The organism is Streptomyces sp. WMMB 322 (assembly GCF_900090145.1).
GTDB lineage: Bacteria > Actinomycetota > Actinomycetes > Streptomycetales > Streptomycetaceae > Streptomyces.
This window is the reverse complement of sequence record NZ_FMHI01000001.1, coordinates 169,112-399,797: the sequence shown is the minus strand read 5'-3', so window position 1 is coordinate 399,797 and position 230,686 is coordinate 169,112. Positions and strand designations below refer to the sequence as shown.

190 protein-coding genes, 2 pseudogenes and 1 riboswitch (2 of these 193 cut by a window edge) are annotated in these 230,686 nt (G+C 71.9%); of the genes and pseudogenes, 99 read left to right on the top strand and 93 right to left on the bottom strand.

What is annotated here, in order from left to right; translation table 11 throughout:
* Positions 1-726, bottom strand: the 5' portion of a protein-coding gene (locus H180DRAFT_RS01765; RefSeq protein WP_055484140.1) for an SAM-dependent methyltransferase. The gene continues 96 nt to the left of window position 1, outside the view; the window shows 726 of its 822 coding nt (coding positions 1-726); its start codon is at positions 724-726; its stop codon lies beyond the left edge, outside the window.
* Between the two features lie 284 nt (positions 727-1,010).
* On the opposite strand from H180DRAFT_RS01765, the gene H180DRAFT_RS01760 reads away from it, so the two are divergent.
* The 3 genes from H180DRAFT_RS01760 (at position 1,011) to H180DRAFT_RS01750 (ending at position 4,033) form a co-directional block, all read left to right on the top strand.
* Positions 1,011-2,816, top strand: a complete 1,806-nt coding sequence (locus tag H180DRAFT_RS01760; protein WP_055484139.1) for a bifunctional metallophosphatase/5'-nucleotidase — start codon at positions 1,011-1,013, stop codon at positions 2,814-2,816.
* 418 nt (positions 2,817-3,234) lie between these two features.
* Positions 3,235-3,651, top strand: a complete 417-nt coding sequence (locus H180DRAFT_RS01755; RefSeq protein WP_055484138.1) for a CBS domain-containing protein — start codon at positions 3,235-3,237, stop codon at positions 3,649-3,651.
* 148 nt (positions 3,652-3,799) lie between these two features.
* Positions 3,800-4,033 carry a hypothetical protein gene (locus H180DRAFT_RS01750; RefSeq protein ID WP_055484137.1) on the top strand — a complete coding sequence of 78 codons (234 nt, stop codon included), beginning with the start codon at positions 3,800-3,802 and terminating at the stop codon, positions 4,031-4,033.
* A gap of 284 nt (positions 4,034-4,317) precedes the next feature.
* On the opposite strand, the gene H180DRAFT_RS01745 is transcribed toward H180DRAFT_RS01750, so the two are convergent.
* Together H180DRAFT_RS01745 and H180DRAFT_RS01740 are read right to left on the bottom strand one after the other, a co-directional pair.
* On the bottom strand, positions 4,318-4,794 hold the full coding sequence (locus H180DRAFT_RS01745; protein ID WP_055484136.1) for a phospholipase: 477 nt from the start codon (positions 4,792-4,794) through the stop codon (positions 4,318-4,320).
* A gap of 107 nt (positions 4,795-4,901) precedes the next feature.
* A complete protein-coding gene (locus tag H180DRAFT_RS01740; protein ID WP_055484135.1) occupies positions 4,902-6,227 on the bottom strand; it encodes an MFS transporter in 1,326 nt (441 codons plus the stop codon).
* A gap of 1,340 nt (positions 6,228-7,567) precedes the next feature.
* Here H180DRAFT_RS01740 and H180DRAFT_RS01735 point away from each other — a divergent pair.
* The 4 genes from H180DRAFT_RS01735 to H180DRAFT_RS01720 all read left to right on the top strand — a co-directional run bounded on the left by H180DRAFT_RS01735 (position 7,568) and on the right by H180DRAFT_RS01720 (position 14,660).
* Positions 7,568-7,771, top strand: coding sequence for a hypothetical protein (locus H180DRAFT_RS01735; protein ID WP_028436646.1), 204 nt, complete (start codon positions 7,568-7,570; stop codon positions 7,769-7,771).
* Between the two features lie 286 nt (positions 7,772-8,057).
* The gene (locus H180DRAFT_RS01730; RefSeq protein ID WP_055484134.1) at positions 8,058-8,864 is read left to right on the top strand and encodes an HlyD family efflux transporter periplasmic adaptor subunit; all 807 of its coding nucleotides are present in this window, start codon (positions 8,058-8,060) and stop codon (positions 8,862-8,864) included.
* Positions 8,865-9,067: 203 nt separating this feature from the next.
* On the top strand, positions 9,068-11,347 hold the full coding sequence (locus H180DRAFT_RS01725; RefSeq protein ID WP_055484468.1) for an NHLP family bacteriocin export ABC transporter peptidase/permease/ATPase subunit: 2,280 nt from the start codon (positions 9,068-9,070) through the stop codon (positions 11,345-11,347).
* A gap of 481 nt (positions 11,348-11,828) precedes the next feature.
* Positions 11,829-14,660, top strand: a complete 2,832-nt coding sequence (locus H180DRAFT_RS01720) for an NHLP bacteriocin export ABC transporter permease/ATPase subunit (RefSeq protein WP_254665848.1) — start codon at positions 11,829-11,831, stop codon at positions 14,658-14,660.
* A gap of 117 nt (positions 14,661-14,777) precedes the next feature.
* On the opposite strand, the gene H180DRAFT_RS01715 is transcribed toward H180DRAFT_RS01720, so the two are convergent.
* Positions 14,778-15,362 carry a dihydrofolate reductase family protein gene (locus tag H180DRAFT_RS01715; protein ID WP_055484133.1) on the bottom strand — a complete coding sequence of 195 codons (585 nt, stop codon included), beginning with the start codon at positions 15,360-15,362 and terminating at the stop codon, positions 14,778-14,780.
* 219 nt (positions 15,363-15,581) lie between these two features.
* On the opposite strand from H180DRAFT_RS01715, the gene H180DRAFT_RS01710 reads away from it, so the two are divergent.
* The 3 genes from H180DRAFT_RS01710 to H180DRAFT_RS01700 all read left to right on the top strand — a co-directional run bounded on the left by H180DRAFT_RS01710 (position 15,582) and on the right by H180DRAFT_RS01700 (position 17,484).
* The gene (locus H180DRAFT_RS01710) at positions 15,582-15,983 is read left to right on the top strand and encodes a hypothetical protein (protein WP_055484132.1); all 402 of its coding nucleotides are present in this window, start codon (positions 15,582-15,584) and stop codon (positions 15,981-15,983) included.
* 398 nt (positions 15,984-16,381) lie between these two features.
* Complete coding sequence (locus H180DRAFT_RS01705; protein WP_055484131.1) at positions 16,382-16,816, top strand: SSI family serine proteinase inhibitor; 435 nt, start codon at positions 16,382-16,384, stop codon at positions 16,814-16,816.
* Positions 16,817-17,097: 281 nt separating this feature from the next.
* On the top strand, positions 17,098-17,484 hold the full coding sequence (locus H180DRAFT_RS01700) for a VOC family protein (protein ID WP_055484130.1): 387 nt from the start codon (positions 17,098-17,100) through the stop codon (positions 17,482-17,484).
* Positions 17,485-17,655: 171 nt separating this feature from the next.
* Here H180DRAFT_RS01700 and H180DRAFT_RS29660 read toward each other — a convergent pair whose 3' ends face one another.
* Complete coding sequence (locus H180DRAFT_RS29660; protein ID WP_175437703.1) at positions 17,656-19,785, bottom strand: DUF2029 domain-containing protein; 2,130 nt, start codon at positions 19,783-19,785, stop codon at positions 17,656-17,658.
* Between the two features lie 298 nt (positions 19,786-20,083).
* Positions 20,084-23,269, bottom strand: coding sequence for a serine hydrolase (locus H180DRAFT_RS01685; protein ID WP_055484129.1), 3,186 nt, complete (start codon positions 23,267-23,269; stop codon positions 20,084-20,086).
* A gap of 228 nt (positions 23,270-23,497) precedes the next feature.
* Between H180DRAFT_RS01685 and H180DRAFT_RS01680 the strand changes: the two genes are divergently transcribed.
* The 3 genes from H180DRAFT_RS01680 (at position 23,498) to H180DRAFT_RS01670 (ending at position 25,986) form a co-directional block, all read left to right on the top strand.
* On the top strand, positions 23,498-24,301 hold the full coding sequence (locus H180DRAFT_RS01680; protein WP_055484128.1) for a GOLPH3/VPS74 family protein: 804 nt from the start codon (positions 23,498-23,500) through the stop codon (positions 24,299-24,301).
* 477 nt (positions 24,302-24,778) lie between these two features.
* Complete coding sequence (locus tag H180DRAFT_RS01675; RefSeq protein ID WP_055484127.1) at positions 24,779-25,639, top strand: helix-turn-helix domain-containing protein; 861 nt, start codon at positions 24,779-24,781, stop codon at positions 25,637-25,639.
* A gap of 137 nt (positions 25,640-25,776) precedes the next feature.
* Complete coding sequence (locus tag H180DRAFT_RS01670; RefSeq protein ID WP_074466549.1) at positions 25,777-25,986, top strand: DUF397 domain-containing protein; 210 nt, start codon at positions 25,777-25,779, stop codon at positions 25,984-25,986.
* Between the two features lie 201 nt (positions 25,987-26,187).
* Here the strand turns inward: H180DRAFT_RS01670 and H180DRAFT_RS01665 are convergent, their stop codons facing one another.
* Entirely contained in the window at positions 26,188-27,282 is a 1,095-nt protein-coding gene (locus H180DRAFT_RS01665; RefSeq protein WP_055484126.1) for an ADP-ribosylglycohydrolase family protein, read from the bottom strand.
* Between the two features lie 108 nt (positions 27,283-27,390).
* Positions 27,391-29,991, bottom strand: a complete 2,601-nt coding sequence (locus tag H180DRAFT_RS01660) for a bifunctional FO biosynthesis protein CofGH (RefSeq protein WP_055484125.1) — start codon at positions 29,989-29,991, stop codon at positions 27,391-27,393.
* A 131-nt stretch (positions 29,992-30,122) separates the two neighbouring features.
* Between H180DRAFT_RS01660 and H180DRAFT_RS01655 the strand changes: the two genes are divergently transcribed.
* Entirely contained in the window at positions 30,123-30,734 is a 612-nt protein-coding gene (locus tag H180DRAFT_RS01655) for a hypothetical protein (RefSeq protein ID WP_055484124.1), read from the top strand.
* A 298-nt stretch (positions 30,735-31,032) separates the two neighbouring features.
* Here H180DRAFT_RS01655 and H180DRAFT_RS01650 read toward each other — a convergent pair whose 3' ends face one another.
* Positions 31,033-31,986 (bottom strand): aldo/keto reductase, encoded by a 954-nt coding sequence (locus tag H180DRAFT_RS01650; RefSeq protein ID WP_055484123.1) that lies wholly within the window; start codon positions 31,984-31,986, stop codon positions 31,033-31,035.
* Positions 31,983-32,417 (bottom strand): PPOX class F420-dependent oxidoreductase, encoded by a 435-nt coding sequence (locus H180DRAFT_RS29655; RefSeq protein ID WP_074466603.1) that lies wholly within the window; start codon positions 32,415-32,417, stop codon positions 31,983-31,985. The genes H180DRAFT_RS01650 and H180DRAFT_RS29655 overlap by 4 nt, the downstream gene beginning before the upstream one ends.
* A gap of 331 nt (positions 32,418-32,748) precedes the next feature.
* On the opposite strand from H180DRAFT_RS29655, the gene H180DRAFT_RS01640 reads away from it, so the two are divergent.
* The 10 genes from H180DRAFT_RS01640 to H180DRAFT_RS01595 all read left to right on the top strand — a co-directional run bounded on the left by H180DRAFT_RS01640 (position 32,749) and on the right by H180DRAFT_RS01595 (position 45,587).
* A complete protein-coding gene (locus H180DRAFT_RS01640; RefSeq protein ID WP_199822461.1) occupies positions 32,749-33,549 on the top strand; it encodes a helix-turn-helix transcriptional regulator in 801 nt (266 codons plus the stop codon).
* 376 nt (positions 33,550-33,925) lie between these two features.
* Positions 33,926-35,425 carry a CehA/McbA family metallohydrolase gene (locus H180DRAFT_RS01635; RefSeq protein ID WP_055484465.1) on the top strand — a complete coding sequence of 500 codons (1,500 nt, stop codon included), beginning with the start codon at positions 33,926-33,928 and terminating at the stop codon, positions 35,423-35,425.
* Positions 35,426-35,865: 440 nt separating this feature from the next.
* Positions 35,866-37,542, top strand: coding sequence for an ATP-binding protein (locus H180DRAFT_RS01630; RefSeq protein ID WP_074466548.1), 1,677 nt, complete (start codon positions 35,866-35,868; stop codon positions 37,540-37,542).
* Entirely contained in the window at positions 37,539-37,964 is a 426-nt protein-coding gene (locus H180DRAFT_RS01625) for a roadblock/LC7 domain-containing protein (RefSeq protein WP_055484121.1), read from the top strand. Before H180DRAFT_RS01630 ends, H180DRAFT_RS01625 begins: the two co-directional genes overlap by 4 nt.
* Positions 37,961-38,329 carry a DUF742 domain-containing protein gene (locus H180DRAFT_RS01620; RefSeq protein ID WP_055484120.1) on the top strand — a complete coding sequence of 123 codons (369 nt, stop codon included), beginning with the start codon at positions 37,961-37,963 and terminating at the stop codon, positions 38,327-38,329. Before H180DRAFT_RS01625 ends, H180DRAFT_RS01620 begins: the two co-directional genes overlap by 4 nt.
* A gap of 154 nt (positions 38,330-38,483) precedes the next feature.
* The gene (locus tag H180DRAFT_RS01615; protein ID WP_055484464.1) at positions 38,484-39,059 is read left to right on the top strand and encodes a GTP-binding protein; all 576 of its coding nucleotides are present in this window, start codon (positions 38,484-38,486) and stop codon (positions 39,057-39,059) included.
* Positions 39,056-40,735, top strand: a complete 1,680-nt coding sequence (locus H180DRAFT_RS01610; protein ID WP_074466547.1) for a cytochrome P450 — start codon at positions 39,056-39,058, stop codon at positions 40,733-40,735. Before H180DRAFT_RS01615 ends, H180DRAFT_RS01610 begins: the two co-directional genes overlap by 4 nt.
* Entirely contained in the window at positions 40,702-41,970 is a 1,269-nt protein-coding gene (locus H180DRAFT_RS01605) for a cytochrome P450 family protein (RefSeq protein WP_055484119.1), read from the top strand. The genes H180DRAFT_RS01610 and H180DRAFT_RS01605 overlap by 34 nt, the downstream gene beginning before the upstream one ends.
* A 217-nt stretch (positions 41,971-42,187) precedes the next feature.
* Positions 42,188-45,142 carry an SARP-family global regulator AfsR gene (locus tag H180DRAFT_RS01600; protein WP_055484118.1) on the top strand — a complete coding sequence of 985 codons (2,955 nt, stop codon included), beginning with the start codon at positions 42,188-42,190 and terminating at the stop codon, positions 45,140-45,142.
* A 217-nt stretch (positions 45,143-45,359) separates the two neighbouring features.
* Positions 45,360-45,587: a hypothetical protein gene (locus H180DRAFT_RS01595; RefSeq protein WP_055484117.1), complete on the top strand. Its 228-nt coding sequence runs from the start codon at positions 45,360-45,362 to the stop codon at positions 45,585-45,587.
* A 440-nt stretch (positions 45,588-46,027) separates the two neighbouring features.
* Here the strand turns inward: H180DRAFT_RS01595 and H180DRAFT_RS01590 are convergent, their stop codons facing one another.
* A complete protein-coding gene (locus tag H180DRAFT_RS01590; RefSeq protein ID WP_055484116.1) occupies positions 46,028-46,576 on the bottom strand; it encodes a hypothetical protein in 549 nt (182 codons plus the stop codon).
* A gap of 194 nt (positions 46,577-46,770) precedes the next feature.
* Between H180DRAFT_RS01590 and H180DRAFT_RS01585 the strand changes: the two genes are divergently transcribed.
* Entirely contained in the window at positions 46,771-47,691 is a 921-nt protein-coding gene (locus tag H180DRAFT_RS01585; protein WP_055484115.1) for a hypothetical protein, read from the top strand.
* A gap of 141 nt (positions 47,692-47,832) precedes the next feature.
* Here the strand turns inward: H180DRAFT_RS01585 and H180DRAFT_RS30720 are convergent, their stop codons facing one another.
* Together H180DRAFT_RS30720 and H180DRAFT_RS01580 are read right to left on the bottom strand one after the other, a co-directional pair.
* The gene (locus H180DRAFT_RS30720; RefSeq protein WP_302622420.1) at positions 47,833-47,955 is read right to left on the bottom strand and encodes a VOC family protein; all 123 of its coding nucleotides are present in this window, start codon (positions 47,953-47,955) and stop codon (positions 47,833-47,835) included.
* 88 nt (positions 47,956-48,043) lie between these two features.
* Positions 48,044-50,641 carry a protein serine/threonine kinase AfsK gene (locus tag H180DRAFT_RS01580; RefSeq protein ID WP_074466546.1) on the bottom strand — a complete coding sequence of 866 codons (2,598 nt, stop codon included), beginning with the start codon at positions 50,639-50,641 and terminating at the stop codon, positions 48,044-48,046.
* Positions 50,642-51,421: 780 nt separating this feature from the next.
* On the opposite strand from H180DRAFT_RS01580, the gene H180DRAFT_RS01575 reads away from it, so the two are divergent.
* Together H180DRAFT_RS01575 and H180DRAFT_RS01570 are read left to right on the top strand one after the other, a co-directional pair.
* Positions 51,422-52,069: a TetR family transcriptional regulator gene (locus tag H180DRAFT_RS01575; protein WP_055484114.1), complete on the top strand. Its 648-nt coding sequence runs from the start codon at positions 51,422-51,424 to the stop codon at positions 52,067-52,069.
* Between the two features lie 198 nt (positions 52,070-52,267).
* Positions 52,268-53,404 (top strand): flavin-containing monooxygenase, encoded by a 1,137-nt coding sequence (locus H180DRAFT_RS01570; protein ID WP_079099801.1) that lies wholly within the window; start codon positions 52,268-52,270, stop codon positions 53,402-53,404.
* Here the strand turns inward: H180DRAFT_RS01570 and H180DRAFT_RS01565 are convergent.
* On the bottom strand, positions 53,385-54,227 hold the full coding sequence (locus tag H180DRAFT_RS01565; RefSeq protein ID WP_055484112.1) for an NAD(P)H-dependent oxidoreductase: 843 nt from the start codon (positions 54,225-54,227) through the stop codon (positions 53,385-53,387). The two genes, H180DRAFT_RS01570 and H180DRAFT_RS01565, sit on opposite strands and share 20 nt — an antisense overlap.
* A gap of 70 nt (positions 54,228-54,297) precedes the next feature.
* Between H180DRAFT_RS01565 and H180DRAFT_RS01560 the strand changes: the two genes are divergently transcribed.
* Positions 54,298-55,449 (top strand): GlxA family transcriptional regulator, encoded by a 1,152-nt coding sequence (locus H180DRAFT_RS01560; protein WP_254665818.1) that lies wholly within the window; start codon positions 54,298-54,300, stop codon positions 55,447-55,449.
* A 278-nt stretch (positions 55,450-55,727) separates the two neighbouring features.
* On the opposite strand, the pseudogene H180DRAFT_RS01555 reads toward H180DRAFT_RS01560, so the two are convergent.
* Positions 55,728-57,200, bottom strand: a pseudogene (locus H180DRAFT_RS01555) (MFS transporter); the annotation flags it as partial.
* Between H180DRAFT_RS01555 and H180DRAFT_RS01550 the strand changes: the two are divergent.
* Complete coding sequence (locus tag H180DRAFT_RS01550) at positions 57,199-58,263, top strand: GlxA family transcriptional regulator (protein WP_055484111.1); 1,065 nt, start codon at positions 57,199-57,201, stop codon at positions 58,261-58,263. The pseudogene H180DRAFT_RS01555 and the gene H180DRAFT_RS01550 sit on opposite strands and share 2 nt — an antisense overlap.
* 93 nt (positions 58,264-58,356) lie before the next feature.
* On the opposite strand, the gene H180DRAFT_RS01545 is transcribed toward H180DRAFT_RS01550, so the two are convergent.
* Positions 58,357-58,851: an ATP-binding protein gene (locus tag H180DRAFT_RS01545; protein WP_079099757.1), complete on the bottom strand. Its 495-nt coding sequence runs from the start codon at positions 58,849-58,851 to the stop codon at positions 58,357-58,359.
* A gap of 482 nt (positions 58,852-59,333) precedes the next feature.
* Complete coding sequence (locus tag H180DRAFT_RS01540) at positions 59,334-59,711, bottom strand: STAS domain-containing protein (RefSeq protein ID WP_074466545.1); 378 nt, start codon at positions 59,709-59,711, stop codon at positions 59,334-59,336.
* Positions 59,712-60,206: 495 nt separating this feature from the next.
* Between H180DRAFT_RS01540 and H180DRAFT_RS01535 the strand changes: the two genes are divergently transcribed.
* Both H180DRAFT_RS01535 and H180DRAFT_RS01530 read left to right on the top strand, forming a co-directional pair.
* A complete protein-coding gene (locus H180DRAFT_RS01535; RefSeq protein WP_055484110.1) occupies positions 60,207-60,791 on the top strand; it encodes a sigma-70 family RNA polymerase sigma factor in 585 nt (194 codons plus the stop codon).
* The gene (locus tag H180DRAFT_RS01530) at positions 60,788-62,395 is read left to right on the top strand and encodes a hypothetical protein (RefSeq protein WP_254665817.1); all 1,608 of its coding nucleotides are present in this window, start codon (positions 60,788-60,790) and stop codon (positions 62,393-62,395) included. The genes H180DRAFT_RS01535 and H180DRAFT_RS01530 overlap by 4 nt, the downstream gene beginning before the upstream one ends.
* A gap of 85 nt (positions 62,396-62,480) precedes the next feature.
* Here the strand turns inward: H180DRAFT_RS01530 and purU are convergent, their stop codons facing one another.
* Both purU and H180DRAFT_RS01520 read right to left on the bottom strand, forming a co-directional pair.
* Positions 62,481-63,440, bottom strand: coding sequence for a formyltetrahydrofolate deformylase (purU, locus tag H180DRAFT_RS01525; RefSeq protein ID WP_079099756.1), 960 nt, complete (start codon positions 63,438-63,440; stop codon positions 62,481-62,483).
* A gap of 167 nt (positions 63,441-63,607) precedes the next feature.
* Entirely contained in the window at positions 63,608-64,054 is a 447-nt protein-coding gene (locus H180DRAFT_RS01520; protein WP_055484109.1) for an SCO4402 family protein, read from the bottom strand.
* 214 nt (positions 64,055-64,268) lie between these two features.
* Here H180DRAFT_RS01520 and H180DRAFT_RS01515 point away from each other — a divergent pair, with 214 nt between their 5' ends.
* Positions 64,269-65,567, top strand: a complete 1,299-nt coding sequence (locus H180DRAFT_RS01515) for an ABC transporter substrate-binding protein (protein WP_055484458.1) — start codon at positions 64,269-64,271, stop codon at positions 65,565-65,567.
* Between the two features lie 126 nt (positions 65,568-65,693).
* Here H180DRAFT_RS01515 and H180DRAFT_RS01510 read toward each other — a convergent pair whose 3' ends face one another.
* The 4 genes from H180DRAFT_RS01510 to H180DRAFT_RS01495 all read right to left on the bottom strand — a co-directional run bounded on the left by H180DRAFT_RS01510 (position 65,694) and on the right by H180DRAFT_RS01495 (position 71,600).
* Positions 65,694-67,547, bottom strand: coding sequence for a hypothetical protein (locus H180DRAFT_RS01510; RefSeq protein ID WP_055484108.1), 1,854 nt, complete (start codon positions 67,545-67,547; stop codon positions 65,694-65,696).
* Positions 67,548-67,686: 139 nt separating this feature from the next.
* Positions 67,687-69,075 carry an NsdA family TPR-like regulatory protein gene (locus H180DRAFT_RS01505; RefSeq protein WP_055484107.1) on the bottom strand — a complete coding sequence of 463 codons (1,389 nt, stop codon included), beginning with the start codon at positions 69,073-69,075 and terminating at the stop codon, positions 67,687-67,689.
* A 244-nt stretch (positions 69,076-69,319) separates the two neighbouring features.
* Positions 69,320-70,237 (bottom strand): alpha/beta fold hydrolase, encoded by a 918-nt coding sequence (locus H180DRAFT_RS01500; protein ID WP_055484457.1) that lies wholly within the window; start codon positions 70,235-70,237, stop codon positions 69,320-69,322.
* A gap of 667 nt (positions 70,238-70,904) precedes the next feature.
* Positions 70,905-71,600, bottom strand: coding sequence for an iron-dependent transcriptional repressor DtxR (locus H180DRAFT_RS01495; RefSeq protein WP_055484106.1), 696 nt, complete (start codon positions 71,598-71,600; stop codon positions 70,905-70,907).
* A gap of 234 nt (positions 71,601-71,834) precedes the next feature.
* Between H180DRAFT_RS01495 and H180DRAFT_RS01490 the strand changes: the two genes are divergently transcribed.
* The gene (locus H180DRAFT_RS01490; protein WP_055484105.1) at positions 71,835-72,587 is read left to right on the top strand and encodes an SIS domain-containing protein; all 753 of its coding nucleotides are present in this window, start codon (positions 71,835-71,837) and stop codon (positions 72,585-72,587) included.
* Between the two features lie 61 nt (positions 72,588-72,648).
* On the opposite strand, the gene H180DRAFT_RS01485 is transcribed toward H180DRAFT_RS01490, so the two are convergent.
* The gene (locus H180DRAFT_RS01485; RefSeq protein WP_055484104.1) at positions 72,649-74,193 is read right to left on the bottom strand and encodes a PAS domain-containing protein; all 1,545 of its coding nucleotides are present in this window, start codon (positions 74,191-74,193) and stop codon (positions 72,649-72,651) included.
* A 461-nt stretch (positions 74,194-74,654) separates the two neighbouring features.
* Entirely contained in the window at positions 74,655-75,305 is a 651-nt protein-coding gene (pdxH, locus tag H180DRAFT_RS01480; protein WP_055484456.1) for a pyridoxamine 5'-phosphate oxidase, read from the bottom strand.
* Between the two features lie 446 nt (positions 75,306-75,751).
* Here pdxH and H180DRAFT_RS01475 point away from each other — a divergent pair, with 446 nt between their 5' ends.
* A complete protein-coding gene (locus H180DRAFT_RS01475) occupies positions 75,752-76,852 on the top strand; it encodes a citrate synthase 2 (protein ID WP_175437702.1) in 1,101 nt (366 codons plus the stop codon).
* Positions 76,853-77,294: 442 nt separating this feature from the next.
* Positions 77,295-78,491: a S8 family peptidase gene (locus H180DRAFT_RS01470; protein ID WP_055484103.1), complete on the top strand. Its 1,197-nt coding sequence runs from the start codon at positions 77,295-77,297 to the stop codon at positions 78,489-78,491.
* Positions 78,492-78,639: 148 nt separating this feature from the next.
* Here H180DRAFT_RS01470 and H180DRAFT_RS01465 read toward each other — a convergent pair whose 3' ends face one another.
* The 3 genes from H180DRAFT_RS01465 to H180DRAFT_RS30715 form a co-directional block, all read right to left on the bottom strand.
* Positions 78,640-80,223 (bottom strand): sodium:solute symporter family protein, encoded by a 1,584-nt coding sequence (locus H180DRAFT_RS01465; protein WP_079099755.1) that lies wholly within the window; start codon positions 80,221-80,223, stop codon positions 78,640-78,642.
* Between the two features lie 373 nt (positions 80,224-80,596).
* Complete coding sequence (locus H180DRAFT_RS01460; protein ID WP_055484454.1) at positions 80,597-81,274, bottom strand: response regulator; 678 nt, start codon at positions 81,272-81,274, stop codon at positions 80,597-80,599.
* Complete coding sequence (locus tag H180DRAFT_RS30715) at positions 81,271-82,452, bottom strand: sensor histidine kinase (protein WP_074466543.1); 1,182 nt, start codon at positions 82,450-82,452, stop codon at positions 81,271-81,273. Before H180DRAFT_RS30715 ends, H180DRAFT_RS01460 begins: the two co-directional genes overlap by 4 nt.
* Before the next feature lie 137 nt (positions 82,453-82,589).
* Between H180DRAFT_RS30715 and H180DRAFT_RS01450 the strand changes: the two genes are divergently transcribed.
* On the top strand, positions 82,590-82,796 hold the full coding sequence (locus H180DRAFT_RS01450; RefSeq protein ID WP_055484102.1) for a hypothetical protein: 207 nt from the start codon (positions 82,590-82,592) through the stop codon (positions 82,794-82,796).
* Between the two features lie 198 nt (positions 82,797-82,994).
* On the opposite strand, the gene H180DRAFT_RS01445 is transcribed toward H180DRAFT_RS01450, so the two are convergent.
* The 10 genes from H180DRAFT_RS01445 to H180DRAFT_RS01375 all read right to left on the bottom strand — a co-directional run bounded on the left by H180DRAFT_RS01445 (position 82,995) and on the right by H180DRAFT_RS01375 (position 97,982).
* Entirely contained in the window at positions 82,995-83,606 is a 612-nt protein-coding gene (locus H180DRAFT_RS01445; protein WP_055484101.1) for a TetR/AcrR family transcriptional regulator, read from the bottom strand.
* The gene (locus H180DRAFT_RS01440; RefSeq protein WP_175437701.1) at positions 83,591-84,424 is read right to left on the bottom strand and encodes an enoyl-CoA hydratase family protein; all 834 of its coding nucleotides are present in this window, start codon (positions 84,422-84,424) and stop codon (positions 83,591-83,593) included. Before H180DRAFT_RS01440 ends, H180DRAFT_RS01445 begins: the two co-directional genes overlap by 16 nt.
* Before the next feature lie 119 nt (positions 84,425-84,543).
* Positions 84,544-86,130 (bottom strand): 4-coumarate--CoA ligase family protein, encoded by a 1,587-nt coding sequence (locus tag H180DRAFT_RS01435; protein ID WP_055484100.1) that lies wholly within the window; start codon positions 86,128-86,130, stop codon positions 84,544-84,546.
* A 189-nt stretch (positions 86,131-86,319) separates the two neighbouring features.
* Positions 86,320-87,495: an acyl-CoA dehydrogenase family protein gene (locus tag H180DRAFT_RS01430; protein WP_055484099.1), complete on the bottom strand. Its 1,176-nt coding sequence runs from the start codon at positions 87,493-87,495 to the stop codon at positions 86,320-86,322.
* Positions 87,492-89,708: an ATP-binding protein gene (locus H180DRAFT_RS28395; RefSeq protein ID WP_079099754.1), complete on the bottom strand. Its 2,217-nt coding sequence runs from the start codon at positions 89,706-89,708 to the stop codon at positions 87,492-87,494. The genes H180DRAFT_RS01430 and H180DRAFT_RS28395 overlap by 4 nt, the downstream gene beginning before the upstream one ends.
* 147 nt (positions 89,709-89,855) lie before the next feature.
* Positions 89,856-91,457, bottom strand: coding sequence for an acyl-CoA carboxylase subunit beta (locus H180DRAFT_RS01400; RefSeq protein ID WP_055484098.1), 1,602 nt, complete (start codon positions 91,455-91,457; stop codon positions 89,856-89,858).
* Positions 91,454-93,190 carry an acyclic terpene utilization AtuA family protein gene (locus H180DRAFT_RS01395; RefSeq protein ID WP_055484097.1) on the bottom strand — a complete coding sequence of 579 codons (1,737 nt, stop codon included), beginning with the start codon at positions 93,188-93,190 and terminating at the stop codon, positions 91,454-91,456. Before H180DRAFT_RS01395 ends, H180DRAFT_RS01400 begins: the two co-directional genes overlap by 4 nt.
* A complete protein-coding gene (locus tag H180DRAFT_RS01390; protein ID WP_055484096.1) occupies positions 93,187-93,993 on the bottom strand; it encodes a TIGR03084 family metal-binding protein in 807 nt (268 codons plus the stop codon). The genes H180DRAFT_RS01395 and H180DRAFT_RS01390 overlap by 4 nt, the downstream gene beginning before the upstream one ends.
* A 99-nt stretch (positions 93,994-94,092) precedes the next feature.
* A complete protein-coding gene (locus H180DRAFT_RS01385) occupies positions 94,093-97,002 on the bottom strand; it encodes an FAD-binding and (Fe-S)-binding domain-containing protein (protein WP_055484451.1) in 2,910 nt (969 codons plus the stop codon).
* Positions 97,003-97,235: 233 nt separating this feature from the next.
* Positions 97,236-97,982 carry a DUF1990 family protein gene (locus H180DRAFT_RS01375; protein WP_055484450.1) on the bottom strand — a complete coding sequence of 249 codons (747 nt, stop codon included), beginning with the start codon at positions 97,980-97,982 and terminating at the stop codon, positions 97,236-97,238.
* A gap of 75 nt (positions 97,983-98,057) precedes the next feature.
* Between H180DRAFT_RS01375 and H180DRAFT_RS01370 the strand changes: the two genes are divergently transcribed.
* The 3 genes from H180DRAFT_RS01370 to serC all read left to right on the top strand — a co-directional run bounded on the left by H180DRAFT_RS01370 (position 98,058) and on the right by serC (position 100,401).
* Positions 98,058-98,273 (top strand): hypothetical protein, encoded by a 216-nt coding sequence (locus tag H180DRAFT_RS01370; RefSeq protein ID WP_055484095.1) that lies wholly within the window; start codon positions 98,058-98,060, stop codon positions 98,271-98,273.
* Between the two features lie 19 nt (positions 98,274-98,292).
* The gene (locus H180DRAFT_RS01365) at positions 98,293-99,000 is read left to right on the top strand and encodes a DUF1990 family protein (protein ID WP_055484094.1); all 708 of its coding nucleotides are present in this window, start codon (positions 98,293-98,295) and stop codon (positions 98,998-99,000) included.
* Positions 99,001-99,282: 282 nt separating this feature from the next.
* The gene (gene serC, locus H180DRAFT_RS01360) at positions 99,283-100,401 is read left to right on the top strand and encodes a phosphoserine transaminase (RefSeq protein WP_055484093.1); all 1,119 of its coding nucleotides are present in this window, start codon (positions 99,283-99,285) and stop codon (positions 100,399-100,401) included.
* Between the two features lie 78 nt (positions 100,402-100,479).
* Here serC and H180DRAFT_RS01355 read toward each other — a convergent pair whose 3' ends face one another.
* Complete coding sequence (locus tag H180DRAFT_RS01355) at positions 100,480-101,340, bottom strand: ABC transporter permease (RefSeq protein WP_055484092.1); 861 nt, start codon at positions 101,338-101,340, stop codon at positions 100,480-100,482.
* Positions 101,337-102,356: an ATP-binding cassette domain-containing protein gene (locus tag H180DRAFT_RS01350; RefSeq protein ID WP_055484091.1), complete on the bottom strand. Its 1,020-nt coding sequence runs from the start codon at positions 102,354-102,356 to the stop codon at positions 101,337-101,339. Before H180DRAFT_RS01350 ends, H180DRAFT_RS01355 begins: the two co-directional genes overlap by 4 nt.
* 214 nt (positions 102,357-102,570) lie before the next feature.
* On the opposite strand from H180DRAFT_RS01350, the gene H180DRAFT_RS01345 reads away from it, so the two are divergent.
* Positions 102,571-103,323 (top strand): TetR/AcrR family transcriptional regulator, encoded by a 753-nt coding sequence (locus tag H180DRAFT_RS01345; RefSeq protein WP_055484090.1) that lies wholly within the window; start codon positions 102,571-102,573, stop codon positions 103,321-103,323.
* 81 nt (positions 103,324-103,404) lie between these two features.
* Here the strand turns inward: H180DRAFT_RS01345 and H180DRAFT_RS01340 are convergent, their stop codons facing one another.
* Positions 103,405-104,469 (bottom strand): hypothetical protein, encoded by a 1,065-nt coding sequence (locus tag H180DRAFT_RS01340; protein WP_254665816.1) that lies wholly within the window; start codon positions 104,467-104,469, stop codon positions 103,405-103,407.
* A gap of 118 nt (positions 104,470-104,587) precedes the next feature.
* On the opposite strand from H180DRAFT_RS01340, the gene H180DRAFT_RS01335 reads away from it, so the two are divergent.
* Positions 104,588-105,589 (top strand): aldo/keto reductase, encoded by a 1,002-nt coding sequence (locus H180DRAFT_RS01335; RefSeq protein WP_055484089.1) that lies wholly within the window; start codon positions 104,588-104,590, stop codon positions 105,587-105,589.
* 106 nt (positions 105,590-105,695) lie between these two features.
* On the opposite strand, the gene H180DRAFT_RS01330 is transcribed toward H180DRAFT_RS01335, so the two are convergent.
* From H180DRAFT_RS01330 to H180DRAFT_RS01315, 4 genes are all read right to left on the bottom strand, one after another.
* Positions 105,696-106,241 carry a GNAT family N-acetyltransferase gene (locus H180DRAFT_RS01330; RefSeq protein ID WP_055484088.1) on the bottom strand — a complete coding sequence of 182 codons (546 nt, stop codon included), beginning with the start codon at positions 106,239-106,241 and terminating at the stop codon, positions 105,696-105,698.
* Positions 106,242-106,421: 180 nt separating this feature from the next.
* Entirely contained in the window at positions 106,422-107,051 is a 630-nt protein-coding gene (locus H180DRAFT_RS01325) for a 2'-5' RNA ligase family protein (protein WP_055484087.1), read from the bottom strand.
* Between the two features lie 117 nt (positions 107,052-107,168).
* Positions 107,169-108,455 carry an MFS transporter gene (locus H180DRAFT_RS01320; RefSeq protein ID WP_079099799.1) on the bottom strand — a complete coding sequence of 429 codons (1,287 nt, stop codon included), beginning with the start codon at positions 108,453-108,455 and terminating at the stop codon, positions 107,169-107,171.
* Positions 108,456-108,790: 335 nt separating this feature from the next.
* A complete protein-coding gene (locus tag H180DRAFT_RS01315) occupies positions 108,791-109,201 on the bottom strand; it encodes a MarR family winged helix-turn-helix transcriptional regulator (protein ID WP_107097560.1) in 411 nt (136 codons plus the stop codon).
* A gap of 221 nt (positions 109,202-109,422) precedes the next feature.
* On the opposite strand from H180DRAFT_RS01315, the gene H180DRAFT_RS01310 reads away from it, so the two are divergent.
* The 4 genes from H180DRAFT_RS01310 to H180DRAFT_RS01295 all read left to right on the top strand — a co-directional run bounded on the left by H180DRAFT_RS01310 (position 109,423) and on the right by H180DRAFT_RS01295 (position 113,260).
* Positions 109,423-109,668, top strand: a complete 246-nt coding sequence (locus tag H180DRAFT_RS01310) for a hypothetical protein (RefSeq protein WP_055484084.1) — start codon at positions 109,423-109,425, stop codon at positions 109,666-109,668.
* Positions 109,669-109,832: 164 nt separating this feature from the next.
* Positions 109,833-110,090, top strand: a complete 258-nt coding sequence (locus H180DRAFT_RS01305; protein ID WP_074466598.1) for a DUF2530 domain-containing protein — start codon at positions 109,833-109,835, stop codon at positions 110,088-110,090.
* A gap of 296 nt (positions 110,091-110,386) precedes the next feature.
* Positions 110,387-110,680: an ANTAR domain-containing protein gene (locus tag H180DRAFT_RS01300; protein ID WP_055484082.1), complete on the top strand. Its 294-nt coding sequence runs from the start codon at positions 110,387-110,389 to the stop codon at positions 110,678-110,680.
* Positions 110,681-110,701: 21 nt separating this feature from the next.
* On the top strand, positions 110,702-113,260 hold the full coding sequence (locus H180DRAFT_RS01295) for an HAD-IC family P-type ATPase (RefSeq protein WP_055484081.1): 2,559 nt from the start codon (positions 110,702-110,704) through the stop codon (positions 113,258-113,260).
* Positions 113,261-113,656: 396 nt separating this feature from the next.
* Here the strand turns inward: H180DRAFT_RS01295 and H180DRAFT_RS01290 are convergent, their stop codons facing one another.
* Positions 113,657-114,667 (bottom strand): hypothetical protein, encoded by a 1,011-nt coding sequence (locus tag H180DRAFT_RS01290; protein ID WP_055484080.1) that lies wholly within the window; start codon positions 114,665-114,667, stop codon positions 113,657-113,659.
* A 116-nt stretch (positions 114,668-114,783) separates the two neighbouring features.
* Between H180DRAFT_RS01290 and H180DRAFT_RS01285 the strand changes: the two genes are divergently transcribed.
* A complete protein-coding gene (locus H180DRAFT_RS01285; RefSeq protein ID WP_055484079.1) occupies positions 114,784-115,440 on the top strand; it encodes a TetR/AcrR family transcriptional regulator in 657 nt (218 codons plus the stop codon).
* 135 nt (positions 115,441-115,575) lie between these two features.
* Here the strand turns inward: H180DRAFT_RS01285 and H180DRAFT_RS01280 are convergent, their stop codons facing one another.
* From H180DRAFT_RS01280 to H180DRAFT_RS01265, 4 genes are all read right to left on the bottom strand, one after another.
* Entirely contained in the window at positions 115,576-116,526 is a 951-nt protein-coding gene (locus H180DRAFT_RS01280) for a phosphotransferase enzyme family protein (RefSeq protein WP_079099752.1), read from the bottom strand.
* 49 nt (positions 116,527-116,575) lie between these two features.
* Positions 116,576-117,223: a dihydrofolate reductase family protein gene (locus H180DRAFT_RS01275; protein WP_055484447.1), complete on the bottom strand. Its 648-nt coding sequence runs from the start codon at positions 117,221-117,223 to the stop codon at positions 116,576-116,578.
* Between the two features lie 89 nt (positions 117,224-117,312).
* On the bottom strand, positions 117,313-120,612 hold the full coding sequence (locus H180DRAFT_RS01270; protein ID WP_055484078.1) for a sacsin N-terminal ATP-binding-like domain-containing protein: 3,300 nt from the start codon (positions 120,610-120,612) through the stop codon (positions 117,313-117,315).
* Between the two features lie 402 nt (positions 120,613-121,014).
* The gene (locus tag H180DRAFT_RS01265) at positions 121,015-121,989 is read right to left on the bottom strand and encodes a DUF3027 domain-containing protein (protein ID WP_055484077.1); all 975 of its coding nucleotides are present in this window, start codon (positions 121,987-121,989) and stop codon (positions 121,015-121,017) included.
* A gap of 361 nt (positions 121,990-122,350) precedes the next feature.
* On the opposite strand from H180DRAFT_RS01265, the gene H180DRAFT_RS01260 reads away from it, so the two are divergent.
* The 3 genes from H180DRAFT_RS01260 to H180DRAFT_RS01250 are packed head-to-tail and all read left to right on the top strand — an operon-like array spanning position 122,351 to position 125,386.
* Entirely contained in the window at positions 122,351-123,745 is a 1,395-nt protein-coding gene (locus H180DRAFT_RS01260) for an MFS transporter (RefSeq protein WP_254665845.1), read from the top strand.
* A gap of 25 nt (positions 123,746-123,770) precedes the next feature.
* Positions 123,771-124,457, top strand: a complete 687-nt coding sequence (locus tag H180DRAFT_RS01255) for a futalosine hydrolase (RefSeq protein WP_055484075.1) — start codon at positions 123,771-123,773, stop codon at positions 124,455-124,457.
* Entirely contained in the window at positions 124,454-125,386 is a 933-nt protein-coding gene (locus tag H180DRAFT_RS01250; protein WP_107097559.1) for a 1,4-dihydroxy-6-naphtoate synthase, read from the top strand. Before H180DRAFT_RS01255 ends, H180DRAFT_RS01250 begins: the two co-directional genes overlap by 4 nt.
* Positions 125,387-125,580: 194 nt before the next feature.
* Here the strand turns inward: H180DRAFT_RS01250 and H180DRAFT_RS30710 are convergent, their stop codons facing one another.
* The gene (locus H180DRAFT_RS30710) at positions 125,581-125,964 is read right to left on the bottom strand and encodes a cold-shock protein (RefSeq protein WP_055484074.1); all 384 of its coding nucleotides are present in this window, start codon (positions 125,962-125,964) and stop codon (positions 125,581-125,583) included.
* Between the two features lie 204 nt (positions 125,965-126,168).
* Here H180DRAFT_RS30710 and H180DRAFT_RS01240 point away from each other — a divergent pair, with 204 nt between their 5' ends.
* A complete protein-coding gene (locus H180DRAFT_RS01240) occupies positions 126,169-126,393 on the top strand; it encodes a hypothetical protein (protein WP_055484073.1) in 225 nt (74 codons plus the stop codon).
* On the opposite strand, the gene H180DRAFT_RS01235 is transcribed toward H180DRAFT_RS01240, so the two are convergent.
* Together H180DRAFT_RS01235 and H180DRAFT_RS01230 are read right to left on the bottom strand one after the other, a co-directional pair.
* The gene (locus tag H180DRAFT_RS01235; protein WP_107097540.1) at positions 126,375-127,031 is read right to left on the bottom strand and encodes an HAD family hydrolase; all 657 of its coding nucleotides are present in this window, start codon (positions 127,029-127,031) and stop codon (positions 126,375-126,377) included. The two genes, H180DRAFT_RS01240 and H180DRAFT_RS01235, sit on opposite strands and share 19 nt — an antisense overlap.
* A 257-nt stretch (positions 127,032-127,288) precedes the next feature.
* Positions 127,289-128,368, bottom strand: coding sequence for a hypothetical protein (locus H180DRAFT_RS01230; protein ID WP_055484071.1), 1,080 nt, complete (start codon positions 128,366-128,368; stop codon positions 127,289-127,291).
* Positions 128,369-128,465: 97 nt separating this feature from the next.
* Here H180DRAFT_RS01230 and H180DRAFT_RS01225 point away from each other — a divergent pair, with 97 nt between their 5' ends.
* Complete coding sequence (locus H180DRAFT_RS01225) at positions 128,466-131,015, top strand: helicase-associated domain-containing protein (RefSeq protein ID WP_055484070.1); 2,550 nt, start codon at positions 128,466-128,468, stop codon at positions 131,013-131,015.
* A 99-nt stretch (positions 131,016-131,114) separates the two neighbouring features.
* Here the strand turns inward: H180DRAFT_RS01225 and H180DRAFT_RS01220 are convergent, their stop codons facing one another.
* Positions 131,115-131,606, bottom strand: a complete 492-nt coding sequence (locus H180DRAFT_RS01220; RefSeq protein WP_055484069.1) for a hypothetical protein — start codon at positions 131,604-131,606, stop codon at positions 131,115-131,117.
* Between the two features lie 351 nt (positions 131,607-131,957).
* Between H180DRAFT_RS01220 and H180DRAFT_RS01215 the strand changes: the two genes are divergently transcribed.
* The 4 genes from H180DRAFT_RS01215 to H180DRAFT_RS01200 all read left to right on the top strand — a co-directional run bounded on the left by H180DRAFT_RS01215 (position 131,958) and on the right by H180DRAFT_RS01200 (position 137,877).
* Complete coding sequence (locus H180DRAFT_RS01215) at positions 131,958-132,908, top strand: LysR family transcriptional regulator (RefSeq protein ID WP_055484068.1); 951 nt, start codon at positions 131,958-131,960, stop codon at positions 132,906-132,908.
* A 119-nt stretch (positions 132,909-133,027) separates the two neighbouring features.
* Positions 133,028-134,113 (top strand): tartrate dehydrogenase, encoded by a 1,086-nt coding sequence (locus H180DRAFT_RS01210; RefSeq protein WP_055484067.1) that lies wholly within the window; start codon positions 133,028-133,030, stop codon positions 134,111-134,113.
* Positions 134,114-134,261: 148 nt separating this feature from the next.
* Complete coding sequence (locus H180DRAFT_RS01205; RefSeq protein WP_055484066.1) at positions 134,262-135,896, top strand: SLC13 family permease; 1,635 nt, start codon at positions 134,262-134,264, stop codon at positions 135,894-135,896.
* A 304-nt stretch (positions 135,897-136,200) separates the two neighbouring features.
* The gene (locus tag H180DRAFT_RS01200) at positions 136,201-137,877 is read left to right on the top strand and encodes a DNA repair helicase XPB (RefSeq protein ID WP_055484065.1); all 1,677 of its coding nucleotides are present in this window, start codon (positions 136,201-136,203) and stop codon (positions 137,875-137,877) included.
* Here the strand turns inward: H180DRAFT_RS01200 and H180DRAFT_RS01195 are convergent.
* Positions 137,805-139,007, bottom strand: coding sequence for a glycosyltransferase 87 family protein (locus tag H180DRAFT_RS01195; protein WP_079099797.1), 1,203 nt, complete (start codon positions 139,005-139,007; stop codon positions 137,805-137,807). The genes H180DRAFT_RS01200 and H180DRAFT_RS01195 overlap by 73 nt on opposite strands.
* 400 nt (positions 139,008-139,407) lie before the next feature.
* On the opposite strand from H180DRAFT_RS01195, the gene H180DRAFT_RS01190 reads away from it, so the two are divergent.
* Together H180DRAFT_RS01190 and H180DRAFT_RS29650 are read left to right on the top strand one after the other, a co-directional pair.
* Positions 139,408-141,444 carry a HelD family protein gene (locus H180DRAFT_RS01190; RefSeq protein WP_055484063.1) on the top strand — a complete coding sequence of 679 codons (2,037 nt, stop codon included), beginning with the start codon at positions 139,408-139,410 and terminating at the stop codon, positions 141,442-141,444.
* Positions 141,445-141,720: 276 nt separating this feature from the next.
* Positions 141,721-142,149: pseudogene (locus tag H180DRAFT_RS29650) on the top strand (DUF6226 family protein); the annotation flags it as partial.
* A 105-nt stretch (positions 142,150-142,254) separates the two neighbouring features.
* Here the strand turns inward: H180DRAFT_RS29650 and H180DRAFT_RS01180 are convergent.
* Positions 142,255-143,034, bottom strand: a complete 780-nt coding sequence (locus H180DRAFT_RS01180) for a DUF899 domain-containing protein (protein WP_055484445.1) — start codon at positions 143,032-143,034, stop codon at positions 142,255-142,257.
* A 306-nt stretch (positions 143,035-143,340) separates the two neighbouring features.
* On the opposite strand from H180DRAFT_RS01180, the gene H180DRAFT_RS01175 reads away from it, so the two are divergent.
* The 8 genes from H180DRAFT_RS01175 (at position 143,341) to H180DRAFT_RS01140 (ending at position 151,725) form a co-directional block, all read left to right on the top strand.
* Positions 143,341-144,300 carry an NAD-dependent epimerase/dehydratase family protein gene (locus tag H180DRAFT_RS01175; protein WP_055484061.1) on the top strand — a complete coding sequence of 320 codons (960 nt, stop codon included), beginning with the start codon at positions 143,341-143,343 and terminating at the stop codon, positions 144,298-144,300.
* Between the two features lie 313 nt (positions 144,301-144,613).
* Positions 144,614-145,405 carry a VOC family protein gene (locus H180DRAFT_RS01170; protein ID WP_055484060.1) on the top strand — a complete coding sequence of 264 codons (792 nt, stop codon included), beginning with the start codon at positions 144,614-144,616 and terminating at the stop codon, positions 145,403-145,405.
* A gap of 229 nt (positions 145,406-145,634) precedes the next feature.
* Positions 145,635-146,225 carry a GNAT family N-acetyltransferase gene (locus H180DRAFT_RS01165; RefSeq protein WP_055484059.1) on the top strand — a complete coding sequence of 197 codons (591 nt, stop codon included), beginning with the start codon at positions 145,635-145,637 and terminating at the stop codon, positions 146,223-146,225.
* Positions 146,226-146,385: 160 nt separating this feature from the next.
* Positions 146,386-147,201, top strand: coding sequence for an HD domain-containing protein (locus tag H180DRAFT_RS01160; protein WP_254665815.1), 816 nt, complete (start codon positions 146,386-146,388; stop codon positions 147,199-147,201).
* Positions 147,202-147,522: 321 nt separating this feature from the next.
* On the top strand, positions 147,523-148,254 hold the full coding sequence (locus H180DRAFT_RS01155) for an RNA polymerase sigma factor (protein WP_074466541.1): 732 nt from the start codon (positions 147,523-147,525) through the stop codon (positions 148,252-148,254).
* On the top strand, positions 148,244-148,912 hold the full coding sequence (locus H180DRAFT_RS01150) for a hypothetical protein (RefSeq protein ID WP_055484058.1): 669 nt from the start codon (positions 148,244-148,246) through the stop codon (positions 148,910-148,912). The genes H180DRAFT_RS01155 and H180DRAFT_RS01150 overlap by 11 nt, the downstream gene beginning before the upstream one ends.
* Before the next feature lie 515 nt (positions 148,913-149,427).
* On the top strand, positions 149,428-149,991 hold the full coding sequence (locus tag H180DRAFT_RS01145; RefSeq protein ID WP_055484057.1) for a TIGR03086 family metal-binding protein: 564 nt from the start codon (positions 149,428-149,430) through the stop codon (positions 149,989-149,991).
* Positions 149,992-150,513: 522 nt separating this feature from the next.
* Positions 150,514-151,725 carry a Cmx/CmrA family chloramphenicol efflux MFS transporter gene (locus H180DRAFT_RS01140; protein WP_055484056.1) on the top strand — a complete coding sequence of 404 codons (1,212 nt, stop codon included), beginning with the start codon at positions 150,514-150,516 and terminating at the stop codon, positions 151,723-151,725.
* Here H180DRAFT_RS01140 and H180DRAFT_RS01135 read toward each other — a convergent pair.
* Positions 151,685-151,963 (bottom strand): DUF4031 domain-containing protein, encoded by a 279-nt coding sequence (locus tag H180DRAFT_RS01135; RefSeq protein ID WP_055484443.1) that lies wholly within the window; start codon positions 151,961-151,963, stop codon positions 151,685-151,687. The two genes, H180DRAFT_RS01140 and H180DRAFT_RS01135, sit on opposite strands and share 41 nt — an antisense overlap.
* Before the next feature lie 106 nt (positions 151,964-152,069).
* Entirely contained in the window at positions 152,070-152,426 is a 357-nt protein-coding gene (locus H180DRAFT_RS01130) for a hypothetical protein (protein ID WP_055484055.1), read from the bottom strand.
* A 232-nt stretch (positions 152,427-152,658) separates the two neighbouring features.
* On the opposite strand from H180DRAFT_RS01130, the gene H180DRAFT_RS01125 reads away from it, so the two are divergent.
* From H180DRAFT_RS01125 to H180DRAFT_RS01110, 4 genes are all read left to right on the top strand, one after another.
* On the top strand, positions 152,659-153,705 hold the full coding sequence (locus tag H180DRAFT_RS01125) for a MurR/RpiR family transcriptional regulator (RefSeq protein WP_074466540.1): 1,047 nt from the start codon (positions 152,659-152,661) through the stop codon (positions 153,703-153,705).
* Between the two features lie 423 nt (positions 153,706-154,128).
* Positions 154,129-155,085, top strand: coding sequence for an N-acetylmuramic acid 6-phosphate etherase (gene murQ, locus H180DRAFT_RS01120; protein ID WP_055484054.1), 957 nt, complete (start codon positions 154,129-154,131; stop codon positions 155,083-155,085).
* A 96-nt stretch (positions 155,086-155,181) separates the two neighbouring features.
* Positions 155,182-156,849, top strand: coding sequence for a PTS transporter subunit EIIC (locus H180DRAFT_RS01115; protein ID WP_079099749.1), 1,668 nt, complete (start codon positions 155,182-155,184; stop codon positions 156,847-156,849).
* Positions 156,850-157,056: 207 nt separating this feature from the next.
* Entirely contained in the window at positions 157,057-158,589 is a 1,533-nt protein-coding gene (locus H180DRAFT_RS01110; RefSeq protein WP_254665814.1) for a hypothetical protein, read from the top strand.
* Positions 158,590-158,596: 7 nt separating this feature from the next.
* Here the strand turns inward: H180DRAFT_RS01110 and H180DRAFT_RS01105 are convergent, their stop codons facing one another.
* Positions 158,597-159,316: a TetR/AcrR family transcriptional regulator gene (locus H180DRAFT_RS01105; protein ID WP_079099748.1), complete on the bottom strand. Its 720-nt coding sequence runs from the start codon at positions 159,314-159,316 to the stop codon at positions 158,597-158,599.
* A gap of 276 nt (positions 159,317-159,592) precedes the next feature.
* Here H180DRAFT_RS01105 and H180DRAFT_RS01100 point away from each other — a divergent pair, with 276 nt between their 5' ends.
* Both H180DRAFT_RS01100 and H180DRAFT_RS01095 read left to right on the top strand, forming a co-directional pair.
* Positions 159,593-160,516, top strand: a complete 924-nt coding sequence (locus H180DRAFT_RS01100) for a Vgb family protein (RefSeq protein ID WP_055484053.1) — start codon at positions 159,593-159,595, stop codon at positions 160,514-160,516.
* Between the two features lie 86 nt (positions 160,517-160,602).
* Positions 160,603-161,178 (top strand): Uma2 family endonuclease, encoded by a 576-nt coding sequence (locus H180DRAFT_RS01095; RefSeq protein WP_107097538.1) that lies wholly within the window; start codon positions 160,603-160,605, stop codon positions 161,176-161,178.
* A 222-nt stretch (positions 161,179-161,400) separates the two neighbouring features.
* Here H180DRAFT_RS01095 and H180DRAFT_RS01090 read toward each other — a convergent pair whose 3' ends face one another.
* Positions 161,401-161,706 carry a hypothetical protein gene (locus H180DRAFT_RS01090; RefSeq protein ID WP_055484052.1) on the bottom strand — a complete coding sequence of 102 codons (306 nt, stop codon included), beginning with the start codon at positions 161,704-161,706 and terminating at the stop codon, positions 161,401-161,403.
* Positions 161,707-161,996: 290 nt separating this feature from the next.
* Positions 161,997-162,668, bottom strand: coding sequence for a hypothetical protein (locus H180DRAFT_RS01085; RefSeq protein WP_079099747.1), 672 nt, complete (start codon positions 162,666-162,668; stop codon positions 161,997-161,999).
* Between the two features lie 131 nt (positions 162,669-162,799).
* Here H180DRAFT_RS01085 and H180DRAFT_RS01080 point away from each other — a divergent pair, with 131 nt between their 5' ends.
* Complete coding sequence (locus H180DRAFT_RS01080) at positions 162,800-164,035, top strand: MFS transporter (RefSeq protein WP_079099746.1); 1,236 nt, start codon at positions 162,800-162,802, stop codon at positions 164,033-164,035.
* A 47-nt stretch (positions 164,036-164,082) separates the two neighbouring features.
* Here H180DRAFT_RS01080 and H180DRAFT_RS01075 read toward each other — a convergent pair whose 3' ends face one another.
* On the bottom strand, positions 164,083-165,510 hold the full coding sequence (locus H180DRAFT_RS01075) for an MFS transporter (RefSeq protein ID WP_055484051.1): 1,428 nt from the start codon (positions 165,508-165,510) through the stop codon (positions 164,083-164,085).
* A 278-nt stretch (positions 165,511-165,788) separates the two neighbouring features.
* On the opposite strand from H180DRAFT_RS01075, the gene H180DRAFT_RS01070 reads away from it, so the two are divergent.
* The 4 genes from H180DRAFT_RS01070 (at position 165,789) to secD (ending at position 170,599) form a co-directional block, all read left to right on the top strand.
* Entirely contained in the window at positions 165,789-166,574 is a 786-nt protein-coding gene (locus H180DRAFT_RS01070; RefSeq protein ID WP_055484050.1) for an IclR family transcriptional regulator, read from the top strand.
* A 58-nt stretch (positions 166,575-166,632) separates the two neighbouring features.
* Positions 166,633-167,499, top strand: a complete 867-nt coding sequence (locus tag H180DRAFT_RS01065; RefSeq protein ID WP_055484049.1) for a class I SAM-dependent methyltransferase — start codon at positions 166,633-166,635, stop codon at positions 167,497-167,499.
* A 292-nt stretch (positions 167,500-167,791) separates the two neighbouring features.
* The gene (locus H180DRAFT_RS29430; RefSeq protein WP_139151333.1) at positions 167,792-168,112 is read left to right on the top strand and encodes a hypothetical protein; all 321 of its coding nucleotides are present in this window, start codon (positions 167,792-167,794) and stop codon (positions 168,110-168,112) included.
* Positions 168,113-168,223: 111 nt separating this feature from the next.
* Entirely contained in the window at positions 168,224-170,599 is a 2,376-nt protein-coding gene (gene secD, locus H180DRAFT_RS01055) for a protein translocase subunit SecD (RefSeq protein WP_055484047.1), read from the top strand.
* A 143-nt stretch (positions 170,600-170,742) separates the two neighbouring features.
* Here secD and groL read toward each other — a convergent pair whose 3' ends face one another.
* From groL to thrC, 4 genes are all read right to left on the bottom strand, one after another.
* Positions 170,743-172,371: a chaperonin GroEL gene (gene groL, locus H180DRAFT_RS01050; protein WP_055484046.1), complete on the bottom strand. Its 1,629-nt coding sequence runs from the start codon at positions 172,369-172,371 to the stop codon at positions 170,743-170,745.
* Between the two features lie 416 nt (positions 172,372-172,787).
* Positions 172,788-172,991: a cold-shock protein gene (locus H180DRAFT_RS01045; protein ID WP_028429801.1), complete on the bottom strand. Its 204-nt coding sequence runs from the start codon at positions 172,989-172,991 to the stop codon at positions 172,788-172,790.
* 471 nt (positions 172,992-173,462) lie between these two features.
* Complete coding sequence (locus H180DRAFT_RS01040) at positions 173,463-173,741, bottom strand: MoaD/ThiS family protein (protein WP_055484045.1); 279 nt, start codon at positions 173,739-173,741, stop codon at positions 173,463-173,465.
* On the bottom strand, positions 173,738-175,048 hold the full coding sequence (thrC, locus tag H180DRAFT_RS01035) for a threonine synthase (RefSeq protein WP_055484044.1): 1,311 nt from the start codon (positions 175,046-175,048) through the stop codon (positions 173,738-173,740). The genes H180DRAFT_RS01040 and thrC overlap by 4 nt, the downstream gene beginning before the upstream one ends.
* 19 nt (positions 175,049-175,067) lie before the next feature.
* A riboswitch (SAM riboswitch) is annotated at positions 175,068-175,216 on the bottom strand.
* 144 nt (positions 175,217-175,360) lie between these two features.
* On the opposite strand from thrC, the gene H180DRAFT_RS01030 reads away from it, so the two are divergent.
* The gene (locus tag H180DRAFT_RS01030) at positions 175,361-176,317 is read left to right on the top strand and encodes a glucosyl-3-phosphoglycerate synthase (RefSeq protein ID WP_055484438.1); all 957 of its coding nucleotides are present in this window, start codon (positions 175,361-175,363) and stop codon (positions 176,315-176,317) included.
* A 68-nt stretch (positions 176,318-176,385) separates the two neighbouring features.
* Entirely contained in the window at positions 176,386-177,939 is a 1,554-nt protein-coding gene (locus tag H180DRAFT_RS01025) for an alpha,alpha-trehalose-phosphate synthase (UDP-forming) (RefSeq protein ID WP_055484043.1), read from the top strand.
* 37 nt (positions 177,940-177,976) lie between these two features.
* Here the strand turns inward: H180DRAFT_RS01025 and H180DRAFT_RS01020 are convergent, their stop codons facing one another.
* From H180DRAFT_RS01020 to H180DRAFT_RS01000, 5 genes are all read right to left on the bottom strand, one after another.
* The gene (locus H180DRAFT_RS01020) at positions 177,977-178,291 is read right to left on the bottom strand and encodes a GatB/YqeY domain-containing protein (RefSeq protein ID WP_055484437.1); all 315 of its coding nucleotides are present in this window, start codon (positions 178,289-178,291) and stop codon (positions 177,977-177,979) included.
* A 181-nt stretch (positions 178,292-178,472) separates the two neighbouring features.
* Positions 178,473-179,330, bottom strand: coding sequence for a trehalose-phosphatase (gene otsB, locus H180DRAFT_RS01015; protein ID WP_055484042.1), 858 nt, complete (start codon positions 179,328-179,330; stop codon positions 178,473-178,475).
* Between the two features lie 9 nt (positions 179,331-179,339).
* Positions 179,340-180,107 (bottom strand): Type 1 glutamine amidotransferase-like domain-containing protein, encoded by a 768-nt coding sequence (locus H180DRAFT_RS01010; protein ID WP_055484041.1) that lies wholly within the window; start codon positions 180,105-180,107, stop codon positions 179,340-179,342.
* Between the two features lie 59 nt (positions 180,108-180,166).
* Entirely contained in the window at positions 180,167-180,490 is a 324-nt protein-coding gene (locus tag H180DRAFT_RS01005) for a DUF3263 domain-containing protein (protein ID WP_079099745.1), read from the bottom strand.
* Between the two features lie 29 nt (positions 180,491-180,519).
* Positions 180,520-181,809 (bottom strand): ABC transporter substrate-binding protein, encoded by a 1,290-nt coding sequence (locus H180DRAFT_RS01000; protein WP_055484040.1) that lies wholly within the window; start codon positions 181,807-181,809, stop codon positions 180,520-180,522.
* 305 nt (positions 181,810-182,114) lie between these two features.
* On the opposite strand from H180DRAFT_RS01000, the gene H180DRAFT_RS00995 reads away from it, so the two are divergent.
* The 3 genes from H180DRAFT_RS00995 (at position 182,115) to H180DRAFT_RS00985 (ending at position 185,312) form a co-directional block, all read left to right on the top strand.
* Positions 182,115-183,080 carry an ROK family protein gene (locus H180DRAFT_RS00995; RefSeq protein ID WP_302622419.1) on the top strand — a complete coding sequence of 322 codons (966 nt, stop codon included), beginning with the start codon at positions 182,115-182,117 and terminating at the stop codon, positions 183,078-183,080.
* On the top strand, positions 183,077-184,240 hold the full coding sequence (gene nagA, locus H180DRAFT_RS00990; RefSeq protein WP_055484039.1) for an N-acetylglucosamine-6-phosphate deacetylase: 1,164 nt from the start codon (positions 183,077-183,079) through the stop codon (positions 184,238-184,240). The genes H180DRAFT_RS00995 and nagA overlap by 4 nt, the downstream gene beginning before the upstream one ends.
* 130 nt (positions 184,241-184,370) lie before the next feature.
* Positions 184,371-185,312, top strand: a complete 942-nt coding sequence (locus H180DRAFT_RS00985) for a 1-phosphofructokinase family hexose kinase (protein ID WP_055484038.1) — start codon at positions 184,371-184,373, stop codon at positions 185,310-185,312.
* Between the two features lie 65 nt (positions 185,313-185,377).
* On the opposite strand, the gene H180DRAFT_RS00980 is transcribed toward H180DRAFT_RS00985, so the two are convergent.
* Positions 185,378-186,355, bottom strand: coding sequence for a carbohydrate-binding protein (locus tag H180DRAFT_RS00980; protein ID WP_055484037.1), 978 nt, complete (start codon positions 186,353-186,355; stop codon positions 185,378-185,380).
* 361 nt (positions 186,356-186,716) lie between these two features.
* Entirely contained in the window at positions 186,717-188,360 is a 1,644-nt protein-coding gene (cdgB, locus tag H180DRAFT_RS00975; RefSeq protein WP_055484036.1) for a diguanylate cyclase CdgB, read from the bottom strand.
* A gap of 562 nt (positions 188,361-188,922) precedes the next feature.
* On the opposite strand from cdgB, the gene H180DRAFT_RS00970 reads away from it, so the two are divergent.
* Positions 188,923-189,456: a flavin reductase family protein gene (locus H180DRAFT_RS00970; protein ID WP_079099744.1), complete on the top strand. Its 534-nt coding sequence runs from the start codon at positions 188,923-188,925 to the stop codon at positions 189,454-189,456.
* Between the two features lie 167 nt (positions 189,457-189,623).
* On the opposite strand, the gene arfB is transcribed toward H180DRAFT_RS00970, so the two are convergent.
* Positions 189,624-190,073 (bottom strand): alternative ribosome rescue aminoacyl-tRNA hydrolase ArfB, encoded by a 450-nt coding sequence (arfB, locus tag H180DRAFT_RS00965; protein ID WP_055484034.1) that lies wholly within the window; start codon positions 190,071-190,073, stop codon positions 189,624-189,626.
* 164 nt (positions 190,074-190,237) lie between these two features.
* On the opposite strand from arfB, the gene H180DRAFT_RS00960 reads away from it, so the two are divergent.
* The gene (locus tag H180DRAFT_RS00960; protein WP_055484033.1) at positions 190,238-190,813 is read left to right on the top strand and encodes a TerD family protein; all 576 of its coding nucleotides are present in this window, start codon (positions 190,238-190,240) and stop codon (positions 190,811-190,813) included.
* A 145-nt stretch (positions 190,814-190,958) separates the two neighbouring features.
* Positions 190,959-191,564 carry a hypothetical protein gene (locus H180DRAFT_RS30160; protein WP_055484032.1) on the top strand — a complete coding sequence of 202 codons (606 nt, stop codon included), beginning with the start codon at positions 190,959-190,961 and terminating at the stop codon, positions 191,562-191,564.
* Positions 191,565-191,615: 51 nt separating this feature from the next.
* On the opposite strand, the gene H180DRAFT_RS00945 is transcribed toward H180DRAFT_RS30160, so the two are convergent.
* From H180DRAFT_RS00945 to H180DRAFT_RS00930, 4 genes are all read right to left on the bottom strand, one after another.
* A complete protein-coding gene (locus H180DRAFT_RS00945) occupies positions 191,616-192,299 on the bottom strand; it encodes a pentapeptide repeat-containing protein (protein ID WP_079099743.1) in 684 nt (227 codons plus the stop codon).
* A gap of 173 nt (positions 192,300-192,472) precedes the next feature.
* A complete protein-coding gene (locus H180DRAFT_RS00940; RefSeq protein WP_055484031.1) occupies positions 192,473-192,832 on the bottom strand; it encodes a cupin domain-containing protein in 360 nt (119 codons plus the stop codon).
* A 354-nt stretch (positions 192,833-193,186) separates the two neighbouring features.
* Positions 193,187-194,041: a lysozyme gene (locus H180DRAFT_RS00935; RefSeq protein ID WP_055484030.1), complete on the bottom strand. Its 855-nt coding sequence runs from the start codon at positions 194,039-194,041 to the stop codon at positions 193,187-193,189.
* 285 nt (positions 194,042-194,326) lie between these two features.
* Positions 194,327-195,106, bottom strand: coding sequence for a uracil-DNA glycosylase (locus tag H180DRAFT_RS00930; protein WP_055484029.1), 780 nt, complete (start codon positions 195,104-195,106; stop codon positions 194,327-194,329).
* Between the two features lie 492 nt (positions 195,107-195,598).
* Between H180DRAFT_RS00930 and H180DRAFT_RS00925 the strand changes: the two genes are divergently transcribed.
* Positions 195,599-196,117 carry a DUF488 family protein gene (locus H180DRAFT_RS00925; protein ID WP_368073104.1) on the top strand — a complete coding sequence of 173 codons (519 nt, stop codon included), beginning with the start codon at positions 195,599-195,601 and terminating at the stop codon, positions 196,115-196,117.
* Between the two features lie 81 nt (positions 196,118-196,198).
* Here the strand turns inward: H180DRAFT_RS00925 and clpB are convergent, their stop codons facing one another.
* The 5 genes from clpB to dnaK are packed head-to-tail and all read right to left on the bottom strand — an operon-like array spanning position 196,199 to position 202,770.
* Complete coding sequence (gene clpB / locus H180DRAFT_RS00920) at positions 196,199-198,859, bottom strand: ATP-dependent chaperone ClpB (protein ID WP_055484027.1); 2,661 nt, start codon at positions 198,857-198,859, stop codon at positions 196,199-196,201.
* 9 nt (positions 198,860-198,868) lie between these two features.
* The gene (locus H180DRAFT_RS00915) at positions 198,869-199,222 is read right to left on the bottom strand and encodes a chaperone modulator CbpM (RefSeq protein ID WP_074466536.1); all 354 of its coding nucleotides are present in this window, start codon (positions 199,220-199,222) and stop codon (positions 198,869-198,871) included.
* Positions 199,219-200,163 carry a DnaJ C-terminal domain-containing protein gene (locus H180DRAFT_RS00910; protein WP_055484026.1) on the bottom strand — a complete coding sequence of 315 codons (945 nt, stop codon included), beginning with the start codon at positions 200,161-200,163 and terminating at the stop codon, positions 199,219-199,221. Before H180DRAFT_RS00910 ends, H180DRAFT_RS00915 begins: the two co-directional genes overlap by 4 nt.
* Before the next feature lie 6 nt (positions 200,164-200,169).
* Positions 200,170-200,856: a nucleotide exchange factor GrpE gene (grpE, locus tag H180DRAFT_RS00905; protein ID WP_074466535.1), complete on the bottom strand. Its 687-nt coding sequence runs from the start codon at positions 200,854-200,856 to the stop codon at positions 200,170-200,172.
* Between the two features lie 9 nt (positions 200,857-200,865).
* A complete protein-coding gene (gene dnaK / locus H180DRAFT_RS00900; protein WP_055484025.1) occupies positions 200,866-202,770 on the bottom strand; it encodes a molecular chaperone DnaK in 1,905 nt (634 codons plus the stop codon).
* Between the two features lie 350 nt (positions 202,771-203,120).
* Here dnaK and H180DRAFT_RS00895 point away from each other — a divergent pair, with 350 nt between their 5' ends.
* The 3 genes from H180DRAFT_RS00895 to H180DRAFT_RS00885 all read left to right on the top strand — a co-directional run bounded on the left by H180DRAFT_RS00895 (position 203,121) and on the right by H180DRAFT_RS00885 (position 206,814).
* The gene (locus tag H180DRAFT_RS00895; RefSeq protein WP_055484024.1) at positions 203,121-204,992 is read left to right on the top strand and encodes a PucR family transcriptional regulator; all 1,872 of its coding nucleotides are present in this window, start codon (positions 203,121-203,123) and stop codon (positions 204,990-204,992) included.
* Positions 204,993-205,192: 200 nt separating this feature from the next.
* Positions 205,193-205,957, top strand: a complete 765-nt coding sequence (locus H180DRAFT_RS00890; protein ID WP_055484431.1) for an SOS response-associated peptidase — start codon at positions 205,193-205,195, stop codon at positions 205,955-205,957.
* Positions 205,958-206,103: 146 nt separating this feature from the next.
* A complete protein-coding gene (locus tag H180DRAFT_RS00885) occupies positions 206,104-206,814 on the top strand; it encodes a helix-turn-helix domain-containing protein (RefSeq protein WP_055484023.1) in 711 nt (236 codons plus the stop codon).
* Here the strand turns inward: H180DRAFT_RS00885 and H180DRAFT_RS00880 are convergent.
* Positions 206,796-207,374 carry a dihydrofolate reductase family protein gene (locus H180DRAFT_RS00880; protein WP_055484022.1) on the bottom strand — a complete coding sequence of 193 codons (579 nt, stop codon included), beginning with the start codon at positions 207,372-207,374 and terminating at the stop codon, positions 206,796-206,798. The two genes, H180DRAFT_RS00885 and H180DRAFT_RS00880, sit on opposite strands and share 19 nt — an antisense overlap.
* A gap of 336 nt (positions 207,375-207,710) precedes the next feature.
* On the opposite strand from H180DRAFT_RS00880, the gene H180DRAFT_RS00875 reads away from it, so the two are divergent.
* On the top strand, positions 207,711-208,130 hold the full coding sequence (locus tag H180DRAFT_RS00875; protein WP_055484021.1) for a helix-turn-helix transcriptional regulator: 420 nt from the start codon (positions 207,711-207,713) through the stop codon (positions 208,128-208,130).
* Positions 208,131-208,531: 401 nt separating this feature from the next.
* Positions 208,532-210,955 (top strand): ATP-binding cassette domain-containing protein, encoded by a 2,424-nt coding sequence (locus H180DRAFT_RS00870; RefSeq protein ID WP_055484020.1) that lies wholly within the window; start codon positions 208,532-208,534, stop codon positions 210,953-210,955.
* A 13-nt stretch (positions 210,956-210,968) separates the two neighbouring features.
* Here the strand turns inward: H180DRAFT_RS00870 and H180DRAFT_RS00865 are convergent, their stop codons facing one another.
* Genes H180DRAFT_RS00865 through H180DRAFT_RS00855 form a run of 3 tightly spaced genes read right to left on the bottom strand, consistent with a single transcriptional unit; the run spans position 210,969 to position 214,185 of the window.
* A complete protein-coding gene (locus H180DRAFT_RS00865) occupies positions 210,969-211,904 on the bottom strand; it encodes a carbohydrate ABC transporter permease (RefSeq protein ID WP_074466534.1) in 936 nt (311 codons plus the stop codon).
* On the bottom strand, positions 211,904-212,851 hold the full coding sequence (locus tag H180DRAFT_RS00860; RefSeq protein ID WP_079099742.1) for a carbohydrate ABC transporter permease: 948 nt from the start codon (positions 212,849-212,851) through the stop codon (positions 211,904-211,906). The genes H180DRAFT_RS00865 and H180DRAFT_RS00860 overlap by 1 nt, the downstream gene beginning before the upstream one ends.
* Positions 212,848-214,185: an extracellular solute-binding protein gene (locus tag H180DRAFT_RS00855; RefSeq protein WP_055484019.1), complete on the bottom strand. Its 1,338-nt coding sequence runs from the start codon at positions 214,183-214,185 to the stop codon at positions 212,848-212,850. Before H180DRAFT_RS00855 ends, H180DRAFT_RS00860 begins: the two co-directional genes overlap by 4 nt.
* A gap of 208 nt (positions 214,186-214,393) precedes the next feature.
* On the opposite strand from H180DRAFT_RS00855, the gene H180DRAFT_RS00850 reads away from it, so the two are divergent.
* On the top strand, positions 214,394-216,751 hold the full coding sequence (locus H180DRAFT_RS00850; RefSeq protein WP_055484018.1) for a beta-xylosidase/alpha-l-arabinosidase: 2,358 nt from the start codon (positions 214,394-214,396) through the stop codon (positions 216,749-216,751).
* Between the two features lie 126 nt (positions 216,752-216,877).
* On the opposite strand, the gene H180DRAFT_RS00845 is transcribed toward H180DRAFT_RS00850, so the two are convergent.
* Positions 216,878-217,936, bottom strand: coding sequence for a LacI family DNA-binding transcriptional regulator (locus H180DRAFT_RS00845; RefSeq protein ID WP_055484017.1), 1,059 nt, complete (start codon positions 217,934-217,936; stop codon positions 216,878-216,880).
* Between the two features lie 229 nt (positions 217,937-218,165).
* On the opposite strand from H180DRAFT_RS00845, the gene H180DRAFT_RS00840 reads away from it, so the two are divergent.
* Positions 218,166-219,686 carry an FG-GAP repeat protein gene (locus tag H180DRAFT_RS00840; RefSeq protein ID WP_055484016.1) on the top strand — a complete coding sequence of 507 codons (1,521 nt, stop codon included), beginning with the start codon at positions 218,166-218,168 and terminating at the stop codon, positions 219,684-219,686.
* Between the two features lie 121 nt (positions 219,687-219,807).
* Here the strand turns inward: H180DRAFT_RS00840 and H180DRAFT_RS00835 are convergent, their stop codons facing one another.
* Entirely contained in the window at positions 219,808-221,376 is a 1,569-nt protein-coding gene (locus tag H180DRAFT_RS00835) for a transporter (RefSeq protein WP_107097557.1), read from the bottom strand.
* A 110-nt stretch (positions 221,377-221,486) separates the two neighbouring features.
* Positions 221,487-222,335, bottom strand: a complete 849-nt coding sequence (locus tag H180DRAFT_RS00830) for an ABC transporter ATP-binding protein (RefSeq protein ID WP_055484014.1) — start codon at positions 222,333-222,335, stop codon at positions 221,487-221,489.
* Between the two features lie 288 nt (positions 222,336-222,623).
* Here H180DRAFT_RS00830 and H180DRAFT_RS00825 point away from each other — a divergent pair, with 288 nt between their 5' ends.
* Both H180DRAFT_RS00825 and H180DRAFT_RS00820 read left to right on the top strand, forming a co-directional pair.
* On the top strand, positions 222,624-222,935 hold the full coding sequence (locus tag H180DRAFT_RS00825; protein ID WP_055484013.1) for a hypothetical protein: 312 nt from the start codon (positions 222,624-222,626) through the stop codon (positions 222,933-222,935).
* Between the two features lie 397 nt (positions 222,936-223,332).
* Positions 223,333-223,668: a YnfA family protein gene (locus tag H180DRAFT_RS00820; protein WP_055484428.1), complete on the top strand. Its 336-nt coding sequence runs from the start codon at positions 223,333-223,335 to the stop codon at positions 223,666-223,668.
* Between the two features lie 254 nt (positions 223,669-223,922).
* Here H180DRAFT_RS00820 and H180DRAFT_RS00815 read toward each other — a convergent pair whose 3' ends face one another.
* Positions 223,923-226,178: an ATP-binding cassette domain-containing protein gene (locus tag H180DRAFT_RS00815; RefSeq protein ID WP_055484012.1), complete on the bottom strand. Its 2,256-nt coding sequence runs from the start codon at positions 226,176-226,178 to the stop codon at positions 223,923-223,925.
* Between the two features lie 56 nt (positions 226,179-226,234).
* Between H180DRAFT_RS00815 and H180DRAFT_RS00810 the strand changes: the two genes are divergently transcribed.
* Entirely contained in the window at positions 226,235-227,185 is a 951-nt protein-coding gene (locus H180DRAFT_RS00810) for a helix-turn-helix transcriptional regulator (RefSeq protein ID WP_175437699.1), read from the top strand.
* A gap of 55 nt (positions 227,186-227,240) precedes the next feature.
* On the opposite strand, the gene H180DRAFT_RS00805 is transcribed toward H180DRAFT_RS00810, so the two are convergent.
* The gene (locus tag H180DRAFT_RS00805) at positions 227,241-227,792 is read right to left on the bottom strand and encodes a VapC50 family PIN domain-containing toxin (protein ID WP_055484010.1); all 552 of its coding nucleotides are present in this window, start codon (positions 227,790-227,792) and stop codon (positions 227,241-227,243) included.
* A gap of 3 nt (positions 227,793-227,795) precedes the next feature.
* Positions 227,796-228,254, bottom strand: coding sequence for a helix-turn-helix domain-containing protein (locus H180DRAFT_RS00800; protein WP_055484009.1), 459 nt, complete (start codon positions 228,252-228,254; stop codon positions 227,796-227,798).
* A gap of 642 nt (positions 228,255-228,896) precedes the next feature.
* Between H180DRAFT_RS00800 and H180DRAFT_RS30155 the strand changes: the two genes are divergently transcribed.
* The 4 genes from H180DRAFT_RS30155 to H180DRAFT_RS28885 form a co-directional block, all read left to right on the top strand.
* Entirely contained in the window at positions 228,897-229,127 is a 231-nt protein-coding gene (locus H180DRAFT_RS30155; RefSeq protein WP_055484008.1) for a response regulator transcription factor, read from the top strand.
* A gap of 62 nt (positions 229,128-229,189) precedes the next feature.
* Entirely contained in the window at positions 229,190-229,519 is a 330-nt protein-coding gene (locus H180DRAFT_RS30025) for a hypothetical protein (protein ID WP_199822459.1), read from the top strand.
* A gap of 101 nt (positions 229,520-229,620) precedes the next feature.
* Positions 229,621-230,337 (top strand): ABC transporter ATP-binding protein, encoded by a 717-nt coding sequence (locus tag H180DRAFT_RS00785; protein ID WP_055484007.1) that lies wholly within the window; start codon positions 229,621-229,623, stop codon positions 230,335-230,337.
* A 5-nt stretch (positions 230,338-230,342) separates the two neighbouring features.
* Positions 230,343-230,686 carry the start of a DUF4175 domain-containing protein gene (locus H180DRAFT_RS28885; protein WP_139151332.1) on the top strand. Its footprint extends 1,180 nt past the window's final position, so only the first 344 of its 1,524 coding nucleotides appear in the window; the start codon lies at positions 230,343-230,345; the stop codon falls past the right edge of the window.

Below are 230,686 nucleotides of genomic sequence, written 5' to 3'. Positions count from 1 at the left end.
CAGCAGCTCCAGCCCGTCGAAGTAGCGCTCCACCTGCGAGGGAGTGCGCTGGGTCAGCTTCGGCGTCCCGTTGGCGTTCCAGAACGCGACGGCCGCGTCCACGTCCGGCATCGCCGGTGACGTGATGGTGTGCGAGAGGACGAGGTGACTGCCCGCCGGCAGCGCGTCCATCAACCGCCGCACGATGGCGTACGACTCCTCGTCGTCCTCGACGAAGATGACCACGCCGAGCAGGATCAGCGCCACGGGACGGCTCAAGTCCAGTGTTTCCGCGGCCTGTTCGAGGATGGCGTCGACATCCCGCAGGTCGCAGTCGAGGTAGGCGGTCCTCCCCTCGGGGGTGCTGGTGAGCAGCGCCTGTGCGTGCACGAGCACGATCGGGTCGTTGTCCACGTACACGACGCGGCTGTCCGGCGCGACCCGCTGCGCCACCTCGTGAGTGTTGTCGGCGGTCGGCAGGCCCGTGCCGATGTCGAGGAACTGCCTGATGCCGAGCTCCCCCGCCAGATGCGACACGGCGCGCCCCAGGAAGCGCCGGTCGGCACGGGCGTATTCGCCGATGCCCGGGTGGAGTCTGCGTATCTGGTCGCCCGTCTCGCGGTCGACCTCGTAGTGGTCCTTGCCGCCCAGCCAGTAGTTCCACACGCGGGCGGTGTGCGTGATGCTCGTGTCGATCCTGTCCCGGACGTCCTCGGACGTGCGGTGCCCCGGCCCTTCACTGCTCAACTGTGCCCCCCTCGTGGAAGGACGCCACAAGTTCCGCCCCGCTGGGGGCTGTTGCTCGTACCGTCCGCGCGGATGATGCAGAGGTTAACGCCTGAAACGGACACCGGCTCCCCTGCCGGCGGACATCGCCGGCGGGCTTGCCCGACGGGTCCGGACGAAGGCGTGACATGGGCCGCTCCACTGCCCGCAACCCTGTCGTTACCGCAACACTCCTGACGGACTACGCGCGTTGACCGTAGGCTGCCAGCGCTCGGGCAGACCAGAGAAGGGGAAGGGGAACCTCGATGACCGTGAAACCTCAACGGCGCAGACGCCTCAGCCGGCTGACCGCATGCGCCGCGGCGCTCGCGGCAGCCGCCGGCGTGCTCTCGGCAGCGATGCCTGCGGGTGCGGAGAGCGCCGACCGCGGCCACGGCCAAGGACGCACGGTCGACGTGCAGTTGCTTTCGTTCAACGACTTCCACGGCAACCTCGAACCGCCCCCCGGCTCCTCCGGTGAGGTCTCCCGCCAGAAGCCCGACGGCTCCACCGAGAAGGTCGCTGCGGGAGGCGCCGAGTATCTGGCGACGTCACTGCGCAAGGCCCGCAAGGGCAACCCGTACAGCGTCACTGCCGCGGCGGGCGACCTGGTGGGGGCGAGCCCGCTGATCTCCGGCCTCTTCCACGACGAGCCCAGCATCGAGGCGTTCAACAAGATGGACCTGGATGTCGCGGGCGTCGGCAACCACGAGTTCGACGAGGGCCGCGCGGAGCTCCGGCGCCTCCAGGAGGGCGGCTGCCATCCCGAGGACGGCTGCTCCGAGGAGGGCAAGGTCTTCCAGGGCTCCGACTTCCCCTATCTCGCGGCGAACGTGACGGACGAGAAGACCCAGCGCCCGATCCTCAAGCCCTACACGGTGTGGAAGAAGAAGGGCGTGAAGATCGGCTTCATCGGCGTCACTCTGGAAGGCACGCCGGACATCGTCAGTGAAGAGGGCGTCAGGGGCCTGAAGTTCCACGACGAGATCGAGACCGTCGACAAGTACGCCAAGAAGCTCGACAAGATGGGCGTGAAGTCGATCGTCGCGCTCATCCACGAGGGCGGCTCTCCGGCGAAGCCCGAGTACAACTACGACTGCGACAGCCCCGGCCCGGGCGACGGCATCTCCGGCCCGATCACCGACATCGCCAAGGGCATCAGCCCGAAGGTCGACGCGCTGGTCACCGGCCACACCCACCAGGCGTACGCGTGCACGGTCCCGGACCCCTCCGGCAACCCCCGCACCGTCACCTCCGCCTCCTCCTTCGGCAAGCTCTACACGGACACCACGCTGACGTACGACCGCCGCAGCGGCGACATCGTCCGTACGGGCGTGAAGTCCGCCAACCACGTGGTGAGCCGCGAGCAGGCCAAGGCCAAGGACATGACCTCGCTCATCGAGCGCTGGGGCAAGCTGGCCGACCCCATCGCCGACAAGCCCATCGGTTACATCTCCGATGACATCGAGGGCCGCGGCGCCGAGTCACCCGAGTCGCCTCTGGGCGACGTGATCAGCGACGCGCAGCTCGAGTTCATGGCTCCGGAGGACAATGGCGGGGCGCAGCTCGCCCTGATGAATCCCGGCGGCATCCGCTCCGACCTCGTCTACAAGGCGTCGGAGGACGAGGGCGACGGCGTCGTGACCTACGGCGAGGGCTTCACGGTGCAGCCCTTCACCAACATGATGACGGCGATCGACCTGACGGGTGAACAGCTGATCACCGCGCTCCAGCAGCAGGTCAGCGGGAGCAACGAGGCGTCTCCGAAGATCCTCCAGGTCTCCGAGGGCTTCAGCTACACGCTCGACATGACGAAGTCCGGCAAGGACCGGATCGTGACGGACTCGGTGAAGCTGGACGGCGAGGCCATCGACCCGGACAAGACCTACCGTGTCGCGATGAACGAGTTCCTGGCGGGAGGCGGCGACGGCTTCCCGGTCTTCAAGGAGGGCAAGGACAAGCTCGTCGGCAAGTCGGACCTGGAGGCGCTGGAGGCGTACTTGGGCGACAACTCCTCCGAGTCCGAGCCGCTCGACCCGCCGAAGGCGGACCGCATCAAGGTCGTCGAGTAGCAACCGGAGCAGGACGGACGCAGGACGCGAGCAGCACCCGGACGCCCTGCCCGGCGGGTCACACCGCCGGGCAGGGCGTCTCGTGTTTTCCGGGGCAGGGCCCGCGGCGGGCGTCCGGGGGACGGGGCGGGGGCGCCGGTGCGGGAGCCGGGGGGCCGGGAGCCGCCCGGCCCGTGCGGGAGCCGGGGCAGGGCCGGTTGGCCGGGCGTCCGGGGAGGGTTCCGCATCGGTCGCCGGCGGAGGCTTGCGGAGTACCGGGCTCGCCCCGGGGCTCCCCGACACACCACTTCCGCCGGGGTTTGAGTACGCGGGGACGTGCTACCCGATCCGGCGGCGGCGCGGCTCCCGCGGTCCGTCACCGGACCGGGCACGAGAGGCCCGCGCCGCGGCACGAATTCAGTCGTCCAGGAGTTTGCACATGACTACCGCACGAGAACTGATGACCCCCGGCGCCGATTGCGTCCAGTCGGACCAGTCGGCCGCCGACGCCGCCCGAATAATGACCCGGGACGGTGTCGGCGCCCTGCCGATCTGCGGTCCGGACGACAAGATCAAGGGTGTTGTCACGGACCGGGACATCGTCGTGAAGGTGCTCGGCCAGGGACGCGACCCCGGTTCCTTCCCGGCGGGCAGCCTCAATCAGGAAGAGGCCGTCACGATCGGCGCGGACGACGACGGTGAGGAGATCCTGGCCACGATGACGCGCCACAAGGTGCGCCGGCTGCCGGTGATCGACGGGAACCGCCTCGTCGGCATGGTCGCCGTCGCCGACGTCGCCCGGTCCCTTCCGAACGCCACGACCGGCGAACTGGTCGAGGCCCTGTCCGCCGACTGACAGGCCCGGCACCACTGACCGCTGTTCAAAGGACCCGCACAGGCGCGGAGGCCGCGCGGCCGCACGACGGCCGACGGCCTCCGCATCGGAGCGGTCCCTCCGCTTCTCCCTACCGTCAAACCGACCACATCACCCGAGGAGCCATGCCATGGCCGTATGTGAGGTCTGCGGGAACGACTACGAGGCCGCCTTCGAAGTCCGGGCGGCAGGCGCGGTGCACACCTTCGACAGCCTCGAATGTGCCGCGCAGAAGATTGCCCCGATCTGCGAGAACTGCGGGTGCCGCATCCTTGGCCACGGCCTGCAGGCCGAGGGGCGCTTCTTCTGCTGCGCCAACTGCGCACGCATGCAGGGGCGCATGGAACTGGCGGACAGCGTCTGACCCGTCCGGCAGTGGAACGCTCACGGCTGCCCCGCCGGATGTGCGGGCGGTGACGTTCACGACGAGATGACGAAGTGCGCGGGGCGCCGCCGCTGCCGAGCGGCGTCCCGCGCACCGTTGCGCCGTGCCTCGTCGCCTCGCCCGGCTGTTCTGCCCGGCACTTCTCCTCGTTGCTGTGCCCCGCCGTTGTGCCCCGCCGTGTGCTGTGCCCCGTCGTTGTGCCCCGCCGTTGTGCAGCGCCCGGCGGGTGCCTTGTCGGGTGCCGGGCCTCGTCGCGCGGCGGCTCAGCCGACCGGGCTGCCCTTCTTGACGCCCAGGATCACGACCGCCTGGTAGTAGGTCCATGCGAGGGCGTTGCAGGAATCCCTCGTCGCGCCGTCATATCCGGCGCAGGCGCGCTTGAGGTCTTCGTAGAAGGCGCTGTCGACGCGGGCCTTGTTGGCCTCGAAGGTGCCCTGGGCCTTGTAGTTGCGGTAGCCGAAGTCGTGCCGGATGCAGCCGTTCTCGAACGGGAAACCGAACGGGTTGTCAGGTGACGAGGAGCAGACGTCGGTCGACCAGTCGAAGTTGTAGGCCGCCCATGAGCCCTGGTCGGCCCTGGCGGCCAGGAAGGCGTTCTGGCTCCCGGCGTCGGTCTGGGTCCAGCTCGCGAGGACCTGTGGCTTGTCGGCCGGGTCCGCGGCAGCGGTTGTGGCGGTGCCGATGACGGCGAGGAGACTCGCGGACGAAACGATGGCGCCCGCGGCAAGTCTTCGACGCATTTCGTACCTCCGTGGGGGGAGAGGTGGAGCAACATCGGAACAGTTGAAGCCATGAGCATGACAGAACAAGCGCTTGTCAAATAGCCGCGTGCGCAGGATTCTTCGGTTCACCGCAACTCACTGGGAGCACCCGTGGGGGCTGTGGTACGGACGGGTCCGGGGCGCACCACCGATGCGAGCGCGGCGATGGCGAGGGACGCCGGCACCAGCACACCGAGAGCAGCGGGAAGCCCGACGATCGTCGCCAGCCCGCCGATCAGCGGCGAGACGAGCAGCCAGCCGAGGTTGCCGGCGAACCCGATCTGCCCCATCGCCGGCGCCGGATCGCGCAACGCACCCGCCGCGGTGAACGCACCGGGGAAGACCGCGCTGATCCCCGCGCCCGCGACGACGAGCGCCACGAGCGCCGCCGCCGGAATCCCCAGCAGCAGCGCCGCGGCCAGTACGGCGGCGCAGCACAGCGTGCCCGTCCGGATCAGCCGCGCCCACCCGAGGCGGTTCACGAGGCGGTCGTTGAGGAGCCGCGTGACGACGCTGCCCGCGCTGAAGGCGGCGTACCCGGCGGCGGCCGTGGCCGCGTCGGCACCGATGTGACGCAGATACACACCGCTCCAGGCCGCGGGCGCGTCCTCCACGAGCGCGGCCAGGAACGTCATCAGCGCGAGCAGCAGCACCGTGGTCGACCTGCGCCGCGGGCCCGCGGACTTCGGCGGCCCCGGCTCCCGCTCCCCGTCGGCCGTCGCCGGAGCCGGGGGCCCGCTGCTCCCTCGGGCACCTCCGCCGGGTCCCGCGCCTCCGGCCGCTCCCGGACCGCCGTCCGTCGCGCTCGCCGCCTCCGCCGCGCCGGCCCCTTCGCCCTCCGGCAGCAGGCCGCACGCGGCCACCGCGGAGAGCACGGCGAGGACGGCCGCCATGAGGGCGAACTGCGCGACGAGCGACAGGCCGAGGGCGAAGGTCGCGGCTCCGGCCAGCCCTCCCGCGACGGCACCGATGCTGCGGATGGCGTGCATCGAGTTGAGCACGGTGCGCCCGTACCGCCGCTGCACGACGACGGCCTGGGCGTTCATGGCCACGGACGTGCATCCGTCGGCGGCGCCGAGGAGCACCAGCACGGCCATGAGCGTCCACTGCGACGGTGCGGCCGGAACCAGAGCCAGCGGCACGCACAGCGACACCGGCGCCGACGCACTGACCGCGCGGCTGCCCAGCCGGTGCACCAGCAGCCCGCCCGCCTGGCTGCCTGCCAGCGCCCCCAGGCCCGGTCCGGCCATCACCAGCCCCAGCATTCCCGCCGACAGGTGGAGTTGGTCCTGAACCGCGGGCACGCGGGCGGCCCACGAGGCGAACACGGCGCCGTGCACGAAGAAGACGGCAGAGACGGCGGCACGTGCCCGGCGCAGCGACGGCGGCGGCGCAGGACTGGTCGGTCGCAAGGGGCTGCTCCGCTTCCAGGACGGCACTCACTGACGTTCCCCGGCTCCCGCAGGGACGCACCTGAACGATCCTGCCCGGCGGGCGGTGTCGTGAAAGACGGCTTCGTGGACGAGGGCTTCGTGAACGAGGGCTTCGTGGAAGACGGCGCTGTGAAAGCGGGCGCTGCGAAGGACGGCGCTGTGAAATGACCGAGGCCCCGGGGATGAACCCGGGGCCTCGGTCGCCAACGTGGGGGGAAGCCCACAACCAACCTGCACACATTCAACGAAGGAGGTCAGGATTCGTCACGGTTCTGCACGGCTTACCGATTTCCTGGACTTTGTCCCATCGGCGGGATATAGGGCCGGTGACTCCTTCACCACCGCGTACACGCGGGCCCACGCACCACAGACCACGCCCCCGTCACCGGGCCGGGCAGCACCCTCCGGACACCCACGCGGATGCCGGCGCCCGGACGGCCGGCACCGCGGAGGCCAGGCACCGCGGAGGCCAGGCACCGAGGAGGCCGGCTGCGCACGGCTCCGGCACCTCGCTCCGTTCACCGCTCCGACCCGCCCTGTACCCGCCACCCGCACGCGCGTTCACGGGACGGACGCCAGCGCCCCGCCCCCGCACGCCGAACAGCGCCATTTCCGTACGGACGGAGGCCTCGGCTGATGAGGCCTCATGTTGTGGATATCCCGGGACACTTGTGGATTCCGCGGCACGAGGGGTGTACGGACCCGGCGGTGATTCGCGTGCGCGCTCCGCGCACATGTCTCAGTATTTGAACGCGTCATTTCGCCCTTACCCCGCCTTAGAGGCCCGTATTAGGGGAGGACTCCGGTGCGGATTTCCTCCATTACCACGAGTCACACCTTCCCAGGATCCGCTGCACAGAGCCTGCATCCGCAGGTCAGACCCGTGCTGGCCACGGCAACTGCCGTTCCCTGAAACGGAATTCAGCGAACCTGCACAACTGGTCCGTAAGGACGGCACACGCCTCCCGGTATGTGCACCGGGGCACATGGAGCCCGGTGAGCTTGATGCGGGAATGTCCACTTGGGGCTCCACCGGCGACCCGAAGGTGCGGACACCGCAGGAGTGACAAGTGAAGGGATCGCCACGAATTCGTGGACGCGGCTGCACCGCAAGGAAGTTGAACGGCCATATCGGCGCCGGAGGAGCACACGGTTGAGTGGCCGGGCGGCATGTACGCATGCTTTGATCGGCCCCTGACGCGGAAGTTGAACGATTGGTTCCCGACGTCGGGCATCAGACGACCGCTCGTACGGCCGGACGGTTTTCCCCGAGCCGGCCGATGTTATTGAGAACACAAAGGAAGCGAAGGGAAGCTCCCATGGACTTCATCGAGACCCGCGAGATTTCCGACAACGACCTCGACAACGTCTCGGGCGGCGTCCTGGGCTCGGTCGTCGGCACCGCCGTGAGCACCGCCGACTCCGTCGCCCCGGTTTCCGAGACCACCGACGCCGTGAACGGCGTTGCCTCCGGCCTGACCGGTGTCGACACCTCCCAGGTGACGGGCCTCGCCGGTCTCTGAGGCGAAGGTCGCGACCGAGCGGCCGGGCCGTGTGTGCACGGCCTGAACCGCTCGGAGCATCCGAACCCGAGTGGGGTGATCGTGAGCCCCGGAACCGCCTGTTCCGGGGCTCACGGATGCGTCCGGGGGCAGTTGTGGAACACTCGTGACCCCTGTCCCCCAAAAGACGTCGGCGGCCGCCGTACCGAGCGCCCGACCGCTCCACCGGTGAAGCCGGCGTCCCGCCCGCCGCCCCGAAGGAAGCGTCATGCCTGAAAGCGACGAACGCAGTTGAGGGAATAGCCCCGTGCAGTTCCGCCAGAAGGCGTTTTCCAAGCTGCAGTCCCCCGAGGAACTCGACCTGCCCGTGCGCTACGCGCGCCCGCAGGGCTGGCTCGTGCTGCTCGTGACCGTTCTCGTCATGGCGGGAGCGGGCTACTGGGCTGTCACCGGAAAGGTCTCCGGGAAGCTGGACGCGCCCGGTGTCCTCACCCACGCCAAGGGCAGCTACGTGCTGCAGAGCCCCGTCTCGGGCCAGGTCGTGCAGGTGCTGGCCGAGGAGGGCCGCATGCTGCCGGCCCGCACGCCGGTGCTGAAAGTGCGAACGGACCAGGGGTACCGGGCAGTTCGTACCGTCTCCGCGGGCCGCATGACGTCGCTGACGGCGAAGATCGGCTCCGTGATCACACCCGGCAAGGACGTCGCGACCGTCGAGCGCGTGGAACGCCCCGACGAACCGCTCGTCGCCATGCTGTACGTGCCGGGCAGCAGCGGCGCCACCGTCTCGCCGGGCGCCGCCGTCGACCTGACCGTGCAGTCCGCCCCGCCGGACGAGTACGGCGTGCTGCGCGGCCGTGTCAAGGCGGTCGGCAGGGGCGCCCAGACCCGCCAGCAGGTCTCCAGCTTCCTCGGCAACGCCGAGCTCGGCGCCGAGTTCACCAAGGAGGGCCAGCCCGTCGCGGTCATGGTCGAGCTGGACAAGTCGTCCACGACGAAGTCCGGTTACAAGTGGTCCTCGGAGAAGGGCCCGCCCTACGAGCTCGAGTCCATGACGATCGCCGACGGCGCGATACACCAGCCCTCGCAGCGCCCCGTCGATTGGCTGCTCCCGTGAGCCCGCGGAAGCGGACTTCCAAGAAGGAGGCGCGCACAAGCGCTTCGCGCACGCGAGCGACCCGTACCGAAGCGCCCCGCCCCGGCAGGTCCCGTGCCGACACGGCCCGCAGCGGCAAGTCCCGTACCGAAGCGCCCCGTTCCCGGAAGGCCGGCACCGACGACGCACGCCCGTCGGAGGCCGAGGAGACCGGCCAGAACCGGCTGCCGCCCCCGGGCAGGAGGAAGCACCGCCCCGAGACCGGAAAGAGCGGCAGGTCCGCGGCCCGGAACAGCGGCAAGCACCGCACGGCGGGGACGGGCCGTAAACCGGTGCAGATACCGAAGGCCCAGTACAAGGCCGTCCGCACACCGACGGTGCTCCAGATGGAGGCCGTGGAGTGCGGCGCCGCCGCGCTTTCCATGGTCCTCGGCTACTTCGGCAGGCACGTCCCCCTCGAACAGCTGCGCATCGCCTGCGGTGTCTCGCGCGACGGCTCGCGCGCCAGCAACCTCCTCAAGGCAGCCCGCAGTTACGGCCTGACCGCCAAGGGCATGCAGATGGAGCCCGCGGCGCTCGCCGAGGTCCCCGGTCCCGCCGTCCTGTTCTGGGAGTTCAACCACTACGTCGTCTACGAGGGGATGGGACGCCGCCTCGGCAAGCGCGGCGTGCACATCAACGACCCCGACAAGGGCCGCCGTTTCGTCCCGCTGGAGGAGTTCGACACCAGCTTCACCGGCGTCGTCCTCACCTTCGAACCCGGAGAGGACTTCCGCCGCGGCGGCAAGCGCCCCAGCGCCATGAGCGCCATGCCGGCGAGGCTGCGCCGCACCACCGGCACGATGCTGGCCGCGCTGCTCGCAAGCCTTCTGCTCGTCGGCGTGGGCGCGGCAGTGCCCGCACTGAGCCGCACCTACATCGACATGTTCCTCATCGGGGACCAGACGTCGCTGCTGGGTGTGCTGTTCGCCTCGATGGGCGCGATGGTGCTGCTCACGGCCGTACTGACCGCCCTGCAGCAGGCGAACCTGCTGCGGGGGCGCATCATCTCCTCGACGCTCAGCAGCGCACGCTTCTTCCGGCACCTGCTGAGGCTGCCCGTCACGTTCTTCGCGCAGCGCAGCCCCGCCGACCTCGTGCAGCGCCTCCAGTCCAACGACACCGTCGCCGAGACCCTCTCCCGCGACCTGGCCGCCGCGGGCGTGGACGCCGTCGTCGTCATCCTCTACGCGGTGCTGCTGTGGACGTACGACCCGCAGCTCACCGTCATCGGCGTGGGCATCGCACTGCTGAACCTCATCGCGATGCGCGTGGTGATCCGCATGCGCGCCACCGGCACGCAGAAGCTTCGTGCGGACACCGCGCGCCTCACCAACACCTCGTACACCGGCCTGCAGCTGATCGAGACGATGAAGGCCACCGGCGGTGAGAACGGGTACTTCCGCCGCTGGTCCGGGCAGCACGCCACCACCCTGGACGAGCAGCAGAAGCTCGGGGTCCCCACGGCCTGGCTGGCCGTCGTCGCACCCACGCTCGCGACGCTCAACAGCGCGATGATCCTGCTCATCGGCGGCATGCGGGCCGTGGAGGGCCACATCTCGATCGGTCTGCTGGTCGCCTTCCAGGCGCTCGTGACGCGCTTCACCGCTCCCATCACACGGCTCAACGGCGTCGCCGGGCGCATCCAGGACTTCGCCGCGGACATGGCGAGGCTGAAGGACGTGGAGAACTTCCCCGTCGACTCGCTCTACTCGCGGCGCGAGCCCGTCGCGGACACCCGCCGCCTCAAGGGCCATGTGTCGCTGGAGAACATCACCTTCGGCTACAGCCCGCTCGACAAGCCGCTGCTCACGGAGTTCTCCCTGTCGGTCGGCCCGGGCCGTCAGGTCGCGCTCGTCGGCGGCTCCGGCAGCGGCAAGTCCACCGTCTCCCGGCTGATATCGGGCCTCTACAGCCCCTGGGAGGGAGTGATCCGCATCGACGGGCAGCGCCTGGAGGACATCTCCCGCAGCGCGCTGGCCGCCTCCGTCTCCTTCGTGGACCAGGACGTCTTCCTCTTCGAGGGAACGGTGCGGGACAACGTGGCGCTGTGGGACCCGTCCATATCCGACGAGGCCGTCACCGCCGCGCTGCGGGACGCCGCCGTGCTCGACGACTTCACGCGGCGGCCCGGCGGCATCCACAGCCGCGTCGAGCAGGACGGCCGCAACCTCTCGGGCGGGCAGCGCCAGCGCCTCGAGATCGCCCGCGCGCTGGTGCGCCGGCCGAGCATTCTCGTGCTGGACGAGGTGACGAGCGCCCTGGACGCCCAGACCGAGCAGCTCATCATCGACAACCTGCGGCGGCGCGGCTGCGCCTGCGTCGTCATCGCGCACCGGCTGAGCACCGTCCGCGACAGCGACGAGATCGTCATGCTGGACCACGGGAGTGTCGTGGAACGCGGACGCCACGAGGAACTGGTCGCCCGCGGCGGCCCGTACGCCGAACTGGTCAAGGAGCACTGACGTGGCATCCGGCGACCGCTCCGCAAGGGATCCCCGCACGGCCGGGCAGGACACCGGCTCGTGGCAGACGGGGCAGTGGGACACCGGCTCGTACGGCACGGCCGCCCAGGGCGGGCCCACCCCGCCGTACGGCACCGCGGACCCGCAGCACGGCGCTCACGAAACCGGTGCGCAGGAGGCGGTCGGCCAGGGGGCCGGCTCGTACGGCGGCCCCTACGACACGGGCGCGTACGAGACGGGCCCGTACGACACAGGGGGGCACAACACCCCGGCGTACGGGGCGAATTCGTACGACACGGGCGAGTACCGGATCCCGTCGTACGACACCGGCGAACACCCCGCCCCGATGCACGAGACGGGCGAACACCCCGTCCCCGCACACGACTTGGGAGGACAGCGCCCGCCCGCGCACGGCTCCGGCGAACACGGCGCCGCCGTTGCCGCGCCCCACCCCCAGGACCCCGTCATCGCCGCCTTCGGCATGCTCGGCGATGGCGTCGACTGCACCGGCGTGCGCAGTCTCCCCCTCGAAGGCCCCCATGTGCTGTGGCTGGTGACCGGCGGAGCCATGGACCTCTTCGCCGTCGACGCGGTGCAGCAGGGCCACTGGCACTTCCTCGGCAGGCTGGAGCCGGGCACCCTCGTCCTCGGGCCGATCGAGGGAACCCAGCACACGCTGGTCGGCAGGCCGCTGCGCGAGTGCGGGCTGCGCCGCATCGAACTCCGCGAACTGCAGAGGCCCGACTACAGCAGCGTCTCCGCCCACTTCCGCAACCACGCGTCCTGGGACGCGAACCAGACAACGGCCGAGGGCGTCGCGGCCCTGCCCCACACCCCGCTCGACACGGCCTTCGCCCTGGGCATCGGACGCAGCCTCCGCGTCCTGTTCGAGGCGCCGCTCGACGGCGAGGTGACTCCCGGCGCCGTCCACCCGGGCACCGGCCACGGCCAGGACGACGACGAGATCCTCTGGATGCACGTCGATCCCCGCAGCGTCCAGTACGGAGCCGAGTTCAGCCAGGGCGCGGCGTCCCAGCTGCTCGTCGACGGCGCGATGTGGCAGCGCATGGTCGACCAGCAGTTCCGGCTGCTCTCCGCCCTCGACCGCTGGATCGAACGGCTCGAGCGCGCGCACGAGGACCGCACGGCCGCGGGCATCGAGGCCGGCGAGGCCGTGCGCGCGCAGGCCGACCAGGCGCTGCTGGCCTCCATCAACACCACCGGCAAGGGCTCCTCCGCGTCCACCTCCGCGAACGACGACGCGACCCTCGTCGTCGCCCGCAAGGTCGCGGGCGCCGCGGGCATCGAGCTGTCGGCTCCCGCGCAGGGCCGCGCGGCGGGCGACCGTACGAATCCCGTCGAACGCATCGCTCTCAGCTCACGGGTGCGCACCCGGGTCGTGAAGCTCCGGGGCCGCTGGTGGCGGGAGAACACCGGACCGCTCGTGGGCCACAAGGCAGCGTCCGGGGCACCCGTTGCGCTGCTGTGGCGCCGCGGCCGGTACGAGGCGGTCGACGCGGACGGCGCACGCACCAGGATCCGCAAGTCACGCGCCGGCGAGTTCGAGCCGCGGGCCGTGATGTTCTACCGGCCGCTGCCCGAAGAACCCCTGAACGCCTGGCAGTTGCTGCGGTTCTGCCTCGGCGGAACCCGCATGGACCTGCGGAACCTGATCCTCGGCGGGCTCGTCGCCGTCGGCCTGGGCGCCCTGGTGCCGATCGCGACGGGCCAGGTGCTCGGTGTGTACGTGCCGAACGCCGAGACGAGCCTCATCACGCAGGTCTCGCTGGCGATCGTGCTCAGCAGCTTCGTCTCCGCCGCGTTCATGCTGCTGCAGAACACCTCCATCCTGCGCATGGAGGGACGCGTGGAGGCGGCGCTGCAACCCGCCGTGTGGGACCGGCTGCTGCGGCTCCCGACGAAGTTCTTCGCGGAACGCTCCACGGGCGAACTGGCCAGCGCCGCCATGGGGATCAGCACCATGCGGCGCGTGCTGTCCGGGGTGGGCCCGGTGGCCGTGCAGGCGTGCACCGTCGGCACCATGAACCTGGCGCTGCTGCTCTTCTACAGCGTCCCGCTGGCTCTGATGGCGGTGGGTCTGCTCGTCGTCATCGCGGGGGCGTTCGTCGCGATGGGGGTCTGGCAGCTGCGCTGGCAGAGCAAGCTGGTGGACCTCAACAACAAGCTCAACAACATGTCGTTCCAGACGCTTCGCGGGCTGCCGAAGCTCCGCGTGGCCGCCGCCGAGAGCTTCGCGTACGCGGCGTGGGCACGGGAGTTCGCCCGCAGCCGGGAGCTCCAGCAGCGCGTCGGCCGGATCAAGAACCTCACGACGGTCCTCAACTCGGTCTATCTCCCGCTCACTTCGCTCGTCCTTTTCATGCTGCTGGCGGGCCCGGCCCGGGGCAGCCTGTCCTCCAGCGGGTTCCTCACCTTCAACACCGCCGTCACGATGATGCTGACGTCGGTGACCCAGCTGACCAACTCGCTGATATCCGCCGCCGCCGCGCTGCCGATGTTCGAGAAGGTCAAGCCCGTGCTGCACGAACCCACCGAGGTGCGCGGCGGCAGCGCACAGCCCGGCGAACTCACCGGCGAGATCGAGGCCCGGCAGCTGTCCTTCCGCTACAGCGAGGACGGCCCGCTGACGCTCGACGACGTCTCACTGCGCGTGGAGCCCGGCGAGTTCGTGGCGATCGTCGGCCCCAGCGGCTGCGGCAAGTCGACACTGCTGAGGCTGCTCATCGGCTTCGAGAAGCCGGTCTCGGGCAGCGTCCTCTACGACGGGCAGGACCTCGCCGCCCTCGACCAGGCGGCGGTGCGCCGGCAGTGCGGCGTCGTGATGCAGAACGCACAGCCGTTCGTCGGCTCGATCCTCGACTCGATCTGCGGTGCGGAGATCTACTCCCACGACGAGGCGTGGGAGGCCGCGGAGATGGCGGGCCTCGCCGAGGACATCAAGCGCATGCCCATGGGGATGCACACGATCCTCTCCGACGGCGGCGCCGCCGTCTCCGGCGGACAGCGGCAGCGCCTGATGATCGCCCAGGCCCTCATCCGGCGTCCGCGCATCCTCTACTTCGACGAGGCGACGAGCGCGCTGGACAACGAGACGCAGCGCACCGTCATCGAGAGCACCCGCAAACTCCAGGCCACCCGCATCGTGATCGCGCACCGGCTCTCCACCGTCATGGACGCCGACCGTGTGCTCGTGATGTCACGGGGACGGATCGTCCAGCAGGGGTCGCCCGCGGAACTCCTCGCCGACACCGCCGGGGAGTTCCACGAGCTGGTCCGCCGGCAGATCAGCTGACCGCCCGCGCAGGGGCGGCCCGGGGCGGTCCGGACGGTGCGTTCGAGTGGTGCGTTCAAGCAGTGCGGTTCGGGTTCGGGCGGTGCGGTCCGGGTCCGGGCGGTTCGGGGGCGGCGCTCACCGCGTCCGGCTGTACCGGCTCACGACGGCGCCGTTGCCGAACGTACGGACCGACTCCAGCGCGAACCGCCTGAAGCCGAACCCCGATGCGAACAGCGGCATGCCGGAGCCGAGCACCAGCGGATAGGTCTTGAGAACCAACTCGTCGATCTCGTCCACCAGTTCACCGGCGAGCCGGGAGCCGCCGCACAGATACACACCGAGCGGCCCCTCTTCCTCCTTCAGGGCACGGATCCGCCCCGTCAGATCCTCCGAGATGATCTCCACGGCCGGGTCCGGCGACTTCTCGACGGTCCGTGAGGCGACGTACTGGCGCAAGTGGGCGTACGGGCTGGTGACATCGATCTCCAACGCGAGGTCGTAGCTCGCCCGGCCCTGGACGACGGTGTCGAACTGCCGGTTCTCCAGGTCGTCGATGCCCAGCATCCGGCGCCCGTGGGTCGGCATGGTCTCGGGGAACTCCGCCTTGAGGTATTCGAGGAACTCCTCGTCCACGTACTCGGTGAAGAACCGGCCGTCACCGTCGGGGCCGCCGATGAATCCGTCGATCGACACGGCGACGAAGTAGGTCAGCTTCCGCATGGAGGTCCCCCCTCTGAAGGACGGAGCCGCGGGCCCGCGCCCGCGGCTCCGTCCAGTTCTCCGGGCCGGGAGCTTCCCGGCCGCGCTTCCGTACAGACTCGGGCATTGACACCCGTTCTTGACGTTCCGTGACCAACGTGTGATCGAACGAGGGCTCTCGTGGCAGTGAAGCGACCACCTGGACGGTGTCTCCGCACGGCCACCCGGTGTTGCCCCGGCATGGGAAACACGTCATTCATCGTTCTGGGGACCGCGCGGGGCGACGCGCTCGGGCCGGGCGAACCGGGTGAACCCCGTACACAGTTCGCGGAACTGACCGGCGCCTACTGGCTGGAACCGATCTACGCCGGGCTCGCGAACGAATGGAACCGCCAGGGCAGAGCCGTCCCAGGAGCTCCGCGGGAACACCGGAGGGTGCTGCCCGACGGCTCCTGCGGACCGGACGGACCCGACGGACCGGACCGACCGGACACCGGCGAGGAGCCGCACACAGCGGACGACGGCGTCCAGGGACGGCAGGGGCCCGGCACGCAGCTCGACGTGCTCCGCCCGCACGGCCCGCTCCCCGGCGCCCTCGACGGCAGCCGCCCGGCACCCCTCGGCCCGGCCACCCACGAATGAGGGACGGCGACCCGCACGGGCGCGAAAGCGCGACCGGGGGCCGGAGCGCGGAGTGGGCCCGCCCCCTTCCCGCAGCCTTCACCGGGCCTGCCTCTCGCCTCGCCGGCGCGCGGGTTCGCCGTCTTGCCGGCGGTCCGCGCGCCGGTCAGCACGTCCCCGCGCCGGGCGCCGGTCGCTCGTCACGTCCGTCCGTATGCGGCCCGGCGTAACTCGTTCCGGTCAACGTGCGGCGCCGAGCGCGACGCGCGCCCTCTCCGGCGCGTTGCCGCACCAAGGGGACCGCAGGACCGGGCGGCCCACCCGCCGCGCTCTCGCGGCCCGTTCGCGCAGCCCGGCCCGCTCGCGTTCCCCGCGTTCCCCGCGTTCCCCGCCGGCGTCCAGGAGTCCAGGAGTCCACGATGCTGATCCGCCGCCTCGCCCTCACCGTCACCGCACTGACCTCCGCCCTCACCGTGAGCCCCGGCGCGCTCGCCGACGCACGCCACGGTCAGGTCGACCACCTCACCGTCACCGTCGCGGAATCCGGCGGTGCCACCGCTGACGGCACCTACGAGCTGTACTGCCATCCCACTGCCGGCGACCACCGGGACGCCGAGGAAGCGTGCGACAGGCTGGACGAGATGACCGTCTGGGGCAAGGACCCCTTCGCCCCCGTGACCCCCGGCATGCACTGCACCTTGCAGTACGGGGGTGCCGCCAGCGCACATGTGCGCGGCGTCTGGGCCGGAAAGCGCGTCGACGCCCACTTCAACCGCGAGAACGGGTGCGAGATGAAGCGCTGGGACGCCCTCGTGCCGCTGCTGCCGCACACTGGCATGCGCCCGCCTTCGTGACAGGCCTCGCGCGATGCCGTGGCCGGCCGGGCTGCCGCGCAAGTCTGCGTGACGGGCGCCGGCGCCTTCGTGACCGGACCCGCGGCCTCGCGGGATGAAACGCGTCCCCCGACCGCCGGGACTACGACGAAAGACCGAAACCGGACGCGAAATCAACCGCGGCCGGCCTCCGTTGGAACCGGGTGCAGGCAGGACAGGCACCGACGGCGCCGGGTCTCCCGGCTCCGGCACGTGCCACGGACCGAGTGAAGCTGCCACGGACCGAGTGAATGGGGAGAGACATGGCCGTCCGGCTCAACCACACGATCGTCCACGCCACCGACAAGAAGGCCTCCGCCGAGTTCCTCGCCGGTCTGCTGGGGCTGGAAGTGCAGCCCCAGTTCGGCCCGTTCCTGCCGGTGGTCGCCGCCAACGACGTCACCCTCGACTTCGCGGACGCCGGCGAAGGCGGCGTCACGCCGCAGCACTACGCGTTCCTGGTCTCCGAGGACGAGTTCGACTCCATTTTCGGCCGCATCGAGGACGCGGGGCTGACCTACTGGGCGGACCCGTACCGGCAGCGCCCAGGCGAGATCAACCACAACGACGGCGGCCGCGGCGTCTACTGGGCCGACCCGGACGGGCACTCCATGGAGATCCTCACCCGCCCCTACGGCAGCGGCGGCTGACAGCAGTCGCTGCCGCGACTGACAGGGGTGACTGACAGCGGTGACTGACAGCGGCGAGGCGCCCGGCGCCCCGCCGCTCCTCCCCCGGCGGTGCCTGCGCCGCGTGCACAACCGCCGGTCAGCGGCCTGCTGGGGTCGGCGGGCGGCCCGTCCGGGCGGCCCGCCTCCCCGTCAGCGGTCGTCCGCGTCGGCCGACGGCGCCTGCCCGCCGTCCCCGCCGGTCCCCTCCGCCGGACCGATCCTGGCGCCCCCGCTCGGACAGGTCGTACCGCGGGGCAGCTTGTAGGGCGCCGCCAGCCGGTACGTACCGGGGCGCGGCGCCTCCAGCAGGGTCCAGGTGTCCGTCACAGGCTCGTCCTTGCCGGGCGGCGGCGGCCCGCCCACCTGCGGCCTGGCCTTGCGCACACACCCGTGGCGGTTCGGCTCGCCCGGCTCGGGAGCCTCGATGCGGCGGCCCTTCGCATCGACGAGGCCCAGCCACGGCGACCACGGAATCCGCACGAGCACGGCTCCGCGATGCGGCACCCGCACGCTCACCTCGCCCGCGCCCGCGTGCGTCACGCTCGCCGGCGGCTCCGCCATCGGCTGCGGATCGGCGACGCGGAAGAGCCGCCAGTGCACGCCGCTCCAGATCTCCTTCAGATAGGGCTGCCCCCTGCGGACGATCTCGGCCTCCTCCTTGCCGGCCCCGTCCGGGGGCGAGGAGGGGAGCACCACGTAGTGCACCGCCCACCGCCGCAGCCACTTGTGGTAACTCTCCGCCGTCAGGTTGCCGTTCTCGTAGAAGAGCGGGTTGCGGTCGGTGTCGGCCTGCCTGTTCCAGCCGCGGGCGAGATTCACGTACGGGGCGAGCGCCGACGCCTCGCGGTGGCTGCGTACGGGCACCACCTCCACCCGTCCGCGTGTCGCGTCGACGCTCTTCAACTGCTCGACGAGCGGACGCAGTTCAGCGGTCCAGGCATCGTCCGGAGTCGTGGCGAAGACGTCGTAGGAGGGCTTGCCGATCTGCCAGCCGACCGCGACCACGAGAGCGACGGTCATCGCCACGCCGCGACGCGACCGCCAGTCGCGGACGACCAGCGGAGCGGCCGCAAGCAGGATCACCACGCCGAACAGCAGGCTCAGGCGTTCCACGTTCGACCCGACCTGCGAGGGGATCAGCCACGTGAGCACGGCGCCGGCCGCGTACACCAGCGCACCGAGCCGCACGGTGCGCCAGGAACGGGGCACGAACAGGTAGGCGGAGACGGCTCCGGCGAGCGGGAAGAGGACCGACCACCACGGGATCGGCTGCACTCCCTGGAACGGGAAGAGGACGGCTGAGAGCGCCACCACGACGGGGGGTGTGACCGCGAGCGAATAGGCGGCCTGGCGGCGCCGGTCGAGGAAGAGGGCGGCGGCCACCACTTCGAGGAACAGCCCGGCGACGGGACTGCCCGTCGTCGCGAGCGCCGCCAGCAGGGCCGCGGCGGCGCCCCGCGCCAGCCGTCCCTTGCCGGCGCTGCGCCACCAGCGTCGCGGCCACGCCCACACCATGGCGACGGCACCGAGCGCGAAGAGCACCCCGAGAGCGAAGGTCACGCGTCCCGATGCGGCGTTGCACGTGAAGGAGAAGGCGCCCCACAGGGCGGGCACGAGCGGCCTGCGCAGAACCCGCCGGAGGATCAGCGCCAGCAGCCCGGAGGAGAGAACCCCGGCCAGTATCAGGGTGCTTCGCACTCCGAGCCAGGCCATGAGGTAGGGCGAGAGAACGCTGTACGAGAAGGGATGCAGCCCGCCGTACCAGGCGAGGTTGTAGGCGGAGTCCGGGTGCTCCCCGACGAACTCCGCCCACGCGTCCTGAGCCGCCAGGTCGCCGCCGCCGCTGGCGAGCAGCCACAGCCACACCAGGTGCAGGGCGGTCGCGAGCAGTACGGGTGAGGCGACGGGATGACGCAGCAGTTCCCCCGCGTGCCGCAGCACGGACGAACGGGGGCGCCGCCGGGCGGGGTCACGTGTCCGGTCCCCGTCGCGGACGCGCCCGCGGTCAAGATCGGGGTCGGGGTCGCGGTCGTGGTCACGGTCGCGATCGGGGTCGGGGTCGGGGGCGCGTTCACGCTCGCGGTCGCGGCCGCGGTCACTGACACGCTCGGGGTCGGGATGACCCGTCTCGCGCCGGGGCGCGAGGGCGACGTCCGCGCCTGTGCCGGTGTCGGCCCGCGCGTGCTGGTCAGCGGCGGTACGGGGCTCCGCGTCGGCCTCGCCACCGGACTCCGGGGCGGGGGCCGTGGCGGGGGTGCCGGACTCCGGGGCGGAGGTCACGTCCCCTCCCCGGCCGTCAGGGCCGGGGCGCGGGCGCCGTGACGGCGCCCGCCTGCGGGGCCGGGCGGCAGTGCCCTCGCGGGCGCCGGCGTCCGGCTCCCGCCTGGGTCCGGGCACGGTGCCGGTGTCCGTCCCCGTGGCGGGAACGGGCAACCCGTCCCCGGGACTTATACCGGCGTCGTCGCCTTCCGGCATCTGCGGCTCCTGCACAGTCGGCACTGCGCTCTCTCCCCGTACGGCTCGGCCGGCCTCACCCCTTTGTGAGCCGGGCCCCTCTCACCGGGTCATGTCACCCGGGTCACAGGATTCTGGTCAACTTCGCCCCGAAGCCCGGCTCCGTCATGTCTTCCTTCAGCGTCACGGGCACCCTCACCTGGCCCGGCCCGTCGCCGATGGTCAGCGTGCCGGCCCTGTCGCCCGCCTTCCCCTCGTGGGGCAGGGTCCTGCCGCCGTCCGTGAGCCCGAGTTCGACCTTCAGGCCGGACCAGCCGACGGCCGAGACGTCCCGGGACGCGACCACGGGTGTCCTGCCGCCGAGCTGATCGTCCACGTAACCGACGACCTCGCCCTTCTGCACCACCTTCTGCGCGCGCAGCGAGTCCTGCGCGGCGTCGATGAGCTTCTTGCTCTCGGCGAGCACGGTGTCGAGTATCGACGGCTCGTACTGCCCGAGCACGGCACCCACGATCAGCTGCTGCGTCCCGCCGACGTTCTTCTCCGCGGCGAAGAGCAGGTTGCCGCCCGCCTTCGTGGTCGTACCGGTCTTGATTCCGACGACCCCGTCCAGCGGTACGAGCTTGTTCCAGTTGCCGTGCTCGTCGCCCTTGGTGTCGGTGTAGCCGGGCATCCGCACGGTCTCGCGGAACAGGTCGATCCCCATCGCCTTCTTCGCGAGCTTCACCTGATCCGTGGCGGTACTCACGGTGGAGGACGTCAGGCCGCTGGGGTCGGTGTACTTGGTGTTCTTCATCCCCAACTGCTTGGCGGCGGCGTTCATCTTCTTCACGAACGCCTTCTCCGAACCCGCGTCCCAACGCGCCAGCAGACGTGCCACGTTGTTGGCGGACGCGATCATCACCGCCTGGACCGCCTCCCGTTGAGAGAGCGTGTCCCCCTTCTTCACCTCGACGGTCGACTCGTTCTGGGCGCTCAGTCCCGCCTCGTCCTCGGCCTTCTTGTCGACGGTGATCTTCGCGCCGCCCGAGCCCTTCTTCACTGGGTGGTCCCGGAGGATGACATACGCGGTCATCACCTTCGCCACGCTCGCGATGGGCACCGGCTTCTGCTTCCCGGACGTGCCGAACGAACCGAGGCCCTGCACCTCCAGCGCGGCCTGCCCCTCGGACGGCCAGGGCACGGTCGGCTTCGCCCCCTTGAAGCTGTGGGTCGGCGAGGCCGACAGCGACAACTCCGGGTCGGGCAGCGGCCGTACGGCCTGTGCGATGGCGAAGACGATCGCCAGCAGCACCGCCAGCGGCGTCCAGATCTTGATCCGGCGCACGGCGGTGCGCAGCGGAGTCTCCGGCTTCGGAGGAGTGTTGGTCAGCTGGGCGAGCAGGTCGATCGGCGCCTGGTCCGGCCGCACCTGCTGCCGGGTCAGCTCGGCCTCGGTGAGCTCAGGCTGCTCGACCTCCGGCGGCAACGCGCCCGCGGTGGGCAGCCCCTCGGGCTTCGGCGGCACGGCGGTGCCGGGCTCACGCTTCGGCCGCGGGGGCGCGTCGGCCGAACGCAGCGGCACGAACTGACTCGTGCGCTCCGCGTCCGACTCGGCGCCGGACTTCGGCAGAGGGGCCACCCGCGGATCCACGGGCTCGGCAGGCTTGGCGGGCTCCGCAGGCTTGGCGGACTCGGCGGGCTTTGCCTGCTTTGCGTCCGCACCCTCCGGATCGTCCTCGCCGTCCTCCGCTTCCTTGCCTTCGTTGCCGTCCTTGCCGTCCTTGGCGTCTCCCGACGCCCCGGAACCGGCGGTCCCGTCCCGGTCGTCGGCCTCACCGCGCTCCCGGGGCTCGACGGTACGGAAGGCGGTCGTCGGCTGGTCGACGCGACCGGTACGGCCACCGTCGTCCTCGGCGGAGTCCTTCGCGGAGCTGTCGGCAGCCGCAGCGTCCGGCTCCAGAGCACGGAAGGCGGTCGTGGGCTGGTCGACGCTGCCCGGCCCCTCGCCCGCCCGCGCGGAATCGTCAGCCTCGTCCGGCTCCTTGGCTCCGCCGAGCCCGTCGGGCTCTTCGAACCCGCCGGCCTTCCCTGCCTGTTCAGCCTTCCCTGCCTGTTCAGCCTTCCCTGCCTGTTCAGCCTTCCCTGCCTGTTCAGCCTTCGCGGCCTGTTCAGCCTTCGCGGCCTTCTCGGCCTTGGCGGCCTTGGCGGTTTCCTCGGCATGCTTGCCGTGACCGGCGGCCGGCTCGCCGTCCGCGCCCGGCCCGTCACCGCTCGGTTCCGGTGCCGACTCCGACTCCGGCTCCGTTCCCGGCTCCGGCTCGGGCTCCGGTTCCCTCGCGTCCGGCGGCGTTGCGGACCCGTCCTCGCCGGCGCCGCCCTCACCCTCGTCGGCCGTCAGCGGCTCCCGGGCCGCACCGGAGTCCGCGACGGCATCCGCTTCTTCCGCTTCCGGCTTCTCCGCCGGCTTCTCCTCGGCCTCTGCCGGCTTCTCTTCGGCCTTCTCCTCTGCCTCTGCCGACTTCTCTTCGGCCTTCTCCTCGGCTTTTCCGTCCGCTTCCCCGGTTTGCGGGGCTTTGCCCGAGCCGAAGAAGGCCGCGGTCATGCGCTCGGCCCGCCTCGCGGCCTCCTCGCTGTCCGTCGCGGCCGCGGAATCGTCAGAGCCGGGCCGTACAGTCCTGAACATCGCCGTGGGGTGGTCGGTCTCGCCCGTGGGCTCCGCGGAGCCCTCAGCGCCGCCTGAGCGCCCTGAGGCCGTTGAGGCGGCTGATGCCTCCGGTGCGTCGGCGGACTCCGGACGCAGGGGCGCCTCGTCCGCCGGGATTTGGCTTGAATTCTTCTCCCCTGCGCCGGACTTCCCCGGTCCGTATCCGGCACCCCCGGCGCCCTCGCCGTCCCGGACCGCCTCGTCCGTGGCCTCGCCCGGCTCGTCGTCCGTGCCCGCGACCCATGCCGCGACCGCGGCCCTCAAGCGCGCGTCGTTGCGCCCGGCACCGCCGGACCCGCTCGCCGCGTCCGCGGCATCACCGGTGTCGGCGTCCGCGGCGTCGTCATCGGCGCCGACGCCGTCGGCGGCTTCCGCTTCCGGGCCGCCCGAGGCGTCGGCGACGTCCTCGGCAGGCGTGCCGGAGTCGTCGTCCACGGCTTCGTCACGGGCTTGGCCCGGCACGTGGGCGGAGTCGGCACGGGCGGCATCCGGCTCCCCGGCGCTCTTCCGTTCGCGCTTCTTCCCGGACTTCTTCCCGTCCGCGGGCGCAACCACCCGACCACCTGCCGCCGTCTCCCCCGACGACTCCTTGCGCTCCACCTTGTCGGGGGACTCGCCCGCCACCGATGCCTCCTGCTGATGAATGCTCGCCGCTCGCCGTAACAGTTAACAGTGTCCTGCGCGCCTCGCCCCCCATATCGCGCGGGGGCTCCGGCAAGGTCACGGACTGGTCTCTACGACCGTGCAGACGAGAACGACATACCTACTGGTTCCGTCCATAACGCCCAGGCACTCTCGACAGACCATTGTGAGAGGGGTCACCCTGTCAGACATCCACGCGGGGAGGCATGGATGGGCAGGAGCCGCAGAACTATTCCGGAGGAGCTTCTGCTGCTGGCTTTGGACCCGGCCACGGGCACCACGGCACAGCCGCAGTCGCTTGACCTCGGCCTGGCCGGGGCCCAGCTCGTCGAGCTGGCTCTCGCAGGACGTATAGCCCCTGACGGGGACCGTATCGCCGTGGTGCTGCCACGGCCGACCGGAGATCCAACTCTGGACTCCGCACTGGAGTTGCTGCGAAGGCGTGGCAGTCCGGTGCGCGCCGTCCACTGGATCGGCGGACCCCGGTTGGGGCTTCGCCAAACCTATCTCACACACCTGGAGCGGTGCGGCATGGTGCACGCCGTATCAAGCCAGATGTGCGGGGTGTTGCCGACAACGCGCTACCAGGCGACGGAGACGACGATCAGCCGGGAGATCCGAACCCGGCTGGATGCCGCGATCCGTACCGGCGTACCACCGGACCCGCGGACGGCGGCGCTTGCAGCGCTGGCCCACGCGGTCGGGCTCGGCAAGCACCTCTATCCCGGCAACGAGGGGCGCTCGTGCCGCTCCCGGCTCCGGGATCTGATAAGGCACGACCCGATGGGCGGTCTCGTCGCGCACGCCGTGATGGATGTGCAGAACGGCGCAGGGGCGCAGCCCCGGCGTGCGGCGGGCAACGGCGCGGCCGGGGCTCCGGCACCGCCCGCCGCCCAGAGCGGTCGTCAAGCGGCGGCGCGCGCGGGCGTACCCTCCGGGCACGTCCAGTCCAGGCAGGTGCCCGAGAAGGCACGGCCGGGCATCGGCGGGATGGTCCGCGCCGGCGCACGCTGATCACGGGGTGCGCGTGAGCGCACCCGGCACAACCGGCACCGCGTCAACGCGCGTGCCGGCGCCGCGATGACGCGCGGGGTGGTGGTCCGGCTGTCGACGAGGACGGCCGGACCACCACCCCGCGCGCATGCGCATGGGCGGACGAGCGCGTACGGACCGTGCCGGGGAGGCGGGAGGGCAAGCGCTCCGCCCTGCACCGGGCGGCGTGAGAACTACCCTGATCTGCAACGGCGTTGGCGGCAAGGGGCGCGCACGGGTGGATGTGGGCGATGCGGTGTGCGCCCGCTGCGCGACGCGCACCGTTTCCGCGCCCTACCGTCCCGCGAGCCGCAGGATTTGCGGGCTTCCTTCATGGCCGTAACCCGATGCGCCCGTGTGCCCGGCTCCGCACCCTCTGTTGCCAATCGCCAGCGAAATCGCTCACGGTAGTGGCAATCTACTTGAAAGTAGTCGTACTTACGCGGAGGTGCACCCCCAGTGGCGTCAAACGTCAACCCCACAGTCCGGCGCCGCCGCCTGGGCCAGGAGCTGCGCCGTCTCCGCGAGTTGAAGAACATGACGGCCGAGGAGGTCGCGGACCGTCTGCTGGTCTCGCAGTCGAAGATCAGCCGTCTGGAGAACGGGCGCCGCAGCATCAGCCAGCGCGACGTGAGGGACCTCTGCGGTGTCTACGAGGTCGAGGACAAGCGCATAGTCGAATCCCTGATGCAGATGGCCAAGGAGTCCCGCCAGCAGGGCTGGTGGCACGCGTTCGGTGACATCCCCTACAGCGTCTACATCGGCCTGGAGACGGACGCGGCCTCCCTGCGGGTCTACGAACCCCAGGTCGTGCCGGGCCTGTTGCAGACGCGGGCGTACGCGGAGGCCGTCTGCGAGGGCGCGCAGCCCGAGGCGTCCCCCGCGGACATCGAAAAGCGCGTGCAGGTGCGCATGCGGCGCCAGGAGCGGATCAGCGACTCTCGGCATCCGCTGCGGCTGTGGGCGGTGCTCGACGAGTCGGCGCTGCGCCGCCAGGTGGGCGGCCGGCAGACCATGATCGAGCAGTTGGAACGGCTGAACGAGGTCTCGCAACTGCCGCATGTGACGGTTCAGGTGATGCCGTTCTCGATGGGCGCGCACCCCGGCGTCAACGGGCAGTACGCGATTCTCGAGTTCCCCGACACCTCGGACTCCTCCGTCGTGTATCTGGAGGGCGTGACGAGCGACCTGTATCTGGAGAAATCGCACGACGTGCAGAGTTACAGCGTCATGTACGAGCATTTGCGCGCCGAAGCTCTCAACCCGGACCAGACACGTGAGTTCATCGAGAATGTGGCAAAGGACTATGCCCGTGGCTGAGCGGCGGGGAGCGTACACCCTGCCCTGGAGTGCGTGAAGTGTCGTGGTGAATATGCCATCCGGTCGAGTGAACGGCCTCTTCGCTTTGGGAAATCGAGGCGTACGGTCGCTCACGGAGTCGAACAACCGGAGCAGACATGGCAATTCAGCAGGGAAACACGAGAGACTGGTTCAAATCGAGCTACTCGGCGAACGGTGCGTGTGTCGAGGTGAAGTCCCCTACCCGGGATGCGGTGGCCGTACGTGACTCGAAGGTTGCGGACGGGCCGTCGCTGGCCTTCCCACCGCGGGCCTGGACGGGCTTCGTGACCGGTGTGTGCGACGGAGGTTCCGTCCGCACCGGCTGAAGCACCGCCCCGGCCTCCAGCCAAGAGCCCTCTCGACCGGTCCGCCGTCCCTGCCGAGGGGGCTCTTTCCCGTCCGGGAGGTACGCGCGCGACGAGCCGGCGACCTTCCCCGTGAGGAGTCAAGTCAGACTCAGGTCAGACTCAGGTCAACTTTGCACAGGTACAGTTCCGCGGTTCGCGCAAGTCGTTTCAGGGTCGCGGTCACGCCCGCGGGTAGCGGGTGAGCCACGCCTGCGAGGCCGCGCCCGGGGCGTGCAGCGCGGGCCCCTGGGTCATCTCCATCGAGAAGTCGTCGGCCAGTTCGAGCACCGTCGCGCGCCCCTCAAGCTCCGCGACCCACGCGGGCGGCAGCGCCGTCTCCCCGTGCACGGTGCCCAGAAGGTTGCCGCAGACCGATCCGGTGGAGTCGCTGTCGCCGCTGTGGTTCACGGCGAGCAGCAGCCCGTGCCGTACGTCCTCGGCGACCAGCGCGCAGTAGACGCCGATGGAGAGCGCCTCTTCGGCGGTCCTGCCCTCTCCGAGCGACTCCACCCGTTCCGGCGACGGCATGCCCTGGCGCACCGCGCCGAGCGCCCTCTTCAGGGCGTCCGTCGTCTCCTCGTGGCCCGGCCGCGTGGCGAGCTGGGCCAGCGTCTTCTGTACGGCGTGGTCGAGGGTGTCCTTGCGGGCCAGGGAGTGGATGATCGCGGCGAACGCGCCGGCCGCCAGATATCCCGTGGGGTGCCCGTGCGTCTGGGCGGCGCACTCCACGGCGAGCTGGAAGACCAACTGCGGCTCCCAGCCCACCAGAAGCCCGAAGGGCGCCGAGCGCATGACGGTGCCGCAGCCCTTGGACTCGGGGTTCTTGGGCCTCTCCAGAGTGCCCATGCGCTCGTCCGCGAGTCCGCTGAGGCAGGTCTTGCCCGGGGAGCGCTGGGCGTACAGCCACTCCTCGCGCGCGAGCCAGCCGTCCTCCTTCTTGCGCTCGTCCGGACCCCAGTCCCGCTGCGTCGCGGCCCACCTGAGGTAGGCGGCGTGTACGTCTGTGGGCGGGTGCCAGGCGCCGGTGTCCCGGCGTACGTGCGCGCGGATGAGGCCGTCCATGGTGAAGAGCGTCATCTGGGTGTCGTCCGTGATGGCGCCGCGCCGGCCGTAGGCGGGCACGAAATCCGTCACTCCGGCCTGCCCGTGGGCCTGCCGGATCGCGCTCAGCGAGTCGGACTCGATGCCCGCACCGAGAGCGTCCCCGATCGCACCGCCCAGGAGGCAGCCTCGCACCCTGCTGCGGAAATCCTGCTGCTCGGTGCGGCCCCACATGGCATCACCGCCGGAAGCGGCCACGTCTCTCTCCAACCGGTACGGCTGACGGGTAAAGGCTGCCGGGGAGGTCAGCCCCTCGGCAGCTCAGCACTCTAGAACGCCGGTTCAGTTTTCCAACACCGGGAGGAGTTCCGGAAGGTGCCCGTCGGACCGGTGGGCGACCGCCGTGCGCTCCTCCGGCACCTGACCGTACAGCGTCGTGCGGGCACGCGCCGGACGGCCGGCGGCCTCGGCGATCGCGACGAGGTCCTGGATCGAGCGGTACGAGCCGTAGGAGGAGCCGGCCATCCGGGAGATCGTCTCCTCCATCAGCGTGCCGCCCAGGTCGTTGGCGCCGGAGCGGAGCATCTCCGCCGCGCCCTCGGTGCCGAGCTTGACCCAGCTCGTCTGGATGTTCGGGATGTACGGGTGCAGCAGAAGCCTCGCCATCGCGGTCACGGCACGGTTGTCGCGTGCCGTGGGGCCCGGCCGGGCGATGCCCGCCAGATAGACCGGCGCGTTGGTGTGGATGAAGGGCAGCGTGACGAACTCGGTGAACCCCTCGGCCCCCTTGGCGAGCGCGGACTGCTGGATCGCCGCGAGCCTGCGCAGATGGCCTACCCAGTGACGGGGCCGGTCCACGTGCCCGTACATCATCGTCGAGGACGAGCGGATGCCCAACTCGTGTGCCGTTTCGATGACTTCGGCCCACGTGTCGGCCGGCAGCTTGCCCTTGGTGAGGATCCAGCGCACCTCGTCGTCGAGGATCTCGGCCGCGGTGCCGGGAACGGAACCGAGGCCCGCCTCGCGTGCCCGCAGCAGCCACTCGCGGATCGGAAGACCGGTGCGGCTGGCGCCGTTGACGACCTCCATGGGTGAGAAGGCGTGCACATGCATCTCCGGCACGCGCTCCTTCACCGCGCGGGCGATGTCGAAGTACGCGGTGCCCGGCAGGTCCGGGTGGATGCCGCCCTGCATGCACACTTCCACCGCGCCCACGTCCCAGGCCTGTTGGGCGCGGTCGGCGACCTGGTCGAGGGAGAGCGTGTAGGCGTCGGCGTCGGTGCGGCGCTGGGCGAAGGCGCAGAAACGGCAGCCCGTGTAGCAGACGTTGGTGAAGTTGATGTTGCGCGTGACGATGTACGTCACGTCATCGCCGACGACGTCGTGACGCACCTCGTCGGCGATGCCGCACAGCGCGTCCAGGGCCGGCCCGTCTGCGTGCATCAGCGCGAGGGCCTCGTCGTCGGTGAGCCGGGTCGGGTCGTCGGCCGCCGTGGACAGGGCCGCACGGACGTCGGTGTCGATCCGCTCGGGCGCCATGCCCGGCCGTGCGGCCTCGCGCAGCGACTCCCAGTCGCCGTAGACCTCGTCGAAGTCGTCGCGCCTGTCGGCGGTCCGCCCGTCGGTGTCGATGGTGCGGTGCAGGTCGGTGCGGCCCGACGGCGCGAGGTAGCCCTCGTCGGGTTCCTGCCAGGGCCGGCCCTCGACGGGCGCGTCCTCGCGGGCCAGGCCCGTCTCCGGTTCGACGAGTGCGTTCACGTGCGGCAGCAGCCGCGGGTCGAGCCACGGTTCGCCGCGCTTGATGAACTCCGGGTAGACCGGGAGCCGTTCACGCAGCACGAAGCCGGACGCGGCGGTGCGCTCCGCCAGGTCGTCGATCTGCGGCCAGGGACGCTCGGGGTTGACGTGGTCGCGGGTGAGCGGAGAGACCCCTCCCCAGTCGTCGATACCGGCGTCGATGAGCATCGCGTACTCCCCGTCGACGAGGTTCGGCGGCGCCTGGATCCGCGCCGAGGGCCCCATGATGTGCCGTGCGACGGCGATCGTCGCGGCCAGTTCCTCGAGTTCGGCGTCGGGCATTCCGCGCATGGCCGTGTCCGGCTTGGCGCGGAAGTTCTGCATGATGAGTTCCTGGATGCCGTGGTACGCGCGCTGGATGCGGCGCAGTGAGAACAGGGACTCGGCGCGCTCCTCGTAGGTCTCACCGATGCCGATCAACAGCCCTGTGGTGAAGGGGACGTTGGAGCGCCCGGCGTCCTCCAGGACGCGAAGCCGCACCGCCGGCTCCTTGTCCGGGGAGCCGTGGTGCGGGCCGCCGGGCTCGCTCCACAGCCGCTCGGCGGTGGTCTCCAGCATCATGCCCATGGACGGCGAGACGGGCTTGAGCCGCTGGAAGTCGGACCACGAGAGCACCCCGGGGTTGAGGTGCGGCAGCAGGCCGGTCTCCTCCAGGACGCGGATGGCCATGGCCCGTACGTACGAAAGCGTGTCGTCGTAGCCGTGCGCCTCCAGCCACTCACGTGCTTCCGGCCAGCGGTCCTCGGGCTTGTCGCCGAGCGTGAAGAGGGCTTCCTTGCAGCCCGTTTCGGCGCCTCGGCGGGCGATCTCGAGTACCTCGTCCGGCGAGAGGAACATGCCGTGACCGTCGCGGCGCAGCTTGCCCGGGACGGTGACGAACGTGCAGTAGTGGCACTTGTCCCGGCAGAGCCGGGTGAGCGGTATGAAGACTCCGCGCGAGTAGGTGATCACCCCGGGACGGCCGGCGGCTTCCAGTCCGGCGTCCCGTACGCGGGCCGCGGAGCGGGCGAGTTCGGTGAGGTCGTCTCCGCGTGCCTGGAGCAGGACGGCGGCTTCGGCGGCGTCGAGGGTCACGCCGTCGCGGGCGCGCCGGAGAGCTCGCCGCATGGCGTTGGCGGTGGGGGCTGCCTGCGCGTTCGAAGTCATGAACCGAGCATACGAGCGGCCCCGTCGGGTCTCCGGAAGCGGACGCTGCGGCCAATGTCACATCGTCTACGGTGCTGCGTGACACACGGCCGCTCGCCAGGGCGGCCGTTTCGCCAACTACGGGGGAATTTATGCGAGTTCGCTTTGTCACGACCACCGCCGCGCTGGTCCTCGCCGTACTGGGCGGGGGCCCGGTCACGGCGCACGCGGCACACAGCGGGCCGGCCGGCGGGACTCCGGACCGGATCTCGGCGGCGGCCTCCGGCGGGACGTCGGCGGGGGCTCCCGACGGGGCCGGCGGCGACGAGGCCGAAACGCGGGCGGCGCCCGGCCGGATATCCGGCGGAAGCAGCAGGGGCGGCACGACCAGCGGCTCCTCCGGTTCGAGGACGAGCAGCACCACGGGCGGCAGCAGGACCAGCAGCGGTACGAGCAGCACGGGCGGAAGCCTCGGCAGCACCGGTGGGAGCAGCAGTACGAGCAGCTCCGGCGGCACGGGCGGCACCGTCAGCACCAGCGGCGGCGTCAGCAAGACCAGTTCGGGCGGCTCCTCGAAGGGCACGTCGAGCCTCGGCGGGGCGACGACCACCACGACCAGCTCCGGCGGTCACGGCAACCCCGGGTCGGAACGCAAGAAGAAGAGCAGCAGCCGCTGGTGGCTGTGGCTGCTGGTGCCGCTGCTCATCGTCGTGGTCGGGGTGGTCGCACTCGTCCTCGTGATCGCGGCCCGGCGCCGCTCCTGACGGTCGCGACCGGGCCGTGTCCGCCCGTCGCCGCGGGTGCATCCGGAGTTTTCCACAGGGGTTCCCCCGCCCGTCTCCCGCGCGTACAACAGTGACTCGTGGGCGTCACAGGGGACCACGCCCGCGTGCAAGTGGGGGGCACACATGCCATGCGTGGAGAGACGCGACATGCTCTTCGGCAGCGACAGGACGGGCGGGAACGCCGGAGGCAGCGGCGGGAGGGGCACGAGCGCCGGATCGCCGGAGGCGCCGACCCTGATCCGGCAGCCGCAACGATCGGTGCCGCGGCACAGGGCCCTCACCGGCGTCCGGTCACTGTCGCGTTCCCGAAGACGAACGGATCGCTCGCCGACTCGGTCACGAAGTCGGCGAAGGGGCCCGGTTCGAAGGGAGCCACGGTCTCGAGCGTCTGAAGGGCTTCGTCGGGCAGGAGAAGGTCGAGCGCGGCGATGCTTTCCGCAACGCGGTCGGCACTGCGGAAGCCGATCAGCGGGTGCACGTGGGACGAACGGCTGCGGGCCCAGGCGATGGCGACCTGAGCCGGACTCGCGCCGACTTCGCCCGCGACCTCGCGCAGAGCGGCGGCCACCCGCTCCTGCCGGGGCGACAGGGTGCCGACGCGGTCGGACCCGGTCAGGGCACCGTGCTCGAGCACGCCCCAGGCGGCCACCGCCAGGCCGAGTTCCTCGGCCATGGGAAGGAGGTCACGTTCGATGTCGCGGTTGACCAGGCTGTAGGGCACCTGGATTCCACCGAACGCCGTCCAGCCACGCCACTCGGCGAGCACGTCGGCGCGGCCGACGACCCACGCGGGTGTGTCGGAGACGCCGAGGTAGCGGATCTTGCCCGCGCGGACGAGGTCGTCGAGCGCGCGCAGGGTTTCCTCGACGGGTGTGTGCCGATCCCAGGTGTGCACCCACATGATGTCGACGTAGTCCGTGCGCAGCCGTCGCAGGCTGCGTTCGAGCGACGTGACGAGGTTCTTGCGGTGGCTGCCCGAGGCGTTGGGATCGTCGGGGTCGCGGCTGAGCGTGAACTTGGTGGCCAGCACGAAGCGGTCGCGGTCCCTGAGCACCTCGCCGAGCAGGCTCTCGCTATCCCCGTATGCCGATGCGGTGTCGATCACGTTGCCGCCCGCGTCGGCGTAGGCGTCCACGATGCGGCGGGCCTCCCCTGCGTGGCGCAGAGTCATGGCGCCGAGAAACAGCTCCGCTACGCGCAGACCCGTCCGTCCGAAAAGCCGGTATCTCATGCCACGTCCCGCGCGCGCAGATCGAAGGACGAGCAGTCGATGCCCCACGAGATGACCCGGCGTGGTCGCAGCAGCATCCAGGCGGGATCGAACGGAAACGAGGCACGCAAACGCCGGCCCAACGCGGCACCGCCCTCTTCGTGCACCTCGACGCGGCCGCGGATCTCCACCCCGCGGGGCGCCCAGCCGTCGGTGGTGACGACGTCGTCGACCACCAGTGCGACATCCGGACGCGCGGCGGCGTTGCGGAACTTCGCACTGTGCCGCATGCCGGTGCCTTCGGCACCGCCGATCACGATCCCGTCGGTCTCGGGGTCGTAGAAGAACCCGAGGGGCCGGACCTGCGGGCGGGAACGCACATCGACGCTCGCGAACCGCCCCAGCTGCTGCGCAGCCAGATACTCCAACTCGTTGTCACTGAAAACGCTCATGTGCTCACGTTGCATGAGCGTCACGCCTCGAGGGAGACCCTGCTGGGGTCCCCCTGGGACGACGCCTGAGCGGCCACTGAAAGGCACCCTGAGACGATCAGCGAGAGGCTGTGAGAGGGCCGGTGAGACGGCCCGTGATCCCCCTCGGCCGTCACGGGCCTGAGCAGCCTGGTGCCACGCGCCAGGCGCAGGTCGCCCTCGTACCGGGGCCGGTCGCACTCGGGCGGCCCGGCGGTGCGGCGGTGCGGCGGAGCGCCAGGCGGCCACGCGCATCCGCGCAGCAGGCCGCCGGCGGGCCAGGGTTGCCGGACGTCCTCCTACACTCGGGACCGTGACCGATACAGCCCCGGCCGACCACGTGATCGGGCTTGCCCGGAACAACGCACTGGGCGCCTTCCTGCGGGCACGGCGCGAAGCGGTCCAGCCCTCAACCGTCGGCCTGCCCGCCGACCGCGGCCGCCGAACGCCCGGCCTGCGCAGGGGTGAGCTCGCCATGCTGGCGGGTGTCAGCGTCGAATACCTCACGCGGCTCGAACGCGGCGCCGACCGCCGACCCTCTCCACAGGTGCTCGGCGCCCTCGCCGGGGCGCTGCAACTCACCGACGACGAGCGCGTACACCTGCTGCGGCTCGCGAAAGCCCTCGACGGCGACGGCACCGCCTGCTCGACGAGCACGCCACCGCCGCCAAGACCGGCTCTCGTCACGCTCATGGATCAGCTCGCCCGCACACCGGCGGTGATCCTGGACCGTGCGGGCGGGATTCTCGCCCGCACTCCGCGCTTCCCCGACCTCTGCCCGTCCGACGTCCGCAATGTGCCTCGATTCGTGTTCACCGACCCACGTGCGCGCGACACGTTCCCCGACTGGGACTCCGTCGCCGACGAATGGGCGGTCCGGCTGCGCGCTGCCACCGAGCTCGGCGACCCGCAGGCCCGCCTGCTCGCCACCGAATTCGCCCTGCGGGCCAGAGGCGACTTCGTTCCCCGTTACGAGCGTGCGACGCGTGTGCCTGCCTGGACCGGGGCGGAGCGCTGGACCCAGCCCGACGGCGTCACGCGGACCTGGGCCTACGAAGCACTCGGCCTCCCGGAGACCGACGAGCACCGCCTGCTCGTCTACCTGCCTGCCTGAACGGCTCCTGCACGCCTGCTCGTCCGCCTGGCCGAACGGCTCCTGCACGCCTGCTCGTCTGCCTGGCTGAACGGCGACCGCTCGGCACCCACGTCGCGAAGCCTGCGAGAAGCCGTGGTCGGCGCGCCCGGCCAGGAGGTGAACAGCGACTGCTGAACGTTCGCGCCCGGTCTCCCGAGCGCCGCTCCCGACCACCGTCGCAGGCCGGGTCGGTCACGTCCGGCGCGTGCCCGCGGCGGAGTTTTCCACAGGGGTTTCCCCGCCCGTCTCCCGCGCGTACAACAGTGACTCGTGGCGTCACACAGGCGCCGCGGGACTACGGGTGCGGGGCGTGCGGCAGCGATCCGCGCGCCAGGGGGAGGCACATATGTCAGGCGTGGAAAGACGTGACGTGCTGCGGCTGTCGGCGGTGGCGGGAGCCACGGGCGTCCTCACTCTCGGCGGAGTGAGCTTCGCCGCCGCCGACGACGGCTCCGAGCGGTCCAGGACCTTGAAGGGCCACCTGCCCACGGGCGCACCCGATTTCGTGTACCTGCCGGTCGAGGTCCCCTCAGGCGTCCGCGAGATCGAGGTGGCCTACACCTACGACAAGCCGTCCGTGCCCGAGGGCACGAAGGGCAACGCCCTGGACATCGGCATCTTCGACGAGCGCGGCACGGCGCTCGGCGGCCGGGGGTTCCGCGGCTGGTCGGGCGGTGCACGCGACCGGTTCTCGATCAGCGCCGAGAAGGCGACACCGGGCTATCTGGCCGGCCCGGTGCGCGAAGGCACGTGGCATGTCGTCCTCGGCCCGTACACCGTCGCCCCGCAGGGGCTGGACTACGAGGTGACCGTCACCCTCCGGTACGGGAGCCCGGGCACCACGCCGCGGCCGGTCCACCCGCCGGAGCGCGCACGGGGCCGCGGCCGCGCCTGGTACCGGGGCGACTGCCATCTCCACACGGTGCACTCGGACGGCAAGCGCACCCCGCAGGAGGCCGCCGGGGCCGCACGTCAGGCGGGGCTCGACTTCATCGCCACCACCGAGCACAACACCACGTCGGGGCACGGCGCCTGGGCGGGGCTGTGGGGCGAGGACTTCCTGATTCTGTGCGGCGAGGAGGTCACCACGCGCAACGGCCATGTCCTGGCCCTCGGCACGGACCCGGGCACGTTCGTCGACTGGCGCTACCGGGCGAGGGACGGTCACTTCTCCCGGTTCGCCCGCCGCATCCGCCGCGCCGGCGGCCTGGTCGTCCCGGCCCATCCCGACTGCCCCTTCGTTGGCTGCCAGTGGAAGTTCGGCTACGAGGACGCGGACGCCGTGGAGGTGTGGAACGGACCGTGGACGGCCGACGACGAACTCGCGGTCGCCGCCTGGGACAACATGCTGATGGCTCCGCCGCCCGGCCGGGGGCCGCTCCCCGCCATCGGCAACAGTGACGCGCATGCCGAGCCGCAGAAGGTGGGGCTGCCGCAGACGGTCGTCCTCGCGGAGGATCTCTCCCGGCAGGCCCTGCTGGAGGGCATGCGCAAGGGCCGCAGCTACATCGCGGAGTCCTCGGACGTCTCCGTGAAGTTCTCCGCCTCCGGCCCGCACGGCGAACACGCAGGCATGGGCGAGCGGTTGAGGGTGGAGCGCGACGCGGAGGTGACCGTGCGGCTGGACGTCTCGGGCGCTCCCGAGGGCGCGACGGCGAGGTTCCTCACCGACCAGGGCGAGATGTTCGCGGGGCCGGTGGCCGCGGGACCTCTGGAGTGGCGCACGACGGCCTCGCTGGCCGCGTACGTTCGCGCCGAGATACGTCGCCGTCCGCCCGTCGGTTCGCCCGCCGGACTGCCCGGCGCCATGGCCGCGATGACCAACCCGGTACGGCTCGGACGCGACGACGCCTGAGGCACGGACGCGAGGCGACAGCCGAAGCAGGAGCCGGCCGGCGCGACGTCTCCACGTACCGCGCCGGCCCGGCGCGCTGCCGCCCGACGGCTGTTACAGGGCCGGCGCCCGGCGTCGCAGGACCCCGGTCCCGAAAGCCGGTCCCGGAGGCCGGTCTCGGGGCCGGTCTCGGGGCCGCCGCGAGGGTCGTCACAAGCAGAACCTGCTCACTCACGAACGGGGACCGCGGCACGCCGTGCCCGAACGCCCCCGTCAGGAGGCGGAATGCGCTCAGCCGATGTGTACGGATGTTCCCGTTACGGGTGTGCACGCGATTGGTCTGCGGCAGCATGTGGGGACCGCCGGGCGAGTACCGATGGGCCGGTTCCCATGGGCACGGTTCGCTCCCCCGCGCTCGTCCGAACCACCGATCACAGAAATCCAGTTGACCAAGGACGCCGATGACCGACACTCCGGTGGTGCTGATCGTATTCCTCGCACTGGGTACGGTCGCCGTCGTTCTGGCTCTCCTCCTCGTCCGCTCGCGGCAGGAGCTGAGCAGATCGCAGCTGCAGGTCGAGGCGGCGGGGGCGCAACTCGAGCGCGCGTCACGGCACGCGGCCGATCTCGGGGCGAGACTCAGGGCCGCCGAGGCGGAACTCAGACATCTCGTCGAATCCCGCATCCCCGACCTGGCCACCTCCCTCGCCCACTCCCACGTCCCGGTCCCCGGCCCGCTCGGGACCGCGACGCTCAGCCCGGAACTGGACCGTTCCATCGACGCCGTGCTGGTCCAGGTCCGCGAAGAGGTCGCCAAGGAACGCATCCGCGTCGACGCCGCCGCCCAGGCGGCCATGCGGGGCGCCACCACGACCATCCAGGCGCTGCTCTACCAGCTCCAGACCCTCCTCCAGCGGATGCAGGAGAAGTACGAGGACCCGCTCGTCGCCGAAGACCTGCTCGCCGCCGACTTCCTCAACGAACAGGCGCTGCGCCGCATCCAGTCGACCGCCGTGGTGTGCGGGGCCTGGCCGGGCCTGACGCGGGAGAACTCGCACCTCGCGGACATCGTCGTCGGTGCCTCGTCCCGGCTCAGCGGGTACGAGCGCGTGCAGGTCACCAACCTGCTGCGCGACCCCGTCGGCGTGATCGCCCGCGCGGTCGAGCCGGTCGCCGTGACCCTCACGGAGCTGATGGCGAACGCCCTCCACCACTCCCATCCCGAACTGCCCGTCACCGTCACGCTCCAGCAGGGCAACCGCGGAGCGTCCGTGATCATCGACGACGCGGGAGTCGGCATGCACACCGAGGAACTCGCCCGCGCCAAACGGCTGATGTCGGGCGATGAGGCGCTTCTCGTCACCGAGCTCGGCGACCCTCCGCGCAACGGCTTCGCCGCCGTCGGGCGGCTGGTCCGTCAGTACGGGTTCAGCGCCCACGTGGAGGCGTCGCCGTACGGAGGCGTGCGTGCCATCGTGCACATCCCCGGCGACCCCCTGCTCACCCTGCTCGACGAGGCAGAGCACCCGATGTCGGTGATGGCCCCCTCGCAGCCGCACAGCCTGCCCGTGCTGCCGGGGCGGCCCGCAACGGACGCCCGTACCCCCTCGACGACGGCACCGACGGCGGCACCGGCAACGGCCACGACGACGGGGGCAGAACTGCCGCGCCGACGCAGGCGGCGCCCCGCCTACGCCGAGGAGGAGAGGAACGCCGCGTACGGCGGCGGGACGGACGGCGGCGGCACGGAAGCAGCAGATGCAGGGGCAACAGGAGGTACAGGAGCAAGCGTCAAGAGCGCAGGCGGGACGGGAGCGGAAGAGTCCGGCGTGAGTGAGCTGTCGCCGGGTTCGCGGACGGGCACGGGCCCCGCTCCGCCCTCGACACCCGAAGAGAGCGCCGAGCGCTGGTCCGCTTTCCAGAAGGGCACCGCGTCGGGACGGGCAGCCGCAGGTACCTATGCGCCCGGCACAGCGGACACAGCGGACGCCTCGGACAGATCGGCCACGGCAGGCACCGCAGCCACCAAAGCCACCGCAGGCAACACAGACAGCTCGGCCGACACGAACGAGACCGACGGAGCCGGCGACGCCGGCGACCCGGGCTCCGGTGCATCCGAAGGGGACCAGCCGACATGACCACTCCCGCGCACCGTTCCGTCCGCGAGGACACCTCCTGGGTGCTCGCTCCGCTCCTCGAACTGCCCCATGTGATCCACGCGGCCGTGATCTCGGGCGACGGCCTCGTCGAGGGCCGCTCACCCGAACTGGGGCGTGACTCCGCCGAGGGCGCCGCGGCGATGATCTCCGCGCTGCAGGGCGCCGCCCGCACCACGACCGCGGCCTTCGCCGGCCGGTACGACGTCAAGCTGCGGCAGACCGTGATCGAGTCCGATCTCGGCTGGGTCTTCGCGATACCCGCCGGGGAGAACACCTGTCTTGCCGTCTTCGCCGGGCCGGAGGTCAACATGGGGGTCGTCACGCACCAGATGCAGGTCCAGGTGGCCACCCTCGGCTCCAAGGCCATGAGCCGTCCGACACGGAGCGACAGCCCGGCATGAATCCGCCGCCGCGTGACCACCGACGGCTCGTGCCCGCGTATCTGGCCACGACCGGACGCGCGCGGCCCAGCCGCAACACGCTCGACCGGCTCACGGTGCTGCACGCCCCGGGCGACCCGCTGGGCAGCGGGCTGCGCCCCGAGCAGCGGCGTCTGCTGGAGCTGCTTCAGCCCGGTCCGCTGTCCCTGGCCGAAACGGCGGCGCATCTGCGGCTGCCGGTCAGCGTCGTGAAGGTCATGGTGGCCGACCTCGTCGATGCGGGCCGGCTGGCGGCCCGCGCCCCCGTACCCGAAGCCGAACTGCCCGAGCGGCAGATTCTGGAGAAGGTTCTGGATGGACTCCGCACTCTCAAGTCCTCGCGATGACAACCCCGGTGACGGCAAGGGTGACGACCCCGGCGGCGGTCCCGGCCACGACCCCGCGGACGAAGGTGAGGTACGTCCGGCCGGCGGCCGCAACGACGACGGCCGCAACGGGGAGGCGGGGCGCAACGGAGCGGTTCCGCCGCCGGAGAGGGGCATCTACCTCGACGCCGAACGGCCCCAGACCCTGGTGAAACTGCTGGTGGCCGGCCCGTTCGGGGTCGGCAAGACCACGTTCATACGTTCCCTGTCCGAGACGGAGACGCTGCACACCGAGGAGGTGCTGACCAGCGGCAGTGCGCTGGTCGACGATCTCTCCGGTATCCGCGAGAAGTCCACGACGACCGTCGCGATCGACTTCGGCCGTCTGACGCTGCCCGGCGACCTCGTTCTCTACATGTTCGGCACTCCCGGGCAGCGTCGCTTCTCGCCGCTGTGGCAGGACATCTCGCGCGGAGCGCTGGGAGCACTCGTGCTGGCCGACACCCGCCGGCTGTCCGACTCCTTCGAGGTCATGGACATGATCGAGGATGCGGGACTGCGGTACGCGGTCGCGGTCAACGCCTTCCCCGACTCGCCCTCGCACCATCCCTCCACGCTCCGCGACCACCTCGACCTGCTGCCCGACACCCCGCTCGTGCTGTGCGACGCGCGCGACCGCGACCAGGCCACGGACGCGCTCATCGGACTCGTGGGCCACGTGCTCGCCTACACACCCCAGGAGACCGCGTGACCTCCGCCCGCGAACCGGATGCCCCGGAACCACCGGCACGAGAGACGACCGAACCCGGCACCTCCCGACAACCCGAGCCGGGCACCACCGGAACGGGCACCACCGGAACGGGCACCACCGGAACGGGCACCACCGAGCCGGGGCCCACCGACCGTGCCGCAGCCGAACAAACCGAACCCGGCCCCGGCTCCCGCCCCCGCCCCGGCCCCGGCTCCGGCTCCGGCCCCGGCACATCCGTCCGGGCCGAGCCGCCGGACAGCGAGCCGGACAACGAGCCGGACAACGACGTCGTACGGCTGTACGGGCCGGAGTTCGCCGCCGATCCGCAGGCGGTGTACGACCGGCTGCGTCGGTTCGGCCCGCTCGCGCCCGTCGAGATCTCGCCCGGGGTGCCTGCGCTGCTGGTCACCGGCTACCGGGCGGCGCTCGATCTGCTGCACGATCCCGTGACCTGGTCGAAGGACTCGCGGCTGTGGCAGCAGGCGCTGCCGGAGGATTCGCCGATCCTCCCCATGCTCGGCTGGCGCCCGAACGTCATGTTCAACGACGGGGACGAGCACGCCCGTTACCGGCAGGTGATCACCGACGGTTTCGACCGGATCCCGCCGCACGACCTGCGGACCATGGTGGTGAGCATCGCCGACTCGCTCATCGCCGGCTTCGGCGCGGAGGGCCGTGCCGACCTGATGGGCCAGTTCGCCCGGGTGCTGCCGCTGAAACTCTTCAACCGGCTCTTCGGGCTGCCGGATTCCTACAGCGGCCGGCTCATCTCCTCGCTCGCGGGAATGATGGAGGGCGATCCGGAGGAGGCCGCGGCGGCGAACGCCGAGTTCCAGGGCTACATCGGTGAGCTGATCGCCGCCAAGAAGAATGCCCGGGGCCGAGACCTGACGTCGTGGTTCCTGGATCATCCCGCGGAACTCGACGACGAGGAGGTCACCCACCAGATCGTCCTCACGATGGGCGCGGGCCACGAGCCCACGACCAATCTGATCGGCAACGCCCTGTCCAGGATGCTCACCGACGAGCGCTACTACAGCACGCTCTCCGGCGGCGCCCTGACCCCGCGCGACGCGATCCAGGACGTACTGCTGAACGAGCCCCCGATCTCCAACTACTCGTCACACTTCCCGAGACGGGACGTGTACTTCCACGGCACTTGGGTCCGTAGCGGCCAGCTCGTCATGGTTTCCTACGCGGCCGCAGGCGCCGCACACGGCCGCACCGCCGCCGCAACCGGCAGCAGCGGCAGCGGAGTGAGCGGTTCCGGCGGCGGGGCCCACCTGGCCTGGTCGGCAGGCCCGCACTCCTGCCCCGTTCCCCGCCACGCACTGCTCATCGCGACCACCGCCATCGAACGGCTCACGGCCTGGCTCTCCGACATCGAGCTGACCGTCCCGCACGACGAACTCGCCTACCGGCCGGGGCCGTTCCACCGCGCGCTCGTACGACTGCCCGCCCGATTCACTCCGATCAGCCCCGACCAGGCAGGAGCCACTCCATGGGACAGCAGGGACAGCAGGGACCGCAGGCACACGACGGGGAGCGTGGGCCCGGGCAGCAGCGGGGAGAGTCGACCACCCACGGCCCCGGAAGCTCCCCGGCCCGCGTCTCCGGCCCAGGTCCCGCAGACCAAGTTCCCGTGGACGCAGGACCGGCAGACGCAGGACCCGTAGATACCGGCCACGCCGGTCCGGTCCCCATCGACCCGGCCGGACGTGACATCCACGGGGAGGCCGACAGGCTCCGCGCATCCGGCCCCGCCGTCCTCGTGGAGCTCCCCGCGGGGATCCCCGCCTGGTCCGTCAGCAGCTTCGACCTGCTCAAGCGGCTGCTGACCGACGACCGTGTCTCCAAGGACCCCCGTCAGCACTGGCCCGCGTGGCAACGCGGCGAGTTCCACGACTCCTGGATACGTTCCTGGGTCGGTGTGACCAACATGTTCAGCTCTTACGGGGCCGAACACCGCCGCCTCCGCAAGCTCGTCGCCCCGGCCTTCACGGGCCGCCGCACGGAGGCGATGCTCCCCCGAGTCGAGCGGATCACCGGCGAACTGCTCGACGCGATGGCCGCGTTACCGGAGGGCGAGCCGGTCGACCTGCGTGCCGCATACGCACATCCGCTGCCGATGGGTGTGATCTGCGAACTCTTCGGGATACCCGAGGAACAGCGCCCAGGTGTGGCCCGCCTCGTCGAGCAGATCATGGACACCTCCGCATCGCCCGAGGAGGCGGCGCGCACGGCGCAGGAGGTGCAGAGCACCTTCGGTGCGCTCGTGGCGCTCAAGCGGGAGCAGCCCGGGGAGGACCTGACCAGCGTGCTGGTCTCCGCCCGCGACGACGAGACCGGCTCGAAGCTCTCCGAGGTGGAACTGCTCGACACTCTCCTGCTCGTCGTAGGCGCCGGACACGAGACCACGGTCAACCTCATCGGCAACGCGGTGCACGCCCTGCTCACCCACCCCGCGCAGCTCGAACTCGTCCTGAACGACGAGGTGTCGTGGAACGACGTCATCGAGGAGACGCTGCGCTGGGCGCCCAGCATCGCGTCGCTGCCGCTGCGTTACGCGGTCGAGGACATCGAGCTGCCAGGGGGCGCGACGATCCGTCAGGGCGATGCCATTCTCGCCACCTACGCTGCCGCCGGCCGTGACCCCGGCAGACATGGCGCCACGGCAGGGGAGTTCGACGTCCGGCGCCCCGATGTGGAGCACCTGTCGTTCGGGCACGGCGTGCACTTCTGTCTGGGCGCTCCCCTCGCGCGCATGGAAGCCCGCACCGCGCTTCCCGCGCTCTTCGAACGATTCCCGGCACTGCGCCTGGCGGTGCCGCCGCAGGAGCTGGAACAGGTGGAATCCTTCATCGCTCACGGCTACCGCACGCTGCCGGTCCTGCTTCACGGGCCGCGCTGACATCGGCTTCGGCGGCGCCGGTCCGGACGGTGCCGGCACCGTCCGGACCGGCGCCGCCGGACACGGTCGCGTCCCGCCCGGTACCACACCAATCGCCCCTGTTCCGTGGGAAGTTCGAAGGACCCGTGGAGGACCTGGGGCCCTGATGACGTATAGCTGACAAGCAAGGCAGACTGACCTCTGCGGAGTGGGACAAAGGAGCGCAGGGGGCCAAATCATGGGCGCCGAGGGGAAGATCGGCCGCGTGGACGAGCGGCAGGAGCACCGGTTGTGCTTCACCGTGCTCGGACCGGTCCGTGCCCACCGCGGTGACCACGAAATCCCCATGGGCTCACCGCAGCAGCGGGCCCTGCTGGCCGCCCTCCTGCTGCGGGGCGGTCACACCGCGACGGCGGAGGAGCTGATCGACGCCATCTGGGGCGAGGAGCCCCCCGACCAGGCGAAGGCCGCGCTGCGCACGTACGCGTCGCGCATCCGCAAGGCGCTCGGCGGCGACGCGGAGCTGATGGTCAGCGAGTCCGGGGGGTACGCGATCCGCCCGGGGCGTGCCCCCTCGGAGGTCGTCCTCGACGTCGACGCGGCCCACGCGCACGCCGCGGAAGCGGAGAAGGCGGCAGGGAGCGGCGACCGTCACGGCGCGCGGCAGAGTTACGCCGCAGCGCTCGCCCAGTGGAGCGGGGAGGCGCTGGCGCACGTGCCGGGGCCCTTCGCGGAGCGGCAGCGCAGCCGTCTCACGGAGTGGCACCTCTCCCTTCAGGAACACAGCATCGACCTGGGTCTCCAACTGGGCTGTCACACCGAGGCGGTCAGTGAACTGACGGCACTGACGGCAGCGCACCCCTTGCGCGAGCGGCTGCGGGAGCTGCTGATGCTGGCGCTCTACCGCAGCGGCAGGCAGGCCGAGGCGCTGGCTGTCTTCGCCGACACACGACGCATGCTCGCGGACGAACTGGGCGTGGACCCCTGCGCCGAGCTCATCGATCTCCACCAGCGGATCCTGGAGGGCGACGAGGGCCTCGTCCTCACTCCGGACGAGCCCGCGGGCCCGGCCACGCCGAAACCGGCCCAGCCCGCTCAACTGCCCGCCACGGTTCCGGACTTCACCGGCCGCGAGGCGTTCGTCGCGGAGCTCAAGGAGCAACTCGCCCAGGCGGAGGGCACGGTGATGGCGGTCTCGGCCGTCGCAGGGATCGGCGGCGTCGGCAAGACGACTCTCGCCGTTCACGTCGCGCACGCCGCTGCGGAGTACTTCCCGGACGGCCAGCTCTACGTCGACCTCCAGGGATCGGGCCCCTCGGCGAGCGAACCCGAGGCGGTTCTGGGGGCGTTCCTGCGGGCGCTCGGTGTGCAGGACAAGCAGATTCCGGAGGGCGTCGACGAGCGGGCCGGGCTGTTCCGGTCGCTTCTCTCGGGCCGCCGGGTGCTGACGTTCCTGGACAACGCGCGCGACGCGGCGCAGGTCCGTCCGCTGCTGGCCGGGGCGGCGGGCTGCGCGGCACTGGTCACCAGCCGTGTGCGCATGGTCGATCTGGCCGGCGCGCACCTCATCGACCTCGACGTGATGAGCCCCGACGAGGCGCTGATGCTCTTCACCCGCATCGTCGGCAAGGAGCGTGTCACCGCGGAGCGCCAGGCGTCGATGGCGGTGGTCGGTGCCTGCGGATTCCTGCCGCTGGCCATCCGTATCGCCGCGTCCAGGCTCGCCTCGCGCCGCACCTGGACGGTCGCCACGCTCGCCGAGAAGCTCGGCGACGAGCGCCGGCGCCTCGACGAACTCCGCATCGGCGACCAGGCGGTCAAGGCCACCTTCGAACTGGGCTACGGGCAGCTCGACGCCGAACAGGCCCGCGGCTTCCGCCTGCTGGGTCTCGCCGACGGTCCAGACATCTCCCTCCGGGCCGCCGCGGCGCTGTTGGACCGCACCGTCGCAACGACGGAGTCCCTGCTGGAGTCGCTGGTCGACGCGTCCCTGCTGGAATCGGCGGCGCCGGGCCGTTACCGGTTCCACGATCTGGTGCGGCTGTTCGCCCGTGCCTGCGCCGAGCGCGACGAACAGCCCCCGGCCCTGAGGGACGAGGCCTTCGCCCGGCTGCTGGACTTCTACCTCGCCACCGCCTCCAAGGTCTTCGCCCTGGAACGGCCGGGTGAGCGGGCGCTGGACCATCTCATACGGCCGGACTGCGAGGGCATGTACTTCGCGGACCGGGACGACGCACTCGGCTGGCTCTTCTCGGAGGCCGACTGCGTGCTCTCCTGCGTGCAGCAGGCGGCGGACCGCGGCATGCTGCGCCACGCCGCCGATCTGCTGATCGCCGTCAAGGACTGTGCCGATTCCGGCGTGCACTCCCTTCGGTACGAACGTGCCGCTTCAGCGGTGCGCGACGCCGCCCGGGCTGCGGACGACGTGCTGGCCGAGGCCCGTGTCCAGGCGATGCTGACGCATGCGCACATCGTGGCCGGCCGTTTCGACCAGGCCGACGAGGGAGCTCAGCGCGCGACACGTCTCGCCGAGACGGCCGGTGACACGCTGACGAGCTGCTGGTCCCTGAACCACCGCGGCATCATCGCCAACTGCCAGAGCCGGTACGCGGACGGAGAGGCGTTCCTGCTGCAGGCGATCGACGCCTTCCGTGCCGACGACAACCGCCCCAGTGAGGCGAGTGCCCTGAGCAATCTCTCGCACATCAACCTGGCGCTGGGGCGGACCGACCGCGCAGTGGAACTGGCGTGGCAGGGGCTGGAGATCTACGAGAGCCTCGACCACAGGATGCGCATGGCCAACGGCAGGTACGCCCTCGGGCGGGCGCTCACACGTGCCGACCGCATTCCGGAGGGCCTCGAGCAGCTGACCATGGCGGTTGCGCTCTTCCGTGAGACTCGGCAGCCGCTGTGGGAAGGGGTCTCCCACTTCCGCATGGCGGAGGCCCACTTGGCGGCCGGCCGGCCCGGACAGGCAGCCGCACACGCGGAACAGGCCCTCGCCCTGCGGGGGATCGGCGGCGAGTGGATGCGCGGCAGGATGCTGACGGTGCTGGGCCGTGCGCTGGTGGCGCTGGGTCAGCACGACCGGGGGCGGGTGTGCTGGAAGGACGCCCTGGCCGTCTTCGAGGACATGGGAGCCTCCGACGCGGAAGAGGTGCGCGGGCTGCTGACCCCCGCCCCGGCTGCATAAACCTCCTGCGCCGGCTCGCTTATCGGACGTTCATCGATCGTTTATCGCGGCCCGTCATGGTTGTTCCATCGATCCGTCGCGTCGGGGGGCAGGCGGATCTGGGGGGAGGCCGCGATCCGGCTATGGTGAGCGGCCCAAAGCCCGCCCGGCGGCCCACGGGGGAGCCGCTGGGCGGGCACGTCAGCACAATCGGCCACCAAGGCACAGGAGTTCGGCCATGAGCGAGACAACGCAGGCCACAGTTGAGGACTTCGAGGAAGAGATCCAGACCGCCGACACGGACGCCGGCACCTCCACCGAGCCTGAGAAGGACGGCGGAGTGAAGGTGATGGACGACCACACGCCCATCGGCCCGGAGGGCAGGCTCTCCGGCGGCATCGAGACGATGGACGACCACACTCCCATCGGCGCCGAGTCGGTGGTGGAGGAAGGCGCGGGCAAGTAGTCCCGCTCCACCGGGGGGGGGATGCCGGGCCGGCGTCAGCGGCGCGGAGGGGGCGCCGCTGCCGTCGGCCCGCTGCTTGAGCGACGGCCCAGGGGGAATCCTGAAGTTGCCCGCTTTTCGCTGTCAGATCGATTCGCCGAAATCCGAGGGAGAGAAATGCCCAAAGTTCTGAGAACGCTGATCATTTGCTCGTTACTCATGGCCGGAGCAGTCTCTCCAGCGGTGGCCGCGGGAACTTCGCCGTCCGACGTGACGAGCGCCCAGAGCGTCCACATCAACGACAACAGGGATGAACACACGCCCTGACTGCCTCAGCTTCACCGGAAGGGGCGGGCCGCCGACGCGGCCCGCCCCTTCCATGTTGTTCTCGTCCCGCATCAGGCACCGGCCCGCCCTGCCCGCCCGGCCTGTCGACCGGTCGGCCCACCGCGCTCGGACCGTCAACTCACCGATTCGACAAGGCATTCGGAGACGTCGCCGATGCGCTTCGGGTGCGCCATCCGTACGTCCACGGGCTGGGTGTCCCTGCTGCCGACCCTCACGCGCGCCTCCCCATAGTCGACGCCGAGACCGGAGGTGTCGACGAACTTGACCTTCACCCGGTAGGTCTTGGTGTAGCTCTTCGGGTTGCGGACCTGCACCACGGCCTTCGCTTCGCTGCCGCTCCGTGCCGCGCACTGCGTCACGGTCCCCGAGGCGGGTGACCTGTCGGCGGCGCTTCCGCTGCCCGAACTCGTCGTCCCCGTCGTCCCCGTCGTGCTGTTGTAGCGCCGCGAACCGCTGTAGGAGCCGCCGCCCGATCCGTACCTGTCCTTGCTCACGCTGTCGTGACCGCTCCCGCTGCCGTTGTGGCTGCTGGAGCTCGAACTGCTGCAACCGCCCGACTTGCCTCCGCTGCGGGAACCGCCTCCCTTGCGGCCGGGACTGAAACCGCTCAACGCGACGAGTACGACTGCCACGGCCGCGATGAGCCTGAGATGGCGCGACATGGTTGCTACCCCCGATTCTTGGCATGGCCATTGAGGACTGGTGCCCCGTGAGGGGACGCCGTGCGGTGGCCGAAGGGTTCCGCCGGGCGTACGGTTTTCTGCGGGACGGCGCACGCCTGCGACGTCCGCCTGCTTCCCGACGGGCGAGCACCCGCGGGGAGGAGTGACCCGGCGCCGGAAGCGAGGCGTAGCCGATGGTCCGGAATCTGCTCGGCATGCTGATCGCGCTCGTGGGGGCGGCTGCGGCGGCGTGGAGCCCCTTCCTCACCTGGTACGGCGGCCGGCTCGGCCGCGACTACCGGGTCGGTGAGCTGTTCACACCCACCGGCATCACAGGCACCCAGGCCGGACTGTGGACCGGCCTGTTCCTCCCCATGCTGGTCGCAGCGTTGATCGCCCTCCTCGCGGCACTGCTGCGTTCCCGCCTGCTGGTGACCCTTGCCGGAGTTGTCGTGCTCGGCTTCGCCGTCCTGTGGATGGTCCGCCAGGGGCAGGAGGCGGGCACGCTCACCGCCGGCGCCGGCGGACTGGGCGAAGGGGTCGGCTACGCGGTCGCCGGAGGCGTGCTGATGCTGCTCGCCGCGCTGGTGATGCGGGGACGCCGACCGACGGGACGCCGCCGCAAGAGCCGTGGCCGCCGTGCCCGCGTGGACGACAGCAGCGCAGCCGTCTCCCCGGCGGTCCCGTACGAGAACCACGACTACTCCGGACTGCCGCAGCCCGGCGGCCCGTTCGAACCTGAGCCGGGACCGCACGGCGCCTACCGGGCAGACGAATGGCGGGCCCGCGGGCGGGGCCACGATCCGTACCTCGACGACGACTCCACCCCCGCGGAGGAGTGGGACCCGTGGGCGGCGGGACGTCCGGACCGTCCGCCCACCGTCCGGCCCCCTTTCATCCGCCCGCCCGAGGAGGCTGAGCCCCCCGCCGAGCGGCCCGGCCGGGCGCCGGACGAACCGGCCGACCAGGCCCCGCAGGGTCCGCAGCAGCAGCCTCGGGGCCCCGGGGCCGACGGGCGGGACGAGCAGGACCAGCAGGACGAGCGCGGTTCCGAGGGCGCCCGGGGCCTCCCACGGCGAAGACCCGACCCGCGCCGCGACGGCACGCAGGAATGACTCCCGGCCGCGCCGGCCCGCCCGAACCGTCACTCCGTCCCGGGTGGGTGCGCACGGCTGACCCGTGCCCGTGCCCGGCCGGTCGGTCCACCCCCGGGCATCCCAGCGGCCGGCGGTCCGACGGCTGATCCCGTCCGGTGATCACTCCGGCTCGTCCCACTTCACCCGCCAGCCCATCAGGTGCCGGTAGAAGTCCGCCAGCGCACGCGGATCGGGAGTCCCGAGCACGATGCCGGAGAGCCTTGTCCGCGGTCCGCCGCTCACGGCGCCTCCTCGTCCCGCAGCCGGTGATCGTCCCGAAGCCGGTGGTCCGTTCCGAAGCCCGTGACCCGTCCCGGACCGGCCGATGTGTTCAGGCCTGACGGGCCTGTCCCGTGCCCTTCTCCGCGTCGAGCGCGTAGACGCAGCGGTCCTTGCTGCACGCGTAGACGACACCGCGGTCGGCCACCGGGGACCCGGTGATCTCGCCGCCCGTGGCCAGCTTCCAGCGCAGCTGCCCGCCCACAGCGTCGACCGTGTAGAGGCAGTGGTCCGCCGAACCGAAATGGACACGTCCGTCCGCCACGACCGGCGCGCCCACCAGGTCGCCGCCGGCCGCGAACCGCCACCGCGGCGTGCCGCTGACCGCGTCCAGGGTGTAGAGCGCGCCGCCGCTGCCCAGGTGCACGAGCCCGTCGGAGACCACGACCGGTTCCGTCGAGTGCCGGGCCTCCGTCGCGATCCGCCATCTGTCCTGGCCCGTGACGGCGTCGAGGGCGTAGACCGTGCCGAGGTAGTCGGCGAGGTACACGCCGCCGCCCGCGACGGCCGGGCCCGGCACGAATGCCGGAGGGCTGAGGAAGGCTGCCGGGGCCTCGAAGCGCCACCGCTCCGCGCCGCTGACGCCGTCCAGGGCGTGGACGCGCGCACCCGCGCACACGTAGACCACGCCGTCCTCGGCCGCGGTCAGCCGCAGCGGAACGCCGCCCGTCGCTGCGGCTTCGCCCACCGGGTACGACCAGCGCTCGGCGCCCGTGCGGGCCTCCAGCGCGAACAGACGGCCCTCGCCCCACGTGTAGACGGTGCCGTCGTGCACCGAGGGACCGCCCTCGCGGGTCTCGAAGTCGGTCTGCGCGCCGCCGAGTTCCCACAGCTTCTCGCCGCCGGCCGCATCCCACACCTGTACGCCGCCGCCGCGCGTACCCGTGACGACGGTGCCGAGGTCGACCTGGAGCGAGAACACCCAGCCGTCGGTGGCCAGCCGCCACAGCTCGGAGCCGTCGCGTGCGTCCAGCGCGTAGAGGCTGGGTCCGTCGGAGGCGTGCACACGCCCGTCGGAGACGGCCATGGACCAGGCCACTTCGCGCGTCCTGAACTGCCGGCGGCCGCTGGTGACATCGAGCGCGTGCACCTCGAAGGAGGTGACGTAGACGAGATCGTCGGCGACGACCGGGGTGCCCCACACGTCGTTCGACATGCGGAACCGCCACGGGCGCCAGCGCTGAGGCTGCGACGGGCCCGCGGGGGCCTCGCCGACGGCGCCGGGCGGCGGTACCGCTCCGGTCGGTCCGGCCAGAGGAGACGGAGACGCCTCACCGCCCGCGCCGTGGGCGGGCGCCGGCGCTCCCGCTCCGGAGACCGGTGCGCCGTTCGGTGGCCGCACCCATCCCGTCGCGGCACCTGCGGCCTCGGCACGCGCCTCCTCGGAACGGCGCGGCCCCGGCCCGATGGGCACCTGCGATCCGGGCAGCCGCACGGAAGCACCGTCTGCCGCACCGGCCGGCGAAGGCACCTCGGCGGGCGAAGGGGGTGCAGCGGCGGGGGCGGAGCCGTCGGCACGGCCGCCGCGTGCCGAAGGGCCGGGGTGCGACGCGAGCGAACCCACGGCGGACGGGCCTCCCGGGCCGGCCGGAATGGCGTGCCGGGGCCCGCCGCGGCGGGCCCCGCCCGCGGCGTGCGCAGGCGCCGCGTCCGGAACTGCGGGAGGAGCGGGAGCGGAGGACGGTGCGGCGCCCGCTTCGGGTGCGCCCCCCGGCGGGCCGTCCTGACGGTGCGAGGGCCGCCTCGGCGTAGGTCGTGCCCCGCGCTTGCGCTCGATGAGAGCCACGGCGCCCGCCGGCAGCCATGCCGAAGCGGTGCCGCTGTCGTCGCCTCCGGCCGAGAAGAGGTGCGGGGCGAGCTGGGACTGGATGTCCGCCGGGCTGGGGCGTTCCTCGGCCGCCATGCGCATACAGGGGTCGATGAGGGGGCGCAGCTCATCGTTCAGCCCCTCCAGGTCCGGGCCGTCGCGCAGCAGCATGAAGACCGTCTCCACTGGGTTCGCGCCGTGGAAGGGCGCGTGCCCCGTGGCGGCGAAGACGAGGGTGGAGGCGAGGGAGAAGATGTCGCTCGCGCCCGTGACGCTGCGGGAGTCGCGTGCCTGCTCCGGCGACATGTACGCGGGCGTGCCGACGGCCACGTTCGTCATGGTCAGGCGGGTGTTGGACACACCGGAGGCGATGCCGAAGTCGATGACGCGGGGCCCGTCCTCGACCACGAGGACGTTGGACGGCTTCAGGTCGCGGTGGACGAGCCCGGCACCGTGAATGGACTGGAGCGCCTCGGCGATTCCGGCCGCGAGCCAGCGGACGGCCTGCACCGGCAGCGGCCCGCACTCGTTGACTATCTCCTCGAGGGAGGGCGCCGGCACGAACGCCGTCGCGAGCCACGGCACGGCGGCCCTCGGGTCGGCGTCCACGACGGCCGCGGTGTAGAAGCCGCTGACGGCGCGCGCGGCCTCGACCTCACGCGTGAAGCGCACCCGGAACAGCTGGTCCTCGGCGAGCTCGGTCCGCACCGTCTTGATCGCCACACGACGGCCCGACGCCGAACGCGCGAGATAGACCAGCCCCATGCCCCCGGCACCGAGTCGGCCGAGCACCTCGAACTGGCCGATCCGTCGCGGATCGTGCTGCGTCAGCTGCTGCACCACTTACCTGCCACCTCCCCGTCGGGGCCACTCGAATCCCGCCCCAGTGCAGCTTCTCACTGCCGTACCGGCCACACGGTCCACAGGCTGATTCTTCCTGCCCAACGCGGTGGTTGCGAACCCGGGGGCCACCCCTTCGGGTCCGCGCAGGCCAAACAGTGAGGCGCGAGGCTTCATTCCGGTCCGCACGCGGCCCGGTGCGGGACCGGCCCGGTGTTCACGGCGCCGCCGCACGCCCCTCACGCCGTACCCGCTGAAGCGGGTACGCAGGTCACCGGCGCTCCCCGGCGGTGCCGCCGTCCGCACCCCGCGGATGCCTCTGCCCCTGCGGCCATGGTGCGTCAGCCTCCCCTGCCTCGCCCCTGCCTGTGCTTCTGCCCCGCCCCCCGCGTGCACGGACCTTCCCGCTCGTACGGCACGCTAGCCGCGTTCGTGACTCTCCGCAGGCCGATGATTCGAACGCGCGGGGTTCTGTCCCGATGCGCCCGCCTGTGCGGCCTTCACGCCGCTCCCGCCTTCGGCTTCCTCTTCGGCTCCTCGGCTCCTCGGCTCTTCGGCTCTTCGGCTCTTCGACGCGCTGCTGTGCGCTTCCTCGTTCCCGCCTCGCGTTCCCACCTCGCGTCCCCACCCCGCCTCCCCACCTCTCGTCCCGCTTCCCGCCCCGTCCTGCCTCATGTGCGTCTGCCCGCTCGCGCGGCCCGGCCCACGCCGGATCACCGCGGATGCCATCCCATTGGATGCGGCCGAATCGCGCGCCCGTTCCCCGTCGATAAGCTGAACGGCATGACAGGACAAGTTCGAACCGTCGACGGGCGAGTGGCGGGTCGCCGCGGGCAGGCGACGCGGCAGAAGCTGCTCGACTGCCTCGGCGAGATGCTCAGCTCGTCGCCGTATCGCGATGTCAAGGTCATTGATGTCGCACGGCGGGCGGGCACGTCCCCGGCGACCTTCTACCAGTACTTTCCGGACGTCGAGGGCGCCGTCCTCGAACTGGCCGAGTCCATGGCGAAGGACGGCGCCGCGCTCAGCGACCTGGTGGCCGACCGTTCGTGGGCGGGCAAGTCCGGCTGGCGCACGGCCGAGGAGTTCGTCGACGGGTTCCTCGCGTTCTGGCGCAAGAACGACGCGATCCTGCGGGTCGTCGACCTGGGTGCCGCCGAGGGCGACAAGCGCTTCTACAAGATCCGCATGAAGGTCCTGAACTCCGTCAACCAGCCGCTGACGGAGTCCATCAAGGAGCTCCAGGCCAAGGGCCGGGTCGACAAGGAGGTCAATCCGGCGGCCACCGCCGGGGCTCTCGTGATGATGCTGGCCTCGGTGGCGAGCCATCAGAAGGGCTTCCAGACCTGGGGCGTCAAGCAGGCGGAGCTGAAGCCGAATCTGGCGCTGCTGGTCCACCTCGGCGTGACGGGTCGCAAGCCCACGAGATGAACCCTTTTCCCTGAACACCCCGAAAAACGTTTCTCCCCTTCCGTCCGGAGACGCTCCCCAGCCTCCGTCTCCGCGCTTTCTCCGCGATCTCCCGAAATCGCCCCCGCCCCGCGCGGCCTGCGGCCCCCACGTGCTCTTCCTGTGATGTTCCCGTGACGGGAACACCGCGTCACCAGCACTAAACTCCCCGCCATGCCCATGACCGACGAGGGGACTCCCGTACACATCATCGGCGCCGGTCCCGGCGGCCTGGCCACCGCCGCCGCTCTGCACGAACAGGGCGTCAGCACCGTCGTACTGGAGAAGGCCCCGTCGGTCGCCGCCTCCTGGCGGTCCCACTACGACCGGCTGCGGCTGCACACCACCCGCCGCTGGTCGACACTGCCGGGGCTGGAGATACCCCGCTCGTACGGACGCTGGGTCGCGCGCGACGACTTCGTCCGCTACCTGGAGAGCTACACCGAGCACCACGGGATCGAAGTGGCGACCGGCGTCGAGGTCGACACGGTCGAGCGCAGCGGGCCGGACTGGGTGCTGCACGCGAACGGCGGACGGCGGCTGACCACGCCCGTCGTCGTCGTGGCCACGGGCTACAACCACACCGCCCACATCCCGGCCTGGCCCGGACGCGACAGCTACGAGGGCGAGGTCCTGCACGCCTCCCGGTACCGCAACGCCGAGCCGTACGAAGGCAAGGACGTGCTCGTCGCCGGCGCGGGAAACACGGGAGCGGAGATAGCCGCCGACCTCGCCGCCGGCGGGGCAGCGCACGTGCGGCTGTCGATACGCACCGTCCCGCACATCGTGCGGCGCTCCACGCTGGGCTGGCCCGCGCAGGCCAACGGCATCCTCTGCCGCCGCCTGCCGACTCGGCTGGTGGACCGTCTCGCCGCCCGCATGGCGAAGATCGCCGTCCCCGACCTGTCCGCACGCGGGCTGCCGCGTCCCGACACGGGGCTGTACACCCGGGCCCGCCAAGGGGCGATCCCCGTGCAGGACGTGGGCCTGATCGCCGCCGTCCGGAAGGGCACGGTCGAGCCCGTGGCCGCGGTGGAGTCCTTCGACGGGGCGAAGGTCCGCCTCGCCGACGGCTCCGCCGTCGCCCCCGACGTCGTCATAGCAGCGACCGGCTACCGGCGCGGCCTGGAGGACCTCGTCGGGCACCTCGGGGTTCTCGACGAGTCCGGACGTCCGCTGGCGCACGGCCGCCGCACCCCCCCGGAGGCCCCGGGGCTGTACTTCATCGGCTACACGAACCCGCTCAGCGGAATGCTCCGGGAGCTTTCGCTCGATGCGCGCCGGATCGCCAAGGCGGTCACGCGCGCGGTGGCATGAGTCCTCCACTCCCCGCCGGCGTCGGCGCGGCCGAGGCTGACGCGCGCACCTCGTGGACCGCGGGGCCGGTGGCGCCGGGTTCGATCCACGGCTGAAGCCTCAGGGTCTCGTCGTAGTCGCCGCCGTTCTCGCTGCGGAAGGCGAGCGGCTCGGCCTCCGGCAGCGTACGCAGCCGCTCGCGCAGGGCGGCGGCGTACTCCCGCCGGTCCTCGTCGGTGAGGCGGTCCGCGCCGTACACGACGAACGGCCGGTGGGGTGCCATGCCCGTGTACCAGAAGGTGCCGTGCAGCATCGGCCACAGCACGTCGTTGACGTATCCGTGTATGCCGCGCGGAGCGAAGCCCGGCTCACGGCCGCCGACCGAGGTGACCACCAGCGCGCGCCTGCCCGCCAGGCCGCCCTCGCCGTAGCGCAGGGTGCGTCCGTCCGGCCCCCGGAGCCCGAAGGCGAAACCCTGGACGAGTACGCGGTCGAACCAGCCCTTCATGATGGCGGGCGGTCCGAACCACCACATCGGGAAGTGGAAGACCAGGGTGTCGGCCCAGGCGATCTTGCGCTGCTCGGCCCGGATGTCCTCGCTCTGCTCGTCCGCGGTGTAGGCGCGCTCCTGCTCGGCGCCGACGGTCAGCCGGGGTGCGTCGCTCGTGCCGGACCCTGCGGGGCGCACGTCGGCCGCGTCCAGGACCGCCTTCCAGCGCATGGCGTACAGGTCGGAGATCCGGACCTCATGGCCGGACCCGGTCAGCTCCCGCACTCCCTCACGCATGAGGGACGCGTTCAGGGAGCGCTGCTCGGGGTGGGCGAAAATCCACAGAACCTTCATGCCTCGATGCTGGGGCCGCGGCCGCCGCCGAACGAGTGGCCAGATGGTCAGCATATGGAAGAATCTGGCCATGATTACCGCGGCCCCCTCGCCATCCGGCTCTCCCTCCGCCTCACCGCGCACGGGCTCGGCCTTCCACGACGACGGACGGCACCGCGTCGCCGTGCTGGTGCGCCCGGGGGTGATGCCGCTCGAACTGGGGCTGGTGCACCAGATGTTCGGCGCCGCGAAGAGCCCGGAACGGGGTGCCGAGAGGCCGGAACGGGGGGTCAAGAGCCCGGAACGGGGTGCGGGCGGCACGGAAGTGGACGGGCAGACCCCCGAAGGACACACCCCGGGTGGCGGCGCCCCGCTGTACGAGGTGGTCACCTGCGCCGTCGCACCCGGCCCGCTCCGTACGAACGCGGACTTCACCGTCCACGTCGCACACGGCCCGGAAGCCCTGGCCGAGGCCGACACCGTGATCTTCCCGGCCACCCACGAGGAGGACGCCCCGGAGACGACCGGACGCCTCGGTGCGCCTCTCGCCGGGGCACTGCGCCGCATCCGCCGACCCGGCACGCGCATCGCCTCGATCTGCACGGGCGCGTTCGTACTGGCCGCCGCCGGGTGGCTGGACGGCAAGCGGGCCACGACGCACTGGAAGTCGGCCGAGGACTTCCGCCGCCTCTTCCCGCACGTCGACCTCGACCCCGACGTCCTCTACACCCACGAGGGCGAGGTGCTCACGGCGGCCGGCGAGGCCGCGGGCATCGACCTGTGCCTGCACATGATCCGCGGCGACCACGGCGCTGCGGTCGCCAACGACGTGGCCAGGGCGACCGTCGTGCCTCCCCACCGGGAGGGCGGCCAGGCCCAGTTCGTGCCGCGCCCGGTCGCCGAGCCTACGGTGCGCGCCTCCACGGGAGCCGCGCGTGCCTGGGCGCTGCGCCACCTCCACCGCCCCCTGTCGCTGCGCGAGCTGGCCGATCAGGAGTCCATGAGCGTACGGACCTTCACGCGGCGCTTCCGCGAGGAGACGGGGCTCACGCCGGTGCAATGGCTGACGCGGCAACGCATCGAGCGGGCACGGCAGTTGCTGGAGGAGACCGACATGCCCGTGGACGTCGTCGCGTCGCGGTCGGGCTTCGGTACGGGGGCTTCGCTGCGCCAGCACATGCACGCGGCGCTGGGCGTATCGCCACGTGCCTATCGCGTCACGTTCCGGGGAGGTGGCACCTGAGGCCGGGCCTTGCAACGGCCGGCCGGCGTGCGGCTGGTAGTCGTGCGGACTGTCGCCGTGTGACGGTCGTCGCGTGCCTGTCGCCGTACGGCTGATCGTCGTGTGCCTGTCGCCGTGTGCCGCTCGTTGCACGCCTGGACGCCGGGCGGGAGCCGGTACGGCGCGATCCGCCCTTCCCCGGACGGTCAGCGCCCCGGGCCGCCGGGCATGTCCTGCGCAGCCCCCGCCCCCTGCGCCTGCGCCTGCGCCTGCTGGAGCGTCCCGGCGTGCGCCGCTTCCGCCCCCGGCCGGTCCCGTCCCCGTATCACCAGCGCCATCAGCGCCGCGGTGCCGCACAGGGCGCCCGAGGCGATCCAGGCCACGTCGTAGCTGCCGAACGTGTCCCGCACCAGGCCCGTCAGGAACGCCACGACGGCGGCGCCGACCTGGTGGGAGGCGAGAACCCAGCCGAAGACGATCGGACCGTCCGGGCCGAAGTGCCGGTGGCACAGGGCGATCGTGGGCGGCACGGTGGCGACCCAGTCGAGGCCGTAGAAGACGATGAAGAACAGCATCGACGGCCGGACGCTCTCCGCGAAGAGCATCGGAAGGAAGAGCAGCGACAGACCGCGCAGCGCGTAATAGACGGCCAGCAGCCTGCGCGAGTCGAAGCGGTCGGTGAACCAGCCGGAGGCGACCGTGCCCACCAGGTCGAAGACGCCGATCACGGCGAGCAGGGAGGCCGCGGCGGGCACGGCCATGCCGTGGTCGTGCGCGGCGGGCACGAAGTGCACGCCGACCAGCCCGTTCGTCGAGGCACCGCACACTGCGAAGGTCCCTGCCAGCAGCCAGAAGACCTTGGTGCGGGCCGCGTCGCACAGCGCTCGCAGCGCCCGTTTCGCGGCTCCGGGAGGCGGAGGCGGCGGCGTGACGTACCCGGGACCGGCCCCGTACGGCAGCACACCGGCGTCCTCCGGCCGGTCGCGCAGCACGAGCAGCACGAGCGGCACCACCGCCAGCGCGGCGACGGCGACGGTGAGCGACGCCGTGCGCCAGCCGGGGCCCTCGGCCAGCAGCGCCACGAGCGGCAGGAACACCAGTTGTCCGGCGGCGCCGCCCGCGGTGAGGATGCCGCTCACCAGGCCGCGGCGCTCGACGAACCACCTGCCGGAGACCGTGGCGGCGAAGGCCAGCGCCATCGAGCCGGTGCCGAGCCCGACGAGGAAGCCCCAGCACAGGATGAGCTGCCAGGTGGCGTCCATGAAGACGGTCAGTCCGCTTCCCGCCGCGATCAGCAGCAGCGCCCCCGAGACGACGCGGCGGATCCCGTAGCGCTCCATGAGGGCTGCGGCGAACGGCGAAGTGAGGCCGTAGAGCAGGACGTTGACGGAGACGGCGGCGGAGATGGTGCTGTGCGACCAGCCGAACTCCTCGTGCAGCGAATCGATGAACACGCTCGGCGTGGCACGGAACCCGGCCGCGCCGACGAGCGCCACGAACGAGACGGCCGCCACTCACCAGGCGCGGTGCACGCGCGGGACGCGTCGCGGTCCGCGTCGCGGTCGCGGCGGTGTGCGGTTGCCGCCCTCTGCGTCGAGTTCGTCCGCGGGGGGAGGGGGGTCGCCCTCCCGTCCGGTCCCAAGGCCCCTCGCCTGCTTCGTGGTCGGGTTCGTCGCCGGTCCGGTCACTCGTTCGGTCACGGAAACAGCCTCCGCCGGTGGTGTCCGGCGCACGAGTGGCCCGGAGGCCACGTTGTGCGAGGATCGGGCCATGACTGTGAGGGCCTTCCGCCACCAAGGGCGTCACCGTGTCGCCGTGCTCGTGCGGCACGGCCTGCTGCCGATCGAACTCGGCATACCGCACCGGATCTTCGGCCGCTCCTGGGAGGAGGACGGCGAGCCGCTGTACGAGGTCGTCACCTGCGCCGTGACGCCCGGTCCGGTCCGCACGGACGCGGACTTCACCGTCCACGTCGCACACGGCCCGGAAGCCCTGGCCGAGGCCGACACGGTGATCGTGCCCGCCTCGCACGAGTTGGACGAGCCGTACGCAGGCGGCCGGCTCGGACCGGCGCTGGCCGAAGCCCTGGCCACGATCCGGCCCGGCACGCGGGTCGCGTCGATCTGCACGGGGGCGTTCGTGCTCGCCGCGGCCGGGATGCTGAACGGGAGGCGCGCGACCACGCACTGGTCCTCCTGCGAGCGTCTCCAGCGGCTGCATCCCCGCGTCGAGGTCGATCCGGACGTGCTCTACGTCGCGGACGGGAACGTGCTGACCTCGGCGGGCGTCGCGTCAGGCATCGACCTGTGCCTGCACATGGTGCGCGAGGACTTCGGCGCCGCGGTCGCCAACTCCGTGGCGCGGCGCACCGTGGTACCGCCCCACCGGGACGGCGGGCAGGCCCAGTTCATAGAGCGCCCGGTGCCCCAGCCGGGTGTGCACACCACGGGCACGGCCCGAGCGTGGGCGCTGCGGCACCTCGACAGGCCGGTCGGCCTGCGCGAACTGGCGGAGCAGGAGTCCATGAGCGTACGGACGTTCACGCGGCGCTTCCGCGAGGAGACCGGGGTGAGTCCGCAGGTGTGGCTCACGCGCCAGCGTGTCGAGCGGGCACGGCATCTGCTGGAGAGCGGCCCCCTGCCGGTGGAGAAGGTCGCACGGGAGGCGGGCTTCGGGTCCGCGTCGTCGCTCCGGCTGCACTTCCAGGCGGCGCTCGGGGTATCACCCAGCGCCTACAGGCGCACGTTCAGGGTCCGGGGCGCCGGTACGGGACCCGACGTTCCCGGCGACAGCGGGAGCGCTGAGGGGGCCGCGGCCCTCGACCTGACGGGATGAGATCCCGCCCGCGTACCTGGTGCTGTGACCGTGAAGGCTGACCGACTCGCGACTCCCCCTGGACTCCGTCCGGGGGTGCCCCCAGGCTCGGCACTAGCCGGATAAGCCCGCGTCCGCGCTGCCCACCGCGCCCGCGGTCAACTGGCGTGCGGGCGGGGCGGAAGGCGTGGAGAGGGAACCGTGACCCCCCGCCGACTGGTCGAGTTCGCACCAGATGCGCTTGCCGAAGCCCTCGCGCTGCCACCCCCAGCGGTCTGCGAGGCCCGAAACCAGTTCCAGACCACGGCCGTTGGTGTCGTCGCCCTCGGCGTGACGCTGCCGGGGCGGGCAGTTGCTCAGGTCCGCGACCTCGACGCGAACCGCCCCCGCGGCCTGGCGGCCGGGCAGCAGCATGCGCAGCACGGACGGAGTGCCCGCGTGCACAACGGCGTTGGTCACCAGCTCCGAGACCAGCAGGAGCAGCGTCTCAGCTCGTGCGTCGTCGCTGCCGATGCCGCAGCAGGCCAGCCTCGACCTCGCCCACCTGCGTGCGCGCCCCACCTCCGCCGGGTCCGCACCGATCTCCAACTGCACCTGAAGCACCCGCACCGCTGACTCCGTCCGAAACTGCCGAGCACTCGGGAGATCACGCACCGTGACCCCGTCGAGAACAGCATGATTGACGCATAGTTGGGGCAACAAGCGCTTCAGGCATATTCCGGCGCAAAGGAGTAGTGGTGCTGCATACTGTGCGGCACCACTCGGAGGGGTGTTACGTGGCGGTGCGTGACGTAAGGCGTCCCAGCGTCCCTCAGCGGGCAGGGCGGAGCGGACGCGGCACGCCGAAGGGCATCCGGGACGCAAGGGACCAAATCGGCGCGAGCAGCCGGCCGTACGCCGTGAGACGCACGGGAGCGCACCACATGGGAGCGGATCACCTCGGAGCGAACCACGTCGGAGCGGATCACCTCGGAGCGAACCACGTCGGAGCGGATCACCTCGGGCGGGACGCGGGCGGGATGCGTGAACCGGACGGAAGGGCGCGAACACAGGCCCGGCGTACGGGTGCTCAGAGCGAGATCACGCCGGACTCAGGCCGAGAGGGGGCCGGCGGCCGTCTCCTGGGTCGCGGTGGAGAGGTCCGGGTAGCAGTCGAAGAGACGGCGCACGCCGAGCGCCGCCAGCACACGGTTCACATGCGATCCGTCCTCTGCGCCCTGTGCGGGGAGAATCAGCCGCAACTGGCCTGCGCAGGAGCGCATCAGCCGACGCGAGGCGATCAGGACACCCACACCGCTGGAGTCACAGAAGAGCACTTCCGAAAGATCGAGGACGAGGCTCCGGCGGCCGTCGGCGACCGCGTCGTGCACGTGCTGCCGCACGGCGGGTGAGGTGACCAGATCCATCTCTCCGGAGACCCGGAGAACGGCCCACTCCCCCCGTTCCTCCTCAGACACCTTCAACGACACGTCCTCGTATCCCCTTCGCTCGACTGCACCTGCCCGGGCCCTTCGCACTTACCGGAACGCTCCCTTCCTTGTGCGGCTGCCCGACCCCCCACGGTCAAAACGAGTCAGTGACCAGAGCATGTGCGCTCGATGGCCGTTCTCCCCCGCAATGGTCGCAGTCATACCCGCATAACTCCCTGGCATTTTCGGGTGTGATCGCGGGTCGGTAAATCCTGAGCAATATCGCAACGTGACGAGATCGACACCATCAGCGATCAGCACTGGCAGCACATTGCCGCAAAGGGACGTGCGTTGTCAGCCCCTCGCACTACATTCGAGGTGCCGCCCTGCAATAGGACCGCGGCGGGAGAACGGCAATGGGGACACTCCCCTCGCTCCTCCCCTGGCTCGGCCGGGGTGGCGCCTCCCCGGCGAAGTGAGGGGAAGTGCCCCCGGGGGGACCCCCACCCAGGCCGAAGGCTCTGGGGGAGGCATGGATTTCGGCTGGGAGTCACGATGGCGAACGAGACACCACCGCGCTGGGACCGGAAGATGCAGCAGCGTCTCGCGCGCGGTGAAGCCGCTGCGCTGGGCGAGTTGTACGACCGTTTCGCTTCGCTCGTGCACAGCCTGTCCCACCGCGTGCTCGAGGACGAGACGGCGGCCGACCGCGCCACACGCGAGGTGTTCGGCTACATCTGGGAGAACCCGCACGCCTACGACCCGAAGCAGGGTCCGATGCGTTCCTGGATAGCGGGAGTCACGCAGGAGATCGCGACGGGACGGCTGCGCAGGCAACACCGTGAGAACGGACGGCAGTACCCGGATTCCCCGGAGCGGCTGGAGCAGATCGAGGAGAAGGTGCGCGCCGCATCCACGGCGGCGCGCGCGGACTACATCGTCACGTCCATGCCGTCCTCGCTGCGCGCAGCGCTCGAGCTGACGTACTTCCAGCGCCGTGACTACCGCCAGACGGCACGGCAGTTGGGAGTGACGGAGGACGAGGCGCGGCGAAGGCTGCGACTGGGGCTCCAGCTGCTGTCGTCGGCAACGAGCCATCCCGTGCCGGCGCACTCGAACGGCCCCGGGCGTCCCCGGTGAACGGGCCGTACGGACAGTTCCCCGGCGGGCACGAGGAGCCGGACGACAACAGCGGCCCCGCAGGCGGCGGTCCGGGCGCCGGCAACCCGGGCGGTACCGGCAACGGCACCGGCGACGGACGCGCGAGCGGAAGCGGCGGCCCGGGCGAGGACCGCGCGAGCGGGAGCAGCAGCCCGGGCGAGCGCCCGGGCGGAGCCGCGCACCGCATACCGCCGCCCCGCAGCCCCGCGGAGGACTCGCCGTTCGGCGCGGACCTGCCGGAGGCACCGCTGCCGGGCTCACCGGCCCAACTCCCGGAAGTGCCGCGGCAGTACGGGCCGGATGAACCACGCGACCCGGCTGCTTCGCGTCCGGAGCCGGCACCGGGGCCGGCTGCCTCGCACCCGGAGCCGGCGCCGGAGCCGCGACCGGACCCCGAACAGGCCACGCGGGCAGGGCAGTTGCCCGAGCAGTTCGACCACCGTGTGCTGAAGTCGCTGCTCGGTGCCTGGGCGCTGTCCGCCTGCTCCGTCGAGGAGACCGCCGCCGTCGAGGGGCATCTGAGCGACTGCGGGACGTGCGCGGACGAGGCGTTGCGGTTGCGCGACGCCGTCGGGCTGCTGCACCCCGAGGACAGTCTGGACCTCGACCCGACGCTGCGCTCGCAGGTGCTCGAGGGCTGCATGGGCCGCCGCCCGCCGCGCGTTCCCGTCCCCGAATGGGCGGCTCCGTACGACGCGGAGAGCTCACGGCTCGACGCGCTGCTGCGGGACATGGCGGACGCCGAATGGCTCGCGCCGGTCCTGCTGCGCTGGTTCGACGGGCAGGAGCATGCGCGGCGGGAGACCACCGTCGGCGGTGTCATCGCCCATCTGTTCGCCGTCGACGGCCTGGTGGCCACCGCGCTGGGCCTGCCCGACCCGCTGGACACCGGCACCGGGAGCGGCACCGGCACCGGGAGCGGCGGCCCCGAGGAGGCCCCGCCGCGTGCCCCGGCCGGCCCCGCCTCCCGCACGGAGGAGTTCTGGCGCGCGGACACCGACGTGCTGCGCACCCCGGGCGCCCGCGAACCGTGGCGCGACCAGGGTCACGCCCTGGTCCGTTCCGCGTCGTTCGCCGGCGACGACGCCGCCGGACTCGACGTCTGCTACGGCGACTTCACGCTCCCGGTCCGTGACGCCCTGCTCGACCGCGCCTTCGAGTGCTGGATGCACGCCGAGGACATCGCCGACGCGATCGACTACCCGTACACGCCGCCGCAGGGCAGACACATGCACCACATGGTGGACCTGGCGGCGCGGCTGCTGCCCGGGACGATCGCATGGCGCCGCCGTGCCGGACTGTCCGCCGCGCCACGGCGCCTGACCGCCGCGGGCGCTCCCGGGCGCGCCCTGCACCTGGAGGTGGAGGGCGACGGGGGAGGCGACTGGTACATCCCGCTGGACTCGCCCGCGGCTTCGGTCGGTCCGGGCGACGCGGTGGCCCATGTGGCGCTGGACCGCTACGAGTTCTGCCAGCTCGTGGCCGGTCACGTACCGCCGCTGGAGACGGCGGCCGGCCAGGACGGCGACCGCGAGGCGGTGCGCGACGTCCTGTTCGCGGCGGCCTCGCTCTCCCGGATGTAGGCCGCGCCGCAGCGAGGAGCGGAAGACCCCGGGGGATCCTCCGCCGCGGGGAGCATGGAGAACGGGCGGAAATCCGCCGTCGCGCTCAGGCGAAGACGACGGTGCGGTGCCCGTTCAGCAGCACCCGGTGCTCGCTGTGCCACTTGACCGCACGCGCGAGCGCCTGGCATTCGACGTCGCGCCCCACCGCCACAAGTTGCTGCGGCGAGGCCTCGTGGCCCACCCGCTCGACCTCCTGCTCGATGATCGGGCCCTCGTCGAGCTCTGCCGTCACGTAGTGCGCCGTGGCGCCGATCAGCTTGACGCCGCGGTCGTGCGCCTGGTGGTAGGGCCGTGCGCCCTTGAAGCTCGGCAGGAACGAGTGGTGGATGTTGATGATCCGGCCGGGGAGCTGCTTGCACAGGTTGTCGGAGAGCACCTGCATGTAGCGGGCCAGCACGACCAGTTCGACGTTCTCCTCCTCGATCAGGCGCAGCAGTGCCGCCTCGCCCTCCTGCTTGCTCTCCTCACTCCCCTTCGCGACGGGGATGTGGTGGAAGGGGACGCCGTAGGAGGCCGCGAGCCCTTCGAAGTCGGTGTGGTTGGAGACGACCGCAGCGATGTCGACCGGCAGGGCCCCGCTGCGGGAGCGGAAGAGCAGGTCGTTGAGGCAGTGGCCGAAGCGGCTGACCATCAGCACGACACGCATGCGCTCCGCCGCCGGATGCACCTGCCAGTCCATCTGGAAGGAGTCGCCGACCGCCGAGAAGCTCGCGCGCAGCTTCTCCACCGTCACGCCCGGGTCCGCGGAGAAGTGGACGCGCATGAAGAACAGCCCGGTGTCGCGGTCGCCGAACTGCTGGCTGTCCTCGATGTTGCAGCCGGTCATGAAGAGATAGCTCGAGACGGCGTGCACGATGCCCTTCTTGTCCGGGCAGGACAGCGTGAGGATGTACTCCTCCCGCACGGCGGCCTCTCCGCCCTTCCGTGCGCCGTCGGCTCCGCCTCCGGGGAGGCGGGCGGAGTGGTCCTGTGTGCTGTCGGCATCGGCGTGCGGCTCGCTCATGGGTCAAGCCTTGCACAGCCCGGTGTGCCCTCAGGACCGAAGGCCTCGCGGACGGCCGCTCCTGCGGACCGAGGCCCGCATTCCCGGCCCTTTCCCGGCCCTTTCCCGGCCCGCCTTACGGCCGCGTTCCGGGCCCACCGTCACGCCGCGTTCCCGGCCCGGGTTCCTCAGACCGAGTGCAGCATGATCGCCAGAACGTCGAGGGAGCGCGGCGGCTCGTCCGGGTCCTCGCCGTCGTTCGTCGCCAGCCGTACGTGCGCGTCGCGTGCCGCCCGTACGGCCTCGGGCCAGCCGTGGTGTTCCATGTAGGAGACGACGGGGGCGTCGGCGCCGACCTGGTGCATGATGCGCAGCACCCGGAGCACGGCGGTGTCGACCAGGGCGGCCTCCTGCGAGTCGCGGAAGATCGTGCCGACGTACTTCTCGGCCGACCAGTTGTCCAGCCAGGTGTCCTCGACGAGGCGGTACACGGCGTCGGTGACGTCGCCGTAGCCGGGCCGGCCCGTCGCCCAGCACTCCTGCTGGAAGGCGGGATCGGAGAGCATGTGCAGCGCCGAGCGCACGTTGCTGCGCCAGCGCCACCAGGGCATGTCATGGACGGGCATGGTGCCCATGGTGGTGGACGGGGGGCCGCGACGGGAAGTCCTCACGGAATCTTGCGGCAGAGAACACTTTCGGACACAGTTGCGCAATCCCCGCCCACTTGCGGTCCGCCCGCGAGTAGTTCCGATCATGTGGGTCGGCATGAACGCGGTCTTCACCCCCGCGTCACCTGATGTCGACGTTCCGGGGCCCGGGTGTTGGGCGGCGGACGGCAGCGTGCGCCACATGACTGCACGGCGTCGTCGTCCCGCCCTGTCCGCCACTGTCGCCTCCGCCGGAGCCTGCGCACTGCTGCTCGGCAGCTGCGGGGTGATGCCGGGCAGCACCGACGACACGGTCACGGTGATGACGTGGGCGCCGCAGGGCACCGAGGCGACGAACATGCCCGGCATGCCGGCCATGGCTCAGGCCTACGCGCGCTGGGTCAACTCCCGGGGCGGCGTCAACGGTCACCGTCTGCGCGTGCTGACCTGCAACGACCACAACGACACCGTGCGTGCCGCACACTGCGCCTCACGCGCGCTGAAGGAGGGCGCGGTCGCGGTCGTGGGCTCGTACAGCCAGTACGGACGCTCGTACATGTCCGCGCTCGAACGGGCCGGCATCCCGTACATCGGAGGCTACGGGGTGGCGGACCAGGAGTTCAGCAGCCCTCTGTCCTACCCCGTCAACGGGGGCCTTCCCGCACTCGTCGCGGGGAACGGCCGTCAACTGGCCGCCGGCGGCTGCTCGCACGTCTCGCTGGTGCGGCCCGACACCAGCGTCGGCGACAAGCTGCCCGGGCTCGTCAACGCCGGCCTCGCACACAGCGGCACCGGCCCGGTCACGGACGTACGGGCTCCCGAGGACGCCCGCGCGTACGCACGTCCCGCACGCAAGGCCCTCGACAGCGCGAACACCCGGGGTGCCACGCCGCTGAGCACGGCGGCGGAGGACCCCCGGACCGACGGGCCGTGCGTCACCGCGGTGCTGGGCGGTCGTACCGGCACTTTCTTCGACTCGTTCAGGCGGCTGCAGAAGGACAGTCCGCAGGTGCGCACGGCGTCGGTTCTGGGGAGCCTCCAGCAGTCCCTGGTCGACAGGTCGGGCGGGCAGCGCAGCCCGCTGGAGGGCGCGTACGCGACGGGCTGGTACCCGGCCGCGGACGACCCGCGCTGGAAGCCGATGAAGAAGGTCATCGACGACCACGCCTTCGGCGACAACCGCGTGGACGCCACCGACCCCGGCGTGCAGACGACATGGATCGCCTACACCGTGCTCCGGCAAGTGCTGAAGTCCCTCGGCGGCGAAGAGGTCACGGCCAAGTCCGTGCGGCGCACGCTGGACACGCGCGGCGCCGTCGACACCGGAGGGCTGACGCCGAAGCTGAACTGGACCCACGGGAACATGCTCGCCGCACGCGACTTCCCGCGCATCGTCAACACGAAGGTGACGTATCAGCGGGTGCGCGACGGACGGCTCACGACAGTGCACCGGGGCTTCGTCGACGTACAGAAGACGCTGGAGAGCGGCCCCTCGGCCTGACGCGCTCCCGCTCCCTCGCACCCTCACCGCGGGTGCTTCCGGCCCGGTGCCGGCCCGGTACCCGGCCGCGACGGTTCCAGGTGGCCAGGCGCCAGAAGGGGCGTGCGCCCGTGGACGCGCACCGGCTCACAGCTGGACGACCTGGCGCTCCTTCAGCCCGTACTTCTTCGCCGTCGGATTCCACAGCCCAGCCGCCTTCTTCTTCGCGGCCGTCGCCTCACCGCTGGCGCGGGCGCCCTGCCCGGTGTGCGCGGTCGCGCGGGCCTTGCCCTTGCGGCAGCCCTTCTTGCGGGCGGCCTCGTCGGCCCAGGCCGCGTAGTGGCTGTCGGCGGAGGCGGAAGCCTTCCAGGCCCGGACGAGCGCGGACCTGAGCTCCGCATTGGCGGGGATCTTGTCCGTCTCCAGCTTTCCGAGACGGGTGACCAGGCCGTTGCGCTGATCGGCGGCGGCCCGCAGATCACCGGCCGCCTGGCCCAGCTTCTTGCACTTCTTGATGTTCTCCACCGAACGGATCACCGACGCACGGCTGTTGTTGCTGTCGGCGAGGAGCTTGTCGAGCTCCTTGGCCTGCGCCTCCACGGGATCGGGTCCCGCGGACTTCTCATCGGCCTGTGCGGGGGAGGACTGGCTCTTCTGCTTGCCGTCCTCGTCCCCTCCACCGCTCAGCGCCGCACCCGCCGCCATGCCCACACCGGCGACGACCGCGACACCGACGGCGATCAGGAGGGCGGGTGACATCCGCGAGAGCGTGCTCCGCTCGGCGTTGCGACGGGCGGCACGTCCCTGCGGCTCCCACTGGCCGCTCTGCCCGGCGTCCCGCCCCGCACCCTGGCCCTGTCCGTACGCAGCGGCCGGCCCGCCCGGACCGTCCGGCTTGCCGAAGCGGCCCGCTCCGGCGCCGTTGCGCTGGCGGGCAGCCGCCTGGTCGAAGAGAGGCAGCCGCTGCGTGGCGCCCGGATCGCCGGGGTTCCCGGAACCCCCCTGGTCCGAGACGGACTCGGAACGGAAGAGGTTCTCGAACCCGGCAGGCGGCTGCTGCCGACCACCGGCACCGCCGCCGGTGCCCTGCCCGGCAGCGGGCGCCTCCGGGGGGAGCGGCGTGCGCAGCCGGGCCGTCGACTCCGGATCCCGGGCCGAGGCCTGGCCGGTCTGCGGGGGGAGCATCTGCGTGGCGTCGGCGTCCATCGCCGGCGGCGGCTGTGCGGCCTGGTACCCACCGGGCGGCGAGGTGCCGGGGTCTCCGACGACGGGCGGGAGGAACTGCGTGGCGTCCGAGTCGGCAGTGGTGGCCGCCGCGGGCGGCGCGGCCGGGGGCATGGCCGAGGAGACGCCCTGCTGGGGGAACGCCTGCAGCGGCCCGGGGCCCTGGGCGAACTCCTGATCGGCGGGCGGCTGTTGGGGCTGCGGTTGCGGCGCCTGCTGCGGCGGCAACTGCGCACCCCCGCCGAACGCCTGCGCGTTGTGCGGTTCGGGCAGGAACGACGCCTGCGGTGCCTGCGGGCCCTGCTGCTGCGGCTGAGCCGGAGGCAGGTCCGCGCCCGCCGGCTGGGGCGGCGGAACGGACGCCGGAGGCAGATCAGCGGGCGGGAAGCCGGGCGGCGGCGGTTGCTGGCCGCCGCCGTGTCTTCCTCCGGCGCCGGGCACCGCCTCCTCCGGGTTCGTCCCGGGCGGGTGCTGCTGCGGGGGTATGTACGGCGGCTGCTGGGGCGGCGGAGGCGGCGGTGACTGCGGCGGCGGAGGCAGAGACGCACCCGGCTGGTCCCCGGGCGTCATGACGGCCTGCGACTCGGGGCCCCAGGGCTGGGCATCCTGCGACTCGGGCCCCCAGGGCTGGCCCCACGGCTGCCCCGCGGACGGCTGAGTGTGCGAGCGGTCGACCTGGCGCTGCTGTTCAGGGGTCCAGGGGTCACCGTTCGCCGGCAGCACGACACCCTCGTAGAGGGGCGGGTCGCCCTGTCCACGTCCGCTGTGCGCTGTCACCGGGGCTCCTAGATCGATCAACTGCCTATCCGAACCGACGGGTCACGGTACCGGCTGCCCAGGAGGTGCGACCACGCGCCTGATGGGGCGACACCAACCCTTCACCTCAGATATGGATCAAACCGGTGGATAGGCGCACTTAACCGACCGCTGCCCCCTTGAGTTGCGCGCTGAAATCTCGCACGACCGGCTCCTTCACAAAAGGCGCAAGTCGGCGCCGGAAGTCGTCCAGGTACTCGACACCGCGCTCCGAGCGGAGAGTTGTGAGAAGTTTCATCCCATTCACCCCGGTGTGGCAGGCGTGTTCAAGCTCACGTTTCTGCAGCTGGGCGGACGCCAGGAGAAAGGTTCCGATCGCCCGCCGCCGTACGCGGCTCTCGGGGTGACCCGCGAGCGATTCGCGGGCCTTCTCCGCGGCGGCGTCCGGCTGCCGGAGATCGCGGTGGCAGTGGGCCAACTCGTCGGCGAGATAAGCGTGGTCGAAGTGGGAGATCCACACCGGGTCCTCCTCCGGACCGCCTCCGCCCGCCCGCTCCATCGCCGACTGCGCCCTGCCGGCGGCCTCCTGGAACGCCCGTACGTCTCCCAGCTGTGCGTGTCCTCGCGCCTCGGCCGCGCAGAACATCGCCTCGGTGCGCGGCGAGGCGTGCCCGCGGGCGCCCTCCTGCGCCGCGCGCGCCAACTGGACGCCCTCGTGCGGATTTCCGAGGAAGGCCGTCAGGTGGCTCATGCTCGCGGCCAGCACGTACCCCCCGTACGCCCGGTCGCCGGCTGCCTGGGCGAGCCGCAGCGCCTGGACGTAGTGCCGTTGCGCCAGGCCGGTCCGGTCCGTGTCGACGGCCATGTAGCCGGCGAGTTCGGTGAGCCGCGCGGCGGCGGCGAACAGCGCCCGTCCGACCGCCTCCTTGTACGAGCCCACGAGCAGCCCGGACACGACGCTGTTGAGGTAATGCACGACGACGGGCCGCACATGCCCGCCGCCGAAGCGGTGGTCCAGCTCGGCGAGGGAGTTCATGGTCGCGCGCACGGCGGCCACGTCCGAGGCCCCCACGCGGGCACCCGCAGCGCGCGCGACCTGCTCGTCGGGAGGGGTGATCAGCCAGTCCCGGCTGGGCTCGACGAGGGTGGACGAGGCCACGGCCGAGCCACCGATGACACCGCGCGCACCGACGTCGCTGCGCCACAGCTCGCATGCCTGCTCGACGGCGCCGGCAACGGTCGGCGCGAAGCGCAGGCCCACTGCGGAGGAATGGCTGTGGGGTTCGGCCATGCCGATCTCGTCGGGCGTGACGGCGCGCCCCAGCTTGCGTCCGAGCGCCTCCGCGATGATGGCCGGTGCACGTCCTCGCGGCTGCTGGCCGCGCAGCCAGCGCGCGACGGACGTCTTGTCGTAGCGGAGATCCAGTCCGTGCTCCGTGCCGCACACGTTGACCCGCCGTGCGAGCCCCGCGTTGGAGCAGTTGGCTTCCTGGATGAGCGCCTGCAGCTTTCCGTTGGGCTGCCTGGCGACCAGAGGCCGGGCGGTCATGTATCCCCCTCAGGACGACGACGAATGACCACTGCCCAGGACATATGCCCGTGTCTCGGTCCATCCACCGCCGACCGGACACCACGGCACAGTGTGCAATTACCCCTCACGCCCGGGTTGTTACGCATGCGCCCCCTGGCCTGCCCCCCATGCGCCGGCGGGTCCGTACGCATTCGGCCGGGGATCGCCGGGGCTCAACCCGGGATCGCCGGGACAGGCGGGCCGGCCGGGAGGGGGACCGGGCTCAGCCGTCGGCGGGAAGTACCGCCTGAAGAAACGGTTCCACCACGCGGCGCCAGTCGGCGGGCCGGTCGAGATGCATGAGGTGACCTGCCTCCGGCACTTCCGCGTAGATGCCGCGGGGCAGTACGCGCACCATCTCCTGCGCCTCGGCACGGCCCAGTTCACCGTCGATGCCGCGTACGACCAGCGTGGGGCAGACCACGCGCGCCAGTTCGTCCCAGTGCGCGTCGTGCACCCAGGCCTCCCTCACCTCGAGCATCTGCCGCCGGGAGAAGACGGGCCACCAGCCGTCATCCCGCTCCGTCATGACCTCGGCGAAGAAGTCACCTCTCGCGGGCTGCGGACGCTCCAGCGCCGGGTCCTCCTCCCCGAACCACCGGCGGACGTCGGCGAGCGTCGCGAACGGGACGGGCCAGGACTTGAACCACTCCTCCCACTCGCGCTGCGACTGCTCCCCCAGTGCCGACGCCTTCATGTCGCAGATGATCAGCGCGTGCACGAGGTCGGGCCGCTTCGCGGCGAGCTGCCAGGCGGTGAGGGCGCCCATGGAGTGACCGACGAGCGCGACGGGCCCCATGCCGAGCTGTTCGATCGCGGCCTCGGCGTCCGCGACGAACTCGTCGCGGCCGTAGGGGAAATGGTCCTCGTCGCTGACCGGCTTGTCGCTGCGGCCGTGGCCGCGCTGGTCGAGCCCCACGGCGCGGTAGCGTCCGGAGAGCCAGCGGCCGGTGTCGGCCCAGTGCGCCGCCCGCCCCATCAGGCCGTGCAGCAGTAGAACACCCTTCGAACGCTCCGACACCTTGCCCCCGGGGGCACCGGCACCGGGCTCCGCCTCCGGGCCGCACTTGGGCGTGTCGGAGAACTCCCAGGCCGCGAGCCGGACTCCCCTTGAACCAGTCACGTCGAGCCGTCGCACCATCCGCTCGGGCACCCCCATTCCTTCTGGCCGCTCCCCCACGCTATCGAACTTCTATTCGAACGCGCCGCGGCTCACCGGAAACCCCTACTTTCGAGTGACTGCACTCAAGGAATGATCTCCGGGGGCATGGAAAGACAGCTACCGGGAGCAGGGCCGACCCCGGGAGCTCGGGGCTCTGGGTCGCCCCTGGGGGACAAGGGGAGGCGGGGCCCCGGCCGCGTACAGCGCCGGGGCCCTTGTCATTGCGCGAGAGAGGCCCGGAACCTGCCGGCCGCACCCGGGGCTGGAACCCGAAGGCCGGTGCGCCGCGCGGCGCTTCGAGTCTGTGGGACCGCCGGGATCTGCGGCGCCTCGCTCTTCCCGCTCCGCCGGCCCGCTCAACGCGACGCATCGACGCCTCCCTCCGCCCGTACATGCGTGGCCTCAGCGTCGCACGCCGCATGGCCGGGCACTCGGTTTACCGTAACTTTCGTACCGGCAGGGCCTTTTGGGAAGATGTTCCGCTTTCATTCCGGGCGCACATGCCGGGCACAGTTGTGACGGCCTGCTGACAGAGCGTCAGAAAATCAGGAATCACCGGGCACCACAACACCGCCTCCGTGAAGGACCGTGCCCATGAGGCGCGTGAGGCGCGGTGCTCCGGGAGGCGGTGGCGGCCCGCCGCAGGTCAGCGCCGGGCGACGAACACGTGGGCCGCGATGTCCGAATCCAGCTCGGCCGCCTCGCCGCTGCTGCCGACCTGCACCCCGCCCGTCGCGCCCGCGTTGACGCTCACGACCGCGCCCGGCTGTACGCCCGCGCGCCGCAGCGTGTACATCAGCTGCGAGTCCATCTGGATCGGCTCGCCGATGCGGCGCACGACGACGGTCTTCGCATCGCCGCTCGCGTCCAGATCCGTGAGGCTGACCATTCCCTCGTCGAGAAAGGACTCCGCGCCCGTTTCCTCGCCCAGCTCCTCGAGGCCTGGGATCGGGTTGCCGTACGGCGACTCCGTGGGGTGGCGCAGCAGTTCGAGGACGCGGCGCTCCACCGCCTCGCTCATCACGTGCTCCCAGCGGCAGGCCTCCGCGTGCACCTGCTCCCACTCTAGGCCGATCACGTCGACCAGCAGGCACTCGGCCAGCCTGTGCTTGCGCATCACGCGGGTGGCGAGCCGGCGGCCCTCGCCGGTCAGCTCCAGATGCCGGTCCCCCGCGACGTTCACCAGCCCGTCCCGCTCCATGCGCGCCACGGTCTGGCTGACCGTGGGCCCGCTCTGGTCGAGGCGCTCGGCGATACGGGCACGCATGGGAACGACGCCTTCCTCCTCCAGCTCCAGAATGGTGCGGAGATACATCTCCGTGGTGTCGATCAGTCCGGACATGCGTGCCCCTTGTCAGTCGTGCATCTGTGGCCCTGAACGTGCATCCCTGGCCGTTCTCCAATTCTGACGCATCGCACCGACAACCGTCCCTCCCAGGACGGGCTGCTCTCTTGACAGAGCACTGGTCCAGACCTCTACCGTGATCGCGGCCGGGTCCTGGCACGGACGAGAATCCGGCGGCCGGCGGCGAGCGCCGCGGTGACGGGCACCACGAGACCCGGGGGGACCTGCGGGATGAGCGACCACACGCTGGCGGACGGCTTCTTCGACGCGGCGATATCACTGCTCCAGCAGGTCAGGGATCACGACGGGGAAGAAATCGCCGCCGCCGGGACGCTGCTCGCCCGAACCGTCGAGGAGGGCGGCCGCGTCTTCGCCTTCGGCGCGGGCCACTCCTCGCTGCCGGCCCAGGACGTCGTCTACCGCGCCGGCGGCCTGGCCGTGATGAATCTGCTTCCCGTACCGGGCGCGGTCGGCGTCGACGTGCGCCCTGCCACGCTCGGGAGCGCCCTGGAGCGTGTGGAGGGGCTCGCGTCCGCCGTGCTCGACACCGGGCCCGCACGTGCCGGAGACCTGCTGTTCGTGATCTCCCTCTCGGGCCGCAACACGCTGCCCGTGGAGATGGCGTCGCACGCACGCGGACTCGGGATCAAGGTCGTAGGCGTGACCTCCGTCGCCTACGCGCACGGGACGACCTCGCGGCACTCCAGCGGGACCTTCCTCAAGGACCACTGCGACATCGTCCTCGACAGCCGCATCCCCGTCGGCGACGCGGAGTTGACCACCGACGGCGTCCCCGCGCCGTTCGCCCCGGCCTCCACCGTCGTCACCAGCGCACTGATGCAGGCCGTCGTCGCCACCGCCGCGGGCGAGCTCGTCTCCCGCGGCGTCGAACCGCCGCTGCTCCGCTCCGGCAACGTCGACGGCGGCCTCGCGTGGAACGACACCGTCATGGAGCGCTACGCGGACCGGATCTTCTACCGCTGACGCACCGCCGTCCATGCGCCGGGGGCACCGGGCACGCGGGCACGCCGGGCACGGGGCTGCGCTACGGCTGGGAGCCTTCCGCCGCCCTCGTCAGCTGCGCCATGTCGACGGCCGCCGCGATGCGTACCGCGATGTCCTCCGCGTAGGAGGCGTCGGAACGGTCGAAGGAGCGCCGGCTCGCGCCCCGCAGGAAGGTGACCACGCCGAGCGTGCGGCCCCGGCTGCGCAGCACCGTGCACAGCCCGTGCACCGTGCCGTCCGGCCACTTGCGGGCGGCGGCCCACCCCTCGAGAACGCTGCTGCCCCCGGTTCCGGCGGCCGCGACCCCGCCGACGCTCGCCCGCACCGAACCGCAGCGCACATACGCCTGGTGTGCGGGGTGCCCCTCGGCGTAGCTGACGGGAATGGCGCCGGCCGCCCCCGGGCCGCCCCGGCCGCCCTGCCCGCCGAGAAAGCCCTGCTGCGACGGCGGGACGGGGCCCGGGCCCGCGGCGGGCGTGGCGGCGACGCGCACCAGGCGCGGGCTCGCGCCGTGACCGTCCGCGTCGAGCCCCTGACCGTCCTCCGCCTCCGGCCCGTCACCGCCGTCCTCGTCCGGAAGGACGAGGTCGAGCAAGGCGTGGTCGGCGAAGCCGGCGAGGGCGAAGTCGAGATGGACGCCGGCGGCTTCCATCGGGTTCTCGCACTCGGCGGCGGCACGGGCCGCGCGGTGCAGCTGGCTGTCGCGGAAGCGCAGCCGGTCGGCCTCCTGCTCCAGACGCTTGGACTCCGTCACGTCCTGGAAGAGCCAGGCCACTCCCAGCGGCACCGGCGCCTCCGCCATCGGTGAGGACAGCCGGAGGAAGCCGCTGCGCCAGCACCTGCGCGTCCCGCTGCCCTCGCCGGACGCGCCCCGGGGCTCATCCGTGCGGCGTCCGGAGCGCAGCGTCACCCAGATCTCGGCCGGAGCGACGGGCGGACCGTCGGCCAGCACGTGCTGCAGGGCGCCCTCCAGTTCCTCGACGCCCTGGTCGACGAGTTCGCCCAGGGGACGTCCGAGCATGGTGGCGCGGGAGACGCGGAAGGCGCTCGCGGCCGAGGCGTTCACCACGGCGGGGCGCAGATCGGCGTCGACGAGGACGACGCCCCACGTCGCGTCCTCGAAGAGGCATTCGCTGAGCGCGATGGAGCGCTCCAGGTCGATCTGCGCGTGGACTTCGCTGAAGGCGCAGTAGACGCCCATAGGGCTGCCGTCCGCCCCGCCGACGCCGGACGCCTGGGTCCGCACGAGCAGCCGCCGGCCGTCCTTCGTCAGCAGCGCGAACTCGTGCACGTGCCGTCCGGGAGTGTGCATCGCGGCGAACAGCCGCGCCTGCACCTGCTCCGCGTCGGCCTCGCGCAGCGCCCACCCCGCCAGGCCCTGCCGCCCGACGGCCTCTTCCGCGGTCCAGCCCAGAAGCCGTTCCGCTTCGCGGTTCCAGTGGGTGACGACGCCGTCGGCGTCGAAGGCGCACAGCGCCGCGTCCATTCCGTCGAGCAGCGCGGCGAGGAGCAGTTCGTCGTCGGGCCCGTGCCGGTCCTCGCCGTCGGACGACGAAGCAGCGTGCGTCCTGGATCGAGCGGACACCTAAGCACCCCCAGCTGAACGCGCCGATTGACTGCCGCTTGCCGCTGCGCGCACGGATCATTCAACTCGAACGTGACGCAGCGCACACGTCCTTCGGCGAAATCGTTGCCGCCCCGAAATGGCTTGCAGCTGCTTCCGGCTCTGCCTAGCGTGCTGACTACACGAGAAAGGAGGTGATCCGGTAAATGATGCTTACCCGGACGCGTGAGGTGGCTGCGGCCTAGAGCCGACGCCACAGTGTGACGCCGGTATCGCCGGCCAATCTCAATGCAGTCACCCGGCCCGTGGGCTCGTCGGACTCGTCCGACCGGCGCCGTTCGCCCCGGCGAGCGGAGCAGCCCACGGGCTGTCTGCGTTCGCGCAGGGTCCGCCCGCGCTCCCTGAGAAGCTTCCGGGACAGCCGGAAGGTCAGGGACGGGCAGGGACCGGCAGGGACGGTCAGGGGCAGGGACGGGCAGCGGTCAGGGGCAGAGCCGCTCGACCCTCCAGCCCGCGGTGGCGGGGGCTCCGCCTTCCGTACCTTCCGTGCGCACGTAGCGCAGCCGGTCGTGGAGCCGGTTCTCCCGGCCCTGCCAGAACTCGACGGAGTCCGCGCGCACGCGGAAGCCGCCCCAGCCCGGCGGCGCCGGAACGTCCTCGCCCTCCGGGTAGCGCTCGGCGAGGCCGGCGTACATGCGGTCGAGTTCCGCCCTGGAAGCCACCGTTGAGGACTGTTCGCTCGCCCACGCGCCGAGCTGCGATCCGTGCGGGCGGGTGCGGAAGTAGGCGGCGGTCTCCTCCCGCCCGGTCCGCTCCGCGACGCCGGAGACGATGACCTGGCGGGCGATGGGGTGCCAGGGGAAGAGGAGCGAGGTGTGCGGGTTCGACTCGAGCTCGCGGCCCTTGCGTGAGCCGTAGTTGGTGAAGAAGACGAAGCCGCGCTCGTCGTACTGCTTCATCAGCACCGTGCGGGAACTGGGCCGTCCGTCCGCGTCGGCCGTCGAGACGATCATCGCGTTCGGCTCGTGCAGCCCGCTCGCCGCGGCGTCGGCGAACCAGCGGGCGAACTGGCCGTACGGATCGGGCGCTAGTTCCGTCTCCGCGAGGCCCTGAGCGCGGTACCGGGCGCGCATCGCGGCGGGGTCGGGAACGGTCAAGGGAAAGTTGCGGGCGGCGTTTTCGTCGGCGTCGGGCACGCGTTCATCTTGCAACACCGTCCGCGGCCGCGGACGTGTGCCTGATCTCACCCCGCCCACGGATGTCCGCGCACCCCGTGCAGGCCGCAGAATCATCTGCCGCGTCACCGCGCGTCAGAACCCTCTGCCGCGCCACGGCGCGGTCTCTGCCCCCGAGGAGACAGCCGCCGGCCTTCCGTCACGACCGCCCGGACCGGCGGGTGAGCACGCTCCGCACGGGGCAGGTCCCAGGTGACGACGTCGCGGTCCGCCAGCCGTCACCGGGGGTGGAACCGACCTCCCCTCGGCCTGCGGCCTGGGGACCCCCAACCCGACCGAACACCGGCGAGCCCGGCCGCGCCCCTCGGCGCCCGGCGCCGGCCAACTGCATGAGGAGCCGCCTGATGTCCGAGTTCGTACCAGGACTCGAAGGAGTCGTCGCGTTCGAGACGGAGATCGCCGAACCCGACAAGGAGGGCGGCGCCCTGCGTTATCGCGGCGTGGACATCGAAGACCTCGTGGGCCACGTGTCGTTCGGGAACGTGTGGGGGCTGCTGGTCGACGGAAGCTTCAACCCCGGGCTGCCGCCGGCCGAGCCGTTCCCCCTCCCCGTCCACTCCGGGGACATCCGCGTGGACGTGCAGTCGGCGCTGGCGATGCTCGCGCCGGTCTGGGGCCTCAAACCGCTGCTCGACATAGACGAGCGGCAGGCACGCGAGGACCTGGCGCGCGCCGCGGTCATGGCGCTGTCGTACGTCGCGCAGTCGGCGCGCGGGCCGGGCGTGCCGATGGTGCCGCAGAAGGAGATCGACAAGGCGGAGACGATCGTCGAGCGCTTCATGCGGCGCTGGCGCGGCGAGCCCGATCCGAAGCACGTCCGGGCCGTGGACGCCTACTGGACGTCGGCCGCCGAACACGGCATGAACGCCTCCACGTTCACCGCACGCGTCATCGCCTCGACGGGGGCCGACGTCTCGGCCGCGCTGTCCGGCGCGGTGGGCGCGATGTCGGGGCCGCTGCACGGCGGTGCTCCCTCGCGTGTGCTCGGCATGATCGAGGAGATCGAGCGGACGGGCGACGCGGAGGCGTACGTGAAGCGTCAACTCGACCGCGGCGAGCGCCTGATGGGCTTCGGGCACCGCGTGTACCGGGCGGAGGACCCGCGTGCGCGTGTGCTGCGGCGGACGGCCAAGGAGCTGGACGCGCCGCGCTACGAGGTGGCGGAGGCGCTGGAGCGAGCGGCTCTGACGGAGTTGCACAACCGCCGTCCCGACCGGGTGCTGGCCACGAACGTCGAGTTCTGGGCCGCGATCGTCCTGGACTTCGCCGAAGTGCCCGCCAGCATGTTCACGTCGATGTTCACCTGTGCCCGCACGGCGGGGTGGGCGGCTCACATCCTCGAACAGAAGCGCACTGCGCGGCTCGTGCGGCCCTCGGCGCGGTACGTGGGGCCGCCTTCGCGCGATCCGAGTGAGATCGACGGTTACGGGGAAGTGCGGCACTGACGGGGGCTGCGCGCCGGGTGCTCGGCCTGGCGGCCGGACGGCTCGGCGCGCGGCCCGGTGCGTCCGCAACTGCTGCGCCGCCTTCCGCTCCCTGCGCCGCCTCCGCTCCGGCCCGCCGCCCGCTCTCAGCACTGCTGCGCGGCCCTGGTGGAAGCCGCGAACGTCCCGCCTGAGCTGCCCTCCCGGATTCCGGATTCCGGGACCTGCATGTCAGGGGGGCGCCCGCGCCCGGGGCCGGCTTCGCGCCCGTGTTCATCCGTGGGGCAGACGCGTTCAGAGTCCTGCCTGCGTGGACAAGGTTCGTGGTTCTTCCGCGACGGACCGGCCGCCCGTCCCCGTAGAGCAGACAAGAACCTGCCTGCCGCGCCCCGTGGATCAGCAGCTGTGGCGTGCCACCGGCCGGTGCGGCGGGCACCGTGCGTGTCGAGAGGAAGAAGGCTCCATGCAGAAGCGCTTCCCCGTCCTTGTGGCGATACCCCTGGCCCTGACCGCTGTGACCGCCCTGCCCGCATCAGCAAGCGCCGCCACGCCGGACGGCCCCCTGGTCAAGGTCTCCGAAGCCACGGGAACGGCAGTCCCGGGCCAGTACATCGTCACCCTCAAGTCAGGTGCGGACGCGGGCAGCCTGGCGCGCTCCGCAGGCGTGAAGCCGACGCACACCTACGACGCCGTCGTCGACGGATTCGCGGCCGAGCTGACCACCGGCCAGCTCGACGCTCTTCGTGCCGATCCCGAGGTCTCGCGTATCGAGGAGAACCAGCAGGTCCGCGCCTCCACCACTCAGGAGAACGCCACCTGGGGCCTGGACCGCATCGATCAGCGCAACCTGCCGCTGTCCGGCAGCTACGGCTACAACACCACCGCCTCCGGCGTGACGGCGTACATCATCGACACCGGGATCGAGCCCGATCACCCCGAGTTCGGCAACCGGGCAGCGACCGCCTACGACGCGACTCTCCCCGGCACCGGCGGGGCCCTGAGTGCTCTCAGCAGCCTCACCGGCCGGGACTGCAACGGCCACGGAACACACGTCGCCGGCACCATCGGCGGCTCCACCTACGGCGTCGCCAAGGGCGTGCAGCTCCGCGGAGTGAAGGTCCTCAACTGCGCCGGCGTCGGAACCAACGCCGATGTGATCGAGGGCATGGACTGGGTCCGCACCAACGCGGCGAAGCCTGCCGTCGCCAACATGTCCCTCGGCGGCGGCTACTCCGCCACGGTCAACGAAGCGGCGACCAGGCTCAGCGACTCCGGTGTCTTCCTCGCCGTCGCGGCCGGGAACGACGGTGAGGACGCATGCAATTCGTCGCCCGCCGGCGCCTCCGGCGTGACGACGGTCGCGGCCTCCGACAAGAACGACAACGCCGCCTCATTCACCAACCACGGCTCCTGCGTGGAGACTTACGCGCCGGGTGTGGACATCACCTCCGCCTGGCTCCTCGGCGGCACCGACACCATCAGCGGCACGTCCATGGCGAGCCCGCACGTCGCGGGTGTCGGCGCGCTCTACAAGGGCGCGAACGGCGACGCCGCCTCCTCCACCGTCAACAACTGGATCACCGGCAACGCGACCAGCGGTGTGATCAAGAACAACCCCGCCGGCACCCCCAACCTGCTGCTGTACAAGAACGCGCTCTGATCGCCGAGTTGATTCGTGCCGGGCCCGGTTCCTTCCCTTCCTTCCTTCCGGGCCCGGCATGCGTACCGCATACGCAGGGCGTTGGAACCGCGAGACCCGGCAGGCCGGTCAGCTCCGGAGTGCGAGCGGGGCCCTGCGGACGGTGACGCTACTGCGACGCCGCCGTGCGCTCCGGCTCGCCCCGTTCACCCGATTCATCCGGTTCACCGCCCTTGTCGGGGTCGGCGAGGAACTCGCGTTCCAGCGCGATCCGTTCCTCGTCGGTCGGGTCGCTGCCGAGCGAGTCGACGAGAGCGTCCCGTTCGTCGTTCTTCTCCGGGCGCAGCAGGCCGATGCCCACGTACAGCACCAGAGAGGTGAGGACCGGGAAGCCGACGGTGACGGCCTCCGAGGCGTCGCCGGCACCCCAGTAGAGGTACGACCACACCGCGAGCCCGCCCGCCCACGAGGCGATCGCGGCCGGCGGACCGGTCCGCCTGAACCACGGCAGCAGCCCGAGCATCAGCGGGATCGAGATCGGCCCCATGGTCGCCGCCACGATGCTCACCACGACGGTCATGATGAAGCCGTCCGGGTCGCTGAGGAGCGCCAGGGCCATGCTGGCCGTCACGAACGCCACGGTCGTCACGCGGGCGAAGAACAGCTGGCCGCGCTGGGTCAGGCGCCTGATCCGCGGTACGAGGACCGGCGCGAGGTCACGGGTGATGACGGCCGTGATGACGTTGGAGTCGGAGGCGACCATGGCCATGGTGTGCGAGAAGAACCCGGCGAGCAGCAGCCCGATGAAGCCCGACGGCAGCAGTTCCTGCGCGAGCCGGATGTAGGACTCCTCGGCGTTGTCCAGGCCGGGCACGACGAGGGGCGCCGCGATCATCGGCACGAAGAGGACGAATGGCCAGACCAGCCACAGCGCACTGGACAGCAGCGCAGAGCTGCGGGCCCGGGAGCCGCTGGGCGCGGACATGTACCGCTGCGCCAGGTTCCACATGCCGCCGTTGTACTCGAAGGTCTTCACCAGCAGGAACGCCAGCAGCAGTCCCGTGGTGACGTCGCCCGCGACGGGATCGCCGTGGCCCTCCGGGAGCTCTCCCCACATCGTCCACAGCGACGAGACGCCGCCGAGGTGCGCCAGAACGGCGAAGAGCATCGCGAATCCGGCCACGGCCTGGATGACGAACTGCCCGAAGTCGGTGAGGACATCGGCCCACAGTCCTCCGAAGGTCACGTAGAACATGGTGCAGACGCCGGTCAGTCCGATGCCCCAGACCAGCGGGATGTCGGCGAAGCCCTGCAACAGCACGGCGATGGCCACCCACTTGGCCGCGATGTCCACGACCTTCAGCGCCGCACCGCTGTATGCGAGCACCTGCTGCGTGGGCAGGTTGTAGCGGACGGCGAGGTACGCCAGCGGCGAGTTGACGCCGTGCTTGGCGCGCAGCCGGTTCCAGCGGGGCGCGAAGAGGAAAGCGCCGATGCCGATGCCCGTGCCGATGGTCAGCGCCCACCAGAAGTAGACGGTGACGCCGTGGTCGTAGGCGACGGCGGCGAAGGTGACGAACATGATCGCGCTGTAGCCCGACATGTGGTGGGAGATGCCGGAGAGCCACCAGGGGACGCGGCCGCGGGCGGTGAAGAAGTCCGCCACGTTCTCGACGCGGGTCTTGGACCACACGCCGATCGCCAGCATGACGAAGAAGTAGGCGCCGACCACGATCCAGTCCAGTGCGGACATCACGACTCCTCGGCATTCAGCGTGCGGTCGCCCCTCGGCTCCGGCCAACTCGTGACCAGTTCATCAACTTGAACGTTCGCCAGGTCCATGAATCGAGCGTCACCCTAGAAGTGGCCTCGTGGACCGTCAATACCGCGCACAGACACTCAGCTGTCACGGCACCAAGTACCGCAACGCACAACACCCTTGCGGCTCACATCCACATCGGTGAATGCCAACCAGAAGAGCGTGAAGGGGAGCCGGGGGGTCAGGGAGTCGGGGAGTCGGGTGGTGGGAGCACGATTCCGTGGACGGAGGGGCTGGACGGAAGGGCTGGACGGAGGGGCGTTGCCGCGCCAAGGCGTCGCGGACGGTCGAATGAACTGACCGGGCGCTACCCGGCCATCGACTCGTCCGCGTCGTGGACCACCAGCGCGATCTGGACCCGGTTGTTGAGCTTCAACTTGGTCAGGACGCGGGAGACATGTGTCTTGACCGTCGGCACGGACAGATGCAGCTCGGCCGCGATCTGCGCATTGGACAGGCCCTGTCCGACGGCGACGGCGACGGCGCGCTCCCGTTCGCCCAGCAGCTCCAGTCTTGCCCGGGCCCGGGCCGCCCGGCCCGCACGCCCGTCCCCGCCGTGCCGGCCCTCCCTCGTCACGCGGGTGACCAACTGCCGGATGACGGCGGGGGAGAGAACCGGGTCACCTGCCGCGACCCTGCGCACCGCCGCCACGATCTCCTGGGGCGGCGTGTCCTTCAGCAGGTAGCCCGCCGCCCCCGCACGCAGGGCACGCAGCACGAGTCCGTCGGTGTGGAACGTGGTCAGCACCAGCACCTCGGGGGCCTGCGGGCGGTCGCGCAGCGCCTCCGTGGCGACCAGGCCGTCCGTGCCGGGCATCCGGATGTCCATCAGCACGACCTCGGGTTCGTACTCACTTACCAGGCCGGGCACTTCGGCCCCGTCGGCCCCCTCGGCCACCACCTCGACGTCCGGCGCACCGCCGAGCATCAGCCGGAGCCCGGAGCGCACCAGCGGATCGTCGTCGACCAGGAGCACTCGGATCACGGCCGACACGCCACTTCCTGACCGGCTGCCCGGGCTCTCTCGTCGCCGGGCAGCCGAACGCGCAACACGAACCTGCCCGCCTCCGTCCCGTGTTCCAGCCGGCCGCCTGCGAGCGCCACCCGCTCACCGAGCCCGATCAGCCCCTGGCCGGCACCGGGCACGGCGGGCCCCCGGCGGGGCTCGGGGATGCTGTCCGGCAACATGTTCGCCACTTCCACCGTCACTCCACGCCCGGGACGGCCGTGCACAGTGACGGAGACCTCGCAGCCCGGAGCGTGCTTTCGCGCATTGGTCACCCCCTCCTGCACCACCCGGTACACGGTGCGACCCGCACCGGCCGCACCCGCCTGTATGCCCTCGGTGTCCTCGTAGTAGCTCACTCGCATACCGGCCTCCCGGGACTCCTCCACCAGCCGTGCCACGTCCGCGAGCGTCGGCTGCGGCTGCTCCGGCTCCCCCTCCGCCGGCCCGTCCGCCGCGGGGGCCCGCAACACCCCGATCACCTCCCGCAGTTCCTGCAGCGCCTGGTGCGCGCTCTCCCGGATCACCCCGGACGCACGCCGGATCTCCTCGGCCGGTGAGTCCGGACGGAATTCCAGCGCGCCCGCGTGGACGCTCAGCAGCGACAGCCGGTGCGCCAGCACGTCGTGCATCTCGCGGGCGATCTCTTCCCGTGCCTGTCGCCGCGCCTCCTCCGCGGCCCGCCTCGCCCGTTCCTCCAGCGAGGCCACCAGGGCCCGCCGCGACCGGACGTACAGACCCCAGCCGACGGCGCCGGCCACCAGCGCGAAGTAGGCCAGGGCGGACCCGGTCGCGGCGTCCCCCTCCTGCGGACTTCGCACGAGAAAAACGACGAACTGGACGAGCACGATCCCCGCGGGCCAGGCCGTCACCCGCCGCTCCCGGTGCACCGCCACCGTGAACAGGGCGGCCAGGGTCGCTCCCGTCAGGTAATGGAAGTACGTACCGGCCAGGATGAGGACCACGGCGAGCTGAACCGGCCACCGGCGCCGCAGGAACACGGATGCACAGCCGACACCACCCGCTACTTGGTCGGCGATGCGCTCTCCACGCGAGACGCCCTCGTCCAGGTACACGGAGTCGGCCGTGACGAGGGAGAAGACCACGGCGAAGAGGAAGAGGGCGATGTCGGCGTACCAGTCGCGGCGAGTGCGCATGACGCCGAATCTAAGGCCACCCGGGCGCTGATCGACGTCCCGGATCCACAGGTTCGATACTTTCGTATGACGAGACCGTCCGCCTCGTATACCGAAGCCCGATGCCCGCACATCCTGCGGCTTCGTAGCGTGCAGGCATGAAAGGCATTCTCGGCTTCATCGGATTCACCCTGCTCGTCGGCGGACTGCAAGGCCTCGTGCACGCGGGCTGGGGCGTCTGGATTCCGCTGATGGGCTTCATGAGGTACCTGTACGTCGACGGGTACGAGGTCTACATCGGCATCGCCCTCCTCGCCCTCGGCACTGCCGTCGCCACCGCCGCCGCCCGGACACAGAAGACCTGAGTACTTCGTGGTGAACGGCCCGTCGACGGCGTTCACTTGCCCACGTGCCCGCGCGCACTTGCCCACGTGCCCGCGCGGCCCTCGCCAACCCTGCCCCGTCCCGTCCTGTCCCGTCCTGTCCCGTCCCGTCCCGTCCCGCGGACTTTTCCTCCAGCCCTCCGCACGCATGCGGGTCCGCCCGACGCGGGATGCGCACCGCTACCGCGCGAGCGCGTCCCGGACGATCGACTCCCACTGCGCGACGACCCGTTCGCGGCGCGCGCTGTCGTCCGTCAGCAGGTTGGCGAGTCCCAGGCCACGCGCCATGTCGAGCAGACCCTGCACCGTCTCGCGCACACCCGGCACCGACTCGTCGGCGCCGAGCAGCTCGACCGCCATGCGGTGCGTCTCCCGGCCGATCCGCGCCTCCAACGCGGTGACGCGGGGGCCCAGTTGGGGCTCGTTCGACGCCGCGACCCACAGTTGCAGCGCGGCGCGGAAGAGCGGGCCGGTGTAGAGGGCGACCAGCATCTCCACGGCCGACCGGGTACCGGCCGGCCGTCCTTCGCCGTTCACGGGCGGGCGCAGCGCCTTGGAGCGCTCCTCGGCGACGTACTCCACGGCCGCGGTGAACAGGTCCTCGCGGGTGGGGAAATGGTGCTGGGCCGCTCCCCGCGAGACGCCGGCGTGCTCGGCGACGACCGTGACGGTGCTGCCCGTCCAGCCGTGCTCGGCGAGGCAGGTGACGGCCGACTCCAGCAGCCGCTGCCGCGTCGCCCGGCTGCGGTCCTGCTTCGGTGCGGCACCGCGGGTGTTCACTGCTCCACCCATGCGGGCTCCCGTCGTTCGAGGAAAGCGGTCATGCCCTCGCGGGCCTCGTCGGAGGCGAACAGCCGCGCGGACAGTTCCGCGAGGCTATCGGTGTCCCGGTCGAAGGCGCGCAGCACCTCCGCCGTGACCAGCCGCTTCGACTCCGCGAGGCCCTGCGGTGAGCCCTTCCGGAGGCCGTCGAGCAAGGGTTGCAGCGCGTCGTCCACAGCGGTTGCGGCATCCGTGCCGTCCGCGCCGTTCCCTTCCGTGCCACTCCCCTCTCCCCCGTCGCCCGCCGCCAGCGTCACCAGGCCGATGCGGGCCGCCTCCGCCGCGCCGAACCTCTCGCCGGTCAGGTAGTAGCGGGCGGCGGCACGGGCGTCGAGGCGGGGCAGCAGCGGCATCGAGATCACCGCCGGCGCCACGCCGATGCGCGCCTCGGTGAAGGCGAAGGTCGAGGAGGGCCCGGCCACCGAGATGTCGCACGCGCCCAGCAGACCCGTGCCGCCGGCCCGCACGTGCCCGTCGACCCGTGCGACCACGGGCTTGGGCAGCTCCACGACGGTGCGCAGCAGCGCCGCGAGATCGCCCGGACTGCCGCTGCCCTCCCGCAGATCGGCGCCCGCGCAGAACGTGCCGCCGGTGTGGGTCAGCAGCACCGCTCGCACCCGCGGATCGCCCGCGGCCCGCTCCAGGCCCGCGTACAGCTGGGAGACGAGGCCCTTGGAGAGCGCGTTGCGGTTGTGCGGAGAGTCGAGCGTGAGGGTGGTGATGCCCCGCTCGTGCGCGGTGCGCACCAACTGCCCTTCGGGCTTTGCCTCTTCGGCGCTTCCGGTCACTTCTGGCTCGTCCTTCCGCTCTCGTCCGCCCGTGCTCGCGGGCCCGTCCGCCCGTGCTCGCGGACCCGTCCGCTCGTCCCCCGTGGCCGGAGCTCCGGTCGGGGGGTGTCGATGTCTGCCTACGCCTCCGCTGCCTCCGCCGCGCGCAGTTCACGCCGGAGGATCTTGCCGCTGAGCGCCCGCGGCACGCCCGCCGTGAACTCCAGCCGCCGCACCTTCTTGTACGGGGCGACGCGTTCCGCCACGTGGGCCAGCACGTCCTCCTCCGTCAGCCGGGCGCCCGCCTCGTTCTGCTGCCGGACGACGAAGGCCTTCGGCACCTCGTTGCCCTCCTCGTCGCTCACGCCGATCACCGCGGCGTCCGCGATCGCCGGGTGGGTGAGGAGCACGGCCTCCAGTTCGGCGGGGGCGACCTGGTAGCCCTTGTACTTGATGAGCTCCTTGACGCGGTCGACGATGTACAGCCATCCGTCGTCGTCGACGCGTCCGATGTCGCCGGTGCGCAGCCATCCGTCCGAGTCGATCATCGCGTCCGTCTCGCCGGTGCGCCCCAGGTAGCCCTTCATCACCTGCGGTCCCCGGAAGAGCAGCTCGCCCTCCTCGCCGGTGGCGGCGTCCCGGCCGGGATCGTCCAGCGACACCACGCGCATCTCGGTCGACGGCAGCAGCTTGCCGACCGCTCCCGCCGGGGCGGAGACGTTCCTTGGCACCACGTGCGTGCCCGGCGACAGCTCGGTCATCCCGTACGCCTGCTTGACCACCGGCACGTCGAGGCGTTTCCCGCAGGCGGCGGCGAGTTCGGCGTCCAGCGGTGCGGCCGCGCTGAGCACGAACTCCAGCGAGGACAGGTCGTACTTGTCCACGTCGGGGTGCTTGGCCAGGGCGAGCACGATCGGCGGGGCGACGTAGAGGACGTTGACCCGGTGCTGCTCGATCGCCGCGAGGAACTGGCCGAGTTCGAAGCGCGGCAGCACCACGACGCAGGCGCCGTGTCTGAGCGGGGCGTTGAGAAGCGCGGTCAGTCCGTAGATGTGGAAGAAGGGCAGGACCGCGAGCAGCCGGTCGTCGGGGCCCGCCGGCATCAGCGGGTTGAGCTGGGCGAGGTTGGTGGCGATGTTGCGGTGGGTGAGCATCACGCCCTTCGGCATGGACGTGGTGCCCGACGAGTAGGGCAGCGCGGCCAGGTCCTGCCCCGGGTCGATGGACGGATGCGGCTCCGGCGCCGTGCACTCGAGCATGTCGAGCACGCTGCGGTGCCCCTCCGCGCGGTCGCAGACGAATATCTCCTCCACTCCGCCTGCGAGTTCCGCCGCCTCCCGTGCCGTCTCCAGCAGCGGCGAGACGGTCACGATCCAGCGCGAGCCGGAGTCGCGGAGCTGCCGGGCCAGCTCCTTCGCCGTGGCCAGCGGATGGACGGTGCTGACCGCGGCGCCCGCACGGGTCGCGCCGTAGAAGACGGCGGGGAAGGCGAGTGTGTTGGGTGAGTGCAGGGCGAGTACGTCGCCCTTGCGCAGCCCTGCCTCCGCCAGTGCCGCGGCGATGCGGCGGGTGAACGCGTCGAGCTGTGCGTAGGTGAGCGTGCTGCCGTCGAGGCCGTCGACCAGCGCGGTGCGGCTGCCGTGCTCGGTGGCGGAGCGGCTCAGCACGGCGTCGTGGATGGGCTCGTCGACGACGGGGACGTCGGGGTACTCGCTGCGGAAAATCATGCTGTCCTCCCGGGGCGGCGTGGTCTCCGACGGTGCGGCGCCGCCCGTGCCGTACGGTGCGGCGCCCGCGAAATGACCGGAGATGCCCCACAGTCTCCTGCCTCATGTCCCTTCTCAGAAGACCTCGGGAGCACTCCTCGCATCTGCTCAGTACGGCTCACTCAGTACGGCTCGCTCACTACAACGCGGTCAGTACGACTTGGGCAGGCCGAGCGTCTGGTGCGAGACGAAGTTGAGCACCATCTCGCGGCTGACCGGGGCGATGCGGGCGACCCGCGCCGCCGTGATCATTGAGGCGATGCCGTACTCGCGGGTGAGCCCGTTGCCGCCGAGGGTGTGCACGGCCTGGTCGACGGCCCTCACACAGGCCTCCCCGGCCGCGTACTTGGCCATGTTGGCGGCCTCGCCCGCGCCCATGTCGTCCCCGGCGTCGTAGAGGACGGCCGCCTTGGTCATCATCAGCCGGGCCAGTTCCAGCTCGATGTGGGCCTGCGCCAGCGGGTGCGCGATGGCCTGGTGGCTGCCGATGGGCTCCTTCCACACCTGGCGCGTACGGGCGTAGTCCAGCGCCCGGTCGACGGCGTGACGGCCCATGCCGATGGCGAACGCGGCCGTCATGATGCGCTCGGGGTTGAGACCCGCGAAGAGCTGGAGGAGCCCTGCGTCCTCACCGGCGCCACCGCCGACGAGCGCGTCCGCGGGCAGCCGCACATCGTCCAGCACGAGCTCGAACTGCTTCTCCGGTGCGGCCAGTTCCATCTCGATCGGGCTCCGCGTGAAGCCGGGCGCGTCACGCGGGACGATGAACAGGCAGGGCTTGAGCTTGCCGGTGCGGGCGTCCTCGGTGCGGCCGACTATGAGCGTCGCGTCGGCGATGTCGACGCCGGAGATGAAGACCTTGCGCCCGGTGAGCAGCCAGTCCCCGTTCCCGTCACGTCGCGCCGTGGTGGTGATGCGGTGGGAGTTCGAACCGGCGTCGGGTTCGGTGATGCCGAAGGCCATCTTGCGGCTGCCGTCGGCCAGGCCCGGCAGCCACTCGCGCTTCTGCTCCTCGGTGCCGAAGCGCGCGATGACCGTGCCGCAGATCGCGGGCGAGACCACCATCATCAGCAGCGGGCACCCTGCCGCGCCCAACTCCTCCAGGACGATGGCCAGTTCGGCCATGCCGCAGCCTCCGCCGCCGTACTCCTCGGGGAGGTTGACGCCGAGGTAGCCGAGCGACGCGGCCTCGGCCCACAGCTCGTCGGTGTGCTTGCCCTCGGCCACGACACCGGTGAAGTACTCGCGTCCGAAACGCTTGCCGAGGGCCGCGACGGCCGCTCGCAGGTCACGCTGTTCCTCGGTCTCCAGCAGCGCATTGGTCATGACGGCTCCTTCGCGGCGGGCGGGACGGATGCGGACTGTTGAGGCTGTGCGGGCTGATCGGGCTGTGCGGGCCGGCCTGACTGTGCGGGCTCCCGGGGTGAGGGCCGCGCCGGCCCGGCGTCCTCCGGCTGCGTCTCGCGCGTCCTGGCCGCTTCGTCCGCGTCCTCGGTGACGACGGCGAGCAGTTCGCCGACCTCCACCTGGCGGCCGGGTTCGGCGTGCAGAGCGGTGAGGGTGCCGGACGCGGGGGCGACGACCTTGTGCTCCATCTTCATCGCCTCCAGCCACAGCAGCGGCTCGCCCGCCTTGACGGCGGCACCGACGGCGAGTCCGGGCACGACCCGGGCGACTGCGCCCGGCATGGGCGCCAGCAGGGAACCGGGCTCGTTCGCCGTGCCGGGTTCGCGCAGCCGGGGCAGCGCGGTGAAGGCGTGGGAGCCCTGGGGCGGCGCGGCGTCGACGTACACGTGCGCGCCGTCGTCCCCGTAGCGCGCGACCTCGAAGTCCCGGCGCACACCGTCGACTTCGAGCCGGACCCGGTCCGGGGCGGACTCCAGCACCCGCACCACCGGCCCCGCGGCACCCTCGTACTCCAGGACCGGTCCGTCCCGTGTGAGGCGGTAGCGGACCTCGATCTCGTCCTGCGAGGGCTCCGCGCGGAACGTCTTCGACTGGGGATGTGCGGGCACGTTGCGCCAGCCGCCGAGCCGCGCGGAGACGGTGGCGCCGGCCGCCTTCGCGCGCTCCGCGTCGGCCAGCGCGGCGGCGACGGCGGCCAGCCGGCGCGAGGTTTCCCGATCGTCCTTGTCCTGGGGCGAGTTGAGCGCTTCCAGGTTCCGGTCGTAGAAGCCCGTGCCGAGGTGGGCCGGGGCGAAGTCCCGGTGGCGCAGGGACCGTACGAGCAGTTCGCGGTTCGTCACCGGCCCGTGCACGCGCGCACGTTCCAGCGCGGCGGCCAGCTTCCGCACGGCCTCGCGGCGCGTCGGCGCCCATGCGATGACTTTGGCCAGCATGGGGTCGTAGTGCACGCCGATCACGTCGCCGTCCGCGACGCCGCTGTCCAGCCGTACACCGCTGTCCAGCCGTACGCCGCTGCCCCCGTGGGCAGCCGGTACGTCCAGGCGGTGCAACGTGCCCGTCTGGGGCTGCCAGTCGCGCGCCGGGTCCTCCGCGTAGAGGCGGGCCTCGACGGCGTGGCCGCGTGGGGAGGGCGGACCGTCCGGGTCCAGCGGCTCACCCTCGGCCACGCGGATCTGCAGCGCGACGAGATCCACTCCGTGCACGCACTCGGTGACCGGGTGCTCGACCTGGAGCCTGGTGTTCATCTCCAGGAAGTGGGCGCGGGCACCCTCGCCCACGCCGTTGCTGCCGCCTTCGCCTTCGCCCGCGCCCGTGCTGCCGCCCGTGACGAGGAACTCCACCGTGCCGGCGCCGCGGTAGTCGACGGCGCGTGCCGCGTCCGCGGCCGACCGGTGCAGCACATTGCGCAGTTCACCGCTGAGCCCCGGTGCGGGGGCCTCCTCGATGACCTTCTGGTGCCGGCGCTGGAGCGAGCAGTCGCGGGTGCCCAGCACCCACACCGTCCCGTGCCCGTCGGCCAGGATCTGCACCTCCACGTGCCGCCCGTCCTCGACGTACGGCTCGACGAAGACCTCGCCGTCCCCGAACGCGGCTGCGGCCTCCGCCGCCGCGGCGTCGATCTCCCCTTCCAGCGCGGCGAGTTCGCGCACGATGCGCATGCCGCGTCCGCCGCCGCCCGCCGCGGCCTTCACCAGCAGCGGGAGGTGGCGTTCGGTGGCCTCCTCGGCCGGTACGGGCTCCAGCAGCGGCACGCCCGCCTCACCCATCAGCTTCTTCGCGCGGGTCTTGGACGCCATCGCCTCGATCGCCTCCGGCGGCGGCCCGATCCACACGAGGCCCGCGTCGAGCACGGCACGCGCGAACGAGGCGTTCTCGGAGAGGAAACCGTAGCCGGGGTGCACCGCGTCGGCACCGGCGGCCAGCGCCGCCCGGACGATCAGGTCACCGCGCAGATAGGTCTCCGCCGGGGTGTCGCCCGGAAGCCTCACCGCGGCGTCCGCCTCCCGCACGTGTGGTGCGTGTGCGTCGGCGTCCGAGTGGACGGCGACCGTGGCGATGCCCATGTCCGCGCACGTGCGGAAGACGCGCCGCGCGATCTCGCCACGGTTCGCGACCAGCACCGATGTGATCATTTTCCGCTCCACTCCGCCCCTCGCAGCCTCGCCGTCACAGTCCCGGTCCCCGTCACAGTCCCGGTCCCCGTCACAGTGGCCGTCGCAGGGGCCGTCGCAGTCGCCGTTCCGCTTGCCGTCCCCGTCGCCGTCGCAGTCGTCACGGCGTCACATCCGGAAGACGCCGAAGCCGCCGCGCGCACCCTCGACCGGCGCCGTGTGGATCGCGGAGAGGCACAGCCCGAGAACCGTGCGGGTGTCCCGCGGGTCGATCACGCCGTCGTCGTAGAGCCGCCCGGAGAGGAACATCGGCAGCGACTCCGCCTCGATCTGCTGCTCGACCATCGCCCGCAGCCCGGCGTCGGCCTCCTCGTCGAACGGCTTTCCCTTCGCCGCCGCCGATTCCCGCATGACGATCGACATCACGCCCGCGAGCTGCTGCGGGCCCATGACCGCCGACTTGGCGCTCGGCCAGGCGAACAGGAACCGGGGGTCGTAGGCCCGCCCGCACATGCCGTAGTGGCCGGCGCCGTAGCTGGCGCCCATCAGCACCGACAGATGCGGCACCTTGGAGTTGGAGACGGCGTTGATCATCATCGCGCCGTGCTTGATGATGCCGCCCTGCTCGTACTCCTTGCCGACCATGTAGCCGGTCGTGTTGTGCAGGAACAGCAGCGGGATGTCGCGCTGGTTGGCGAGCTGGATGAACTGCGTGGCCTTCTGCGACTCCTCGCTGAACAGCACGCCTCGCGCGTTGGCGAGGATGCCGAGCGGATAGCCGTGCAGCCGCGCCCAGCCCGTCACGAGGCTCGTGCCGTAGCGGGGCTTGAACTCGTCGAACTCGGAACCGTCCACGATCCGCGCGACGACCTCGCGCGGATCGAAGGGCGTCTTCAGGTCGCCGGGGACCACGCCGAGCAGTTCGTCCTCGTCGTACTTCGGAGGTGCTGCAATGTCCGCCGAAGTCCCATGCGCCTTACGCCAGTTGAGGCGGGCGACGACGCGCCGGGCCTGACGCAACGCGTCCGGCTCGTCCACCGCGAAGTAGTCACCGAGGCCGGAGACGCGGGTGTGCATGTCGGCGCCGCCGAGCTCCTCGTCGCCGGCTTCCTCGCCCGTGGCCATCTTCACCAGCGGCGGGCCGCCGAGGAACACCTTCGAGCGTTCCTTGACCATGATCACGTGGTCGGACATGCCCGGGACGTATGCGCCTCCGGCGGTCGAGTTGCCGAACACGACGGCCACGGTGGGGATTCCCGCCTCGGAGAGCCGGGTCAGGTCGCGGAAGAGCGCACCGCCCGGGATGAAGATCTCCTTCTGGCTGGGCAGGTCCGCGCCGCCCGACTCGACGAGGCTGATGCAGGGAAGCCGGTTCGCGTAAGCGATCTCGTTCGCGCGCAGCGCCTTCTTCAGCGTCCACGGGTTGCTGGCACCGCCGCGCACGGTCGGGTCGTTCGCCGTGATCAGGCACTCCACGCCCTCGACGACGCCGATGCCGGTCACCAGCGAGGCGCCCACCGTGTAGTCGCTCCCCCAGCCGGCCAGGGGCGAGAGCTCCAGGAACGGCGTGTCGGGGTCGAGCAGCAGCTCGATGCGTTCACGGGCGAGCAGCTTGCCCCGTCCTCGGTGGCGCTCGGTGTACTTCTCACCGCCGCCGGCGACCGACTTGGCAAGCTCCGCGTCGAGTTCGGCGATCCGCTCCAGCATCTGCCGCCGGTGACCGGCGTATTCGGTGCCCGACACGTCCAGCGCCGAGTTCAGCACACTCACGGGAGAAGTCCTTCCGGTATGTCCGTATGCCGTGAACGCAGCCATTCGCCGAGGGCCTTGGCCTGCGGGTCGAAGCGTGCCTGCGAGGCGACGCCTTCACCGAGCAGCCCGTCGACGACGAAGTTGAGCGCACGCAGATTCGGCAGCACGTGCCGGGTGACCGGCAGACCGCGCACCTCGGGCAGCAGCCGCCGCAGTTCGTCCACGGTCAGAGAGTGCGCCAGCCAGCGCCACGCGTCCTCCCCGAGGTCCCCGCGCACCCACACGCCCACGTTCGCGCTGCCGCCCTTGTCGCCGCTGCGGGCTCCCGCGACCGTGCCCAGGGGGACGTTGCGCGAGGGCCCGTACGAACCGGGGAGCGGTTCGGGCAGCCGGGGCTCCTCGACGGGCGCGAGAGCCTGTGTCTTGTGCGGTGCCCGGATTTCCGTGCGCCGCCCGTCGGGCAGCACGGCGACGTGCGGCACCCGCTCCGCGTCCTCCCACGCCGCCTCGAAAACGCCGTACGGGGAGCCCTTCCCGGGCGGCGCCGTCACGTGGAAGCCGGGGAAGCTCCCGAGCGCCAGTTCGACCGCGGCCCCGCTCACCGCCCTGCCCACGGCCTCCTCCGAGGGGTCGCGGACAACCATCCGCAGCATGGCGCTCGCCTCTTCCTGCACCGGCGCGTCCGGGGTGTCGGTACGGGCGAGGCTCCAGGTCACCTCCGCCGGGCGGCGTCCGCCCGCGTCCAGTTCGGCCTCCATCTGCCGCCGCACGAGCGCGGCCTTGGCCTCGATGTCGAGGCCGGTCAGCACGAACGTCGTCTCGTTGCGCCAGCCGCCGAGCCTGGTCAAGCCGACCTTGAGTTGCGGCGGCGGCGCCTCGCCCCGCACGCCCTCGACCCGCACCCGGTCCGTGCCCTGCTGTGCCAGCCGCACCGAGTCCAGCCGCGCGGTCACGTCCGGCCCGGCGTAGCGGGCGCCCGCCGTCTCGTACAGCAGCTGCGCCGTGACGGTGCCGGGCGTGACCGCGCCGCCGGTGCCGGGGTGCTTGGTGATGACGGCGCTCCCGTCCCGCGCGACCTCCGCGACGGGGAAGCCGGGGCGCGTCACGTCGATGTTCTCCCGCGCGAAGAAGGCGTAGTTGCCGCCGGTCGCCTGGGTGCCGCACTCCAGCACGTGCCCGGCGACCACGGCTCCTGCGAGAGCGTCCCAGTCGTCGGCCGCCCAGCCGAAGTGCGCGGCGGCCGCCCCGCTGACGAGCGCGGCGTCGGTCACCCGGCCGGTCACGACGACGTCGGCTCCGGCGCGCAGACACTCCGCGATGCCGCCGCCGCCCAGGTAGGCGTTGGCCGTCAGGACGCCCTCGCCCCAGCCGCCCTCTGGGGCGCGGTGCATCACGTCGTCGCCCTCGACGTGCGCGACCGCCGCCGGCACACCGGTGCGCTCGCTCAACTCCCGTACGGCGTCGGCCAGTCCGGCGGGGTTGAGTCCGCCGGCGTTCGCGACGATCCGCACTCCGCGGTCCTTCGCGAGGCCGAGCCCCGTCTCCAGCTGCCGCAGAAAGGTCTTCGCGTAGCCCCGTGCGGGGTCCTTCAGCCGGTCGCGGCCGAGGATGAGCATGGTCAGCTCGGCGAGGTAGTCCCCGGTCAGCACGTCGAGTGCGCCGCCGGTGAGCATCTCCTCCATGGCGCGGAAGCGGTCGCCGTAGAAGCCGGAGCAGTTGCCGACGCGCAGCACGTCCGCCGCCCCGCTCACCGCCGCTCCCCCCGGGGTGCGCGGCCCTCTCCGGGCGGCCCGGCGAAGGCCTGTGCGATCTCCAGCCACCGCTGCGCGTCGGGTCCTTCGGCCCGTACGCCGGCGTCGTCCAGGTGCGTGCGCTGCGTCACGAGACGGCAGAACCCCTCGGCACCGCCGGTCACGCGCTGTGCGGCGTCCTCGGGCCCGTGCGCCCACAACTCGCCGTCCGGGGCCTCCAGTTCGACGCGGAAGGGTTCGGACGGCGGTTGGAGACCGCGGACGGCGTAGGCGAAGTCCCGTGTACGCACACCGATCCGGACGACGTGACGCAGCCGGGGCGTCGGCTCCCGCGACACCCCGAGGGCCTGCGCGACGTCCTCGCCGTGCGCCCACGTCTCCATGATCCGTGCGGTCGCCATGCTCGCGACGCTCATGGGCGGCCCGTACCAGGGGATGCGGCTGCCCTGGGGCAACTCGCCCAGCACACGCAGCAGTTCGTCACGCCCGGCCCGCCACCGCTTCAGCAGCTCCTCCGGCGACTGCGCGGCACCGGCTTCCGCGCCCTCGTCGACGAAGGTCTCCGGTGCGGCGAGCGCGGCCTGCACCGCGTCACGGAAGGCCGCTTCGTCAGTGGCTGCCAGCAGCGACTGCTCGTCGGTCCAGGCGAGATGGGCGATCTGGTGCGCGACCGTCCAGCGGGGCGCGGGCGTCGGCAGGGCCCATGCCTTCGCTTCGAGCCCTGCCACCAGCCCGTCCAGCGCCCGCCCTTCGTCCCGCAGGTCCGCGAGGACGGCTCCCGTCACGCTCCCGGCGTCGTCCATCGCGCGCCCCGCCCCTTTCCGCCGGCCGTCCGCCGCCGCACCTCGTGCGGCACCCCCTGAGCGTGACAGCGCGGCGAAAAACAAGCAAGCGTGCTTGCATTACTTTTCGGACGGCGGCGAGCCCTCCCCGTTCCGCGCCGCGTCCAGCCCCTCGGCAAGCACCTCGGCCAGATGACGGCTGCCGTGTCCGCCCAGCTGCTCCAGCTGCGTGCGGCACGAATAGCCGTCGGCCAGCAGCTCCGCGTCCGGCCCGGCCCTGCGCACGGCGGGCAGCAACTGGTCCTCAGCACACGCGGCGGACACCTCGTAATGCCCCTTCTCGAAGCCGAAGTTGCCCGCCAGGCCGCAGCAGCCCTTGCTCAACTCACCCGTCAGCCCGGCACGTTCACGCAGCCGCCGGTCCTCCGCGTCGCCGATGACGGCGTGCTGGTGGCAGTGGGTCTGCCCGGCGACGGGCCGGTCGAGGCGCGGCGGCTCCCACTCCGGCGCGAACTCCTCCAGGGTCTGCGCGAAGGTGCGCACGGAGCGGGCCAGCCGGTGCGCACGCGGGTCGTCGCCCAGCAGTTCGGGGACGTCGGTGCGCAGCGCTGCGGCGCACGGCGGCTCCAGCACGGTGACCGGCAGCCCGGCGTCCAGTGCCGGTTCGATGCGGTCCAGCGTGCGGCGCATGACGGCACGGGCCTGGTCGAGCTGGCCGGTCGAGACGTACGTGAGCCCGCAGCAGACCTGCTTGTCCGGCACGCTCACCCGCAGCCCGGCGTCCTCCAGCACCCGTACCGCGGCCGAACCGGCCTCCGGTGAGAGGTAGTTGGTGAAAGTGTCGGGCCACAGCACCGTCTGCGTCCCGGTCGCGGGCGGCGCACCCGCTCCCTGCACCGCACTGCTCCCGCCGCCGCGTGCCCGCCTGCGCCACCACCTAGTGAAGGGCTCACGCGGCAGTGCGGGGATGTCTCGTTCCGGCGCGATGCCGCCGAGCCGCTTCGCCACAGCCGCCAACGGCCGTACGCGCGCTGCCGCGTTGAGCAGCGGCACGAGACGGCTCGCCGCGGCGAGCCGCAGCCACTGCGGCAGCCTGCCCATCGAGTAGTGGGCCATCGGGCGGCGCCGGCCCTCGTAGTGGTGGTGCATGAACTCGGCCTTGTACGTGGCCATGTCGACGCCGACGGGGCAGTCGCTGCGGCAGCCCTTGCACGACAGGCACAGGTCGAGGGCCTCGCGCACCTCCTCCGACTGCCAGCCGTCCGTGACCACTTCGCCCGCCAGCATCTCGTGCAGCAGCCGGGCACGCCCGCGCGTGGAGTGCTGCTCCTCGCCGGTCGCGCGGAACGACGGGCACATCACGCCCGAACCGGCGTCCGTGTTGCGGCACTTCGCGACCCCGACGCACCGCCGTACGGCCGCCGAGAAGTCACCCGCGTCGTGGGGATAGCCGAACTCCACCGGCACGGGGTTGCGCGGCAGCGGCGCGAAACGCAGGTTCTCGTCGATGCGCGCGGGCCGCACCAGCATGCCCGGGTTGAGCCCGCCGACCGGGTCCCACAGGTCCTTGAACCGCCCGAAGAGGCCGACCATCTCCTCCCCGTACATCCTCGGCAGCAGTTCGGCGCGGGCCTGCCCGTCGCCGTGCTCTCCGGAGAGGGAGCCGCCGTGCGCGACGACGGTGTCCGCCAGGTCCGACGAGAAGTCGCGGAAGCGCCGGATTCCCTCGTCGCTCATCAGGTCGAAGTCGATGCGCACATGGATGCAGCCGTCGCCGAAGTGCCCGTACGGCAGCCCGTGCAGGTTGTGTTCGCGCAGCAGCGCCCGGAAGTCCCGCAGATACGCCCCGAGCCGGGCCGGCGGCACCGCGCAGTCCTCCCAGCCCGGCCACGCCTCCCTGGTCACCGCCGCCCCTGCCGCTGCGGAGGAACTGTCCGGCAGGCGCGTCGCCGTGCCGGAGGCGTCCTCGCGGATGCGCCACAGCGCCCGCTGCTCCGCGGCGGGCACCACGAGCCGGTGGTCGGTCGTGCCGTCCGCGGCGGCGGCCCGGCACAGCTCTCCGGCCCGTGCGCGCGCGTGCGCCTCGTCGTCCCCGCCGACCTCGACGAACAACCATGCGCCGCCGCGCGGGAGTCCGGCCCTCGCCGCCGGGGAGACCAGGTCGTTCGCCATGCCCTCGACCGTGAGCGGACCGTGCGGGAGCAGGCCCGCGGCCGCCTCCGCGGCCGCGCTCTCGTCGGCGTAGCCGAGCACCGCCAGCACCCGCGCCCCGGGCGTCGGCACAAGGGCGACCCTCGCCCGGGTCAGCACGCCGAGCGTGCCCTCGCTGCCGGTGAACACCCGCGCCCAGTCCTCGCCCTTCTCCGGCAGGAGCTCGTCCAGCGCGTAGCCGGAGATCCGCCGCGGCAGCTCGGGGAAACCCGTGCGCAGCAGCGACAACTCCCCGCCGACCAGGGCTCGTACGTCCTCACGCAGCCTGTCCGGGACGCCTTCGCCGCCGCGGGCGAGACGCATGCGCTGCCCGCCGTAGCCGGTGACCTCCAGCTCCCGCACGTTGTCGGCCGTCGTGCCCCAGGCGACCGAGTGCGAGCCGCACGAGTTGTTGCCGATCATCCCGCCGAGGGTGCAGCGGCTGTGCGTCGACGGATCGGGGCCGAAGGTCAGGCCGTGCGGTGCCGCGGCGTCGCGCAGCCGGTCCAGGATCACCCCGGGCTGTACGAGCGCGGTCCGCGTCCCGGGGTCGACGGACTCGATGCGGTCCATGTGCCGCGTGAAGTCGAGCACCACTCCGGTTCCGGTGGCCTGCCCCGCGATGGACGTGCCGGCGCCGCGCGCCAGCACGGGCACGCCCCGCTCACGGCAGACGGCCAGCACCGCCTCCACGTCGTCGCGGTCCCGGGGCGCGACGACGCCCAGCGGTACGCGCCTGTAGTTCGAGGCGTCCATCGTGAACAGCGAGCGCGTACTCGTGTCGAACTCGACCTCGCCGCCCCGTACCGCTTCGCGCAGTGCCGCCTCGACGTCGCGCATCCGCTCCGTCTGCTGTGCCCGTCCGTCCGCCGCCGCCGGCGTGTGTGCATGTGCCTGTGCCATGGCTCAAGCGTGCACGGTGACGGCGCCCGGACGGCACCCTCCCCGGCGATTACCTCGGGCGGAGTCGGCTGCGGGTTCCGCGGCGGGTCCGGCGGCGGGTTCCGCGGCCGGTCCGGCGGCGGGTTCCGCGGCCGGTCCGGCGGCGGGTTCCGGCGCGCCCCGGCGGGCGGTCAGCGCCCGCCGGTGTCGCGGCACAGCTCCCCGGGGATTCCGCGGGTCTCGATGACGACGCCACCGGAGGGGCGCCCGCCGGAGAAGGCCGCCGCGTTGAGACAGAAGTGCACCCACATGTTGAACTGGATCTCCTTGGCGACCCTCAGCCGGCTGTAGAGCAGGTCCGCCAGCCGGTCACCCGCACGCGCCCACGCCTCGGCCTCGAACTCCAGCGCCCCGTCGACGTCCCGGACGCCGAACCGGATCTGTCCCGCCTCCAGATGCCCTTGCAGGGTGCCCAGCGTGAACGAGGTGGAGTCCCGGCCGATCACGCGTACGGGCCCGTCCCAGGGGCCGGGCATCTGAACGCGGTACTCGTCGCCGACGCGCAGCTCCCCCTCCCGGCCGCGGGTCTTGACGAAGACCGCGACGGTCCACGGAGCGGCCCTGTTCAGGTCTGCGGCGACGGTGGCGATCAGTGCCCGCGCGCTCATCCTCGCGTCCACGATGCGCACCCTGAAGCGGCGGTGGAACATCGGGCCGACCCCCTCGGAGATCGGCTTGGTGCGCTCGTCCACGACCTCCGGCGGCAGCGGCGCCGGCAGGTCACCGGCGTCGCCGGGGGTTTCGCTGCGGTGCAGGGCCGTGATGCGCCAGAAGTACTGCCAGGAGACGAGCAGGAGCCCCGCGGGCAGCCGCAGCAGGACGCCCGCCCGCCGTCTGAGAGTCACGCGCGGGCGGGAGCCCCGGTCCGGTGCGGTCATGTGCTTCATGACAACATATGAGTGGTTCGTCCACATCTGACGTCATCTGCCGGGACGACAGGACGGGAGGCCGATATGCAGACCGCACGGCTGCTGCGGATGCTGGGCATGCGCAGCTGGCACCTGGAAGCCGCGTCCCTGGGCTCGATCGGGCTGTGCATCGCGCTGTGGTCGCGGGCCGCGAGCGTCGACCAGGACGAGCGCGGCAACGCGGAACGGCGAGCGCTGTTCGTGTCCATGTGGGCGCCGACTCTGTGGCTGATGAGCCAGTCCCTGAGGGAGTTCGACTGACCCCGAAGGCCGGGCCCGGATGATCCGTGAGCGACGCCTGCACGGCGACCGTGCCCTCGCGTCACTGCGGGCCCTCGAGGGCCTGGACGTCAACTACCGCCGTGCGCCCACCGCCGGCCGGAGCCCCGCCCCCGGCACCGGCTGGTTCATCGACTCGCTCGCACGGTCGCTTCCCGCGGAGCCCCCCGGCGCCCCCACGCCCGGCGGCACGTGGGAGACCGCCTGCCGGCTGGTCCGGGACTACCGCTTCGCGGAGCCCCGCATCCTGCGCTCCCTCTTCCGCGCCGACGCCCCCCTGCCGGGCCGCGACATGCTGCTCGAGGCGCGCTTCTGCGGGCTGCGCTTCGACATGGGGGTGCGCGTCGGCTCCGTCACCGACGAGACCCTCGGCACGGGAAAGCGGGCGCGCAGGGTGTGGGGATGGAGCTATCGCACCCTCCAGGGACACCTCGAACAGGGCGAGCTGCACTACCAGGTCGTCAAACACCTGCACACCGGTGAGGTGTCCTTCGTCATCACGGGCTACTCGCGGCGGGCACCCGTCCGCAACCCCGTGATCAGCCTCGGCTTCGCGCTGTTCGGCCGCCGCACACAGCGCCGCTTCTACCGCCTGAGCGCCGCACGGCTGGACCGGCTGGTCCGGCAGGAGCTGCGCGGCGTCCCCGCCCCGGCCAACGAGAGCCACCCCGCCGACGGCCGCTTCGTGATCGCTCCGGGCCGGCGGTGAGCGGATCTCCGGACCGGGCCGCAAGCGCCGGTGCCCCGGCCCGTACGCAGAGATCGCCCCGCAGACGATTGAACACGGCATGAACGGAGACCCGCACCAGTACATCCCGCAGCGCTGTGCGCGATGAGGTGGCGTGAGTTGAGAAGACAGCTCCGTCACCGCCCTCCACGGGGGCACATGCCTCCCGTGGAGGGACACGCGCCCCACCCCTCCCGGGCTGCGCCCGTCTCACCGGGTGGACCTCATGCCGTGCCGTGTGAAGGGACGCACTACCCTGCCTCTGTGGCTGATCTCCAGATTCCCGCAGACATCAAGCCCGCCGACGGCCGGTTCGGCTCGGGCCCGTCCAAGGTACGCACGGAGGCGCTGAGCGCGCTGGCTGCCACCGGCACCTCGCTTCTCGGCACCTCACACCGCCAGGCCCCGGTGAAGAACCTGGTCGGCAGGGTGCGTGAAGGCGTCAAGGAGCTGTTCCGGCTGCCGGAGGACTACGAAGTGGTCCTCGGCAACGGCGGCACGACCGCCTTCTGGGACATCGCGACGCACGGCCTGATCGAGTCCAGGTCGCAGCACCTCTCCTTCGGTGAGTTCTCCAGCAAGTTCGCCAAGGCCTCCAAGCAGGCCCCGTGGCTCGGGGAGCCCACGGTGATCGAGTCGGAACCCGGCACCCACCCGCTCCCACGCGCCGAGGCCGGGACCGACGTCTACGCCCTCACCCACAACGAGACCTCGACGGGCGTGGCGATGCCCATCGCGCGCGTCCCCGGCGCCGACGAGGGCTCCCTGGTGCTCGTCGACGCCACTTCCGGCGCGGGCGGGCTCCCCGTCGACGTGCGTGAGAGCGACGTCTACTACTTCGCCCCGCAGAAGTCCTTCGCCTCCGACGGCGGCCTGTGGATCGCCGTCTTCTCCCCGGCGGCCGTCGAACGGGCCGAGCGCATCGCCGCGTCCGGCCGGCACATCCCCGCGTTCCTCGACCTGAAGACCGCGATCGACAACTCGCGCAAGAACCAGACGTACAACACCCCCTCCGTCGCCACCCTCTTCCTGCTGGGCGACCAGCTGGAGTGGCTCAACGGCCAGGGCGGACTGGACTGGGCCGTGCGCCGCACCGCCCAGTCGTCGCGGACGCTCTACGGGTGGGCCGAGGACGCCAAGTCCGCCTCGCCGTTCGTCTCCGACCCGGCGCAGCGTTCGCAGGTCATCGGCACGATCGACTTCGACGACGACGTCGACGCCGCCGCCGTCGCGAAGGTGCTGCGCGCCAACGGCGTGGTCGACACCGAGCCCTACCGGAAGCTGGGCCGCAACCAGCTGCGTGTCGCGATGTTCCCCGCGATCGAGCCCTCCGACGTCGAGGCGCTCACCCGCTGCGTGGACTACGTGATCGAGAACCTGTAGCCGGCACAAGCCAGTCGGAAGGCGGGCCCGGAAGCCACACGGACGGCTTCCGGGCCCGCTTCACGTCTGCCGCCTCCGTCAGGTCTGGAGCCGCTGGAACTTCCGTACCGCGAGCGGCAGGAAGACCGCCGTGATGAGCACGGGCCACACCACGGCCATCAGCGCGGAGTGCTGCTCGATCCAGCTGCCTGACGTGGGCAGCGGGTTGCCGTACAGCTCGCGTACGGCGTTCGAGGTGGAGGAGACGGGGTTCCACATGGCGACGGCTCCCAGCCAGTCCGGCATGAACGAGGGCGGGGTGAAGACGCTGGAGACCATCCCGAACGGGAACGCCACGGCGAAGAGGTTGCCCGCCGTCTCCTGGTTCGGAGTGATCAGGCCGAGCCAGACTCCGACCCAGATGAGTGAGAAGCGCAGCAGGAGCAGGAGCGCGAACGCGTACAGCGTCGCGAGCAGCCCTCCGTCCGAGCGCCAGCCCACGACCAGGGCGATCGCCGCCATCACCGCCAGGTCGAGCGCCGCATGGAGGACGTCGGAGACGCCGCGTCCCGTGACGACCGCGGAGGGCGCCATCGGCATCGAACGGAAGCGGTCGGTGACGCCGCGTTCCTTGTCGACGACGACGCTCATCGCGGTGTTCATGAAACCGAAGGCCATCGTCATCGCGAACATGCCGGGCATCGCGTAGTCCTTGTAGTCCACGCCCTCGCCGACGTCCATGGCGCTGCCGAAGACGAAGACGAAGAGCAGGACGGAGACGATCGGGAAGCCCAACTGCCAGGCGATGAGCGAGGGTTGCTTGACCAGATGGGTCAGGTCCCGGCGTACGACGGTCCAGCAGTCGGTGAGCGCCCAGCGCAGGCGTCTCTCCCGTGCGGGCGTCGCGGCCGCCGTGGCGCTCGTCGCCGGCTCCGGCGCCGGGGTCGTGATGCTGCTCATGCCGCGGCCTCCTGCTTCTCCCGGGTCAGCGTCAGGAAGACCTCGTCCAGCGTGGGCCGGCGCAGGCCGATGTCCTCGACCGTGATGCCCGCCTCCTGAAGGCTGCGCGCCACGTCCGTCAGTGCGGCCACTCCCTCGCCGGAGGGGACGGACGCATGGACACGTCCGGTCCCCTCCTCGGCCTCCGGCTCGCTGCCGTCCGCCGCGACCCTCGCCACGGCCTTGACGATGCCGGGCACGTCGGCGGCCTCGCGGGCCGTCACCTCGATCCGGTCGCCGCCGATCGCCCGCTTCAGGGCCGCCGGCGTGGGCGTGCGGCCCCCGAAGGAGGCCACGGAGTCGGTGATGTTGCGGCCCCGGTCGATGACCGCGATGCGGTCGGCGAGCCTGTCGGCCTCGTCCAGATAGTGCGTGGTCAGCAGCACGGTGGTGCCGGTGTCGGCCAACTCCCGCACGGCACGCCACACTTCGCTGCGCCCGCGCGGATCCAGCCCGGTCGTCGGCTCGTCCAGGAAGAGCACCTCGGGCGCGAGGATCATCCCGGCGGCGAGGTCGAGGCGGCGGCGCATGCCACCGCTGAAGTCCTTCGGCTGCTGTCCGGCGGCGTCGCTCAGCCCGAACTGCTCCAGCAGCCGGTCCGCCCGGTGTCCGGCCTGCGCGCGTGAGAGATGGAAGAGCCGCCCGAACATCTCGAGGTTCTGGCGGGCGGTCATGATCTCGTCGACGGCCGGGTGCTGCCCGGTGAGACCGATGCGGCGGCGCACCGCGCGGGGTTCGCTCCTCACGTCGTGGCCGGCGACGCGAGCGGTGCCGCCGTCGGGCCTGGTCAGCGTGGCGAGGATGCGCACGGCCGTCGTCTTGCCGGCGCCGTTGGGGCCGAGGAGGCCGAAGACGGTGCCGCGCGGCACCTCCAGATGCAGACCGTCCAGCGCGTGCTTGTCGCCGTAGGTCTTGCGCAGCCCTTCGGCGACGACGGAGAACTCCGCGGCCGGGCCGGTGGGTGAAGAGGTTCTCATCAATGCTCCCCCCGCGTGGCCGAGCGGGACCCGCCGCCGGACACAGAAACTGGGTACGGTGTACTCATAAAGAACAGCGTACAGCGCACGCAGAATTGCGCAAGCCACTTAGGATGGCGGTCACGATGACGAACCGCGTGACGAACCCGACGACCGTGCCGGCGAGGACCCCCACCCGTCCGGAGACGCCGGCGGCCCCGGCAGGCAGCCGCCGATGACCACGGAGTACAGCGGCTCCGGCGACCTCGGCCGCACCCTCGAACTGCTCTGGCACGGCAAGGGGCAGCCCACCCGCGGTCCGAAACCCGGCCTGACCCTTGAACGGATCGTCGTCACCGCCGTCGAACTCGCGAACCGCGAGGGCCTGCCGGCGCTCTCCATGCGCAGGGTGGCCACACAGCTGGGCGTGGGCACCATGACCCTGTACCGCTACGTGCCCGGCAAGGGCGAGCTGCTCGACCTGATGCTCGACCACGTCAACGGTCCCGGCGAGGACCTGCAGGCCCACCGCGGCAAGGACTGGCGCACCTCCATGGAGTTCGTCGCCCAGGGCTCATGGGCCCTGTACACGGGCAATCCCTGGCTGCTCCAGGTCAGTCAGGTGCGCCCCGTCCTCGGACCGAAGTCCATGGCCGGTCTCGAGTTCGCGCTGTCGGCGCTGCAGGACGTGCCGCTGACGGGCCAGGAGAAGATCGGCCTGCTCGTCGCGCTCGACGCATACATCGTGGGCGCGGCGCGCACCCACGTCCTCCAGCAGGAGGCCGCGGCACATACCGGTCTCTCGGACGAGGAGTTCTGGACGGCCCAAGTGCCCTATCTGGAACGGGCCATGGAGACCGGCGAGTACCCGCACATCGCCGCACTCCCCGACGACGCCTTCTCGATGAGCGGCGAAGACGTGATGCGGTACGGGCTCCGCTCCCTGCTGGACGGCTTCCAGAAACTCATCGAGAGCAGGGAGAGCTGAGCCCGCCGCCGTCGGCAGGTCCCCGGCGAGCCCGATGCGGGCGCGGCTCCGGCCCGCTTCCCGGCGCCGGGTGACGCGAAGTCAGCCGCGCCGCCGGAACAGGCGCCGCAGCAGCGTCCACAGCACCACGGCGACCGCGACCGCCGCCCCGCCCACTACGACCTTCTTCTCGTCGACCTTCACATCGTCGCCGCCGCTTGCGGCGCCGCCCTCCGCACCGCCGTCCCGCCCCCGCTCACCGGCCGCGACGCTCTCCGGGAGCAGCTCCCCCTCCAGCTCCAGCGGGTCCACGCTGCTGCCCCTGCCCTCCGAACCGCACATCAGCGTGCGCCCGTCGGCGGTGAAGGTCACCGACTCGCCCTGCCCGGCCATGGGCACGCTGACGGGGGTGTCCAGCGCCTCGGGCTTCCCGTTCCGCCAGCGGAACATCTCGCCCCCGAAGTAACCGCGCAGCACCAGCCGCGTCCCGTCCGGCGAGAAGGCGCCGTCCGTCGCCCAGACCTCGGTACGGGCGACGCGGCGGAAAACGTTCACCCCCGACGCCGACAGCTGTTCCGGCCCGGCGTAGATGCCGCCCTTCTTGTTCTGGCTCTTGTCGGCGATGTAGACGCGTCCGGTCTTCGGGTGGACCATCAGCGACTCGGCGTCGCGGGGACCGTCGGCGTAGCGGACCGTGTAGCGGGTCGGCGTCACCGTCACATCGCGCAGTTCCGCCGGCTCGCGGAAGCGGTAGATCCACACCTCGCTCCACCCGCCGCCCAGGTTGTCGCCGATGTCTCCGACGTGGACCTCACCGCCGGGCCCGATCGAAATCGCCTCCACGTCACGGGGGTCGACGCCCTTGAGGGTGACGGTGGCGACGGTCCTGCCGGTGGCGGAGTCCACCGCGTAGACGTAGGGCCCGTCGTCGGAGTCGTTGTGCGTCCAGTAGACGCCCTTGTGCGTACGGCTCGCCGCCAGCCCGCTCGACTCCGTGATGCGGGGGTCCTTGATGCGGAAGGCTCCCCGGCCCTCCTCGCCCCCGGCCCTCGCACCGGGCGCCACGGGCGCTATCGCGGAAGCCCCCGCCGCCGGCCCCAGCGCGAGCAGTCCTGCTGCTCCCCCGACCCCCACTGCCGCTGCGACGCGGCGCCAAAGCACAGACATGGTCACAGTCTCGCGTACGGGAGCCTGCCGACGCCTCCGGTCCGGGAGGCCGTGGACGACCGCCCGCGCGGCGTGCGGCCTTGCTTCGAGCTCACTCCAGGGGCTTGGCTCTACAGCCATGGAATACACGCAGCTCGGCCGCACCGGCCTCAAGGTCAGCCGGATCGTTCTGGGCACGATGAACTTCGGGCCGCAGACCGACGAGGCCGACAGTCACGCCATCATGGACTCTGCGCAAGGTGCGGGCATCAACTTCTTCGACACCGCCAACGTGTACGGCTGGGGCCCCGACAAGGGCCGCACCGAGGAGATCATCGGCAGCTGGTTCGCCAAGGGCGGCGACCGCCGGGAGCGGACCGTACTGGCCACCAAGGTGTTCGGAAGCATGGCCGCGGAGGGCGACAGCACGCCCAACCAGGACCGGCTCTCCGCGCTCAACATCCGGCGGGCCGTCGACGCGAGCCTCAAGCGGCTCCGGACCGACCACATCGACCTCTACCAGTTCCACCACGTGGACCGGATGACGCCCTGGGAGGAGATCTGGCAGGCCGTCGAGGTCCTGATCCAGCAGGGCAAGATCCTCTATGCGGGTTCCTCCAACCACGCGGGCTGGCACATCGCGCAGGCCAACGAGACGGCGGCGCGACGCGGCATGTACGGGCTCGTCAGCGAGCAGTGCCTGTACAACCTCGCCGAACGCCGCGCCGAGATGGAGGTGATCCCGGCGGCGCAGAGCTACGGCCTGGGCGTGATCCCCTGGTCCCCGCTCTACGGCGGCCTGCTCAGCGGTGCGATCCGCAAAGCGGGCGGCGCCGGCGGTACGTCAGGAGCCGGCAAGGGCCGCTCCGCGGACGCCCTGGCGAGGCGGGCCGAGCTCCGCGAACAGGTCCAGCGGTACGAGGACCTGCTCGCCGAGCACGGCCTCGACCCCGGTGAGACGGCCCTGGCCTGGCTGCTCACCCGGCCCGGCGTGACGGGCCCGATCGTCGGCCCGCGCGTCCCCGAGCAGCTGGAATCCGCGCTGCGCGCGGTGGAACTGAAGCTCGACGACGGGCTGCTCGCCGCGCTCGACGAAATCTTCCCGGGCCCGGGACCGTCACCGGAGGCGTTCGCCTGGTAGACGCCCGACAGCCGCGGCCCCGTGCCCCGAGGGCAGGCACGGGGCCGCTCCCCTCCGCCGGGAACCGGTGCGGTGACCGCACGGCCGCAGCGCGGCGAGCGATCCGTCACTGGCGGCGCGCGTCACCGCGGGAGATGCGGAACAGCACATTCGCACGGAGCGGCCCTTCCGGTGCGGACGGGTCGTCGAAGTCGCCTGCCGGGTCCCGGGTCATGCCGATCCTGCGCATCACCGCCTGGGAACGGAGGTTCCCGGCAGTCGTCACGGCGAGGATTTCCGGGAGTCCGAGCGTCCCGAAGCCGTGGGCCAGGACTGTCCGCGCGGCCTCCGTCGCGTAGCCGTGGCCCCAGGCAGGGCGGGCGAGCCTCCAGCCGGTCTCCACTCCGGTGAAGGGCATGCCCTCGTCCACCTGATCCAGGCCGGCGAAGCCGATGAACTCGCCCGTGTCCCGGACGGCGAGTGCCCACCACCCGTAGCCGCGCCGGTCCCAGTCGGCCTCGAACCGCGCCACGGACGCATCGCTCTGTTCACGGGTGAGCGGGCCGCCCAGGTGCCGGCGGACCTCGGGATCGGCGTTCATCGCCGCCCACGGTTCGAGGTCGCTGTCGCGCCATCGGCGCAGGGTGAGGCGATCGGTGTGCAGTTGCGTCATGGTGCCCAGCCAACGCGGGCTCCCACCCCGCGGGCAATCCGTTTTGCCGGGGGAGGGCAGAGACTCCTCAGGCGCCGACCGCAGCTGCGACGGCCACCACGATGAGCATCAGCACGAGCACACCGCTGACGATGCGCGTCCTCGTCTTGGTATTCACGCCCCCAACCGTAACCAAGGCCGTCACCCGCCCAGCGGCCAGGCCGCGATCTGCTCGTAGCGGGGCTGTTCCCCCTGCACACCGCTCTCCGGCAAGTTGCTGCGTACGAGCGCGAGTTCGCCGGCGGTCCAGGGCTCCCCGGCGTACTCGTCGAGAGCCGCGGTGTAGGCCTTCATGTCGAACGGGCGCGACCTGGCGCGGGCCAGCGTCAGGTGGGCCCGGAACCTGCGGGGTTCGTCCGTGCCGAGTCCCACGCGGCGCCCGGCGGCGGCGGTGGCCGCGGCGAGCATCCGCACGCCCTCGCCGCCGGGCCGGTGGCCCGCGCCCCCGGCCGCCGCGGGAGCCTCCGCGCCGGAGGGTGCGCCCGTGACGGCGGCCCACAGCGCCCGGTGCCCGAAGTGGCCCCCGCCCGCGATGCGCAGCCCCAGCGGCCGGCCGCGCCGGGCCGCACGCGACAGGCGTTCGTGCAGCTCGTCCAGCTGCCCTCCGCCGACCTCGCCGTAGAAGGCGAGCGTGATGTGCCAGTTGGCCCGCTCGGTCCAGCGCAGCTGCCCGCCACCGTCCATGGAACGCAGCTCCGCGACCTTGTCGGCCAGCTGTCCGGATGCGTCGAGTACGCGGTCCGGGGGCAGCAGAGCCGTGAAGAGTCTCATGTCTCCAGCATGCCGCCACTCGGGTGCCGGCGTCGGGCTCCGCCGTCGGCGGGGCCGTTCCGCCCGGCCCCGCCGCGGGGCGCCGTGGGCCGGGGCGGGCGCGACGCCCGCCCGCCGCTACGCGGCGGAGGTCACCTTCTCCCGCTCGGCGCCCCTCGCCTCCCGCGGCACGAACCTCACGTGCCGGTGGCCGCGCCGCAGGTCCACGCGGAGCCGCAGCCCTCCGGCCCGTGCCAGCGCCAGGCCGACGCCGACGGCGACCACCGCCGAGATGATGCCGCCGGAGAGGAAGCCGATCCGGGGACCGAAGGTGTCGGTGACCCATCCCATGAGCGGCCCGCCGATGGGCGTGCCTCCCATGAAGACCATCATGTAGAGGCTCATCACCCGGCCTCTCATCGCCGGGTCGGAGGCCGTCTGCACGCCGGAGTTGGCGGTGACGTTGAAGGTCAGCCCCATGATCCCGATCGGCGCCATCAGGGCGGCGAAGAGCCAGAACGACGGGGAGAGCGCGGCCGCCGCCTCCAGCAGGCCGAAGAGCAGCGCCGCCCCGGCCATCAGCCGCATGCGGGTCACGCGCCGCCGTGCGGACAGCAGCGCACCCACCACGGAACCCACGGCCATGAGGGTGTTGAGCAGCCCGTACGTCCCGGCGCCCTCCTCGAAGACCCGGTCGGTGAAGGCGGTGAGCCAGATCGGGAAGTTGAAGCCGAAGGTGCCGACGAAGCCGACGAGGACGATCGGCCAGATCAGCTCGGGATGGCTGCGGACATAGCTCAGCCCTTCCCGCAGCTGCCCCTTGCTGCGGGGCACGCGCTCGATGCGGTGCAGCTCGCCGGTGCGCATCAGCAGCAGGCCGGCGAGCGGAGCGATGAAGGACAGGCCGTTGAAGAGGAAGGCCCAGCCGCTGCCGACGGCGGAGATCATCACGCCGGCGATGGCGGGCCCGACGAGGCGGGCGCTCTGGAAGTTCGCGGAGTTGAGCGAGACCGCGTTGCCTATCTGTTCCGGGCCGACCATCTCGGTGACGAACGTCTGCCGGGTCGGGTTGTCGAGCACCGTCGCCAGGCCGAGCACGAACGCCAGCGCGTAGACGTGCCAGACGTGCACCTGGCCGCTGAGGGTCAGGGCCGCGAGCGCCAGGCCCGTCAGCCCCATGACGGACTGCGTGATCAGGAGCAGCTTGCGCTTGTCGCACCGGTCGGCGATGACGCCGCCGTAGAGACCGAAGAGCAGCATGGGCAGGAACTGCAGCGCCGTGGTGATGCCGACGGCGGTGGCCGAGCCGGTGAGGCTGAGCACCAGCCAGTCCTGGGCGATGCGCTGCATCCAGGTGCCGGTGTTGGAGACGGCCTGGCCGGCGGCGAAGAGCCGGTAGTTGCGGATGCGCAGCGACGAGAACATCGAGGGCTTGGGAGCGGGCTTCGCGTCGGTGACCTGCGTATGCCGGTGCCGCTTCCCGCCCGGGACGTCGGCCGAGTCCCGCGGCTGCTTCCGTGCGCCGTTCTGTGGGGTCCGGGAGTTCTGCGGGTTCTCGAAGTTCTGTGGGTTCTCGGGGTTCTGTGGGTTCTGGGGGTTGTCATCTGGTGCGGGTGCGGAATCTGTTCCGTGGCCCGTACTCAAATCGCCTTCGCCTCCTCATTCGTCCGCGCCGTTCGTCTCCGTCGTGCCGTACTGCTCCCCTGCTCCTCACGGGTGTGCCGCAGATCCTCCGAGAGCTCCCCCTCAGGGCTCCCCGGCTACGAGTGCGCCAGCTTCTCCAGCACGGGTGCCGCGGCGCGCAGCCGCTCCCATTCGTCATCGTCGAGGCGACCGGCCAGTTCGGCCAGCCAGGCGTTCCGCTTCTCGCGGCTGGCGGCGAGCATGGACTCCGCGCGCTCGGTCTGCGTGACCGTCTTCTGGCGGCGGTCGTCGGGGTGCGGCTCCAGCCGGACCAGTCCCTTCGCCTCCAGCATGGCGACGATCCGGGTCATCGAGGGGGGCTGGACGTGCTCCTTGCGGGCCAGTTCGCTGGGCGTCGCGGAGCCGCAGCGGGCGAGTGTGCCCAGTACGGACATCTCCGTCGGGCTCAGCGACTCGTCGACCCGCTGGTGCTTCAGGCGCCGCGAGAGGCGCATGACGGCGGTGCGCAGTGAGTTGACCGCTGCCATGTCGAGCTCGCTCGCCGTGCCCGCGCCGCCGGTGCGGCGCTCGGATGTTTCCGGCATGTTGTTAGGGTAACTCATTACCTGCTCTAAATAACAGGCCGGGGACCTGGCCCTGCAGAACGGGCCGGAGACCTGGTCACCGTCCGTCCATCAGCTCACACATACGAGTGACATCGCACGGAAATCTGACCCATCACCCCCGGCCCACCCGGGACCGTTGAGGCATGAATTCGACGACCTCGAAGGTGCTCAGCCTGCGGATGGACGGTGAGCTGTTCGACCGGCTGCACACCCACGCCGCCAAGCGCGGCATGAGCGTTCAGGACTACGTGGTCCGTGCGCTCGTGCGCGACGACTTCGACGAACGGCTCAAGACATCAGTCGAGGAGGCCGAACGCTTCTTCGACTCGGCCGGCGTGCGGCGCCGGCTCGCTACACGGCCAGAGCCTGCTCGATCGGGGCGGGCATGAAATTGACGAGAAAGCAGGCGCCGACGACCGGAATTTCGTCTCCGCGCGTAGAACCACCGCCCTCCCGCGCTTTCCCGGCCCTCGATAGGCTGTTCCCTGCCGACGGCGCGGGATGGGCGGCGCCGGCCGGGCGAACGCGAGAGGAAGCTGCGGCGATGGGCCTCATGAACCGGTGGACCGACGGCCAGCGCGAGGCCCCCGAGCCGCTCGAAGGCCCGGTCAGGGGCACGGTCCTGGTCGGCACCGGCATCTGGTTCGTCCTCTTTCTCGCGCAGCTCCCCTTCTACGGCTGGTACGAGGACCACGGCCACACCTGGTTCATCTGGACCTGCGCCGCGGGTGCCGGACTCGGCCTGCTCGGCTTCTGGTACGTACACGTGCGCGAGCGCGCCATACAGCGGGACGCTCACGACTCCGCCTGACGGCACCGGCCCCGCGGCTTGCTCTCCGACCTCGCGCTCCCATGCCGGGGTGCGAGCCGGCGCCCTCCGTCCGCGACGGACTCCGGGCCGCCCCGGACTCGGGGCCGCCGTCGTCCGCCGTCGCCCGCCGACGCCCACCGATGCCCACCGTCGTCCGCCGACGCCGTCCACCGATGTCCGCTTAACTCCCGCTCACAGCACCGCTATGCGTATGATCACGCGGTAGGGCATATGCCCATCAGCTCCGCTGTGCCGGCGGTGCGTCACGGGTCACCCTGAGCTGAATAGGGGCAGGAATGGGCGACGCGGAGAATCCGCATGCCGAGCTGGAGCACCTTCGCCGCGCGATGGCGACCCGCCCGGTCATCGATCAGGCACACGGTGTCCTGATGGCTGCCTACCGGTGCACGCCCGACTCGGCGTGGCACGTCCTCGTCACCGTCTCCCAGCACACCAACACCAAGCTCCACCATGTGGCCGCGGCGCTGGTGGAGACGACCCAGGGCAAGGACCTCCCCGGTCACCTGAGCACCGCACTGAGGGAGGCACTGAAAACCGCCCCCCAGGATCAACCAGGACAAGGCGTATGAAACGCCCGTAACGTCTGATGCATGACGGAGCGGACGGGCGCCGCCGCCGGGACGGCTCCCGGAGACGGCCGGCAGCGCGGGCTCAGTGCCGCGGACGTGGAGGCGAGGACCGCTCGCGGCGAGATCAACGACGTACCCGTGCGCAGCAGCCGCTCCCTCACGGAGATCGTCCGTGCCAACGTCTTCACCCGCGTCAACGCCGTCATCGGCGCGCTCTTCCTGATCATTCTCTTCGTCGGGCCCGTGCAGGACAGCCTCTTCGGGTTCGTGATCGTCGCCAACACCCTCATCGGCATCGTGCAGGAGCTGCGCGCGAAGAGGACCCTCGACAACCTCGCCGTCATCGGCGAGGTGAAACCGGTCGTCAGACGGGACGGCGCAGCCGTCCGTCTCAGCGCCTCGCAGATCGTGCTGGACGACCTTGTGGAGCTCCGGCCGGGCGACAAGTGCGTCGTGGACGGCCAGGTGACCGAGGCCGACAGTCTCGAGATCGACGAGTCCCTGCTGACCGGTGAAGCAGACCCCGTCGCGAAGCAGCCCGGCGACCCGGTCATGTCCGGAAGCTTCGTCGTCGCGGGCAGCGGCGCGTTCACCGCAACGCGGGTGGGGCGTGCCGCGTACGCCGCCCAGCTCGCCGAGGAGGCCTCCCGCTTCACCCTCGTCCACTCCGAGCTGCGCAGCGGCATCAACGATCTGCTCAAGTACGTGAGCTGGGTGATCGTCCCGACCGGGCTGGGGCTCGTGTTCAGCCAACTCGTCGTCGAGCACGACGACATCCACGGTGCCGTGCGCCGCATGGTCGGCGGCATCGCACCGATGGTGCCCGAGGGCCTGGTGCTGCTGACCTCGATCGCCTTCGCCATCGGCGTCGTGCGGCTGGGGCGCCGGAAGTGCCTCGTGCAGGAGCTGCCGGCGATCGAGGGGCTCGCGCGCGTGGACATCGTCTGCCTGGACAAGACGGGCACCCTGACGGAGGGCGGCATGGACGTCGCCGAGGTGCGCGTCCTCGGGGACGGCACAGCCGACGCGGCCGCCGGTGACGGCGACCCCGCGGGGGGCGGCCCCGGGAGCGGCCCCGCGGACAACCCCGGTGCCGGCGGCGGGGACCGGGACGGAGAAGGCCGCCACGGCCACCCCGGTGCCGGCGGTCGCAGGGCCGCGGACACGGCCTACGTGGAGCGGGCGCTCGCGGCCCTGGGATCGGCCGATCCCCGCCCGAACGCGAGCATGCGGGCCATCGTCGACGCCTTCCCCCTCGACGGGGGCGACGGCACGGCGTGGCGGACCGCGCAGTCGCTGCCCTTCTCCTCCGCCCGCAAGTACAGCGGAGCCACCTTCGTCGAGCACGACGGCACCCGCCGCACCTGGCTGCTGGGCGCCCCCGACATCCTGCTGCCGCCCGGCCATCCCGCACTCGCGGACGTCGACGAGCTCAGCCGCGAGGGGCTGCGTGTGCTGCTGCTGACCCGCACCGACCGCGTCGCGGACGCCCCCGACGCCGTCGACGGAGCCGTCCCGGCGGCCCTCGTCGTACTGGAGCAGCGGCTGCGGCCCGACGCCGGAAGAACCCTCCGCTACTTCGCGGAGCAGGACGTCACCGCCAAGGTCCTCTCGGGCGACAACGCGGTCTCAGTGGGTGCGGTGGCGGGCAAGCTGCGGCTGCGGGGAGCGCAGAACCCCGTCGACGCGGCCCGGCTCCCCGAGGATCCGGCGGGAATCGTCCGGGCGCTGGAGAGCGGCACCGTCTTCGGCAGGGTCTCGCCGCGGCAGAAGCAGAGGATGGTGGACGCCCTTCAGGAACACGGGCACCACGTCGCGATGACGGGCGACGGGGTCAACGATGTGCTTGCGCTCAAGGACGCCGACATCGGCGTCGCGATGGGCACCGGCTCCGAGGCCACGCGGGCCGTCGCCCAGATCGTGCTCCTCGACGACAGCTTCGCCACGCTCCCCTCCGTCGTGGCGGAGGGCCGCCGGGTCATCGGCAACATCGAACGGGTCGCCCACCTCTTCCTCACCAAGACCGTCTACTCGGTGCTGCTGGCCCTGCTCGTGATCCTCTGGCAGGTGCCCTACCCGTTCCTGCCGCGCCATCTGACGCTGCTGTCGTCCCTGACCATCGGCATTCCGGCCTTCTTCCTCGCTCTCGCGCCCAACCGGGAGCGGGCCCGGCCCCACTTCGTGCGGAGAGTCCTGCGGTACTCGGTGCCGGCGGGGCTCGTCGCGGGGGCGGCGACGTTCGCGACATATCTGCTGGCCCGCGGCCACTACGCGGGGCGCGGGGCGCTGACGGCCGAGACGAGTGTGGCGACGCTGACGCTCTTCCTGATCGCGATGTGGGTGCTCGCGGTCGTCGCGCGGCCCTACAGCTGGTGGCGGGTCGCGCTCGTGGCCACGATGGGGCTCGCCTTCGTGACCGTGCTGGTCACGCCCGCCCTTCAGCGCTTCTTCGCCCTGGAACTGGTCGGCTGGGCGATGCCGCTGACCGCGGTGGCCGTCGCGGCGGCGGCCTGCGTGACGCTGCAGGTCGCCTGGCGCACCGTGCGGCGCCGGTGGGAGATCACCGGCGCCACTCGCTGACAGGCCCAGGGGCTGTCCGGCGGTGTTCGTGGATCAGCGAGCGGCGTCCGGCGCATGGGGCCTCCCCCGCGAAAGCGGGGGGACGCATCGCAAGGCGGAGGGTCGTCCTCATACCGGGGTTCCCCATGCCTGAGGCCAGGGGAGTATTCGGGCGATCCCGACAACGCTGGGGGCACCGCCCGGCGAAGCCAGGGGGAGAGGTGCGGTGCCTGGGGGCACCCCCGGACGAAGTCCAGGGGGAGTCGCGAGCCCGCGAAGATCCGCCGGACAGGCCCTAGCGGACGACGTAAACGGTGATCTTGTTCTCGGTCGGTTGCGATCCGGGCCGTCCGTTCGGCCGAGACGGCAGGGACGGCGCGGCGAGCGGCGCGCCTGGGATGGCGTGCGCGGGGGCTGTCACCTCCGGTACCGCTGCGCCACCGCCGCGAACGCGGCCTTGGGTTCCCATTCCATGTCGGGGTAGGTCTGCCCCCGGCGGCCTTCGAGGAGTTTGACGATGCCCAGGCCGGCCCGGTCCAAGTCGTCCCGGGGGTCGCCGTCGGGGCGGTGCGGGAAGCCGGGCAGGGCGAACAGGAACACGAACGCGCTGTCCACGCCCTCGGTCTCGAAGATCTCCAGCAGCTCGCTCAGATATGCGGCCTGGCCGGCCTCGTCACGCGCGTACATGCCGTTCAGGCGCACCGGCGCCCTGGTCTCCGGGTCGTACTCGACCACCTCCAGCACCCGCCCACCGCGGTCCCCCGCGCCGCTGTAGGCCGCGGTGCCGAACCCCGTGACGGCGAGCGGCTTCCGGCTCCGGGCCAGGGTTCGTACCGCTTCCCGGAATCGGTCGGCCACCTCGGCGGAGCGGATCAGCTCGACCGTCACGATGTCGAAGGGAGTCCAGTCGACCTGCTCGAACTGTATGGAGGCGTAGGTGAGTTCGCCCCGGAAGCGCTCGCGGACCGTGGCCGCGGCATCCCGGAGGAACGCGTTGATGCGCACGCCGAGTTCGCGCATCGCCTCGGCCCGCCGCTCGGGTCGGCCCATCAGCTGAGCGACCCGCTCCTCGGGGGTCTTCCCGGGCAGGAAACCGCAGTTCATCACGCTCAGCTCGACCCCTGCGACGAACACGATCGTGGCCCCCTGCTGCCGGAGCCGTTCCGCTCGCCGGGCACAGTCGCGGAAGAGCGTGAGGATCTGCTCCGGGTCGAGCTCCAGTGGATAGGGCGAGAACCAGACCTCCAGGCCGAGTTCGGCGGCGGCACCGGCGGCCAGCTCCATCCGGCCGGGGTCGCCGCCGATGATCTGGACCGCGTTGCAGTGCAGGTCGTCGCGGATGACGGCGAGCTCGCGACGGACCACCTCAGGGTCGAACTGCTCGCGGGACATCTGCCCGTGCACGACGAATCCGGTGTCGTAGGTCATCCCTCTTGCTCGCATGGCGGCGTCCTGTCTCTCGGTCTCGGGAGGGGCGAGACTGGCAGAAATCTTGCGTGCACGCAAGTTTGCGTGCACGCAGTCTTGTGTGGAACGCTGACGCTGTGACGACACCATCACCAGGGCTGCGGGAGCGGAAGAAGCAGGCCACGCGCGAGGCGCTGCGCGAGGCGGCCCTGCGTCTGGCCGTGGAGCGCGGGCCCGACCACGTGCGGGTCGAGGACATCGCCGAGGCGGCCGGGGTCTCGCCGCGCACCTACAACAACTACTTCGCCAGCCGCGAGCAGGCGATCGTCTCCGCGGTCACCGCCGACCGGGAGGCGCGGATCGCGGCGGCGGTCGCGTCCCGGCCCGTGGGAGTGCGCCTGGCCGACGCCGTCACCGAAGCAGTGGCCGAGCAGTACACGGACACCGGCGAGTGCGAACAGGAGGCGTTGCTGCTGATCACCAGCCGGGCCGCACTGCGCGACGCGTTCCTCGGCAGCACCACCGGCATCGAGCCTCACCTCGCAACGGCGGTCGCCGAACGCCTGGGTGACAGCGGAGCGCACACGGCCCGCGTGCTCGCGGCGAGCGTGGCCGCGGCGGTTCGCATAGCGCTGGAGGACTGGCTCCGGCCGGCCGGGAACGCGGAGGGGGCCGGGAGTTCCGGCACCGGAGGACTGGTCGTGCCCTCCGGCTCACTGCCCGACCGGCTCCGCGAGGCGCTGGCCCCGCTCGCGCCGGCGTTCGACGCCGCCGAGCGGCACACCCAGCGGTGAAGTCGGCCCGACCGGGCACCTGCGGAACAGGCAGCGGATCCGGAACACGCCGGTACACCCGGCCGCGACCGTCTTCGTCGCCGGCCGATTCAACGCGAACGACGCCGTATCAGCGCGCGATCCACGGCTGGACTGCTAGAACGCGTACCAGCGCACGGCCGCGTCCTCCTGCCGCAGCGAGGCGACGCGTCGCGCGAACTCCCGGCGTGCCGCCGGGTTTCCGGGTGCGTGCTGCGCCACCCACGCACAGGCCGCCGTCTCCCGGGCGCCGCGCAGCACCGCGCAGCCGGGCCACTCCCGCACGTCCCAGCCGTAGACGCGCACGAAGCCGGCGTAGGAAGCCTCGTCCAGCCCGTAGCGGTCGAGGCTCAACGCCAGTACCACCAGGTCGTGTTCGCGCAGATCGTCGGAGAAGGTCTCCAGGTCCAGCAGCAGCGGGCCGTCCGGGCCGACGTGGACGTTGCGCGGGAGGGCGTCGCCGTGCAGCGGCCCCGGCTGCAGGACGGGGGTCAGTCCGGCCGCGGCGGACTCGAAGTCGTCGCGCCGGGCCCGCAGATAGGCCGCGTCCGCCGGGGGCACCGCGTCCCCGGCCAGCCGCAGCCAGCGCTCCACGCCGGAGAGCAGGTCCCGCCGTGGCAGCGCGAACGGCGGGGCGGGCAGGGCGTGTACGAGCCGGAGCAGTCCCGCCAGGTCCGCGGGCACCGCCTCACGTCGCGCTTCGTCCAGACGCCGCCAGAAGGTGAGGGGGTGCCCGTCGACGAGGGTGACACCGGACCTCGCGGCACGCACGGCGGGCACCTCGTGCTCCTCCAGCCAGCCGGCGACGCGCAGTTCACGCTCGGCGCGCTCCTTCAGCGAGGGGTCGCGGCCGACGCGTACGACGACGGGTTCGGGGGCGTCCAGCGCGAAGACCGCGTTCTCGCCGAGCGCCAGGAGCCGTGCGTCCTCCGCCCGCTCACCGGCGGACGCGAGCACGGCCCGCGCCCGCGCCTCGGTGAACGGCCCCGTGGTCGTCCGGTCCGCGGCCGGCCGGTCCGTCGTCGTCCGGTCCGTCGCCGGCCGTCGCTTCTGCGTGCCGTCGTCCATCCCGGCAGCGTAGGCGGTGGCCGGAGCCCGGATTCCCCTCCGTGGCCCGTCACTTGCCGCGAGCGTCGTCCTCGTCCCGCAGCGCGAAGTCGCCGTACTCCGGCGGGCCGGTGCGCTCGTAGGTGTGGATGGCGATTCCGGTGCCGGTGGTCGTGGATTCCGTCAGCGTCATGCCCATCGGCCTCGTCCCCTCCGCGAACAGCCGTCGGCCGTTGCCGAGTACCACGGGGAAGGTCAGCAGCCTGAACAGGTCGACGAGGTCGTGCGCCATCAGGGACTGCGCGAGCACGCCGCTTCCGTGGATCTGGAGCTCTCCGCCCCCCTGATGCTGCTGCTTCAGCGCCGCCACCTGCTCGGGGACGTTCTCGCGCAGCAACGTGGTGTTGTACCAGCCGGCGGACTTCAGCGTCGTCGAGGCCACGTACTTCGGGCAGCTGTTGAGCTTGGCGGCCACCGGGTCGTCGGGGTCGGTGACGCCCGGCCAGTACGAGGCGAAGATCTCGTACGTACGGCGCCCGAGCACGAAGCCGCCCGCCTCGGCGAACGTCTTGGCGATGAAGGCACCCATGTCGTCGTCGATGTGGGGGACGACCCAGCCGCCCTGCTCGAAGCCGCCGCTGGGGTCCTCGGCCGGGCCGCCGGGCGCCTGCATGACGCCGTCCACTGACACGAATGTGGTGAGCGAAAGAGTGGTCATGCTCTTCCGACCGGCCGGCGAGGCGGAACTCATCGCCTCCGCGGCCGCGCGGCCGGGCCTGTCCCGCCCGGCCGCCGGCCGCACACCTGTCAGTCGAACCAGCGTGCCCTCTCCAGCTCGGCCACCCGCTCCGGGTCCTCCAGCAGGGCCGCCACCTCGAAGCGGCGCCCCCAGCGGCCCGCCGCCCAGGCCAGACCTGCCGCCACGCCCTCCAGGGTCGCCGCGTGCAGCACGCCGTCGGGGGTGCGGCGCCACTCCACGTCCGTGCCGTCGACGACCAGCTCGTCGTGCTCGCGGTAGGTGCGGGGCGCCCCGGGCAGCAGCACACGCACCGCCTCCGGCACGTCCCGCTCGGTGCCCTCCCCGGACGCGGCCGTGTCGATCCTGCCCGGAATCTCCTCGCTCAGCCTCGGCACGTCCAGCACCGCCGCCAGGGCCGCGGCGTCCCGGGGGGCGACCGGCAGCAGCGCCCGGCCCTCCGCGAGCGGCATCAGATCGGGCGCGTCCGCGATGAGCGCCTCGCTTCTCGGAGCGATCCCGACGGCGCCCTGCCCGCCGCGTACGGTGCGCAACTCCTCGGGCAGCGTGACCTCTTCGGGATCCAAACCGGCCAGCAGCCCGTAGAGGCCGTGCAGTTGGGCGTGGGAGACCTCGGAGTCCGGGTCTGCGAGCCGTCCCAGCAGTTCCGCCGCGCCTCCCGGTTCCTCCAGCAGCGCCGCCGCGGTCGTGCGGATCCCCAGCGCCCGCAGCACCTGCGCATCGCCGAACCACGAGGTCCCGCCGGAGGGAGCCGGGACCTCCCCGGCGGGGGCCGCCTCCCCGGAGGAGGGCGCCGGGGTCCCGCCGCCGTAGGCACCGGGCCTTCCCGCCGCAGGCAGCGGAAGGGAAGCGTCGGCCTCCTCGTAGAGCCCGTCCAGCAGCGGGTCCCCGCCTGCCGCGCGCAGGCCCGCGGGGCGGCGCCCGTCCAGCACCGGGTGGCCGCGCAGCCACCACGCGGTGTACGGGCGGACCGTCTCCGTCACACCGTCCGGCAGCAGCACCCGCACGGGCGCGGTCAGCGCGTCACGCAGCGGCGGCCTGGCGAGCATCGCCAGGGCCTCGGGCCAGCTGTGGTCGTCGACGAGGTCCAGATCGCGCACCGCGACGAGCTCGGACGCGACGGGCGGCACCGCCACCTCCGAGTCGGGAAGCTGGTCGAGCACGTCCTCGCACCACACGTCGACCGCGTCCAGCAGGCCCACGTCGTCGGGTTCCGCGAAGTCGCCCTCGCGGGGCTCCAGTTCGTCCGGGTCGAGGACGACGTCCGTGGCCCGTACGAGCGCGAAGTCCGCCTGCACCCCTACCGCCGTGAGCGGCTGCTCGCCCCACCGCTCCGCCAACTCGGCGTCGCAAGCGGCAAGTTCACCTTCACGGATGACGCGCTCGAAGGCGCTGCCGGGGAAGACGAGTTCACCGGCCGGTGCGATCTCCCCGTCCTCGTCGGGCAGCGCCAGCGCGCCGAGCCACGGCTCGTCACCCGGCCCCAGCCGCGCGTCACGTACGAGCCCCAGCACCACTTCCGCCAACTCCTCGGCTTCCAGGGGCCCTTCGCCCTCCGCACCGGGACCGGCCTCCCACGGGGCCTCCCCGCCGTAGGCAGCGGAGACGCCGTCCTCGTCCAGCGACGCCGCGACGGCGGCCCGCACTTGCGGGGTGGTGAGCACCGCGCGGGGCGTCGCGCTCGTCGCGCCGAGCTTCTCCAGCAGCGGATGGACCGCGTCCTCGTGCGCGACCTTCAGGCCGAGGCGGGCCAGCTGCCCGGCCCTGCCCGCATCCGCCGACGGGCCGGGCAGCGGCAGCAGCACCTGCCGTGGTCCGATCGTCGTCCGCGCCGTTCCTCCGGCCAGCGGCACGGGAAGCCCGGTGAGCCGGTCCGGCTCCACGCCGGCGAGCGAGTCGTAGAGCCGACGCCACCACTCCGGGGGCCGTACCACGCCCGCGAGCCGGTCGATCACTTCGCCGAGCGGCACCCTTGCCACGTCCAGCGCACGCAGCTCCGCCCGCCGCTCCATTCCGGCGGGCAGCAGGCTGGGGAACAGCTCCGCCAGCACACCGACCGTGCCGGAACCGGCCCCCTCCGCGATCTCCGCCTCGAGCGGCCGCAGCACGACGGCCTCTCCGTCCTCGTCCTTGCCGGCACCGGCGAGGAACGGCACTCCCGGGAGCCTCGACAGCAGCAACTGCCGCAGCTCTCCGTCGAGTTCACCCTTCCCCAGCGGGCCCGGCACCAGATCCACCAGATCCGCCGTCACCGGCCGCCACTCGCGAAGCAGCCGCACATAGACGTCGGCGGCGCGCTCCAGCAGGAAGTCCCTCAGCGGTCCGGGCGCGACGTGGCGGCGCGTCGGCTCCAGCGGGAAGCTCGCGATCAACAACGCCGGCAGGCCCAGCGGTTCGTCCGTCGGCGTCGGAGCGTGGACGCAGGGGGCCGTGGGAGGCCGTACGGGCGAGCCGTCCTCCACCGGCACCGCCCACGTCACCGACCAGGCAGGGCGCATCCGTTCCTCGACGGGACGGTCCTCCAGCAGGGCGCCCTCCACGACGCCGCTCTCCTGCGCCACGCGCCAGCGCCGCACGCCGCCCCGGCCGTCGCCGTCGTCGCGGCGCACCTCGACGAACGGGCCGTCCACGTGGCGCGTCATCGTGCGCACGCCTTCGCCGGTCTCGACGACGACCTCGCTCAGGCCGGGCAGCGTCAGCAGCAGCGAGTCGTCGGTCTCGGCGAGCAGCCTCTCCGTCAACTCCCGTGCGCCCGCGTCCCGCAGGGGCAGCACCACTGCCGTGTCGTACCCCTGGGGTGCGCTGCCCTCCGCGGGCAACGGCAGCCGCAGCAGCGGCGCGTGGCCCTCGCGGCGACGCAACTCCTCCCCGAGGGCGGGCGTGCCCAGCGCCGCTTCGCCGACCATCTCCCGCGCCTCGGCCAGCGACCACCGCACGCCGCCCGTGGCACCGACGACGGCGGGCTCGTCGCTGACCGCGAGCACCGCCGAGAAACCCACACCGAACCGGCCCACGGCGGCCGCGTCCTCGTCGTCGCGCTTCGCCGACGCGCGCAGCGTCGACAGCGACTCGACGCCCTCGGCGTCCAGCGGCGCGCCGCTGTTGGCGACGACGAGCACATCGTCGCGGAGGGTGAGCCTCAGCCGTCCCGGGGTGTGTGCGCGGGCGGCCGCGTCCGAGGCGTTCTGGGCCAACTCGACGACGAGCCGGTCCCGGTAGCCGCCGAGCGCCAGCTGCTGTTCGGCGTTGGCGTCCTCGCGGAACCGCGCAGGAGAGGCCGTCCAGGCGTCCAGCACACCACGCCGCAGCCGCGCCGTGCCGAATGTGTCCAGCGGTTCTTCCTGCCCCATCGCCGTCTCCTTCGTCGCGCAACCGGCACCCCCGCCCCGCCGGTGACGGTACGGCATCACGCCGGCGGCTCCTCCCCCGACGGTCGGCGTCCGCCCTGGCGCGGGTTCGCATCGGCCGGTGTGCGGTGCGCCGGGGCGGGGCCGGGGCCGGGCTGGAGCCGGAGCAGGACCGGGAGTTGGCGAGACACTCGCAAGCCGGCCCGTGCGGTCATCTGCGGGCCCCAGCCGGGCAGTCAGGAGCGGGGCGGCTTCAGAGCGGGGCGACGGGCATCTGACGGGAGCGCGGCGCCTCCGGCACCGGGTACCGGGCCCCTTTCGAGGCCGGGTTCACGGCCGCGGCTCCCACGGCGGCCGCGGCCGCCTCCGGTGCGCATCACGCGCCGGAGGCGAATCCCGTGCCGCTCAGGAGAGTTCGTCCGCCTGCGTCTCGTCGATCACCGGGGGCGGCGGCTGCGGCGTCTTCGGCATGACCGCCGCCTCCGAGTGGCCGCCGCACCCGTAGGCGAGCGAGACGACGTGGCCGTCCGCAGTGCTGTACTCGTTCGCGCAGACCCCGAAGGCCTGACGCAGCGAACCCGCCAGCGGCAGCAGGAAGCCGCACGAGATGCAGTTCGCCGGCGCGGACTGTGCCATGAGCGTGTCCGGCCCGTACTCGTCCTCCCAGCGGTCGGCCGCCGTCTCCAGCCCGTAGCGGGACAGCACGCGCGGGCGGCCCATGCCCAGTTCCTCGGCGACCGCCTCGATCCTGGCGCGCTCCGGAGGCGGGAGGATCTCCGTCCGCGGCTCCGCCCCGTCGCGCTCGGAGGCCGCCTCCCCGGCGGGAACATCCTCGGCCGGCACCTCGCCGGCGGCGGCTTCCCGGGCCCGGGCGGCAGCGTCGGCCTCGGCGGTACGGGCCTCCGCGCCGGCAGCACCCGCCTCCTCGTCCGTGCCGCCGGTGACGTCACCGGCGCCCGCCGCGCTTCCGACGCCTTCCGCGTAGCCGGGCACCAGGCGCAGGTCGTCCGCCTCGGTGGGCAGCAGATCGCCGGGCCCGAGGTCGCCGCGGCGCAGCCGCTCGTTCCACGGGACCCACTCGGGGGCCAGCAGCGCGTCGGGGCCGGGAAGGAGAACGGTCTCGTCCAGCGTGACCGTCTTCGCCCGGGACGCCCGGGTCAGAGTCACCGCCCAGCGCCAGCCGCGGTACGCCGACTCCCGGCACTCGAAGAAGTGCGTGACGACGCGGTCCGCGTCGGCCACGACCTCGATGTGCTCGCCGACCTGACCGGGGCCCGCAGCCGTCTGAGCCGCTTCGCGCGCGAGCTCGACGGCCTCGGCGCAGAGCCGGTCGGGGGCAGAGGCGCGACGGGTACGGCCGCTTCGCGTCGCGGCGGTCATGCAGCACTCACAAGAATCGTCTCTCCTACGCCATAGCGCCGGTGTCGGCGTGCACTCCCGCAGGCGGCCGCGAAGGGGCGGTTCCCCTGCCTGCGGCGGGGAGACCCCATACCTCGGCGGGGGCGCCCCTTGGTTCGCGGACGGAGCGGAACCGGGGAGCCGCTGCGAACGTCCGCGCCCCGCTCGGGGCCGTGCGGAACGCACCGCCGCCCACGCTACCCCACGGAATCGGTGACCCGTTCCGGAGGGATTCCCCAGCCGCGGGTGCACGGATGTCCGTCCGGCGTGGAGTGTCCGCATCCGTCACCGCCGTTGGGGCAGACTGAAGCTCGTGGCTGCCGAGCCTGGACGCGGACGTCGTCTGCTTCGCGGGGCCGCGCGTGCCGTACGACGGCCACCCGCGGCTGTGGCCCGTCGACTCCGGCGCTTCACGCACGGCGAGGGCGCAGGGGAGTCGGGCCTCGGCAAACTCATCGAACTGCACGCGGTCAACTCCGCGGGCGACATGCTGATCACGGTCGCCCTCGCCTCCACGATCTTCTTCTCCGTACCCACCGGGGAGGCGCGCGGCCGGGTCGCGCTGTATCTCCTCGTCACGATGGCGCCGTTCGCCCTTCTCGCTCCGGTGATCGGGCCGCTCCTGGACAAGGTGCCGCACGGACGCCGAGCCGCGATGGCCGCGTCGATGCTGGCCCGCGCGCTGCTCGCGCTCGCGATGTCGGGTGCGGTGGACTCGGGACGCCTGGAGCTGTATCCGGCGGCGCTGGCAGTGCTGGTGTCGTCCAAGGCGTACGGGGTGGTGCGTTCGGCGGTGGTGCCGAGGCTGCTGCCGCAGACGTTTGCGCTGGTGAAGGCGAATTCCCGGGTGACCCTCGCGGGCCTCGTGGCGACGGGTGTGGCAGCGCCGATCGGTGCGGTGCTGCACCAGCTGGGGTCGCCGCTGCCGCTCTACGCGGCGTTCGCCGTGTTCGCGCTGGGAGCGTTCCTGTCCTTCACCCTTCCCGGCAAGGTCGACTCGGCGAAGGGCGAGCGCAAGGCGAGACTCGCCCCCGCACGGCTCCGCGAGCCCGGCCGGACGATCCGGCTCCGCCGGGACGGGCGCGACAAGCAGAGGGAGGGCGGCGGCCGGGACGGACGCGGGGGCCGGGGCGAGAGACGGCCGGGCCTGCGGACCGTGGGCGCATCCGTGCGCAGCGCCCTGGTGGCGAACTCGGCGCTGCGCGGCCTGTCCGGCTTCCTCACCTTCTTCCTCGCCTTCCTCCTGCGCGACCAGCCGCTGACCGGTCTGTCCGGCGCGTTCTCGCTGGGCCTCGTGGCCGTCGCCGCTGGCGGCGGCAACGCGCTGGGCACCGCGATCGGCGCCTGGCTCAGGGCCAGGGCCCCCGAGGTGATCATCGCGGGGGTGCTGGCCTGCGCGCTGGGCGCGGTCGTCACGGCAGGTGTGGTCTACGGGACGGTCACGGTCGCGCTGGTCGCGATGACCGCGGGAATCTCCCAGGCCCTCGGCAAGCTGTCACTGGACGCGCTGATCCAGCGGGACGTGCCGGAGGAGGTCCGTACGTCGGCCTTCGCGCGTTCCGAGACGCTGATGCAGATGTCGTGGGTCGTGGGCGGCGGGCTCGGTATCTCTCTGCCGCTGATCGGCCCGCTCGGAATGGGCGTCGGCGCGGTCGTGATCGCCACGGGCGCCGTGTTCTCCGTACGGAACCTGCTGCGCGCCGCCAGACAGGGCACGCCGCACCCCCGGGCTGCCTGACGTGGCGCACGGCTAGCCTGCGGCCATGCCCTCACCACGCATCCTGATCGTCACCGCCGTCGCCGCAGAGCGGGACGCGGTGCTCTCCGGACTGGAGCGCGGCGGCGTCTCGTCCGGGGTCGAGGTGCTCGCCTCCGGCGTCGGCCCTGCCGCCGCCGCGGCCGGCACCGCCACCGCGCTCACCTCGGCCGCCCTCGGCGGGGCGCCGTTCGGCGTGGCCGTCTCGGCGGGCATCGCCGGCGGTTTCGGGCAGCCGCTGGGCGGCGCGGTCGTCGCGACGTCGATCGTCGCGGCCGATCTGGGCGCCGTCACTTCCGGGCCGGACGGCGACGGCCCGGAAGGTTTCGCCTCCGTCGAGGAACTCGGTTTCGGCAAGGCCGAGCACCGCCCACCCCCGGATCTCGTACGGGCGGCGGCCGAGGCGGCACAGGCAGCGCGAGGACCGGTGCTCACGGTCTCGACGGTGACCGGAACGCACGCCCGCGCCCGCGAGCTGACCGCCCGGCATCCGGGAGCGGCGGCCGAGGCGATGGAGGGCTTCGGGGTCGCGGAGGCGGCCGCCGCGCACGGCGTACCGGTGCTGGAGCTGCGTACCGTCTCCAACGCGGTCGGCCCTCGTGACCGCGCGGCGTGGCGGATTCCCGAGGCGCTGGAGGCGCTCGGGGCCGGATGCGCGGCGGTGCTTCCGGTGCTGCGAGCATGGGGGGCATGAGCACCGACGGCAACGGCGGCACCGGCAGCGCGGCCTCCGCGCTGAGCATCGCCTTCTCACCGTGTCCGAACGACACCTTCGTCTTCGACGCCTGGGCGCACGGCCGTGTGCCGGACGCGCCGCCACTCGACGTCACGTTCGCGGACATCGACGTCACCAACGGCATGGCGGAGCGCGGCGAGGGCGACCTGCTGAAGGTTTCGTACGCGATGCTGCCGTGGGTGCTGGACGAGTACGCGCTGCTGCCCTGCGGAGGCGCGCTCGGCCGCGGATGCGGACCGCTGGTCCTCACCCGCGAACCGGCCGACGGGCCCCAGGGCGGGGGTCTCTTCAGCGACTCCCCCCGGCCCCAGGGGGAGTCGCTGAAGGGCAGGACCGTGGCCGTGCCGAGCGAGCGGTCGACCGCCTATCTGCTCTTCCGCCTCTGGGCGGCCGACGAAGTGCCGGGCGACGTCGGCGAGGTGGTCGTGCTGCCGTTCCACGAGATCATGCCGGCCGTGCGCGACGGCCGGGTCGACGCCGGCCTGGTCATCCACGAGGCGCGCTTCACGTACCAGGAGTACGGGCTGCACAAGCTCGCCGACATGGGCGAGCACTGGGAGCGCACCACGGGCCTGCCCATCCCGCTCGGCGCCATCATCGCCCGCCGTTCGCTGGGCACGCGGATGCTGACCCGGCTCGCGGAGTCGGCACGCGCGTCGGTGCGGATGGCGTGGGAGGACCCGGAGGCGTCACGCCCGTATGTGATGGAACACGCGCAGGAGATGGACCCCGCCGTCGCGGACCGGCACATCGGGCTCTACGTCAACGAGTTCACCGCGGACCTCGGCGAGGACGGCATCGCCGCGGTGCGCGGGCTGCTCACCCGCGCCGCCGCGGAGGGCCTGGTGCCGCCCATCCCCGACGACGCTCTCTCCCCCTGGGCCTGACGGCCCGGGTGGGGGCCCCGGCGAAGCAAGGGTGGGGGTCCCATCCCGCCGCCGCCCGGCCGCGTCGGCCGGTGACGGCCGGCCGGTGACGGCCAACGCGGCGGCAAGGGTGCTGGGCGCGCAGGGCGCGCATGCGGGGACAAGGGCCTCCCGCCCGGATCTCCGCGTTCCCGCGACGAGCCGGACGAGGGACCTCAGACGTCGAGCTGGTCGGCGACGGCCCGCAGCATCCCGGCGATCTTGTGCCCATGCTGCTTGTCCGGGTACCGGCCGCGCTCGAGGCCCTGTGCCACGCCGTCGAGAAGCGTGGTGAGGTCCTGGACGATCGAGGCCAGCTCGTCGGGCTTGCGGCGCTGCGCCGCGGCGACCGACGGGGCCGGGTCGAGCACGCTCACCGAGAGGGCCTGGTCGCCTCGCTGCCCGGCGACGACGCCGAACTCGACCTTCTGGCCCGGCTTCAGGGCGTCCACTCCGCTGGGCAGCACGGACGAATGCACGAAGACATCGCCGCCGTCGTCGCGGGAGAGGAAGCCGAAGCCCTTCTCACTGTTGAACCACTTGACCTTGCCGGTAGGCACGTCTGTCCTCGTCCTCGTACTGCCGGGCAGCCTCGGCTGCGTCCTGAAAGCTGCGTCTCGTCCTGAATCCTGCTCCGGAGAGCAAGTTGAGCGGGCCGCTTGACCCGCTCATCACCAAGGCTAATCCCCCGGTGCCCGGCGACTGCCTGCAAGGTGCCGCCGAGCTGTTGTCCGTACAGTTGCCCACCGATCTACCCTGGGCGCGTGAACACTGAAACGTCCGGGCCCGGTGATCTTCTCGTACGATCCGGGGGCGTCGTCTTCCTCATCGGCGCCGTGGCCACTCTGATCACAGTGGCCCCGCTTTTCCTCGGCACCGAGCCCTTCCCCGCGCCCGCCTACTTCGTGAGCATGCTCATGGGCGTCGGCTTCGCGATGGCCGCCGCGGGCCTGGTGAGGTCGGCCCTGAGTCAGCGCCGGGAGCAGTAGCCGGCGAACCAGCCGGGGAACTCGCCGAGCCCTCCGGCCAGCACGACATCCGCACCGGCCCGCCGCAACTCCTCCGCATCGCAGGGGCCCGTCGGCACCGCGACGGAGAGGGCGCCGGCCGCCGCCGCTCCGCGTACGTCGCCGGTGTGGTCGCCCACGTACACGCCCGCCCCGAAATCGAGCAGCGCCTCGGCCTTGGCCTCCGCCCACAGCCAGCCGGCCACCGCGTCCGGTTCGATGCCGAGGTGCTCCAGGTGCAGCTTGGCGTTCGGCTCGTGCTTCGCGGTGACGACGACGGCCCTGCCGCCCGCCGCCCGTACGGCCGCGACCGCCTCGCGTGCGTTCGGCATGGCGGTGGACGGTTCGATCGCGTACCGCGGATACAGCTCGCGGTAGCGCTCGGCGGCCTCGGGGATCTGCTTCTCGGGGAACCAGTGGGCCAACTCCTGCTCCAGCGGCGGCCCGAGGCGGGTCACGGTCAGGGCGGCGTCGATGTGGACGCCCGTCTCCGCGGACAGCGCCTCGTAGGCCGCCCTGATGCCGGGCCGCGAGTCGATGAGCGTCATGTCCAGGTCGAAGCCGACGGTGGGGGCCGGTCCGGGCGCGGCTGCGGGATATTCCTGGTCGTGCGGTGCCATACCGGCCATCCTGCCCCGCGGCGGCGCGTCCACCACAAGCGGGGCGGCGGCAGGGGCGGGAAGGGGGCGAGGGCGGGGGCGGTCACAGCGACGTCCGGTCGGCGGAGCGTGGATCTTGCACGGGAGTACCGGAGTTGAGAACTCCGTCCATCGCCCTGCCGCGCCAGTGCGCGCAGCCTGGCCATGGACCGCACTCCCTCCGGTGCCGGATTCTCCACCTGCTGCCGGGATGTGGCGCCCGCGCCGCGGGCCCGCGCTCACACCCGTGGCCGCCGGGCACGCCAGACGAGGAACAGCGCGCTGGCGACCGCCGCGACACGCAGCGCCACAGGGGCCGAGTCCGTCAGGGCCCGCCCGAGTGCCTCGCCGCCCTCCGCGAGGGGCTCGCCCCACCGTCCGTCCACGCGTCCCCACAGCCACACCAGGGTGCCCGCCGCGACGAGGCCCGGCATGCCGCCGGCCGCCCACTTGGCCTCGGTACGGCTCAGGCGGGGCGACCACCAGGCGGCCAGCCATCCCGCGCCGAGCGGGATCAGCGAGCCGATGAGGGCTCCGGCCACCAGCAGCGCCGCCGCCACCCACTCCACGACGCCGCCCGCACGCGGCCCGGCCGCCGCGAGGCGCGAGCGCCCGGGCCACAGCCGCCGGCGGCCGCCCGCGAGGGCCGCGCCGGCCCCGGCGTCCACGGCGCCGCCCGCCTCGTCGTCGATGGCCTTGCGTGCCGCCGGAACGGGAGCCTTGGTCAGGCCGCTCCCGGGACGGACCCCGTCCTCCTCACCGCCGGCCGGCGGGTTGAACAGCTCGGGCAGCTCGATGCCGCCGACGAAGCCCGGCACCGGCTCGCCGAACGTGCGGCTGCCGCCGCCGTCCCCGTAGGGGCTGGGGTCGAGGCGCCACCAGTCCGGGTCGGACTCCTCGGGGCCCAGCTCGTCCATGCCCGCAAGATGCGGCGCGGAGGCGCCGGAGAAGGCGGTGGGCGCCGACGGGACGGACCGGCCCTTGCCGAGCGGCACCTTCGGGCCCTCGTCGCCGCCGCCCTCGCTTCCGCCTCCGCCTCGGGTGGAAGCACCCGGAGCTCCGGCGGAACCGCCCGCCGAGCCGCCCGTGGCCGAGCCGCGCGCCGCGACGACCTCCTCCGGCCGGCCCAGCCGCGCCAGGATCTTCTTCACGGCGGCCTTGCTCTCGGCGCCGCCCTCGGCGGCCCGCAGCCGGTCGATCTCGCCGCGCAGACCGCTGACGAGGCGCGCCCGTTCGGCGGCCGTCATCGACGTGCTGTGGGCCAGGTCGCCGATCCGGCTCAGATAATCGAATACGAGCTTGTCGCTCTCGATTCCCACCAATTCCCCAACGACTGCTTGCCCTTGGTGCCTGCCCTGCCATTTGCCAGGCTTGCCCACGACGGTACCCTGCGCCGCCCGCGCTAACGTGGGCTGGATGAGCACCGAGCACAGCGGCGCCGGCAGCGCCGCACCCCGTACGCTCGCCGACGATCTGCGAGCCCGCGACGACGCGGCACTCGCAGAGCTGCTCCGCAGCCGCCCGGACCTGCTCTCTCCCGTCCCCAACGACCTCACCCAGCTCGCGACCCGCGCGGGCACCAGGGCGTCCGTCGTACGGGCCGTGGAGCGGCTGGACCGCTTCGCCCTGCAGACCGCCGAGGCCATCGCCGTGGCGCCCGACCCGTGCTCGTACGCCACGCTCCGGGCCCTCCTCACGGGAGACCCCGCCACCGGCGAAGCGGGCGCCGACCCGGAGGACATCGCCGCCGAACTGCCGCGCGCCCTGCGCACGCTCCGCGAGCAGGCCCTGCTGTGGGGCGGCGACGACCGGCTCCATCTCGTGCGCACCGCACGGGAGTTGCTCACCCCCTCCCCCTCGGTTCCCTCGCCCACCGGCCTCGGCCCGACACTCGCGGAGGCCACGTCCGGAATGTCGCCCGGGCGGCTCCAGGACATCCTCGCCGCGACCGGCCTCCCCGCGACGCACGACCCGGTGAGCGCACTTGCCGGGCTCACCTCGCTCTTCGCGGACCGCGAGCGCACCGACGCGCTCCTCGACGGAGCACCGCCCGAGTCGCTCGCGATGCTCGACAAGCTGCGCTGGGGCCCGCCGTACGGTTCCGTGCACACCGACTCGCCCTCGGGGCCCGTGAGGTGGCTGCTCGACCGCGCCCTGCTGGTGAGGACCGCGCCCCGCACCGTCGTACTCCCCCGCGAGGTGGCGCTCAGCCTGCGGGCGGGCCGCGCCCACCGCCACGTCGAACCGCTGGCGCCGCCGCTGGAGGTCCGGCGGGAGCATCCCCCGCAGGCCACGGACGAGACGGCGGCGGGCCAGGCCCTCGCCGCGCTGGACACGCTGGAGGACCTGCTCTCCGGCTGGGAGACCGACCCGCCGTCCGTACTGCGCGCCGGCGGCCTCGGCGTGCGGGACCTGAAACGCACCGCCACCTCCCTCGACGTGCCCGAGCCGACCGCCGCCTTCTGGATCGAACTCGCCTACGCGGCGGGCCTGCTGGCCCCCGACGGCGAACCGGACGAGGCCTACGCGCCCACACCCGCGTACGACGAGTGGCTGCGCCGCCCGGCACACGAGCGCTGGTCCCGCATCGTGGTGAGCTGGCTCACGGGCACCCGTGTGCCCGGCCTCGTCGGCACGCGGGACGCCAAGGGCCGCGCCCTCGCCGCGCTCGGCCAGGGCCTGGACCGCGGCCTCGCGGCCGACGTGCGCCGCCGGACCCTCGGACTGCTCGCCTCCCTCCATGCGGGCTCGGCGCCCGCGCAGTACTCCGTCCTGGCGCGGCTGCGGTGGGAGCGCCCGCTGCGCGGCGCCGGGCGCGCGGCCGGCGAGTCCGCGGGCGACCTGCGCACGCAGCTTGCCGAATGGGCCCTGCATGAGGCCGAGTTGCTCGGCCTGACCGGTCGCGGTGCCCTCGCCTCGTACGCGCGTGAACTCGTCCTGCCCTGGCTGGAGGCACCCCCGGCGGCGGCTGGGGGAGGCACACCCACGGCGGGCGAACTGGAGAGCGCGGCAGCACGGGCCGCGGCCGGCCTGGCGCCGCTGCTGCCCGAGCCGCTGGACCACATGCTGCTCCAGGCCGACCTGACGGCCGTGGCGCCGGGGCCGCTCCAGCGGCCGCTGGCGGCCATGCTCGGCGTGCTCGCCGACGTCGAGTCCAAGGGCGGAGCCACCGTCTACCGCTTCACTCCGGCGTCCGTGCGGCGGGCCCTCGACGCCGGGCGCACCGCGAGCGACATCCACGCCTTCCTGGCCGCTCACTCGCGAACTCCCGTCCCGCAGCCGCTGAGTTACCTCGTCGACGACGTCGCACGCAGGCACGGCAGGCTGCGCGTGGGTGCCGCGTCCTCGTACGTACGCTGCGACGACGACGCGCTCCTGACGGAGATCACCGCGGACAGGCGCTCCGCGCCGCTGCAACTGCGGCTGCTGGCGCCGACAGTGCTCGCCTCGTCCCTTCCGCCCGACCAACTGCTCGCGAAGCTGCGGGAGATGGGCTACGCACCGGCCGCCGAGTCCGCCGAGGGGGATGTGGTCATCGCCCGCGCGGACGCCCGCCGCACCCCGCCGCGCACCCCTCCGGACCCGGTGCCCGACGGCCCCCCGGTGCCGGACGCGGCGCTGCTCACCGCCGCCGTGCGCGCGATCCGGGCGGGCGACCACGCGGCGACGGCGAAGCACAGGGCACCGAAGCCGTCCGGACGGGTGCCGAAGCCCCCGGGCGCGGGAGGCGGTGCCCTGCCGCGCACGACGTCGGCGGACACCATCGCCATGATGCGGTCGGCGGCGAAGTCGGGAGACGCGGTGTGGATCGGCTACGTCAACGCCGACGGGGCCGCCAGCCAGCGGGTCATCGCGCCGGTGCGCGTGGAGGGCGGATTCGTGACGGCGTACGACCACACCGCGGACGAGATCCGCACCTATCCGCTGCACCGCATCACGGGCGCCGCCGAACTGGCCGGGCCCTGACCGGGCGGAGTCCCCGCTCTCCACGCGCAGAGGCCCCGCCCGAACTCACCGACGGGGCCGGGCCCGCGGCCGTACCGCGGGATCCGGCCCCTTCACCGGTCAGCTCCGGGACGCGCCCGCCGGCCACACCACGTCGACAGCGAGACCGGCGTTCCGCGCGTTCGCGACGATGTCCGCGGTCGTGCCGCCCTTCTCCTCCGATCCCGGCTGGCCGTCCCAGATGGCGACGAGCCGGTCGGCGCGTTCCAGCAGCACCGCGTTGGCCGCCTCGTACGCCTTGCGGTCGGCGTTCGCGTACGGCAGCACGAGCACCTCGTCGGCCGCGGCGGTGAGCCGGTCGTAGGTCTCGGCATGTTCCGGTTTCACCGTGGCCTGCCGGTAGTCGCGGCTGGGCAGCACCGCCACCAGCCGTCCGCCCGCAGCCAGCACCGACTCCGCGAAGAGTGAGTCGGCTCCGGCCGCCACGCACGAGAGGCCCACGAGCCCGGAGGGCTCGAACATGCGCAGCAGCCGCTCCAGCTCCGCCCGTACGAGCGGCACCGTGTCCTCGGACAGCTCCATGTGCCCGGTTACCGCAACTTTCGTCGCCATCCCGGTCGCTCTCCTTCGTCAGTTCCGTTCAACGCGCCCTCGGATACGGCCACGCATCTCATACGGACCACTACACCTTGTGTCCAGACGTATAACCGTATAGGCGCTTTCACCTGGTTCGTGGCCACACGCACGGCAGGCGCCCGTGTGGCCCTCACCCGAAGCGGCACAGGAGCTCCGGCCTTCCCGCCCGGGCACCGGACTGCCGCCCCTCCCGCGCCGCGACCCCGCGGCCCGGGCACGCACGGAACGGTCCGCTGCGGCGCGGCGGCGGCCACGGCCGTCGCAGGCCACAGGGCGGACCTCCGGACCATCAGTAGGCTGCGCCCACCCGTCTGCAGGAGGTGGCACATGGACGCGCGACAGCTGGCCTACTTCCTGGCGGTCGTCCGGCACCAGCACTTCGGCCGCGCCGCCGAGCAGCTGCACATCGCACAGCCGTCCCTCTCCCAGGCGATGAGAACGCTGGAGCGCGAACTCGGCGTGCCCCTGTTCCACCGTGTCGGCCGGGGGATCGTGCTGAGCGATGCGGGTTCCCAGCTGGTCGAGCCGGCACGTCAGGTGCTGCGGGACCTGGACTCCGCCAAGGCCGCCGCGCAGTCCGTCCGTGGTCTGCAACGCGGGCGGGTGGAGCTGGTCTCCATGCCCAGCCCCGGGATGGAGCCCCTGGCCACGATCATGAACGATTTCACCAGCAGACACCCGACCATGACGGCCACAGTGGAAGCCGCCTTCACACCGGAAGAGGTCATCCACTTCGTCAAGACGGGACGAGCGGAACTGGGCGTCCTCGGCGCGGCATCCACGCCGCCGGCCGAGGGGGTGCGGGTGCTGCACATCGAGGACCAGCCACTGGTGCTCATCTCGCCCCCGGGCAGCGGCGAGGGAACTCCTCCGGGGCACGAGCGGAGGAAGGCACGAACACGACCGGCCATCGAACGCCGGCAACTCCACGCGATGCGGCTCGTCGTGAGCAAGCCCGGAAGTCTCATGCGTCAGCTCGTCGACGACGTGCTGTCCAGCGGCGTGGGGGCACAGATCGTGGTCGAGGTCGAGCACCGCACGTCGATCCTGCCCATGGTCCTGGCCGGCGTGGGCCATGCCGTGATGCCGTCGTCCTGGACGCATCTGGCCGAGACTGCGGGCGCCCACGTCCGCCACATCGAGCCGGTCTCCCTGCTCCGGATCACCTTCGTGACCCGAGCGGCGGCACTGACACCGGCCGCTCAGGCCTTCACCGTGTGCGTCGAGCGGTACGCCGCCCAGCCGTCGTCGTCAGCGGTCATGGACAGCGACTCATAGGCAGCGATTCATAGGCAGGGCCTATCACCGGGATCAGAAGCCGGTCTTGGACACCGCAGGAGTCGCAGCGGTTCACTCCCACGTGAGCCACTTGACGCCGACAGGCCGGAGGATCACCAGTGACCGCCGAGCAGACCTTCCAGATCGCCTCCATCCCCGCGGACGGCGTGGGTGTCGAGGTTGTGGAGTGCGGACGAGCCGTCCTCGACGCACTCGCGGCACGCTCCAGCGGCCGCTTCGCCTTCGACTGGCGCGAATTCCCGTGGGGCTCGGCCTACTACGCCGAGCACGGGAAGATGATGGACGAGGACGGACTGGAACAGCTCAAGGACTTCGACGCCATCTACTTCGGGGCGGTGGGCTGGCCGACCGTGCCCGACCACGTGAGCCTCTGGGGACTGCGCCTGAGGATCTGCCAGAACTTCGACCAGTGGGCCAACGTGCGTCCCGTCGAGTTCCTGCCGGGCATCGCAAGTCCACTGCGCACCGCGGACCGCGACGACCTCGACTGGGTGGTCGTAAGGGAGAACTCCGAGGGCGAGTATGCGGGGCTCGGCGGGCGCAACCTCGCCGGCCGCGGCGCCGGTTCGGAGGTGGCGGTGCAGTCCGCGCTCTTCACCGAGGTCGGGTGCGAGCGCATCATGCGCTTCGCCTTCGACCTGGCGCGCACCCGCGCACGGAAGAAGGTCTCCAGCGTCACCAAGAGCAACGCCCAGCAGTACGGCATGGTCCTGTGGGACGAGGTCTTCGAACGGGTCGCGGCGGACTACCCCGACGTCGAGACCGAAAGCGTCCTCGTCGACGCCATGGCCGCCAAGTTCGTCCTGCAGCCCGAGGACCTGTCGGTGGTCGTCGCCACCAACCTGCACGCCGACATCCTCTCCGACCTCGGCAGCGCCATCACCGGGAGCCTGGGCCTCGCGGCGAGCGCGAACCTCAACCCCGAGCGGCGCTTCCCCTCGATGTTCGAGCCGGTGCACGGCTCGGCACCGGACATCGCAGGCCAGGGGCTGTGCAACCCCCTGGGCGCCATCGGCAGCGCCGCCCTCATGCTGGAGCACTTCGGACTCGCCGACGAGGCGAAGACCGTGCGCCGTGCCGTCGAGGCGGCCACGGGCAGCGGGACACGTACCCGTGACGTCGGCGGCACCGCGACCTCCGAGGAGGTCACGAACGCGGTCATCGCAAACCTGGAAAACGGCTGACCGCCCATTCCCCGCAGAACCGCGAACTGGCACTCTCACCACGGCCAGAAACCACCGACCGACCGAGTCGCCGGCTACGGGCCAAGCCGCGCTCAGCCCGTAGCCGCGTCAGGAAAACCCTGGGGGATCCGAGTTCGAAGGAGATGACATGGCCATCACCGGCGATCAGTCGAAACCCAGCAATACACCGGGCCGCGTCGACGTCGAGAAGGCGCTGCTGGGCGGCTCCACCTACCGCGGTCTCGCCGAGCAGAAGCTCTCCCCGGCAGAGGAGCGGTTCGAGAAGGCGCGGCGTACGGCCGGATTCTTCCTGGCGCCGCTGGCCACGATCATCGTGTTCCTGCTGCCGCTGGACATTCCGCAGACCCAGCACAATGTCGCGGCGGTACTGGCGGGGGTGATCGTCGCCTGGGTGACCGAGCCGATACCCATCCCGGTCTCGGGGCTCCTGGGCGCCTCGTTGCTGGTGCTGCTCGGGGCCGGCGGAGACGAAGGCGCCAACGGCGTGCTCGCACCGTTCGGCTCGGGGACGGTCTTCACCTTCATCGGCGCCTTCATCCTTGCGCAGTCCATGCTCGTACACGGCCTGGCCAGGCGTTTCGCCTTCCGCATCCTGTCGGTGCCGGGTGTCGCACGCAGCTCCCTCCGCATCGTCATCGCGTTCGGCTTCATCACCTGCCTCCTCTCGGCGTGGATCTCCAACACCGCGACGGTGGCGATCCTCATGCCGACAGCCGTCGGAATCCTCGGCGTGATCGGCAACCTCGTCCAGGACAAGCACGAAGCCGAAGGCACCCTGCACCGCTTCGACCCGACCCGCATGCGCGTCGGCTTCGCGATGATGCTGATGCTGGCCTACGGCGCCAGCGTCGGCGGCCTGCTCACCCCCGTCGGCAGCCCGCCGAACCTGATCGGCCGGGAGCTGATCGAGAAGGCGACCGACAAGCCCATCCCCTTCGGGACGTGGATGGCCATGGCGTTCCCGATCTGCGCCCTGATGTTCGTGGGCCTTGCCGTCGTGCTGCTGCTGCTCAACCGCCCCGAAGTCCGGCATCTGACAGGCGTCGAGGAGTACGTCCACCGCGAGCGGGCCGCGCTCGGCAGGATGAGCCGCGCCGAGAAGAACACGCTGTTCGCGTTCACCGTGACGGTCGTGCTGTGGGTCTTCCCGGCCGTAGTCGGCCTGGTCGTGGGCACCGGTTCCAGCGCCTACGAGACCGCGTCGAACAACCTGGACGAAGGCGTCGCCGCCGTACTCGGCGCCGCCCTGCTCTTCGTGCTCCCCACGGACTGGAAGGCACGCGAGTTCACACTGCGGTGGGGGGACGCCGCGCGGATCGACTGGGGCACGATCGTGCTGTTCGGCTCCGGCGTCGTCTTCGGCACCCTGCTGGAGGAGACGGGGCTGGCGGAGACCATCGGCAAGGGGGCATTCGGTGCCCTGAACATCGGCAGCGCCGTCGCCATCACGGTCTTCGGAGCGCTGCTGGCGATCGTGGTCTCCGAGACGACCTCGAACACCGCGAGTGCCGCGGTCGTGGTGCCGATCGTCATCCCGCTGGCCGTCGCCGCCGGCGTCGACCCGCTGACGCCGGCCCTTGCGGCCACCTTCGCCGCGTCGTTCGGCTTCATGCTGCCGGTGTCCACGCCGCAGAACGCCATCGTCTACGGGTCCGGCACCGTGCCGATCACCAAGATGATCCGCTCGGGCATCTCCTTCGACATCGTCGGCGCGCTGCTCATCATCGTCCTGCTGCCGCTCCTGGCCGCGGCCCTGCTGTGACGGACGGCGTCCCGAGCGAGGCGATGTCCGGCCCGGGCGCCCGTGCGCGGCGCTTCGTCCGCACGCGGCCACGGCCGCGTGCGGGCGCGGGGGCCATCCGTGCGGGGTCCGGGGCGGTCGGGAAGGCCGAGCCAGGCGTGTGCCGACTCCCCTGCGCCGCCTGCACTGCACACCGTCCTCCACCGCAGCTCCACAGTCCGCAACAGGACCCATGCGGCACACTGGAGGTTTGACCGGTCGGCATCCGCAGCGCGCAACCGGAGACCGCCGGACCGCACAGCACCGCGAGACGGAGGAAGCACGCGTGAACGGTGGCCCCCTGATCGTCCAGAGCGACAAGACGCTGCTCCTGGAGGTCGACCACGAGCAGGCCGACGAATGCCGCCGTGCCATCGCTCCCTTCGCCGAGCTGGAGCGGGCACCGGAGCACATCCACACCTACCGCCTCACCCCGCTCGGCCTGTGGAACGCCCGTGCCGCAGGGCACGACGCCGAGCAGGTCGTCGACGCCCTCGTCGCCCACGCCCGCTACCCCGTGCCGCACGCCCTCCTCGTCGACGTCGCCGAGACGATGGCCCGCTACGGCCGGCTCCGGCTCCTCAAGCACCCCACGCACGGCCTCGTACTGGAGAGCAGCGACCGGCCGGTGCTGGAAGAGGTGCTGCGGTCGAAGAAGATCCAGCCGCTCACCGGCGAGCGCATCGACACGGACACCGTCGCCGTGCACCCCTCCGAGCGCGGGCAGATCAAACAGATGCTGCTGAAGCTGGGATGGCCCGCCGAGGACCTCGCCGGCTACGTGGACGGCGAGGCGCACCCCGTGGGCCTCGTCGAGGACGGCTGGTCGCTGCGCCCGTACCAGCAGCAGGCCGTCGAGGGCTTCTGGCACGGAGGCTCCGGCGTCGTCGTGCTGCCCTGCGGCGCGGGCAAGACCCTGGTGGGCGCCGGTGCGATGGCCCAGGCGCAGGCGACGACCCTGATCCTCGTCACCAACACCGTCGCCGCCCGCCAGTGGAAGAACGAGCTGGTGCGCCGCACTTCGCTCACGGAGGACGAGATCGGCGAGTACAGCGGCACGCGGAAGGAGATCCGGCCGGTCACGATCGCCACGTACCAGGTGGTGACGGTGAAGCGGAAAGGCATCCATCCGCACCTGGAGCTCTTCGACTCGCGCGACTGGGGCCTGATCATCTACGACGAGGTGCATCTCCTGCCCGCGCCCGTCTTCAAGTTCACCGCGGACCTCCAGGCCCGCCGGCGCCTCGGCCTGACCGCGACGCTCGTGCGGGAGGACGGCCGCGAGTCGGACGTCTTCTCCCTCATCGGGCCCAAGAGGTTCGACGCACCGTGGAAGGAGATCGAGTCACAGGGCTACATCGCGCCCGCCGACTGCGTCGAGGTGCGCGTGAGCCTCACCGACTCCGAACGGCTCGCATACGCGACCGCGGAGACCGAGGAGAAGTACCGCTTCTGTGCGACCACCGACAGCAAGCGGCGCGTGACCGAGGCGCTGGTCAAACGGCACGAGGGCCAGCAGACCCTCGTCATCGGCCAGTACATCGACCAGCTCGACGAACTCGGCGAACACATCGGCGCGCCCGTCATCAAGGGCGACACCACGAACAAGCAGCGGGAGAAGCTCTTCAACGCCTTCCGCGAGGGCGAGTTGAGCACGCTGGTCGTCTCCAAGGTCGCCAACTTCTCCGTCGACCTGCCGGAGGCGACCGTCGCCATCCAGGTCTCCGGCACCTTCGGTTCGCGGCAGGAGGAGGCCCAGCGGCTGGGACGCATCCTGCGTCCGAAGGCCGACGGACACGAGGCACGCTTCTACTCCGTGGTCGCCCGCGACACCATCGACCAGGACTTCGCCGCCCACCGGCAGCGCTTCCTGGCCGAGCAGGGCTACGCCTACCGCATCGTCGACTCCCAGGACCTGCTGACGGCCCAGCCGGAGGCCGCCCCCGACAGCGACGGCGAGTAGCAGCGCACGGCGGCGGCAGCCAGCAGCCCCAGCGTCAGCAGCGCGTACGGCGAGGCGAACGGCTGCAGCCACCACTCCAGCCTCAGGTCGGCGGCGCCGTGCTTCGGCACGAGCCACAGCGTGCGCGCTGCGAACACCGCCGCGACGGCCGCCGCCGCGGCGTGCCCGGCGCCGGGCCGCGCCCGCCCGGCCGCGAGCAGAGCGAGCAACGGCACGCACCACACCCAGTGGTGCGACCAGCTGATCGGGGACACCAGCAGCGCGGTGAACGCGGCAGCCATGACGGCCCACGCGTCCTGCCCGTGCCGCACGTGCAGACGACGGGCCAGCACCAGCCCGGCCACCGCGACCACGGCCGCGGGAACCAGCCACAGCACACCCGGCTCCGACGTGTGCGCGACACGTGCGATCAGGCCCTGGAGCGACTGGTTGTCGACGATCCACACCTTGCCGACGCGTGCCGTCTCGAAGACCCGGTGCGTGAAGAACTCCCAGCTTGCGGACGGCAGTACGAGCGCGCCCGCGGCGACCGTGCCGGCGAAGCCCCCGAGGGCCGTGAGCCCCGCACGCACGCGTCCGGTCAGCAGCAGATGGACGGCGAAGACCGCGGGCGTGAGCTTGATGCCCGTGGCGATGCCGACGGCCAGGCCCTTGCCGCGTGCCCCGTCGGGACGTCCCAAGTCCCACAGCACGAGGCAGACGAGCAGCAGATTGATCTGGCCGAAGACCAGCGTCTGGAAGACCGGCTCCAGCCAGAGCGCGGCTGCGGTCGCCGCCAGCACCACGGCCCGGCGGCTCCAGCGCCCCGCACGAAGGCCGGTTCCGCCGCCGCCCGGCAGCCCGTCCGCCAGACGCAGGGAGAGATGGACGAGAAGCACGGCGAGGGCGGCGTTGCCGGCGACGAACGCGGCCTTCGCAACGGCCGGTGAGAGCCACACGGTGGGCACGAACAGCAGCGCCGCGAACGGCGGATAGGTCGCGGGGAGGTCCCACGCCGTGACCGTGAAGCCGTACAGGTCCCCGCCGTTGACGACGGCGGCACCCTCTGCGCGGTAGACCAGCAGGTCCGCCACCGGGAAGCGCCGCACCGCGAACAGCGCCGCGAGCGCGGCCAGCGAGACCAGGAGCAGTGCGGCGGCGGCACGCGTCCCGCTCCCGCCGGCGACGGTGCTCCCGGCTTCGCCTGTGGTGCCGCCGGCCCTGCCGGCGGTGCTGCCCCCGCCGTCGGTGGTGCCGCCGCCGTGGGCAGAGGTACCGGCTTCCGCGGCCGTACTCGCGGCCCTGCCGGCGGTGCCGCCGCCCTTGCCGGGGCTCCCGCCGCGTGTGTCCGGCCGCCGTGTCCCCTGCACCGTCTCTCCCTTCCGATGAGGCTCAGCCCCGTACGGGGGAAATCCGTTGGCCCGGCCCATTGCGGCGCCACTAGGATTCCGCGTCTGCCGCCTCCCGGTCCGGGGAGGACCCCGACCGCTCGGAAACCGGTCGGCCTTCCGTTCCGTACGCGTACCGCGCATTCCGCCCGGAGGCAAAACAGTGTCCGCCCCTGCCCATTCCGTCCCCGGCCACGCCCGCAATCCCCTCGACGACGAACGCGCCCATCTGGCGGCCTCCCGCGCCGCGCTCCGTGCCATGCGCGAGGACGCGGAAGCCCTCGACATCACCGACGTCACCGCGAACTGGGTCAACGCCGAGGTGCTGCGCGCCGGCCTCGACGAACGCATCAGGTCGCTCGCCGACCTCGCGCACACGCCGCTCTTCTTCGGCCGGCTCGACTACGTGCCCGCCCGGACCTTCTACATCGGCCGCCGTCACGTCCACGACGCCGAGGGCGATCCGATGGTGATCGACTGGCGCGCCCCGGTGTCGCAGCCCTTCTACCGGGCGTCGAAGAAGGACCCGCAGGACGTGGCGCTGCGCCGCCGGTTCGGATACGCCGCCGGCGAGCTGACCGCGTACGAGGACGAGCACCTGACCGAGCCGGGCGACGAGGGGACGACGTCGCGCCTGCTCCAGGCGGAGATCGAGCGTCCGCGCGTCGGCCCGATGCGGGACATCGTCGCCACGATCCAGCCCGAGCAGGACGAGATCGTGCGGGCCGGGATCGAGGGCTCCCTGTGCGTGCAGGGTGCGCCCGGTACCGGGAAGACGGCCGTGGGCCTGCACCGCGTCGCGTATCTGCTCTACACGCACCGCGAACGCCTCTCCCGCTCCGGCACGCTCGTCGTCGGGCCCAACTCCTCGTTCCTGCGCTACATCGAGCAGGTGCTGCCGGCGCTCGGCGAGATGTCGGTGCGCCAGGCGACGGTCACCGAACTGGTGGCGCACGTCCCCGTACGCGGCGAGGACGGCGCGGAGGCGGCGGCCGTCAAGGGCGACGCGCGCATGGCGCGCGTGCTGCGCAGGGCGGTGCGCTCCGGGGTGAGCATGCCGCAGGAGACGTGCGTGGTGGTGCGGGGCTCGCGGCGCTGGCGGGTCCCGGCGCCCGAACTGGCCGCCCTGATCGAGGAGTTGCTGGCCCGCGACATGCGGTACGGGGCCGCGCGGGAAGCGCTGCCGCAACGCATCGCGCACGCGGTGCTGGTGCGCATGGAGCAGGCGGGCGAAGCTCCGGACGACCGTGTGCAGGACGCGGTGGCACGGAACGCGGCCGTGAAGGCGGTGGTCAAGTCATGCTGGCCGGCCGTGGATCCGGCGAAGCTGGTGCTGCGCCTGCTGTCGGACGCGGAGTTCCTCGCCGAGCACGCCGAGGGCATCCTCACGGAGGCCGAGCAGCGGGCCGTGCTGTGGCCGAAGCCCGCCCGGGGGGTCAAGTCGGCGCCGTGGTCGGCGGCCGACGCCGTCCTCGTCGACGAGGTCGACGACCTGGTGCGGCGCACCCCTTCGCTGGGCCATGTCGTCCTCGACGAGGCGCAGGACCTCTCACCCATGCAGTACAGGGCGGTCGGCCGCCGCTGCTCCACTGGCTCCGTCACCGTGCTGGGCGACATCGCTCAGGGCACGACCCCCTGGGCGACGGCGAGTTGGGAGGAGGCCCTGCACCATCTGGGCAAACCTGCCGCCGCCGTCGAGGAGTTGACGCTCGGCTTCCGTGTGCCGCGTCAGGTCATCGCGTACGCGTCCCGGCTGCTGCCCGAGATCGCGCCGGGTCTGCGGGAGGCCACCTCCGTCCGGGAGTCGCCGGGGGACTTCTCCGTACGGGCCTGCCCCGCAGGGGAGTTGGACGCCGAGGTCGTCGGGGCGTGCCGGGCGGCCCTGCGGAACGAGGGATCGGTGGGCCTGATCGCCGCGGACGCACGGGTGCCCGCGCTGGCGCGTGCCCTGGAGGCCGCGGGCATGCCGCACCTGGCTCCGGGCGACGAGACCGACGAAGGAGCCCGGCTCACGCTGGTGCCGGCGACGCTGGCCAAGGGCCTGGAGTACGACTACGTCGTCCTGGACGAACCCGCCGCGATCATCGGTGCCGAACCCGACACCCGTACAGGGCTGCGCCGCCTCTACGTCTCCCTCACCCGCGCCGTCTCCGGCCTCGCGGTGCTGCACGCGCGGCCGCTGCCCGCCGTGCTCGCCTGACCCGGTGCGCGGGACGGGCCGCCGCGGCCGAAGTGGACGCCGCCGCCGCGGAGTTGACGCCTCGACGCCGCACGAGGGGTGCATGCCTGCCCGGCGGGCGGCGGTGGGGCCCGCCGCTCGCCGCACGCGAAAACCACGTGAGCGGGCGTCCGTTGCCGTCGTAGCTTCGTGGGATGGACGCGACGAGACTTCGTGAGGCCGCTGACGTGGCGTTCGCCGTGACGGGGGCAGAGACGCCGCCGTGGCCGGACCCTCGTCCGGGCGGGGAGAGCCCGGCCGGACGAGGAGTACTCGCGCTGCCTGGAGCCGGGCAAGTACCGGATTCTCAGGGCACGGGCGGAGGCCTGGCGGCAGGCCCTCACCGGGGCCGGTCTGGCGGTGGCCGAGGAAACCGCGGACGCCGCCGGCGTGTGGCGGGACGAGCCGCCGTCCGGGCCCGAGGCCAACGGCACGCTGCGGCTGCGGCCCGTCCGTCCGCGGACCGTCCCGCTGCTGCTGGAGGTGCTCGACGAAAGCGTACTGGCCGTGGTGAGCGGCGAGTTCGTGCACGTCGGCAGCGGCGAGGACACGATCGTCTCCAAGGGGGACGGCTGGGCGGCGGCCGGCAGGTTCGCAAGGTCGCGCCGCGATCCGGAGAGTCTGCTGAGGGACGCCCGCGCGGGCCGCTCCCGGCACCCCGTGGTGCGGGGTGAGGCGTGGTGGTGACCCCTCGCCGGTGACCTTCCGCAGACCGGTCAGCATGGGGCAGGGGCCGGGCCGCCGCGTCAGGGCTCCGCCCGGCACCCCTGCCGGCTCCGCCGGCGCCGCGCGTCAGTGGTCGTCGCGCCGGCCGAGGCTCTCCACGGGGGTCGCACCGGGACGGGTCCATTGGGGCACAGGTCGGCTGGTCGGGCCCCAGGTGGCGTTCCCGTCCGCGTCCGAGCGCCAGTACCAGCACGGGTCGTGCCCCTCGGGCCACCCCTCGGGGGTGTCCTGCCAGGCCTCGCCGCGTCCGTAGGGCGTCATGTCGAGCAGGGCGAAGAACCCGCCGGCCGGCTCGATGCCGCGGCCCGTCGTCGAGTAGGTGAGGAAGACACGGTCGCCGTCGCGAAGGAAGCAGGTGAAGTAGCCCATGCTGCCGCCGACCGGCTCGTCCACGTCGCGCACCGAGTACCAGGGCTGGGTGTAGCCCATGAACTCCGCGAAGGAAGCCACCTCGTCCCATCGGCCCGTGGTCAGGAAGGCGAACGAGACACCGCGGGCGTTGAGGTAGACGGCGTCCTTCAGATTCCAGGCGACTGTGGTGCAGCCTTCGCACTGACCCTGGTGGGGTGCGCCGTCGTGCCACATGTGCTTGTAGACCAGGAGCTCGTCGCGGCCCTGGAACAGGTCCAGGAACGGCACCGGGCCGTCGGGTCCGACGACCTCGACTGTCCCGTCGAACTCCACCATCGGCAGCCGGCGGCGAGCCGCGGCGAGCGTGTCGCCTTCGCGGGTGTGGGCCTTCTCGCGGACCAGGAGCTCGTCACGGGCGGCCTGCCAGGTGGCCAGGTCGACGACGGGCGGGCGGCCGGGCAGCCCGGTGGTCGTCTCGTCCGGCGTTCTCGTCATGGTGTCCTCCGTGGTCTCTCGTGCCGGCGGCGTCGCGTGGCGTGCTACGACGGTCACCGGAACAGACACGCGGCGCAGCCGGAACTCATCGCAGGGGCGGGAGCCCCGGGCCGGGCATGCACGGACGAGGCCGCAGCGGATCACCGATCTCACCGTGGCGGCCCCCGGGCCGGGCATGCACGGACGAGACCCTCCCGGTTCTCAGGCACCCCGTCGGCTTCGGCCTCGCCGGTGTCCCGGCCGGCCGCTCCACCGGTGAGGCCGGCCCTCTGGGACGGGACGGCGCCCGCATCTACGATCAGGTGAATGAAGATCGCGGTACTCGGGGGCAGCGGGCATGTCGGTTCCTTTCTCGTCCCGCGTCTGGTCGGCGCGGGACACGAGGTCGTCGTGGTCAGCCGCGGGCAGCGGGAGCCATACCGACCGCACGGTGCGTGGCGGCACGTACGGACGGTGGTGACCGACCGGGAGGCGGCCGAGGCGGACGGGACGTTCGGCGCCTCCGTCGCGGAGCTCGGGGCCGACGTCGTCATCGACATGATCTGCTTCCGCGAGGAGAGCGCACGCCACCTGGTGGAGGCGCTTGCCGGACGGGTACGGCACTTCCTGCACTGCGGGACGATCTGGGTGTACGGGCCGAGCGGGCAGGTCCCCGCGCCGGAGTCCGAGCCGCGGCGCCCGCTCGAGGAGTACGGGCGCAACAAGGCGGCCATCGAGGCGTACCTCCTGGCGGAGGCCCGGCTGAACGGCTTCCCCGCCACAGTCGTGCACCCCGGCCACATCACGGGGCCGGGGTGGGTGCCCGTGAACCCCGCGGGGAATCTGAACACGGGCACCTTTCAGGCGCTCGCCGACGGCGAGAAGGTGACGCTCCCGAACCTCGGCATGGAGACGCTTCATCACGTCCACGCCGACGACGTCGCACAGGTCTTCATGGACGCCGTCGCCAACCGCTCGGCGGCGCTCGGGGAGAGCTTCCACTCCGTCGCGTCCACCGCCGTGACGCTGCGTGGTTACGCGGAGGCCGTCGCCGGATGGTTCGGGCAGGAGCCCCGCCTGGAGTTCGTGCCGTGGGAGCGGTGGCGGGAGACGGTCTCCGCCGAGGACGCCGGGGCGACGTACAGCCACATCGCGCACAGCCCGCACCGGAGCATGGAGAAGGCCCGCCGGCTGCTCGGCAACCGGCCCCGCCACACGGCGCTCGAAGCGATCGAGGAGGCCGTGGACGCGCTCGTCGCGGAAGGCCGGCTCACGCGGCCGGACTGACACGGGCGTCGGCCATGCCGGTGCCGGAGGGCGGGCCCGATCCGCGCACCACCGGCGCACGAGGTCGAGGACCCGGGGCCGGACCGGGCCGTGGCGGTCCGTGCCGTTCCGGGCCGCACGCCCCGCCGCTGTGCGGCAGCGGGCGGTGGCGGCTGGCCCGGAAACGGCGGATTCCGGGCCCTCGGAGCCGCCTCCGGGGCTGTGAGCAGCGGGTTTGCGCCGGTTCCGGTGCACGGGGCACCCGCTCGGCGAGCGAGTGTCGGTGGGCGGTGGGAGCCTGTTTCGTGTCAGGGACCTCCCGAAGGGAATCGCCATGATCACCACTGACTTTTCTGTTGGCTCCCCCTGCTGGCTCGATCTCGGTGTGAGGGATTCCGCCGCCGCGAAGACCTTCTACGGCGGGGTCTTCGGCTGGACGTTCCAGCCGTTCGGGTCGGGAGAGGAGGGGTTCGGCCTCTTCAAGTCCGAAGGCAGGACCGTCGCCGCCCTCGGGCCCCTCGACGAGGGGGCGCGCTCGGCCTGGATGATCTACTTCAGCACGCCCGACGTGGATGCGGCGGTGTCGAAGGTCCGGGAGTCCGGAGGCACGGTCAGGGTCGAGCCGTTCGACGTCAACGACCAAGGCCGCATGGCCCAGTTCACCGATCCGCAGGGCGCGCAGTTCGCCGCCTGGCAGCCGGGCAAGACGGAAGGCGTGGAGGTCGTGGACGAGCCCGGCTCCCTGATGTGGGTCGAGCTGTACACGACCGGGGCTGCCGCGGCGAAGGATTTCTACCGGGGCCTGTACGGCTGGGAGTTCACGGACATGCCGATGCCCGGCGAGGAGGCCGGCACGTACACGATCATCGGTCCCTCGGGCGCCCCGCAGGAGCGGATGCACGGCGGCCTGATGGAGGTCCCGCAGGAGGCCCTCGCGCTGGCCGGCGGCAACCCGTTCTGGCACCCCGTCTTCCACACCACCGACTGCGACGAGACCATCGCGAAGGTCACCCGACTCGGCGGGAACGTCGTCATGGGCCCGGAGGACGCGGAGGGCGTCGGCCGCATGGCCGTTTGTCTCGACCCCTTCGGCGCGGACTTCGTCGTCCTCAAGCCGTCCATGTGACCCGGCCCCGCGGTCCGGTCCGGTTCACCCGGGCCGGGCCACACCGGAACCTGCCGCCGCCCGGGTCCGGCCTGCCGGCTTCGGCCCGCGACCACGCAGTCGGGGACGGGGCCGGAGCCGGGGGTGGGGGCGCCGGACACCCGAGGCAGCGGGGTCCGTAGCATTGCCGACTCCGCTTCCCTGCCGACGACTTCCGACGACTTCCGGTCCCGACGGACGACTTCGAGCGATGCCGACCCCACAAGCACCCTGGCTTCTCCGCGGACCTCGCGTGGCGATCAGGCACGTCGGGCACGACGACTACGCGGAAATCACCGCCCGGCTCCAGGAGAGCGCCGAGCTGCACAGGCCGTGGATTCCCCGGCGGGAGCCGACCCCCGAGGCGTTCGCCGACTACGTCGCCCGCTGCGGCCTGCCGACCCATGAAGGCTTCGTGATCTGCCTCTGCGGAACGGGCGACGGCGCCGCGGGGACCGGCGACCGCGCGGAGTGTTCCGCACACGGGCACCGGATCGTGGGGGCCGCCAACATCAACAACATCGTGCGGGGCTCCCTGCAAAGCGGCGCCCTGGGCTACGTCGCGTACGCGTCCACCACCGGCCGCGGCTATATGACCGAAGGGCTGGGGCTCGTGATCCGTCACGCGTTCGAGGAGCTGGGTCTCCACCGCCTCGAGGCCAACATCCAGCCCGGGAACGTCCGTTCGTCCAGGCTCGTGGAGCGTCTGGGGTTCCGGCTGGAAGGCCACTCACCTGCCTTCCAGCTCGTCGACGGCCAGTGGCGCGATCACGACCGCTGGGCGATCACGTCTCCCGGCTGATCCCTTCCGGATCACCGCGCCGCCACCGTCCCGCGACAGGTCCCCTCCGCCCGACGCCGCCGGGGCTCGGGCTCGGGCTCGGGCTCGGGCTCGGGTCGCGGGTCGCGGGGCTCGTCCGGCTCCTGTGGCCGGCGCCCGCGTGGCGGGCACAATCGCCTCCATGGCGACAGACGACGATTCCGGAGCCGGGGCCGCCCGTCCCGCACCCGCACGCCACCCCGCCGGCGGGGCGCCCGGGGCCTCCGGGACGTCCGGGGCGGGCGACGCACCGGAGAACGGCGGGACATCGCAGACGTCCGGGACCGCCGAGGGGCCCGGCCGAGGCATCCGCGACCGGCTGCTCTCGCGGTGGAACGCGCTGCTCGTCAGCGCCAGGGACGGCGAGGAGGAGCCGGACCCCGTCCCGTACGGGCAGAACCTGATCGACCGCTGGTCGGAGCCCCAGCGCCACTACCACACCACGGACCATCTGCTGGACGTCCTGGACCGGGTCGACGAACTCGCCCCGCACACCCGGGGAGCGGACGTCGACGCCGTGCTGCTCGCGGCCTGGTTCCACGACGCCGTCTACCGCCCCGACCGCAGCGAGAACGAGGAACGCAGCGCTGCCCTCGCCGGACGGGCGCTTCCCGAGGCGGGGGTGTCCCGGGCCCGTACGGACGAAGTCGCCCGGCTGGTGCGCCTGACCGTCAGCCACGACCCCGAACCGGGCGACATCAACGGTGAGTTGCTGTGCGACGCCGACCTCGCCGTGCTGGCCGGGTCGCCCGGCGACTATGCGCAGTACGCGGCAGCGGTGCGCAGGGAGTACGGCTTCGTGCCGGACAGCGCGTTCCTGGAGGGGCGCGCGGAGGTGCTGCGTCAACTCCTGGGACTGCCGCACCTGTTCCGCACCCCCTACGCGCAGGATCGGTGGGAGCATGTGGCGCGCCGCAATCTGCGGACGGAGATGGAGCTGCTCGTCAGGGGGGATTGACTCAAGAACCCACTTGCGGCGGGTCGGAGTTGGCAGCAGCCTTGCTGCCGGCTCGGCCCGGACGGACGCCGAACCCCCACGGCGGGGCACGAAGTACGGGCGTATGGCGCGCAGTCGTACGGGCGCATGGCGCGCAGTCGGCAGCTCCGCATGCCCGAGCCCGCGCGGCGCGGGCCTCGGCCGCCCACGCGTGGCACACCGGCGGCGCCGTCCGTCACCGCGTGCACCGCACCCGCACCCGCGCCCGAGGCCGCACCCGTCCCCGCACATCGACAGACTTCACATCCGCCAAGAGACCACTCACAGAGGATCGCAGGCCACGTGGTCACTTCTTCCACCGCCACCGGCGAGGACGCCCACTCTCCCGACCCGTCGTTCGACGACGTCTTCTGCGGACTGCTCCACCGGCTCTACCGGCGTGCCGCCATGCTCGCCGGGTCCCGGCAGTCGGCGGAGGACGCCGTGCACGAGGTGTATCTCAAACTGGCCGCCGGGCCGGGGAAGTTCCTCGCGCACCCCGAGCCCTACGCGTACGCCTTCTCCTGCCTCCTCAGCGTGATCCGCGACACCTGGCGCAAGGAGAAGCGCCAAGTGCTCGTCGCTGACGTCGAGTTCACCGGCGAGAGCGGGAGCGGGACCGGCGGCGGGACCGGCGCGGCGAGAGCGGGGGCAGGGTCGCCGCCGGGCGCGCAGTGGGACGACGGCGGCGTGGAACGGCGGACCGCGGAGCTCGAAACCGTGCGTCTGCTGCGGCAGTTGACCGTGCGGCAGGCCGGTGTCGTCGTACTGGTGGACCTGGACGGCTACACGATCGACCAGGCGGCGAGGATCCTCGGCCTGCACCGCGGCACGGTCGCACTGACCCGGCGGCGTGCGCTGGACAAGCTGCGGAGTTCGCTGAGCCGGCAGCCGGGCCACCCGGAACAGCCGGCGCCTGCGGACCGCGCCGACCGCACGGACGGGGACGGCCGAAGAGACCGCACGGACGGGGACGGCCGAAAGGACGGGCCAGGCCGCACGGACCGCCCGGGAGGGGAACGCCATGCGTGCTGAACGACGTGAGGAGACCGCCGCGGCCCTCCGCGAGCAACTCCGGGACGCCGAGGCCGCGATCGAGGTGCCGGACGGGCTCTGGGAGCGGGTGCGCACGCCGCGCGAGGACGTCACCCCTGCCGCTTCGACGGGGCGCGCGGGCGGTCGTGCACGCCGCCCGCTGCCCATGACCGTGATCGCTGTGGCAGCCGCCGCGGTGGTACTCGTCCTCTGCGGTACGTGGTGGCTGGTCGCGCCCTCCACGGGGTCCGGTTCCGTCCAGGGTCCTTCCGGGGGGAAGCCCTCGTCCGGGGCGGACGCACCCGCCCGGCCGGGCGCCGTCACGCTGCGGGTTCACAACGTGGAGAAGGCGTGCCGTGAGCTGCGCACCCTGGAGTGCGCGCTGCGGGTCGCGAAGAACCCGTACGAGCCCTACGGGGATCCCGGCAATTCGGCGGGCCGCGTCTGGCACGGCGACGAGCTGACGGCGACGTGCGTCGTCACCGACGGCCGGCTGCTGACCGATGAGGAGGGGCTGTCCTCCACGCGGTGGTACCGGGTCGAGAAGGCAGCCGGGGGCGGCGGAGGCAAGCGGTTCGAGGGCTGGCTGCCGGGTGTGCGTACCAGGAACTCCACCGAGGTCCGGCTCTGCTCGGACGCCGAGAAGCCGGGGAAGTAAGGGGGAAGCAGGGGCCGGAGGGGGGTTGCGCCGGTTGGGTGAGCCCGCGCGGCAGCACGCGCCGGTGCGGCGCGGCCGGCGTGGGGCGGGCGGACGTGAGGCGCGGCCGACCTGAGGGCGGTCGGCGTGGGGCGGGCCGACGTGGCGCGGGTGGACGGGAGCGCCACCACTGGACGCGGTGCCGGGACGCCGGACGGGTGACACGTGACAGTCATGTCCGGCAGCGACGCCACCGGCATGACGGCAGGCCATGTCACCCGCCTCGGGCGCCCCGGCACTCCCCCGAGCACGCGCGGCTCGTGGACCGCGCGTTGCGTCCTGCCACGGTGCGGCAGGGCACCCGCTACACGTGCCTGCAGCTCCTCACGTATGACATTTGTCAGTGAGACCTGCGTCACACCGACTCGTGACGGGCCGTCCCGCCGCCCCCGCCACGGGAACGCCGCCGTCACCCGGCCGCGCCCCGTACGGGTCACCCGGGATGCCGAGCCGGGCAGCGGGCGCACGATTGACGCATGGAACTGATCGACGCCTTCGACACGGCCTTCAAGGAATGGGACCGGCTCGTCCACGAAGTCGGGGAACGGCAGTGGGAGGACCCCACCCCGTGCAGCGAGTGGAACGTGCGGGAGCTGGTCAACCACCTTGTCGGCGAGCACCTTTGGGCCCCGCACCTGCTGAACGGCGAGACGCTCGCCGAGGTCGGCGACCGCTTCGACGGCGACGTGGTCGGCGACGCCCCGGTGGCGATGTGGGAGCAGGCCGGCAGCGCGTCACGCTCGGCGTTCCACCGGAAAGGGGCGCTCCGCGGGAGCGTGCACGTCACCGGCGGCAAGACACCGGCGACCGAGTTCGGCTGGCAGATGACGACGGACCTGGCCGTGCACGGCTGGGACCTGGCGCAGGGCATCGGCGTGCGGTCGCGGATGCCGGACGAACTCGCCGACGCGGTCTACGAGCATGTCGCACCGCAGGCCGAGAGCTGGCACGAGAGCGGGATCTTCGACCCGCCGGTACCGGTTCCGGACGACGCGGTGCCGCAGGACCGGCTGGTGGCGCTCCTCGGCCGGCGCCCCTGAGGCCTTCCGGCTCCCCTGAGGCGTGGGGCATGTCCGGCGAGCGCGCCTCCGAGGCGTTCCGGGGACGTGCCCGGCCCCGGCGGTGTCCGGCCCCTCCTGCGCACCCGTCCGTCCCGAGAACCCACTCCCAGCCCCCGTAGGCCCGAACCCCCCGCCCCCGTACGCCCGGACTCCCAACCCCCGTACGCCCGAACTCCCAGCCCCCCTGCGCCCGATGAACAGCGCCCCCTGAAGTGCGCCGCTCCGCCCCGGCCCGGAATGCGAGGCCGCGCGCGGTGGTTGGTGCCTGGCATGCCCCCCGAATCACCCGGTGCCCAGGCAGGGCCGGACACGCGAAAGGTGGCGGACCCCCGCTCCGGCCCCGCACACGCCGGCGGCCCCGCACACGAGGGCTCGGACCACACCGGACCGGGCCGCGCCGGACCGTCCGGCGTGCCCGGCGCTGCGTCGTCGGGTGCGTCGGGCCGCGGTCCGTCCCGTCCCGCGCGCGGCCGTTCGGGCCCCCGTCCGTCACGGAGCCGCATGCCGCTGGGCGTCCACGTTCTGGGGCTGTCGGTCTTCGCGCTGGGTACCTCCGAATTCATGCTCGCCGGGCTGCTCCAGCCGCTCGCCCGTGATCTGAACGTCTCCATTCCCAGGGCCGGGCTCCTGGTGTCCGCCTTCGCGGTCGGGATGGTCGTGGGTGCTCCGCTCCTCGCGGCCCTCACGCTGCGGCTGCCGCGCCGCCTGACGCTGGTCGTGCTGCTGACCGCGTTCGGCCTCGGCCAGGTCGCCGGTGCTCTCGCACCCACGTACGGGGTGCTCTTCGCCTCCCGCGTGGTCAGCGCCCTCGCCTGCGCGGGTTTCTGGGCGGTGGGTGCCGCGGTCGCGATGTCGCTGGTGCCGGTGGACGCCCGGGCCCGCGCCATGGCGGTCATGATCGGCGGCCTCAGCATCGCCAACATCCTCGGTGTGCCCGCCGGTTCGCTGCTGGGGCAGCACGCGGGGTGGCGCTCGGCGTTCTGGGCGGTGGCGGCGATGTCGGCGATCGCCCTGGCCGGGGTGGTCGCGCTCGTTCCGCGGACGGAGCCCGGGAGAGGTGCGCAGAAGCCGCGGCTCCGCCGCGAACTGCGCATCTACGCGGACAGGCAGGTATGGCTCAATGTCGTCACGATCGCGCTCAACGCCGCCGCCGTCTTCGCCGTCTTCTCGTACCTCGGCCCGCTCCTGACGGACGTGGCCGGCATGGACGAGAACCGGCTCCCCACCGTGCTGGCCCTCTTCGGGCTCGGCGGGCTCATAGGCACCGCCGTCGGCGGGCGGATCGCCGACGGTCACCTGTTCGGCACGATGTACGGCGGCATCGCGGCCTCGGCCGTCACTCTGGCGCTGCTCGCGGTCCTGGCCCGCAGCCCGGTGGCGGCGGTCGCGCTGGCGGTGCTGCTGGGAGTGGCGGCGTTCACGGCGGCTCCGGCGCTGAACGCCCGCATGTTCGAAGTCGCCGATGCCGCGCCGACGCTGGCGGGGGCCACCACGACGTCGTCGTTCAACATCGGCAACACCCTCGGCCCGTGGCTGGGCGGCCTGGTCATCAGCGCCGGATGGGGCTACCAGGCGGTGGCATGGACGGGCGCCGCACTCGCGTCCGCGGCCGTGGCCACCACGGCTCTCGCCTCGCTCACGCTGCGGCGGCGGTCCCGCCGGCGGCCCGGCGTCACGTGCCCCTCGACGGCCCCCGCCTCTTGGGGCGCCTGAGACCCGCGTCGGTCAGCCGTTGCACCAGTTCCTTGCTGCCGACCTCGACGGCGCCGGCCGCCACGGCCGCCGGGTAGCGGGCGCTCGGCACGTCGTAGTGGTCGCGGTCGAAGGCCCGGCGCGGGCAGCCGATGGCGGCCGCGAAGGTGTGCAGTTCGTCGTAGGAGACGTCGCTGACCAGGTGCGACCACAGCCGCCCGCCGCCCGGCCAGACGGGCGGATCTATGTAGACGGTCACCGGGTCGCCGCCTGCCCGCGCATTCGGGGCGCGGGCCGGTTCCGCGTTCCGCGCCGCGGAGAGGCCGGTTCGCACGCGGCTGAGCCGTGCGGGGATGTCCGTCCGCTCAGAGCCACTTGTCCAGCGCTCCCACCCTGGCGACGGAGGTCTCCGTCTTGGCGCAGACCCAGTGGGGGTCCTCTCCCAGCGGCGGTTCGACCTCCAGCGCGTGCGGGTCGGAGCCGAGACACACGGGGCAGAGCGGCCAGCGTCCGTACCGGTCGAGCAACGCGTCCTGCACGTCCTGGGCTATCAGCCCGTTCACGAACCCGATGCCCTCCGGCCACTGCTCGACCCACCACCTGCGGTGGGTGACCGCTTCCTCGACGAGCGAGACCACATCCGCCTCGGCGACCTTGCCCGCCTCGAGGTCGGCGAGCACGAGGGCACGGGCCGTGTGCAGTGTCTGCTCAAGCTGGTCCATGACTCCATTGCACCAAAGACGCGGAGGCCCGTGCGACGGTCTCGGCCAGGCCACTCAGGCCGGTACGGGGCTCTCGCGGGAGCTCCCGTACCGGTCTCGTCCACGGCCCGTGACGATCAGGCGGGGTCCGGCGGGGTCCGGCGGAGGCCCCGCGAAGATGTGGCGACGGAAGCGTGATGAACCGATGTGCACAACCCTTGACTTGGGCATGACCGGAAAATAACTTGCACCGATGACCACCTATCTGAAAGAAAATTTCGCCAGAGGCGGCAGACCGCACGGCAGACCCAGCGGCGGCAGCTCCGCAGAGGGCGCCCAGCACGCCGCCGGCCCGCGGGGGGCCGGTTCCGGCGCCACGGGCCGGCCCGCCGCCCGGCCCGCACCCACCGGCAGGCCCGGACCGCCCGGACCGGGCGCTCTCGCAGCCAAGGTCCGCACCATGGCTCCGTCCATGACGCGCTCCATGCAGCGCGTCGCCGAGACCGTCGCCGCAGATCCCGCGGGGTGCGCGCAGCTCACCGTCACCGGCCTCGCCGAACGGACCGGCACGAGCGAAGCCACCGTCGTGCGGACCTCCCGGCTGCTCGGCTTCCCGGGATACCGCGATCTGCGTCTCGCGCTCGCGGGTCTCGCCGCGCAGCAGGAGTCCGGCGCCGCGCCGTCGGTGACCGCCGACATCGCCGTGGACGATCCGATCGCCGACGTCGTCGCCAAGCTCGCCCACGACGAGCGGCAGACCCTGGCCGACACCGCGGCAGGCCTCGACACCGTGCAGTTGGAGGCCGCCGTCAACGCCCTCGTCGCCGCGCGCCGCGTGGACGTGTACGGGGTGGGGGCCTCGGCTCTCGTCGGCAAGGACCTCGCGCAGAAGCTGCTGCGCATCGGTCACGTCGCGCACGCGGAGGCGGACCCGCACCTGGCCGTGACGACGGCCGTGCAGCTGGGGGCGGGCGACGTGGCGATAGCCATCACCCACTCCGGTCGCACGGTCGACGTCATCGAGCCGCTCCGCGCCGCCTTCGACCAGGGCGCGACGACGATCGCCGTCACCGGGCGTTCGGACGGCGAGATCGCGCAGTACGCGGACCACGTGCTGACCACGTCGACGGCCCGTGAGAGCGAGCTGCGGCCGGCCGCGATGTCGAGCCGCACGAGCCAACTCCTCGTCGTCGACTGTTTGTTCATCGGTGTGGCGCAACGTACGTACGAGACCGCGGCCCCCGCGCTCTCCGCCTCGTACGAGGCGCTGGCGCACCGGCACTCGCCGCGGCCCCGCTGACACCGTCCGGCGAGGGCACGTGCGCGGCACACGTACGGCACACGGCACGCGTGTTCCAGCCCCGGACCCGGCCGGGCTGGTTCCGTCCCCGCCCGGAGCGGGCGTGCACGCACGGGCGGGGCCGGCCTCTCCGGTCCCACCCGCCGCAGCGGCCGCGGGCGGCGAGGGCGCGCGGCCGTCCGGGCCCGCGACGGTCCCGCCGTCCGGGTCCGATTCCGGGTCCGATTCCGTGTCCGGGCCGGGTCCGTCCCCCCTCGTCCGCGCCCCGGCCGGAGTCTTGGTCCGAACCGTAGTCACACCCGAGCCCTAGTCCGATCCGATGCCCCAGCCCGAGCCGAAGTCACTGCCCGATCCGAAGCCCGGGCCCGAGCCGCATCCCAGTCCGCCCCGTCCGCGCGAGCACAGAGAGAGCGCCACGTCCCCATGACCTCCACCGCCGACAATCCCCCCTCCTACAGCGAGCTGCGCGCACAGCTGGACACGCTGACCACGGAGGCGTTCCGCAGCGACCTGTCCGACATCGACCAGCTGCCCACCCTGGAGATCGCCCGGATCATGCAGGGTGAGGACTCCACCGTGCCCGGGGCCGTCGCCGAGCAGCTGCCGAGGATCGCGGCCGCCATCGACGCCACCGCCGAGCGGATGGCACGCGGCGGCCGCCTCGTCTACGCCGGGGCCGGCACCGCGGGCCGCATGGGCGTACTGGACGCCAGCGAGTGCCCGCCGACCTTCAACACCGATCCGTCCGACGTGGTCGGGCTGATCGCCGGCGGGCCCGACGCGATGAACAGGTCGGTCGAAGGGGCCGAGGACAGCAAGGAACTGGCCGCCTCCGACCTCGACGCCCTGCGGCTGACGGCCGACGACACGGTGGTCGGCATCTCTGCGTCGGGGCGCACGCCCTACGCGGTCGGCGCCGTCGAGCACGCGCGCCGTGAGCACGGTGCGCTCACGGTCGGCTTCTCGTGCAACGCGGACTCGCCGCTCGGGGAGGCAGCCGATCTGCGCATCGAGGTCGTGGTGGGGCCGGAACTGCTGACGGGCTCGACCAGGCTGAAGGCCGGCACGGCTCAGAAACTCGTCCTGAACATGCTGTCGACGATCACCATGATCCGTCTCGGCAAGACCTACGGGAATCTGATGGTCGACCTGCGTGCCTCCAACGAGAAGCTGCGCGCACGCTCGCGGCGCATCGTCTCGCTGGCGACCGGCGCCGGTGACGAGGCCATCGAGGCCGCTCTCACTCAAGCGGGCGACGAGGTGAAGAACGCGATTCTGATCATTCTCGCGGGCGTCGATGGCCGTACGGCGGCCCGGTTGCTCGACAACGCGGATGGTCACCTGCGGGCTGCGCTCCGCGCGGCGGGCGGCCAGGGCTGACAGTGGTGCCAAGCGTCCGGCCGCCGCCGGCAGCGGCCGGGGCGCTGGACCGCACCGCGTTCCGGGTCTCCGGACAGCCAGAGAGCGACCGTGCCGATGAGCAAAGACAAGAACCGCCAGATCGCCGAAGCGCTGCTGCCCCTCGTGGGCGGCTCGCGGAACGTCGTCTCCATCACCCACTGCATGACCCGGCTGCGGCTCGGCCTGGCCGACCGCTCACTGGTCCGGGACTCCGCGCTGCGTGCGCTTCCGGACGTGGTGGGGGTCGTCGAGGACGACGACACGTACCAGATCGTGCTCGGCCCGGGGAAGGTCGCCCGGGTCACCACCGAACTCCAGGCCATCGCCCGTCAGGAAACTGCCACTGCTGCCGACACGGCAGATGAGGTGCCTGCCACTGCCGCCGCCGACGCGGCAGCGGGCGGGCAGTCCGCCGTCACCGCCGAGGGGCTGGCCGAGCGCGGCGCCGCCATCCGGGCCGCCCGCAGACGGAAGAACGCCACACCGGTGAAGCAGATGCTGCGCCGGGTGGCCAACATCTTCGTCCCGCTCATCCCGGCGCTCATCGGCTGCGGCATCGTCGCCGGCATCAACGGCATCCTGACGAACCTGGTCAGCAGCGGCAGCGCCCAGTGGGCGGCCGGCATCGTTCCCGCCCTCACCGCGATCTCGACCGGCTTCATGTCGCTCATCGCGGTCTTCGTCGGCATCAACACTGCTGCGGAGTTCGGCGGGACGCCCGTCCTCGGCGGCGCGGCCGCGGCCGTGATCGTCTTCGCGGACGTCGCGAAGGTCTCCGCGTTCGGGGCGAAGCTCGCCCCGGGCCAGGGCGGCGTTCTGGGCGCGCTGTTCGCGGCCCTGGTCGCCGTCCACGTCGAGAAGTGGTGCCGGCGCCGCGTGCCGGAGGCCGTCGACGTGCTGGTCACGCCGACCGTCACGGTGCTCGTCTCCGGGCTGGTCACGCTGTTCGGGCTGATGTACGTGTGCGGGCTGGTCTCCGCCGGCATCGGCCACTTCGCCAACTGGCTGCTCCTGCACGGCGGAGCGCTGGCGGGCTTCGTGCTCGGCGGGCTCTTCCTGCCGCTGGTGATGCTCGGCCTGCACCAGGCCCTCATCCCGATCCACACGACGCTGATCGAGCAGGACGGATTCACGGTCCTGCTTCCCGTCCTGGCCATGGCGGGCGCGGGTCAGGTCGGCGCCGCGGTCGCCGTCTACGTGCGGCTGCGCCGCAACACCTCCATCCGCAAGACCATCAAGTCCGCGCTTCCCGCAGGTGTGATGGGCGTGGGCGAGCCCCTGATCTACGGGGTGTCGCTGCCGCTGGGGCGGCCGTTCATCACCGCGTGTGCGGGCGGCGCGGTCGGCGGCGGCGCGGTGGGACTCTTCCACCAGCTCGGCACGTCCGTCGGGTCCACGGCCATCGGCCCGTCCGGCTGGGCCCTCTTCCCCCTGCTCAAGGGCAATCAGGGGCTGGGCGCCATCGCGCTCGTCTACGCGCTCGGGATGGGGACGGGCTATCTGGCGGGCTTCGTCGCAACGTACTTCTTCGGTTTCAGCAGGCAGATGCTGACGGAACTGAACGTCGCACCCGAGGCGTCGGCCGCCGGCACGGTGGTCGCCAGGGGCACGCCCGCTCCCGCGTCCCGCGTCCCTCAGGAGCACCGCGACCGGGGCGAGGACGACGACGGTGACGGCGCCGGGGGCGACGGCGGCGGCCCCGGCGGGGGCGGCGGAGAGCCGAAGCAACCGGTGGGCGTCTAGCCGCTGTCGATGACGTCTCCGCATCGGCCGGCCCGGTCCGGGAGCGATGCCGAGCACGTGCCGTCCCACGGACGCACTGCCGCTCCCGGGTCCGGTGCCGGTCCCGGTGCCGGTGCCGGTGCCGGTCCCGGAGCCGGTGGAGGCGGGAACGGCCGCCGCAGCGGCCGGTGCCAGCAGGGGGGACTCGGCCCGATCGCGAGGTCTCACATGCACGAAGCCCTTGCTCCCCGTACCGTCCCGATACCCCTGCGAAGGTCCGTGCCGGGCGGGCGCCCGCTGCCGTGGCTGGCCGGAGTCGGTGCGGCGTTCGTCCTCGCCCAGCTGCTGCTGGTGGTCCCCGGCTCGGGGATGGGATGGGACGAGTCCGTCTACACGAGCCAGGTCAGCGGGCACGCGCCCGCGGCGTTCTTCAGCGCCCCCCGGGCCCGCGGCATCTCCTTCCTCGCGGCACCGGTCGCGGCGTTCACCCCGTCCGTCACCGCACTGCGGGTCTATCTCGCGCTGCTCTCCGGGGCGGGGCTCTCCGCGTCGCTGTGGGTGTGGCGGGACCTGCTCCCGGCCCGCGTTCTGGCCACCGCGGGCGCCCTGTTCGCGAGCCTCTGGATCACGCTGTACTACGGGCCCTCGGTGATGCCCAACCTGTGGAGCGCCTTCGGGGCACTGGCCGCGACGGGCTTCTTCGTGCGCCTCGCCCGGGGCGCCGGCGACCGCCGGGCGGGAGCCGGCCTGGTCCTCTCCGTCGCGGTCGTGGCGCTCATGCGGCCGCCGGACGGGCTCTGGCTCGGCCTCGCCCTGGGCGCCGCCGCTCTCTGCGTACGACGGTGGCGCAGGCCGGGACTGCTCGCGCTCCTCGCCGCCGGGTTCGCGCTGGGGTCCGCGGAGTGGATCGTGGAGGCGTACGTGCGCTACGGCGGTCTGACCGCGCGGCTGCACCGCGCCAGCGAGATACAGGGCGGAATGGGCTGGCACATGGCAGTGGACGATCAGGTACGCAGCCTGGCGGGGCGCACGCTCTGCCGTCCCTGTGACATCCCGTGGCAGCATCCCGCCACCGCGCTGTGGTGGTTCGCCCTGCCGCTTCTGGCAGTGGCAGGCATCCTCGTGACGCCCTGGGGGCGCCGGCGTGCCACCGCCGTGGTCCCGGCCGTGACGGCCGCGATCGTCGCCGTGCCCTATCTCTTCCTGATCGACTACGCGGCACCGCGCTTCCTTCTGCCCAGCTACGCGCTGCTCGCCCTGCCCGTCGCCCGGTCCCTGTGGTGGCTGGCGACCGACCGGCACGGGCGGCTGCGCACGGCCGCGACGAGCCTCGTTGCGCTGGCCCTCGCGGGGCATCTGGCCGTCCAGTACGCCGTCCTGGCGAACAACACGGCCGAAGTCCGCGCCTCGCACCGGGACTTCACGCGCGCGGCCGCCCGCCTGCACCAGCTGGGTGTGCGGCCCCCGTGCGTGATCTCCGGGGACCACTCCGTGCAGCTGTCCTTCTACACCCGCTGCTCGTCGCGGCAGACCGGCGGGCCCGACGCGAGCATCACGGCGGCCGGAGTGCGGGCCGCGACGCGCAGTTCGGCGGTGACAGTCGTCGTGCCGCCGGGTGGCAGGCCTCATCCCGTGGCCGGCGAATGGCGACGGGAACCGCTCGCGCCGGACTCGTCCGCCTCCCGCTTCCACGGCTACACCGTCTATCTGCCGTCGTCCGTACGGTCCTCCGGCTCCGCCCAGGGCGGTTCCCCGCGGTGAACGCCCGTCAGGCCCCCGCAGACCCGCCGGCCGGCCCGTTCGCCGACCCGCTCGTCCCGCCCGCGGCGGCGCCCCGGGCGGGAGAGCCGCCCGCGCCCCGCACGAACACCCCGGCACGGGCCGCGGCCAGCGCGGCGTCCGCGGCCCGCTGCGCCGTCTCCGCGCCGGCCGGCTCGCCCGAGATGAACAGGCGGTAGTACAGGGGGGCGACCGCGGCGCGCACGACCTCTTCCGCGTCGGTGGTCCCGGGCAGTTCCCCGCGCTCCACCGCACGCACGACGATCGGCGCCGCCTGACGGTGACGGCCCGCCAGGAAGCCGTGCAGGGCCCGGGCGGTCACGGGGTCGTGGACGGCTGCGGAGGCGAGCGCGCGCGAGACCGACCCGGCGCGGGGGTCCTCGAAGTGGGTGACCACGAGCGAGGTGAGCTCCCGCAGATCGCCTTTGATGCTCCCCGTGTCGGGAACGGGCCAGCGCTCCCCCGAGGCGAGGTCCAGGACGTCGGCGGCGAGCCCCGCGGCGTTCCTCCAGCGGCGGTGGACGGTGGCCCTGTGCACGCCCGCGCGGGCGGCCACGCCCTCCACCGTCAGCGCGTCGTAGCCGCGCTCCGCGATCTCGGCGAGCGTCGCCTCACGCACGGCTTCCCGGGTCCGGGCCGTGCGTCCGCCGGGACGCGTGCTCCCCGGCACACGGTGATGTCCTTCCTCGCCACCCGCGTCGCGCGTCAAGTGCGGCTCCTGCTCCTGTAATTGCGTTGCACCGTCGGGGCCCCTGTGCCAGGCTCCACACTAACGCAACATTGTCGCGTTAACGGTTCGCCATGGACACCCGAGAGCGACCGAGGGCGGACTGCGGCCCGCACCGGGGCTGCGCCGCGTCCGCACGCCATCCGCGACCGCACCCATCCGCATCCGCGGACGCGGGAACGCGGTACGCACCCGCGGTGTCGGCCGCTGAAGTTCACCAACGGCACCGAAGCCCCTCCACGGACGGAGTGAACCTGCATGAGCGAAACGAGACTCACCGTCGAGGAGATCGGCCTCCCAGCCGTCGGCGTCGACGCGGGGGCGGGCCCGTACGGCATCACCACGGGCCCCGACGGCGCGCTGTGGTTCACCCTCGTCCACGCGGGCTCGGTCGGCCGACTGACGCTGCCCGCACGCGAGTTCGGCTTCCACGATCTGGACGCCCCGGACAGCGGCCCGACCGTCATCGCCCCCGGCCCCGACGAGGCGCTGTGGTTCTGCCGCACGCGGGACCACAGCATCGGCCGTATCGGCACCGACGGCGCACTGCGTCAATTCGCCCTGCCCGGACCGGAGTCGGGCCCGTACGGCATCACCGCGGGCCCCGACGGCGCACTGTGGTTCACCGAGACCACGGCGAACCGGATCGGCCGCATCACCGTCGACGGCGAAGTGACCGGCTTCCCGCTGCCCGTGCCCGGGGCCTTCCCGTCCGCCATCACCGAAGGGCCGGACGGCGCACTCTGGTTCACGCAGAACCAGGACGACTCCGTCGCCCGCATCACCACGGCGGGCGAGATCACGTCGTTCCGGCTGCCGACGAAAGGCGCGGCCCCGGTGGGAATCGCCGCCGACGCGCGGCGCGGCACGGTCTGGTTCGCGGAGATCGGCGCCGGCGCGATCGGCCGGATCACGGTCTCGGGCGACATCACGGAATTCCCGCTGCCGGACACGTCCTCACGCCCGCACGCGGTCGCCGTCGACGCGGCGGGAGCGTGCTGGTTCACCGAATGGGGCGCCAATCGCGTCGGCCGCATCGCACCCGACGGCACCCTCACCGAGGCCTCACTTCCCACCCCGGCGAGCGAACCGCACGGCCTGACCGTCGGCCCCGACGGCGCGCTCTGGACAGCCCTGGAATCGGGCGCGCTGGGCCGGGTCACCGCCTCCGACCAGCGATGACGTCACCCTTTCGCATGAAGCACGCACGATTCGTGCGAGTACGCAGAAGACGTCGAAGACGATGCGGCTCATGGGAGCAGCGATGAGTGCCGAGCCCGAGTTCGAGTGGCCTCGCCCCCCCGGAGGGCGGCTACACGGCCGAAGATCTCGACCGGCTGCCGAATCTGCCTCCTCACACGGAGCTGATCGACGGGAGCCTCGTTTTCGCGAGTCCGCAAGCCAAGTTCCACATGCGGGCGATCCGCATGCTGGAGAAGCACTTTCTCCGCTGCGCTCCGCCGGAGGTGGAAGTGATCCGGGAGATGACGGTGACGCTGGGCCGCGCCAACCGTCCCGAGCCGGACATCATGCTGGTGCGCGCCGAAGCCGTTACAGGACCCGAGCAGACCTCCTACCGGCCCGAGGATGTGCTCCTCGCCGCCGAGGTCGTCTCCCCCGACTCGGTGGACCGGGACCGGGAGACCAAGCACCGCAAGTACGCCGCGGCGGGCATCCGGCACTTCTGGCGCTTGGAGAACGACGGGGGCCGCGCCGTCGTCCACACCTTCGAGCTGGAACCCGCCACCCTCACCTACGCGCCCTCCGGGGTGTACCACGACGAGGTCACGGTCCCGTTCCCCGTCGACATCGATCTCTCAGAGGTGCAGGCCCCGAACCGCTGACCCGGTCGGAGAAGGCGGTGGCTCGCGGACCACATGCAGGACGAGCGCGGAGGCCGACGGCAAAGCCGGCCTCCGCGCTTTCGAGTTCACGCGCCTTTCGAGTCACGCGCGTGACGGTGTCGCGCGCCCGTGCGTGCCCTGCGTCCAGCGGCTCTCAACTCCTCGCACCCACAGCGGAGTTCAGCAGAAGCCCCGACGCCTGAGACCCGACGTGGCCTTCGCTCACAGCCGCAGCAGACGCTCCGTCGCCTCCTTGTACTGGCGCAGGGCGAGGCGCAGTTCCTCGGTCTCCGCGCCCGATTCGGGGCCGGCGGCACGCGACGCGCCCTGCCAGGGCTCACGCAGCACGCGGCGGCGATGCGTCAGCGCGCTCTCGAGGTGACGGGCGGCCTCCTCGAAGACGCCGTCGGCCTCTTCCACGGCGCTGCGTGGCCCCTCCACGAACCCGCTGACGGCGTGGTGCAGCCGGGCGGTGAGACGGTCGCGCTCGTCACGGTCCAGCAGCGGCACCGTGCGGTCCTCCGGCACCCGCCGCTCCTCGGGCTGCGCCTGCCGATCACGCTCGGCCGACGCCGGCGGTACGAAATCGGGGCCCGGCCCCGCACCCGCCACCGCGTCCGCGGGCGCGTCCCGCGCAGCAGGCGGCGCAGCAGGCGGATTCGCCGACGCCGGCGTCCCCTCCCGCGACCCCGGATCAGCAGCCACATCCGGCCGAACCGGCGCAGCAGCCACATCCGGCGGAACCGGCGGAGCGGGCGGCGGGCTCGCGGACGCGGAGACGCTCTCGCGCGAGCCACGGTCGGTGAATTCGTGGGAGGTCACGAGGCCTCACTTCCCTTGGTGTGCCGACGGGCGGAGAACAGCGATCCGCGAGGTGCCCCGGCAGGGCCCCCGGCGGTCAGCGGGCGGCGTGCACGCGGCTTCCGTGCGCCGCGCCCGGCGTGCCCCGCGTGCACGGGCCTTTCGGAGACCAACGCGTCGAAGAACGCGCGGCTTTGCAGCATCGCCTCGCGCATCTCCTCCGTGCCGGCGGTGCCGCTCGTCGCGGCGGCGCTCAGCCGCCGGTAGCCCTCGAGGTGGGACGCGTGATGCACGGACAGCGCATCGACGTGTGCCTCACGGCGTTCCGGCCCGGGGAACCCCCGGGCCTGGGCCAGGCCGCCGAGCAGTTCGTGCACCTCGGCGAGTGCCTGCTGCGGAGACTCCACGAAACGTTCCTGCGCTGCCGACCACCGGCCGAGGTAGTGCTCACGCAGCTCAGGGGAGAGCGGCTGAGGCGCCAGCGAACCGTATTCGCGCACGCGTTGGCCGAGTTCGCGGTCCGCGGCCCTCGTGTCGCCGTTGTGGCGGGCGACCACGCGGTCGTACTCGGGACCGAAGCGGTTCCGGAGGCCGCCGCCGAGTCCGCGTTTGCGTGCGCTCGTGAAGAGCACACCGGCGACGACTACGACGAGGGCCACTGCAAGGACGATGATCACAACCGTGGACACGATGTTCCCACCCCGAGTTCCCGTCTTGTGGCGTTCAGTTCGAGCCCGGGTAGCCGCACCCGCCGTCCGCAAACTCGGGATTCGGCCGGTGCCGGAGCGGATCATGGATCCATGAGTGGTGGCAGGGGCACATGAGCGGCATGGATGCGCAGACCGACGAACACGGAGCACGCGAACGTCCCACAGCGCCACGCGCCGTGGCGTTCTGGCTGGTGGCGGCGGCCTTCACGGTGACGATGCTGGGGACGACGCTGCCCACCCCGCTGTACGTCCTCTATCAGCGGGAGTTCCACTTCTCCACGCTGATGGTCACCGTCGTCTTCGCGACGTACGCGGCCGGCGTGCTGGCGGCACTTCTGCTCGTCGGCCACGTCTCGGACGAGATCGGGCGCCGCCGGACGCTTCTGCCGGGGCTCGCTGCCGCGATGCTCAGCGCCGTCGTCTTCCTCGCCGCGGAGGACCTGACGCTTCTGTTCGTGGGGCGGCTGCTGTCCGGCCTGTCGGCGGGCGTCTTCACCGGCACGGCCACCGCCGCCCTCGTCGACCTGGCCGACAGCAGGAACACCGGGCGGGGCAGCCTGGTCGCCACCGTCGTGCAGATGGGCGGTCTGGGCAGCGGACCGCTGCTGGCCGGTGTGCTCGCCGAGTTCGCGCCGGCGCCGCTGCGGCTGCCGTACGCCGTGCATCTGGTGCTGCTCCTGCTGGTGGCCGCAGGAGTGTGGTTCATGCCGGAGCCGGTCGACGGCGTGGTGCGGCGCCCCCGGATGAGGGTGACGAGGCCGGGGGTTCCGCAGGAGATGCGCGGCACCTTCGTACGGGCGGGCATCGCCGGGTTCGCGGGGTTCGCGGTGCTGGGACTCTTCACGGCGGTCTCCCCGTCGTTCATGGGGAAGCTGCTGGGAATGGACGACCTCGCGCTGGAAGGGGGAGTGATCTTCACGGTTTTCGCTGCGTCCGCGGTCGGCCAGATCGTGCTGGTGCCCAGGTTCGGCCGGGCGTCCCAGCAGCTGGGATGTGCGGGGCTCGTCCTCGGCATGGGACTGCTCACGGCCGGATTCGCCGTCCGGTCGTTCGCGCTTCTCGTGGCCGGAGGCGTCGTCGCGGGGCTCGGTCAGGGAATGAGCTTCCGTGCGGGGCTGGCGGCCGTCAACGCCGAGGCGCCGGTCGCCCGACGCGCCAATGTGGCCTCGACGTACTTCGTCGTCCTCTATGTCGCCCTGTCCCTGCCCGTCATCGGCGTGGGCCTGGCGGCCGATCTGGTCGGGCTGCAGGCTGCGGGCATCGCGTTCAGTGTGCTCGTCGCGGTGCTCGCGGGGTCCGTACTGGCGGCGCTGCTGCGCGCGGGACGGCGCGCCCGCGCCTCCTGACGTCCCCTCAGCGGCCGTTGAGCGCACCGGCCTCCGCTTCAGACGGGTCAGGACGGCGGCGCGCCCGGCTCCGCTCCGCCCGGGCTCGCGGGAGCATGCTCGGCCAGTGAGACGTCCGTCAGCCGGGACTCCTTGGAGTACAGGAACGCCACGAGGGAGATCGCCGCCGTCGCCGCCATGTAGAGCGCGACGAGCCACGGGTCACCGTCCGCGTATCCCAGCAGCGCGGCCGCGATGAACGGCGAGAACCCGGCGAGCGCGGCACCCGTCTCGCGTGACGCCGCGAAGCCGGTGTAGCGCACCCGCGCCCCGAACAGCTCGGCGTAGAAGACCGGTTGGACGGCGATCATCGGCGCCAGTCCCAGCGAGGTGGCCACGATCATCGCAAGCCAGATCACGACGGGCACGCCGGTGTCGAGCAGCATGAAGAACGGGTACGCGAACAGACCGGTGAAGACGACGCTGAACAGGTTGAGCGGCCGGCGTCCGATCCGGTCCGACAGCGCTCCGTACACCGGCTGCAGCGCGATCACCACCAGCCCGAAGGAGATCACCCCGGTCAGGGCGACCCACTTGGGCTGCTCGACCTGCACCGTCAGGTAGGAGACGGAGAAGGTGGCGTAGATGTAGACGACCGAGGTGTCGCAGATGTGCGCGCCGACGCCCACCAGGAAGCTGCGCGGGTAGCGGCGCAACGCCTCCCGCACCGGCAGTTTCACGACGCCGCGGTCCTCCTTCATCCGCTGGAACACGGGCGATTCGGCCACGCGCAGCCGCAAGTAGAGCGAGACGCCGATCAGTACGAAGCTGAACAGGAACGGCAGACGCCATCCCCAGCTCTGCCGGCTCGCCTCCGGAAGCATCCCGACGAACAGGAAGACGACCATCCCCAGGACGAGCCCTGCCTGCACGCCCATCTGCGCGAACGAGGCGTAGAACCCCCGCTTCCCGGCCGGTGCGTGCTCGGCGAGCAGCGTCGAGGCACCGCCGAACTCGGCACCCGCACCGAGCCCTTGGCACACCCGCATCAGCGTGAGCAGAACGGGGGCCGCCACACCGATCGAGGCGTACGGGGGCAGTAGTCCGATGAACCCGGTGGACAGGCCCATGACCAGCGTCGTCAGTACGAGAGTGGAGCGCCTTCCGATGCGGTCGCCGAGCGCCCCGAAGAGGAAGCCCCCCACGGGGCGGAAGACGAAGCCGACTCCGAAGGTCGCCAGACCGATCAGCGTTCCTGCCGCCGGGTCGTCCTGGACGAAGAACAGGTCGTTGAAGACCAGCACGACGGCCGTGCCGTAGATGAAGAAGTCGTACCACTCGAGCGCGGTGCCGATGACCGACGCACTGACGACGCGCCGCAGCTCACGGTCGGTCCGCATGCTTCTGGACGCCGGGTCGGGTGTGGAGCCGGCCACGGGGCCGGACGCGGGAGTGGTGGGGTTCGTGGTCGTGGGGGGTGGTGGTTCCTCGGACATGGCCGTCTCGATTCATCCGTCCCTGCCGCCTTGGCCGCCACGGACCGGCACACCGGCAGACCACCACGGCATCGTTCTGCGTGGCGGAATCGCGTTCCGGAAACCGGCCCGGGGTTCCGTGATGCTGCCACAGCCCTCCATGACTGTGAACCCGCGCGGACTCTTTCGAAGCCGAACTCGCCGCGCTCACCGGTGCGTCCGGTGGGCCCGCACTTAGCAGGACCGGGCCCGCTCCGCGAGGCGCAACCCCGCCCCGCCCGGCTGCATAGACTGGGCCGATGGCCAGCGACGGGCGCCGCACAGCGGCGGACAAGACACTCGACGTGCTGGAGGCCCTGGCCGACCACCGGAGCGTCGCGGAAATCTCCGAGGCCACGTCGCTGCCCAAGCCGACCGTCCACCGCATCCTCCAAACGCTCGTCGAACGCGGCTTCGCCCGCTCCCTCGGCCGCGGCAGCTACGCGAGCGGGCCCCGCGTCCTGGCCCTCGTCGGCAGCCACCAGCGTGAGGGCGACCTGCCGGACCAGGCCCGGCCCGTGCTGGAGGCGCTGCGCGAAGAGACGGACTGGACCGTCCACTTCGCGCTGCTCAGCGGCGACGAGGCGGTCTACGCGGCCAAGTTGGAGGCCGACAAGCCCTACCGGCTGGCCTCGCGCGTCGGCATGAGCCTCGCACTGCACTCCACCTCCGTGGGCAAGTCCGTGCTCGCCACGCTGCCCGACGAGACGGTGCTCACCCTGCTCAAGCGCACCGGGATGCCCGCGCGCACGGAACGCACGCACACCGAACCGGCGAAGCTTCTCGGCGAACTGTCCGCCGTGCGGGAACGCGGATACGCGGAGGACCGTGAGGAGAACGAGACGGGCGTCGTAGCCGTGGGCGCTCCCGTCTTCGACCACTCGGGAGCGGCCGTGGGCGGCATGAGCGCCGTCACACTGAGCAGCTTCACCGACGAGACGTCACTCGCCCGGTGCGGACGGGCCGTCGCCGGTGCCGCGAAGCGCTTCTCGCTGACGCTCGGCGCACCGCCGCACCGCAGCGGGCTCGCCCCCCGAGGCGCCTGACCGGCCTGGACGCACCGGACGCCCGGAGATGCGAACAGGAAGGAGAAGGGCGGTTGCCATGGCCACTGACCATGAGTGGGACGACATGCTGTTCTCCGGGACGGCCGTCCACTACGAGCGGGGAAGGCTGCCCTACGCGCCCGGGCTGGCCGACGCTCTCGCCGGTGCGTTGAACCTCGACGGACGAGGCCGGCTCATCGACGTCGGGTGCGGGCCGGGCACCCTCGCTCTCCCCCTGGCGCACCTGTTCGGCGAAACCGTCGGCGTCGACCCGGACAGCGGGATGATCGCCGAAGCCGCGCGGAAGGCAGCCGGCCGCGGACTGTCCGCGAAGGTCCGGTGGGTACGGGCCCGTGCCGAGGAACTGCCCGCGGGGCTGGGCACGTTCACCGTCGCGACGTTCGGCCAGTCCTTCCACTGGATGGACCGTGATGCCGTGGCGGCCACCGTCAAGGAGATGCTCCGGCCGGGCGGGGCGCTGGTGCACATCTCCGACCTGAAGACGGAGACCCGGAGCGTCGAGGCCCCAGCGCACCCGGTGGTTCCCCGGTCCGCCGTCGAGGAACTGGTCAGGGACTACCTGGGGCCGGTCCGGCGAGCCGGCCGGGGCCTGCTGCCACATGGAACACCCGGCGGCGAGGCGGCCGTGTTCACCCGGTCGGGATTCTCCGGCCCCCGTCGCCTCGTCGTTCCCGGCGGGCAGGCGCTGGAACGCACCTTGGACGACGTCGTCGCGGAGGTGTTCTCCATGTCGTTCTCCGCCCCGCATCTCTTCGGCGCGCGCCGCGACGACTTCGAGGCGCACCTGCGCCGCGTGCTGCGGGAGGCGTCGCCCGCGGAACGGTTCTCCGAACGGCAGCCGAGCACCGAGGTGTTCATCTGGTGGAGAGACCCGGACGGCCGTCCGCCCCGTCCCACGTCGTGAACCGCCCCTCGGAAGCCGGCCCGCGAAAGCCGGCCCGGTCGGGCGCCGGGTACCGGCGGGAACCACCGGGCCTGCCCAAGCCGACGTTGAACCCGGGACGCTTCTCGGGCAGGCTGTGAGGCGTCCGCGCCTCCCGGCCACGGACGTCGAGCGAGGCGAGGAGGGCGAGGTGTCACACAGCGCGGACCGCGTGCACCGTCCGGCCTCCGTGCACCGCCGCCCGCCGTCCTCACCGGCGTGCGCGCGGCCCCGCCCGCGTCGGCGGGCGGGTCTGCCGGCGAGCCTGCCCGGCATGCTGCTCGCGTTGCTGCTCGCCCTGTCCGGCGGCTCCGCGGCGTTGCAGCACCAGCCGGGCCCCCATGACTTCCGGTCCGCCGGCCAGGCCGCCGGTACGCACCACCAGGACCCGCCGCAGCATCTCCGGACGGCGGTCGCGCATCCGGCGCACGCCGCAACTCAGGCTCCGCTTCCGCTGCTTCCCGCCGTCGGTCAGAACGGTTCGCAGGAGCAGCGCGGCCACGTACTGCCGGAGCGCCCGCAGCTCTCCACCGCAGACCTCACGCACCGCTCGCCGCGCCAAGGACGCGCACCGCCGGCCCGCACAGGCATCTGAGCTCCGACCGAAACGGCATCCGGCCGCCGCGCTCCGGCGCACGCCGGTGCCGTCACCTTCACCACCGCCGCCCCACGGGGTGCCGGTGTGCCTGTGCAGGAGGCAAACCCCATGACTCGCGCCAACAAGGTGCGGGCGGTGATCGCGCTTGCCGTGATGGCCCTCGCCGCGATCATCTCCGTGACCCAGCAACCCCGCCTCGGCATCGACCTGCGCGGCGGAACCCAGATCGTTCTGGAGACCCGCGACTCCGAATCGGCGAAAGCGACGCCGTCCGCCACGGACGACACCATGGAAGTGCTGCGCCGGCGCGTGGACGCGCTCGGCGTCGCCGAACCCAACCTCGTGCGCTCCGGCGACAACCGCATCATCGTCGAACTCCCCGGTCTTCAGGACCCCCGAGAGGCCACCGAGGTCCTCGGCCGCACCGCCCAGCTGACCTTCCACCCCGTCGAGGGAGCCCCGCAGCCCGGGGCTCGCGACGGCGGGAAGGACGGGAAGGACGGAAAGGGCGAGAAGGACGAGTCCGGCCGTCCCGTGGAGCTCGGGGACACCGCCATGACGGGCATCGAGGTGCAGTCGGCCAAGGCCTCCCTCGACCAGCAGCGCGGCTCCGGCTGGTTCGTCGAACTCGGCTTCCGCGACAAGGGCGCAAGGGAGTGGAAGGACCTGACGGGCAAGGCGGCCTGCTCCCCGGCCGGGGATCCGCAGCGTCGCGTGGCGATCGTCCTGGACGAGAGGGTCATCTCGTCACCGCAGGTCGACCCGTCCGTCGCCTGCAAGTCGGGCATCGGAGGCGGGAACACCCAGATCACCGGGGACTTCACCGAGAAGGAGGCCAAAGAGCTGGCCACCCTCATCGAGGGCGGCGCCCTGCCCGTCCCGGTCGAGGTGATCGAACGCCACACCGTCGGGCCGACGCTGGGCGCCGATGCGATCGAGGCAAGCGGGTGGGCGGCCGCGATCGGTGTCGCACTCACGTCGGCTTTCGTGGTCTTCGTATACCGGCTGTTCGGCGCGCTCACGGCCGTGGGCCTGCTGTGCTACGGGCTGATCGCGTACTCCGCGCTGCTCGCGTTCGGAGCCACGCTGACGCTGCCGGGCCTCGCCGGTTTCGTACTGGCGATCGGCATGGCCGTCGACGCGAACGTCCTCGTCTTCGAACGGGGGAGGGAGGAGTACGCACGCGGGGGCCGGGCCAGAAGCCTGCGCACCGCTTCGGCGAAGGGCTTCCGCGGTGCGTTCAGCGCGATCATCGACTCCAACGTCACCACACTCCTCGCGGCCCTGCTGCTCTTCACCCTCGCCTCGGGGCCGGTGCGCGGCTTCGGCGTGACGCTCTCGATCGGCGTGCTGGCCTCGATGGTCAGCGCGCTGGTCGTCACGAGGGCTCTGGTGGACTTCGCCGTGCAACGCCGTACCGTGCGCGCCCATCCGCGGATCACCGGACTTGCGGGCCTGGGCCGCGTACGGGCCCGGCTGACGAAGCGGAATCCGGACTGGATGCGGTACGGAAGGCGCTGGCTGGCGGTCTCGTTCGCGGCCGTGGTCCTTGCGGTGGCCGGAATCGTGCTGCGCGGGCTGGACTTCGGCGTCGAGTTCACCGGGGGACGGCTCGTGGAGTACTCCACCAGCCAGGCCGTCGATCCCGAAGCCGCACGCACGGCGCTCTCCGAGGCAGGGCTGCCGGACGCGGTCGTCCAGAGCTCCGGTGGCGGCGAAGGTGACGGCAAGCAGATCACGGTGCGCTCCGAGCAGCTCACCGACGACCAGGAGCAGAAGGTGCGCTCCACGCTGGCCGGCCTCGGCGGTGACGCCGACCCGGTACGCGACGAGCTGTTCGGGCCGAGCCTCGGCGACGAACTGCGGCAGAACGCCCTGATCGCGCTGGCCGTCGCGCTCGGCGCGCAGCTGCTCTATCTGGCGTTCCGGTTCCGGTGGACGTTCGGCACCTCGACGGTGCTGTCACTCGTGCACGACACGGTCATCCTCGTCGGTGCCTTCGCCTGGCTGGGCAGGCCCGTCGACGGGGTGTTCCTCGCCGCGCTGCTGACCGTCATCGGCTACTCGGTCAACGACTCCGTCGTCATCTTCGACAGGGTCCGATCGGAATGGCAGCGGCAGGGATCCGGCGCGAGGCAGGAACGAGGGCAGGCGCCCGGAGGCAGCGGACGGAGGAAATCGTTCCGGAGCGTGGTCAACAACGCGGTCGTCCAGACGGTGCCGCGCACCCTCAACACCGGCATGGGCGCGCTGTTCATCATCGCCGCGCTCGCGGTGCTCGGCGGGGACTCGCTCGGCGACTTCGCCCTGGCACTGCTGATCGGCATCGTGGTGGGCTCGTACTCGTCGCTGTTCGTCGGTGCGCCGCTCGCCGTCGAATTCGAGTCCCGCGCCCGCACTCCGCTCCGGCCCGGGAGCAATGGGCCCGGGCCCAGGCCATCGCGCACGCGCCGCGCACCGCACGACAACGGAGCGCGCGTCTGAGGACACGCTCCCCCGGGCGCCGAAAGGACGCCGAACGCACGCCGAGGGCGGCACCCCTTCCGGGATGCCGCCCTCGGTCCGTTCCGTGCCGGGAGGGAGCCGAAGCCGTCCTCCCCGCGAAGCGGACTCCGATCGCTGCGCGATCAGAAGTCCATGCCACCGCCCATGCCACCGGTCGGGTCGCCGGCACCTGCGGCGGCCTTCTCCGGCTTGTCGGCGATGACGGCTTCCGTCGTCAGGAAGAGCGCCGCGATGGAGGCGGCGTTCTGCAGTGCGGAACGCGTCACCTTCGCGGGGTCGTTGATGCCCTCGGCGAGCATGTCGACGTACTCCCCGGTCGCGGCGTTCAGGCCGTGACCCGGCTTCAGGTTGCGCACCTTCTCCGTCACGACGCCGCCCTCGAGACCGGCGTTGACCGCGATCTGCTTGAGCGGGGCCTCCAGCGCGAGCTTGACGGCCTGCGCGCCGGTCGCCTCGTCGCCGTCCAGCTCCAGCTTCTCGAAGACGCTGGAAGCCTGGAGCAGAGCCACGCCACCACCGGCGACGATGCCCTCCTCGACGGCGGCCTTGGCGTTGCGCACCGCGTCCTCGATGCGGTGCTTGCGCTCCTTCAGCTCCACCTCGGTGGCGGCACCCGCCTTGATGACGGCGACGCCGCCGGCGAGCTTGGCCAGACGCTCCTGGAGCTTCTCGCGGTCGTAGTCCGAGTCCGAGTTCTCGATCTCGGCGCGGATCTGCGCGACGCGGCCGGCGACCTGGTCGCTCTCGCCCGCGCCGTCGACGATGGTGGTCTCGTCCTTGGTGATGACGACCTTGCGGGCGCGGCCCAGCAGCTCCAGACCGGCGTTCTCCAGCTTGAGGCCGACCTCTTCGGAGATGACGGTGCCGCCGGTGAGGATGGCGATGTCACCGAGCATCGCCTTGCGGCGGTCACCGAAGCCCGGAGCCTTCACGGCGACGGACTTGAAGGTGCCGCGGATCTTGTTGACGACGAGCGTGGAGAGGGCCTCGCCCTCGACGTCCTCGGCGATGATCAGCAGCGGCTTGCCCGACTGCATGACCTTCTCCAGCAGCGGAAGGAGGTCCTTCACGTTGCTGACCTTGGAGTTGACGATGAGGATGTACGGGTCCTCGAGCTCCGCCTCCATGCGCTCCATGTCGGTGGCGAAGTAGGCGGAGATGTAGCCCTTGTCGAAGCGCATGCCCTCGGTGAGCTCCAGCTCGAGCCCGAAGGTCTGCGACTCCTCGACGGTGATGACGCCTTCCTTGCCGACCTTGTCCATCGCCTCGGCGATGAGCTCGCCGATCTGCGGGTCGCCGGCGGAGATGGAGGCCGTGGAAGCGATCTGCTCCTTGGTCTCCACGTCCTTGGCCTGCTCCAGCAGGGCGGCGGAGACGGCCTCGGTGGCACGCTCGATGCCGCGCTTGAGCGCCATCGGGTTGGCGCCGGCGGCCACGTTGCGCAGGCCTTCCTTGACGAGCGCCTGGGCGAGGACGGTCGCGGTCGTCGTGCCGTCACCGGCGACGTCGTCCGTCTTCTTCGCGACCTCCTTGACCAGCTCGGCGCCGATCTTCTCGTAGGAGTCCTCGAGCTCGATCTCCTTGGCGATGGAGACACCGTCGTTGGTGATCGTGGGGGCGCCCCACTTCTTCTCCAGCACGACGTTCCGGCCCTTGGGGCCGAGCGTGACCTTGACGGCGTCGGCGAGCTGGTTCATCCCGCGCTCGAGGCCGCGCCGTGCCTCCTCGTCGAACGCGATGATCTTGGCCATGTGAAGTGGTCCCTCCCGGACTGGGGATCCCCCTGCACAACCAGGGGACGGATATACCGGACCGCGCTGGCGCCCGCGACGGACGGCCCTCGGCCGCGTGGTTCCTTGCTCCACCCGGCGAGCGGGCCTCACCGACCCGGTCCTTGACTGTCACTCTCACTCGGAGAGTGCTAACGCAATGATTAGCACTCGACCCCTGCGAGTGCAAGCGCCCCCAGGACATCACACCGAGCCGGGGACGGCGCAACCGATCGGTCCGGGAGTGCTCCCGCACGTCCGGGCGCCCCGCGCGGGCGGGGATCCGCGACGGAAGCGGAGGGGCGGGCAGCGCAGAAGGGCCGCACCCCCTCACGGGGTACGGCCCTTCTTACGGCTGTGGTTGCGGCTGTTGCAGCTCTGCGCAGTGTTGCGGGTGCTCAGGCAGTCACACGGACCATGTCCGCCTGCGGCCCCTTCTGACCCTGCGAGATCTCGAACTCGACCCGCTGTCCTTCGTCCAGGGTGCGGTAGCCGTCCATCTGGATCGCGCTGTAGTGGACGAACACGTCCGCACCACCGTCGACCGCGATGAAGCCGTATCCCTTCTCCGCGTTGAACCACTTGACGGTGCCCTGAGCCATCCCTAACTCCCCTATTACTGGCCCTTGCACGGGCCCGCACTTCGCGAGCCCGGGTCAGACCTCACCTCCTGAACGACCCCGCAGGCGTGCGGAGTCGTACGCCGGAAGGCGTCGACCGCGGCTGAATGTATCTGCACGGACGCCCTCTGCAACAGGTCACGAGGGCGAGAAATCTGAGCACCGACGGAGGGCCCAAAAGCCCGCAATCCCCGAGGAAGCGGGGCAAGCAAGGCCGGGCATAGCGTGCCAACACGACAATTGCCGCCGGGAATTCGGGCACAACTTGTCGCGTTCTCATATGCTCCCGGCATACGCCGGGTGAGTCTTCGGGGTGGGATTGGCCGCAACCCTATCGCGTCCCCACACGCGGAACCGCCCCCTCCGTTTCGCTGCTCGTTCCCGGAGAAGGCGGTTCGACACTAGGGGACGGCAAGCCCCGGAAAGGGGCCTTCACCGACCTCTCACGAGACCTCAGCAGCCCCCGGCGACCGCGGGAATGATCGAGACGCCGGCACCGTCCGGCGTCGGTGTCTGCAGACCCTGCTCGAAGCGGACGTCGTCGTCGTTCACGTAGACGTTGACGAAACGGCGCAGGTTGCCCGCGTCGTCCAGCACCCGGGCGCCGATGCCGGTGTGGTTCTTCTCCAGATCGGTCAGCACCTCGGAGAGGGTCGCACCCTCGGCGCTGACCTCTGCCTGCCCGCCGGTGTAGGTACGCAGGATGGTCGGAATACGGACGTTCACGCTCATGATGCGAGACCAGCCTCTCGGAAGGAGTCCAGGTTGGGGCGGATGACGGCGGACGGTCCGGTGGTCGGGGCCACCGCGTCCAGGGTCTTCAGGCCGTCGCCCGTGTTGAGGACGACGGTGGTGAGGGACGGGTCCAGCTTCCCCTCCTCGATCAGTTTCCTCGTGACGCCGACGGTCACTCCGCCCGCGGTCTCGGCGAAGATCCCCTCGGTCCGCGCCAGCAGCTTGATCGCGTCGACGATCTGCGGGTCGTCGACGTCCTCCACCGCGCCGCCCGTACGGCGTGCGATGTCCAGCACGTACGGCCCGTCCGCGGGGTTGCCGATGGCCAGCGACTTGGCGATCGTCGCCGGGCGGACCGGGCGCACGACGTCGTGCCCGTCCTTGAAGGCGCGGGAGACCGGCGAGCAGCCCTCCGCCTGCGCTCCGAAGATCTTGTACGGCTTGTCCTCGACCAGGCCGAGGGCGATCAGCTCCTTCAGCCCCTTGTCGATCTTCGTGAGCTGGGAGCCGGAGGCGATGGGCACCACGAGCTGGTCCGGCAGCCGCCAGCCCAGCTGTTCGCAGATCTCGTACGCGAGGGTCTTGGAACCCTCGGCGTAGTACGGACGCAGATTGACGTTGACGAAGCCCCACCCCTCGCCCGCGGGGTCGCCGATCAGCTCGGAGCAGAAACGGTTCACGTCGTCGTAGTTGCCCTCGATGCCGACCAGTTCGCCGCCGTAGACGGCCGCCATGACGACCTTTCCCTGCTCCAGGTCGTGCGGGATGAACACGCAGGAGCGCATCCCCGCCCGGGCGGCGGCGGCACCGACGGCGCCCGCGAGGTTGCCCGTCGAGGAGCAGGAGAGGGTGGTGAAGCCGAAGGCGCGGGCCGCCTCCACGGCGATGGCCACGACGCGGTCCTTGAAGGAGTGCGTCGGGTTGCCGGAGTCGTCCTTGATGTGCAGGGAGCCCGTGACGCCGAGCTCACGCGCCAGCCGGTCGGCCCGGACGAGCTTGGTGAAGCCGGGATTGGTGTTGGGCTTCGTGGCGACATCGGCGGGGACCGGCAGCAGCGGCGCGTAACGCCAGATGTTGTCCGGGCCGGCCTCGATGCGCTCACGGAGCGCCGCGGATCCTGAAGTGCCGCCGCCGGGGAACTCGTACGCGATCTCCAGCGGCCCGAAACACGCCTCACAGGCGAAGACCGGGCCGAGTGGGATGCGCTCCCCGCACTCGCGGCAGGAGAGCGCTGCGGCGGGGCCGAGCGCGGCGCCTGCTCCGGCGGAGTCGGCGAGCGTGCTGGCGGCAGCTTGAACAGCCATGATTCGGCGAGGCCCTTTCTCCTCATCTTCCTCGTGACGTATCTCGCCACGAGACGGAATTGGCACCTTCCCGAGCCGGGAGCCTCGCTTCACGACGTACTGCGCGAGACCGGCCGGAGGGTTGCCGGGGCTTCAACGGGCCGTTCCCTCTGCCCCTCTGGATGAGCGGTGTGAAGTTGTGAGCGGGATGGTCGAGCGCGCCGGGCCGGACCCGGCATGCCATCGCCGTCCGCGTTGTTCAAGACTGTAACCGACAGGCCTGCGCATCGAGACAGGCGTCCGAACCGCGAGATGGATCACAAGGGGGGCCGCGTGCTGGAGGAAGTCGGGCAGTGGCTGAGGCACCGGTCGTACTCGTCGGCCGGCCGGCCTCTGCCCGAGCTGCTGGCGGCGAAGCGCGCCACCGGGTCCCGGGTGAGCGTCGTGCTGCCCGCGCTGAACGAAGAGCGGACCGTCGGCGGCATCGTCTCGGTGATCCGGCGCGAGCTGATGGCCGGCGCCCCTGCCCTCGTGGACGAGCTGGTGGTGATGGACTCCGGGTCCACGGACCGTACGGCCGAGGTCGCCGCCGCGGCGGGCGCCAGGGTCGTGCACCGCGACGAGGTGCTCCCGAGACTGCCCGCGCTGCCCGGCAAGGGCGAGGTGCTGTGGCGTTCGCTGCTGGTGACGAGCGGCGACATCGTCTGCTTCGCGGACGCCGACCTGGAGGACTTCTCCGCCCGCTTCGTCTCCGGCGTCGTCGGGCCGCTGCTCACCGATCCGCGGCTGCGGCTGGTCAAGGCGATGTACGACAGGCCGCTCGGGGACGACCCGGCCGGCGGCGGGCGGGTCACGGAACTCGTCGCACGGCCCCTGCTCAACCTCCACTGGCCACGGCTCGCCGGGTTCGTGCAGCCGCTCGGCGGGGAGTACGCGGCGCGGCGCACGCTGCTGGAGCAGCTGCCCTTCCCCGTCGGCTACGGCGTCGAACTGGGGCTGCTCGTCGACTCGTTGCACACGGCGGGCCTCGACGCCCTCGCGCAGGCCGACGTCGGCGTGCGGCGGCACCGGAACCAGGACGGGCAGGCGCTCGGCCGGATGGCCGCCGCGATCCACCACACGGCACAGCTCCGTCTGGGGCGGGGCAGCCACCTCGTCAGGCCGACGCTCACCCAGTTCGAACGGGGCGCGGGCCCCGGCGGGTTCGCGGCCCGCAGCCACGCGGTCGACACCGTGGAGCGCCCACCGATGCGTGAGATGGCGGAGTACGCGGACCGGCGGGCCGCCTGAGGATGGGGCGGGGTGGGGTGGGGCGCGCGTCACGTTTGCGTGGATCCGGCCGCGGCTAAGCTCGGGCCATGGCCGTCGAACGCGCATCCCAGCAGGCCCTGGCGGACGTACTGGTCGCATCGAACCGGGGCCCCGTCTCGTACTCCGTCTCTGGGGGCCCCTCCCAGGCCGGAGGCCCTGGGGGAGGGTCGCTCTCCGCGAAGCGCGGCGGCGGCGGCCTCGTCTCGGGGCTCTCGGCCATCGCGAACGAGGCCTCCCCGCCGCAGGCAGGGGACGGTGCCGGCGGTGGCAGGGCCGTGTGGGTGTGCGCCGCCCTCGGCGAGGGCGACCGGGAGGCGGTGCGCCGCACCGGCGGCAAGCTGAACCCGGCCGACACGGGCGGCCAGTCGGTACGGATGCTGGACATCCCCGAGGAGACCTTCGCCGACGCCTACAACGGCATCGCCAACTCCGTGCTCTGGTTCGTCCACCACATGCTCTACGAGACGCCCCTGGAGCCCTCCTTCGACGCGGAGTTCGAGCGGCAGTGGGCGTCGTACGAGCGCTACAACGCGGCCTTCGCCGAGGCGCTGGCCGAGGAGGCGGCGCAGGGTGCGACGGTGCTGGTCCAGGACTACCACCTCACGCTGGTGCCCGGGCTGCTCCGCGAGCGCCGCCCCGATCTGCGCATCGGGCACTTCTCGCACACGCCGTGGGCGCCGCCGGACTACTACCGGATGCTGCCCGACACCGTCGCGCGTGAGGTCCTGCGCGGAATCCTGGGCACCGACCGCGCCGCGTTCCTCACGCGGCGCTGGGCGCGCGGGTTCGCCGACTGCTGCGCGGACGTGCTGGGGGCGACCGTCGCCGAGGACGAGTCGACGGGCGAGCTGGAGGTCAGCTGTGACGGCCGCACCACCCGCCTCGGAGTGCACGGGCTGGGCGCCGACGCGCAGTTCCTGCGGGAGCGCGCCGGGCAGGACGACGTCGAGGAGCGGATCGCCATGCTCCGCGAGGAGATCGGCAGCGACGCCGACGGGCGTCCGCGCCGCACGATCGTGCGGGTCGACCGGACGGAGCTGTCGAAGAACATCGTGCGCGGACTGCACGCGTACGGCCGTCTGCTCACGGACCGCCCCGAGTGGCGCGGGCGCGTCGTGCACCTCGCGCTGGCCTACCCCTCACGGCAGGACCTCGCGGTCTACCGCGAGTACATGAGCGAGGTCTCGCGCGTCGCGGACGAGATCAACTCCACTTACGGGACGCCGGACTGGACGCCGGTCGTGCTCTTCCTCAAGGACGACTTCGCGCGCTCGCTGGCGGCTTACCGCCTGGCCGACGTGGCGCTGGTCAACCCGATCCGCGACGGGATGAACCTGGTCGCCAAGGAGGTCCCGGTCGTCTCCGACGACGGCTGCGCTCTCGTCCTCTCGCGCGAGGCGGGTGCGTACGCGGAGCTCGGCGCGGACTCCTTCGTGGTCAACCCGTACGACATCGGGGACACGGCCCGGGCGCTGCACGAGGCGCTGACGCTGGAGCACGGCCACCGGGCGGAGCGCACCAAGAAGCTGGCGGCGGCAGCGACGGCGACGCCCCCGACCCGCTGGTTCCTCGACCAGTTGGAGGCGCTGCGGGACGCGTAGCTCCGGACGTCGCCCGTGTCCTGCGGTCCTGCGGGTCCTATGGGGCGGCGTCGAGGACGCGGAGCAGCACAGCGGCCTCCGCTCGGAGCCGGGCGACCCGGTCCGCGTGGGCGGGTGCCGTCAACTGCGCTGCGGCCTCCAGCCGTTCGGTCGCCTCGGCACGCACGATGTCCGCCACCTCGTGCTCGCTCAGCTCACGCCGTGCCGCCTCGGTGACGCCCGCGCCGACCGGGGCCTCTTCGAGGGCCACGCCACGCGTCGCGGCTGCGTCCACGGGCACCGCTTCCGCGTTGTCGACGGCGGCGAGCGTGGCGCGCAGGGCGCTCACCGCGGCCTTGTCGCGGGCGCGCATCGCCTCGGGCAGGGCTTGACGCATTCGAACACGCAGGGACATTCCGGGACCGTACGGCTCTGCTCACCGCCCGGCAACCGGATATCCGGGCGACGGGATACGCGGGAGCCCGGCGGGTGGTCTCGCGGGCGGACACCACCGGACGCCGCTCGCCGATCCACGAGGGTCCGCCGGACGGCCCCTAACCGCTGCGCTCCGTGAGGGAGTCGGCCAGTCCGCCCAGCAGCCCGACGAGACCGGCCGGTCCGTCGACGACGACGTCGGCACGGTCGGCGATCTCGGGAACGGACTCGCCGGTGTCGCCGCCGCCGCTGCACACCAGCAGACCGGGCACGCCTTCGCCGCGCAGCTTCTCCACGGCCGCGAAGGCGGCCAGGTCGCCGAGGTCGTCGCCCGCGTAGAGCACGGACCCGGCGCCCACCTCCCGCAGGTGCTCGGTCAGCGCCGCGCCCTTGTCGACGCCGGGGGCGCGCAACTCCAGGACCATGCGGCCCGGTTCGACGACGAGACCGTGCCGGTCGGCGAGTTCGTGGAGGGGGGCGCGCAGCAGCTCGAAGGCGGCCACGGGATCGTCCGTGCGCCGCGTATGCACCGCGACGGCACGGCCCTTGTCCTCCGTCCAGGTGCCCGGCGGGGCGCCCAAGCCGTCCAGGAGCGCGGGCAGTTCGTCCCGTACGGCCTCGACACCGGGAGGCGGCGGCGCGGTGCTCAGCCTGCCCGTGGCGGCGTCCCAGCGCTCCGCCCCGTACGCACCGAGCACGGTGAGGTGTTCCAGACCTTCGGCGCCGCCGAGGCCGCCCTGGCGGACCGCGGCCTCGGCCGGGCGTCCCGTCACGACGGCGACCGCGCACAGATGGGGAGCGAGTCGGGAGAGCACCGCAACGGCGTCGGGGTGCGCGCGGGCTTCGGCGGGGTCGGCGACGATCGGGGAGATGGTGCCGTCGAAGTCGAAGGCCACGAGGGCACGCCGGGGCTCCGAGAGGATCGCGGCGAGCCCTTCACGGCCTGCGTCGGTACGGGGGGTGGGAACGTCGGCCATGCCGCGAGCCTACCCGCCGACGGGCGGCAGCCTGCGCGGCTCGATGCGCTCCTCGACGGCCGAGCCTCCCCCAGAGCCTTCGGCCTGGGAGGTACCCCCAGGCACGACGGTGTAGGCGGCCTTGCCGGGGATCTCGGTTACGGCCTCCGTCAGGCGCGTGCCGTGGTAGACGAGGCCGACTCCGTCATCGGTGCAGTGGGACGTGGGGAGGGCGCCTTCGGCGACAAGCCGGTGGATGAGGGGGCGGCGGCCCGGGTCGCTGTCGTAGTGGACGCCGTTTCCGTAGGGCAGGAAGCCCAACCCGTCGGTGAGCGGGCGCAGTTCGGGGCCGAAGGAGTCGGTGACGCCGCCCTGGAACCAGCAGATCGACCCGGCGCTGACTCCGCTGAGCACCACGCCGGCCTGCCAGGCGCTGCGCAGGACGCGGTCGAGGCCGTGCACGCGCCAGACGGCCAGCAGGTTCGCCACCGAGCCGCCCATGACCCATACGACGTCCTGCCCGAGGACCGTGCCCTCGACGTCCTCGACGTTGGGCATGGGGAAGAGGTTCAGCGGCATCAGGTCGAAGCCCGCGATACGGGCCGCCTCGGCCATGCGGAACGCGAAGTGCTCGGCGTCGCCGATGGCCGTCCCGATGTAGAGCACCTTCGGGCGGCGGCCGTGTACGCCCGACAGCTCGACGGCGTGGTGCACCAGTGCGTCGAAGAGGACCCGCTGGCGACTGCCGACGAGGTGTCCGCCGGACGTTGCCAGGATGGTGGGTTCCGGAGCGGTCATGGCGCGAGCCTAGGACGTCAGCGGTGCGCGCGACTGCTGTCCGTGAGAGTCAATTCCGGTCAACGGCGTGCCCGTTGGGCCTCGCGGCGGCGGCGCAGCCGGTTGACGGTGACCGGGTCGTGGGCGAGGGCACGCGGGTCGTCCAGGAGCGCGTTGAGGAGCTGGTAGTAGCGCGTGGGCGACATCTCCAGCTGCTCGCGTATAGCCCGTTCCTTCATGCCGGGCCCGGACCAGCCGCGGCGTTCGACGGCGAGCACGGACAGATCCCGTTCGGACAGGCCGGACCGGCTCTCCCCGCCGTCCCTCTGCGCGGGAAGCTGCGGGCCGCCGGCACCGGCCCGCTCCCTGTCCCCGACCTCGCCGTCCCCGGCCTCGTGGCTCATGCGTCCAACCTAACCGCGGGGTCCGACACTCAGCGTGCCCGTGCCGCCGAGTCCTGCTCCTCCGCGCGGCGCTGGAGAGCTCCGAGCACGTCGACCGGATCGGTGTCCGCTGCGACCGCCTTGCCGATGCTCCGCTTGATCTCTCCGCTCACCTTCGCCCACGAGACCTTGCCGACGGGGTAGAACTCGGCGGTCGTGAGCTCGTCCTGGAAGCGCCGCATGAGCTTGTGCTCGCGGCGCTCGCGCATCCTCTCGTTCGCGGAGGTGGTCACCGGCAGCAGGTCGTAACGGTCGGCGAACGCGTAGTGGTTCTTCTCCTCGAAGAGGAAGTCGAGGAAGCGGCCCGCCTCTTGACGCCTGCCGTTCTTCTTGAAGGCCATCACCCAGTCCGCCACGCCGAGGGTGGAGGCCGACGGGCCGTCGGATCCCGGCGGCACCGCGGTCGCGAACTTCACGCCGCCGTACCGCAGCCGCTTCAGCAGCGTCGGGTGGCCGTTGAGCATGCCGACCTCGCCGCGTACGAAGGCGTCGAAGAGCTCCTTGCGGCCGGTGCCGCCCGGGTCGGCGTTCGTCAGCTTCGGCCGTACGAGGCTGTCCCGCAGCCAGTTGAAGGTCTTGATGTTCGCCGCGGCGTCGATCGTGTAGTTGCCGACCTTGTCGGTGTACGCTCCGCCGCCGCCGAGCATCCACATCAGGGCCTCGGCGGGCGCCTCTTCCGGCCCGAGCGGCAGCCCGTACGGGACCTTCACGCCCGCGGCCTTCAACCTCTCGGCGGCGCGAACCACTTGCTCCCAGGTCTTGGGCGGTGCGTCCGGGTCGAGCCCGGCCCGCTCGAAGAGGGTCCGGTTGACGAACAGCAGCCGGGTGCTGGCGATGAACGGCATCCCGTACTGCACCCGCCCCGCCTCGCCCGCCTCGGCGAGCGACGGCAGGAAGTCGGCCTGCACCGGTATGGACAGCAGCTCGCCGGCTCTGTAGAGCATGTCCTTCTCGGCGAAGCGGGCGAACGAGCCGGTCTGCGCGATGTCCGGCGGGCGGCCCGCGTCCACCATCGCGGCGACTTTGCCGTCGACGTCCTTCCAGCGGTGGACCTCGACGTCGACCGCGATGCCGGGGTGCTTCTTGCGGAAGGTGCGGACGAGACTGTCCCAGTACCCCTGTGAGCTGTCGCCACGGCCCGGTTCGCCGTAGTCCGCCGCGACCACCTTCAAGGCCGCGCTCTGCGTTCCCGTCCCGGTGCCGCACCCGGCGGCCGTGAAGGCCCCGCCCGCCGCCGCACCGGTCGCGGCCGCCAGACCGAGGAACCTGCGACGCTCCACAGCATCTACCCCTCAACCCACGGGCACGGCACATGCCGTGCTCCCCTCCCACCCCCCGCGTCCGGCCGGGCCGGACGTGTACGGACGGGAGTCTCCAACGGCCGCCGCCGGAGGTCTACGCCATCGGCGATATCACTTTCGCAACAGCCTCTCCCGTTTCATCCCGTACGTGGAGCGAAAAGTGATGTCGTGGCAGTTCTCCGTACCAGAACGGGACACTCCGCCACGGCCCGGCCGAGGGAAACCCGAACGAAATGACAAGAGTGGACTAGACCTGTTGCCGGGTGTCACGGGAGACTTGCCCCGTGAGCACGAGCCCCCACAACCCGGAGTACGTCGTCGCCCTCGACGTGGGCGGAACCGGCATGAAGGCCGCCCTCGTCGGCCCCGGAGACGGCGGCAGCGAGCTGCTGTACGAGACGCGCCGGAACACCGGCCGCGAGGACGGCCCGGACGCCGTCGTCGCGAACATCCTGGACCTCGCCGCGTCGCTGCGGGCCCACGGCGCCGAGCAGTTCGGCACGGAGCCGCTGGCCGCAGGCGTCGCGGTACCGGGCGTCCTCGACGAAGCCACCGGCACCGCCGTCTACGCCGCCAACCTCGGCTGGCACGACGTGCCGCTGCGCGCGCTGCTGACGGAACGGCTCGGCGGCGTCCCCGTCGCGCTCGGCCACGACGTGCGCACGGGAGGCCTCGCCGAGGGACGCATCGGCGCCGGCGAAGGCGTCGACAGATTCTTCTTCGTCGCGCTCGGCACGGGCATCGCGGGGGCCATCGGCATGGACGGACGGGTCGAGCCGGGCGCGCACGGGAGTGCGGGCGAGATCGGGCACATCGTGGTGCGGCCGGACGGGCCGGAGTGCGGATGCGGACAGCGCGGCTGCCTCGAGGCTCTCGCCTCGGCGTCCGCCGTGGGACGTGCCTGGGCCACGGCCTGCGGCGACGCCTCGGCCACCGCCGCGGACGCGGCACGGGCGGTCGAGTCCGGGGACGGGCGGGCCGTCGCCGTCTGGCGGGACGCCGTGGACGCCCTCGCCGCGGGCCTCGTCACCGCCCTGACGCTCCTCGACCCACGCACGGTGATCGTCGGCGGCGGCCTGGCCGAGGCCGGCGACATCCTCTTCGTACCGTTGCGGGAAGCGGTACGCGCACGCGTCACCTTCCAGCAGCTGCCCACCATCGTCCCGGCGGCGCTGGGTGACGCCGCGGGCTGCCTGGGTGCGGGACTCCTCGCCCGGGACCTACTCTCCGCGGAGGTTGCGAGCCGATGAGCCCCACGAGCCCGAAGAGCGAGCGCACCGTCCTGACCGGTGCCCGGGTGGTGCTGCCGGACGGCGTGGCGGAGCACGCCACCCTCACCGTCGAGGGACCGCTGATCGCCGCGAACGCGGACGGGCAGGCGCCCACGCTCGACCTGACAGGCCACTGGATCGTGCCCGGTTTCGTCGACATGCACGTGCACGGCGGCGGCGGTGCGTCGTTCTCCGCGGGAACGGCCGAGGAGGCGCTGAAGGTCATCGGCACCCACCGGCGGCACGGCACGACCACCATGGTCGCCTCGACCGTCACGGGCGAACTCGGCGACCTGGCCCAGCAGGCGGGCGCGCTCAGCGAGTTGGTCGAGCAGGGCGAGCTGGCCGGCATCCACTTCGAGGGCCCGTTCATCTCCCCGGGACGCTGCGGCGCCCACGACCCCGCGCTGCTGCGCGACCCCGACCCGGCGGAGGTGCGCAAGCTCGTCGACGCAGCACGCGGCACGGCGAGGATGGTGACCCTCGCTCCCGAACTCCCGGGCGGCATGCACTCGGTGAGGATGCTCGCGGACAGCGGCGTCGTCGCCGCCGTCGGCCACACCGACTCGACGTACGAGGCGACCGTGGAGGCCGTCGAGGCGGGCGCGACCGTCGCCACCCACCTCTTCAACGCCATGCCCGCACTCGGCCACCGGGCCCCCGGGCCCGTCGCGGCACTGCTGGAGGACGAGCGCGTCACCGTCGAGCTGATCAACGACGGCACCCATCTCCACCCCGCCGCCCTGGAGTTGGCGTTCCACCGCGCCGGCGCAGGCCGCGTCGCCTTCATCACCGATGCGATGGGGGCCGCCGGGATGGGCGACGGGCGCTACCCCCTCGGACCGCTCGAGGTGGAGGTGCGCGACGGGGTTGCACGCCTGACGGAGGGCGGCTCGATCGCGGGCTCGACCCTCACCCTCGACGCGGCGTTCCGCAGGGCCGTCACGGTCGACGGGATCGCCGTGGAGGAAGCGGTGCGCGCCCTGTCGGCCAATCCGGCGCGGCTGCTGGGAGTCGGGGACCGCACGGGCTCCCTGGAAGAGGGCAAGTACGCCGACCTGGTGGTACTCGACGAGGCGTTCGAAGTGGCGGGCGTGATGCGCCGGGGCGAGTGGGCGCTGCGGCCTGACGTGCGATGACCTCCGGTACGTCCGGCGAGCCGTCACACGCCGCCGTCCCGGCCCTCGGGGGTCGCGGCGCCGGAGGCCAAATGGCATGATCGCTCGGGCGGTTGCCGTCCCCGCCCCGTCCCCCCTGGAGTTGTCTTCCGTGATCCTGACGGTCACGCTCAACACCGCCCTCGACCTCACCTACCGGGTGCCGCGTCTCCACGCGCACGACTCGCACCAGGTGCGGGAGGTGGTGCAGCGCCCCGGCGGAAAGGGGCTCAACGTGGCACGCGTGCTCGCAGCGCTCGGCCACGCATCGGTCGTCACCGGCTTCGCCGGCGGACTCACCGGCTCGGAACTGCGCGAACTGCTGGCCGGGGAACGGAACATCGAGGACAGGCTCGTAGCGACGAGCGGCAGCACGCGCCGTACCGTCGGCGTCGTCGACGAATCGGGCGGCGGCTCCACGCAGTTCAACGAGCCGGGCCCGCACATCTCCCCGGAGGAGTGGTCCGCGTTCCGGGAGACCTACGCACGGCTGCTGCACGAGGACGGCGTCGAGGCGGTCGCGCTGTGCGGGAGCCTGCCGCCGGGAGTGCCGGTGGGCGCCTACGCGCAGCTGACGCGGGACGCGCACGCGGCCGGCGTCCCCGTCGTCCTCGACACCAGCGGCGAACCGCTTCGCCGCGGCCTCGCCGCACGCCCCGACCTCGTCAAGCCCAACGCCGTGGAACTCGCCGGGATCACCGGCACGACCGAGCCGCTGCGCGCGGCGCGGGCGGCGCAACGGCGCGGGGCGCACTCGGTGGCGGCGTCCCTCGGCCCCGACGGCATGCTGCTGGTGACCCCGGACGGCACATGGCAGGCGGGGCCGCCCCGGTCCTTCGCGGGGAACCCCACCGGAGCGGGCGACTCCGCGGTGGCGGGGCTGCTGTCCGGGATGGTCGAGGAGCTGCCGTGGCCCGAGCGGCTGGCACGCGCGGTCGCACTGTCGGCGGCGACGGTACGGGCCCCCACAGCGGGGGAGTTCGACGAGCAGGTCCACGCGGACCTGCTGTCAGAGGTGACGGTCGAGGAGAGCAGCGAACCCGTGGACGGATGAGGGCCGGCTGACGCAGGAGGCCCGCAGGCGGACGGGCCCGCAGGCGCCGGCGCCTGAGTGTGAGCTCAGCGCTTCACCTTGCCGGCCTTCAGCCAGGCCTGGTCGAGGTTGAAGTCGCACTTGTTGCCCTGCTCGCAGGAGAGCTTGAAGGTGTTGCTGCCCTGCTTCAGGGAGACCCAGGCCCAGGTCCGGGTCCAGCCCTTCTCCCAGTCGCCCTCCTGGGCCTTGCCGAAGTTCGACATGTTCAGGGGCTGCGAGGCGGGCTGCCCGTTGATCGTCAGCGTCGAGTTCGCGTCCTTGCCCGGTACGCCGTACCGCACGAAGAGGGTGTACGCGCCGGCCTCCGGGACGTCCGCGGACCAAGTCGCCGAAGCACCGGTGACGTTCATCGACCCGACGTACGAACCGTCCTTGCTCGCCGCTCCCGGAATGTCGCTGGCCGCGGCAGCGCCACCGGCCAGCTGGAACCCGGAGGCGTCCTGCTTCTCACCGATCAGCTCGCCCTTGCTGGGCTTGTCGGCACCGGTGTCCTGATCCTGGTCCTGGCCCTTGCCCCCGTCGCCGGCGCCGGCACCGGCGGTGGCGCCGGCGTCCTGGCCCTCCTCGCCGCCCGAGTTGAAGTAGATGGCCGCGCCGATGCCGATGACGACCGCGGCGACGACGGAAAGCGCCCCTATGAGAAGGCCGTTGCGGCTGCGCCCGCCCGGGGCACCGTGTCCGTTGCCCCCGCCGTGGCCGCCGGGGGACTGCTGGGCGGCCGCGCGGCCGCCGGGCATCGTCTCCGGGGCGGCGTAGTGCGCGTTGGGCTGCTGCCCGTACGCGGCGGTCTGCTGGGTGCCCGCACCACCGCCGTGCTGGCCGCCGTACTGCCCGCCATATCCGCCGTACTGGCGCTCGCCGACCGCGCGGACCTGGTTGTACGAGCGCCTGGGAGCTCCGCTCTGAGGCGCCGGAGAGCCCTCACCGCCTTCCTGGCGGTAAAGGTAGGCGAACGGGTCGTCGCCTTCCGGCGTCGCACCGGTGCCGTCGTTCTCGGCGGTCATCCCCTGTCACTCCCAACTGCGTCACGTATCCGGCCGAGCCTACCTCTCCGGAGTGATGGCTACGCCAACGCCGGGTGATCGCGCAATGGCCGGAAGGAGCGGATCAAGCCCGTACTCGGAGCGGGCCCCTCCGCTGCCTTCCGGTCCGGCGCCGCGTTCCGGCCCGGCGCCGCCCCGGGGCCCGGCCCTAGGCCCTGTCTGACAAATCCCGTCTGGGTTGCGGTGTCTGGCACGCACGTTCGCTGCGTTGTCGATCGTCGGCGCAGCCCGCTGCGCTCTCCTCCTCCGCCTTGCGACCGCACGCACCAGACACCGCAACCCACGTCCTGACGGACGTACGACGCTATTTGTCAGACAGGCCCTAGCCGGCCCGGCGCTGCCCCTTGGAGCGGGATCGCTTCTCCACGTACATCCGCTGGTCCGCCGACTGCAGGACCTCCTCCGCGGTCATCCCGCACCCCGCCCACCCGATGCCGAAGCTGGCTCCGACGCGCACCGCACGTCCGTCGACGCGGATCGGCGGGATGATCGCGTTCCGCAGGCGGACGGCCAGATCCTGCGCCTCGGCCGGACCCACCCCGTCCGTGAGCACCACGAACTCGTCGCCGCCCATGCGGGCCACCGTGTCGTTGTCCCGCACCCCGGCGGAGAGCCGGCGCGCGACCTCGACGAGTACGGCGTCCCCGCAGTTGTGCCCGAAACGGTCGTTGATCGACTTGAAGCCGTCCAGGTCGCAGAACAGGACCGCGAGACCTTTCTCACCCTGGACGGTGCCGGTCGGCGGCACCGCGTGCGTGTGGTGCGGGTCGTACATGCCCGTGGACGCGATCACGCCCGAGCCGGCGTCGTCGAAAGGAGTCACGGAGCCGGGCCCGTGGCCGGCGTCCCCGTTCCGGCCCGGCTGCATCACGCCGGAGACGGCGGGCCCCGGCCGGGCGCACAGGCGCCCGTTCAAGCGGGTGCGCAGCTCGGCGCTGTTGGGCAGCCCGGTGAGGGAGTCGTGGCTCGCGCGGTGGGCCAGCTGGAGTTCGTGCCGCTTGCGGTCCTCGATGTCCTCGACGTGGGTCAGCAGGAAACGCGGCCCGTCCGCGGTGTCGGCCACCACGGAGTTGCGCAGCGAGACCCATACGTACGAGCCGTCGCGCCGGGCCAGCCGCAGCTCCGCACGGCCGCCTTCCGCGGACGTGCGCAGCAGGGTGCCGATGTCCTCGGGATGGACTATGTCGGAGAAGGAGTAGCGCCGCATGGCGGAGGCGGGCCGCCCGAGCAGCCTGCACAGCGCGTCGTTGATGCGGATGAGGCGGCCGTGCTGGTCCCCGCCCATCTCGGCGACGGCCATCCCGCTCGGTGCGTACTCGAAGGCCTGCCGGAAGCTCTCCTCGCTGGCGCGCAGCGCCGACTGCTCCCGCTCCAGGCGGACGAGGGCACGCTGCATGTTGGAGCGCAGCCGTGCGTTGCTGAGGGCTATCGCGGCCTGGGACGAGTAGAGCTGAAGCGCCTCGCGGCCCCAGGGGCCGGGCCGCCGTCCGTTGCGGGGTCTGTCGACGGAGAGGACGCCGAGCAGTTCGCTGTCGGAGGCGTACAGCGGGGCGAAGAGGCGGTCCATGGGGTGCCAGTCGTCGGGCGACCGGGGGGCGGGGCCGGTGGAATGCCACTGCGGTACGTCGTCGTGGTCGAGGACCCAGCCCTCCGTGTAGGGGATGAACCGCAGGTTGCCCCACGCCTCCCCCATCGACAGCCGGCGGTCCCAGGAGGCCCGCGAGCCGGTCCGGCCCGCCATCATCGCCTCGGCTCCCTGGCTGCCGGCGACAGCGGCGACGACGAGGTCGCCCTCGGGACGTACAAGATTGACCGCCGCTATCTCGAAGCCCAGCCCCTCGACCACGCCGTCGGCGACGGTCTGCAGGGTGTCGGCGAGGCTGCGGGCGGTGCTCAGCCGTGACACGACGAGGTGCAGCTCACGCAGGCTGGCAAGGCGGACGTAGGGCTCCGACTCGGTTTCCATCGCCCTCCCCCTGAGCCTCGTTCGTCAACTCCAGGTGTTCACGGGACGTCATTGTCCGACTGCCACGGCCACTGAATCACAGCGAGCTGTTCTCCAGGTACACAGGGTCAACAATTATTGCCCGCTGTGACTCAAGTCACAACCGTACGCAGCCTGTTGACTCCTCTCCGTGTGCTCCCGCGGCGCACTCCGCCCTCGGTCGACGCTCTCGACCGAATGACCGGTCCACAGACAGTACGGCCTTACCGGAGCGTAGAGCCTGGAAAGCGCCCCTTTTCACGCCCCCTATGTGCAACCTTCGCGCGCCCCGGCATCCGCGCTCACAGGGGCTCTGGACGCCCTGCGGACTCCCGTCCCTGGTCACAGCTCCGTCACCACACAGACCTGCAATGTGCACACAAAGAGCACAGTACGGTCACAGATCCGGACCGTCCGCCTTTGCCGATCATGGGTCCGAAGTCCTGGTCCCGGGGGCCGATGCATCCGGCGGAGGGCAGCAGTTAGCGTTTTTGACGTGTCACACGCAGTTCAGCAGCAGACGACCCCGGCGCCGGACCACCCGATGCCCCATGCTGAGGGGGTGAGCGAGGACGAGTTCCGGGCGGCCATGGCGAGACTGGCGGCAGGGGTGGTGCTGGTGACGGCATTCGACCCCGACGACGGCCCCGAGGGCGCGGACGTCGGCATGACCGCCAGCGCCTTCATGTCCGTCTCGCTCGAACCGCCGCTGGTCATGGTCAGCGTCCGCGACGGATCGCGCATGGACGAACTGCTGGAGCGCCGCCCCTACTGGGCCACCTCCCTGCTCACCGAGAGCCAGCGCCAGACCGCCGGCCGCTTCGCGATGAAGGGCCGGCTCAGCGACAGGCTCCTCTTCCGCGAACTCCCGCACACCCGCGGTGAGGCATCCGGGGCACCGCTGGTGGACGGGGCCCTGGCCACGGTCGAGTGCTGCACCGAGCAGCGCGTGCGGGCGGGCGATCACACCCTCGTCATCGGGAGGGTGCTGAGCACGGGACTGCCGCACGTCGCGGACACCGGACCGCTCCTGTACTACCGGGGTCACTACCGCTCGCTGAGCAACGGCGGCTCCTGACCTCCGAGTTGGTCCCCCGCGTTGGTCCCCCTAGCCGGTCTCCCCGAGCCGGTCCGCCGCCTCGGTTCCGGCTTCGTTCCCCTGCCTCTGCCCCGCGTCGGCCCCCGGCCGGGGGTGCCGGGCGGGAACGGCCCGAGAGCCCCGACGGCGCGCGCGGGAAAGGGAGTTCACGACCAGTCGCGTCCCGAGCGCCCGCGCTTGATGTCGCCCCGCTGCTTCTTCTGACGGAGCCGGCGCTCGTTCACCCCGCGCGGCACCTTCTTCTTGCGGCGCGGGCGCGGCGGGGGCGCCGTCGCCTCCGCGAGAAGCGCGGCCATCCGCCGGCCCGCCGCCTCGCGGTTCCGCCACTGGGACCGGTGCTCGCTCGCCCGGACGACCACGACACCGCCGCCGACGAGGCTGCCCGTGCCCGCGAGCCGCTCCAGGGCGCGCTCCTTCCACACCGCGGGCAGCGCGTCGCTTTCCGCGAGGTCGAACCGCAGCTCGACCTGGGTGTCACTCGTGTTGACGTGCTGCCCGCCCGGCCCCGACGAGCGCGTGAAGCGCCACACCAGCTCGGCCTCGGGCAACGAAACCGATCCGCGGATGACAAAAGGGGACGGGGACATGTCTCCCATGGTCGCTCCCCGCTCTTGTCCGGGCCACCGGCTTTTTCCACCGGGGACCTGGAACCCCGCCATGTACGAGGTGCGTTGTGCAGGGGTAGGAACGAGCTCCCGAGCGACTTCCACCGGCCGCCGGCCGGTTCCACATCGGATCTCACCAACGGAAGGGCATCCCCATGGCTGTAAGCCTGTCCAAGGGCGGCAACGTCTCCCTGACCAAGGAGGCACCGGGCCTGACGGCCGTCACGGTCGGCCTCGGCTGGGACGTCCGCACCACCACCGGCACCGACTTCGACCTGGACGCGAGCGCCATCGCGGTGAACACGGCCGGCAAGGTCTACTCCGACCAGCACTTCGTCTTCTTCAACAACAAGGCGACGCCGGACCAGAGCATCGTGCACACCGGTGACAACGTCACCGGAGAGGGCGAGGGCGACGACGAGCAGATCAACGTCAACCTGGCCGGCCTGCCCGGCGACGTCGAAAAGATCGTCTTCCCGGTCTCGATCTACGACGCCGAAAGCCGCAGCCAGAATTTCGGCCAGGTGCGCAACGCCTTCATCCGCATCGTCAACCAGGCCAACCAGTCCGAGATCGCGCGCTACGACCTGAGCGAGGACGCGGCCACGGAGACCGCCATGGTCTTCGGCGAGCTGTACCGCAACGGCGCGGAGTGGAAGTTCCGTGCCGTCGGCCAGGGCTACGCGTCCGGACTGGTCGGCATCGCGCAGGACTTCGGCGTCAACGTCTGACGCGGTCGCCGAGTGCGTGCTCCCCGACGCGGGGAGTACGGAGCGAGGGCGGCGCCTCCCGTCGAAGGGGGCGCCGCCCTCGCCGTGTTCCGGCCGCCGGCCCGCGCCGCGGACGCGACGCCCGCGGCGTGACACGATCGCTCCCGTGCTCGACATCGGCTACTCCCTCTCCCGCCGCTTCCCCGACCCGCCGCAGACGGACTACCGGACGGCGGACGTACGGGCACTGCGCCACGATCTGTTCAGCGGGGACGTCTACCTCGCGGACACGGAGGCGGACCGTGAACTGTCCACAGCCTGGGGATGGTTGCCGGTCCTCGACTTCGCCTGGGCACTGTGCGACACGGTGGAGCTGCTCGACGCCGGCCCTCCCCCGGCCTCCGGCCGGGGCGGGGTCTCCCCTGGGGGCACTTCCCCTGGCTTCGCCGGGGAGGTCCCACCCCGGCGAAGCCAGGGGGAGAAGCCGGGGGAAGTGCCCCCCGGAAGCCGCGCAGCAGGGCCGCGATACGCAGAGGTGGACTTCACCGAGAGCACCGACCGGATGCGCTTCGAGCGGCGGTTCGGCTGGGTGGACATCACCGCCGACTGGTCAGCGCGGGGCGAGCCCCCGCTCACCTTCCAGCACACGGAACTGCGCCGCGAGGCCCGCGACTTCCTCCACGACCTCCTCGCGGACCTGACCGACATGCACGAAGGGCTGGCTGACAACCCGGTCGTGTGGACGCTGCGCGCACGCTTTCCCCGCGTGTGACGTCTCCCGGGGCCGGTCCGTAGTCTGCACGGCAACGCCTGCCGGGAGAGCTCAGCCCTGGACCCGCACGCCGAGTTGCGCCGCGAACGCCGGTGCGAGATCCATCAGTTGGGCGGAGCCGATGACCGCCCCTCCCAACTGCCCGATGCCGCCCGCGATGTCCAGCTCCGCGGCGCCCCGCAGGTCGACGTCCGTGAGTGCCGCCCCGCTGAATTCGACACCGCGCAGCACGCATCCGGGGAACGCGACCCTTTCGAGCGTGGCTCCGCCGAAGTCCGGCTCCACCAGCACGCAGTTCTCGAAGGTGACGTCGAGCAGCCGGCTCTGGCGGAGATTGAGGAAGTCGATCTTCCCTCCGCGCACCAGCACCCTGGACAGCCGCGCCCCGTGCACCTGTACGCCGCCGAGCCGGGCGTCCAGCAGTTCGACGTCGCGCAACTCCGAGCCGACGAGGTCCGTACCCGCTCCCGTGACGGCCTCCAGAACGCTGTCCAGCAGCCGCGCACGTTCCCATCTCGCTTCGTTCAGCGTGCAGTTGCTGATGCCGCACTCCAGAAACCGTGCCCCGGAGGCGTCGGTGCGGCTCAGATCCGCACCCTCGAACTCCACCCCGTCGTAGTCCCCGTCCGGTGAGAGCGCCCCCTCGTGGGCACGCAGCTCCGGAAGGTTCACCTCCGGCCTGCGGGGCCCTTTGACTGCTCCCCCGGCCTGTTTCGTCGTCCTCGTGCTCGCCATCCCGACATCGTGCACCGAGCCACTGACACCACCGCGCATCACCCGCCGCACAGAGGCGGTCGCGGACGGCGCCCATGTCCCGGCCGGCGTCGTCCGCGGCCACCGTCCCGGTTGTTCAGCGGTCGTTCAGTTCAACGCCGCCCCGGAAAGCTCCAGGGCCCTGTGCCGTCCGGTCAGTGCTTTGCGTAGTCGACCGCCATCTGACCTGCGAAGTCGTACAGGATGACCGGCTCGTCGCCCACGACCCACGCATCGTGACCGGGCGGTGCGACGAACACGTCGCCGGGCCCGACCTCGGTCTCGGTGCCGTCGTCGTCCATCTTCACGCGCATCCGCCCCTGCACCATGAATCCGTTGTGGTGCACCTGGCAGGTCTCCGTGCCCGCTATCGGACGGAGCGAATCCGTCCAGCGCCAGCCGGGCTCGAACGTGGCCACGGCGAAATCCAGGCCGGTGAGGTGCAGGGCTTCGATGTGCCCGCGCGGGAAGTCACGCCGTTCGTCTGCCTTGTCGACCGTCTTGACTTCGATCATGAGGTTTCACTCCAATCAACCCCCTGCTCATTCCATGGTGCGACTGCGGCAGCGGGAGCGGCGAACGTTCTGAGCAGCCGATTTCCCCGGGCCGCCGCTGACACGGGAGGCGAGGCCGCCACCCGGCGGGCACGGCGGAGGGGCGCGGCGGGCACGGTCAGCACAGCGGGGAACAGCGGAACCACGGGGCACGCGCGGGCACGGCGGAGGGGCGCGGCGGGCACGGTCAGCACAGCGGGCAACAGCGGAACCACGGGGCACGCGCGGGCACGGCGGAGGGGCGCGGCGGGCACCGCGCAAAGCAGCGGCCCCCCGGTCGTTTCCGGGGGGCCGCCGACAGAGGTGAGCGGGCGCTCAGCCCGTTGCGAGCACCTTGAGCCGCGCGAGGGAACCGTTGAAGCGGTCGTGGTCACCGACGGTCTTCCCCGTCGAGGTGTACTGCCAGAACGTGTGGAACGGCCAGCCTCCCGGGAGCGTGCCGACCGACTTGCCCCAGCTGGGGATCCACAGCGGGTTGGTCCTGCTGAACTTCCTGGAGTTCCCGGTGCACGTCTTCCACCAGGTCGCCGAGGTGTAGATGACCGCGTCACGGCCGGTGCGCGCCTTGTACGTCCTCACGAAGTCGCTGATCCAGTCGACCATGCCCTTGTGCGACTTGCCGTAGCAGGCCGGACCGTACGGGTTGTACTCCACGTCGAGCGCGCCGGGGAGCGTCTTCCCGTCCTTGCTCCAGCCCCCGCCGTTCGAGGCGAAGTAGTTGGCCTGAGCGGCGCCGCTGGAGTTCGAGGGCAGGGCGAAGTGGTAGGAGCCCCGGATCATGCCGCTCTTGTACGAGCCGTTGTACTGCTGGGCGAAGTAGGGGTTCTTGTAGCTGGTGCCCTCCGTGGCCTTGACGTACGCGAAACGCGAACCGGCTTTCCGGAGCGTGGCCCACGGGACGTTGCCGTTGTGGCTGGAGACGTCCACGCCTTCGACGGACGCGGCGAGAGTCCGTGACGAGGCCGGGGATGCCGGTGCATGGCCTTCGTGGGCCCTGAGGGTGGAGCCCATCCAGTCCTTCTCTGGGTGAGCCAGTCGTTCATCGTCACCTTGCGCCGCGGCGATCCCGGGCAGTGCGAAGAGCAGAGTGAGGGCGGTGAGCAGAACGGCGGGCGTCCTCGCCGAGCCGGTGACGGCACGGCGCGACGGGCCGGACCTGGGCTGGGGCATGCGTGCCTCCGTAGATGTCGATGAAGTCGCGGAGCAGCAGCCACGAATGTATCCGGACAAAAACGTATTAAATGGTTGCCTCGCCGAACGGGAGGCGCGTGCCGGGACGGGGCCGCCCGTCCGCCCGGGTACGGGGCCGCCCCGTCCGCCCGGGTACGACGGAGACCGGGACTCCGCGAGTCCGCCGGGAGGCCGTGGAGCAGCGGGGCTCCGACGGGAGGCCCGCCGGGCAGCGGATTGCGCCCCGTGAACCCCGCCGTCGGCCCGGCCCGGCGGCCCGTACCGTCAGCGCGTCGGCAGACCGGCCGTCTCCGCCCCGCGGCGCAGAACCTCGCGGAGCATCCCCGGGGTCACGGTGCGCGTGAACATGTTGCGCCGGCTCGGGTGGTAGCAGCCGACGAGACGCAGTTCCGCCTCGCCCTGCGCGTCGCCGAGCAGCACCTCTGTGCCGTGCCCGAACGCCGGGCGCGGACGCGGCAGCCACCACCCCGCGTCGGCGAGCACCGGAAGCAGCGCCTGCCAGGCGAAGCCGCCGAGCACGACGACGGTACGCAGAGCTGGACGCAGCAGCTCCAGCTCGCGGGCGAGCCAGGGACGGCACCTGTCGCGCTCGGCGGTGGTGGGCCGGTTGGCGGGCGGGGCGCAGTGCACCGGCATGGTGATCCGCACCCCGTGCAGCTCCATGCCGTCGCCGCGGTGCGTGGCCGTGGGCTGCGAGGCGAGGCCGATGTCGTGAAGGGCGGCGAAGAGCGCGTCCCCGGAAGGGTCACCGGTGAAGACCCGGCCGGTGCGGTTGCCGCCGTGTGCCGCCGGTGCCAGTCCGACGAGCGCCAAGGGGGCGTCCGGTGGGCCGAATCCGGGGACCGGGCGGGCCCAGTACTCCCAGTCGAGGAAGGCTTTCCGCTTGGTGCGGGCCGCTTCCTCGCGCCAGGCGACCAGCCGCGGGCAGGCACGGCAGGCCGGGACAGCCGCGTCGAGTTCGGCGGTGGTCGCCGCGCGAGGCGCCACGGCCGCGGGGAAGCCGGGGGCCTCCTCCGGCCGGGCGGAATCCGACGACGCCGACATCACTCTCTCCTCAGCCGGTCCTGGTTCTCCTCTGCCGGGCTCTCGACCGGCTCCTCTGCCGGTTTCTGCACCGGCTCCTCGGCCGGTCTCCTGCGCCCGGCCGCTCCTTGCTCTCTTCTGCTGGTCTCTTCCGCTGCTCTTCTCCGCTGGTCTTCTCCGCTGGTCTCCTCCGCTCCACTGTGGCTGTCCTCGGCCGGTCTCCCCGGCCGACGGACCCCGGCCCGGGCCCGTCTTCGGCACGTTTCTGCGCCGGTTACCCCGCCCCGTCCCGTAGACCGGCTTCGTGGCTCACCGGCTCACCGGCTCGTCTTCGGCCGGTCTTCGCCGATCTTTCGGCTCTCCGTCGGGCGGAGGTCCACGACTCGCTGGCACACTCGGTCCCATGCGAATGCTCTCGTCGGACACGTGCCCACGGGAACACCTCTTGCGTGACACCGCCACGCCCGCCGTGCCGCCGACGCCCGTCCGCGCCCGGTGACGGCGACCGCTCCGCTGGTGACCTTCGGTCACGGCCTCGCGACGCGTGACGAGATCACCGCTCTCCTCCGGGACGCGGGCGTCGTCGCCGTCGTCGACGTGCGGACGGCGCCGGGAAGCCGCCGCAACCCGGACGCCCGGCGGGAGCTGATGGCGGAGTGGCTGCCCGCCGCGGGACTGGAGTACCGCTGGGAGAAGCGGCTGGGCGGCTTCCGCAAGGCGGCGCCCGACTCGGAGGACGTCTTCTGGGAGCATGCCCAGTTCCGCGGCTACGCGGGCTACACGCGCGACCCCGCGTTCCTCGCGGCCATGGACGAGTTGCTCGGGCAGGCGTCCAGGACGGAACGCACGGCGGTGATGTGCGCCGAGTCCCTCTGGTGGCGCTGCCACCGGCGGATCATCGCGGACTTCGCCGTCCTCGCACGAGGCACGCCCGTACTGCACCTGGCTCACGACGGGCGGCTCACGGAGCACCCGCCGGCGCAGGGCGCACGGCTGCGCGACGACGGCCTCCTCGTCTACGACCGGCTGTGACCCGTCGCCGTCCCGGCACCGTCCGGACGGGACGGAGGTCAGGCCGTACGGGACGGAGGTCAGCCCGGTACGGGACGGAGGTCACGCTGCCCTGGCGAGGTAGTCGTCGCGGGGCCGGACTCCCCCCGCCGGCGCCCGGTAGGTGACGGCCGGTTCCCCGTCTGCTGCCTCGACGAGCACCGACGCGCCGTCCTCGACGTCGCCCCGCAGCAGGGCACGCCCGACGGCCGTCTCGACCTCGTGCGAGATGTAGCGGCGCAGGGGCCGGGCGCCGTACACGGGGTCGTAGCCCTGGTGTGCGATCAGCCGGCGTGCCGGCTCGGTCAGTTCGACGGTGATCCTGCGTTCCGCGAGCCGGGAACGCAGTTCGTCGAACTGGAGATCCACGATCTGCTCGATCTGCTCCTCGCCGAGCGGGCTGAAGAGCACCACGTCGTCGACGCGGTTGAGGAACTCGGGCCGGAAGTGGGCGCGCAGTTCGTCCATGACGCGGTTGCGGGCGTCCGCCCTGATCTCTCCCTCCGCGGTCACGCCGTCCAGCAGGTGCACCGAACCGATGTTGGACGTCAGGATGATCACGGTGTTGCGGAAGTCGACGGTGCGGCCCTGCGCGTCCGTGATCCTCCCGTCGTCGAGCACCTGGAGGAGGGTGTTGAAGACATCGGCGTGCGCCTTCTCGATCTCGTCGAAGAGCACGACGGAGTAGGGCTTGCGCCGCACCGCCTCGGTCAGCTGCCCGCCTTCCTCGTAGCCGATGTATCCGGGAGGTGCGCCGACGAGCCGGCTGACCGTGTGCCGCTCCTGGTACTCGCTCATGTCCAGCCGCACGATGCTCTCCTCGGAGTCGAAGAGCGCCGCCGCGAGAGCCTTCGCCAGCTCCGTCTTCCCGACGCCCGTCGGCCCCAGGAAGACGAAGGACCCGATGGGCCGCTTGGGGTCGCGGATGCCGGACCGGGACCGGATGACCGCGTCGGCGACCAGGCCGACGGCCTCGTCCTGTCCGACGACCCGCTTCCGCAGGATGTCGTCGAGCCGCAGCAGCTTCTCCCGCTCGCCCTCCTGGAGACGTGTCACCGGGATACCGGTCCACGCCGCGACGATCCCGGCGATCTCGTCCTGGGTGACCACCTCGCTCAGCATCCGTGACTCGCCCTGCTTGGCCAGCACTTGCTCCTCCTCCGCGCCCAGCCTTCGTTCGAGGTCGGTGATCTTGCCGTAGCGCAGTTCGGCCGCCCGGTTCAGGTCGTAGGAGCGCTCGGCCTCCTCGGCCTCCTGACGCGTCCGCTCCAGTTCCTCGCGAAGCTCCTGCACCCTGCGGATCGCCTGGCGCTCGGCCTCCCACTGGGCCTGCTTCGCGTCCGTCCCCGCCCGCAGGTCGGCGAGCTCCCGCCGCAGTTCCTCCAGCCGCGCGGTGCCGGCCGGGTCCGACTCCTTGGTCAGCGCCGCCTCCTCGATCTCCAGGCGCGTGACACGGCGGGTGAGTTCGTCCAGCTCGGCGGGCATCGAGTCCATCTCCGTGCGCAGCCGGGCGCATGCCTCGTCGACGAGGTCGATGGCCTTGTCGGGGAGGAACCTGTCGGAGATGTAGCGGTGGCTGAGCGTGGACGCGGCGACAAGCGCGGTGTCCTGGATGCTGACGCCGTGGAAGATCTCCAGCCGCTCCCGCAGGCCGCGCAGGATCGAGACGTTGTCCTCGACGGACGGCTCGTCCACCATGACCTGCTGGAACCTGCGCTCCAGTGCGGCGTCCGACTCGACACGCCTGCGGTACTCGGCCGGCGTCGTCGCGCCGATCATGTGGAGTTCGCCGCGTGCCAGCATCGGCTTGAGCATGTTGCCCGCGTCGATCGCGCCCTCGGGGCCGCCGCCCGCGCCGACGACGTTGTGCAGCTCGTCGACGAACAGCAGGATCCTGCCCTCGGCTGCCTTCACCTCGGCGAGCACGGCCTGGAGCCGTTCCTCGAACTCGCCGCGGTACTTGGCTCCGGCGACGAGTGAGCTGATGTCCAGGGAGAAGATCGTCTTGTCCCGCAGCCCCTCGGGAACGTCACCTCTGACGATGCGCTGCGCGAGCCCCTCCACGACGGCGGTCTTGCCCACGCCCGGGTCGCCGATCAGCACCGGGTTGTTCTTCGTCTTCCGGCTGAGGATCTGGGTCACACGGCGGATCTCGGCGTCCCGTCCGACGACCGGGTCGAGAGTGCCGCCCCGTGCCTCGTCGACGAGGTCGCGGCCGTACTTCTCCAGCGCCTCGTACGCCCCTTCGGGAGTGGCGGAGGTGACGCGCTGACTGCCGCGGACCCGGCTGAGGCTGCTGAGGAAGGCGTCACGGGTGACGCCGTGCTCCTCCAGCGTGCGCCCCTCCGCGGTCGCGGAGCCCTCGTCGGTCATGGCGAGCAGCAGATGCTCCACGGAGACGTACTCGTCCTTGAGTCTGCGGGCCTCCTGGTCGGCGGTCTCCAGCAGGTTCGCCAGCCCGCGCGTCACATACACCTGTTCCGTGGCGGCTCCGGCGCCGGTCTGCCGTGGTTTGCGGGCCAGCCGGCGCTCCACGTCCTCCCGCAGCGCCGGGACGTCGGCGCCTGCCTGTTCCAGGAGGCGCGGTATGAGGCCGTCGCTCCTGCCGAGCAGCGCGGACAGCAGGTGCTCGCCGTCCACCTCGCTCCGGCCCAGCCGTGCCGCCGTGGACCGGGCCTCCTGGAGCGCTTCCTGCCACTTCTGTGTCAGACGGTTCATATCCATGACGAGTCATCAACTCCTCACACCGCTGCGGCGCAGCCGCGCCTCCAGCACGGCGATGCGGTCGAGCAGGTCCAGGACCAGTCCCAGCGACGCGTAGTTCAGGCAGAACCCGGCTCGCAGCCGCTGGATGCGGGCCAGAATCATGGGCGCCGACGAGGGGAACCACAGACGTCCCTCGGCGTCGCGGTGGACGTCTTCGAGGAGACCGAGCGCGACGAACCGCCGTACCAGCTCCGGGTGCAGCCCCGACCGGCGTGCGACGGTCTCCAGGCTCAGCCGGCGCGCGGGCGCCAGCACGTGGGACGGACGGGCCGCCCCGCTGCCGGCGCGGGGCCCATAGAGCCCCGACCGCGAGGTCGTCATGACTGCCTCCTCGGATCGAAGTCGGAGGTGGCGGCGAGCTCTTCGAAGAGCTCGCGTTCACGTCCCGACGGCGCGGACGGCACCATCACGCGCAGCTCGGCGTAGAGGTCGCCGGGAGACCCGCCGGGGTCGGGCATGCCCTCGCCGCGCAGCCGCAGCCGCCTGCCGCTGGAGGACCCGCCGGGAACGCTCACCTTCGCCGGCCTGTCGGGAGTGGGCACCGGAACGGTCGCGCCGAGCGCCGCCTCCCACGGGGTGACGGGAACCTGGACGTGGATGTCGCGGCCGTCGAGGCGGAAGCGGGGGTGCGGCGTGATCCGCACCCGCAGGAACAGGTCGCCGGCAGGGGCGCCCTGACTGCCCCGGCCGCCCTCGCCGGCGAGCCGGATGCGCCGGCCGTCGACGACTCCGCGGGGGATGTCCACCTCGTAGGTGCGGGCCCCTTGCATCCCGCTGAGAGTGATGCTGCGGCGGCCCCCTCGGTAGGCCTCCTCGACGCTGAGCGGCATCTCCGCCTCCTGGTCCGCGCCGCGAACCGGGCCGGGGGCGCCGCCTGCTCCGAACATCGAACCGAAGAGGTCGTCGAGGTCGACGCCGACGTCCTGGAACGGTCCGAAGCCCTCGCCGAGGTCCTCCGACACCCGCACACGCGGGCCCCGGCCCCGCGGTCCGCCCGCCCTGCCTGCGCCGGCGCCCACACGTTCGTCGTAATCCTCGGGGATCTGGCGGAACTCGGGGCCGTAACGGTCGTACCGTCTGCGGGTCCTGGGATCGGAGAGCACGCTGTAGGCCTCGTTGAGCTCCTTGAAGCGCTCCTCCGCCGCCGGCTCGGTGTTGACGTCGGGGTGGTAGTTCCGGGCCAGCTGCCGGTAGGCCTGCTGGATCTCGTCCGCGCCGGCGTCGCGGGCCACGCCGAGGACCTCGTAGTAGTCGTGCGCCACGGCAGGTCACTCCCGCCGCGCCGTGACCGTGACGGCCGCGGGACGCAGCTGGCCGGGGCCGTCGCCGTAGCCGGGGCGCAGAACTTCGCTGACGACGCCGGGCCCGGACCCGTCGTCCTCGACGGTGCTCACCGCCTCGTGACGTGCGGGGTCGAAGGGCACCCCGGTCTCCTCGTGCCGGGCGAAGCCCAGCTTCTCGAAGGTGCCCACGGCCTGGTCCCGCACGGCCCGGACTCCTTCGATCACGGAGGACGGGTCGGACCCGGCGTGATCGAGGGCCAGCTCCAGGTGGTCGATGACGGGCAGCAGCGCCGCTGCCGTACGGGCACGCTCCGCCGAGCGTTCCTGCTCGAGTTCGCGGGCGTGGCGCTTGCGCAGGTTGTCCGCGTCGGCCAGAGCCCTGTGCCAGCGGTCGCGCAGCTCCTCCACGGTCTCCGCCGTCGCCCCGGGCCCGGCCTCTGCACCGGGTTCCGTCGGCGGCCCGGGTTCGGCCCCTTCTCCGGGCTCCCGCCCTTCCCGGGGTTCCCCGGCTTCGGCCGTCGCTCCGGGTTCCCCGGGTTCGGCCGTCGCTCCGGGTTCCCCTGCGGCCTGCCGCTCGCCCGGGGCGCCCTCCCCGGAGGTGCCGGGCTCCTGTACTTCGTCCCCCTCCTGCAGCGGGAACTCCGCTTCCGTGGGGTCGTTCTTCTTCGGCATGGCACCGCCTCAGCCCTTGTCGAACTCTGCGTCCACGACGTCGTCACCACCCGGGGGGCCCTCACCGCTCCCGCCCTCGGAGGACGCTGCACCGGCGGGGGCCGCTTCGGGGCCGGGTGCCGCCCCGCGGGCGCCCAGGGCGTGGAAGAGCTGCTGAAGCTCGGAGGTGAGCGAGCGGACGCCCTCGAGTTCCTCCCCCTGCTCCACGGCCGTCCGGGCGTCGGCGACGAGCATCTCCGCGCGGGCCTTCTCGTGCTGCGGCGCGTCGTCGCCGAGCTCCGAGAGCCGGCGTTCCACCTGGTAGGCGATGGTGTCCAGTTCGTTCCGGGCGTCCACGGCCCGGCGGAGAGCCTGGTCCTCGCTGCGGTTGCGCTCTGCCTCGGCGACCATCCTCTCGACCTCGCCGCGGTCGAGGTTCGAGCTCTCGCTGATCGTGATGCCCTGCTCGGCGCCGGTGTCCCGGTCGCGTGCGGTGACGTTGAGGATGCCGTTGGCGTCGATGTCGAAGACGACCTCGATCTGGGGCTCGCCACGCGGCGCCGGCCGGATGTCGGTGAGCTGGAACCGCCCGAGCACCCGGTTGTCGGCGGCGTTCTCGCGCTCGCCCTGAAGCACCACGACGTCCACGGCCGGCTGGTTGTCCTCGGCCGTCGAGAAGGTCTCCGAACGCCGGACGGGGATGGTGGTGTTCCGCTCGATGATCTTCGTCATGACACCGCCGCGCGTCTCCACGCCCAGCGAGAGCGGCGTGACGTCCAGCAGCAGGACGTCCTTGACCTCGCCCTTCAGCACACCCGCCTGGATGCCGGCGCCCACTGCGACGACCTCGTCGGGGTTGACGCTCATGTTCGGCTCCATGCCGCCGGTGAGCCGGCGGACGAGGGCCTGCACCGCGGGAATCCGCGTGGAGCCGCCCACGAGGATGACCTCGTCGATGTCGTTGTCGGTGATCTTCGCGTCGGCCATGGCCTGCCTGACCGGGGCCAGGCAGCGTTCGACCAGGTCGGCGGTGATCTGCTCGAAGGTGGAGCGCCTCACCGTCTCCGTCAGGTGTTTGGGGCCGGCGGCGTCCGCGGTGATGAACGGCAGGCTGACCTGCGTCTGCGTGACCGAGCTGAGCTCCGTCTTGGCCTTCTCCGCCGCCTCGAAGAGCCGCTGCAGGGCCTGCGGGTCGTTGCGCAGGTCGATGCCGTTCTCCCGCTGGAACGCGTCCGCGAGGTGATCGACGAGCCGACGGTCGAAGTCGTCGCCGCCCAGGTGGCCGTCGCCGGCGGTCGAGCGGACCTCGACGACCCCGTCGCCGACGTCCAGGATGCTGACGTCGAACGTCCCGCCGCCGAGGTCGAAGACGAGCACGCTCTCGTGCTCCTTCTTGTCCAGTCCGTAGGCGAGCGCGGCGGCGGTCGGCTCGTTGATGATGCGCAGCACTTCCAGCCCGGCGATGCGGCCCGCGTCCTTCGTCGCCGTGCGCTGCGAGTCGTTGAAGTACGCGGGAACGGTGATCACCGCTTCGGTCACCTTCTCGCCGAAGGCCTTCCCGGCGTCGTCCGCGAGCTTCCGCAGGACCTGTGCGCTGATCTCCTCCGGCGCGTACTGCTTCCCCCGTACCTCGAAGCGGGCGACGCCCCCTTCGCCCTCGACCACGTCGTAGGCCACTGCCTTCGCCTCGTCCGGGACCTCGTCGTAGTTGCGGCCGATGAAGCGCTTGGCGGAGTAGATCGTGCCCTTGGGATTGAGGATCGCCTGGCGCCGCGCCAGCTGGCCGACCAGCCGCTCCCCGGTGTCGGTGAAGGCGACCACGGAGGGTGTCGTACGGGTGCCCTCCGCGTTGGGGACGACCGTCGATTCGCCGCCCTCCCAATAGGCGATGACCGAATTCGTGGTGCCGAGGTCTATGCCCACTGCCCTGCCCATGAGGTGCCTCCTCCTCCAGCGCTCACCTACCGGCCGGAAGCGGTCACTCACGCGACGACACGTGTGTGCCTCGCTTGGGGCCCCGGGCCCGGTTCCCCGGATTCGCCCGAAACCCCCGGCGGAGCCCGGCCCGCCACCGCCTTCGGCCTGCGCGCGATGCCGGCGCACGTGATCCACGGTGCGTGACGCGTGAAGCAGTCGCATGGGCCTCCCGGGGCAGAGAGACGGCCGGAGGGTCGCACTCCCGGGGGCAGCGCGGCGCCCTGCCACGGACAGGCGAGCGCCTCCGGCCGTCGCTAGCCTGAAAAAAGGGGAAGGGGGACGGCACGAGGAGACGCGGGGGTCAGCACATGGGCGTCAACCCCACGGAACAGCGGCAGAGCCTTCCCGCCCCCGCCACGTGGGGGACGGAGGGCCCGGACGGCCTTCGGGACCTCGTCCTGCTCTCCATCGCCATGTTCGACGGATGCGACGAGGAGGGCGTCCTTCACCTGGCGATGGCTGCCGTGTCTTCCCTCACGTCCTGCACGGCGGAGGCCGGCTATCTGCGCCGCGACGGCGGTGACCCCGGTGACGGTGGCGGTGGCTCCGGCGGAAGCGGTCACGTCGACGGTGGCGGCGACGGGAGCGCCGCGGGAAACCGTGACGTCGACGGTGGCGGAGGCGCCCGCGGAAGGGGTCACGTAGACGGAGACGGTCACGAAGGCGCCGGGAACAGCGGCGGGGTATGGATACGCGCGCCCGACGCACGGGACGGCGCCCCTGGCACGGACCTGGACGATCAGGTCGCCGCCCTCCGCGGGGAGGACGGAATCGTGCGGGTCCCCGGGCGGAACTGGTGCGAGGCCGTCGCGCTGCGCTCGGCCGGGGCCACCGTCGGATACCTGGTGGTCAGCGCGGCGACCCGGATGTCCGAGGAGGAGCAGTTCCTGATCGGGGCGCTGGCGCAGCAGACTTCGGCTGCCCTGAGCAACGCCGCGGGGCGCAGGGCGGAGCGCGAGCACGCCGCCGCGCTGCGCCGAGCCCACCGCGATCGCGGCCGGGCGATCGCCCGGCTCCGCGAGTCGGTGGCGGAGCTCGAATTCCAGAAGTCCGTCCACGAGGGCCTCAGCCAGGCTTCGGCCGAGAGCGAGGACGGCATCGCAGACATGGTCCGCGCGTTCACCGGTCTCCCGGTCGCCGTCGAAGACCCCTTCGGGAATCTGCGGGTGTGGTCGGGCCCCGGCCGCCCCGAACCGTACCCGGCACGGGGGCTCGTGCGGCGCGAGCAGGAGGTGCACGGCGGCATGCGGCGCGCCGGCCCCGTACGTGCCGGGAACCGCCTCACCTGCATCGCCCAGCACCGCGGCAAGGTGTTCGGCACGATCTCGCTGATCGACCCCGGCAGAACGGCCGGGCCCCACGAGGAGTTCGTGCTCGACCACGCCTGCGTCGCCCTGGCCCTGGAGCTGTCCCACCAGCGTCGCCTGGCGGAGACGGAGCTCCGGTTGCGCCGCGAACTCGTCGAGGACCTGATCACCGGGACCGACGACGCCGGGGCCTGCGGGCGCTCCGAAGCCGTCGGCCACGATCTGCACGGCACGCACCGCCTCGTCGTCGTGCGGTGGCGGGACAGGTCGGCGGCCGCCGTCGCCGAGGCCGTCGGCCGCTCGGCGGCGAACCTGGGCCTCCGCTTCCTGCTCGGCCGCCGCCCGGGGGCCACGGTGCTCGCCGTGCGGGGCACCGCCGCGCCGCACGCGCTGCACGAGGCCGTTGCGGAGGAACTGGGCTCCGCGGACGGAAGTGTGGGGATCGGCGGACGGGCCGACTCACCGGCCGGCTTCCCCCGCTCCTACGAGGAAGCGGTGCGCGCCTCGGAGTTCCGGCGTCATTCGGGCAGCCCCGCCGGTGCCACCGCATACGACGAGCTGGGCTTCTGCCGCATCCTCGCCTCCGGCCAGGACCAGGGGAAGGCCGAGGAGTTCGTACGGGAATGGCTCGGCCCTCTTCAGGACTACGACGCCGGGCACCACACGGACCTGGTGCGGACCCTGGCCCTCTACTTCGACTGCGGCGGCAACTACGACACCGCCGCCTCCGAGCTGACGATCCACCGCAGCACCCTGCGCTACCGGCTCGGGCGCATACGGGAGGTCAGCGGCCACGACCTGTCGCAGCCCGACACACGGCTCAACCTGCATGTCGCGACCAGGATCTGGCAGGTCGTGCACGCCTCCGCCTGAGCGTGCCCGGCCGAACGCGCCCGGGGCCGGGGCGGTTCGCGCCGGGGGCCGGGGCGGTACGCGCCGGGAGCCGAGGCAGCGGCGCCGGGAGCCGAGGCAGCGGCGTCCAGGAGCCGGAGGCTGAGCTCGCCGGGAGCCGGACGTTGCGCACACCGGCCGACCGGGCCCTGACTGTCGTACCGGCGTGGCAGGGTGGACGCATGTGCGGCAGATACGCCTCGACCCGCAGCCCGGAAGACCTGGCCGGTCTCTTCGACGTCGACCAGTGGGACCGGGAGGCGGCCCTGGGCCCGAACTACAACGTCGCTCCGACCGACCAGGTGTGGGCGGTCCTGGAGAAGGCCGACCGTGAGACGGGGGCGGTGGAGCGCCAACTGCGGCCGCTGCGCTGGGGCCTGGTCCCGTTCTGGGCGAAGAGTCCGGCCGTCGGAGCGAAAATGATCAATGCCCGCATGGAAACGGTCCACGAGAAACGGGCCTACCGCCGCGCGTTCGCCAAGCGCCGCTGTCTGCTGCCTGCCGACGGCTTCTACGAGTGGCAGTCCGTCCCCGCGACCGAGACCCACAAGGCGTACAAGCAGCCCTACTTCATCCATCCCCACGACGGCCGGGTGATGGCGCTGGCGGGCCTGTACGAGGTCTGGCGGGACCCCGACCGCGACACGGACGACCCGCAGGCCTGGTGGCGGACCTGCACCATCCTCACCACCGAGGCCACCGACGCGGCCGGCAGGGTCCACCCGCGGATGCCGCTGGCCATCGACCCCGCCGACCAGGCCGCATGGCTCGACCCCTCGCACGAGGACCCGGACGAGCTCCGCGCGCTGCTCACCTCGCCCGCCGGAGGGGAGCTGGACGCCCGCCCGGTCTCCACCGCGGTCAACAACGTCCGCAACAACAACCCGCATCTGCTGGATCCGGCGGAGACCGGCGACCCGGAAGCGGGCAAGGACTCCTCGTCCTGATCCGGGCGGGTCCTGGGCCCCGGGGCCTTCGGTCTGCTGTCCGCGGACCGCGGACCGCAGACAGCGGACCGCTTCGCGGTCAACCGGTCTGTTTTCACGGTCAATGGGCGGGTTCGCCCGCCGCGGCGCGGCGTATCCTTCGCTCCGTGGCACTGCGCTTCGAGACACGCCGGTCCGGTTCGCCGTGGGTGGACACCGTGTGGACCTGCACGAGCGAGCAGGTCACTGCGATGACGTCCGTCGCGGGGGTGTGCTGGGGCCTGGTGTTCTGGGAGCAGGACGGCCGGGCTTACGCGGGCGTCACCGGCCCCGAGACCCGGACCGGCAGTGCGCCGGTTCCGGAGGGCGCGGCCTTCACGGGCATCGAGTTCGCCGTCGGCACCTCGTTGCGGGCCGTTCCCACCGCGGCGCTGGTCGACGGCGGTGTGGAGCTTCCCGGCACCACGCGCCGGACGTTCCGGCTGAACGGAGAGCGCTGGGAGACGCCCGGCCCCGACGATGCCGAGGCCCTCGTCGAGCGTCTCGTGCGGGCCGGGACCGTGGTCCGTGACCCGCTCGTCGCCGAGGTGCTGCGGGGCCACCGCCCGGCCGTCTCCGGGCGCACGGTCGAACGCCGCTTCCGCGCCGCGACCGGGCTGACGCGGGGCGCGGTCCGGCAGATCGAACGGGCCCGCACGGCGGCCGAACTGCTGGCGGCCGGTGACCCGGCCGCCGATGTCGTCGCCAAGCTCGACTACTTCGACGAGCCGCACCTGGCCCGGGCGCTGCGCTGCTACGTCGGACGCACCGCCCGGCAGCTGCGCGAGGGCACCGGAGGCGCCATAGCGCTCGACCTGGATCAGCGCCTGACGCTGTAGACCAGCTTCAGGATTCCGTTCGAGTAGCTCTCCGACTCCCGCAGCGTCAGCATCGTCTTGGCGCGGTCTGCCCGGTCGAACAGGCTCTCCCCGGCACCGAGCAGCACGGGGAAGACGAGCAGGTTGTACTGGTCGATCAGGCCCGCTTCCGACAGCCGCCGGGCCAGGTCCGCGCTCCCGTGGATGAAGATCGCGCCGCCCTCGCTCTCCTTGAGCGCGGCGACGTCCCCGGTCGAGCGAAGGATCGTCGTCGGCCCCCATCCGTCGACGAGGGCGTCCTCGGACAGCGTGGACGACACCACGTACTTGGGGAGCTCCTTGTAGTCGGCGTGATCCTCCGAGCCGGGCCAGACCGGCGCGAACGCCTCGTAACTGCGGCGGCCGAACATCAGCGCCGTCGTGTCGGCGAGCTCCTCGCCCTTCAGCGACCAGGCTTCCGGGACGAACTCGAGGTCGTCGACCACCCAGCCACCGCTGCGGTGCTCCTCTCCCGGCCCGCCGCCGGGCGAGTCCACGACGCCGTCGAGCGACATGAAGCATGTGTAGACCAGATCACGCATCGTGCTGTCTCCTCATGGTGCCGGCTCCTCGCGATCGAGGGAGCTGCTGAGCCCACGCTAGAGCGCTGCCGCGGCGGCCGTCTTGGACGGAAACGACAGCGGGCCCGCAGCTCGCGGACAGCGCCCGGCCGCCCCGGCCGCCTTGGTCGGGAGCCGGCACCGGGGCCCGTCGCCCCGTCGGCGCCCGCACGCCCGGCACACCCCGGGCACTCGACCGCCGGGCCGTGAAGTGGCACGCTTCCACAGGTGACCAGCACATCTTCCGCCGCGCCCCCGCAGCCGTGGGCGGGGGCTTCCCCGGACGGCCGGCCGGGAGAGCCCCGAACGGCACGGCACTTGCGTGACCTCGCGCGGCTGCGCCGCGTCCGCGACCGGATCGACCGGGAGTTCGCGCAGCCGCTGGACGTCGAAGCGCTCGCCCGCGGCGCGCACATGTCGGCCGGGCACCTCAGCCGCGAGTTCCGCCGCGCGTACGGGGAGTCCCCGTACGGATACCTGATGACGAGGCGCATCGAGCGGGCGATGGCTTTGCTGCGCCGCGGCGACATGAGCGTCACCGAGGTCTGCTTCACGGTCGGCTGTTCGTCGCTGGGCACCTTCAGCACCCGCTTCACCGAACTCGTCGGGATGCCGCCGAGCACCTACCGCCGGGAGGCGGCGCAGGCGACGGCGGGGATGCCGTCGTGCGTGGCGAAGCAGGTGACCAGGCCGGTCAGGAATCGAGAAGCGCGGACGGCGGAGCCCCGCCTAGCCTGACCGGCATGGACGTCACCGTTCTTGCGCTTTCTGTCCTGCGCTTCCCGTGGCAGCGGGACAGGCACCTGCCGCCCGATCACCGTGACCGGGCGTGACCCGTGCACGGTCCTGACCCGCACGACCGCAGGCCACGCGGCCACGAGCCCGGCAGCCGCCACCACCGGGCAGGCGACCGCGACCCTGCCGCACGGGCCTGCCGGCACCGGACCGTTGCCGCGGCAGTTCGGACGAAGTAGAACCATACGGACAACCACACGTACTGCTCGGAGCAGATCCGGCCGTCCCGCCGGCGCCCGTCCCGGCCACCGCGAGAAGGACGCGCCGGCGACCGCGAGAAGACGTCCCGTGAAGACAGCCCCGGAAGACGCCCGCGTCACCGGCACCTCACAGATGGAGACACGATGACCACGGACTCGAGGACCGACTCGCAGTCGCCCGCGCCGCACGCAGCGGACACCCACGATCTGATCCGCGTGCACGGCGCACGCGTGAACAACCTGAAGGACGTCAGCGTCGAACTCCCCAAGCGCCGGCTGACGGTGTTCACCGGAGTCTCCGGCTCGGGCAAGAGCTCCCTGGTGTTCGGCACCGTCGCGGCCGAGTCGCAGCGGCTGATCAACGAGACCTACAGCGCGTTCGTGCAGGGCTTCATGCCGACGCTGGCCCGGCCCGAGGTCGACGTTCTGGACGGGCTGACCACCGCGATCATCGTCGACCAGGAGCGGATGGGAGCCGACCCCCGCTCCACGGTCGGCACCGCCACCGACGCCAACGCGATGCTGCGGATACTCTTCAGCCGCCTCGGTAAGCCGCACATCGGCTCGCCGCAGGCGTTCTCCTTCAACGTCGCGTCCATGAGCGGGGCGGGCGCCGTCACCATGGAGCGTGCCGGGAAGACGGTGAAGGAGCGCCGCAGCTTCAGCGTCACCGGCGGCATGTGCCCGCGCTGCGAGGGCCGGGGTTCGGTCAGCGACATCGACCTGACCCAGCTCTACGACGACTCCAAGTCGATCGCGGAGGGCGCGTTCACCATCCCCGGCTGGAAGTCGGACAGCTGGTGGACCGTGGGCGTCTACGCGGAGTCGGGTTTCCTCGACCCGAACAAGCCGATCCGCGAGTTCACCGAGCAGGAGATGCAGGACTTCCTCCACCGTGAGCCGACCAAGGTGAAGGTCAACGGCGTCAACCTCACGTACGAGGGGCTGATCCCCAAGATCCAGAAGTCGTTCCTGTCCAAGGACAAGGAGGCGATGCAGCCGCACATCCGGGCCTTCGTGGAGCGCGCGGTCACCTTCACCGCCTGCCCCGAGTGCGACGGCACACGGCTGAGCGCGGAGGCGCGGTCGTCGAAGATCGAGGGGGTGAGCATCGCCGACGCCTGCGCGATGCAGATCAGCGATCTCGCGCAGTGGGTGCGGGGCCTGCACGAGCCTTCGCCGGGCTCTTCGAGCGGGGGATACGCCGCGGTGGCGCCGCTGCTGACGACGCTTGGGCGCACCCTCGACTCGTTCGTCGAGATCGGGCTCGGCTACCTGTCGCTGGACAGGCCGTCGGGCACGCTCTCGGGCGGCGAGGCGCAGCGCACCAAGATGATCCGGCACCTGGGCTCGTCCCTCACCGACGTCACGTACGTCTTCGACGAACCGACGATCGGTCTGCACCCCCACGACATCCAGCGCATGAACGACCTGCTGCGGCAGCTGCGGGACAAGGGCAACACGGTGCTGGTCGTCGAGCACAAGCCGGAGGCGATCGCGGTCGCCGACCACGTCGTCGACCTCGGGCCGGGCGCCGGCGCGGAGGGCGGGCAGGTCGTCTTCGAGGGCACGGTGGAGGAACTGCGGAGCAGCGACACCCTCACCGGGCGGCACCTGGACGACCGGGCCTCCCTCAAGCCGTCGGTGCGGAAGGCGTCCGGGGCGCTGGAGGTGCGCGGCGCCGCCACGCACAACCTGCGGGACGTGGATGTCGACATCCCGCTCGGCGTGCTGACCGTGGTGACCGGCGTGGCGGGCTCGGGCAAGAGCTCGCTGATCCACGGCTCGGTTGCCGGGCTGGAGGGGGTTGTCGCCGTCGACCAGACCGCGATCCGCGGCTCGCGGCGCAGCAACCCGGCGACGTACACGGGCCTGCTCGACCCGGTCCGCAAGGCCTTCGCGAAGGCCAACGGCGTCAAGCCGGGGCTGTTCAGCGCCAATTCGGAGGGCGCCTGCCCCAACTGCAAGGGTGCGGGGGTGGTCTATACGGACCTGGCGATGATGGCGGGGGTGGCCGTCCCCTGCGAGGTGTGCGACGGGAAGCGGTTCCAGGCGGCGGTGCTGGACTACGAGTTCGGCGGCCGCGACATCAGCGAGGTGCTCACGATGTCGGTGGCCGACGCCGAGGAGTTCTTCGGCGCGGGCGACGCGAGGCTCCCGGCCGCGCACAAGATCCTCGGCCGGCTCGCCGACGTCGGCCTCGGCTACCTCACGCTCGGGCAGCCGCTCACCACGCTCTCCGGCGGCGAGCGGCAGCGGCTCAAGCTGGCCACGCACATGGGGCAGGACGGCGGCGTCTACATCCTCGACGAGCCCACCACTGGCCTCCACCTGGCGGACGTCGAGCAGCTGCTGGGCCTGCTCGACCGGCTCGTCGACTCCGGCAAGTCGGTCGTCGTCATCGAGCACCACCAGGCCGTCATGGCGCACGCCGACTGGATCATCGACCTCGGCCCCGGCGCGGGCCACGACGGCGGCCGGGTCGTCTTCGAGGGCACGCCCGCCGGTCTGGTCGCCGCCCGCTCCACCCTCACCGGCGAGCACCTCGCGGCGTACGTCGGCAAGTGACCGGGCCGGGCGGCTACTTGCCGCCCAGCCCGGCAAGTCCTGCGACGATCCAGCGCCGGGCGAGGACGTACGCGATGAAGACCGGGGCGGCGGACAGCAGGACGGCCGTCATCAGCCCGGGGATGTTCACGCCGTACTCGGTCTGGAAGTTCCAGAGGTTGAGGGTGAGGATCTGCTGCTCCTCGGACTGGGTGAGGATCAGCGGGAACAGGAAGCCGTTCCACGCCTGGAGCGCTGCGTAGATGCCGACGGCGACGATGCTGCCGCGGGACATCGGGATGACGAGGGACCACAGCGTGCGCATCGGGCCGGCCCCGTCGAGCGTCATGGCCTCGTAGTTCTCGGCGGGCACGTCGCGCAGCGAACCGGCGAGGATGAGGACGGCGAAGGGCAGCCCGAAGGCGACGGTGGGCAGGATGATCGCGGGCTTGGTGTCGTACAGCCCCATCCGGACGATCATCAAGTAGACGGGGATGATGACCGCTTGGGCGGGGATGGCGAGCCCCAGCAGGAAGACGGAGAACGCACCGGCCACAAAGCGGCTGGTGGAGCGGACCACCGCGTACGCGGCGGGGACGGCGCACACGAGGGTCAGGGCGACACTGACGACCGTGACGATCACGGTGTTGACGAACGCCCGGGTGAAACCGCCTTCCAGGACCGTCGTCAGATTCTCGGGGGTCAGCTGACGGGGCAGGCCGATCGGCCCGTTGTCGAGGAACCCGTCGCGGCTCTGCACGCTCCAGCTCAGCATGCACCACAGCGGGACCAGGACGATCACCAGCCAGACCAGCGAGGCTGCGCCCCCGGGGATGTTGGCGCGGTGGAGCAACGAGCGCAGTGCGCCGGCCCGTTGGGCACTCCCGCCGCTGCTTCGCGTCCCCGGGCCGGGCCCCTGGCCGGGCGGGGTGCGGGTCTCTCCGGATGCGGGTGCCGGGGCGGTGGCCATCAGATCCCCTCCAGGGTGGAGCGCATCCTGCCGAAGCCGCTGAACCGGACGATCAGCAGTGACAGCGCCGTGCCGAACAGGACGAGGACGGTGGCCAGCGCGGAGGCGGACCCCATCTCGAAGCTCTTGAAGGCCTGTTGGTACATCCGGAACGGCATCGACTGGGTGGCCGCGCCGGGACCTCCGTCGGTGAGGATCAGGATGGTCTCGAAGGTCGTCATCGTGCCGACGATCATCAGGGTCGACGAGGTGACGACGGTGTTCCGCAGCTGCGGCAGCGTCACCGACCAGAACTGCCGCAGACGTCCGGCACCGTCGATGGTGGCGGCCTCGTAGAGGTGTGCGGGGACGTTACGGGCGGCGGCCTGGTACATCAGCATGTGGAACGGCACGAACTGCCAGGCGCCCACGGCGACGATGGCCAGCAGGGCGCCGCCGGAAGTGCCGAGCACGTTGCCGCTGGGCACGCCGATCCACGGGCCGATGGTGCGGGCGAGGCCGAAGTTGGGGTCGAGCAGCGCCTTCCAGACCAGGGCGGTCGCCGCGCCGGAGAGCAGCAGCGGCAGGAAGGCGAGCGCGGAGGCGACCGCACGTCCGCGCTGTGCGCCCGCCGCCCACACGCCGAGGAGCATCGCGAGCGGCGTCTGCACCGCCCAGCCGGCGAGCGTGAGCACGGCCGTGATCCGCAGGGAGTGCAGGAGGCCGGGATCGGTGATCAGCTCACGCCAGTTGGCGAGTCCCGTCCAGCGGGGGTCGCCGAGGCCGTTCCAGGTCGTGAAGGAGAGCCAGCAGACGAGGACGAGCGGTACGAGCGCGAAGACGCCGAAGACGAGCACGGCCGGAACGGCGTAGAGCGCGCCGGGCCGTGCGGCGTTGTCGGTGTGCGAGGCGGCGCGTGTGCGGCCGCGGAGCGCGGGGCGGGCGGGTGCCGGTGCCGGGGCGGTCACTGGATCAGCTCCATCGCGTCGACGAACTGCCGCGGGGAGAGCTTCTCCAGGAAGATCTGCTGGAGGCTGGAGAGCATCGCCTCCTTCACGGCGGGGAGCATCGCCTGGTCCCAGGAGAGGGTGAAGTCGGGGGCGTCGGAGACGATGCGGTAGACGTACAGCGCGAAGTCCGGGTCGGGGGCGAGGTCGCGCAGCCGGTCCTCGATGCCGACGGCGGCGGGAACGTCACCCGCTTTGATGAGGGCGTCGATGAAGGGGCGCGCGGCGAGCTGGGTGCCGACCAGGTCGAGACCCGCGTCGATGTCGGAGCTTCTGGCGTTGACGGACAGGTAGTTGGTGTTGTTTCCGACCAGGGCGCGGGGGTCGCCCGTGCCTCCGGGGATCTCCGGGAAGGACACCCAGCTCAGGCCCTCCTCGGTGAAACGCGTGTGGTCGTTGCGCAGGTTGGAGTACTCCCATGAACCCATCAGGTGCATGGCGGCCCGGCCCTTCGCGAAGAGTGCGCTGGCGCCGCCCGAGCCGTAGCTGACCGATCCGAATGCCTGGCCGAAGGCGCCGCGGCGGACCAGCTTCTGTATCCGGTCGAGGGCTTCCTCGATGGCGGGGTGCCGCCAGCTGTCGCGCTCTCCCGCGAAGATCCTCCGCAGCGGGCCGGTGCCGGTGAGCCGCATGGTGATGCATTCGAGCCACATCAGCTCGCACCAGCTTTCCGCCCCGGCGAGCGAGACGGGCAGGACGTCCGCGTCGACGAAGGCGTCGACGACGTCGAGCAGTTCGTCCCAGGTCCGGGGCGGGCGCAGGTCGTGCTCGTCGAAGAGGGTCTGGTTGCAGAAGAGGATGACCGGCTGCATCCCGCGCACGGGCAGCCCGAGCGGTTCGCGTCCCTCGACGCGGGCGGCCTGGAGGGCCGCGGGGAGGAACGCGTCGCGCCACCGGGTGTCCTTGCCGAAGCGGTCCGCCAGGTCGACCACGAGTCCGGCGTCATGGTACGGGCGCAGCGACTCGCCGCCCCAGCTCCAGAAGACGTCCGGCCCGTCCGAAGTGCCCATGGCGATGCGGAGCTTCTGCGTGTAGCCGGTGTTGGGAAACGGCGTGAGCTTGGCAGGCACGGGGTGGGTGCGCCGGAGGCGGGCCAGGGCGGCGCGCTGGATCTTGTTCTGCACGGGGTCGGTGAGGGTCCACACGTCCAGACCGCGGACGTCTCTCCCGGTGCCGAGACCGACGGCCGAGCAGCCGGTGAGGGGGGCCGCGCCCATGCCGGCGGCTCCGATGCCGGCGAGGCCGGTCAGGAAGCGACGCCGGCTGTGGGCCGGGCGCGTCGCCGTGTCTGCCATGACGCCTCCGCTCAGAAACTTTCGGCGAATTCCGAAATCAAGAGGTTGGCGTGGAACCTAGAGCGGGCACCACAGGGCCGTCAATAGCCGTGCAGGCGTTGGCCTACATGAGTTCCTGCCTGCGGCAGAGTGGGAAGCTCCTGACGTAGAAAGTTTCCGAAATCATCGAGTAGCATCCGCTGCATCCGCTCCACTCGACGAGGTGACGATGGAAGAGAAAGCGCACCACTCGGGCAGCCCGGACGACCACGGCGGCACCGCGCCGTGGCGCGACAAGCGGCTGACGGCCGACGTCCGCGTCGCCGACCTGATCTCCCGGATGACCCTCGACGAGAAGCTGGCCCAACTGGTCGGAGTGTGGGTCGGCGCCACCCACGACGGCCGGGGAGTCGCCCCGCACCAGGACGACCTCGCCGGGGAGTCACCGTCCTGGGAGGAGCTGATCAGGGACGGACTCGGGCAGCTCACCCGCGTCTTCGGCACACGCCCGGTGACACCGGCCGCCGGCGCCAAGGCACTCGCCGCGAGTCAGCGCGAGGTCATGGCGGCCAACCGGTTCGGCATCCCCGCGGTGGCACACGAGGAATGCCTCGCCGGGTTCACCACGTGGGGCGCGACGGTCTTTCCCGTACCGCTCGCCTGGGGGGCCAGCTTCGACACGGCGCTGGTGCGGCGCATGGCGGAGGCCATCGGGCAGAGCATGCGCGCGGTCGGCGTGCACCAGGGGCTGGCGCCGGTGCTGGACGTCGTACGGGACGCACGCTGGGGCCGGGTCGAGGAGACCATCGGTGAAGACCCGTATCTCGTCGGCGAGATCGGCTCCGCATACGTCTCCGGGCTCGAATCCACAGGGATCATCGCCACGCTCAAGCACTTCGCGGGCTACTCGGCAAGCCGCGCCGGGCGCAACCTGGCACCGGTGAGCATGGGGCCGCGCGAACTGGCCGACGTGATACTGCCGCCCTTCGAGACCGCGCTGCGCGAGGCGGGCGCCCGCTCGGTGATGCACGCCTACACGGACACCGACGGCGTGCCCGCGGCCGCCGACGAACGGCTGCTGACGGACGTGCTGCGCAAGGAGTGGGGCTTCGAAGGGACCGTCGTCGCCGACTACTTCGGGGTGTCGTTCCTCGAACTGCTGCACCGCACCGCGGGCGGACCCGGTGAGGCCGCCGTCCAGGCGCTGACGGCCGGCGTGGACGTCGAACTCCCCACCGCGCGCTGCTACGGACGGCCGCTGGCCGAGCAGGTGCGCGGCGGCATGGCCGACGAGTCGCTGGTGGACCGTGCCCTGACGCGCGTCCTGCGGCAGAAGTGCGAACTCGGCCTGCTCGACCCGGACTGGAGCGCGGGGCCGCCGGTGCGCGAACCCGATCTCGACCCACCCGAACACCGGGAGATCGCCCGGCAGTTGGCGCGGGAGTCCGTCGTACTGCTCGCCGACGACGCCGGGCTGCTGCCGCTGAGCACACCCGGACGGGTCGCGGTCGTCGGGCCGCTCGCCGACGACGCCCTCGGGCTGCAGGGCTGCTACTCCTTCCCCGCACACGTGGGCGTGCGCCACCCGGAGTGGGACATGGGCGTCTCCGTGCCGAGCGTGCTCCAGGGCCTTCGGGACGGGCTGGGCGCCGCCGGCATCACCTACGAAGAGGGCTGCCCGGTCCGGGAGCCCGACAGGTCGGGGTTCGCCGGGGCGGCGACCGCCGCGCGGGAGGCGGACGTGTGCCTGGCGGTACTGGGCGACAGGGCCGGGCTGTTCGGACGCGGCACGTCGGGCGAGGGGTGCGACGTGCCCGACCTGTCACTGCCCGGGGTGCAGTCGGAACTCCTGGAGGAGCTGCTGCGCACCGGTACGCCGGTGGTGCTGATCGTGGTCAGCGGGCGTCCGTACGCGCTGGGTACGGCAGCCGGACGCGCGGCGGCGATCGTGCAGACCTTCTTCCCCGGCGAGGAGGGCGCAGCAGCGCTGACGGACGTCCTGACCGGCCGTGCGGACCCCTCGGGCCGGCTGCCGGTCGGTGTGCCGCGCACGCCCGGCGGACAGCCCTCCACCTATCTGACGGCACCCTTGGGGCGCGCCAGTGAGGTGAGCGCGCACGACCCGACGCCGCTGTTCCCCTTCGGCCACGGCCTGTCCTACACGCGGTTCGGCTACGGAGAGTTGACGCTCAGCAGCGAAGAGGTGCCGGCCGACGGCGAGTTGGAGATCTCCTGCACCGTCACCAACACGGGCGGACGGACGGGCACGGAGATCGTGCAGCTCTACCTCACCGACCCTGTCGCCCAAGTGGTCCGGCCCTGGCGAGAGTTGGCAGGTTTCGCGCGGCTGGAACTCGCTGCGGGCGAGAGCCGCCGCGTCACCTTCGGCCTGCACACCGACCGCACCGCGTTCACCGGGCGGGACGGGCGGCGGGTGGTGGAGCCGGGCCTCGTCGAGGTGCGGATCGGAAGGTCGAGCACCGACACGCCGCTGGAGGGAACCTTCCGCATCACCGGCACGGAACCGCGTGCGGCCGGTCACGACCGCGTGCTGCGGACCTCGGTGCGTGTGACGAAGCGCCCCTGATCCGGGGCCGGTCGGCCGGTCCTGCGGTTCGGCCGGCGGTCCCGGCCGGCCTTCCGGCGGTTCGCCGGTTCGGGGGTCGGCGGTCCGGCCGGCCGGCCCGTCCGGTGGCCGGTCGTCGCCCGTGCGTCAGTTCCGCCGGGGAGGAGCCGTGCTGTCGCGTACGACCAGCTCCGTGGCCAGCTCCAGCCGGCGCGTGTCGAAGGAGCCCGTCTCCAGGTAGCGCAGCAGCATCCGCATCGCCTGCGCCGCCATCTGCGCCACGGGCTGCCGGATGGTCGTCAGCGGCGGTGAGGAGAGCCCGGCCGCGGGCAGGTCGTCGAACCCGACCACGCTCAGGTCCTGCGGAACGCGCAGACCGAGGCGTCCGGCCGTGCGGTAAACGCCCAGCGCCTGCTGGTCGTTGCCCGCGAAGACGGCGGTGGGCGGATCCGGCAGGGAGAGCAGTTCGCGTGCCGCCTGCTCGCCGCGCGGCGCGTAGAAGTCGCCCTCCGCGACGAGCGCGTCGTCCACGGGGAGGCCCGCCGCCTGCAGGGCCGAGCGGTAGCCGTCCAGCCGCGCACGGCTGCACTGCAACTCCGGCCTGCCGCCGATGAGTCCGATGCGCTCGTGGCCCAGCGAGATCAGATGCTCGGTGGCGGTGAGCGCGCCGTTCCAGTTGGTCGCGCCGACGGAGGCCACATGGGGGTCCGGCTGGCCGACCGGGTCGATGATGACCATGGGGATGCCGAGCGCGCGGATCTGTTCGGCGTGGGCGGGCCCGAGTGCGGTGACGGCGAGGATGATCCCGTCCGACCAGCGCGCGGTGAGGTTGTCCAGCCACCGCCGTTCCTCGGTGGTCTCCCCGTGGATGGCGGAGACGACGGTGCCGAGTCCGGACTCGTGGGCGACACCCTCGACACCGCGGATGATCTCCACCGACCATTCGCTGTCGAGGTTGTTGAAGACGAGGTCGACGAGCCGCGCCTGACCCTCGCGGCGCTTGGTGCGGCGCGCGTACTGGTGCTTGGCGAGCAGCCGTTCGACCTTGCTCCGCGTACCGGCGGCCACGTGCGCGTGCCCGTTGAGCACCTTGGAGACGGTGGGGACCGAGACCCCTGCTTCGCGGGCGATGTCGCTGATGGTGACGCGTTCCCCGCGGCCGCGTCCCCGTTCCGCGCGCTCGCCTGCCGTGTGCGGTGCGGCCACGTTACGGACCTCCTGTGACCCCGATGCTTCTGCTCGCCGTCACCCTAACCGAGACGCTGGAAACCTTTCGTAGAGCTTTCTCGCATGCCCGCCCCCGCATGCGACGGGACGGCGGCACGCGGCCGCCCGCAGCACGGTCGTCCGCACTCCGGTGGCCGGCGCGTGCAACCGTCCCGGAGCCCCGGGTGTCTTCTGATGCGAATGGACTGGACTATTGGAGGACTTCCGAATGACACCCATGAGACGCCCCGACGTCACCGGCACCCGTGGAAGACGGGCGGCGCGCGCCGCCGCCCCGCTGGCCGCCGCGCTGCTGGCGGCGGGGGGCCTGACGGCCTGGACGCTCACCCCGGGGGAAGCGCACGCCGCACCGGCCGAGGCCGCGTCCCCCGCGGAGGACCTCAACGGCGACGGTCACGCGGACCTGGTCACCGGCGCCCCGGGAGGCACGGTCTCCGGCAAGGCCCGGGCGGGCTACGTGGCTGTGACGTACGGCTCGGCGGACGGGCTCGACCCGTCCCGCAAGAAGCTGGTGAGCCGTTCCACGAGCGGCGTGCCCGGGCCGGCCGCCGCCGGGCAGCAGTTCGGCAAGACCTTCGCCACGGGTGACCTGGACGGCGACGGCTACGGCGACCTCGTCATCGGCTCCGACGACGCCTCCTCGGGCGGAGTGATCCTGTGGGGCTCGCCCTCCGGCCCGAGCGGGGGCACCGCGCTGGACGGGTACGGGTGGACGCCGCAGGCCGGCGACTTCGACGGCGACGGCACGACCGACCTGGCGCTGTTCGGCGACGGCGACCTCGGGGGCGACGACCCGGTGACGCAGCCGGGTGCGCTGTTCAAGGGCCCGATATCCCGCGACGGTTCGCCGGCCGAACGCCTCGACTTCATGGACCGCTCCGAGTGGTGGGGCTACGGCGACGACGGCCCGGGCTGCGCGGAGGACGACTCGTGCGTGGACGGGCCCTCCTCCATCAGCGGTCCCGTCACGGCCAAGGCCGTCGGCGACGTCAACGGCGACGACCGTCAGGACATCGTGATCTGGCAGTACGAGGGCGACGGTGTGTGGGGGAACCACATCCTGCTCGGCGGCAAGGCCGGCTTCACGACGGGCGCCGTGGGCGGGATCGGGTCCGTCGGCGACGAGAGCGACACGGACGTCGGAGACGTGGACGGCGACGGGCACGACGACGTCGTGCTCGGCAGCAGCGGCGCGGGCCAGAAGGTCACCGTCGTCTTCGGCTCGCCCTCGGGCCCGTCCGGCGACCGCACGCAGTCCTTCGACCAGAGCCTGCCCGGCTTCTACGGCGCGCAGGAGGACGGCGACCGCCTCGGCTCCTGCGTCTCCGTCGCCGACGTCACGGGTGACGGCCGTGCGGAGGTCGCCCTCGGCATCAGCGGGGAGGACTTCGGCGGGCTGACGGACGCCGGGTCGGTCGCGCTGCTGCACGGCAGCTCCTCCGGCGTCACCGGCACCGGCAGCCAGGTCGTCCACCAGAACACCGCGGGCGTGCCCGGGGTCGCCGAGACGGGCGACGAGTTCGGGGCGGCGTGCTCCCTCAAGGACGTCGACGGCGACGGCCACCGCGACCTGAACGTCTCCTCGGCCAAGGAGAACGCCTCGGCCGGAGCCGACTGGTCGCTGCGCGGCACGGGCGCGGGCCTGACGACCGAGGGCGCGGCGGCGTTCGGCCCCGGCGACGTCGGAGGGCCCGTGACCAAGGCGCTCTTCGGCAGCTTCCTGCGCTGAGCGCGTCCCGGCCGGGCGCGGGCCGGTCCGGACCCCGGACCCGCCGGCCCGGCCGGGACAGCCGCAACAGCCGGGGCCGGGACGTCGACCGGGCCCCGGCCCCGGGACGTCGACCGGTGACTCAGCCCCGGCTGACGGCCGTGAGGATCTCCGGGAGACGGGATGCCACCCGCGGTGCTGCGAACCGCAGGACGAGGGCAGGCGCGGCGATCCCGTAGAGAAGTCCCGCGGGCAGCACGGTCCACAGCCACGCATGCCCCCCGGACAGGTGCAGCCAGACCGTCAGCGCGACCAGCGGCGAGCACAGCAGGACACCGATGACCATGCCGCCGAAGATGCTGAGGTAGGCGAGTGACCCCTGACCGGGCGCGACGTTCTTGTAGCCGCTGTCCTGCGGAATGGAGTACGGGAAGCGGTACGAGGTGAAGACGCCGGTGGCGAGCAGGACACCGAGCAACCCCAGCGCCAGACCGAGCACTTCGGGGATCTTCCGCCACTCCCCCAGGAACGCGGAGCAGACCACCGCGACAGCCGCGACGTAGGGCACCGCGATCAGCGCGATGGCCAGCATCCGGCCGCGCATCTCGACGTACGCTTCGCGCGCGGAGGAGATCGTCGAGGCCACGAGCCAGAAGCCCGAGTAGTCCTGCCCGAACTGGTTGTACATCTGGACGCCGAGCAGCCCCGCCACCCAGCAGGCGTTGTACGCACTTCCGTTGCCCTGCGCCGCGAAGACGACCGGCAGCAACACGCCTACACCGAGCGACGACGCCCAGCCCACTTTCGTCTTCGGGTCCCGCCAGACGTAGCGCAGGCTGCGCAGCATCACCGCGCCGGTGCGGCCCGGGGGCAGGAGCCCCGCGAGGCCCGTGCCGCCGGCGCGTCCGCGGGTCTTCTCCGGTGCTGTGGCGGCCTGGACGGTCGAGGCGTCGGGCGAGGTCATCAGCCGTTCCAGGCTGCGGTGCCACCACCACAGCAGTACCGCCAACGCGGCGGCGGACAGGGCGACTTGGGCCGACGCGGAGCCGTGGGCACCGTCACTCGCCGACTGGACGGCCGCCACGGCCGAGGCGGGCGGAACCCAGGCGAGCACGCCTGCGACGGGTTCGAGAGCCGCGAGTCCGCCGGCTTCGTTCAGCCGCTGGAAGCCCAGGTTGAGCAGCTGGATTCCCACAGCGATGACCAGGCCGCTCAGCAGCGCCAGGTCCCGGCCGCGCCTGCTGGTGAGCAGGCGGACGTTCACGGCGGCCACCGCCCGCGCCAGCGCCAGGCACACGAGAACGGCCAGCGGAAGGGCGAGCACCGCGGCCGCCGTCCCCGCGACACCGTGTGCGAGGGCGACGACCGCGCCGGCCACGACAAGGACCGTGAACAGCGGGCCGATCCCGACCAGGGAGGCGGCCAGCAGGCCCGGCATGAGCCGGCGGGCCCGCAGCGGCAGCATCACCAGCCGCGTCGGGTCGAGGGTCTCGTCGCCGCCGGGGAAGAAGACCGGCATCACCGCCCAGCCGAGCGCCATCAGGGCGGCCAGCGGCACGACGGCGGCCGCGGCGTGCTCACTGCCGCGCAGCAGGACCATCCCCAGCAACTGCCCGGTGCCGAGCAGCAGTACGAGCACGACGGAGAGAACGAAGGCGACGGTGCGGCCCGATGACCCGCGCAGCCCGTTCCGGAGCAGGGACAGCTTCAGCCGTGTGAACGTCCATGTGACCGACGGCGGGGCGGCGGACCGCGACGTGACGGAGGGCGGAGCGGCGGGCTGCCGGGTGGCCGGCTGCTGGGTGGCGGGCTGCCGGGCGCTCACTCGGCACCGTCCCCGCGGCCGCTTCCGCCACCCAGCCAGTCGAGGCCGTCCCCCGCGGCGGCACGTTCGTGCGCCCCGACGAGGTGCAGGAACGCCTCGTGCAGCGAGCCCGCCGACCCCCGTACCTCCGCGAGCGGCCCGTGCGCCCGGATGCTGCCCACGGCCATCACGGCGACCCAGTCGCACAGCGACTCCACCAGTTCCATGACGTGGCTGGAGAAGACGACCGTCGCGCCGGAGCCGGTGTAGCGCTCCAGCACGCCCCGGATGGTTTCGGCGGAAACCGGGTCGACGCCCTCGAACGGCTCGTCCAGGAAGAGCACTTCGGGGTTGTGCAGCAGCGCGGCGGCCAGTCCGATCTTCTTCCGCATGCCGGTGGAGTAGTCGATGATCAGCTTGTGCTGAGAGCCCACGAGGTCGAGCGTCTCCAGCAACTGCGTCGTGCGCCGGTCGACCTCGTCGCGGGGGAAGCCGCGCAGGGCGCCGAGATGGGTCAGCAGCTCGCGCCCGGAAAGCCTCTCGAACAGGCGCAGCCCCTCGGGCAGCACCCCGATCCGGGACTTGACGTCGACGGGGTCACGCCACACGTCGCGCCCGCCGACCTCGACGGTGCCGGCATCGGGACGCAGCAGCCCCGTGATCATGGACAGGGTGGTGGTCTTGCCCGCGCCGTTCGGACCGACCAGACCCACGAATCTCCCCGCCGGCAGGTCGAGGTCGATCCCCTGGACGGCGACCTGCCCGCCGAACCGCTTCCACAGCCCTCTCACCCGCACCGCTGCGGCGGGCTCTCGGCTGTCGGGGGCGTCGGATTGCTGCTGTGGGTCGTGCAGTGTCACGGCCATGCCTCTTTCGGTTCTCGGCGGCGGGCGCGCTTCCGGGACGGCACCCGGGCAGGGGTCCAGGTGCGGCACCCCTGCGGACTCCCCGTCGACTCCGCAGAAACAGCGCCCTCTCCTCCGCGGCCGCCGACGCCGCAACGCCGCCTGCCGCTGCCGTCGATCCAATCAGCAACACCGGAGCGCGGGCAGACCTGCGGGCGAAGAGCCGGTCTCCCGGCCGGCGTCCCCCGGAGCAGCGGTCCGGGCGGGCGGTGGTGAGCCGGGCAGATCGACCCCGCTACGATCGAACACATGCCCGAGTACCCGCGCGATGTGCCACGCCTCCGCATCATCGAGCGGTACCTGCTCACCCAGCTCGCCGCCGTGCAGCGCGCCATCGAACGGGCGGAGAACGGCACACCCGAACCCTCCCCTCCCCGCGCCGGCTGGTCCATCCAGTGGCGCCGCGCCCGCGTCGGTGAGATCCGCGTCGGCATCCTGCACCGCGCGGACTGCATGCTCGCCACCGGCGACCCCCTCGACGCCCGGACCGTCCAGGCCCAGCGCCGCAAACAGGGCCGGCGCGTGGAACCCTGCGACGCCTGCCACCCGAAGTTGCCCTGAGACAGGGGCCGTTGACGTCCGTGCACCCGAACCGGCCGGCCGCGAGGGACTGTGGACGGGCGGCCGCAACGATCCGGCCCCCTCCGGTCCGGACCGAAGGTCTAGCGTCCTCACTGTGAGCACGACGCGGATCTCCCAGCTCGCCGAACGCCCCGGCGTCCCGGCGCGCCGGTGGCCCGGCGTCCACGCTGCTGCCGGGGACGTCGCCCCGCTCGCCGCGCCCCGGCAGCAGCGCCGCCCGTCCTCCGGACTCCGCATTCGGCTCGACGGGCAGCGACCGCACCCGCAGGCCCGGGCAGCCGCTGAGGACACCCGCCTGCTCACCGAACCGTCCAACCGTCCGGCCACCCACACCCGATCCCGCCGTCCGCACCCTTTCCCGTCGCAGGAGGACCCCGTGCTCATCGCCCGCTCCGTAGCCCTCTTCGCCCTGGCCGCACTCTTCGAGATCGGAGGGGCGTGGCTGGTCTGGCAGGGCGTCCGTGAGCACAAGGGATGGGTCTGGATCGGCGCCGGAGTGATCGCCCTCGGCCTCTACGGCTTCGTCGCCACACTTCAGCCCGACGCCAACTTCGGCCGCATCCTGGCCGCCTACGGCGGTGTCTTCGTCGCCGGATCGCTCGCCTGGGGCATGGTCGCGGACGGCTTCCGCCCGGACCGCTGGGACGTGACCGGCGCACTCGTCTGCCTCGCCGGCGTAGCCGTGATCATGTACGCGCCCCGGGCCCACTGACCGCCGGCCCCCGTCCGCCGCAGAGCCCGCCCCGCCGGTCCGGAGGACCGCTCACGCTCCCGGCGGCCGCGGGCACGCGACGGCGCCGCCCGCGGCGGCCCCCGTTCCGTGCCCGGAGGCACCGCTTCCCCGGCGCCTCCTCCGCCGCCCTCCCGCACCGCGCGTACCGCCTGCCCTGCTGAAGCACCCCCCTCAGGGAAAGCGGCCCGGGTGAAGGCGAAAGGCGTCAGACGTCAGGCGATAGACGTCAGGCGTCAGCCGGCGGCCGGGGCCGCCGGGCCGTCCTCGCGCAGCGCCTGGGCGGTGGCCGTCCCGGTGATGCCGGCGACGGGCCCCTGGTAGAGGATCCGCCCGCCGTGCCTGCCGGGGCCGGGGCCCAGGTCGAGCATCCAGTCGGCCCGCCGGACGACGTCGAGGTTGTGCTCGATCACCACGACGGTGTGCCCCCGGTCGACAAGCCCGTCGAGGAGACCGAGCAGGGTGTCGACGTCCCGCAGATGCAGGCCGGTGGTGGGCTCGTCGAGAACGTAGAGGGCCGGGACGGTCGAGTCACGCAGCTCCTTCGCGATCTTCACGCGCTGGCACTCGCCTCCGGAGAGAGCCGTCAGCGGCTGGCCGAGGCGGAGATACCCCAGCCCGACCTCGTCGAGATGGCGCAGCGCCGTGACGATCGCGGGGTCCGGGAGCCGGTGGACGGCCTCGCTGACGGTGAGGTCGTCGATGTCGGCGATGGACAGCCCGTCCACCGTGTACTGCAGAACCTCGGGCGAGAAGCGGCGTCCCCGGCAGGTCTCGCAGACCGTTTCCTGCTCCTCCATGAAGGCGAGGTCGGTGCGGATGACCCCGAGCCCCTTGCAGTCCGGGCAGGCGCCCTGCGAGTTGGCGCTGAACAGGCCCGCGGCGACGTGGTTGCGGCGCGCGAAGAGCCTGCGGACGGGGCCGGCGATCCCGGTGTAAGTGACGGGCGTCGAGCGGCGGTTGGTGCTGACCGGCCTCTGGTCGATGACGAAGGCGTCGTGCTGGTCGGACAGTTCGGCCGCCAGACTGCTCTTCCCGGAGCCGGCCACGCCGGTGAGGACGGTCATCACGCCGGTGGGGATGTCCGCCGTCACGCTCCTGAGGTTGTTGCGCGTCGCGCCGGCCACGGTGATGTGCCCCCGCGGCGTGCGCGGCTCCTCCTTGATGCGCCGGTGCCGCCTCAGTGCGGCCGCCGTGGCGCTCCGGCCCCGGCGCAGCCCGTCGAAGGTGCCCTGGTGGACCAGCGTGCCCCCGTCTTCGCCTGCGCCCGGCCCGATCTCGACGACCTGGTCCGCGACGGCCATGACCGCCGGGTCGTGCTCGACGACCAGGACGCAGTTGCCCTTGTCCCGCAGTTGCCCCAGCAACTCGGTCATGGCGGAGACGTCGTGGGGGTGCAGCCCCACGGTGGGCTCGTCGAACACGTAGATCATCTCGGTGAGACTGCTGCCCAGGTGCCGGAGGGTCTTGATCCGCTGCGACTCGCCCCCGGAGAGCGTCGCGGTGGCACGGCCCAGGTGGAGGTATCCGAGCCCGATGGTGACCATGGCCCGGAGCCGGTCCGCCAGCGCCTCCACGACCGGCGCGACGCCCGCGCCGGTCACCCCCTTGATCAGCTCCGCGAGTTCGCCGGCCTCCATCCGCGCCATCTCACCGATGGTGCGGCCGAGCACCGTGGCGCTCCGGCTCTCCTTGCGCAGACGGTCCCCGCGGCAGTCCGGGCACACCTCGCAGCGGGTGAACTCGGTGAGCGTCTGCTTCTTGCGCTGCGACATGTCGCCGGAGCCGCGCAGGTAGATGCGCTCGAACCGCCCGACCAGGCCCTCGTGGTCCCCGGGGAGCCTCTTCGCCACCGCTCCGGCGGCACTGGCTCCGTACAGCAGCGCGTCGCGCTCCTCCGGGCTCCACTCGCGCATCGGCTTGTCGAGCGGGAAGACTCCGATGTCGGCGAAGTTGGAGTACCAGTACCCGTCGACGCCGAATCCGGGCAGCAGCACGGCGCCCTCGCGTAGCGACCTTTCCGCGTCGAGGAAGCGTTCGACGGCGCCGGCCACGACCTCGCCGAGGCCCGAGCAGGTGGGGCACATGCCGGCGGGGTCGTTGAAGGAGAAGCAGGCGGCCTCGCCGACGTGCGGAGTGCCCACCCGGGAGAACAGAAGCCGCAGATACGTCCAGATGTCGGTGACGGTGCCGACCGTGGACCGGGCGCTGCCGCCCAGCCGCCGCTGGTCGATCACCACCGCCGGGGAGAGCCCTTCGATGTGGGCGGCCTCGGGACGGGTCCACTTCGGCAGGCGGTTGCGGACCCAGGAGGGATAGGTCTCGTTGAGCTGACTGCCGGCCTCGGCGGCGATCGTGTCGAAGACCAGCGACGACTTCCCCGAACCGGAGACACCGACGAAGACCACGATCCGGCCACGGGGCACGTCGAGGTCCAGGTGCCGCAGGTTGTGCGTGCACGCCCCGCGAATACGGATGCTCTGCTGCGCCATGACCAGGACCCTAGGACACGATGCGGCCGGAAAACGGCCGCGATTACGATGCCCCCGTGGCTGACGTGACGCAAAGGACCCTCGCGCTGCTCGTGCTGCTGCAGTCGGGAAGACGGTTCACGGGCGAGGAACTGGCGACCCGGCTGGACGTTCCCCCGCGCACCCTGCGCCGCGACATCGGCCGGCTGCGCGGCTACGGATATCCGGTCGAGACCCGGCCTGGGCCCGGCGGCCACTACCGGCTCGCGGCCGGGCAGACCATGCCTCCGCTGGTGCTCGACGACGAGGAGGCCATCGCCACCCTCCTGGGCCTGGCCGCGCTCGGCGCGACCGGCAGCGCGGGCGAGGGCAGCATCGACGAGGCCGCGGTCCGCGCCTACGGCAAGCTGGACCAGTACCTGCCCAAACGACTGCGTCCCCGTGCGGCCGCGCTGCGCGCCAGCCTGGAGACGATGCCGGCGCCCGCGCCCAGCACCAGCGCGGAGATCCTCAGCAGACTCGCCGAGGCGATCGCGCACAAGCACGCCGTGACGTTCCACTACGTCGGGGCCGACGGGAAGGCCACCACCCGTCGGGTCGAGCCGCACCGCCACATCCACCTGCACCACCGCTGGTACCTGCTGGGCTGGGACACCGACAAGCACGACTGGCGCGTCTTCCGCCTCGACCGCGTCACCGAACTGCGTGTGCACAGCAGCACGTTCACGCCCCGCCCGCTGCCGGCCGGCACCGGCCTCGACTACCTGCGGCAGGGCATGAACCGCCACCGCCGGCGCGTCGTACTGACCCTCGACGCCCCCATGACAGCGGTGGCCGACGCGTTCAACCGCCAGGACGTCGACCTCACCACGGCGGAGGACGGCCGCACCCGCGCCGTTCTCATGCTGGACTCCTGGCAGTGGCTGCTGCCGGCACTCGCCTTCCTGGGCGCCGACGTCACCATCGAGGAACCCGGGGAATTCCGCACAGCCTTCCACAACTTCGCCGCCCGCCTCGCGGGGGCCTGAACGCAGCCGCGGTCCGGCAGCACGCGGCAGCACCGCGGCAGAGTATCCGGTGCGGTCAAAGGGCTCGTAAGGCTGCCGCCGAAGCGACGAGGCCACCCTTCTCGATCTTGTCGAGTACATCCGAGACGGTGCCGGGTGGCCTCCTCATCGAGTCAGCGATCTGGCGGACGCACGCATAGACGGCGGCGGCGTCCAGATCGATCTGGTCCTCCACGAAGGCATCGGGATGCTTGGCCTCCACATCCCACGGAGAGAGCCGGTCCTCTGGGAAATCCTTGAGGTTGTACGTCACGATGACCTGCGCCTTTGCGCGAATCGCTGCTGCCAGCACGTGACGGTCGTCCGGGTCGGGAAGATCCAGAGCGTCGATCAGCGGCTCGTAGTTGGTGACCAGACAGTCACGGACCGCGCCCATCATCCGTTGGCGGATGACGGCGACCTTCTCCGTAAGGTCGGGCCGGTTGGCCGTCAGGTTCCGGAAGGTCTCATCCAGAATCCGGTCCGTCCACTTCGCCTGGACGAGCCCGGCCATGCCTATGCGGATCAGCAGGTCGCGCACCGTGTTCGGATACAGAACATTCGCGTCATAGAGGGCGACGAAGGCCACGCGTCAGTCCAGTCCCATCTCTTGATTGAGGCGGGTGAGCTCGTCGGCAGCTTCCCGGCGGCGCTCGTCGTCCTTGCGCTTGTACTCCATCAGCGAGGAGGCCGTGATGCGCCGATGCTTGCCCACGGTTCTGTACTCGATCTCGCCTGCCTGGAGCAGCCCTACGAGGAAGGGCCGCGACACGTTCAGCAGATCCGCGGCCTGCTGGGTCGTGAGCTCGGCGGTATGGGGCACCAGGGAGACCCTGCGGCCCGCGGCCATGTGCGCCAGCATGCTGGCCAGGAGCTCCACGGCCTCCCGTGGGAGGGTCAGCGGCTCAGCCTCTTCCCCCTCGACCCTGACTGCTATCCGCGGGGTCTCGCGATGCCGCCGCAGGTAGCTGCGCACCTGAGAGAGGGCACGGTCTGCGGTCTCTTTCTCCTCCGGGGGCAGCCCCACCGGACGGATGTCGGTCCTTGCCATGATCGGCTCCCTCGATGGTGGGCGGCGTGTGACGGACCTGTCCACACTCTTCCATTATTCGCAGCAATCGAAACAAGTGCAACAGGTGAAGCGAGTGCCGTAGCCCCCGGCAGGCCTCCATCGCAGTACGTGCCGGACGAGCGGCAACCGGCGCCTGGATTGACCCGCCATCCGCGCCACGAAGTCGAACGTGAACAAGGAGTCAAACCCGGCCGACGGTCAAGACCCGCTCACCGGACCCGGACGACGGCCGAAAGTGGCCACCTGAGCCGAAAAGGAGCCATGGCACCCGACGAGTATCGGCCACTTCCGGAGCGCACCCGTCCGCACCCCGTCATTCCGCTTTCACGGATCTTCACACGATGTCCTTGCAGATTCACAGTGCAGTCATGATTCCGCCGACTGATCCCTCGTAGTCGAATAAGCGCCAGCTCATTTCGCTCCATTGCCCGCCGTTCAGGCCGCACTTACGGTAAGCGCTGCGCAAGGGGTTCTCACCATGCCGACCAGGTCGTGCGCGGCCGTACGCACAAGCGCGTGACCGCAGCCACGGGGGTTCGGGAATTGGAACTGCCATCGGACAGACGCGATGACCACGCGGGGCATCATGTCTGCTGCGGAGGGATCGACTTTCCGCCATGGGTGCGCGACGCGGACCCGTCTCTCCTGACCGCCCGTGAGCGCGAAGTTCTCGCCGCACTGGGCGACTGCCTCTCCAACTCCGTCATAGCGGGCCGCTGGCACGTGGCCGAGCGGACGGTCAAGAAGCATGTCGCCGGCGTCTTCACCAAGTTGGAGATCTCCTCTCGCGCACAGGCGGCCGTCATCGCGAACTACCGGAAATGCATCGAGCGGTGCCCTTCAGGACACTAGCCGCATTGACCATGAGCATGACAATTTTCACCGGGTCAACACCGACCCCAGAGGAGAAAACTGTGTCTGCGTCAACTCTCGTACAGGAACCCGCGACCGCCGAGCCGGTGACGTCGAAGTCCGGCAGCGCGCGCACGTCCGCCTCGATCGCTGCGTACGTGGCTGCGACCAACGCGCCCGAGCGCGCCCTCGCGTCGATCAGAGCCAAGGTCGACAAGGGGCTTCTCCGCTACGACGCCTGGTTCCTGATCTTCACCGCCGTCATCCTCGGCCTGGGCGCCACCATCTACGCCGGGCTGGTCATCTGGTGCGTGGTGTACCAGGACAAGAGCTTCACCGGCAGCTGGTCCTTCAAGGACTTCGGCCTGAAGGTCAGCGCCGAATGCGTGTAGCTGCCTGACGGCTGATCGCACGGTGTCCAGGAAGCCCCGTCAGCACCCGGGCTTCCTGGACACCACCCCGTTCGACGGACTCGGTAAAGGATCCCGCGACAGTGTCTCTTCTGAATGTCAACGACGTCAGTTACTCCTACGACGGCATTGTCAACGTTCTCCTGGACGTGTCCCTCACGGTCGAGGAAGGCACGATCGTCGGCCTCGTCGGACCCAACGGTTCCGGCAAGTCCACGCTGATCAAGAACATCTTCGACCTCGTACGTCTTCAGTCGGGGTCCATCCGGATCGGCGGCCACGAGCACGCCCGGCCCGAGGCGAAGAAGCTGGCCGTCTACCTCTCCAGCAACGACTACCTTCCCGAGTTCCTCACCGCACGCGAGTACGTCTCCATGATGGGCAAACTGTTCGGCCTCGACGTCGACCACGGTGAAGCCCTCGGCCTCTTCCGCAAGTTCGCCATGGAAGGCCGCTACGACGACCTCATCGAGGACTACTCGCACGGCATGCGCAAGAAGACCCAGCTGGTCTCCGCGCTCGTCGTCCGCCCGCCGCTGATCGTCGTCGACGAGACCCTCAACGGCATCGACATCGAGGCACTGCACCTCGCCGAGAAGGAGTTCAGGAGGGTCCGCGACGAGGGCGGCTCGATCCTGCTGTGCACGCACGACTTCGCCGTGCTGGAGCGCCTGGCCGACAGGACCCTCTTCCTCGACCTGGGTTACGTGGTGCGCGACGAGCAGACGAGGGACCTCGTCGAGGAACACGGATCGGTCGCCGCCATGGTGTTCGACTACCTAGAGACGTCCGAGCGGTGACCGGCGTGCGGCTGAAGCACTCGGCTGTCCTGGCCCGGATGCTCCTCGTGTTCTTCGTCCGCCGGGTGCTGCGAGCCGGGTTCCTGAAGTCCACCCCGGTCAGAGTGTTCGTCGTGGTGGCGGCGGTTCTGCTCCTGGGCGCCATGTGCACCGCCTCGTACTACTTCCTGCGGCCCATGGCCGGCGAAGCGGCCGTGTGGCGGCTGCTGTTCGACACCGCGACGGTCTCCGTCCTTCTCTGGGTGCAGATCGCCTTCCTCCTGGTGAAGGTGCTGTTCATCAACGCCGAAGGAATGCTTCAGCTCAGCTACCAGCTGCCGGTCACCAACCGGGAACGCTCGGCGGCGTT

Coding starts and splice junctions, on each gene's coding strand:
- H180DRAFT_RS01760 (WP_055484139.1), top strand. CDS start 1,011: ATGACCGTGAAACCTCAACGGCGCAGACGCCTCAGCCGGCTGACCGCA.
- H180DRAFT_RS01755 (WP_055484138.1), top strand. CDS start 3,235: ATGACTACCGCACGAGAACTGATGACCCCCGGCGCCGATTGCGTCCAG.
- H180DRAFT_RS01750 (WP_055484137.1), top strand. CDS start 3,800: ATGGCCGTATGTGAGGTCTGCGGGAACGACTACGAGGCCGCCTTCGAA.
- H180DRAFT_RS01745 (WP_055484136.1), bottom strand. CDS start 4,794: ATGCGTCGAAGACTTGCCGCGGGCGCCATCGTTTCGTCCGCGAGTCTC.
- H180DRAFT_RS01735 (WP_028436646.1), top strand. CDS start 7,568: ATGGACTTCATCGAGACCCGCGAGATTTCCGACAACGACCTCGACAAC.
- H180DRAFT_RS01720 (WP_254665848.1), top strand. CDS start 11,829: ATGCTCGGCGATGGCGTCGACTGCACCGGCGTGCGCAGTCTCCCCCTC.
- H180DRAFT_RS01715 (WP_055484133.1), bottom strand. CDS start 15,362: ATGCGGAAGCTGACCTACTTCGTCGCCGTGTCGATCGACGGATTCATC.
- H180DRAFT_RS01710 (WP_055484132.1), top strand. CDS start 15,582: ATGGGAAACACGTCATTCATCGTTCTGGGGACCGCGCGGGGCGACGCG.
- H180DRAFT_RS01705 (WP_055484131.1), top strand. CDS start 16,382: ATGCTGATCCGCCGCCTCGCCCTCACCGTCACCGCACTGACCTCCGCC.
- H180DRAFT_RS01700 (WP_055484130.1), top strand. CDS start 17,098: ATGGCCGTCCGGCTCAACCACACGATCGTCCACGCCACCGACAAGAAG.
- H180DRAFT_RS01680 (WP_055484128.1), top strand. CDS start 23,498: ATGGGCAGGAGCCGCAGAACTATTCCGGAGGAGCTTCTGCTGCTGGCT.
- H180DRAFT_RS01670 (WP_074466549.1), top strand. CDS start 25,777: ATGGCAATTCAGCAGGGAAACACGAGAGACTGGTTCAAATCGAGCTAC.
- H180DRAFT_RS01665 (WP_055484126.1), bottom strand. CDS start 27,282: ATGTGGGGCCGCACCGAGCAGCAGGATTTCCGCAGCAGGGTGCGAGGC.
- H180DRAFT_RS01660 (WP_055484125.1), bottom strand. CDS start 29,991: ATGACTTCGAACGCGCAGGCAGCCCCCACCGCCAACGCCATGCGGCGA.
- H180DRAFT_RS01655 (WP_055484124.1), top strand. CDS start 30,123: ATGCGAGTTCGCTTTGTCACGACCACCGCCGCGCTGGTCCTCGCCGTA.
- H180DRAFT_RS01650 (WP_055484123.1), bottom strand. CDS start 31,986: ATGAGATACCGGCTTTTCGGACGGACGGGTCTGCGCGTAGCGGAGCTG.
- H180DRAFT_RS29655 (WP_074466603.1), bottom strand. CDS start 32,417: ATGAGCGTTTTCAGTGACAACGAGTTGGAGTATCTGGCTGCGCAGCAG.
- H180DRAFT_RS01630 (WP_074466548.1), top strand. CDS start 35,866: ATGACCGACACTCCGGTGGTGCTGATCGTATTCCTCGCACTGGGTACG.
- H180DRAFT_RS01625 (WP_055484121.1), top strand. CDS start 37,539: ATGACCACTCCCGCGCACCGTTCCGTCCGCGAGGACACCTCCTGGGTG.
- H180DRAFT_RS01620 (WP_055484120.1), top strand. CDS start 37,961: ATGAATCCGCCGCCGCGTGACCACCGACGGCTCGTGCCCGCGTATCTG.
- H180DRAFT_RS01600 (WP_055484118.1), top strand. CDS start 42,188: ATGGGCGCCGAGGGGAAGATCGGCCGCGTGGACGAGCGGCAGGAGCAC.
- H180DRAFT_RS01595 (WP_055484117.1), top strand. CDS start 45,360: ATGAGCGAGACAACGCAGGCCACAGTTGAGGACTTCGAGGAAGAGATC.
- H180DRAFT_RS01590 (WP_055484116.1), bottom strand. CDS start 46,576: ATGTCGCGCCATCTCAGGCTCATCGCGGCCGTGGCAGTCGTACTCGTC.
- H180DRAFT_RS01585 (WP_055484115.1), top strand. CDS start 46,771: ATGGTCCGGAATCTGCTCGGCATGCTGATCGCGCTCGTGGGGGCGGCT.
- H180DRAFT_RS01575 (WP_055484114.1), top strand. CDS start 51,422: ATGACAGGACAAGTTCGAACCGTCGACGGGCGAGTGGCGGGTCGCCGC.
- H180DRAFT_RS01570 (WP_079099801.1), top strand. CDS start 52,268: ATGACCGACGAGGGGACTCCCGTACACATCATCGGCGCCGGTCCCGGC.
- H180DRAFT_RS01565 (WP_055484112.1), bottom strand. CDS start 54,227: ATGAAGGTTCTGTGGATTTTCGCCCACCCCGAGCAGCGCTCCCTGAAC.
- H180DRAFT_RS01560 (WP_254665818.1), top strand. CDS start 54,298: ATGATTACCGCGGCCCCCTCGCCATCCGGCTCTCCCTCCGCCTCACCG.
- H180DRAFT_RS01550 (WP_055484111.1), top strand. CDS start 57,199: ATGACTGTGAGGGCCTTCCGCCACCAAGGGCGTCACCGTGTCGCCGTG.
- H180DRAFT_RS01535 (WP_055484110.1), top strand. CDS start 60,207: ATGGCGAACGAGACACCACCGCGCTGGGACCGGAAGATGCAGCAGCGT.
- purU (WP_079099756.1), bottom strand. CDS start 63,440: ATGAGCGAGCCGCACGCCGATGCCGACAGCACACAGGACCACTCCGCC.
- H180DRAFT_RS01520 (WP_055484109.1), bottom strand. CDS start 64,054: ATGGGCACCATGCCCGTCCATGACATGCCCTGGTGGCGCTGGCGCAGC.
- H180DRAFT_RS01515 (WP_055484458.1), top strand. CDS start 64,269: ATGACTGCACGGCGTCGTCGTCCCGCCCTGTCCGCCACTGTCGCCTCC.
- H180DRAFT_RS01505 (WP_055484107.1), bottom strand. CDS start 69,075: ATGACCGCCCGGCCTCTGGTCGCCAGGCAGCCCAACGGAAAGCTGCAG.
- H180DRAFT_RS01500 (WP_055484457.1), bottom strand. CDS start 70,237: ATGGTGCGACGGCTCGACGTGACTGGTTCAAGGGGAGTCCGGCTCGCG.
- H180DRAFT_RS01495 (WP_055484106.1), bottom strand. CDS start 71,600: ATGTCCGGACTGATCGACACCACGGAGATGTATCTCCGCACCATTCTG.
- H180DRAFT_RS01490 (WP_055484105.1), top strand. CDS start 71,835: ATGAGCGACCACACGCTGGCGGACGGCTTCTTCGACGCGGCGATATCA.
- pdxH (WP_055484456.1), bottom strand. CDS start 75,305: ATGCGCGCCCGGTACCGCGCTCAGGGCCTCGCGGAGACGGAACTAGCG.
- H180DRAFT_RS01475 (WP_175437702.1), top strand. CDS start 75,752: ATGTCCGAGTTCGTACCAGGACTCGAAGGAGTCGTCGCGTTCGAGACG.
- H180DRAFT_RS01470 (WP_055484103.1), top strand. CDS start 77,295: ATGCAGAAGCGCTTCCCCGTCCTTGTGGCGATACCCCTGGCCCTGACC.
- H180DRAFT_RS01465 (WP_079099755.1), bottom strand. CDS start 80,223: ATGTCCGCACTGGACTGGATCGTGGTCGGCGCCTACTTCTTCGTCATG.
- H180DRAFT_RS30715 (WP_074466543.1), bottom strand. CDS start 82,452: ATGCGCACTCGCCGCGACTGGTACGCCGACATCGCCCTCTTCCTCTTC.
- H180DRAFT_RS01450 (WP_055484102.1), top strand. CDS start 82,590: ATGAAAGGCATTCTCGGCTTCATCGGATTCACCCTGCTCGTCGGCGGA.
- H180DRAFT_RS01445 (WP_055484101.1), bottom strand. CDS start 83,606: ATGGGTGGAGCAGTGAACACCCGCGGTGCCGCACCGAAGCAGGACCGC.
- H180DRAFT_RS01435 (WP_055484100.1), bottom strand. CDS start 86,130: ATGATTTTCCGCAGCGAGTACCCCGACGTCCCCGTCGTCGACGAGCCC.
- H180DRAFT_RS01430 (WP_055484099.1), bottom strand. CDS start 87,495: ATGACCAATGCGCTGCTGGAGACCGAGGAACAGCGTGACCTGCGAGCG.
- H180DRAFT_RS28395 (WP_079099754.1), bottom strand. CDS start 89,708: ATGATCACATCGGTGCTGGTCGCGAACCGTGGCGAGATCGCGCGGCGC.
- H180DRAFT_RS01390 (WP_055484096.1), bottom strand. CDS start 93,993: ATGGACGACGCCGGGAGCGTGACGGGAGCCGTCCTCGCGGACCTGCGG.
- H180DRAFT_RS01385 (WP_055484451.1), bottom strand. CDS start 97,002: ATGCGCGACGTCGAGGCGGCACTGCGCGAAGCGGTACGGGGCGGCGAG.
- H180DRAFT_RS01375 (WP_055484450.1), bottom strand. CDS start 97,982: ATGACCGCACCGGACCGGGGCTCCCGCCCGCGCGTGACTCTCAGACGG.
- H180DRAFT_RS01370 (WP_055484095.1), top strand. CDS start 98,058: ATGCAGACCGCACGGCTGCTGCGGATGCTGGGCATGCGCAGCTGGCAC.
- H180DRAFT_RS01365 (WP_055484094.1), top strand. CDS start 98,293: ATGATCCGTGAGCGACGCCTGCACGGCGACCGTGCCCTCGCGTCACTG.
- H180DRAFT_RS01355 (WP_055484092.1), bottom strand. CDS start 101,340: ATGAGCAGCATCACGACCCCGGCGCCGGAGCCGGCGACGAGCGCCACG.
- H180DRAFT_RS01350 (WP_055484091.1), bottom strand. CDS start 102,356: ATGAGAACCTCTTCACCCACCGGCCCGGCCGCGGAGTTCTCCGTCGTC.
- H180DRAFT_RS01345 (WP_055484090.1), top strand. CDS start 102,571: ATGACCACGGAGTACAGCGGCTCCGGCGACCTCGGCCGCACCCTCGAA.
- H180DRAFT_RS01340 (WP_254665816.1), bottom strand. CDS start 104,469: ATGTCTGTGCTTTGGCGCCGCGTCGCAGCGGCAGTGGGGGTCGGGGGA.
- H180DRAFT_RS01335 (WP_055484089.1), top strand. CDS start 104,588: ATGGAATACACGCAGCTCGGCCGCACCGGCCTCAAGGTCAGCCGGATC.
- H180DRAFT_RS01330 (WP_055484088.1), bottom strand. CDS start 106,241: ATGACGCAACTGCACACCGATCGCCTCACCCTGCGCCGATGGCGCGAC.
- H180DRAFT_RS01325 (WP_055484087.1), bottom strand. CDS start 107,051: ATGAGACTCTTCACGGCTCTGCTGCCCCCGGACCGCGTACTCGACGCA.
- H180DRAFT_RS01320 (WP_079099799.1), bottom strand. CDS start 108,455: ATGTTCTCGTCGCTGCGCATCCGCAACTACCGGCTCTTCGCCGCCGGC.
- H180DRAFT_RS01315 (WP_107097560.1), bottom strand. CDS start 109,201: ATGGCAGCGGTCAACTCACTGCGCACCGCCGTCATGCGCCTCTCGCGG.
- H180DRAFT_RS01310 (WP_055484084.1), top strand. CDS start 109,423: ATGAATTCGACGACCTCGAAGGTGCTCAGCCTGCGGATGGACGGTGAG.
- H180DRAFT_RS01305 (WP_074466598.1), top strand. CDS start 109,833: ATGAACCGGTGGACCGACGGCCAGCGCGAGGCCCCCGAGCCGCTCGAA.
- H180DRAFT_RS01300 (WP_055484082.1), top strand. CDS start 110,387: ATGGGCGACGCGGAGAATCCGCATGCCGAGCTGGAGCACCTTCGCCGC.
- H180DRAFT_RS01295 (WP_055484081.1), top strand. CDS start 110,702: ATGACGGAGCGGACGGGCGCCGCCGCCGGGACGGCTCCCGGAGACGGC.
- H180DRAFT_RS01290 (WP_055484080.1), bottom strand. CDS start 114,667: ATGACCTACGACACCGGATTCGTCGTGCACGGGCAGATGTCCCGCGAG.
- H180DRAFT_RS01280 (WP_079099752.1), bottom strand. CDS start 116,526: ATGGACGACGGCACGCAGAAGCGACGGCCGGCGACGGACCGGACGACG.
- H180DRAFT_RS01275 (WP_055484447.1), bottom strand. CDS start 117,223: ATGACCACTCTTTCGCTCACCACATTCGTGTCAGTGGACGGCGTCATG.
- H180DRAFT_RS01270 (WP_055484078.1), bottom strand. CDS start 120,612: ATGGGGCAGGAAGAACCGCTGGACACATTCGGCACGGCGCGGCTGCGG.
- H180DRAFT_RS01265 (WP_055484077.1), bottom strand. CDS start 121,989: ATGACCGCCGCGACGCGAAGCGGCCGTACCCGTCGCGCCTCTGCCCCC.
- H180DRAFT_RS01255 (WP_055484075.1), top strand. CDS start 123,771: ATGCCCTCACCACGCATCCTGATCGTCACCGCCGTCGCCGCAGAGCGG.
- H180DRAFT_RS01250 (WP_107097559.1), top strand. CDS start 124,454: ATGAGCACCGACGGCAACGGCGGCACCGGCAGCGCGGCCTCCGCGCTG.
- H180DRAFT_RS01235 (WP_107097540.1), bottom strand. CDS start 127,031: ATGGCACCGCACGACCAGGAATATCCCGCAGCCGCGCCCGGACCGGCC.
- H180DRAFT_RS01225 (WP_055484070.1), top strand. CDS start 128,466: ATGAGCACCGAGCACAGCGGCGCCGGCAGCGCCGCACCCCGTACGCTC.
- H180DRAFT_RS01220 (WP_055484069.1), bottom strand. CDS start 131,606: ATGGCGACGAAAGTTGCGGTAACCGGGCACATGGAGCTGTCCGAGGAC.
- H180DRAFT_RS01215 (WP_055484068.1), top strand. CDS start 131,958: ATGGACGCGCGACAGCTGGCCTACTTCCTGGCGGTCGTCCGGCACCAG.
- H180DRAFT_RS01205 (WP_055484066.1), top strand. CDS start 134,262: ATGGCCATCACCGGCGATCAGTCGAAACCCAGCAATACACCGGGCCGC.
- H180DRAFT_RS01180 (WP_055484445.1), bottom strand. CDS start 143,034: ATGACGAGAACGCCGGACGAGACGACCACCGGGCTGCCCGGCCGCCCG.
- H180DRAFT_RS01175 (WP_055484061.1), top strand. CDS start 143,341: ATGAAGATCGCGGTACTCGGGGGCAGCGGGCATGTCGGTTCCTTTCTC.
- H180DRAFT_RS01170 (WP_055484060.1), top strand. CDS start 144,614: ATGATCACCACTGACTTTTCTGTTGGCTCCCCCTGCTGGCTCGATCTC.
- H180DRAFT_RS01165 (WP_055484059.1), top strand. CDS start 145,635: ATGCCGACCCCACAAGCACCCTGGCTTCTCCGCGGACCTCGCGTGGCG.
- H180DRAFT_RS01160 (WP_254665815.1), top strand. CDS start 146,386: ATGGCGACAGACGACGATTCCGGAGCCGGGGCCGCCCGTCCCGCACCC.
- H180DRAFT_RS01150 (WP_055484058.1), top strand. CDS start 148,244: ATGCGTGCTGAACGACGTGAGGAGACCGCCGCGGCCCTCCGCGAGCAA.
- H180DRAFT_RS01145 (WP_055484057.1), top strand. CDS start 149,428: ATGGAACTGATCGACGCCTTCGACACGGCCTTCAAGGAATGGGACCGG.
- H180DRAFT_RS01140 (WP_055484056.1), top strand. CDS start 150,514: ATGCCGCTGGGCGTCCACGTTCTGGGGCTGTCGGTCTTCGCGCTGGGT.
- H180DRAFT_RS01130 (WP_055484055.1), bottom strand. CDS start 152,426: ATGGACCAGCTTGAGCAGACACTGCACACGGCCCGTGCCCTCGTGCTC.
- H180DRAFT_RS01125 (WP_074466540.1), top strand. CDS start 152,659: ATGACCACCTATCTGAAAGAAAATTTCGCCAGAGGCGGCAGACCGCAC.
- murQ (WP_055484054.1), top strand. CDS start 154,129: ATGACCTCCACCGCCGACAATCCCCCCTCCTACAGCGAGCTGCGCGCA.
- H180DRAFT_RS01115 (WP_079099749.1), top strand. CDS start 155,182: ATGAGCAAAGACAAGAACCGCCAGATCGCCGAAGCGCTGCTGCCCCTC.
- H180DRAFT_RS01110 (WP_254665814.1), top strand. CDS start 157,057: ATGCACGAAGCCCTTGCTCCCCGTACCGTCCCGATACCCCTGCGAAGG.
- H180DRAFT_RS01100 (WP_055484053.1), top strand. CDS start 159,593: ATGAGCGAAACGAGACTCACCGTCGAGGAGATCGGCCTCCCAGCCGTC.
- H180DRAFT_RS01080 (WP_079099746.1), top strand. CDS start 162,800: ATGAGCGGCATGGATGCGCAGACCGACGAACACGGAGCACGCGAACGT.
- H180DRAFT_RS01075 (WP_055484051.1), bottom strand. CDS start 165,510: ATGTCCGAGGAACCACCACCCCCCACGACCACGAACCCCACCACTCCC.
- H180DRAFT_RS01070 (WP_055484050.1), top strand. CDS start 165,789: ATGGCCAGCGACGGGCGCCGCACAGCGGCGGACAAGACACTCGACGTG.
- H180DRAFT_RS01065 (WP_055484049.1), top strand. CDS start 166,633: ATGGCCACTGACCATGAGTGGGACGACATGCTGTTCTCCGGGACGGCC.
- H180DRAFT_RS29430 (WP_139151333.1), top strand. CDS start 167,792: ATGCTGCTCGCGTTGCTGCTCGCCCTGTCCGGCGGCTCCGCGGCGTTG.
- secD (WP_055484047.1), top strand. CDS start 168,224: ATGACTCGCGCCAACAAGGTGCGGGCGGTGATCGCGCTTGCCGTGATG.
- groL (WP_055484046.1), bottom strand. CDS start 172,371: ATGGCCAAGATCATCGCGTTCGACGAGGAGGCACGGCGCGGCCTCGAG.
- H180DRAFT_RS01045 (WP_028429801.1), bottom strand. CDS start 172,991: ATGGCTCAGGGCACCGTCAAGTGGTTCAACGCGGAGAAGGGATACGGC.
- H180DRAFT_RS01040 (WP_055484045.1), bottom strand. CDS start 173,741: ATGAGCGTGAACGTCCGTATTCCGACCATCCTGCGTACCTACACCGGC.
- thrC (WP_055484044.1), bottom strand. CDS start 175,048: ATGGCTGTTCAAGCTGCCGCCAGCACGCTCGCCGACTCCGCCGGAGCA.
- H180DRAFT_RS01025 (WP_055484043.1), top strand. CDS start 176,386: ATGGCCGTCGAACGCGCATCCCAGCAGGCCCTGGCGGACGTACTGGTC.
- H180DRAFT_RS01020 (WP_055484437.1), bottom strand. CDS start 178,291: ATGCGCGCCCGCGACAAGGCCGCGGTGAGCGCCCTGCGCGCCACGCTC.
- otsB (WP_055484042.1), bottom strand. CDS start 179,330: ATGGCCGACGTTCCCACCCCCCGTACCGACGCAGGCCGTGAAGGGCTC.
- H180DRAFT_RS01010 (WP_055484041.1), bottom strand. CDS start 180,107: ATGACCGCTCCGGAACCCACCATCCTGGCAACGTCCGGCGGACACCTC.
- H180DRAFT_RS01005 (WP_079099745.1), bottom strand. CDS start 180,490: ATGAGCCACGAGGCCGGGGACGGCGAGGTCGGGGACAGGGAGCGGGCC.
- nagA (WP_055484039.1), top strand. CDS start 183,077: ATGAGCCCCACGAGCCCGAAGAGCGAGCGCACCGTCCTGACCGGTGCC.
- H180DRAFT_RS00980 (WP_055484037.1), bottom strand. CDS start 186,355: ATGACCGCCGAGAACGACGGCACCGGTGCGACGCCGGAAGGCGACGAC.
- cdgB (WP_055484036.1), bottom strand. CDS start 188,360: ATGGAAACCGAGTCGGAGCCCTACGTCCGCCTTGCCAGCCTGCGTGAG.
- H180DRAFT_RS00970 (WP_079099744.1), top strand. CDS start 188,923: ATGCCCCATGCTGAGGGGGTGAGCGAGGACGAGTTCCGGGCGGCCATG.
- arfB (WP_055484034.1), bottom strand. CDS start 190,073: ATGGGAGACATGTCCCCGTCCCCTTTTGTCATCCGCGGATCGGTTTCG.
- H180DRAFT_RS00960 (WP_055484033.1), top strand. CDS start 190,238: ATGGCTGTAAGCCTGTCCAAGGGCGGCAACGTCTCCCTGACCAAGGAG.
- H180DRAFT_RS00945 (WP_079099743.1), bottom strand. CDS start 192,299: ATGGCGAGCACGAGGACGACGAAACAGGCCGGGGGAGCAGTCAAAGGG.
- H180DRAFT_RS00940 (WP_055484031.1), bottom strand. CDS start 192,832: ATGATCGAAGTCAAGACGGTCGACAAGGCAGACGAACGGCGTGACTTC.
- H180DRAFT_RS00935 (WP_055484030.1), bottom strand. CDS start 194,041: ATGCCCCAGCCCAGGTCCGGCCCGTCGCGCCGTGCCGTCACCGGCTCG.
- H180DRAFT_RS00930 (WP_055484029.1), bottom strand. CDS start 195,106: ATGTCGGCGTCGTCGGATTCCGCCCGGCCGGAGGAGGCCCCCGGCTTC.
- clpB (WP_055484027.1), bottom strand. CDS start 198,859: ATGGATATGAACCGTCTGACACAGAAGTGGCAGGAAGCGCTCCAGGAG.
- H180DRAFT_RS00915 (WP_074466536.1), bottom strand. CDS start 199,222: ATGACGACCTCGCGGTCGGGGCTCTATGGGCCCCGCGCCGGCAGCGGG.
- grpE (WP_074466535.1), bottom strand. CDS start 200,856: ATGCCGAAGAAGAACGACCCCACGGAAGCGGAGTTCCCGCTGCAGGAG.
- dnaK (WP_055484025.1), bottom strand. CDS start 202,770: ATGGGCAGGGCAGTGGGCATAGACCTCGGCACCACGAATTCGGTCATC.
- H180DRAFT_RS00895 (WP_055484024.1), top strand. CDS start 203,121: ATGGGCGTCAACCCCACGGAACAGCGGCAGAGCCTTCCCGCCCCCGCC.
- H180DRAFT_RS00890 (WP_055484431.1), top strand. CDS start 205,193: ATGTGCGGCAGATACGCCTCGACCCGCAGCCCGGAAGACCTGGCCGGT.
- H180DRAFT_RS00880 (WP_055484022.1), bottom strand. CDS start 207,374: ATGCGTGATCTGGTCTACACATGCTTCATGTCGCTCGACGGCGTCGTG.
- H180DRAFT_RS00870 (WP_055484020.1), top strand. CDS start 208,532: ATGACCACGGACTCGAGGACCGACTCGCAGTCGCCCGCGCCGCACGCA.
- H180DRAFT_RS00865 (WP_074466534.1), bottom strand. CDS start 211,904: ATGGCCACCGCCCCGGCACCCGCATCCGGAGAGACCCGCACCCCGCCC.
- H180DRAFT_RS00855 (WP_055484019.1), bottom strand. CDS start 214,185: ATGGCAGACACGGCGACGCGCCCGGCCCACAGCCGGCGTCGCTTCCTG.
- H180DRAFT_RS00850 (WP_055484018.1), top strand. CDS start 214,394: ATGGAAGAGAAAGCGCACCACTCGGGCAGCCCGGACGACCACGGCGGC.
- H180DRAFT_RS00840 (WP_055484016.1), top strand. CDS start 218,166: ATGACACCCATGAGACGCCCCGACGTCACCGGCACCCGTGGAAGACGG.
- H180DRAFT_RS00830 (WP_055484014.1), bottom strand. CDS start 222,335: ATGGCCGTGACACTGCACGACCCACAGCAGCAATCCGACGCCCCCGAC.
- H180DRAFT_RS00825 (WP_055484013.1), top strand. CDS start 222,624: ATGCCCGAGTACCCGCGCGATGTGCCACGCCTCCGCATCATCGAGCGG.
- H180DRAFT_RS00815 (WP_055484012.1), bottom strand. CDS start 226,178: ATGGCGCAGCAGAGCATCCGTATTCGCGGGGCGTGCACGCACAACCTG.
- H180DRAFT_RS00800 (WP_055484009.1), bottom strand. CDS start 228,254: ATGGCAAGGACCGACATCCGTCCGGTGGGGCTGCCCCCGGAGGAGAAA.